Source organism: Micromonospora siamensis, from assembly GCF_900090305.1.
In the GTDB taxonomy this organism is placed as follows: domain Bacteria; phylum Actinomycetota; class Actinomycetes; order Mycobacteriales; family Micromonosporaceae; genus Micromonospora; species Micromonospora siamensis.
Window position 1 is genome coordinate 454,424 of sequence record NZ_LT607751.1, and the last position, 227,908, is coordinate 682,331.

The following is a 227,908-nucleotide window of genomic DNA, read 5'->3' on the forward strand; positions in this document are numbered from 1 at the left end:
CAGTACCGCAGGTCCTCGACGGCGGCGAGCCGGTCCGCCGGGGTGATCGGCGGGATCTCGCCGGTGTTGCGGATGGTGACGAAGAAGGTGCTGGTACGCCGGGGCGGGGCGCCGAACAGCGCGATCCTGCCCTCCGGGGCGTGCGGCCGGGTGTCCGGGCCCAGGAAGTAGCCCCGGGCGAGCGGCAGGTCCAGCCCGGTCCGCGCGGACCAGCGCAGCGGCTCGGCGTAGACGTTGTCCGGCAGCGGTAGGGTGACCACGCTGCGCCCGCCGGCGGTGTACGCCCGCCAGGCGCCGGAGGTGACGAACCCGGGCACGGGATCCAGCCGGACCGCCGGCAGCGGGGTGGGCAGGATCGGCAGCAGCGCCATGGCCAGCACGGTGCCGGTGACGAAGCGGATGCCCGGCCGGGCCGCCGGGTGCCGGCCGGCGAGCCGGCGGACCCGCTCGGCCGCCAGTGCGAGCAGCACCCCGACGATCGGGGTGAGCGCCAGCGACCACCGGGTCGGCACCACCGAGTGCAGGACCGGCAGCCCCTCCAGCAGCGCCCACGGGGCGGGCACCCCGGTGTCCCGCCCGTTGAACCGGACCTCCCGGCCGAGGGAGAGCAGCGCGAAGAGGGCGCCGAGCACCGCCAGCGCGCGGACCACGACGTCCCGGCGCAGCCACCAGACCAGGGCGGCCACCAGGACCACAAGCGGCCAGCCGAGGAAGGCGTTCTCCTCGGTCGGGTTCTTCGCCAGCCGGGCCGCGTCCCGCGGGTCGCCGGCGACCGACTCACCGGACCAGGCCAGGAAGGACGCCAGGTCGGTGCGGTAGCCGCGGATCAGCCGGGACAGCCCCTGGTACGCGCCGGCGCCGAAGAACTGCACGTACAGCGGGTACGCCAGCAGTACGGCGGAGAGCGCCGCGGCCACCCCCAGGCCGGCGAGGAACGGGCGGGCGACACGGCGCAGCGGTGGACGGCCCAGCGCGAGGGCGCCGAGCAGCACGCCCAGGCCGATCGCCGTCATCAGCAGGATCTCCAGGTTGAGGAAGGCCTGCCAGACGATCAGCAGCCCGAGCAGCACCCCGTTGCGCAGCCACCGGCCGGGCTCGGCCAGGCGCAGGGTGCGCCAGGCGATCAGCGGCACCAGGAACTGGGCGACGATGTTCGGGTGGGCGTTGGCGTGCGACACCATCGCCGGCGCGAAGGCGCAGAAGCCGGCGCCCAGCCAGGCCGGCGCCCGGGCCCCGACCACCACCCGGGAGAGCACGAAATACCAGGTGACGCCGGTGGCGATCAGCGCACCGGTGAGAAACAGCAGAAAGGTGACGTGCGGGCCGAAGAGCAGGGTCACCGGTGCCATCGGCAGCGAAATGGACAATACCGAGGTATTTGCCATGAGATTGACGCCGTCGGGCACATTCATCCGGTCACTGGCGAACGGATATGCGAAATGCGTGACGACCCGCGCACCGTGCGCCATCATCCATTCGAACTGCGACTGATCCGCCGGGTTCGCCCGTACGCCGGCCGCCGGATCCGCCCAGAACCGGGCGGTCACCCAGAAGGCGAGCAGCGCGAAGCTGGCGACGGCGGCGGCGTCGATCCAGCGGGCACCGGCGGGCGGGAGCCGGCGACCGCCCGCCGGGCCGGCCTCCGAATCGGGCGCCGGCCGGTCCGATTCAGCAGCAGTCATGACAATTCAGAGCGTAGTCAGGATATGACCAGACCGTGACTTGTTTCGGCCTTCTGGCTTTCTGGGTACTATCTGCCGGGTTCGCTGACCGCCGATCTCGTGCCGCCCCTCCGGGACCACAAGTCCGGTCCCGACCGCCCCGATTTTGCTGCCGTGCCGGTAGCTGGTTCACTCATTCGGTCCAGGCGCGGGTCGAGTCATACCGTGAGGAATCGACGCATGGCAGAAATCACTGGTGATCAGCGCGTCCAGTCGGAGGTGCTCGAGGGCCTCGCGACGGCGGTCAACCACCGTCGCTGGTTCGTGGAACTGGCCGTGCCCCACCTCGGTGACAACCCGATCGAGATCGGCAGCGGCCTTGGCGACTACGCGCTGGAGTGGGCGGAGCACTTCCCCCGGTTCACCGCCACCGAGGCCGACCCGGACCGGCTGGTGTCGCTGAAGGAGCGCCTCGCCGACCGGCCGAACATCGAGGTCCGGCAGATGCTGCTGCCGCACTCGGAGCGCGGCGACTACAGCGCCGCCGTGTCGTACAACGTGCTCGAGCACATCGACGACCACGTCGGGGCCCTGCGCAGCATGCGGGACCTGGTCCGCCCGGGCGGCAGGATCGTGCTGATCGTGCCGGCGTTCCAGTTCGCCATGGGTCCCGCCGACATCGCCACCGGCCACGTCCGGCGCTACACCAGGAAGACGCTGGGCGCCGCGCTGACCGAGGCGGGCCTGGAGGTCGAGGAGCTGCACTACGCCAACGCGCTCGGCCTGATCGGCTACTTCATGGCGACCAAGGTCTTCCGGCTGATGCCGAAGGAGGGCCCGATGGTCAAGGTCTACGACAGCCTGGTGCTCCCGGTCACCAAGGCCGCCGAGCAGCGGGTCCGCCCGCCCTTCGGGCAGTCCGTCTTCGCGGTCGCCCGCGTCCCCGCCTGAGACCGCGGCTCGCCCCGCGACCCCGCCATGGGCGGGATCGCGGGGCGCCTCATCACTCCTTGACCTGGTACGACGGGCGGATGACCGCCCGCGCCAGGGTGTGGAAGGCCAGGTTGAAACCGACGAAGGCCGGGCTGGCCTGCGGGGCGACGTCCAGCCGCTCCACGTCCAGGGCGTGCACCGCGAAGACGTACCGGTGCGGTCGGTCACCCGGCGGCGGCGCGGCCCCGCCGAAGCCCTGCTCGCCGTAGTCGTTGCGGACGGAGAACGCCCCGCCCAGCTCGCTCTCCTTCACCCCGCGGGGCAGCTCGGTCACCGAGGCGGGCAGGTTCACCAGCACCCAGTGCCAGAATCCGCTGCCGGTCGGGGCGTCCGGGTCGAAGCAGGTCACCGCGAAGCTCTGGGTCTCGGCCGGGAAGCCCGACCAGGCCAGGTGCGGGGAGACGTTGTCGCCGCCGGCGCTGCCGTGCGCGTGGGCGGCGTCCATCGGCTCGCCGTTGACCACGTCGTCGCTGGTCAGGTTGAACGACGGAACGGTCGGCAGCAGCTCGTACGGGTCCGGGGCGATCGGTCGTTCCAAGGTCATCGGGACGGGTCCTTCCGGTTGCGCGTGAATCCTGCGCCTCTTCATACCCCGCCCCGGCCCCTCGCCGAACGCACTCCGCGCGGGTGGCGTCGGGACTGATGCCCGTGGGCGGAGGGTGTGGGATTCGAACCCACGAAGACATCGCTGCCTTACCGGTTTTCAAGACCAGCGCCATCGGCCACTAGGCGAACCCTCCCGGCACCGCGCCCCGAGGGCCGCGGCGGCGGTGCCTAGTCTGCCATGACGTGCGCGCCGCCGCCCGCGCCACCGCCCCGGCACGCCATCGCCGCCCCGACGCTGCGGGAAGTCGATTACTCCGTGAGCGTGATACCTCTCAGTCATCAATATGCCTCTCAGTCATCAGGCTCGCCCGGAACCTGTCTTCGCCCGGAACCTGTCCCGGCGGCCGGCCACGCCCGCGGGCCGGTAGCCCCGCCGGTCGGCCGCCGCCCACGCACCGAAGCCGGCGGCTGCCAGGTGCCCGGCGGGCCGGATCGGGTATGAACGAGCCATGCGTGCGATCACCATTCCGGAACCCGGCGGACCCGAGGCACTCGTCTGGGCGGAGGTCCCCGACCCCGAGCCCGGCCCCGGCGAGGTGGTGGTCGACGTGCGGGCCAGCGCCGTCAACCGGGCCGACCTGCTGCAACGGCAGGGGCACTACCCGCCGCCGCCGGGCGCGCCCGCGTACCCGGGGCTGGAGTGCTCGGGCGTGGTCAGCGCGATCGGCCGCGACGTGACCGGGTGGACGGTCGGCCAGGAGGTCTGCGCGCTGCTGGCCGGCGGCGGCTACGCGGAGCGGGTCGCCGTGCCGGCCGGGCAGTTGCTGCCGGTGCCGGCGGGCGTCGACCTGGTCGACGCGGCGGCGCTGCCCGAGGTGGCCTGCACGGTCTGGTCGAACGTGGTGCGGCTGGCCCGGCTCGCCGCGGGCGAGACGCTGCTGGTGCACGGCGGCGGCAGCGGGATCGGCACCTTCGCGGTCCAGCTCGGCCGGGCGCTCGGGGCCACCGTGCTGGTCACCGCCCGCGCGACCAAGCACGACCGGCTGCGGGAGCTGGGCGCCGCACACACGATCGACTACCGGGAACAGGACTTCGTCGAGGAGGTCGCCCGGGCCACCGACGGGCACGGCGCGGACGTCATCCTGGACATCATGGGCGCGTCCTACCTGGGACGGAACGTGGCGGCCCTCGCCGACGGCGGCCGGCTGGTGGTGATCGGCATGCAGGGTGGCCGCAAGGCCGAGCTGGACCTGGGCGCGCTGCTGGCCAAGCGGGCGTCGGTGGCGGCCACCGCGCTGCGGTCCCGACCGCTCGACGACAAGGCGGAGATCGTCCGGGGCGTACGCGAGGAGGTCTGGCCGCTGGTCGAGGCCGGAACGGTCCGCCCGGTGGTGGACCGGCGACTGCCGATGACCGACGCGGCGCAGGCGCACCGGTTGGTGGAGAGCAACGACCACGTGGGCAAGGTGCTGCTCACGACGGCGTGACGGCACCGCCCGGCGACCGGGGCAGCATCAGCCGCGGTCCGGCGCCCTCGGCGGCCAGGCTGTCGCCCGGGTTGTAGAGCGTGCAGCGCTGCAACGACAGGCAGCCGCAGCCGATGCAGCCGTCCAGGTCGTCGCGGAGCTTGCTGAGCAGCCGGATCCGCTCGTCCAGCCGGCTGCGCCAGGTCGCGGAGAGCTCCGCCCAGTCGGACGCGGTCGGGGTACGCGAGGCCGGCAGCGACTCCAGCGCCGCCTTTATCTCGTCCAGCGACACGCCGACCTGCTGGGCGATCCGGATGAACGACACCCGGCGCAGCTCGGAACGGGCGTACCGGCGCTGGTTGCCGCCGGTCCGCTCGGCGCGGACCAGGCCGAGCCGCTCGTAGTAGCGCAACGCGGAGGGCGCCACCCCGGAGCGGGCGGCGAGTTCCCCGATGGTCAGTGAGTCCTGCATCACCCGGTCCTTGAGTTGAAGCCCACTTCAACTCACACGCTATCCGTATGGACACCCTCACCTCCACCGGCACCGCCCCGCTCGGGCCGCTGCTGCGCCGGATCACCGGCGACGAGAAGCACGGGCCCAGCGCCCACTCCACCCTCGACGTCCTCTGGGTCCTCTACGACCGGGTGCTGCGGGTCACCCCGCAGACCGTCGACGACCCCGACCGGGACCGCTTCCTGCTCTCCAAGGGACACGGACCGGCCGCCTACTACGCCGTCCTCGCCGCCAAGGGCTTCATCCCCGAGGACTGGCTGGACGACCTCGCCGGTCCGGGGAGCCGGCTCGGCCACCACCCGGACCGGCGGCTCGTCCCCGGCGTGGAGATCGGCTCCGGCTCGCTCGGCCACGGGCTGGGCCTCGGCGTCGGCACCGCCCTCGGGCTGCGGGCCCAGGGCCGCACCGACCCCCGGGTGTACGTCCTGCTCGGCGACGCCGAACTCGACGAGGGTTCCAACCACGAGGCGATCGCCTACGCCGGCGCCACCGGCCTGGACACGGTCACCGCGATCGTCGTCGACAACGCCTCGGCCACCCACGGCTGGCCCGGCGGCATCGCCGCCCGGTTCACCGTGAACGGCTGGACCGGCGAGACCGTCGACGGCCGGGACCACACCGCCCTGTCCGCCGCGCTCACCGGCCACCGGCCCGGCCGGCCACACGTCGTGGTGGCGCGCGTCGAGAGCAAGGGGTGACCGCCGTGCGGACCACGTTCGTGAACACGGCGAGCGACCTGCTCGACGCCGACCCGCGTACCGCCCTGGTGCTGGCGGACATCTCCGCCAGCGCGTTCGCCCCGGCCGCCCGGCGACACCCGGACCGGGTGCTCAACGTCGGCATCCGCGAACAACTGATGATCGGGGTGGCCGGCGGACTGGCCCTGACCGGGCTGCGCCCGATCGTGCACTCGTACGCCACCTTCCTGGTCGACCGGGCGTACGAGCAGATCAAGCTCGACCTCGGACACCAGGACGTGGGTGCGGTGCTGGTCAGCGTCGGCGCGTCGTACGACGGGTCGCGGTCGGGCCGGACGCACATGTCCCCGGGCGACGTCGCGCTCCTCGACTCGCTCGGCGACGACTGGCGGGTGCACGTGCCGGGTCACCCGGACGAGGTGCCGCCGCTGCTGCGCGCCGCCGTCCGCGACGACGACCGGGTCTACCTGCGACTCACCGAGCGGCGCAACGGCGTCGCGTACCCGGACGCCGACCGGCTGCGGGTGGTACGCCGGGGCCGCGCGGGGGCGCCCGTGGTGGTGGCGGTCGGGCCGACCCTGGACGCGACGCTGGCGGCCACCCGGGGGCGGGACGTCACCGTCGCGTACACGCACACGCCGCGCCCGTTCGACACGGCGGGGCTGCGGGCGCTGGCCGGAACCGAGGTGGTGCTGGTCGAGCCGTACCTGGCCGGGACGTCGGCCGCGGTGGCCGGTCGGGCGCTGGCCGACGTGCCGCACCGGCTGCTGGCCCTCGGGGTGGGCGCCACCGACCTGCGCCGGTACGGGGATCCGACGGACCACGAACGCTGGCACGGGCTGGACGCGGCAGGGCTGCGCCGGTCGATCGACGCGTTCCTGGACTGACCGGGTGGCGGCGCGGGCGCACGGGGGCCCGCGCCGTCGCGGGCGGGGTCGGGCTGGGTCAGCCGGCGACGGGGCGGCGGCGGGCCCGCTCCCGGCCGAGGATCCAGATCGCCTCGACGCCGTCCCTCCAGGTGATCTTCTTGCCCTCCTCGCGGCCCCGGGCGCGGTAGCTGATCGGCACCTCGTACGGGCGGATCCGCTGGCGGAGCAGCTTGCCGGTCACCTCCGCCTCCATCCCGAAGCCCCGGGAACGGATGTTCAGCGAGCGGTACAACGCCACCGGCATCAGCTTGAAGCAGGTCTCCAGGTCGCCGATGTACGAGTTGAACAGCACATTGGCCGCCATGGTGACGCCCTTGTTGCCCATCACGTACCAGAAGCTGTAGGCGCTGTGGCTGCCGAAGGTCCGATTTCCGTACACCACCGTGGCGTGGCCGTCGAGGACCGGGGCGAGCAGCCGCGGGATGTCCTGCGGGTCGTACTCCAGGTCGGCGTCGAGGATGACCATGTATTCGCCCTCGGCGGAGTCCACCGCGGTCTTGATCGCCGCACCCTTGCCGGCGTTGCGCTGGTGGGTGATCACCCGCAGCCGCGAGTCGTCGACCCGGCCGAGGATCTCGCCCGTGCCGTCGCGGCTGCCGTCGTCGACCACGACCAGCTCGATCTCGCAGGGGTAGTCGACCGCCAACGCCTGCTTGAGGGCATCCGCGATGCGTTCTTCCTCGTTGTAGACCGGCATGAGGATCGAGAGCTTCACGGGGATCTCCACGGTGGCGACAATAAGTCGGCCCTAGCGTAGCTTGGCCGCCCGTCGAGGTGGAGTCACCCACCAGGGGAGGATCCGCGCCGTCCGCAGGTTGATGGTGTTTACTTCCGCGCATGTCCGTGGCCGGATCCCTGCTCGTCGTGGCGCCGGTCGCGGCGCTGGCCCTCCTCTCCGCCCTGCTCCGACCCCGGACCGCGGAGGCCGTGGCGCCGGTCCGGCTGGCGGTGCTGCGCGCCGCGCTGGCGGTCGGCGCCTTCGCCGTGCTCACCGTGGAACTGCTCGGCGCGTTGCACGCGCTGACCCTGCCGGCCTTCGCCCTGGCCTGGCTGCTCTTCCTCGCCGCCGTGACGCTGGCGGCGTGGTGGCGACGGGTCCGCCCGGGCGCCGAGCGGATCGTCCGGGCCCGCGCGACGGACGTCCGCGGCTTCCGGCGTACGGCGGGTCGGGGCGAGCTGCTGCTGGCCGGCACCGTGCTGCTGCTGGTCCTGGTGGAGCTGGTCGTCGCGCTGCTGGCGTCGCCGAACAACTACGACTCGCAGACCTACCACCTGCCGAAGGTGGAGCACTGGGTGGCGCAGCGGAGTCTGGACTTCTGGCCGACCGCGATCCACCGGCAGGTGACCATCCCGCCCGGCGCGGAGTACCTGCTGCTGCACCTGCGCCTGCTCACCGGCGGCGACGCGCTGCACAACCTGGTGCAGTGGGGCGCCGGGCTGGGCTGCCTGCTGGCCGTCACCCGGATCACCGCCCAGCTCGGCGGTGGCCGGCGGGCCCAGCTGCTCACCGCGTTCGTGCTGGCCACGACGCCGATGGTGGTGCTCCAGGCGACCAGCACCCAGACCGACCTGGTGGTGGCCGCCTGGGTGGCGGGAGCGGCCACGCTGGCGGTGGACGGGCTGCGCCGCCGGGCCGGCCTCGGTGACCTGCTGGCGCTCGGCGCGGCCACCGGGCTCACCGCGGTCACCAAGACCAGCGGGCTGATCGCGGTCGGCCCGCTGCTGCTGCTCTGGGCCGGGGGACAGCTGCGGCTGGCCCGGCCCGGCGCGCCGGGCCGGACCCCGGTCGGCGTGTCGGACCGTACCCCGGGCGACGGGGAGACCCCGCCCGGCGGCCTGCGGGGCCGCGCGGTGGCCGGGACGGTCGGCGGCTCGCTGTTGATCGTGCTGGTCGCGGCGGTGCTGGTCGGGCCGTTCCTGGCCCGGGTGACGGCCGAGTTCGGCCATCCGCTGGGGCCGCCGCGGCTGCGCGACTCGATCCCGATGGAACGGCACGACCCGGCCTCGATCCTGGTCAACCTGGCCCGGACCGCGCACACCGCGCTGGACACGCCGCTGTTCCCGGTCAGCCGGGCGACCGCCACGGCGATCGTCGACGGGTCGAGGGCGATCGGGGTGGACCCGCAGGACCGGGCGATAACCTTCGGCAACGAGCGGTTCCCGGAGCCGGCCTGGTATCCGGACGAGGACCGGGCGGCCTTCCCGGTGGCCGGCACGCTGGTGCTGGTCGGGGCGGTGCTGGCGCTGGCCCGGCCGCGCCGGATCAGCCCGCGGTGGGCCGGCGGGCTGCGGGCGTACGCGGTGGTGGCGGTGACCACCGTGCTGCTGCACGCCAGTCTGATCAAGTGGCAGACCTGGGGGAACCGGCTGCTGCTCTACGCCCTGGTGCTGGCGGTTCCGCTGGCCGGCCTCTGGCTGGACGCGCTGCTGCACCGGCGGGCGCGGCCGGGTCGACGGTCGGTGGCGGCCGGGCTGGTGGCGGCGGTGCTGGCCGTCTCGGCGCTGGCCGGGACGCTCAGCCTGGTGTACGGCTATCCGCGCCGGCTGGTCGGCTCCGCGTCGGTGTTCACCTCGTCGGACTGGGAGGACCGGTTCGTCCGCCGGCCGCAGTGGGCGGCCGAGTTCCGTTGGGCGGCGGGGGCGGTACGCGACAGCGGCGCCCGCCGGATCGGTTTGGGCCAGCAGTACGACAACTGGGAGTACCCGTGGTGGGTGCTGCTGCGCGAGGGCGGCGGCCGGCCGCCGGAGCTGGTGGCGTTGCAGTCGGTCCTGCCGGACCGGCCGCCCGCCGACCCGACCTCGGTGGACGCGATCGTCTGCACCGGCAGCCGTCCGGCCTGCACGAAGCTGGTCCCGCCCGGGTGGACCGTGCGCTGGCGGGGCTACGTCGGGTACGCGCTGCCGCCGGGTCGTTGACGCCCGGTAGGGCCCCCGCGGCGGGGGCCCTACCGGCTGCGCTCACTTCTGCTTGAGCGGGATCAGGATCAGCCGGGCGACGTCCCGGTCGCCGTCCTTGGCGCCGGCCACGCCGACCGTCGTGCCGACCTTCACCGCGGTGGGCTGCACGGTGGCCCGCCGCTCGACCACCCGCAGCTTGTCGCCGAAGGCCCAGGTCAGGGTGAACCCGTCGGTGGACTTCACGGTCACCGAGTCGCCGTCGATCGCGGTGACCTGGCCGCGCTGCACCACGACCGTCCGGGTGCCGCCGTCCTTGGTCTGCACGACCGCCTCGCCGTGCAGGGTGTTCTTCCGCAGCAGCACCCGGGCCGCGTGCCGCTTGCGCCACTCCTGAGCCCGCTCACCGCGCTTCGCCTTCGGGTCGGCGCTGGTCGAGGGCTCGGCGCCGCCCGCCGGGTCCGTCGAGGACGCCGTGCCCGGCTCCAGTTCGGCGGCGTCGAAGCCCATCGCGGCGAGCGCCTGGCCCTCCGCGCCCATCGCCGCGGCCACGTCGACCGCGGTCTGCGTCGCCGGGCCCTGGGCAACCTGCGCCGGCCCGCAGCCGGCGACACCCAGTGCGACCGCCGCGAACAGCGACGTGGCCCCGGCGGCGATTCCGTGACGTGCCATGAGTCTCCCTCTCGTCGGTGGTGGAACCAGCCTCGCGCACTCCGATGGGCGGGACGTCAGCCCGATGTTCGGGTCAGGTAAGGGTTGCCGGGGAGCCGGACGGTGAACGCAGCGCCGCCCTCCGCCGCGTGCCCGGCGGTGACGTCCCCGCCGAGCCGGCGGACCAGCCCGGCGGCGAGCGCCAGCCCGAGCCCGCTGCCCACCTTGCGCACCCCGCGGTACCGCTGGTGCAGCGCGCCTCGTTCGAAGGCCACCGCCAGGTCGTCGTCGGTGAAGCCGGGGCCGCCGTCGCGGACCTCGACGATGCCGCCGGCCGCCGGGTCGGGACCGGCCGGCCGCACCGCGAGCACGATCGGCGCCCCCGGGGGTACGACCCGCAGCGCGTTCTCCAGCAGCCCGTCCACCACCTGCCGGATCCGCCCCGGATCGGTGTACGCGGGCACCGGCGCCGCCGGCGCCTCCAGCCGGAACGGCACGCCGACCGCCGCGCACCGGTCGGACCAGGTGCGTCCGGCGTCGGCGGCCAGCCCGACGAGGTCCACCGGCACCGGTTCCAGCGGGAAGTCGGCGGCCTCCAGCCGGGCCAACGCCAGCAGGTCGCTGACCAGCCGGTCCAGGTGCTCGGCCTGGGCCAGCACGGTCCGCCCGGTCTCCGGTACCCGGTCGCCGTCGATCACCCCGTCGGCCAGCGCCTCGGCGTAGCCCCGGATCGCGGTCAACGGGGTGCGCAGCTCGTGCGAGACGGAGAGCAGGAACTCGCGTTGCCGGCCCTCGCTGGTGGCCAGCGCGGCGGCCAGCCCGTTCAGCGCGTACGCCAGGTCGGCCACCTCGTCGGGCGGCTCGACCGGCACCCGTACGCTCCGGTCCCCGGCGCGCAGCCGCGCGGCGGCGGTGGCGGCGGTACGGATCGGGCGGGCCAGCCGGCGGGCCAGCAGCAGTCCCGCCGCCGCCCCGGCGGCCAACCCGGCGAGCAGCGGCAGCCAGAGGGTACGCAGGACCGGCCGCCAGGGCCCGCCGCCGGTGGCGCGGGTGAGCACCACCCCGTCGCCGCCGGCGAACGGCCGTCCCTCCACCAGGGCGCGTTCCCCGGCCACCAGCCGCCGGCCGGAGACCGGATGGCCGGCGGCCACCCGGTTGACCACCGGTCGGGGCAGGCCGGGGCGGTCGACGGTGCCGCCGCGGATGACGTACACCTCGATCTCCTGCTGGCGGAGCTGGCGGATCAGCCGGTCCCCGGCGGTGTCCCGCTGCCGGGGGGCGCGGACCCGGAGCACGTCGGCGGCGAGTCGGGCCTGCGCGGCCAGCGCGTCCTGGTCGCGGCGTTCGGCGCCGCGGACCGCCAGCGGCACCGCCACCAGCGCGGTGACCAGGACCGACACCAGGGCCACGGCGCAGGTGACCAGAATCGCGCGGGCGGTCAGTGTCCGGCCGGGCCGGCGGCGCACCGGCGCCGGTGCGGGACGCGGACCGAGCACCGGCAGCGCGACGGTCGGCTGCTCAGGCATCGGCCGCGTACCCGACGCCCCGGTGGGTGCGGATCACCCCGGCCGGGCCGAGCTTCGCCCGCACCTGCGCGACGTGCACGTCGACGGTGCGGGTGCCGGCGTGCGCGGCGTAGCCCCAGACCGCGGCGAGCAGCTCCTCCCGGGTGAAGACCCGGCCGGGCCGGGCCATCAGGTGGGCGAGCAGGTCGAACTCCGTCGAGGTGAGCTGCACCGGCGTGCCGGCGGCGGTGACCGTGCGACGGGCCGGGTCCAGGGTGACCGGGCCGACCGTGCGGGGCTGTTCCGCGCCCGCCGGTGGGCCGGCCGTCCGGCGCAGTACCGCCCGCACCCGGGCCACCAGCTCACGCGGGCTGAACGGCTTGGTCACGTAGTCGTCGGCGCCCAGCTCCAGCCCGACGATCCGGTCGACCTCGTCGTCGCGGGCGGTGAGGAAGATGACCGGTGTCCAGTCGCCGGCCGCCCGCAGCCGCCGGCAGATCTCGGTGCCGGCCAGGCCGGGCAGGGCGATGTCCAGCACGCAGGCCACCGGGCGCAGCCGCCGCGCGGCGGCCAGCCCGGCCGCGCCGTCCCGTTCCAGGTGTACGCCGAAGCCGTCCCGGCTCAGGTAGAGCCGGACCAGGTCGGCGATGGCCGGCTCGTCCTCGACGACGAGGACCAGGCCGCGTTGTGGTACGTCGACGGTCACCGGCCCATGATGCGCGACCGGTGGGTGCGACCGGCGTCAGGTGCGTGTTCGGATCAGGTAAGGACTCGTGCGCCGACGGTGGCCACCACCCGCTCGCGCGGGTTGCGCAGCCGGGTCCGGAAGGCGTGGTGGAGCAGCTGGTCGAGCTGCCACACCTGCTTCGGGTTGGCGGTGCGGATCAGGAAGCGCTCGCGGACGCCGTCGATCGCGGTGGCCGCCAGCTCGACGGCGTGCAGCCGCGGGTCGGGGCTCCAGGTGACGTTGCTCAGCTCGCGCAGCTCGGTGTTCAGGTGCAGCTGGAGGCGGTGCAGCACCCGGGACTGCCGGGTCACCACCAGCCGGCGGTGGGTCAGCAGCAGCAGGTAGTCGCCGGCGACCGGCCGGCCGGGGCGGCTGCACCGGGTGACGAGCACCGGTGCGTCGCCGGAGCCGACACAGCGACGGAAGATCGGCATGTGCCGGGTGACGGTCTGGGCCGCCAGGCCGGTCTCGGCGGCGGCGGGCAGGAAGGTCCGGGAGAACACGTCCATGACCTGCCCAACGAGCCGTGACCAGGGGTGACGTGGGTCACGCCGAACTTTTGGAAGTTCCACGCCCGCGTGTCGCACCGGGTGTGCGGCGTGGTTCAGACCAGCGTCGGTGCCAGCAGCTCACCGAGCCAGCCGGGCACCGCCTCGGCGTACCCGTCCCGGGCCGGGTCGTCGGTGGCCAGGGCGCGACGCCACGACAGGGCCCGGCTCACCGTGGTCACCCGCTTCGCCAGGTGGGCCGTCTCGCGCAGCGTCGCCCGGTCGTACCGGTCGGTCCACGCCTCCAGGTACGCGTCCCGCAGCCGGGACAGCGCCGGGTCGTCGTCGACCAGCTCGGCGGCGTGCGCCACCGACCGCAGGGTCACCAGCAGGGTGCCGAACGGGTGGGCCACCGAGGCGTCCCCCCAGTCGAAGAAGCGGTAGCCGCACGTGCCGGCGAAGACGTTCCCGTCGTGCAGGTCGTCGTGCTGGACGGTGGCCGGGATCCCCATCTCGTCGAGCCGCCGGCAGAGCGCCGCGAACTCGACCCGGTACGCCCGCAGCCGCTCGTGCAGCTCGACGCTCATCCCGTCCGGCTCGCCCGGTCGCAGCGACTCCCGGTCGTCCAGCAGCTCGTCGAGCAGCCGCGGCAGCCGCTCCGGCCGATGGTCCGGCACCCCGACGTCGAGCAGTACGCCCGCCTGCGGCGCCACCGTCCGCTGGAGTTCCGCGTACGCGGGCAGCACCCGCTCCCACCGGGCCACCCGGTCGTCCCCGCCGGCCAGCACGTCCCGCAGGCTCGGCCCGCCCTCGGGGAGCAGCGTCCAGCCCCGCTCCGGGTCGACGGCCAGCGGACGCAGCACCGCGTCCGGGGTGAGCCGGGACAGGATAGCCAGCAGGCCCGCCTCGTAGCGGGTGCCGGGGTTGTTGGCCTTGAACCAGGCGTCGCCGACGTCGGTGGGGACCCGCCACACCAGCGACCACGGGCGGAGCCGCGGCTGCACCGGACCGGTGATCCGGTGGCCGTGCCGGGCCAGCGCGTCGGACACCCAGGTCAGGGCGGCGTCCCGCCACTCCTGGCTGGACCGGTCGGCGTTGGGGGTGGTCGTCACGCTGCGCAGGCTAGCCAACCGGCGTCCGCCCGGCGCGCGAATATCGGCCGGGCGAGGATCAGAGCAGCTCGACGATGGTGGCGTTGGCCATGCCGCCGCCCTCGCACATGGTCTGGAGGCCGTAGCGGATCCCGTTGTCCCGCATGTGCTGGAGCATGGTCGTCATGATCCGGGCGCCGGACGCGCCGAGGGGGTGGCCCAGGGCGATCGCCCCACCGCGCGGGTTGAGCCGCTCCGGGTCGGCCTCCGTCTCGGCCAGCCAGGCCAGCGGCACCGGTGCGAACGCCTCGTTCACCTCGTACACCCCGATCTCCTCGATGCCCAGCCCCGCGCGGCGCAGCGCCTTCGCGGTGGCCGGGATCGGCGCGGTCAGCATGGTGACCGGGTCGTCGGCGGCGACCACGGCGGTGTGCACCCGCGCCAGCGGACGCAGCCCGTGCCGGCTGGCCCACTCGCTGGTGGTGACCGCGAGGGCCGCCGCGCCGTCGGAGATCTGCGACGCGGAGCCGGCGGTGACCACGCCGTCGTCCTTGAACGGGGTCTTCAGCTCGCCGAGCTTGGCCAGCGTGGTGTCCCGCCGGATGCCCTCGTCGGCGGCGAACTTGCCGCCGTCGGCCAGCGCCACCGGGGCCAGCTCGGGGTCGAACGCCCCGGCGTCCTGCGCGGCGGCGGCCTTCTCGTGGCTGGCCAGCGCGAACTCGTCCAACTGGGTACGCGAGAAGTGCCAGCGCCGGGCCATCAGCTCGGCGCCGACGCCCTGGTTGAACGGGAGCGGAGAATCGGCGGCGACGCCCTCGACCCCCCGGTAGCGCTCCAGGATGGCGTCGCTGAACGGCATGCCGCCGGCGACGCTGGCGCCCATCGGCACCCGGGTCATCGACTCGACCCCACCGGCGACCACCAGGTCGGCCTGTCCGGACAGGACGGTGGCGGCGGCGAAGTGCAGGGCCTGCTGGCTGGAGCCGCACTGCCGGTCGAGCGTGGTGCCGGGCACCGACTCGGGCCAGCCGGCGGCCAGGACCGCGTTGCGGGCGACGTTCCAGGACTGCTCGCCGACCTGCGACACGCAACCCCAGACCACGTCGTCGACCTGGGCGGGGTCGATGCCGGTCCGCTCGGCGAGGGCGCGCAGCACGTGCGCCGAGAGGTCGACCGGATGCACGTCGGCCAGGCTGCCCTTGCGCCGCCCGACCGGGGTGCGTACCGCTGCGACGATGACCGCGTCACTCATCTTTACTCCCCGGTAACCTCGGCTTGCTGCGATCCTACGTCCTTCCCGGCCCCACCGTCCTCCCCCGCCGTCGGCTGGCATGCTGGGGCGATGGTCGATGAGTCGTCCCCGGTCCGGCAGTGGCGGGTGCCGACCGTCCTGCCGGCGGCCAAACTGACCGGCGCCGTGGTGATCGCCGGGATCGGCCTGCTCTTCGCCGACGGCGACCCGGTCCAGCTGGTGCTGGCCGTCGCGGCCGGCCTGGTGCTGGCCGGCTGGGGCGTGCGCGACCTGGTGGCGCCGGTCCGGTTGGCGGTCGACCCGGAGGGGATCACCGTGACCGAAGGTCTCGCCGGGCGGCGCCGGCTGCCGTGGCCGGCGATCGAGGAGATCGCCCTGGACCGGCGGACCCGGCGCGGGCTCACCGCCGAGACCCTGGAGATCGACGCGGGCGAGTCACTGCACGTGATCGGCCGGTACGACGTCGACGCCCCGCTCGCCGAGGTGGCAGCCACCCTCCGCGCCGCCCGGCGCTCCGCGGAGAACCGGTAGCGGACTCAGCCGGTGAGGGCGGCGGTGCGGACCAGCACCGCCCCGATCAACGCCACCAGGATGATCGCGCTGCCGGCCGCCTGGAACAGGGTCCGCCGGCCGCGCGGCGCGTACGCCAGCACCAGCCCCATCAGCGCGCCGACCACCAGGCCGCCGAGGTGTCCGGCGATCGAGATGCCCGGCACGGTGAAGGTGAAGATCAGGTTGACCACCAGGATCGGCACGATGGCCGAGGTGTCCCGGCCCAGCCTGCGCATGATCACGAAGATGGCCGCGAAGAGCCCGAAGATGGCGGTCGACGCGCCGGCCGACGGCTGGTTGGCCGGGCTGAACAGGTAGACCGCGACGTTGCCGCCGAGCCCGGCGATCAGATAGAGCGCCAGGAAGCGCAGCGGACCGAGCGCCGCCTCCAGGGTCCGGCCGAGCACCCAGAGCGCCCACATGTTCAACAGCAGGTGCACCAGGCCGTAGTGCAGGAACATCGCGGTGACCAGACGATACCAGTCCCCGTCGGCGACGCCGCCCACGGTGCCGTCGGAGAGGAGGGCGAGGCCCAGCACCGAACCCCACTCGGTCAGCGGGGTGCCGCCGCGGAGCAGGACGTCGAGCAGCGGCCGGCCACCGACCACGGCGGAGCCGACGGAGAGCAGCATCATCGCCACGTTCAGGCCGAGGAGCGTCCTCGTCACGTAGCCCTGCCGGCCGGTCTCGCCGCCGCCGAACGCGGTCCGCGCCGGGCGTACGCTGCGCCGGCCCTCGTTGACGCACTCCGGGCACTGGTGCCCGACCGACGCCTCCCGCATGCAGTCCGGGCAGATGGGCCGGTCGCAGCGGGTGCAGCGGACGTACGTCTCCCGGTCGGGGTGCCGGTAGCAGACCGGGGTGGTGGGTGGCGACTCGTTCACCACGGGCACCGCCCGTTGGTGACGACGGATCGCGTACCCACCACCCGGCTGCTGCCGGCCACCTGGCCGGGGCGCTCAGTCATGCGAGCAAAGGTACCTCGCGCGGCGGGTCAGGCCTGCTGCCGTTCGATCTCGACCCGCTCGATGACGACGTCCTGGAGCGGACGGTCGCTCGGGCCGGTCGGGGTGTTGGCGATCTGGTCCACGACCTTGGCGGACTGCTCGTCGGCGACCTGACCGAAGATGGTGTGCCGGTTGTTCAGGTGCGGGGTCGGCGACACGGTGATGAAGAACTGCGAGCCGTTGGTGCCCGGCCCGGCGTTCGCCATGGCGAGCAGGTACGGCCGGTCGAAGCGCAGCTCGGGGTGAAACTCGTCACCGAACTTGAAGCCCGGGCCGCCGCGACCGGTGCCGGTCGGGTCACCCATCTGGACCATGAAGCCGCTGATGACGCGGTGCGAGATGGTGCCGTCGTAGTACGGCCCGCTGCCCGGCTGGCCGGTCCGCGGGTCGGTGTACTCCTTCGTGCCCTCGGCCAGCTCGATGAAGTTCCGGACGGTCTTCGGCGCGTGGTTCGGGAAGAGCTCCAGCCGGATCGGGCCAGCGTTGGTGTGCAAGGTGGCGTAGACAGCCTCGGCCACGGGTACTCCTCACTCGTTGGTCAGTTCCATGCGGATCCTCCCATGTGCCCGATCTGGCATCGCGGAGGCATCCGAAGGTGGAGGATGACGAAGGACAACTCCCAGGAGGTGGGACCGTGTTTGGAATCGGGCGGCGTAAGACCCAGGGGCAGCTCGCGAAGGTCGAGCTGAACCAGGGCATCGGTCACCTGAGGCAGGCTGCCACGTACGCGGCGAGGGGTGCCGGCGCCACGGTCGGCCCGCGGGTCCAGGCAGCCCGGGGTGCCGTCGCGCCCACCGCGATCGTGGTGCGCGACCGCGCCACCAGCGGCTTCGCGTCGACCGCCGCGGCCCTCGCACCGCTGGCCGTGGCCCTGCGCAACGCCCAGGCCCAGGGTGCGGCCAAGACCCTCGCCGACCGCAAGGCAGCCCTCACCAAGCAGGCCGCCGCGAGCAAGAAGGTCAAGGCGAAGAACATGAAGGCCGCGAAGAAGAAGCAGAAGAAGAAGTCGCGGGGCGGGCTGATGACCGGCCTGCTGGCCGCCGGCACCGTCGCCGGCCTGGCCGGCGCGGTCGCCATGCGCCGCCGCCGCGAGCAGCAGGAGTGGGCCGAGTACGACCCGGCGGCGACGCTGTCGCCGATGGGGGAGGACGTGGACACCATCGTGGTGGAGACCCCGGACCCGAGCGCGAAGGTCACCGACGCCTCGACCATGTCCAGCTCCTCCGGTGTGGCCGGTGGCCCGACCGGCGCCGGCAGCTCGGCGGTGGCGGGCGGCGACAGCTCCTCCACCACCACCGTGGGCACCCAGCCGGTGATCCACTCGAACGACAAGGTTCCCTCGGTCGCCGAGGGTGCCCGGGACGTCTCCGGCCGGCCGGCCGACGACACCAGCAAGGCGGTCGGCGCCGGCAGGAACGGCGCCAAGACCGGCGGTCGCTGACCCGTCCGGGAAGCGCCGGCGTGCGGGGGAGTCCCCCCCGCGCGGCCGGCGCTTCCGGCGCTTCCGGGTCAGAGCCAGCCGTTACGGCGGAACCAGCGGTACAGGAAGAAGGACAGCGCCAGGTTGACGGCCCAGACACCCGGGTAGCCGTACGTCCACTTCAGCTCGGGCATGTTCTCGAAGTTCATGCCGTAGATGCCGGCGATGGCCGTCCAGACCGCGCCGATCGCGGCCCACGCGGCGATCTTGCGCATGTCGTTGTTCTGCTCGACGGTGACCTGGGCCAGCCGCGCCTGGAGGATCGAGTTGAGCAGGTCGTCGTAGGAGTTGACCTGCTCGACGGTGCGGGTGAGGTGGTCCTGGACGTCGCGGAAGTACCGCCGGATCTCCTTGGGCACGTCCCGGTTGATCTGGGAGGTGAGGCTCGACATGGGCCGCTGGAGCGGCACCACCGCCCGCTTGAACTCCACCAGCTCCCGCTTCATCTGGTAGATCCGCTGGACCCGCCCGGTGCCGGCCCGGTCGAAGACGTCGGCCTCCAGCACGTCCAGGTCGTCCTCGATCTGGTCGGACACCTCCAGGTAGAGGTCCACCACCCGGTCGGTGATCGCGTACGCGACCGCCCACGGTCCGTGCAGCAGCAGCTCCCGCTTGGCCTCCAGGTCGGCCCGGACCGGGGCGAGCCGGCAAGCGTCGCCGTGCCGGACACTGATCAGGAACTTCGGGCCGATGAAGAGCATCACCTGACCGGTCTCGACCACCTCGGAGGTTTCGGTCAGCTCGGTGTGCTCGCAGTACCGGGCGGTCCGCAGCACCAGGAAGGCGACCTCGCCGAACCGCTCCAGCTTGGGTCGCTGCTCGGCCTTCACCGCGTCCTCGACGGCCAGCTCGTGCAGGCCGTACGTGTCGGCGATGGCGGTCATCTCGGCCAGCTCCGGCTCGTGCAGCCCGAGCCAGACGAACCCCTGCGGTTCGCGGGCGGCGGCGGCCAGGGCGTCGGTGTACGTCCACTCGCCCGGCTGCCGCACCCCCTCGACGTAGAGCGCGCAGTCGACCACCGAGCTGCGCCGGGGATCGACCGGCTCGGTGGCGTCCCGGGGCGAGCCGTCGGCGTTGAGGATGCGGGTCATCGCCCGCACCGGCGCCGCCCACGCCCGGGGCCGGAGCACCCGCCCGCCGTCCTGCGGTGTGGAGTTCCCCCGCTGCACCCGGTCGCTCATCTCACCCCTCCCCTCGCTGGCCGCGGCTTGCAGGTTACGCCGGGCCGCCAGGTTCGGCCGGACGGGACGTGAGCCCCGCCACTGAAAGGGAGCGCGGGAGACGAGAGGTGGCGCCGGGCGGGCCGGGCCGCGTCAGGGGGGTGAGGGGCGACACGGCCCACCCGGCGCCTCGGGGGCGGGGGGTGATGCTGCGGGCGTCGCCCGGGCGCGGTCGGCCGACCGGCGTGACCCGGAGTGACGCTCGCAGCATTGTGCGGCCGTGGGCCGCCCCGAGGGAAGCCCCCCGGGACGGCCGATCTCGTCGAACCGCGGAAAGATCAGCCGCGGACGGCCGCCATGGCGGCGGCCAGCCGTCGCACGCCCTCGTCGATCCGGTCGGCGGTGACCGCCGAGAACGCCAGCCGGAGGGCGTGCCGCCCGCCGTCGACCATGAAGTCGCTCCCCTTCACCACGGCCACGCCCCGCTCGGCGGCGGCCGGGGCGAGCCGGTCCACGTCCACGTCCTCGGGCAGCTCGACCCAGAGGAAGTAGCCGCCGTCGGGCTCGACGAAGCTCGCCTCCGGGATGTGCCGGCGCAGCGACTCGGCCAGCACCCCGGCCCGCTCGCCGAGCGCCCGGCTGACCGTCTGGACCGACCGGGTGATGTCACCGGAGACGCAGAACTGGTGCACGATCGCCTCGGAGACCATGCCCGGCGAGATGTAGAGGTTGGTGGCCTTCTTGGCGATGTCGGCGATCAGGCCGGCCGGGCCGACCAGGTAGCCGACCCGTACGCCCGGGCAGACGGTCTTGGTGAAGCTGGAGGCGTGCACCACCACGTCGCGGGTGTCCAGGGAGAGCATCGACGGCAGCGGCTCGCCCCGGAACCGGATGTCGGCGTACGGGTCGTCCTCGAAGATCGTGAACTCGTACTCGGCGGCCAGGTCGAGCAGCTCGCGGCGCTTCTCCAGGGAGAGGGTGACGCCGGCCGGGTTCTGGTAGTTGGGGATGACGTGGGCCAGCCGGGGGCGCACCCCGGACTCCAGCAGCTTGCGCAGCTCGGCGGTGTCCAGGCCGTCCGGCTGGATGGTCACCCCGTGCACCTCACCGCCCATCTTCTGCAGGTTGAGCAGCGTCCGGTCGTACGTCGGGCGCTCCACCACCACCGCGTCACCGCGACGGACCAGGTGGTCGAAGAGGAACGCGTCGGCCTGCAGGGAGCCGTTGGTGATCAGCACCTGGTCCGCCTCGACGCCGTGCTTGTCGGCGATCCACTTCCGCAGGGGCGGGTAGCCGACGGAGGTGCCGTAGGCGGTCACCCCGGCGGGGTCGGCGTCGAAGGCGCGGACGGCGGCGGCCTTGAGCCCCTCGACATCCACGATGTCCAGCGAGGGAGCTCCACGGGCGAACGAGATCAGCTGCTCGGCGGTCATGCGCACGAGCCTAGGGCCTGCCCCCGGCGCTCCGACCGGCATACACGCCAAGTTCAACAGGTGGGCGGCCCCACACCGGCCGGAACCGAGCGGCGGTCACGTTCCGGCCGGTCGCCGACGGGTCAGCGGACCGCCAGCCGCTGCTCCGACCAGACCCGCATCAGGTCGCGTACCGAGATCACGCCGGCCACCTCGCGGCCGTCCAGCACCACCAGGTGCCGGAACCCGCCGCGGGCCATCGCCGCGGCCGCCTCCTCCACCGTCCAGTCCGGACCGGCGTAGACGACGTCCCAGCTCACGTGCGCCCGGGTACGTTCGGTGTCGCAGTCCAGGTCCGATCCGATGGCGTTGAGCACGTCACGTTCGGTCATGATGCCGATCCCCTCGGACTCGGGATCGATCACCACCGCGGAGCCCACCCGGCGGGCCGCCATCATCCGGGCCGCCTGGCGGAGCGTGTGCTCCGGGCCGACGACGAGTACCTCGTGGGACATCGCTTCGCGAACCTGCATCACGCATCACCTCTTCGTCGAGGGTGGCACCGCTGATGACATGGTGGGGCCTCGATGCGTACCGGGACAAGAGCGCGCGCCGCACGGCGGCGGGATTCCGCACGTCTCGCTACTGTCGTTGTCGTGCCCACCGAGCCTCTCCGCTGCGCAGGCGCGCTGATCGACCGGTCGGTGAGCCAGGACGTCGAGCTGGCGCCGCACCGGTTCGCCGGGCTGGTCGCGCCGGCGATCGACCGGACCTTCGTCGCCGGCATGCTCGCCGGCCGCGACGGCGGCGGCGCGGAGCTGAGCCAGCGGTACGGCGGCCCGGCCGCCACCGGCCTGCTGATCGAGTTCCGCACCCGGCTGGCCACGCCCGGTGGGACGGTCGACGGGCCGGGCTTCGCCGCCGTCACCCGCTACCGGGAGCCGGCGGTGTCCCAGCGGACGCTGGACAAGCACGTCGCGCACGGCATGATCACCCGCCGGGCGGACGGCGGGTTCACCGCCACCGAACGCGGCGCCGGATTCCTGACCGAGATCTACCAGGTGCACGCCGAGGTCACCGAGGAGCTCTGGGCCGGGCACGACGACCGGGTGTCCCGCCTGGTCGAGACGTGCGGTCGGCTGCTGGCGTACGCGCTGCTGCTGGCCGGGGAGCCGGACGCCGAACCGGGACCGGCCTTCGCCACCATGGCCCCGCCGTACGAGCCGGAGGGGTTGCCCGACGGGGTGCTGCTGCTCAACCGGTTGGGCACGCTCGGTTACCACCGGGCCGATGCGCACGCCGCCGCGTGGACCGCCGCCGGGCACACCGCCACCAGCGTCGCCGGCCTGCCGCCGGGGCCGGAACGGCGGGCGATCGAGCTGGAGACCGACCGGCGGGCCGCCGGCCCGTACGCGGTGCTGACCGCCGAGGAACGGCTGGCGATGCTCGCCGACCTGGCCGCGCTGCCCGGTTGAGGGCGGCCGGCCCACCGCCCTCGCTGCCCGGTTGCGCTCAGCACGGATCCCGGCCGGAGCTATCCTCCACCGGTGACCCGGACCCGGACGAACAGGAGTTCCGCATGATCGGGATGGTGCTCGCGGCCGGTGCGGGGCGTCGGCTGCGCCCGTACACCGACACCCTGCCGAAGGCCCTGGTGCCGGTGGACGGTGAGATCACCATCCTGGACATCGCGCTGCGCAACCTCGCCGAGGTCGGGCTCACCGAGGTGGTGATCGTCGTCGGGTACGCCGCGGACGCGGTCCGGGACCGCCAGGCCGACCTGGAGAAGAAGTACGGCGTGACGCTCACGCTCGTGCACAACGACAAGGCCGAGGAGTGGAACAACGCGTACTCGCTCTGGCTGGCCCGGGAGCACTTCGCCCGGGGTGTGCTGCTGGTCAACGGCGACACCGTGCACCCGGTGAGCGTGGAGAAGACCCTGCTGGCCGAGCGCGGCCCGGGCATCCTGCTCGCCGTCGACACCATCAAGCCGCTGGCCGAGGAGGAGATGAAGACCACCTTCGACGCCGCCGGCCAGCTCACCCGGATCACCAAGCTGATGGACCCGGGCGAGGCGTACGGGGAGTACATCGGCGCGACGCTGATCGAGCCGCAGGTGGCCGGCCCGCTCGCCGACGCGCTGGAGGCGACCTGGCGGCGCGACCCGAACCTCTACTACGAGGACGGCTACCAGGAGTTCGCCGACCGCGGTGGTGAGGTGCGGGCGGCGCCGATCGGCGACGTGTCCTGGGTCGAGGTCGACAACCACGCGGACCTGGCCCGGGCGCGGGAGATCGCGTGCCACTACTAGCCCGGACGGTCAACACCCCGCTGACGATCGAGGTCCGGCGGGGTGCCGTCGCGGACCTCGGTCCTCTCCTCGCCGATCGTCGGATCTCCGCCGGGGGCAACGTGGCGGTGGTCGTCGGCCCCGGTCAGGGCGAGAAGATCGTGGAGCTGTGTCGTCCGTTGCTCGGCTCCGCCGACGTGTTCACCGTCGCCGGGGGCACCATCGACGCCGCGAACGAACTCGGCGACCGACTGCGCCGCCGCCAGTACGACGCCGTGGTAGGCATCGGTGGTGGTAAGACCATCGACACCACCAAGTACGCCGCGACCCGGTACGGCATGCCGATGGTGACCGTCGCGACCAGCCTGGCCAACGACGGGATCGCGTCCCCGACCGCCTCGCTCGACCATGAGGGCGGCAAGGGCTCCTACGGCGTGCACATCCCGATCGCGGTGATCGTCGACCTGGACTTCGTGGAGAGCGGTCCGGACCGGCAGACCCAGGCGGGCATCGGCGACGCGGTGAGCAACCTGAACGCGTGCGCCGACTGGGAGCTGGCCCACGAGGTGCGCGGCGAGCCGATCGACGGGCTGGCGATGACGCTGGCTCGGACCGGCGCCGAGGCGCTGGTCAACCACCCGGGCAAGATCACCGACGACGCCTTCCTGACCACCTTGGCCGAGGCGCTGATTCTCGGCGGGATCGCCAGCTCGGTGCACGGGTCGACCCGCCCGGTCAGTGGCGGTGACCACGAGATCTCGCACGCGATCGACAAGCTTTACCCGGGCACGGGCTCACACGGCGAGCAGGTCGGGCTCGGGGCCCTCTTCTGCACCTTCCTGCGCGGCGACACCGAACGCTTCGGCCAGCTCGCCCGCTGCCTGCACCGGCACGGCCTGGCGACGACGCCGGCGGACCTGGGGTTGACCGACGAGCAGTTCGTCGAGGCGGTGCAGTTCGCGCCAGCCACCCGGCCGGACCGCTACACGATCCTCGAACACCTGGCCCTGTCGCCTACCGGGACGCGGGAGCGGCTGGCAGACTACGCCGGTGCAATCCGCGACCAGCGTGGCTGAGGCCCGTCCCACCGTCGCCGACTTCCACCGGGTGAACCGGGGCGGCGGCCTGTTCAGCGAGTCGGTCAGCCAGTGGCTCGGCGCGGTCTTCGCGCTGGTCGCCCAGCGCCTCGGGTTGCGCCCGACCGCGCTGACCCTCACCAACCTGGTGCTCGGCCTGGCCGCCTCGGTGACCGTGGTGGCGCTCGCCCCGAAGGTCGCCGCCGGTGACGTACCGGCCTGGGTGGTCGGGCTGGTCGCGCTGGTCGGCTGGCAGGTGGCGTACGCGCTGGACTGCGCGGACGGGCAGCTCGCCCGGGTGACCGGCACCGGCAGCGCGGCGGGCGCCCGGGTCGACGTGCTCTGTGACGTGGCCGCCCAGATCGCCCTGGTGGCAGCCCTGTCGGCGACCGCCGTGGCGCAGCGACCGTCCACGCCGACCTGGCTGGTCGCGGTCTTCGCCGGCACCTGGATGGTCAACCTGGTCACCTCGGTGATGCAGGCCGGCCCGAACGCCGCCAGCATGGTCACCTCGACCAGCGTGCCCGTACGCCTGGCGAAGCTGGTCCGCGACTACGGCGCGGTGATCTTCGTGGCCGGCCTGGTCCTGATCTTCGCCCCGGCGCTGACCTTCTGGGTGATCGTGGCGTTCACCGTCGTCAACGGCGGCTTTCTGCTGGCCAGCATCGCCTTCTCCGCCCGCGCCTCGCTGTAGGGAGGGGTCGCCTCAGCCGGTGCCGGGAGCCGCGACCGGCAAGCCCACCGGACCACGGCCCGGTGGTGGTCACCACGGGCGAGGGCCGCGGCGTCAGCGTGGAGCACGGCCCCTTCCGGTTCGCCTTCAACGACCTCTTCACGTTCCGCGACGGCCTGATCGCCCGCGTCGACTCCTACCTCGTCCCGCTCCCCTGACGCGCCCCGCTCTCCCCACGCCGCACGGCCCCAAGATCGCGCTCGATCGTGGAAGTAGTGGCATCGGAGCCTGGACGAGGCCACTACTTCCAGGATTCAGTGTGACCTTGGGCGGGCCCGGCGGCGCGCCGTCACCGGGAGCGCCCGTCAGCAGGCGGAACGCCGCCCTCAGGGGCGGGCGACGTCGGCGTAGATGTCGAGGAGGCGCCTGGTGACCACGTCGGGGTGGAAGGTGCGCTCATAGCGGGCCCGGGCCGCCGGGGCGAGCGCCGCGGCGCCGGCCCGGGCGACCGGCAGCGCGGCGGCCAGCGCCGACGCCTCCGGCGCCACCACCCAGCCCGCCTCGCCCGTCTCCACCCCGACCGGCAGGGCCGGGCCGGGGGCGCCGGCGGCGGGGGCCGAGGCGACCTCGGCGGGGCCGGTGCCGGCGGGCTCGCGGGGGGCGTCCGCGCCGACCAGGTACGGGATGCCGCCGAGCGCGGTGCCGAGCACCGGCCGGCCACTGGCCAGCGCCTCGATGATCACCGTGGGCAGCACGTCGTGCCAGGTCGACGTCGCCAGCACCACGGCGGAGGCGTCGATCGCGGCGCGTACCCCGGCGCGGTCGAGCTGGCCCAGGTACGTCACGTCGGCGCGCTCGGCGGCGGCCGCCTCGACCAGCGGTCGCAGCTCGCCGTCGCCGGCGACCCGCAGCTGGCCCAGCGCACCGACCGGGTGCCGCCGCCACGCCTCCAGCAGCAGGTCCAGCCCCTTCTCCGGGCTGAGCCGGGCCATGAAGAGGAAACCGTCACCGAGTGGCGCCGGGACGCCCGGGTCGGGAACGGCGTTCGGCTTGACCACGATCCGCTCGTCCGGGACGCCGTAGTCGCGCAGGTGGTCGGCGACCGCGCTGGTCAGCGCGATGAACCGGTCCACCGACTTCCAGGTGGGGCGGTGCACCGCCAGGGTGGTGGCCATCAGGGCGCTCTGCGCCCGGGAGCCCCGGTAGCAGCGGTGCACGATCGCCGGCACGCCCAGCGTCCGGCCCCGGCAGTCCTGGCAGATCACCCCGTCCCGGAAGTACAGCCCGGAGGAGCAGACCTGCCGGTAGTTGTGCACGGTCTGCACCACCGGCACGCCGTGCCGGTGCGCGGTCCGCACCACCCAGGGCGAGAGCAGCGGGTACGGGTTGTGCAGGTGCAGCACGTCCGGCCGGTGCTCGTCGAGCAGGCGGCCGAGATCCTGCTGGGCCTTCGGCGCCCAGATCGGTGAGATCGGCAGCAGCGCCTTGGCCGCCTTCGACATCGACGGGATCTCGTCGGAGCTACGCAGGAACGGCAGCACCTCCACCCCGGCCGCGGTGAGCTGGGCGATCTCCGCGTCGACGATGGTGTTCTCGCCGGACGGCTGAGCCTCCCGATACCGGTTGTGCGCCACCACGATTCTCACGGGAAAGAAGGCTACCGTTGTACGGTGCCCGAACTACCGGAGGTGGAAGCGCTCGCCGGTTACCTGCGCGAGCGGGCGGTGGGCCGGCGTGTCGAACGCCTCGAGGTCGCCGCGATCAGCGCGCTGAAGACGTACGACCCGCCGCCCGGCGCGGTGTCCGGTCGTACGGTGACCGGTGCCGGCCGGCACGGCAAGTTCCTCGACGTGATCTTCGACGGGGACCTGCACCTGCTGGTGCACCTGGCCCGGGCCGGCTGGCTGCACTATCGGGAGTCGTTCCCGTCGACCACCCCGCTGCGCCCCGGCAAGGGCCCGATCGCCGTCCGGGTCCGCCTCGACGACGGTTCCGGCTTCGACCTGACCGAGGCGGGCACCCAGAAGAAGCTCGCCGCCTACCTGGTGACCGATCCGGCCCTGGTGCCCGGGGTGGCCAAGCTGGGTCCGGACGCGCTCGCCGCCGACCTGGCCACCTTCGCCGAGCGGATCCGCAGCCGGCGCGGTCAGGTGAAGGGAGCGCTGACCGACCAGGCGGTGCTGGCCGGGGTCGGCAACGCGTACTCCGACGAGATCCTGCACACGGCGAAGCTGTCGCCGTTCGCGATCACCGACCGGCTCTCCGACGACCAGATGGCCGCGCTGCACACGGCGACCCGGCAGGTGCTCGGCGACGCGGTCGCCCGTTCGGCCGGGCAGCGGGCGGCGGAGCTGAAGGGCGAGAAGCGCTCGGGCCTGCGGGTCCATGCCCGGACCGGGCTGCCCTGTCCGGTCTGTGGCGACACGGTGCGGGAGGTCTCGTTCGCCGACTCCAGCCTCCAGTACTGCCCCACCTGCCAGACGGGTGGCAAGCCGCTCGCTGACCGTCGGTTGTCCCGACTCGTACGGTGAGTAACGACACCCTCCCGTCACGCAGAGGTATCGCCCCGCCCGGGGCGAAGCTGCCCATCCGCACCCCTGGCGGACCCACCATCCATCGGTATAGTGGCTCGGTCCCCGGCTTCCAGAAATGCGCGGAGCCGGCCGGTTCCCAGGCAGACGACGGCGTGGACGACGTCCTTCGGGACGTCGGCCCGGGCCGGGGTCGGCGTGGGAGACTGGAACGGTGGGCGACCCGTGTCCTCACGGCGAGTGAGCGGCGCGAGTCATGCGGGAGGACATGGGTGAGGTGACGACAAGCCTCCAGCGCCCGGGAACCTACACAGGCCGGAGCAAAGAAGTGCGGCACGTCGACAGCTTCGAGATCCAGCCGCCGACACCGCCGTCGCACAACGGCGTGCCCCGGTCAGCGTGGGCCCGGGCCCGTCGTCGGGTGTCCCGTTGGCACCGCCCCTACATCGCCGCGCTGCTGCTGCTCGACTTCGCGGCGGCCGCGCTGGCGAGCTACATCTCGATCCAGAGCTTCGACCAGGCGGCCTCCGGCTTCTACGGCGTCAAGGACGACCCGACCTGGTTCTACACGGTCGCGTTCCTGCTGCTGCCGCTCGGCTGGGTGGTCATCCTCTGGGGCAACCGGGCGTACGACCGGCGCTACCTGGGACTCGGCCCGGACGAGTACAAGCGGGTCATCCGGGGCGGGGTGGCGGTCGCCGCGACCGTCTCCTTCCTGGCCTTCGCCACCGTGACGCAGCTGTCCCGGTGGACGGTCGGCACAGCCCTGCTCGGGGCCCTGCTGCTGATCCTGTTCGAGCGGATGGTCGCCCGGCTGGTGCTGCACCTGCTCCGCCGGCGGGTCGGTCAGGCCGGGCACCGGATGGTGCTGGTCGGCACTTTGCCCGAGTGCCTGGACGTCTACACCGCGGTGACCCGCAACCCGGGCGCCGGGCTGGTGCCGGTGGCCATCCAGATCACCGACGGCTACGCCGCCGCCCGCGGCATGCGGACGCCCGTCCCGGTCTACGCCGGCCGGGACGTGCTCGCCCTGGTCCGCGAGGTCGGCGGGGACACCATCGCGGTCTGCGGCTCGGCCAGCGCCGAGCCGGGCGAGCTGCGCCGGCTGGCCTGGCAGTTGGAGGGCTCCGGCGTCGACCTGATCGTCGCCCCGCAGCTCACCGACATCGCCGGCCCACGGGTGCACATCCGCCCCATCGAGGGCCTGCCGCTGCTCTACGTCGAGGAGCCGACCCTGTCCGGGCCGGCGCTGCTGGCCAAGAACGTGATGGACAAGGTCGCCGCCGGGCTGGGCCTGCTGCTGCTGGTCCCGCTCTTCGTCGCCGTCGCCGTGGCGATCCGCCTCTCCGACCCGGGCCCGGTCTTCTTCCGGCAGCCCCGGGTCGGCCACGAGGGGCGTACGTTCCGGGTCTGGAAGTTCCGGACGATGTACTGCGACGCCGAGGAGCGGCTGGCCGGCCTGGTCGACCAGAACGAGACCGACGGCCTGCTGTTCAAGATGAAGCAGGACCCGCGGGTCTTCCCGGTGGGCCGCTTCCTGCGCGCCTCGTCGCTGGACGAGCTGCCCCAGCTGATCAACGTGCTCTGGGGGGAGATGTCGCTGGTCGGGCCGCGTCCGCTCCCCGCCGACGACGGTGACTTCCTGGGCGACGTGCGGCGCCGGCTGCTGGTCCGGCCCGGCATCACCGGCCTGTGGCAGGTCTCCGGCCGCTCCGACCTGTCCTGGGACGAGGCGGTCCGGCTGGATCTCTACTACGTCGACAACTGGTCGCTGGCGTACGACCTGAGCATTCTGTGGCGCACGGTGGGCGTGGTGCTGGCCCGCAAGGGCGCGTACTAGCGCTCGGGGCCGCCACCGGCCAGGATTCGCCGCATGGGTGGCAACCTCTCCGCCGTGCTCGGTGTCGTGTCGCTGGTGACCGCGCTGGCCGCCGCGCTCTGGGCCGTGCTGCGGCTGCGCGGCCGGCGGGGGATCGCCACCGCCACCCAGCGGGCCACCTACGAGGTGCTGCACACCGCCGGTCTGGCCGCCGAGCCGCTGCGCGCCGGGTTGAGCCCCACCGGGGCGGCGAAGGCCGTACGCCATCTGCGGGCCCTGGTGGGGGCGGCCGGGCTGGCGCTGACGGACCGGGACCAGCTGCTCGCCCTCGACGGAGGCGGCGCGCACCACGGCGACCAGCTGGTCGCGGCGGCCCGGCGGGCGGTGGCCAGCGGGCGGTCGACGGTGCTGCGCGAGTCGGAACTGGACTGCGACCTGGTCGACTGCCCGGTACGCGGGGCGGTGGTCGCGCCGCTGAGCGCGGAGGGCCGGGTGGTCGGGGCGCTGGTCGCGGTCGCCGACGAACGCCCCGCGCCCGGGCTGGTGCAGGCCACCCTGGAGACCGCCCACTGGGCCGGCGACCAGCTCGCCCTGGCCGAGCTGGACTCGTCCCGGGAGCGGCTGGCCCGGGCGGAGGTACGCGCGCTGCGCGCCCAGATCAGCCCGCACTTCATCTACAACGCGCTGACCGCGATCGGCTCGTTCGTCCGGACCGACCCGGACCGGGCCCGCGAGCTGATCCTGGAGTTCGCCGAGTTCACCCGGTACTCGTTCCGCTCGCACGGCGAGTTCACCACCCTCGCCGAGGAGCTGCGCTCGATCGACCGCTACCTCACCATCGAGCGGGCCCGGTTCGGCGACCGGTTGCAGGTGCGCCTGCAGATCGCCCCGGAGGTGCTGCCCGTGACCCTGCCCTTCCTCTGCCTGCAACCGTTGGTCGAGAACGCCGTCCGGCACGGGTTGTCCCGCAAGCCCGGCACCGGCATGGTGAGCATCGAGGCCCGGGACGCGGGCGCCGAATGCCACATCACGGTGGAGGACGACGGAGTGGGCATGGATCCGACCACGCTGACCGCCGGGATCGCCGAGCTGGCCGGCGCCGGCAGCGACCCCGCCGACGACCCGGGCCAGCACGTCGGTCTCTCCAACGTCGACGAGCGGCTCCGGTCGGCCTTCGGCGACCGGTTCGGCCTGGTCGTCGAGACCGGCCTCGGCTCGGGTACGAAGGTGAGCATGCGGGTGCCGAAGTTCCACCCGGGCGTACGGGCCGGATCGTGAGCGAGCGCAGCGAGCGAACGGGGTCGGCACAGTGAACGCCTCCGGTTTCCTCCGAGTGCTCGCCGTCGACGACGAGCCGCCGGCGCTGGACGAGCTGGCGTACCACCTGCGGGCCGACCCGCGGGTGGCCCGGCTGCACACCGCCGGGGACGCCACCGAGGCGCTGCGGGTGCTCCGCGACGCCGACGTGGACGTGGTCTTCCTGGACATCCGGATGCCCGGGCTGGACGGGATGGAGCTGGCCCGGGTGCTGCGCCGGTTCGCCCGGCCGCCCGCGATCGTCTTCGTCACCGCGTACGACGACGGGGCGGTGGACGCCTTCGACCTGGGCGCCACCGACTACGTCCGCAAGCCGGTACGCGCCGAACGGCTCGCCGAGTCGCTGCGCCGGGTGATCGGCTCCCGGGTGGTGCCGTCGCACCCGGCGGCGCTGGCCCGGGCGGAGGAGGACCCGACCATCCCGGTCGAGCTGGCCGGCACCACCCGGATGCTGCCCCGCTCGGCGGTGCGTTGGGTGGAGGCGCAGGGCGACTACGCCCGACTGCACACCGCCGACGGCTCACACCTGGTCCGGGTCTCCCTGGCCACGCTCGCCGAACGCTGGGCGGACGCCGGTTTCGTGCGGATCCACCGGTCCTACCTCGTGCAGTTGAAGCTGATCGCGGAGCTGCGGCTGGCCAACTCCGGCTACGTGGTGGTCATCGACGGCACCGAGCTGCCGGTGAGCCGCCGGCACACCCGCGAGCTGAAGGACAAGCTGGTCCGGGCGGCCAAACAGGACTGGAACCGCTGACCCGTCGCCGGTCAGGCGGCCGCGGCGCTCGGCACGTAGGCGTCGGCGGCGTGCAACGGCACGTAGTGGTCGAAGAAGAGGGTCCGGACCAGCTCCACCCGGCCACCCACCCCGAACGCCCGGAACAGCGCCAGCATGCCCTGCTGCGCGTCGTACGCGGAGATGCCCAGCTCCCGGGCGATCTGGCCGGTGTTGCGGCCGCGCACCACGGCGCCGAGCAGCCGCCACTGCGCGGCGGACAGCCCTCGGGCCCGGGAGACGAACTCGCTGACCTGGTGTGGCCGGATCCGCTGCACGGTGACGGCCACGTCGGTGTCCCGTTCGGCGGCATGGAAGGCCAGCCAGCGGCCGTCGTGCCGGGCCCCGGCAGCCGGGCCGACCAGGCCGGAGAGCCGTCCCCGCGCCACCGCCGCACCGACCCGGTCCAGCTCCGCGGTGTCGAGCAGCGCCCGGGCGTCGTCGCTCATGTCGAAGAGCCGGCCGTCCCGGGAGACGGTCAGCGAACCGGCCACCGGCCGGCGAGGCGGCGCGGGCGGCGGCTCGGCCACGGGCGGTCGGGCGGCCCGGCCCAACCGGGGCCGCAGCAGCCGGCCACCGCGCGGGGCCGGCGAATCGGCCGGCACCTCGACGGGCGGCTCCGGCTCGGGCTCGCCCCGAAGCAGGGTCTGCCGCAGCGCCGCTCCGAGCGGCCGGCCGGCGGGGGCGAGCTGGGCGACGTCGTCGTCGGTGAACCGGCCGCCGACCCGGTAGAGCAGCAGCGTGCCCCAGGCGCCCTCGCTGTCGTAGCAGGTCAGGCGCAGCTCGTCGGAGAATCCGCGGGGCCGCAGCACGTGCCGGAAGCGGCGGCTGGTGGCCGGATCGCCCTGGCTGACGGCGTGCAGGGTGCCGATCCGGGGCCCCTCGGCCAGCTCGGCGATCCGCAGCACGTCCTCCTGGCCGTACTCGTTGGCGAAGAGTTCCTGCTCGAAGCGCTCGTCGTCCGGACCGCCGTCGACCACACAGGACGCCCACATCAGCGTCACCGGGTCCAGCACCGCCCAGATCGCCAGGTCGAAGCCGACCGCGCCGCGCAGCAGCAGGCTGGCCTGCCGGCGCAGGTCGACGTGGTCCAGGGTGAGGTCGAGATGGTTGCCCAGCCGCGCCACGTACGGCTCACCGGACCCGACCGGCAGCCCCGCCAGCGGGTCGGTGCGGACCGCCGCCCGACCGCGGTCCGGCCCGCCACCGGCGTCCGGACCGGCGTCGTCGCCGTCAACCAGCTCCTCGGCGAGTTCCAGCGGCACCCGGATGCCTGCCGCGTGGGCCAGGGTGACCGCCACCTCGGCGCTGGCCGGCCGCTTCGCCGGCTTCTTCGCCAGGCAGCGGTGCACCAGGTCGACCACCACCGGTGGCACCCCGGGCAGCCGGGGCAGCGGCGCCGGCTCCAGATAGACATGCGCGGTGAGCATCCGGGTGGCGGTCTCGGCCGGCCACGGCGCCCGGCCGGCGAGCAGCCGGTAGAGGATCAGGGCGAGCGCGTAGACGTCACTGGCGGCGACCACCGGGTCGTCGGAGAGCCGCTCCGGCGCCAGGTAGGCAGCGGTGCCGAGCAGCTGCCCGCTGGCCTCCTCGACCTGGCCGACCGCGGCGGCGAGCCCGAAGTCGACGACCCGGGCGCCGTTGGCGGTCAGCATCACGTTGGCGGGCTTCACGTCCCGGTGCACCAGGCCCTGGGCGTGGGCGGCGGCGAGCGCGGAGGCGATCTCGGCGCAGATCCGCAGGGCCGACTCCACCGAGACCGGGCCACGCCTGAGCCGCTGGGCCAGCGTGCGCCCCGGCAACAGCTCCATCACCACGAACGGCACCGGGTCACCGGCGTCGGAGACCGACTCGCCGTAGTCGTAGACACCGCCGACGTGCGGATGGGAGAGCCGGGCCGCGGCGCGCGCCTCGGCGAGCACCCGCCGTCGGGCGACCGGGTCCTCGGCGTACTGCCCGCTGAGGACCTTCACCGCGACATCCCGGTCCAGCACCCGGTCGTGGGCCCGCCACACCACGCCCATGCCACCGGACCCGATCTGGTCGATCAGCCGGTACCGGTCCGCCAGGATCTCTTCTCCCCCCACCGGCACAGTCTGCCTGGTCCGCGACACATCGGCCCGGCGACGACCACCCCTTCCGGTGACCGATCCCCGACTCAGCGTGGGGATTTATGTTCATCACCCCCTCCAGCGGGGGACACTCCCGGCGATCGGCGTTCACCCGGTCGCCGTACGCCCGAGGAAGGGGATGCGCCGGTGCCGAAGCTGTTCACCGTGCACGCCCGGACCCGTACCCACCTGCTGGTCCGGCAGGCCGTCGCCGCCCTGCCCCAGGTGGAGCTGGTGGGCAGCAGCGGCACCGCCGGGGAGGCGGTACGGGTCCTCGGCACGCTGGCACCGGACGCGCTGACCGTCGACGTGCGGCTGCCCGACGGCGACGGGATCGACCTAGCCGTCCGGCTGCGCGACCTGCGACCGCAGCTGCGGGTGGTGCTCTTCGGGCCGGCCAGCGACACCCTGCTGCGCCGGGCGGTGGCGGCCGGGATGCCGGCGTACCTGCCGGTGCATCCGGAGGCGGGGCAGGTGGGCACCGCCCTGCGGGACTGCCTGGCGGGCCGGACCAGCTACCCGGCCCGGTTCCTGGCCGGCGCGCTGCGCCGTGATCCGCCGGCCCGGCTGAGCCCCCGGGAACGGGAGGTCGCCGCGCTGGTCGGTGACGGGGTGCCGGCCGCCGAGGTGGCGGTTCTGCTGGGGATCAGCGAGTCGGCGGTCCGGACCTACCTGGCGCGGGCCCGGGCCAAGACCGCCCACGAGGGCCGGCACGGCTGACCTGGGCGGGCTGCGGCCGCCTCAGGGGGCCAGGGCGTCGAGCATGCGGAGCAGGCCCGGGCCGAGCACCACCACGAAGAGCGCCGGGAAGATGCAGAAGATCATCGGAAAGAGGATCTTCACCGGGATCTTCTGGGCCAGCTCCTCGGCCCGCTGCCGGCGTCGCAGCCGCATCTCGGCGGCCTGCTGGCGCAGCACGCCGGCCACCGGTACGCCCAGTGTGGTGGCCTGCACGGTCGCCGACGCGAACGACTTCAGCTCGGCGACGCTGCTGCGGGCCGCCATCTCCCGCAGCGCGTCCACCCGCGGCCGGCCGATCCGCATCTCGTGCAGCACCCGGGCGAACTCGCCGACCATCGGCCCCCGGCCGTTGCGGACCACCTGCGCCAGCGCCGCCTCGAAGCCGAGCCCGGCCTCCACGGTCACCACCAGCGTCTCCAGGATGTCCGGCAGGGTGCGCCGGATCTCCTCCTGCCGTTCCTGGGCGAGGTGCGCCACCAGCAGGTCGGGGGCGAAGAACCCGACGACCGCGCCGGCCACCACCCAGACCACCACGCCGAGCGGCCCGCCGAACAGCAGCGCCAGCAGCAGACCCACCGCGGCGCCCACGAACAACAGCAGTCCCTTGTACGCGAGCAGCGCGTCCATGCCCAGCCAGCCGGGATTGCCGGCCCGGTCCAACCGGCGGCCGAGCCCGGCGAACATCCCGGCCGGGGTCAGCCGGCCACCCAGCTCACCGGCGCGCCCGAGCAGCGGACCAGGTCCGGGCGCGGGTGGCCCGTCCGGCGACCCGGCGACCCGGTAACCGCGGTCGGCGGCGGCCAGCGTCCGGGCCACCGCGCCACGTTCCCGGGCGGCGAAGAGGCCGACCAGGGCGGCGACCAGGGCAAGGAACATCGCGCCCAGCCCCACCAGCAGCATCGGGTCCACGCGCTACACCTCGACCTTCACCCAGCGGGACATCCAGAACGCCCCGACCAGCATCAGCACGGCGGCCCCGACGAGCATGACCAGCCCGGCGGGGGTGGTCCAGAGCGGGCTCAGGTACTCCCGCCGGACCAGCAGCATCCAGCCGGCCAGCACGATCGGCAACGCCACCAGGATGTACGCGGACAGCCGCCCCTCCGCCGACAGCGCCCGTACGTGCCGACGCAGCCGGTCCCGTTCCCGCAGCGTCTCCACCGTGGTCTCCAGCACCTCGGCCAGGTTGCCGCCGGTGTCCCGCTGGATCCGCACCGCCATCACCACCCACGCCAGGTCGTCGTTGCCCACCCGGGCCGCCGCCCGGTCCAGCGCGTCGTCCAGGTCGGAGCCGAGCCGGACCTCCGCCATCGCCCGACCCAGCTCGACGGTGAGCGGGCCGGGCGCGGAGTCCCGGACCACCCCGTCGATCGACTGGGCCAGCGAGAAGCCGGACCGCAGCGACCCGACGACCAGGTGCAGGGCGTCGGGGAGCTGGTCGGCGAAGGAGCGGCGGCGACGATCCTCGCGGAGCCGGCGGTACAGCAGGGTGCCGAGCCAGCCCAGCAGCGCCCCGGCCAGCGCACCGAGGAAGCCCGCGAGCAGCCCGAGGAGCACCGCGCCGAGGACCACGACGGTGCCGCGTACGGCGGTCCACTCGGCGGGCCGGATGGTCATCCCGGCGCGGTCCAGCCGCTGGGCGATCCGTTCCTCCCGGCCGCCGCCGCGGACCACCCGCTCGGAGAGGCCCAGCACGGCGTGGGTGAGGCCGTTCTCCGGTCGGGCCGGCTCCCCGCCGTCCGCGCGTGGGCCCCGGGTCGCCGGCCGGAACCGCTCGACCTGCTCGATCCGGCCGCGCCGCACCGACCTGCCCGTCCCGGTCACGGTCAGCAGCACCGCCAGCAGCAGGGCGACGAAGATCAGCACGGCGAGCAGGGTGGGTCGCGGCACCGGCAGGCCGGCCAGGGTCGGGGCGGCGGACGTGGTGTCCGGTGCGGCGGCGAAGCGTACCGGCACCTCGGTGCGGGCACCGGCGGCGGTGACGGTCAACGCCGCCGTCGTACCGGCCAGTTCGGGCGGGACGGTGACCGTGACGACCACCCGCCGGGGGTATCCGGTGGCCACGGCCCGCAGCGCCCCGCTCAGCCCGGCGGCCCCGTCGACCGTACGCACGGCGCCACCCGACCCGCGGGCCATCCCGCCCAGCGGCGTGCCGGCCGGGTCACCCCCGAGGGCGACCAGGTCGACCGGGGAACCGGGCGGTACGGCGACCGGCCCGGCCGCTGCGACCTGCCGGCCGCCCGCCACCACCAGCAGCCGGCTGCCCGGCCCACCCGGCCCGAGCGCCACCGCGGCCCGCAGCCCGGCTCCGAGCGCGTCCCCGCCACCGGCCCGTAGGCCGGAGACGGCGGTCCGCAGCGCGGTCCGGTCCCGGGTCGGACGCAGCACCACGGCAGGCTCGCCACCGGTGGTGACCAGCCCGACGGCCACGTCGGCGGGGACGGCGTCGGCCAGGGCGAGCAGCCCCGATCGGGTGGCCCGCATCGGCGCGCCCGCCATGCCGGCGGCGGTGTCGACCACCACGACCGTGGAGCGGTCGGCCGCCTCGGCGGGCCCGACGGTGGCGGGCAGCAGCCAGCCGTCCCGGGTGACGGTGATCCGGTTCGCGACCGCCTCGGGCACGTCGGCCAGGAGGCGCACCTCACCGGGCTTCACCTCGGCGACGGTCACCGGCAGCGCGTCGGCCCGGGCGGGGGCCGCCGGGAGGAGCAGCACGCCGAGCAGGACGGCCAGGACCGCGCCGGTCCGACGGGTCACCACGGTCGGCCGCCGAACATCCCGGGGGGCAGCGGCACGCCGGCGTCGGCGAGGGTGTCGAGCAGCCTCGGGCGCAGCCCGGTCCAGCGTTGCGTCCCCTGGTGCCGGCCGTTCTCGTCCTGCCCGGCCCGGTGGTCGAAGACGAAGAGGTCCTGCATGGTGACCACGTCACCCTCCATGCCGAGCACCTCGGTCACGTGGGTGACCCGCCGGGTGCCGTCCCGCAACCGGCTCTGGTGCACGATCACGTCGACGGCGGAGGCGACCTGTTCCCGGATCGCCCGGACCGGCAGCTCCAGGCCGGCCATCAGCGACATGGTCTCCAGCCGGGCGATCGAGTCGCGAGGGCTGTTGGCGTGCACAGTGGTGAGGGACCCGTTGTGGCCGGTGTTCATCGCCTGGAGCAGGTCCAGGGCGGCGCCGTCGCGCACCTCGCCGATGACGATCCGGTCGGGGCGCATCCGCAGCGCGTTGCGGACCAGGTCCCGGACGGTGATCTCGCCCCGGCCCTCGATGTTCGGCGGCCGGGACTCCAGCCGCAGCACGTGGTTCTGCCGCAGCTGGAGCTCCGCCGCGTCCTCGATGGTGACGATCCGCTCGTCCGGCGGCAGGAAGCCGGAGAGCACGTTCAGCGTGGTGGTCTTGCCGGATCCGGTGCCGCCGCTGATCAGCACGTCCAGCCGGCCGCGTACGCAGGCGTGCAGGAACTGCGCGATCTCCGGGGTGAAGGTGCCGAAGCCGATCAGGTCGTCGACGGTGAGCGCCTCGCGGGCGAACTTGCGGATGGTCAGCATCGACCCGTCCAGCGCGACCGGCGGCAGGACCACGTTGACCCGGCTGCCGTCGGGGAGCCGGGCATCCACCATCGGGCTGGACTCGTCGACCCGGCGGCCCACCCGGGAGACGATCCGGTCGATCACCCGGCGCAGGTGGTGCTCGTCCACGAAGGTCGCATCGACCTGCTGGATCCGGCCGAAGCGTTCCACGAAGATCTGGTCCGGGCCGTTGACCATGATCTCGGTGACGTCCGGGTCGCGCAGCAGCGGCTCGACCGGTCCGTGGCCGAGGATCTCGTCGAGCAGCTCGGCGGCGATCCGGGCCGGGTCGGCGACGGCCAGCGGGGAGTCGTTGCGGGCCAGCACGTCGGCGATCGTGTCCCGCACCTTCTGTTCCAGGACGGCGTCGGCGGTGCGGTTGTCGTACAGCTGGGGGCCGAGGATGTCGAGCAGCTCCCGGTGGACGCGCAGCCGCAGCGCCGCGGCGCCGGAGCCACCGGCGAGCGGGACGGTGATCGCGCCGGAGGTCCGACCGACCCGGCCGCTGTCGCCGGCCTGCCGCTGCGCCAGCCGGTCGGAGAGGCTCATCGGTTGACCGCCCGGCCGAGCCGGTCGCGCAGCCCGCGCCCGCCGCGGGCGGGACGGGACTGGTCGGCGATCTGCTGCTGGGCCAGCTCCCGCACGGCCCGGCTCACCGGGTGGGTCGGTTTGTCCAGCACGATGGGCACTCCGCGGTTGATCGAGATGGGCACGTCGCGACTCGACGGGATGTGCGCGGCGGTCGGCGTACGCAGCACCCGGTCCACGTCGGCGGCGGTCAGCCCGACCCGGGCGTCGCTGCGGTTGAGCACCACCAGCCGGGCCTCCTGGCGCAGGCCGAGCAGGTCGAGCATGTCCATGGCGACCCGCAGGTTCTTCAACGCGGGCACGTCGGGCGTGGCGACCAGCACCTGCACGTCGGAGACGTCGAGCGCGGCGAGCACCGCCTCGGAGAAGGCCGGGGGCGTGTCCACCACGACGTAGTCGAACATCGTGCGGACCGCGGCCAGCAACTGACTCGCCAGCTCCCGGCCGATCCGCTCGGCGTCGGTGGGGCTGACCGGCGCGAGCAGCGTCTGCACCCCCGCCTTGTAGGGGGTGAGCAGTGCCCGGACCAGCGTGTCGTCGACGTGTTCGGCGTTCAGCGCGTCGCCGATGCCGCGCTCCGGCACCAGCTGGAGCATGATCCCCACGTCGCCGAAGGCGAGGTCCAGGTCGACCAGGCAGACGGTGTGCCGGCCGCCGTCGGCCAGCGCCACCGCGAGGTTGGTGGCGAGGGTGGACTTGCCGCAACCGCCCTTGGCCGAGAAGACGGTCACCACCCGGGCCACCGGCTCGTCCGCCTGGTCCGCCGGGACCGCGCCGCGCAGGCGTCGGGACACCTCCCGCGACCGGGCGCAGGCGGCCCGCACGGCCGCGGTGTCCCGAGCGTCTACCACGTCGCGTACGCCGGCGCGCAGCGCCCGCCCCAGGGTGTCCACGTCCAGTTGCTCGCGCAACAGCAGTACGCCCAGCGCCGGTCGGGTGAGCCGGTGCCGGTCGGCGAACTCGAGCGCGGTCCGGGCGTCGGTGCCGGGACCGAAGAGCAGCAGCGGCTCGACGTGCTGGTCGGCCAGGATCCGCTCGGCGTCCTCCAGCCGGCTGACGGTGAGCACGCCGGGGCCGAGCTGGGCGGCGAGGTGGCCGCTCCAGCGGCGGTCGGGTTCGAAGAGGATGGTCATCGCCGGCTACCGGAACAGGGTGCGGTTGTCGACCCCGGTGTCGGCGTCGACGTCGGAGTTGGCGCCCAGCAGGCCGATGTTCAGCTCCCCGCCGAGGGCGACCGCGTGGGCCAGCCGCTCGGCGTCGACCTGGTTCAGCCCGAAGGTCACCGACAGCTCGTCGTTGGCGCCGCCGGGGACCGGCCCACCGACCCCGGCGGCGGTCTCGGTCGGGGCCGGACCCACCGAGATCACCTCGACGTCGGTCATCAGCAGCCGGGTGACGCTGTTGACGGTGCGTCCCTTCTCCAGCCCGGCCCCGGACACCACGTCCCGCTTGTCGGGGTCCGCCGGGGTGTACGTGTAGAAGATGGCGACCCGGGTGCCGGCCTTCACCGTCGCCGGGCCGAACACGGTGGACCGGACCCGGGCGGTGATGGCGAGCTGGCCGTCGGGGATGGCCAGCCCGGTGCCGTCGCCGACGGCAGTGCCGAACATGACCCGCAGCAGCAGCTGGCCGCGCTGCACGGCGGCGGTGGTGACCAGGGTGTCCAGGTCGCCGCCGACCCGGTCGAGCACCCCGTCGGGCAGGGTCTCCACCGGCATCCGGACCTGCCGTAGGTAGCCCTTGTCGCGCAGATCCCGGCCGGAGGTGCCGGCCGGGATCTGCTTGTCGGCGACGAGCACCGTGCGGGCCTGCTTGCCCTCGATGGCCCGGGCGTCGGCGGTCCGCAGGTAGAGCATGATCGCGCCGGTGCCCACGGCCGCCAGCACGATCGAGATCAGCACCGGGATGATGCGTCGGGTCATGGTGTGGTGCTCCCCTGCCGTTTCTTGGTTGCTGGCTCAGCCGACGGGCGTGACGATCCGGGCCCCCAGGTCCGGGCCGCCGACCACCCCGCCGCCGGGCACGATGGTGCGGGTGAAGTAGCCGGAGACGCAGGTCGTGGCGGCACCGGCGCAGGCCGGGCCGGTGTCGATCCCGGGCAGCCGCCAGCCGGTGACCACGAACGCCGCCACGCCGGACACGGTGTACTCGGCGCTGCCGCCGCTGCCGGTGACCGCGCCGAAGACCGGCACGAGAACCGGCCGACCGGACCGGGCCAGCGCGTCGAGGTCGGCGTTCCGGCACTCGTTGGGCACGCTGTCGCCGGTGTTGACGTCGTAGTCGCGGCCCACCGCGACGGTCAGCCGGCAACCTGGCGCCGCATCGGTCAGCCAGCGAAAGCCGCCCGGGCCGCCGCCCGTGCCGCCGCCCGGCGCGCAGGTCGTCGAGGCCGTCTCGTCGTACACCGGGAAGGAGCGCCCGACGCCGTCCGGTGTGCGGCCGTACCGGTTCCAGTCGCAGGCGGAGAGCGCGAGCGGCAGGACGGTCGCCCGCGCCGGGGCGCCCCAGGCCGCCCGGGCGCAGGTGCTCACGCGTACGCCGTCGAACTCGTCCAGCACCGCCTGGGCGAAGACCGGCGGCAGCACGGTGGTGCCGTCCCGCTGGCGGGTGCCGGTGTGCACCTCGACGTACGGGCCGGTCGCGGGGGCGGCCCGGACGCAGTCGGTCAGCGAGCCGGTCGGCGCCGGACAGTCGCCCAGCCCGACGCGAGGCCCGCAGACCTCGGCGGCGGCGACCCCGTCGTTCGCGTTCCGCCCGGCGTACCCCTCGGCGAGGCTGTCGGCGGGCACCGAGGCGCAGCCGTCCGGGGCGACCGCGCAGCGCTGCGCGACCCGGACGGCGGCGGCGTCGGCACCGCCCTGGAGCTGCGCCCGCTCGACGTAGAGGTTGCCCACGTCGACGACCAGCGCCGCCAGCCCGAGCAGGACGCCTGAGCCGAGCAGCAGCGCCACGATCACCGCGACCCCGCCCCGGTCCGCTGCCCTTCGCGGTCGGCGGCCTTCGGGCCTGCTCACTGGCACGGCATGACTCCCCGGCCGGTGAGGGTCACCGCGCCGTCGAAGCCCGCGCCGAGCAGGCCCACCGGAGTGACGAAGGTGAACCGGTGGGTGACGGTCACCTCCGCGTCCCGGGTGAGGTCCGGGCCGGAGCAGCGCTGGTTCAGGGCGACCTGCACGTCGTCACCGGCGACGAGCCGGGCGCGCGGGGTCGGGTCGCCGCCGAACGAGGCCACCCGGGCGCCTTCGCGGGCCGCCTCGGTGACGGTGACCTGCTGGTTGAGCAGCCGTCCGAAGTCGATGATCCCGAAGACGAGCAGGAGGAGCAGGGGCAGCACCAGCGCCATCTCGACGGCCGCCGCCCCTCGATCGGCCGGCCGGCCGACGGGACGAGCCGGTTCCGGCACTCTCCCGGATCCGGATCGACCGAAGGTCACTAGCAGTTCGCCTGGCGGGTGATCTGACGACAGGCCTCCGCGAGCCGGCCCTGGATGCTGCCACCGATGGTGAAGTAGAGGCCGACCATGACCCCGACGACCACGGCAAGGATCAGGGCGTACTCGACGGCGCTGGCACCACGGTCGCGCGTCTGCTGCCAGGCCATGACGCGGTGGATGAACTCAAGCATCGCGAAAGCTCCAAGGGGGATGCGCGTCGTCGTGACCGCGTGGAGGTGGTTGACGTGCAACATGGAACGAGACGAGTTTTCATGCAGGTGGGGTGGGGTGTCAATCCCATCTGTGGGACCGGAGGGCCCAGCCGATTTCCGTTTTCCACTACGTCTAAACGCGCCGAGCGGCCGATTTGGATTTCAGCCGTTCGGACTATCGCCCTCCGGCGATGACCACCGCCGCCAGTGCACCCGCGAGCATCGCCGGCCCGTACGGCACCAGCGTCTTCCGGCCGGCCCGGCGCAGCAGCACGAGGCCGAGGACCAGGGGCAGGTTCAGCAGCGGGGCGAGCACTACCCCGGCCGCCGCCGGGAACCAACCCAGCCAGCCGAGGTGCAGCCCGAGCACGGCGCCGAGCTTGACGTCGCCGAAGCCGAGCTGGGAGCGGGGCAGCAGCGCGAGTGCGAGGTAGCCGACGGTGGAGCCGAGCGCGGCGATGCCGGCGCGCAGCAGGGTCGCGCCGTCGCGCTCCGACAGCGCCGCCAGACCCAGCAGCGCCACCCCGCCGAGGAACGCCGCGCCGACCAGCGGATCAGGCAGGCGCAGCACGGCGAGGTCGACCAGGGCGAGCGGCACGGCGAGGGCGCCGAGCAGCAGGAAGGCCGGCAGCTCCGGGGCCGGCCCGACCGCGACGGCGAGGAGCACGAGCACGGCCGCGGTGAGCGGCACGGTGACCCACCACCCGGGGCGCGGACGCCGACCGCAGGCCGGGCAGGCCCCGGAGGCCCGCCACCAGTGCGTACGCGTCGCGTCGCAGTTCGGGCAGGCGGTGCGCCAGGGCGGCTGCGGGGTGCCGTCGGGCCACTCGACCGCGTACCGCTCGACCAGGCCGGGCAGGAGCAGGCCCCAGGCCGCTCCGGCGAGTGCGACGGCGGCGAGGAGGGGGAGCGGCACCGCCGAATGGTAGACCGGCGGGAATACCCGAAGCTTCCCGTACACTGTACGGTAGAGGGTACGACTAGGGAGGCCGCCGTGACCGCACCGTTCGACGCCGGAACCGAGTTCGACCGTCAGGTCGCCACACTGATCGAAAAGGGCTACCCGGAGCTGGCCGGGCTGAGCACCGACGAGTTCGCCGAGCTGGTGACGCCACTGCGCGTGACCGCGCTGGACCGGGCCGCCGCGCTGCCGGCCCCCACCCCGGACCGGGTGCCGTTCGTGCTGGTGGTGACCCGGGAGCTGATCGGCGTCGACGAGCGCCTGGCCCGCACCGCGCTGGTCGGCAAGCGCAACCCGAAGCCCGGCGTCCGGGACAAGAACTTCCCCGACAAGGACCTGCCGACCTTCGACCCGATCAAGGAGCTGGAGGTGCCGGCCGGGCCGGCGTACCTGCTCTTCGAGGTGGATCGCGGCGCGGACCTGGTCAACCTCGCGCCGGCCGCCGCGGTGGAGGCGCTGGCCGCGCGGGACGGGCTGCCGATCAGCATCGACGAGGGCATCGCCCTGGTCACCCAGCACCCGGAGGTCCTGGAGAAGAACAAGTGCTTCTCCCTGGTCGGGTCGCGCTGCGGTGACCGGCGGGTGCCTGCGCTCTGGATCAGCCAGAACGCGCCCAAGCTCGGCTGGTGCTGGTACGGCAACCCGCACACCTGGCTCGGCTCCGCCTCCGCCCACCCCGTCCGCACCGGCCTGAGCTGAGCCGAACACTTCGGGGAAGTTGCCGCCTCGACACCGAGTCAGGCAGCAACTTCCCCGGAGCTGCCTGATCGGTCAGAAGATTTCGCTGAGCGGCAGCTCCAGCGGGAAGGGTGTTTCACTGTGCCAGGGCTCGGTGCCGGTCACCACGGCCGCCTCCCGGTAGACGCCGCCGACGTTGCGCAGCACGGTGAGGCTCTGCTTACGCGGCTCGACCAGCCAGTACGTCGGGATGTCGGCAACGGCGTACTCGTGGCGCTTCAGCACCAGGTCGCGGCCCGCGTTGCCGGGCGGGACGACCTCCACCACCAGCAGCACGTCGGCCGGGTCGAGCGCCGGGCCGCCGCGATCCAGCGCCTCCTCCCGGGCCACGAAGAGGTCGGGGACGAAGTACGAGGAGCGCTTCGCACTGACCCCGATGTCCTGCCCGACGAGGAGGCCGGCCGGGGCCTGCCGGTCCAGCAGTCGACGGAGGCGGTTGGCGACCGCGCCGTGGAAGACGTCCGCGTGGGGGGACACCAACAGACTCCCGTCGAAGATCTCGTAGTCCTGGCCGTCGTCGGGGAGATCCGGCAGGTCGTCGACCGTCCAGGCGGCTCCCCGGTCGGGCCGGGCGGGGCTCGTCACCGTCACACCTCCTCTCTACCGGACCACCCTGACACTCACACCGGTCGTCCACAACGAAGCTCACCGACCAGCGCCGTCCACCGGGTTGTCCACAGGTGTGGCGGGTTCTCCACAGGTTGTTCACAACGTGCGCCCCCGATCTCCACGGCCGCTGCCTACAGTTCCGAGCCATGAGGGAACGCCGGGTACTGGTCGTCGAGGACGAGCGGACCATCGCCGAGTCGGTCGCCGCCCGCCTGCGCGCCGAGGGTTTCACCGTGGACATCGCCGGTGACGGCCCGTCGGCCGTCGAGCGGTTCCGCAGCGGCCGGCCCGACCTCGTCGTACTCGATGTGATGCTGCCGGGGTTCGACGGCCTGGAGGTGTGCCGGCGGATCCAGGCCGAGCGACCGGTGCCGGTGCTCATGCTGACCGCGCGGGACGACGAGACCGACCTGCTGGTGGGGCTGGCGGTGGGTGCCGACGACTACCTGACCAAGCCGTTCTCGATGCGGGAGCTGGCCGCCCGGGTGCACGTGCTGCTGCGCCGGATGGACCGGGCCTCGGCCGGTGAGCAGCCCGCGCTGCGGCTCGGCGACATCGAGATCAGCGAGGCCGAGCGGCGGGTCCGCCGCGGCGGTGCCGAGGTGCATCTGACCCCCACCGAGTTCGACCTGCTGGTGCACCTGGCCCGCCGGCCGCGGACCGTGTTGCCCCGGGAACGCCTGCTCGCGGACGTGTGGGGCTGGGCCGACGGCTCGGGCACCCGCACGGTGGACAGCCACGTCAAGGCGTTGCGCCGCAAGCTGGGGCCGGACCTGATCCGCACGGTGCACGGCGTCGGGTACGCGCTGGAGGTGCCGGCGTGACCCGGGTGACCAGGGCTGTCGCGGTGACGGACTGGCTGGACCGGGTGCTGCCCCGGCCGCTGGACCCGGTCCGCTCGATCAAGGCGAAGCTCGGCTTCCTGCTGGTCGCCTCCGGCACCACCGGGCTGGCGTACTTCTGGTGGGTGATCGGCTGGGTGCCGCCGATGACGTCCGTGACGGCGATCGGCCTGGCGCTGTTCACGTCCCAGGTGCTGGCGCACGGGATGACCTCGCCGCTGCGGGAGATGACCGCCGCCGCCGGGGCGATGGCCCGGGGCGACTACACCCGGCGGGTCCGGGCCACCTCCCGGGACGAGGTGGGTGAGCTGGCGCTCGCGTTCAACAAGATGGCCGAGGACCTGGCCGCGGCCGACCAGCGGCGGCGCGAGCTGATCGCGAACGTCTCGCACGAGTTGCGTACGCCGATCACCGCCCTGCAGGGCGTGCTGGAGAACATGGTCGACGGGGTGGCGGCCCCGGAGCCGGCGGCGCTGCGTACCGCGCTCGGCCAGACCGAACGGCTCGGGCACCTGGTGGCCGACCTGCTCGACCTGTCCCGGTTGGACGCCGGGGTGGTGCCGTTGCGCCGGGCCCGGATCGACGTCGCGGACTTCCTCGACGAGGCGATCGGGCACGCGGCGGCGGCCGCCGCCGGGGCCGGCCGGGAGGTCCGGTTCCGGCTGGAGCCGCTGCCGGGACCGCTGGCCGTCTCCGCCGATCCGGACCGGTTGCACCAGGTCTTCGCCAACCTGCTGGACAACGCGGCCCGGCACAGTCCCCGGGGCGGCGCCGTGCTGGTAACCGCCGAGGAGCGGGCCGGGCAGCTGCACTTCGAGGTGAGCGACGAGGGCGAGGGGATCCCGGTCGCCGACCGTCCCCGGGTCTTCGAACGGTTCACCCGCGGCGACCGCTCCGGCGGCGGCGGCACCGGCCTCGGCCTGGCCATCGCCCGTTGGGTCGTGGAGCTGCACGGCGGCACCATCCGGGTACGCGAACCCGCCACGCCGGCCGGCGACGGGCGCGGCGGCTGCCGGATCCAGGTGTCGCTCCCCCTCACCACCGTCGGAACGGGAGAAGCCGCATGACCACTCCGCCCCAGCCCGCCTCCGGCGAGCCGTCGCCGCACCGACCCGTGCCGCAGCCGGCGACGAGCGGCGCCCCATCGGTGCCGGCGACCGCCGGGCCGGGCGCCCCGCCGCCACCGGCGGGACCACCCGCGTGGCCCGCCCTGGGACCGTCGGCGACGCCGGCACCGGGCCCGGCGGGACCGCCCGCGTCGGCCGCACCGGGCCGGCCGGGACCACCGGGTACGCCGGCCCTGCCGCGACCGGTCCCGCTCCCGCCGTCGGAGTGGCAGCTCCGCTGGCCGGGCCCGACCGCTCCAGCGCCTCCGAAGGTGCTCGCCGCGGTGGGCGTCGCCGCCCTGGTGGCGGCGGTGGCGGTGCCCCTGGACCGGCCCGGGCTGGGCTGGCCGGTGGCCGGCCTCGCGGCGACGACCGCCCTGGTCACGGCCACCATGCGTCGTGGCGACGGGTCTGCGGCACCCGGCGGTGGGCTCGCCGGCCGGCCGGCTGATCCCGCGCCGGGCACGACCGACACCGGCGGGGTGGCGAAGGACACCGCCCGTCCCGGCGCCACGGGGGCGCCGGGACGGGCGGACCAACCGCTGACCGGCCGGGCCGCGCGGGGTGCCTGGGCGGTGGCCGCGCTCGCGCTGCTCGCGGTGGGGGCGGTACGCGACGCCGGCTGGCTCGTCGTGCTCTGCCTGCTGGCCGCCGCGCCGGTCGCGGCCCTGGCGGTGGCCGGCGGGCGGACCGGACGCGGCATGCTCACCGCCGTCCGCATGTCGGCGGTGGCCCCGGCCCGGTCCCTGCCCTGGGCCCGCCGGTCGATGTCGGCGGCGAACGCGGGGGCGACCGTCGGCCGCTCGCTGGTCAGCGTGGCGGTGTCGATCGCCCTGCTGGTCGTGTTCGGGTTGCTCTTCTCCTCCGCCGACGCCGTCTTCGCCGGCCTGGTCACCGACCTGGTGCCGGCGGGCTCCCCGCCGGACCTGCTGGGCTGGGGAGTTCGCCTGCTGGTGGCGGGGCCGCTGCTGCTCGGCGGGGCGTACCTGCTGGCCGCGCCGCCGCGCCTTGCCGACCTGCGGTTCGCGCCGGGCCGGCCGGTCCGGCGGCGGGAGTGGGTGCTGCCGTTGGCGCTGCTCGACGCGCTCTTCGCGGTGTTCGTGCTGGTGCAGCTCACCGTGCTGTTCGGCGGCTCCGATCACGTGCTGCGCACCGGCGGGCTGACCTACGCCGAGTACGCCCGGAGCGGTTTCTGGCAGCTCCTCGCCGTCTCCGGGCTCACCCTGCTGGTGATCGGCGGCGCCGCCCGCTGGGCGCCCCGGACCACCCGCGCCGACCGGCTCCTGATCCGCGTCCTGCTCGGCGCGCTCACCGCGCTCAGCCTGGTGGTGGTCGCCTCAGCGCTCTACCGGGTGCGGGTCTACACCGACGCGTACGGGGCGACCCGGCTGCGGCTCTTCGTGGCGACGGTCGAGTGCTGCCTCGGCCTGCTCTTCGGCTACGTCGGGGTGGCCGTGCTGCGGCTGCGGGCCGGCTGGCTGCCCGCCCTGGCCGCCGGTACGGCGGTGGCCGCCCTGCTCACCCTGGCCGTGCTGAACCCGGACCGGTTGATCGCCGAGCAGAACGTCGACCGGTACCTGCGTTCCGGCCGGCTGGACGCGGGTTACCTGGCCGGGCTCTCCGCCGACGCGGCGCCGGCCCTGGCCCGGCTGCCCGAGCCGCAGCGTTCCTGCGCGCTGGACGGCATCCGGGACCGGTTGGTGACCGAGGACGACTGGCGGACCGTGAACCTGGGCCGGGCGCGGGCGCGGCAGTTGCTGGACGCCCACCCGATTCTCACCGCCGGCCTCACCTGCCCGTGGCCGCAGCGCTGGTGACCGGCCCGCCCTTGACAATCCCGTTGATCGGGCGAGACTGCCGGGGTGGCGGTACCTGACGAGCCGGGCGCGCCGGGGCGGGACGGCACCGTCCCGGCCGCGCCGGTGCCCGGGCCCCGGCCACCGGTCCCGACACCGGCCGGACGGGCCCGGATCGTGCTCGCCGAGGTACGCCGGGACAGCCGGGCCGACCGGACCCGCAGCGAGCTGACCCAGCAGACCCGGATCGGGGAGACCCTGGTCAGCGGCCTGGTACGCGCGCAGCTGACGTTGGCGCTGCGCCTGTCGGCGGTGGTGCTGATCGCGCTGGGCGGGCTGCCCTGGCTCTTCGCGATCGCGCCGAGCCTGGGGCGTACGACGGTGTTCGGGGTGAACCTGCCGTGGCTGCTGCTCGGGGTCTTCTCCTTCCCGTTCCTGATCGTGGTCGGTTGGGCGTACGTGCGGCTGGCCGAACGCAACGAGCAGGACTTCACCGACCTGGTCCAGCGGCCGGAGCGCTGAGGTGGGCAACGGCTACGTGGTGCCGGCGATCGTCGCGGTCACCCTGGTCACCCTGGGCATCGGTTTCTACGGGTTGCGGCTGGCCCGGACCACCTCCGACTTCCTGGTGGCGTCCCGGGCGGTCAGCCCGACCTGGAACGCGGCGGCGATCGGCGGGGAATATCTGTCGGCGGCCAGCTTCCTCGGGGTCGCCGGGTTGATCCTCAAGTACGGCGTGGACGTGCTCTGGTATCCGGTCGGCTTCGCCGCCGGCTATCTGGCGCTGCTGCTCTTCGTGGCCGCGCCGCTGCGCCGCTCGGGGGCGTTCACCCTGCCCGACTTCTGCGAGCTGCGGCTCGGCTCGCGCCGGCTGCGTACCCTGGCCACCGCCTTCGTGATCTTCATCGGCTGGCTCTACCTGGTGCCGCAGCTGCAGGGGGCGGGGCTGACCCTGGCCACGGTGGCCGGCTCGCCGTACCCGGTGGGCGCCCTGCTGGTCGCGGCCGTGGTGACCGCGAACGTGGCGCTGGGCGGGATGCGGGCGATCACCTTCGTCCAGGCTTTTCAGTACTGGCTGAAGCTGACCGCGCTGGCCGTACCCGCGATCTTCCTGGCGTTGCAGTGGCAGGCCGACGCCCGCCCGGCGGTGGCCCCGCCCGACGGGCCGACGTTCCGGACCGCGACCACCGTCGTGGTCGAGCACCGCGCGACCCTCACCCTCGGAGACGGCGACGTCCGGGAGGTACGCCCCGGTGACCGCCTCGACTTCGCCGCCGGTGACCCGGTGCCGGCGGTCTCCGGCACCGCCACCGCCGCCACCGACTGGCTGCTGCCGGACACCGCCGGGGACGACGACCGGGGACTGTTCGGCACGTACTCCCTGATCCTGGCCACCTTCCTGGGCACCATGGGGTTGCCGCACGTGCTGGTCCGCTTCTACACCAACCCGGACGGCGCGGCGGCCCGGCGGACCACCCTGGTGGTGCTGGCCCTGGTCGGCGTCTTCTATCTGCTGCCCACCATCTACGGCGTGCTGGGCCGGATCTACACCCCGCAACTGCTGGTCAGCGGCCAGACCGACGCGGTGGTGGTGCTGCTGCCCGGCGCGGCGCTCGGCGACGGGCCGGCCGGTCGGCTGCTCGCCGCGCTGGTCGCCGCCGGGGCGTTCGCCGCCTTCCTCTCCACCTCCTCCGGGCTGCTCACCAGCGTCGCCGGGGTGATCTCCACGGACGTGCTGGGTCGCGGCTCGGTACGCGGCTTCCGGCTGGCCACGGTGATCGCCGGCGGGGTGCCGACGATCCTCGCGTTGAACGTCTCCGGCCTGGACGTCTCCCAGGTGGTCGGGCTGGCCTTCGCGGTGGCCGCGTCGAGCTTCTGCCCGCTGCTGGTGCTGGGCATCTGGTGGCGCGGCCTGACCGACCTGGGCGCGGCGGCCGGGGTGCTGGTGGGCGGCGGCGCGGCGATCAGCTCGGTGCTGGTCACCGTGCTCGGGCCGCCACTGTCCGGCTGGCCGGCCACGCTGACCGCGCAGCCGGCGGCGTGGACGGTGCCGCTGGCGTTCACGGTGATGGTGGCGGTGTCGGTGGCGTCCCGACGGCGGGCGCCGGCCGACGTGGGCGCGACGATGCTCCGCCTGCACGCCCCGGACACCCTCCGGCTGTAGCGCCCGGCTACGCCTCCAGGACGACGGTGGGTCATCCTGCGGCGGGAGGGTGGCGTGGCGGCGGCCGGATACGGTCGGGCCATGACCGATCAGCACCCGGCGCTCGTCCTGCGCGGCCTGGCCAAGCGGTTCGACCAGAAGGTCGCCGTCAACGGGGTCGACCTGGACGTGCCGGCCGGCTCCTTCTACGGGCTGCTCGGCCCGAACGGCGCGGGCAAGACCACCACCCTGTCCATGGCGGTCGGCCTGCTCCGGCCGGACTTCGGGCGGGCCTGGGTGCTCGGGCAGGACGTGTGGGGGGACCCGGTGCGGGCCAAGGCGCTGCTCGGCGTGATGCCCGACGGCGTACGCCTCTTCGACCGGCTCAGCGGCGCGGAGCTGCTGGCGTACCACGGTCTGCTGCGCGGCATGGACCCGGCGGTGGTGGACCGGCGGGCGGCGGAGCTGCTCGACGTGCTGGCCCTCACCGACGCCGGCCGGACGCTGGTGGTGGACTACTCGGCCGGCATGAAGAAGAAGATCGGCCTGGCCTGCGCGCTGCTGCACGGTCCCCGGCTGCTGGTGCTGGACGAGCCGTTCGAGGCGGTCGACCCGGTCTCCGCCGCGCTGATCCGCGACATCCTGCACCGCTACGTCGTCGGCGGCGGCACAGTGGTCTTCTCCAGCCACGTCATGGAGGTGGTGGAGCGGCTCTGCTCGCACGTGGCGATCCTCGCCGACGGCGTGATCAAGCGGGTCGGCACCCTCGACCAGGTACGCGGTGACCGCTCACTGGAGCAGGTCTTCGTGGAGGTGGTCGGCGGCCGGACCGCCACCGGCGAGGAGCTGGCGTGGCTGTCGAACTGAGCCCGGCCCGGCGGGTGTCGGCCTGGCACTTCGTCCGGCTGAAGCTGCGGGTGCTGGGCAACAACTTCCGTGGCCAGGGGCGGCGGATCGCGTTGTTCCTGCTCGGCGTGATGGTGGCGCTGTGGATCGCCGCGGGCGGCTTCCTGCTGTTCGCGTCGCCGGGCATCGCCGGCGAGATCCGGAACGCCGGCATGGCGGCCGGGTTCGGTGGCGGCCTGCTGGTGCTCGGCTGGCTGCTCGTGCCGCTGGTCTTCTTCGGCGTGGACGAGACCCTGGACCCGGCGCGGTTCGCGCTGCTGCCGCTGTCCCGCCGAACCCTGGTCACCGGCCTGTTCGCCGCCGCGCTGGTGAGCGTACCGGTGGTCGCGATGCTGGTCGCGGTCTCCGGGCTGGTGCTCAGCGCCGGCCTGCTCGGCGGCCCGGTCGCCGCCGCGGTCGCGGTGGTCGGCGCGGTGGGCGGGGTGCTGCTCTGCGTGGCGGCCAGCCGCGCGGTCACCAGCGCGTTCGCCACCATGTTGCGTTCCCGTCGGGTACGCGACCTCGCCGCCGTGCTGCTCGCGGTGGTCGCCGCGTCGATGGGGCCGTTGCAGATCGGCGTGACGGCGGCGCTGCGGGACGCGGACTGGGACCGGCTGCGCGGGGTGGCCGCAGTGGTCGGCTGGACGCCGCTGGGCGCACCCTGGACGGCCGCCTTCGACGTGGCCGACGGGCGGGCCTGGGCGGCGCCGGTGAAGCTGCTGATCACCGCCGCCGGGATCGGGCTGCTGCTGTGGTGGTGGTCGCGGTCGCTGGAGTCGGCGATGGTCGGCGCGGCCAGCGCCGGACAGGCCCGGCCGGCGAAGGAGGTCACCGGGGGCGCGGTGGCGCAGCTCTTCCCCCGGCTGCTGGACCGGCTGCCGCGCAACCGCTTCGGCGCGCTGGTCGCCCGGGAGTGCCGCTACTGGTGGCGGGACGCCCGGCGACGGGCCGGCCTGATCACCATCGCCGTGGTCGGCGTCTTCGTGCCGGTGATGGTCAACCTGAGCGGCGGTGGCTTCTCGATGAGCCCCGAGGGGGACCTCAGCGGGGCCGGGGACTCGTCCCCGGCGCTGGTCACCTCGTCGATGGTCTTCGTCGGGGTGCTCGCCTCGGTGTCGCTGGCCAACCAGTTCGGCTACGACGGCAGCGCGTACGCGGCGAACGTCGTGGCCGGGGTGCGCGGCCGGCTGGAGCTGCACGCCCGGATGGCCGCCTTCTCCCTGTACGTGGTGCCGCTGCTGGCCCTGGTGTCGGTGGTGATCGCCGTGGTGCTGGGCGAGCCGGGGTGGATCGGGCTGACCGCCGGCACCCTGCTGGCCACCTACGGCTGCGGGCTGGCGGTGAACACGATGATCTCGGTGCTCGGGGCGTACTCGCTGCCGGAGACGAGCAACCCGTTCGCGATGAACACCGGCGCCGGGATGACCCGGGGCCTGCTCGTGTTCCTGTCCATGGTGGTGGTGGCGATCGCCGGGGTGCCGATGGTGGTGGCGGCAGCGCTGCTCGGCGCCGGCTGGCTCTGGCTGGCGCTGCCGGTCGGGGTGGCGTACGGCGTGGGCGCGGCGCTGCTCGGCGCGTACCTGGCGGGGGATCTGCTGGACCGTCGCCAGCCGGAGCTGCTGGCCGCGGTCACCCCACGACGCTGATCCCGGACCCCGCCGACCGTCCACTGTGACGCGCAGCCGACAGTGGAGTGCTGCAACCGCCGCCCCGAGCCCGGGGTGTGCCGCGCAGACACCGCTACGACCGTCGGTGCGTGACCATGGGGGAGGCGCCACGTGCGACAACCGCACTCGGGTGAGATCGGAACGGAGCTGTCCCTACCACCACCGGCGGGCGGCGAGAGCTTCGACGACTTCTACGCCGCCAACTTCCAGCCACTGGTGCTCCAGCTCTACGCCTACACGGCCGACCTGACCCAGGCGCAGGACTCGGTGCAGGAGGCGTTCACCCGGGCCTGGCAGCGCTGGGACCGCCTCACGAAGTACGACAATCCCGCCGCCTGGGTGCGGCACGTGGCGTTGAACGTGGCCCGCAACCGCTGGCGACGCCTGCGGGCGGCCCGCGCCCACGCCCGGTTCCACCGTCAGGAGGTGGTGGCCGGGCCCAGCCCGGACCGGGTCGCGCTGGCCCGTGCCCTGGCCACCCTGCCGGAGAATCATCGACGGGCCCTGGTCCTGTTCCACGTCGCCGACCTGGGGATCGGCGAGATCGCCGATCAGGAGGGCGTGGCCGCCGGGACGGTGAAGTCCTGGTTGCACCGCGGCCGGCTGGCGCTCGCCGCCGCACTCGACGACTCCGGAAGGGGTGAACGGCATGTCTGAGCCGAACATGCGCCGCCTCGACGACGCCTTCACGGCCTTCCGTAACGGTGGACCACTGGTCGCGCCGCCGGGCGTGGAAGCGGCTCGGGCCGTCCACCGCCGCCGGCGTACCACCCGGATGGTGGTGGCGGGGCTGGCCGCCGTCGTGCTGGTCGCGACGCCGGTCCTGGCCCAGAAGCGGGGGTCCGATCCAGTGCCACCGCCACCGGCCACCCTGTCACCGTCCAGCTCACCGACTCCGACCCCGTCGTCGTCACCGTCGCCGTCCCCCACTGCCGGTACGCCGTCGGCGTCGGCGACCGCGAGCCCGTCGGCCACGGCGAGTCCCAGCGCCACCACCGCGCCGGACGGCCGGATCAGCAAGGCCATCCTGGGGAGCTCCACCCTGCGTCTGTCGGCCTGGCGCAGCGGCTTCACCGAGTGTCCTTCCGGTCAGGTGCGGTTCACCGGTGGGAGGGCGCAGCGGGCCGGCGTGCCCGACATGAGCGCGGAGATCCGCCAGACCGCCTATGCCGACGTGGACGACGACGGCGCCGAGGAGACCGTGGCGAGCGTCGTGTGCACCGGTCCCGAGATGAGCCAGACCAAGGTGGTGGTCTTCGACCGGGACGGGGCCGGTTCGGTCGTGACCATGGGTCAGGTGGTCGACGACGGCGGTGACATCGTCCGGATCGACGCCTTCGGTGTGCGGGGTGGGGACATCCGGGCCGAGGTACTCGACTACGTCGAGGGTGAAGGCGTACCGGTCGGAGTCGCCCAGCGGCAGTGGCGGACGTACTCCTGGACGGGGAGCGGCTTCTCCCAGACGGGCGGGCCAACCAGCTTCCCACCCAATCCACACGTCACCGACCTGTCGCTCAGCGGCGGCGACGTGACGCTCGAACCCGTCGACGCCGAGCGCTCGGCCGGTGACCTGGCGTTGGTCGTCCGGAACAAGGGGCCGGTACACGCCGACCGACTCGAGTTGGACGTGACGCTGGTCGATCCCTTCACGGTCGCCGCGGTGCCCTCGTTCTGCACCGCGTCGAGCTACCAGTCCTACCGGTCGTACACCTGCGTCCTGCCGGCGTTGGCGGCCGGTGCCGAACGGACGGTGAGCCTGCCGGTCACCGCGCCGTCGTCGGCCTCGCCGATCCAGTACACCGCCAGTGTGGAGTGGAAGCCGCCGAACGACTTCCGGTATCCGGAGCCGGACGGCGCCAGGGACGACAACGCGATCACGCACCGGCTCAGCGCGAAGTGAGCCAGCCGTGGTGGCGGGTCGGCTCCGGCCGGCCCGCCACCACGCGGTAGTGACAGGTTGCGGACACCGATCCGCTGAAACCATCGGCAGGTCAAGGGGTGTGTTCCTCGTAGACGGACCGCTGCGTCCGGCCATCCGGCCGGCGGCGGTCCACGTCACGGGGGAACGGGAATCCACCATGGCCCCACTGAGCGATCCTCACGATCTTGGACAGTTTCCGTTCGCTGCGGACGGAAACTGTCCAAGATCCGGTTTCAGGCCATGCGGCGCATGGCCGCGTAGAGGTTGTGGCCCTCGCCGACGCTGGTCACGTTCACCAACTCCCAGCCGTAGTGGGACAGGTGCTCGACTGCCGCCATGAGCGCCGGGAACCCGGGCCGCCGCCAGAGGTGCTGCGTGGTCACCATGAGATGCCGATGAGGGTACGCACGCAGGTCGACCTGGCCGCCGAGCAGCGCCTCGGCGCTGACGACCCGTTCCTCGGCGAGCTGCTGCGGGGAGACGACAGACATGCCCGGAAGCGTAGGACCCCCGGTCACGCGCCGCTCGGTCACGGATCGCCGGATCACTGGATCGCCGGGTCACGGGGTCGACCGGTCTCATCGCCGTCGCCTCCGGGGCCGGGTCGTCGTCCCTGTCGGCTGGGTGCCCGGCGAGACCTCGGGGTAGGTCAGCCGGTGTGGCGGGTGCCGGCGACGAACGTCCGCCAGGCGGCCGGGGTGAACGTGAGCGTCGGGCCGGAGCGGTCCTTGCTGTCCCGCACCAGCACCATGCCGGGCAGATTGTCCGCCACCTCGACACAGTTGCCCTCGTTGGCGGATCGGGTCGCCTTACGCCAGAGCGGCGCGACCAGTCTCATGGCGTCACCTTCAGCTTGTTGATCAGGTCAGCGGAGGCGGCTCTGCTCAGTGCCTCACCGAGTAGATGCTCCCACTTGCGCTGCACGAGTCCGGTCCACTCGGGGTAGTCCGCGATCTGGCCGCGCGCCGCATTGTCGAGACAGAGCAGTCGGTCGTTCCCGGGCAGCTCTGCGAGGACGAAACCTCCGCCCATCGACGCGTGAGCGCCGACCGCCAACGGGAGAACATGCAGCCGCACGTGCGGCAGATCGGCAACTTCGAGCAGTCGGCCCAACTGGCGGTCCATGACAGCCGGTCCCCCGACTGACCTACGTAACGCGCTCTCGTCGATGACGAAGACACAGTCGGGTGGCTCCTCGCGGTGTAGCAACCGCTGACGGGCCAGGCGGAGGGTGACGATCTGGTCCAGCCGGTCATCGCGGTACAGCCCGCCGGCGGAGACGACCGCACGGGCGTACTCCTCGGTTTGCAGCAGGCCGGGCACCAGGCAGGGCTCGAAGCAGCACAGCCGAACGGCGCGCTCCTCCTGCACGGGCCACGACTCGAACCAGGAGGGTCCGACTTTCCCGGCGTCCTCCTTGAGCAGGCCGGCGAGGAGGCCGCCGGTGCCCAGGGCCTCGTCGGCGGCCACGGCGAACTCCATCGTCGGGCGGCGGCGGCCGGTCTCGATGGCGGCGACCGTGGACGGGCTCCACCGGATCGAGGCGGCCAACGCTTCCTGGGAGACGTCCGCGCCGGCCCGGGCGGCCTTCAACGCCCGGATCCACATCTCGACGTTCATCCGTACCTCGCGAGTAAGTATGTGACTTCGCAGCGTAGTAAGCCCTGGCATCCTCCCCTGTCGGTGGCCCGCCGTCCAGGGTGGAGGCACGCGGACCGGACGGTGGAGGCGATGACCCGGCGGCCGGTCCCTGCGAAGGGTCGCCCCGGCCATTCCCCCGGCCGGGGCGACCCCCAAAGCCCGGGAGGTCGAGACGATGATCGAGTTCATCCGCCGGAGGAATGCGGCGCTGTGGTCGTACCGGAGAAGGAAGCCGGCGGTGGAGACCGGGCCGCAGCGGCCGGTCACCCGGCCGAACCAGCCACCGGCGTGGGCGACCGCGCCGACGGTGGCCGAGCCGCGACCGGGCCGCGCCGGCTGGCTGACGCCGGCCCAGACCTGGCGAGCGAACGGCGGACGCTGGTGACCGCCGCGGGCTCGGACCTCTCGGGTACGCGACGAGCGATGACCCGGGTGAGCGGAATACCTCAGAGTCATCATTATTCCTCTCAGTCATCACGCTCGTTCCGGACCGGTGCCCGGGCGGATGACAGGCCCGCCAGCCGCCGCCGCGGACCAGGCACGCCGGGCGGGAGCGGCGGGCGGTGAGGCGGGAGCACCTGCCGATGCGGCCGCTGTGGCGGTGCCGAGCGTGCGGCGCGGAGTGGCCGTGCCAGCCGGCGCTGCTGGTGGAGTACCGGGGCGACCGGACCGGGCTGCTGATCTACCTGGGCGCACTGCTCGCCGAGGCGGGTGACCAGCTGGCCCAGCTCAACGGGCACGCCCGGCCCGACGGGCTGCACGAACGCTTCCTGGGTTGGGCGCGGGCCCGGGGCGGCACAATGTTTCACGTGAATCATGAGCCGGGCGCCGAGATCCACCACACCGACCCGTTCGCCGTGCCGAGCGGCCAACGCTCACCGGTCCGCCGGCTGCGCGGCCGGCTCGCGGCGCCGGTTACCCTCTGGACCGCACCCGGCCCGGCTGGGCTGACCGTCTCGTCCACCCTGGTCGCCGAGGGTGAACCGGACCGGCTGCTCGGCCTGGTCGACGCCGAGTCGGACCTGTGGGCGGCGATCGAGGCCGCCGGCCGCTTCGCGGTGGCGCCGCTCGGCCCGCCGCACCGGCAGCTCGCCGACCGCTTCGCCGGCCTCTTCCCGTCCCCCGGCGGGCTCTTCGCCACCGGCCCGTGGACCGACACCGACTACGGCCCGGTCCCGACGGACGCGGGCGGCTGGGCCGGGTGTCGACTGGACACCGCCCGGGAGTACGGCTGGGCGCTGCTCGTCGAGGCCACCATCGAGACCGTCGACCTGGCCGAGGAGACCGCCCCGCTGCTGCACTACCGCGGGCGCTACCACGACCTCACCTGAGCCGACGCCGGTCGACCGGTGAACGGAGTGACCTGGGTCACTCGGCGCAGTGGAACGGCCGTTCGGCGCAGCGAGCTACCGACGTCGATCCGAGCCTTCCGGCGATGGGAGCGCGGTCTCTACCGTGCCCGAAACTTCCCACGCCTGTGAAGGTGGTGATCCACAGATGTCCACGGACACACCCGCGTCCGCCCCGGCCGAGTCGGCGGCGGAGCGATACCTGGCCGTACAACGGTCGGACGAGTTCGCCGGGTTGCGGCGCGCGCTGCGCGGCTTCGTCTTCCCGATGACCGTCGCGTTCTTCCTGTGGTACGCGCTCTACGTGATCCTGTCCGCGTACGCGCGGGGCTTCATGGGCACGAAGCTGATCGGCAACATCAACGTGGCGCTGGTCTTCGGCCTGCTCCAGTTCGTCTCGACGTTCGTGATCGCCTGGCTCTACTCCCGGTTCGCCGACCGGCGGATCGACCCGGTCGCCGACCGGATCCGCGCCGAGATCGGGGAGGTGACCCATGAGCACGGTCCTCGCGGCTGAGGCGGGCAGCACCACCGCCCGGAACCTGACCATCACGCTCTTCCTGATCTTCGTGGCGATCACGCTGGCCATCACCATCTGGGCCAGCCGGCAGACCAAGACCGCCACCGACTTCTACGCCGGCGGTCGGTCCTTCTCCGGCTTCCAGAACGGCATGGCCATCGGCGGCGACTACATGTCGGCGGCGTCGTTCCTCGGCATCGCCGGCATCATCGCCCTCTACGGCTACGACGGCTTCCTCTACTCGATCGGCTTCCTGGTCGCCTGGCTGGTGGCCCTGCTGCTGGTGGCGGAACTGCTGCGCAACTCCGGCCGGTACACGATGGCCGACGTGCTGGCGTTCCGGATGCGGCAGCGGCCGGTGCGGACCGCCGCAGCGGTCTCCACCATCACCGTGTCGATCTTCTACCTGCTGGCCCAGATGGTCGGCGCCGGCGCGCTGGTGGCGCTGCTGCTCGGCATCAAGCCCGGCACCACCTTCCTCGGCATGAGCGCGGACACCGCCAAGATCGCGACGATCATCATGGTCGGCGCCCTGATGATCATCTACGTCACCGTGGGCGGCATGAAGGGCACCACGTACGTCCAGATCGTCAAGGCGTTCCTGCTGATGACCGGCGCCATCCTGATGACCGTGCTGGTGCTGGCCAAGTTCAACTTCAACCTGTCGGCGCTGCTCGGTCAGGCGGCCGAGTCCTCCGGCAAGGGCAGCGCGTTCCTCGAACCCGGCCTGCGCTACGGCAAGGAGGTCGCCGGCGACGCCACCCAGACCTTCTACAACAAGATGGACCTGCTGTCGCTCGGCATCGCCCTGGTGCTCGGCACCGCCGGCCTGCCGCACATCCTGATCCGCTTCTACACCGTGCCGACAGCGAAGGCCGCCCGCAAGAGCGTGCTCTGGGCGATCGGCATCATCGGCGCGTTCTACCTGCTCACCCTCGCCCTCGGCTTCGGCGCGGCGGCGCTGGTCGGCGGCAAGGCGATCACCGAGCAGGACAAGGCCGGCAACACCGCCGCGCCGCAGCTCGCCGAGGCGCTCGGCAAGGACTTCTTCGGCGGCAGCCTCGGCGGGGCCACCCTGCTGGCGATCATCGCGGCGGTCGCCTTCGCCACCATCCTGGCCGTGGTCGCCGGGCTCACCCTGGCCTCCTCGTCCAGCCTGGCGCACGACTTCTACGCCAACGTCATCAAGAACGGGCAGGCGTCGGAGCGCCAGGAGGTACGGGTCGCCCGGATCTCCGCCCTGGTCATCGGCGCGGTCTCGATCGCGCTGTCGATCTACGCGCAGAGCCTGAACGTGGCGTTCCTGGTGGCGCTCGCCTTCGCAGTGGCCGCCTCCGGCAACCTGCCGGCGATCCTCTACAGCCTGTTCTGGCGACGGTTCAACACCTCGGGAGCGGTCTGGGCCATCTACGGCGGCCTGATCTCCGCCGTGGTGCTGGTCTTCTTCTCCCCGGTGGTCTCCGGCTCGGCCACCGCCATGTTCCCGGACCACGACTGGCACTGGTTCCCGCTGTCCAACCCGGGTCTGATCTCCATCCCGATCGGCTTCCTGTGCGGCTGGATCGGCACGGTCATCTCCAAGGAACGTGACGACGCCAAGTACGCCGAACTGGAGGTCCGGTCGCTCACCGGCGCCGGCGCGCACTGACCCCACCACCACACCGCGGGACCCTTCCGGATCGGAAGGGTCCCGCGGTCGTACCGGCCACGCCGCGGGGCGGGAACCGGTCGCGCTGAGTAGGCTGACCGGCATGAAGGTTGCCCCGCGCTTCGGAACCGGTCACCGCGTCCTCGTCACCGGAGGGGCCGGCTTCGTGCCGTCGCACCTGGTCGACGTGCTCGTCTCCCGCGGCTGCACGGTGGTGGCGGTGGACAACTTCATCACCGGTTCCAAGGACAACGTCGCGCACCTGCTCGAGAAGCCGACCTTCACGCTGATCGAGGCCGACGTCACCGAGGGCCTGCCGACCTACCACCCGGCGACGGCGGAGCGGTTCGACGCGATCCTGCACATGGCCTCGCCGGCCAGCCCCACCGACTTCACCCAGATCCCGCTGGAGATCCTCCGGGTCGGCTCGGTGGGCACGCTCAACCTGCTCGAGCGGGCGGTGGCCGACGGCGCCCGGTTCCTGATGGCCTCCACCTCCGAGGCGTACGGGGACCCGCGGGAGCACCCGCAGCGGGAGACGTACTGGGGCAACGTCAACCCGATCGGCGTCCGCAGCGTCTACGACGAGGCGAAGCGCTTCTCCGAGGCAGCCACCATGGCCTACCACCGCTACCGGGGCCTGGACGCCGCGATCGTCCGGATCTTCAACACGTACGGGCCGCGGATGCGGCCGGACGACGGGCGGGCCATCCCCACCTTCATCTCCCAGGCGCTGCGCAACGAGCCGATCACCGTGCACGGCACCGGGCAGCAGACCCGCTCGATCTGCTACGTCGAGGATCTGGTCCGGGGCATCCTGCTGCTGCTCGACTCCACCGAGACCGGGCCGGTCAACTGCGGCACCGAACACGAGATGACCATGCGGCAACTCGCCGAGTTGATCGTGTCACTCTCCGGAAGCACGTCACAGGTGACGTACGTCACCCGCAGCGCAGACGACCCGGAGATGCGCCGCCCCGATCTCACCCTCGCCCGTGAACTGCTCGGATACGAGCCCGCCGTGGCGCCCGAAGACGGCCTCCGACGCACGATCGAGTACTTCCGCGAGCGGCTAGGGTAACGCCGCCCGCCGTGCCCCGCCGCGCCTCACCGGCGGTGGTGGCCCGGGCTACGTACGCTCGGGGACATGTCAGCGAGCATGCCCGCCCTTCCGCTTCCCCGCCTGCACCGCGGCGCGGGTCGTGCCTCCGTGCCCCGACCGGGCAGCGGGGACCGGCCGCGCGGCGCGGGCGCGACGTGGTACCCGTCGCACGACGACGCGCCGCGTACCGGCGGACCGGCCGGGCCCGGCGGCCCGGGCGGACCAGTGGGACCGGACGGCCCGGGCGGACCGGGCCGGCGTGGGCCACGGCCCCGCTGGGGCCGGATCGGCCTGGTGGTGGGGGTGGCCCTGCTGGTGCTGGCGCTGATCGGCGCCGGCGGCGCGTGGTTCTACGCCCGCAACCTCAACGACGACCTCAACCGGATGGACCCGTTCGCGCAGATCACCGGTGGCCGGCCGGCCAAGGCGGTCAACGGGGCGCTGAACATCCTGCTGGTGGGCACGGACTCGCGGGACCCGGACGCGCCGGTCGACAAGGCCGGCAAGTGGCGCGCGGACACGATCATCGTCATGCACATCCCGGCCGACCACAAGTCCGCCTACCTGGTCTCCATCCCGCGTGACCTCTACGTGCCCATTCCGGAGAACGCCGGCGCGCCGTGCGACTCGGGACGACGGGCGAAGATCAACGCGGCCTTCGCGTTCGGCGGCGTGCCGCTGGCCGTCCGGACCATCGAGTGCTTCACCGACGTACGCATCGACCACGCCATGTCGATCGACTTCGCCGGGTTCAAGAAGGTGACCGACGCGCTCGGCGGGGTGGACCTGCCGGTGGAGCGGACCATCAAGTCCATCCACAAGCCGTACCGGACCTTCACCAAGGGCACGAACCACATGAACGGCGAGGAGGCGCTGGACTGGATCCGCCAGCGCAAGCAGTTCCCGCAGGGGGACTTCGCCCGGATGCGGCACCAGCAGGAGTTCCTGCGGGCCCTGATGGACAAGGCGGCGAGCAGCGGCACGCTGGCCAATCCGGGCAAGCTGGACGACTTCCTCAAGGCGGTCACCGACGCCACCACCGTGGACAAGGACTTCCAGGTGCTCGACATGGCGGTGCAGTTCCGCAACCTGCGGGGGCAGAACCTCACCTTCATCACCAGCCCGAACAAGGGCAGCGAGAACATCAACGGTGAGTCGGTGGTGGTCTCCGACCGGGAGAAGGCACTGGGGATGTACAAGGCGATGACCCAGGACACGATGGCCGACTGGGTCGCCGCCAACCAGCAGCCCGCCGGCAACTGACGCTGGCGCAGATACCGCCGACCGGGCACATCGACGTCAACTGTTCGGGTACTTCTCGCCCGCGATTCCCAGATGATGCGGCATTTTGCGGTGCGAGGAGGTCGCGAGAACGGTGGGCGGTACGTACAGTGGTGCCGCCCCCCGTTCGTCCCGAGCTGGAGCACGCATGCCGGTTGAGACCAGCCGTCGCCCCACCTTTCCAGAGCCAATGAGCGCCTCCGCCCGGGTTCCGTCGGGCCCGCCGGCCCAGCCGGGCGATGGCGGCACCCGCACCGGGGGTAAGCCGCGCAAGCGCACCCGGAGCAAGGACCCGCTCTGGGCCCGACTCACCGTCATCATCGGCGCGGTGCTGATGATGACCAGCGGCGTGGCCATCGTCGGCAGCAAGGCCGTGATCGGCCAGGCCACCGGGGACATCGCCCAGCGCAACCTGCTCGGCGGCGCGGGCAAGTCGGACGCCGAGGGCGGCGCCAACCTGGACGGCCCGATCGACCTGCTCCTGCTCGGCGTCGACGCCCGCGAGCAGTGGGCCGCCGACGACGTCCGGTCGGACAGCATCATCGTGCTGCACATCCCGGCGTCGCACGACCAGGCGTACATGATCTCCATCCCGCGCGACACCGAGGCGCAGATCCCGCCGTTCAAGAAGAGCGGCTACCGGGGCGGCACCGACAAGATCAACGCGGCCTTCCAGGCCGGCGCCCGCAACGGCGGCGGCTGGGAGGGCGGTGCCCAGCTGATGGCCCAGACCATCAAGAACATGACCGGCGTCAGCTTCGACGGCGCCGCGATCATCAACTTCGGTGGCTTCAAGAAGGTCATCGACGCGCTCGGCTCGGTCCGGCTCTGCGTCAGCCAGGACGTCAAGTCGATCCACATGGGCCTGGTCAACGGCAAGCCGAAGTACATCGCCAACGCCAAGCTCGACGGCGACAAGTGGGAGCCGCTGGTCCACAAGAAGGGCTGCCGGGAGATGTCCGGCGCGCTCGCCCTCGACTTCGCCCGGCAGCGCTACGGCCTGAAGAACAGCGACTACGACCGCCAGCAGAACCAGCAGCAGCTGATCAAGGCGATGGCCCGCAAGGCCACCCAGAACGGCACCCTGACGAACCCGGTCAAGCTGCAGAAGCTGACCAAGGCGGCCGGCGAGTCGCTGGTGCTGGACACCGGCGGCGTCCCGGTCGCGGACTTCATCTTCACCATGCGCGGCGTCACCGCCAACGACCTGGTCATGCTGCGGACCAACGCCGGCACGTACAACAGGGTCTCGGAAACCAACACCCGTGAGGCGTTGAGCCCGACCACGCTGGAGATGTTCAAGGCGGTCAAGGAGGACAAGCTCGCCGAGTTCGTCTTCGCGAACCCGAGCGTCCTCTCCACCCGCAAGTAACGACGGTTCTCCGGCGCCCGGCGCCGGCCCTTCTCGGGGCCGGTTCCGGGCGCCGCCGTCATTCCCTGACCCTGGATGCCGCAACCCGGCCCATCCCGCACCTTGGGCCGCCCGCCCTGCGGCCATCCGGTCCGGGAAAGAGAGCAGCGTGGAGGCGATCCCGGGAAAGGCGTCCGGAGCTCGGGAAGGCCGCCGTAGCCTGATGTGAGCGGGACTCATGTCAGGCCACGGGGGAGGCTGTCACGTCCAGGTCGGGGCGGGTGGGTGGCGGGTGGGGAGGGCGCGTCCCCCGCCGCGGGCCCCGTTGGCCGGGATGGCTGCTCCGCGTCGGACTGGCCCTGGTCCTGCTGGCCGGCCTCGCCGTGGTGGGCGTGAAGCTGCTCGCCGCCCGCTACGAACGCTCGGTGGCCCGCGAGGAGCTGCTGGACCCGGCGGCGCGGCAACACCGCAGCGACCTCTCCGAGGACCTGAACTACCTGCTGGTCGGCTCGGACCAGCGGCCCGGGGCGAGCGGCGACGACCAACGCTCCGACACCATCCTGATCGTGCACGTCCCGGCCGGGATGCGGCAGGCGTACCTGATCTCCGTCCCGCGGGACCTGCTGGTGACGATCCCGGCCACCGGTGGCTGGGGCGGGGGCCGGGACAAGATCAATGCGGCGTACGAGCACGGCGGCGGGGGCGAGGGCGGCACCCGGCTCCTCTCGGCCACCCTCACCCGGCTCACCGGACTGCGCTTCGACGGCGCCGCCCTGGTGGACTTCGCCGGTTTCCGTACCGTCATCGACCTGCTCGGCGGGATCCGGATGTGCGTCGACACGCCGGTCCGGTCGATCCACACCGGCACCTCGTTCCAGCCCGGCTGCCAGCAGATGGACGGGGCCCGCGCCCTCGACTACGTCCGCCAGCGGTACGGGCTGCCCGGCGGCGACTACGACCGGCAGCGCCACCAGCAGCAGCTGCTGCGGGCGATGCTGGACCGGGCCGGCCAGACCAACCTGCGCGGCGACCCGGTGAAGCTGGACCGGGTGATCCGGGCGGCGGGCGCCTCGCTCACCGTGGACACCAACGGCGTACCCCTGGACGACCTGGTCCTCGCGCTCCGCGCGCTGCCGGCCGACGGCCTGCGCGGCGTGCAGCTGCCGTCCTACCCGCAGACCATCGACGGCGTGTCGTACGTCCTCCTCGACGACGCCGGAAACGGCCTCTTCGCCGCCGTCCGGGACGGGAAGGCGACGCAGTGGGCGGCGGCCAACCCGCGGTGGATCACCCGGCTCTGAGCGACGCGCCCACGCCCTCCCGCACCGGTCCCCCGCGGTCGAGGATCTAGGCTTGGTAACCGTGTTCGGACCCCGGATCCCCAGCGTGCCCGCGTCGGCAGTACCCGACGACACCTACCTGCTCGACGTCCGGGAGGACGACGAGTGGACCGCCGGCCACGCGCCCGGCGCACACCACCTGCCGATGATGGAGCTGCCGGCCCGGATCGCGGAGGTGCCGACCGACCGGGACGTCGCGGTGATCTGCCGCTCCGGCGGCCGCTCGGCCCAGGTCGTCGCCTACCTGATGCGCAACGGCTGGGAGCAGGTGCGCAACGTCGACGGCGGGATGGGCGACTGGGCCGCAGCCGGCCGTCCCGTGGTCACCGACGACGGGCAGCCGGGCCGGGTCGTCTGAGGGCACCGGCGCCATGACCGAACCGCTGGTCTTCGCCCACCGCGGCTCCTCGTACGACCTGCCGGAGCACACCCTCGCCGCGTACCTGCGGGCCCTCGACGAGGGCGCCGACGGGGTGGAGTGCGACGTCCGGCTGACCCGGGACGGGCACCTGGTGTGCGTGCACGACCGCCGCCTGGACCGGACCAGCAACGGCCACGGGCTGGTCAGCGCGCGTACCCTCGCCGAGCTGGAGGCGCTGGACTTCGGCTCGTGGCACCCGGGTGGCGTACCGGCCGACGGGGACGAGGTGCTGGACGACTCGCGTACCCGCCTGCTCACCCTGGACCGGCTGCTCGGCGCCGTACGCGACGCCGGCCGTCCGGTGCGGGTGCTGATCGAGACGAAGCACCCGTCGAGGTACGGCGGCGACGTCGAGCGGCGGCTGGTCGCCCTGCTGCGCCGGCACGGGCTCGCCGAACCGGTTCCGGACACCCCGGTCCAGGTCACCGTCATGTCCTTCTCGCCGCTGGCCGTACGCCGGGTCCGGGAGCTGGCTCCGGCGCTGCCCACCGTCCTGCTGCTGGATGTGGTGCCGCGCTGGCTGCCGCCGGGCCGGCTGCCCTTCGGCGCCCGGATCGCCGGCCCGGGGATCGAGCTGGTCCGGGCCCGACCGCGGCTGTTGTCGGCGCTGCGGGCGGCCGGCAACCAGGTGTACGTCTGGACGGTGAACGAGCCGGCCGAGCTGGACCTGGTCCTGGCCGCCGGCGTGGACGGGATCATCACCGACCGGCCGGGGCGGGCACTGGCCCGGCTGGGGCGCTGAACGCGGACGGATGGGTCCGGGGCCGGGGATGGACCGGAGTTGCCGGGCTTGCGCCCGGGGCGGGGCATCGCGACCGGGCGGGGGGTGCCCGAGAACCGGTCGGCGGGGCACACTCGGGGCATGCCGGAGCACACCGATCTTGCCGCCCTGATCGCCGGTCACGGCCGGGTGATCGAAATGATCAACGCCGGTGAGGGTGGGGTCGCCGTCCTCACCCGGCTGCTCAGGGTCGTCCAGCCGGCGATCGGGGCGGCCAGCCTGGCGTTCGTCGAGTTCACTCCCACCGGGGGCCGGGTGATCGCCGCGACCGGCATCGCCGAGTGGGCTATCGGTCGGCCCGTCTCGATCACCGACCCGGCAGTGGTCTGCCTGTTGCGCGGGCCGCGGGTGCGGCAGGTGCGCAGCCACCACATCCCGGGGCCGTTCGCGGACGAGTTGGCCGACCACGGGCTGTGCCGGATGGTGGTGGCCCGCGCCGAGATCGCCGGCCGCACCGTCGGCAGCCTGCACGCCCTCTACCCCGACGACGACCGGCCGGCCGACGACACGGAACGGGACGTGCTGGGCTACATCGCCTCCTGCGTCGCCCACATGTACGGCGACCAGAGCGGCCTGCCCGTGCACGGGGACGGGCCGGTGGTGGCGGCGCTCGCCGACGGCCTGGCGGTGGTCGACCGGGACGGTCAGGTCCGGCTCTGGAACCCGGCCGCCGCCCAGGTCACCGGGGTCGCCCCGGTCGAGGCGATCGACCGTCCGCTGCCGTTTCCGATCCCCCCGTCCGGTCAGGTGCTCGACCACCGCCTCCCGGAGGGCCGCTGGTTGAAGATCACCTCGGGCGAGCTGCCCGGTCCGGGTGGCCTGCGGGTGGTGACGTTCCGCGACATCACCGTCCAGCAGCGCCGCGACCAGGACCGGGACCTGTTCGTGGCGGTCACCAGCCACGAGCTGCGTACCCCGGTCACGGTGATCAAGGGGTACGCGGACACCCTCACCGACCACTGGGAGTCGCTGACCGACACCGACCGGCGGCAGGCGGCCCGGGTCATCGGCCAGCGCGCCAACGAGCTGGCCCGCCTGGTGGACCGGCTGCTCACCTCCGCCGCCGACGACCGGCCGGACGGCAGCGCCCCGATCCCGTTCGACCTGGCGGAGACGCTGCGGGCGGCGGTCGCCGACCTGCCGTCGGAGCTGCGCCGCCGGGTCGTCCTGGACCTGCCGGCCGGGCTGCCCAAGGCGCTCGGGGAGCGGCAGACGCTGACCACCGTGCTGACCGAGCTGAGCACCAACGCCGGCAAGTACTCCCCACCCGACTCCCCGATCGAGATCACCGCGACGTCGCGGGACCGGGTGGTCTCGTTCCGGGTCAGCGATCGGGGCATCGGCATCCGCCCGGAGCACGTGGAACGCGCCTTCGACCGGTTCTGGCAGGGCGAGTCGGGGGACCGGCGCGGCTACCCGGGCGCCGGGCTCGGCCTCTATCTGGTCCGCCGGATCGTTGAACAGCAGAATGGATGGGTATCCCTCCGACCGAGGGACGGGGGCGGTACGGTCGCAGAGGTGCGACTGCCGTGCGGATGACCCCGGGTGCGACGGGAGCCCGGCAGGCGGAAAGGGACGACGGGTGTCGACGGGTGCGGTCGAACGATCGTGGTGCGTGGTGGTGCCTCACCACGGCACCGGGGCCCGACTCGCCCGCCACCGGCTCGCCGACGAGCTGGCCGACCTCGTGCCCCCGCCCCTGCTGGCCGACCTGGTGGCAGTCCTGGCCGAGCTGGTCGGCAACGCGGTCCGGCACGCCGATCCGCTGCCCGGCGGGGTCGTCCGGGTCGCCTGGCGACTGCGCCCCGGCCCGACCGGTCCGGCCGTGCAGTTGCGCGTGACCGACGGCGGCAGCGGCGCCGGCCCCCGGATGCGAACGGCCAGCCCGGACGCGATCGACGGGCGTGGCCTGCACATCGTCTCTGGTCTGGCCAGCCGGTGGGGGGTCGACCGGGACGGGCTGGGGCAGAGCGTCTGGGCCGAGTTCGATCCGACCGGCACCGCCCGGCCGGATCTCGTCGCCGCCGGTTGACCAGGGCGGTAGGCGGGTCCTCCCCACCCGGCCCGACGCTGGCATCTAGGCTGTGACGCCGTGAGCAAGCGTCGAAAGAGCCAGCGCGCCGTCGAAGCCACCCCGAAGCGGGAGAAGGTCCGGGACATCTTCGTCCCCCGTCCCTTCGAGGGGCTGGCGGACGAGCCCGAATGGATCGCCCTGCGCGAGTTGGTGCCGGCCGCGTCGGCCCCGCTGCGGCTCGCCCCGCAGCTCGTCGAGGAGTACGGCGACCGGCCGGTCGTGCTGGCCACCGTGCTGCCGATGGCCGCGCCGGCCATGACCAAGGAGGATGGCCGGGTCTTCATCGGGTTGCAGCGCCACCAGCAGTCCGGCGACGTGTCCCGGGACCTGGCCGACGCGCTGATCAGCGCGCTGCGGGTCGAGCCGGGCCAGCCGGTGACCGTGCCGCCGCTGCCCGGCCCTGGCCCCCGCCTCCAGGACGTGCTGGTCGACGGCCCGCTGGAGATCACCATGCACGAGGGCTTCGACTTCTGGCTCGACCCGGGCGCCACCGACGACCCGAACGTCCAGGCGTCCCTGGAGCGGGCCAACGCGGCGATCTACCCGACGGTGCGGCTGGCGGCGGCCAGGGCCGCCTACTGGTGCCAGGTGCCGGAGAAGGCCCACGTGCGTTGGGTGCTGCCCGAGGACGAGGACGCCGCGCTGGACGCCCTGTCCCGGCTGAGCGTGGCCGGCACGCTGACCCTCGGCGACGACACCCGCTTCGCCGGGATGTTCCGGGCGCACGGGCGACTCGTCCCGGTGTGGGACCTGCCGGAGGACGTCGCCGCGGCCGAGTGGGAGGGCCCGGTGGCGGAGTTCGCCAAGCGCTACGCCGAGGCCTTGGCGGAGTCGGAGCCGCTGGACGCGGCGGGCCGCCGCGCCCGGCACGGCCTGCTCGGTCGCCAGCTCACCCTGCGCTGACACCTCCGCCGAAGGCCGCCGGGGGACGGCGCGGCCTACCGCGGGTCGCGCGCACCGGCGGCCCGGAAGGCGCGGCCTGCCGCAGGTCGCGCCGGTCCGCGGTCCCGTAGGCAACCGGTCAGCGGCGCAGCGGTTCGCGGGTCAGCGGGCAGGACATGCAGCGCGGCCCGCCCCGGCCCGAGCCCAGCTCCGAGCCGGCGATCGGGATCACCTCGATCCCGGCCCGTTCCAGCTGGGCGTTGGTCTCGACGTTGCGCTCGTACCCGACGCAGAGCCGGGGGGCCAGGGCGAGGGTGTTGTTGCCGTCGTCCCACTGCTCCCGCTCGGCGGTGACCGGGTCCAGCCCGGTGTCGATAACCCGGAGCTGGTCGAGGTCCATCGCGTCGGCGGCGGCGCGCAGGAAGGGCGCGGGTCCGTCGACCCGCGGGTCCTCGCCGTCCGCGCCGGCGATCACGGTGTACGCGGAGAGCGTGCTGGCGATGTTCGGGTACATCAGCACGGCGTCGACGTCGACCATGGTGCAGACCGTGTCCAGGTGCATGGTGGCCCGTTCCTGGGCGATCGGCACCACCAGCACGGTGTGTGCCAGGCCCGCGGCGAAGACCTGCCGGGCCAGCCGCTCGGCGCCCGCCGGGGTGGTCCGCTCGCCGACGCCGACGGCGAGGACGCCCGGGGCGAGCAGCAGCACGTCGCCGCCCTCCAGGTGCTCCAGTTCGGGGTGGTACACGAAATCGGTGCCGGCGAAGCGCGGGTGGTGCCGGTAGATCGCGTCGGTGAGTGTGGTCTCCCGACGCCGGGCCGGCATGGCCAGGCTGGTCACCCCGACCCGGTCGCCGATCCACAGTGACGAGTCCCGCGTGAAGAGCAGGTTCGGCAGCGGGTCGATGACGAAGTCGTGCCGGTCCATCAGGGTGTAGACCAGGCCGCCGGGGCGTTCCCGGCTGATCCGGAGTTCCTCGTGGGCCAGACCGGCGGTGAGCACGTCGGCCAGCGCCGCCGGATCGAGGTAGGTGAGGTGGTCGGCCACCCGGCGACGCAGTGAGTCGCCCAGCCGGGGCGAGGAGAGCACCTGGGCGGTGAGTTCGGCGCGGGCGTCCGGGATGGCGAGCGTCTCGGCGAGCAGTGTGGAGAGATAGAGCACCTCCACCCCGCGGGAGCGCAGCTGGGCGGCGAAGGCGTCGTGCTCCTCCTGCGCGCGTCCCACCCATGGGATAGCGTCGAAGAGCAGTGAGTCGTTGTTGCGGGGGGTGAGCCGGGCGAGTTCGGGGCCGGGTCGGTGCAGCAGGACGGCACCGAGCCGACCGACCTCGCTGTCCACGTAGTGGGTCACCCTCGCAGCGTAGGACAGGCTTCCGCACCATCCGGCAAAAGAACTGGGGATGAATATGGCATTCATCCGCAGTCATTCCGGTGCTCCAACTTGCCGAGCCCCGGTGGTGACAACGTAGTGTAGTGGGGACATAACTTCGAGGGACCTTTTGCCGGAGGTCGCGATGACTGTCTTTCCCGCACGCCGAGCCGTGACGACCCCGCGGGCACTGCCGCCCGTGGCGCCGCCACCCCGGGCCGAGTCGCCCACGGCGCTCGAACCCGTACGCCCAGGGCCGTTGCAGTGGGCACGCCGCCGCCGCGCCGAGCGGGGTGCCCGCCGGCTGGAGGCGGCCGGAGCCCGCGCGGTGGGTCAACTCGACCACCTCGGTCCCGCGTGGCACGTCATCGAGTGGCCGCGTACGGACGTTCCGGACGTGCTGCTGGAGCACGGCCAGGAGGACCGCGCCGGCTTCCTCGCCATCGGCCCGAGCGGCCTCTTCGCGGTGACCATCGCCGACCACGGCCGGGCCCGCGTCCTGGTGGCGGGTGACGTCGTCCAGATCAACGGCAAGCGCCCGCCGTACGTGGCCGAGGCCCGTCGCGATGCCAAGCGGGCGAGCAAGGCGCTCTCCGACGCGGTCGGGCTGACCATTCCGGTGACGCCGGTGCTGACCTTCGTCGGCTCCGGCGTCATCAGCGTGTACGGCCTGCCGAAGGACTGTCTGATGGCGACCCACCGGGAGCTCGACCGACTCCTCGTCGCCGGGGGCAGCCGGATCAGCCCGGCCACCGCGGAAAAGCTCTCCCGGGTCGCCCAGTCCCCCGCGACCTGGCTCAACGGCACCTACCGACCCGCCGCCGACTACCGGTGGTACGACGAGGGCCGAACGGCCGCTGACAAGCCGGCCGCCCGCCGGTAACGTCTCCGGGTACGCCACGCGGCTCCCGTCCCGCTGGGCAGCGCCACCGAACCGCCGTCGCCGGCCCCGCAACCGGGGCCGTCCGGCAACCGGTGTGCACCTGGCTTCGCCACGCGGACGGGCGGCCCTCGTAGCGACCGGCTAGCGTGGACGGACGCCCGGTGTACGGAGGAGGCTCGGTGGCCCACGTCGAACTCTCACTGTCGGAAGTGTTCGCGCCCGAGGCGCGGAGCTCGACAGGGCGGGGTTCCGACAGCCTGGGCCGCTGGGCGGAGACGGTCAGCGAGGCGGACGAGCCGTGCCTGCTGATCGACGCCGGGACCCGGGTGGTGGCGGTCTCCGCGTCGGGCTGCGAGCTGCTCTGCCTCGGGGCACCCGAGGACGTGGTCGGCTTCCCGCTGCTCGACGGCGGGCTGCGGCTGCTCGACTTCACCGCCAACCGGGGCGAGCTGACCGAGCAGGAGACCGACAAGATCCCGCCACTGCTCGCCCTGCACTCCGGGCGGCTCGCCCGCGGCCTGCTGCGGGTCGAGGCGGCCGCGAAGGGCGCGCCCGACGCCACCGTCGACGCGATCTCCACCCCGGTCCTCGCCGACGGCTCGGTGGCCGGCTCACTCACGTTCTTCTCCGAGGTCTGACCTGCGACGTCTGTCGCGTACGCGGCACGCGGCGGAGCTGTGGCGGGCGCTCTCCGACCCCGTAAGGTGCCCTCATGCTCGATGTCGCACTGCTGCCGGGGGAGTACGCGGTGTGCCGACTGGCGGCCGGGGCACCCCTGCCGGCGACCCTCTGGGGTGAGCTGGACGACGCGGACGTCGTGACGGTCAGCTGGACGGCGGAGGGCATCTCACTGATCTGCCCGGTCACCCGGGTACCCGCCGGGGCGACCGTGGAGACGGACTGGCGTTGCCTGCGGGTCGTCGGTCCGCTCGACCTGGCGGTCACCGGCACCCTTGCCGCCCTGGTCGACCCGCTCGCGGCGGCCCGGGTGAGCGTGGTGGCATTCTCCACGTTCGACACCGATCACCTGCTGGTCCCCGCCGTCCGGCTCACCGAGGCGACCGGCGCACTGGAACGGGCCGGTCACCGCGTCCTGCGCTGACCCCGTCGCCGGACCCGAGGGATCACGCCGTCGTCGCGCGTACCCGGGATCGGGCACCCTTCACCGGGCGGCCGGATCCTCCTACGATGGCTCTCGCGACAACGACACCCCCCGATGCCAAGGATCGGCTGATGCCGCCCACCTCCTCACCGCCGACCGCCCGCCGGCCGGTCGTCGGCGCGCTCGTCGCCGCCGTTGCACTCGCCGCCGTGCCGCTCGCCGGTTGCGGGGCGCCCCCGGACCTGCGGGACGCCGGCCGGTCCGCCCTGCCCGCCCCGGCCGACGGCACGCCCACCGTCTCCGCCTTGGCGCCCACCGGGCCGCCGGACGGCACGCCACCGCCCCTCAGGCCGGGCGGCACACCGGCGCCCCTCCCGCCGGATGGCACGCTCCCGACGCCTCCCCCGTACGGCACCGTCCCGACGCTCCCGCCGGACGGCACGCTGCCGACGCTGCCCGGCGTCCCGCCGGCCGGGCCGACGACGCTGCCCGGCGCGCCAGTCACCGCCGTACCCGATGTCCCGGCCCCGCCGCCGGCTCCGGTGGTCACCCCCTGCCCCGGCCGGCCGACCGCCGCGGCCGTGCTGACCCTGCTGCGCGGACCGGCCCGGGTGCTGTCCCGGGACGCCGACGCGCGGGTCACCCTCGGTCCGCTCTGCGCCGAGGACTGGCAGTACACGGTGCTCGAGGTGACCGGCCACGAGGAACTCCAGGCGGTCACCCGCTCGGGCTCCGCGGGCCTGACGCTGGTCACCGCCGGCACCGACGTCTGCGGCACCCGGATTTCCGCCGACGCGCCGCCCGGCATCCGGGCGCTGGCCTGCGACGCCGACACGGTGGCCGCCCCCGGTGCGTAGGCTGGTCGGCATGCCGGGAACACCGCCGACCCGATTCGTCTACCTGGGCCCCGAGGGCACCTTCGCCGAGCAGGCGCTGCGCACGGTGTCCGCCGCCGACCGGGGCAGCCGTACGCCGGCCCGCAGCGTCGGTGAGGCGCTGGAGAGCGTACGGGCCGGCGAGGCCGACGCCGCCCTGGTGCCGCTGGAGAACTCGATCGGCGGTGCCGTCGGGGTGACCCTCGACGAGCTGGCCGAAGGGGCACCGCTGGTGATCACCCGCGAGGTGATCCTGCCGGTGGAGTTCGTGCTCGGTGCCCGTCCCGGCACCCCGCTCGGCTCGATCCGGACGGTCGCCGCGCACCCTCAGGCGTCCACCCAGTGCCGGGGCTGGCTGCGGGACTGGCTGCCCGAGGCGGTGGTGGTGGACGTGCTCTCCAACGGCGCGGCGGCCTCCGGTGCCGCCACCGGCGAGTACGACGCCGCGATCTGCGCCCCGGTCGGCGCCACCCGGCACCGGCTGGAGGTGCTGGCCGACAAGATCGCCGACCACGCGGACGCGGTGACCCGGTTCGCGCTGGTGTCCCGTCCCGGGCCGCCGCCCCCGCCCACCGGCGACGACGTCACCTCGCTGGCCGTCTACATCGCCCACGACCGGGTCGGCGCGCTGTTGTCGGTGCTGATGGAGCTGGCCGTCCGCGGGGTCAACCTGACCCGGATCGAGTCGCGCCCGACGGGCGAGGCGCTCGGCCGGTACGTCTTCTTCCTGGACTGCACCGGGCACGTCGCGGACGTCCGGCTCGGTGAGGCGTTGCAGGGGCTGCGCCGGGTCTGCGCCGACGTGCGCTTCCTCGGCTCGTACCCTCGGCACCGCTGGCTGGAGGGCGGGCCGGTCGATCGTCCGGTCCCGGCCCCCGCCGGCCTCTCCGACACCGACTACGCCGACGCCGCCGCCTGGTTGGCCCGCCTCCGCGCCGGCGACCCCACCTGACCCCTCCACCCCCGCGCCCCCACCCTCCGGGGTTGATCATGAAGTTGGCGGCGACGAAACGGACGTTTCACACAGCCAACTTCATGATCAACGGACGTGGACGGGCCGGAAGGGCCGGGTGGAGAGAGGGGGGCAGTCAGGAGAGGAGGCCGCCCAGGAGGCCGCCCTGCTGCTGCTGGGCGCCGCTGCCCTGGACCGGGGGCTCCTCGGAGGGCTGGACCACCACGAAGCCCTGGCCGGCGAAGCTCATGGTGAACGCCTCGCCGGTGCTCCGACCGAGCAGGGTGCCCAGGCCGAGCTGCTCCGCGCGGTGGTAGCCGGTCTGCAGGTTCGCCGACCAGCAGACGGCCGCCTGCGGGTCCACGTACGTCGGCTGGTCGACGTTGAGCACGACCGGGGTGCCCTTGGTGGTGATGGCGATCCGCCCGTGTCCGCTGAACACGCAGTTGAACAGGCCGGACGAGGAGGCCATGCCGGCGCCGCCGACCATCCGGATGTCGTACTGGAGGGTGGAGTCGAACGCCAGCACGCTGGAGCCGTTGATGGAGAGGGCGTCACCCGGCTCAAGGTCGATGACGTGCACGTCCTTGCTCAGCTCGGCGAGGAAGACGTCACCCTGGCCGGAGATCTTCATCAGCGGCACGCCCTCGCCGGTGAGCCGCTGCTTGATGAACTTGCCGATGCCGCCCGAGCCGAGCGCCTGGAACTGCACCTGTCCCTGGTAGGCGACCATCGAGCCGACGCGGGCCATCGCCTCGCCGTTCAGTTCGATCTTGAGCATCTTGGAGTTCTGCAGCCGCATGCCGGGCTGGGCGGACTCCTTCTCCAGGTTCTCCGCGGAGAACAGCGCGCTGCGCATGGGTTTCCTCCTGATTCGGGGTTTCACCCGGAGGGTAGGCCAGCGCCGCAACCTGCGGCATCCGTCGAGCGGGACGCGCCCGGTCGGCCGGCCCGCGTGGGCGGGTGGCCGGACGGTCAGTCCCAGCCCAGCTCGTGCAGGCGCTCGTCGTCGATGCCGAAGTGGTGGGCGATCTCGTGCACCACGGTGACCGCCACCTCGTCGACGACGTCCTCCTCGCTGTCGCAGATCCGCAGGATCGGACGCCGGTAGAGGAAGATCCGGTCCGGCAGCACCAGGGAGTAGTCCCAGCCGCGGTCGGTGAGCGCGTGTCCCTCGTAGAGGCCGAGCAGGTCGGGGTCGTTCGCGGGCGGGTCGTCCTCGACCAGGATGACGACGTTGTTCATCAGGGCGAGCAGTTCCTCGGGAACCTCGTCGAGGGCGTCACCGACCAGCTCCTCGAAGCGCTCCCGGCTCATCTCGACGGCCACTCGCCCATTCTCCCCGACCGGGTGCCCTCGCGGCGCGGCAAGATCCGCCCAACTACGTGAAAAGAGTGGCCACCGGCTCGCCGATGACCACTCTTTCCCGAAAACTGCGCCCACCCCGAGCGCGACGTGCGGCGCGTCCGCGCCGCACGTCCGACGTGCGGGCTCAGGAGGCCAGGCGGGCGTTCAGGTTGATCGTGGCGCCCGGGGAGAGCAGCCGCGAGATCGGGCAGTTCTCCTTGGCGGACTCGGCCAGCTTGCTGAACTGCGCCTGGTCGATCCCCGGCACCTGGCCGACGGTCTCCAGGTCGATCGCGGTCACCGTCATCCCCGCGTCGGTCTTGTCGAAGTGCACCTTGGCGGTGGTCTCCACCGAGGTGGGGGTCGCGCCGGCGTCGGCCAGCGCCTTGGAGAAGGCCATCGAGTAGCAGGCCGCGTGCGCGGCGCCGATCAGCTCCTCGGGGTTGGTCCCCTCGCCCTCCTCGAAGCGGGACTTGAAGGAGTAGTTCCCCTCCATGCCCCCCTTGCCGGTACGGAGGGTCCCGGAACCCTCGGTGAGGTTGCCCTGCCAACGTGCGGAAGCGGTACGGATAGGCATGCCACCGACGCTAACCGAAACCGGTGCCTCCGGCGACCGAGCCGCCGACGAAACCGACCCGCCGGGCCACCACCCGGGCCCGCAGGAAGGTACGGCGGGACGCCGGACTTGCGGTCCCCGTCACCCGGTTCCCGCTGTGTCATGATTCGACGCAGACCCGCGAGCGCGGAAGGTTGCCGATGTCCCAGGATCTCCCCATCCCCCGGCAGGACAACCGGTCCGACGGCACCGCCGTCGTCGAGTGGGGGCCGAGCGGGCCGGACGCTCCCACCCGACCGGGCCTGCCGCTGGCCGCCCTGGCCCGCGACCGGCGCGTGCCGCTGATCCTCGCCGGCCTCGGCGCGGTGGCGGCGGTGGCCTCTCTGGTCGGGGAGTGGCTGGTGATGACCGTGCCGAACGGCGGCCCGGAGGGCGGCGAGATGATCCGGGTGCCCGGCGGCGTCGCCGAGGTCGGCGGGTTCGGGGTCGGTTACCTGGTCGGACTGCTCGGGCTCGCCACCACGCTGGCGCTCGCCCTGGCCGGCACCCCGGGAGCACGCCGTAACGCCCGGGTGGCCGGGCTCGCCCTCGCCGGCGCGGTGCTGGCCGTCCTCGCGGCCGCCGCGCTCTCCCTCGACGACTCGGGTGAGCGCACCCTCTTCTACTCCTCCGAGGACGGCTTCCGGGTCGAGTACGGCCGGGGACTGGTGATGGCCTTCCTCGCCACCGCCCTGCTCGCCGTGGCTCTCCAACTCGCCGGGCGGAGCGCTGCGGGCCGCGTCGGCCGACCCGACCCGGACGACGGAGGGGCCGACGAGGCCGACGACGCGCCCCCCTCGGTCGCCGACCACGGCCGGTGGCAGCCGGTGTCGGCCCGCCCGGCCCTGCCGCCCGCCCCGGCCGACCTGACGGTCGAGGCCGCCGCGCCCTTCGCCCGCCCCGAGAACCCGACCTGACCCGCCGACCGGACCCGCTCGCGGCCCGGGATCCGGCCGCAACGGAGGAGTCCGGAACGGCCACCCTCCGTTGGTGCCCGATTCGCCGGATAGCCATGGTTGCGGCCCGATCCGCGAGGTACGGTTGCTGCCCGCCGTCGGTCGGTCGAGGCACCGACGACCAGAACGGCCGGTACGACGGCGGCGGGCGAAGGAGGAGTCATGACCCGCCCGGGACTGCCCAAACTGATCGCCACCGACCTCGACGGGACGCTCGTCCGCAGCGACGACACCGTGTCGGCGTACACGCACGGGGTGCTGGACCGGGTGCGGGCCGCAGGGATCCCGGTGGTCGGCGCGACCGGCCGCGGCCCCCGCCTGAAGGAGCTGACCCGCAACGACATCCGGGCCGCGGACTTCCTGGTGATGGCCGGCGGCGGCTGCGTGGTGGACCAGAGCGACCCGGCCGGCCCGGTGGTGCTCCGCGACGAGCGGCTCTCAGGTGAGCTGCTGGCCCGGCTGCTGGCCGACCTGGAGGCCGAGGTGGGCCCGCTGACCGTGATGGTGGAGGCGTCCGACGAGCACGACGCGCCGCTCTGGGGCGACTACCACCCCAGCTGGCCGTACCAGGACCGGTTCGAGGAGCGCAGCCGGGCCGAGTGCCTCTCCTGCGACGTGATCAAGGCGTTCGTGCGGACCGCCGACCACCACGTGGACGAGCTGCTGGCGATCGCCCGCCGGGTCGTCCCGGCCGAGGTCGCCACGGTCACCCAGGCCGGCCTGGGCTTCGTCGAGATCTGCCCGCCCGGCGTGGACAAGGCCACCGGGCTCACCGTGGTGGCCCAGCGGCTCGGCGTCGACCCGGCGGACGTGCTGGTGTTCGGGGACATGCCGAACGACCTGCCGATGTTCGGCTGGGCCGGCTGGGCGCGGGTGGCGGTGGCCAACGCGCACCCGCAGGTCCGGGCGGCCGCCGACGAGATCACCCTGCGCAACGACGACGACGGGGTCGCGGTCTACCTGGACCGACTACTGTCCCGGTGATGGCACCCCCACCACCCCGGCTCGTCGCGACCGACATCGACGGCACCCTGCTCGGCGACGACCGCACCATCAGCCCGCGTACCGCGGCGACCCTGGAGCGGATCACCGCGGCGGGCACGCCGGTCGTGCTGGTCACCGGCCGTCCCATCCGCTGGCTCCAACTCGTGTACGACCAGCTCACCGCCCCGCTGCCGGCCATCTGCGCGAACGGCGCGGTGGTCTACGACCCGGTGACCGACGAGGTGCTGCGCGCCGACCCGCTCGCCCCGGAACTGCTGGCCGAGGTGGCCCGGCGGCTGCGGGCCGAGGTGCCCGACGTCAGCTTCGCGGTGGAGATCGTGGACAGCCGCCAGATGCGGCACGAGGCGCACTACCCGCTGCGCTGGGACGCCGACACCGACGCCATCCGGGCGATCGAGTCACCGGAGGAGCTGGCGGCCGTGCCGGCGGTGAAGCTGCTGGCCCGAGCCGACGGTGAGCAGGACCCCGACGCGTTCGTCCGGACCGTGGCGGGGGCGTTGGCGGGGCTGGCCGAGGCGACCCACTCGTCGTACTCGGGGCTGGTGGAGATCTCGGCGGCCGGGGTGACCAAGGCGGCGGGCCTGGCGTGGTACTGCGCCCGGCACGGCGTCGACGAGCGGGACGTGCTCGCCTTCGGCGACATGCCGAACGACCTGCCGATGCTGACCTGGGCCGGGCGGGCGGTGGCGGTGGCGAACGCGCACCCGGCGGTGCTGGAGATCGCCGACGAGGTGACCGCGGCGAACACCGACGACGGCGTCGCCGCGTACCTGGAGAAGGTCTTTCCGCGGGACTGACGGCGGTGGCGGGCGCACGGGCGCCCGCCACCGCGCTGGTCAGAGGTACTGGCCGGTGCTGTGTCCCTCGCCGCCGCCCGGCGGCTGCCCCATTCCGGGCATGCCGGGCACCATCCCGGCCGGGCCGCTCGGCAGCGCGTGCCGGCCGTTGCGCATCTGCTCCAGCTGGACCCGGGCCGCCATCTGCTGGGCGACCAGGGCCGCCTGGATGCCGTGGAACAGCCCCTCCAGCCAACCGACCAGCTGGGCGTGGGCGATCCGCAGCTCGCCCTCGCTGGGCGCCTGGTCCTCGGCGAAGGGCAGCGAGAGTCGCTCCAGCTCCTCGCGCAGCTCCGGGGCCAGGCCCTCCTTGAGCTCGACGATCGACCGCTCGTGGATCTCCCGCATCCGGTGCCGGCTCGCGTCGTCCAGCGGGGCGGACTTGACCTCCTCCAGCAGCTGCTTGATCATGCTGCCGATCCGCATCACCTTCGCGGGCTGCTCGACCAGGCGGGTGGGGTCCTCACCCGGCCCGTCGTCGGTCTGCACGGTGCCGACCGGCCGGCCGTCCGGCCCGACCACCACCACGGTGCCCGGGTGCCCGGTGCCCTCCCGGCCCGGCTCGTCGTTCTCTCCAGCTGAGCGCGCTTCGGTCATGGCACCCATCTTTACCCACCGCCGTGGCTCGCACGCGCCCGGACCGGCTACCGTCGCCGGCATGCCCGCCGACCCGCGCGCCGTGCTCAGCCGCCCCGCCCCGCCGCCGGACGCGACCGTCGCCTACGGGGACCATCCGGACCAGCTCGCCGACCTGCGCCGGCCCGCCGGGGCCGGGCCCGCACGGCGGCTCGTCGTGGTGGTGCACGGCGGCTTCTGGCGACCGGAGTACGACCGTACGCACACCGGACCGCTGGCGGCGGCGCTGGCCGCTCTCGGGCACCCGGTGGCGCAGCTGGAGTACCGCCGGACCGGTTGGCCGCACACCCTGACCGACGTGCTCGCCGGGGTGGCGGCGCTGCCCGCCCTCGCCGCGGCGAGCCTGGCCGGCCGGGTGACCGCGGATCCGCCGGTGCTGGTCGGCCACTCGGCGGGCGGCCAGCTCGCCCTGTACGCGGCCGCGCACGCGCCCGGATCGGTGGGCGGGGTGTTGGCGCTGGCCCCGGTGGCGGACCTGGCCGAGGCGTACCGGCTGGATCTGGACTCCGGCGCGGTGGCCGCGCTGCTGGGTGGCGGGCCGGCCGACGTCCCGGACCGGTACGCCGTCGCCGATCCACGTTCGTTGGTGCCCAAAGGAACACGGACGGTAGTTGTGCACGGCACCGAGGATCGGCAGGTGCCCATCGGGATCAGCCGCCGGTACGTGGCCGCGGCGGTCGCCGCGGGTGCCGACACGGCCCTCGTTGAGCTGCCCGAATGCGAACACTTCGGGCTGATCGATCCGGAGTCCCCGGCATGGCCGCACGTCACCGATGCGTTGCGGTCTCTCGCTGCATGATCATCAAGCATTGACGCAGCGTCGCCAACCAGGTAGAACGCCGAGGGGGCCGGTGACCTGCCCTGCAATGCTCCCGGAAGGAACTCGGTGTCGCAGATGAACCGCAGGCGGGCTCTCCAACTGTTGGCAGCGCTCGGTACGACCGGCCTCACCGTCGGGTGCGGCTCCGACGAGGACGCCGGCACCCCCGCCCCGGGCAGCCCGATCAAGATCGGACTCGTCGCACCGCAGAGCGGCGCGTACAAGGCGATCGGCGACGAGATCACCAACGGGTTCCAGCTCTTCCTCACCCTCAACGACCAGCGGCTGGGGAACCACCCCGTCACGCTGCTCACCGCCGACGAGGGCGACGGCGCGAAGACCGGCAAGGCCGCGGTGGACGGGCTGCTCAAGGAGGGCGTGCTGGCCCTCACCGGGGTGGTCAACTCGGCCGTCATGGTGGGCATCCGCGACACCGTCGAGCAGGCCCGGGTGCCCCTGGTCGGGTCGAACGCCTCGCCCACCAGCCTGCAGAGCGTCGTCTACATCTGGCGCACCTCGTACGTGCTGGACGAGCCGGGCCGGGCCCTCGGCGAGTACCTCCGCCAGCAGCTCCCGGCCGGCAGCCGGATCGCGATGATCGGCCCCGACGGGCTGAGCAGCCGGGACGTCATGGCCGGCTTCCGGCGCGGCTTCGGGGAGAGCGACCGCCGGCTGATCGGCGCACCGGTCTGGACCACCGACACGCTCGACCCCGGCCGGAACGCGTACACCTACGACATCAAGCAGGTGCTGCGTCGCAAGCCGACCGCCGTCTTCTGCTTCTTCGCCGGCCCGGCCGCGATCCAGTTCATCAAGCAGTTGTACGCGGCCGGCTACCGCGGCGAGATCTACGGGCCCGGCTTCCTCACCGAGGGCACCGTGCTCGACGAGGCGAAGCCGCAGGAGGTGGCGAAGGTCGCGACCGCGCTGAACTACTCGGCCGACCTGAACAACACGGCGAACCGGGTCTTCGCCTCGGCGTACCGCAAGACGTACAACGTCTCACCGACCACCTACGCGATGGCGTCGTACGACGCGGCGCAGGTGCTCGACAAGGCGATCCGGCTGGCCGGGACGGACCCGACCTCGCAGCAGGTCAACCTCGCGCTCGGCAAGATCGGCCAGATCGACAGCCCGCGCGGGCCGTGGCAGTTCAACCAGTCCCGCACGCCCCAGCAGAAGTGGTACCTGCGCCGCGTCGAGCGCGACGGCCAGCTGATCTCCAACGTGCTGGTCAACGAGCTTTCCACGCTCGGCTGACCGGCACCGCCGGACGGCGAAGGGCCGGTCCCCCCGAACGGGAGACCGGCCTTTTCTTCGGATCCGGGGGGGTCAGTGGCGCAGCTCGGCGATGCAGCACTTCACGCTGCCGCCGCCCTTCTTGAGCTCGCCCAGCTCGACCGGCACCGGGTGGTAGCCGGCCGCCTTGAGCTTGCCCGCCAGCCGGGTCGCCTCGCTGTTCAGCACCACGTTGAGGCCGTCGCTGACCAGGTTCAGCCCGAACGCCAGGGCGTCGGAGTCGTCGGCGATCACGGCGTCCGGGAAGAGCTGGGTGAGCACCCGCTGGCTGGCCGCCGAGAAGGCGCCCGGGTAGTAGACGACGTTCTCGTCGTCGATCGAGGCCAGTGCCACGTCCAGGTGGTAGAAGCGCGGGTCGATCAGGTGCAGCGAGACCACCGGCCGGCCCAGCGCCTCCTGTGCCTCGGCGTGCGCCGTCGTCTCGGTCCGGAAGCCGTGCCCGGCGAGGATCAGCCCGCCGTGCGCCTCCGGCAGGTACGCGAAGTCGCCCTCGCCCTCGTTGGTCTCGCTCGGGGCGATGAACGGCCAGCCCTGCGCCTCGTAGAAGGCCCGGTGCGCGGCGGCCTCGCCGGAGCGCTGCGGGTGCTTGAACTTCGCGCCGTAGACGTGACCGTCGACCACGAAGGCGCCGTTGGCCGCGAAGACCATGTCCGGCAGCCCCGCCTCCGGGGTGAGCAGGTGGACGTCGTGGCCGAGGCCGACCAGGGTCTCCCGCAGCCGGTCCCACTGCTTGACCGCGAGCTGCGCGTCGACAGGCGTGGTGACGTCCATCCACGGGTTGATCGCGTACTCGACGGCGAAGTGCTCGGGCGAGCACATGAGATATGTCCGCTTTCGCGGGACTCGCTGCTGGTTCACGGTCACCAAGAGTAGGTAGCGTAGAACTTTGGTAACAGCCAGAACCATTGCTTCCCAGAGGCGGAACATTGCAGATCGACGCGGTTGACCAACGAATCATTGCGTTGCTGGTGGCGGACGCCCGCGCGTCGTACGCCGACATCGGCACCCGCGTGTCACTCTCCGCCCCCGCCGTCAAGCGACGGGTCGACCGGCTGCGCGCCGCCGGGGTGATCCGGGGATTCACCGCCGTCGTCGACCCGGCCGCCGTCGGCTGGACCACCGAGGCGTTCGTGGAGCTGTTCTGCGCCGGCCGGACCACCCCCGCCCAGATCGGGGCCGCCGCCCGCCGGCACCCCGAGGTGGTCGGGGCGTACACCGTCTCCGGGGAGGCGGACGCCCTGGTGCACCTGCGCGCCGCCGACATCTCCCACCTGGAGGAGGCCCTGGAGCGGCTCCGCGCCGAAGGGTTCGTCACCTCCACCCGGAGCACCATCGTGCTCTCCCGGCTGGTCGAGTCGCCGGGCGTCGGCCCCTCCAGCTGACCCCTTGACCTCAACCCCGCTTCATGTCGTCGACTGTCAGGACGGATCGGCGACACGAGCGGGGAGGTGCCATGCGGGCGGTGTGGCTGCGGGAGTTCGGCGGGCCGGAGAAGCTGGAACCGGGGACGGCCCCGGACCCGGCACCCGGCCCCGGACAGGTTCTGGTCGAGGTGGCCCACGCCAACCTCACCTTCGTGGAGACCATGTTCCGGGCCACCGGCTTCGGACCGAACCGCGGCTCGCTGCCGGTCATCCCCGGCAACGGGGTCGGCGGGGTGGTCCGCGCGGTCGGGCCGGACGTCGATCCCGCGCTCGTCGGGCGGCGGGTGGTGACCGGCACCGGCGGCTCCGGCGGGTACGCCGAACTGGTCGCGGTGGACCACGAGGCGCTGCACCCGGTCCCGGACGGCCTGGCGCTGGACCGGGCGGTCGCGCTGCTCGCCGACGGGCGTACCGCCGTCATGCTGATCGAGACGGCCGGGCTGCGTACCGGCGAACGGGTGCTGGTCGAGGCCGCCGCCGGCGGCGTGGGCAGCCTGCTGGTCCAGCTCGCCGCCCGGGCCGGCACACGGGTGGTGGCCGCCGCCGGCGGCGCCCGCAAGACGGCGCTGCTGCCCGCGCTCGGCGCCCACCTGGCCGTGGACTACACCGAGCCGGACTGGTCCGACCGGGTCCGGGCCGCCGTGGGCGGGGTGGACGTGGTCCTCGACGGCGTCGGCGGCACCCTGGCCCGGACCGCGTACGAGCTGCTCGACCCCGGGGGACGGCTGGTCAGCTTCGGGCTGGCCAGCGGCGACTGGGCGGCGGTCACCCCGGACGAGGCACGTGCCCGGGGCGTGACCCTGCTGCGGCCGGCCCCCACGCCGGCCCAGCTGCGGGCGTACACCCGGCAGGCGCTGGCGGACGGCGCGGCCGGCCGGCTGCGCCCGCTGATCGGCCAGCGGTTCCCGCTGGAGCGGGCCGCGGACGCGCACGCCGCGATCGAGGCCCGCGCCACCGTCGGCAAGACCCTGCTCGACGTACGCTGACCCGCCCGGTCAGAGGTACATGCCGGTGCGGTGCTCCCCCTCGCCCCGGGCCGGCTTGTCGCCCTCACCGAAGAAGCGCTTGCCGCCGAACTCGCCGTGCAGCCGGTCGTCCAGCTCGTCGGCCAGCCCCGTCATCACCTGCACCGCGAGCATCAGGTGGGTGGCCTGGAAGTTGCGGCCGAAGACCGGGATGGAGGCCCACACCGTGTCGTCGGCGCAGTACAACCGGCCGATCGGCATCCGGTTGGTCAGCTCGGAGAGCTTCACGTAGAGCCGCTCGGTCGGCTCGACCTCGGTCAGCACCGGGGAGAAGACGTCCACCAGCGGCGGATTGTCCCGGACCCGGACGAAGACCATCGCCGAGCCGGCCCGGATGTTGATGTCCCCGTCCGAGTCGACCTGGAGCTGGTCGGCGTCCGACTTCAACATCGTGGAGACGACGGTCCGCACCCGGTCCGCCAGCTCCAGCACGTCCTTCTCGCCCTCCTTGGCCCCCGCGGCGGTGGCCAGCGCCTCGTCCAGGTCGGCCTCGACGTCGCGGTCCGGGCCGAACTCGCTGCGCGCCGTGCCCAGCGGCGGCACCGGCAACGGCTCACCCTGCGCGTCGTGCACCAGATAGACCAGGAAGGCCGGGTGCGGGGCGCCGTAGACGTCGCGGAGCGTACGGGTCAGCACCGGGGCCAGCTTGGCGGCCTCGGCCGTGGAGCCGTCCAGGCCGAAGTCCTCGCCCGAACCCGCCACCACACCCGGCGGCGACCAGCCCAGGGCGATCATGTCCGCCACCGCTGCCCGGTCCAGCCGGTAGCCCTGCGGCAGCGTGGCGTTGCCGACCGCCCGGGCGGAGAGCTTCCCCTCCTCGCCGACGTCGACGCTGGTCGAGTAGACGGCGTCGCCGGTGCCCGAGGCGGTCGGGTCGAGGGTCAGCTCCAGGTGCGCCCCGGCGGGCAGCTCCCGCAGCCGCTCGGCCAGCGCCCGGGCGAACTCCCGCCAGGCCTCGGTGACCTTCGACCGCAGGTCGGCCGTGCTCGGCTCGTCCAGCAGGATCGACTCGTACTGCTCCGGCGTGGTGCCCGCCTGCGCAGCGGCCGGCTCCGAGGGGTGGTCTGCCGTCATGATCGCCTCCGTCCGTCACGATCACCCTACCCACGCGACGGAGGCGCAACTCGGCGCGGACCGGCCCGCGCGGAGTCACCGCGCCGGGTCGCTCCCGGCCGGCCGGTCGGAGCCCAGCTCCACCGGCCAGGTCGCCGCCAGCCCACTCAGCCGGGCGGCCGTCGCCGCCGGGTCCGCGCCCCGACCGACCGCCACCCCCAACAGGTACGCGGTGACCGGCGCACCCGGGCGCAGCACCTGGTGGGCGACGTCCTTCGCGAGGTCGAGCACGGTGGGCACCGGCACCTCGGCCGGATCGAGGCCCAGCTCCGCGCAGGCCGCCGTCACCCAGTCGTCCATCACCGTCATCGCGTCCACTCCTCCGCCCGTCGTACGTCGAGGTCAGTGTCGCAGTCGAACCACGGCGGCGGCCCCGAGCCGACCCACGGCACGTCGCGCACGGTGAGGCCGGCGAGCAGCTCGCGGATCGGGGCGCCGTCGGGCGTACCGCCCCGCCGGGCGGTCAACCCGGCGAGCGCCGCCCGCAGCGGGGCCACCCGCCACACCCCGCACAGGGTCTGCCGCCGGCCCTCGTCGTCGACGTGGCAGACCCCGTCGACCGGTGACCCGGCCAGCTCACCCAGCAGCTCACCGACGGCCGCCCGGGTGAGCAGCGGCAGATCCGCCGCGAGCAGCGCGACCGTGGCCACGTCGGCCGGGAGCAGGGCCAGTCCGGCGGCGGTGCCGGCGACCGGACCGCCACCGGGCGGATCCTCCCGGGTAACCCGCACGTCCGACGGGACCGCGCCGGCCGGGCCGACCAGGATGCGGGGTACGGCGTCGGAGACGGCGTCCAGCACCCGGTCACGCATCGGCCGGCCACCGACCGGCAGGCCGGGCTTGTCCACCCCGCCCATCCGGCGCGCGGCCCCACCGGCCAGCACCACCGCCGCGTACGACTCCACCCCGCCACGCTAACCCCGCCCACCGACCACCGCCCCCCGCGCCCGCGGCCGAGGCACCGACATGCCGAAGGACGTGGTGATCACACGAGCGGGAAGGCGGCGTGAGGTGTGACGGCGGGGCAGGCAGGGGAGGATGGCGGGATGGGACGGGCAACCGATCGACGTGGCGTACTCCGGATCGACCTCGACGCCGCGGCGGCGGGTCGCGCCCCGGTACGCCGACCGGACAGCCTCTCGGTGGAGGAACCTCTGGAGATCCGGGTCGGCCCGGCCGGCCCGGGGCGGCGCAAACCGCTCGCCGTCACCATGCGCACCCCCGGCGACGACATCGACCTGGCGATCGGCTTCCTGCTCACCGAGGGGCTGATCCGCTCCGCCGAGGACGTGCAGACCGCCCAGCTCTGCGCCGGGGCGGAGACCCCGAACACGTACAACGTGGTGGACGTCGTGCTCGCGCCGGGCGTACCGGAACCGGCCACCGACCCGGCGCGCAACTTCTACACCACCAGCTCCTGCGGGGTCTGCGGCAAGGCCAGCATCGACGCGGTACGCACCCGCTCGCTCTTCCCGGTCGCCGACGACCCGCTGACCGTGCCGGCCGAACTGGTCGCCGAACTGCCGGACAAACTGCGGGCCGCGCAGAAGGCCTTCGACCGGACCGGTGGCCTGCACGCCGCCGGCCTCTTCACCGCCGACGGCGCACTGGCCGTGCTCCGTGAGGACGTCGGCCGGCACAACGCGGTGGACAAGGTGGTCGGCTGGGCGGTACGCCAACAGCTCCTGCCGTTGGCCGGACACCTGCTGCTGGTCTCCGGCCGGGCCAGCTTCGAGCTGACCCAGAAGGCATGGATGGCCGGCGTGCCGCTGCTCGCCGCGGTCTCCGCGCCCAGCACCCTCGCCGCCGACCTGGCCGCCGAGGCGGGAATGACCCTGGTCGGCTTCCTGCGCGGCCGGACCATGAACGTCTACACCGGCGCCCACCGGCTGACCGTCGACGCCTGAGCGGGCGGCGGTGAACGCCCACGCCGGACGGTCAGCTGCCGCGTCGGGGCGGCCGGGGGCGACGGGAGCGACGCCGGACCACGCCGGGCGGCGCCACGGCCGGCCAGCCGTCGAGCTGCGACGGGGGTACGCCCCGGCGGAGCAGGTCGTCGAGGAGCAGCGCCAGCGAGTAGCCCGGATGTTCGGTCAGCGCCCGCTCCAGGGCTACCGCCGCCAACGCGCCCTGCCCGGCACGCCACGCGGCGAAGGCGAGCAGACTCGCCGGGGCGGCGCTGAGCCCGGGCTCGGCGCGGCGCAACACGTCGGTCCAGAGGGCGATGTCCTCGTCCCGCCCGTCGGTGCGTTCCCAGGCGTGGTCCCGGACGGTCAACCGGGTCAGCAGCAGGCTCAGCCAGGCCACCTCGTCGTCGGTCAGCCGCTCACCGCGCCGTTGCCGGCGTCGGGCCGCCCGCACCGCCGCCACCCCAGCGGCCCGCACCGCCCCGTCGTCCCCGGCGTCGCCCGGGTCGCCCGCGGAACTCGGCCCGCCAGCGGCGCGAGCCGGGTCACCCGCGGAACTCGCCGGTCCGTGAGCAGCACGCACCGGCTCACCCGGCGGCAGTTCCGCCCCGGCCGGCCGGCCGAGCATCCGGGCCAGCCGCTGACCGGCCCGCGCCGTCGCCTTCCGCATCGCCACCCGGACCGGGCCGTCCAGCGGGGCGACCAGGGCGGTGAGGGCGGCCCGGTCGGGCAGGGCGACCTGTCCGGCGAAGACGGCGGCGGCGCTGACCTCGCTGGCCTCCGGGTCGTACGGGGTGCCGTCGGGTGGGCAGCACTCGGCCTCGGTGCAGAGGTACGACCAGTAGCGTCCCCCGGTCACCCGGAGGGCGTCGAGCACGACCAGACCGACCCCGGCCAGTGCCACCCGGACCGCGTCGACGGCGGTGGTGACCCGCTCGGCCGGCCCGTACCCGACCACGGTGGCCGACTCGGCGCGCTGCCGGACGATCACCTCGGCCAGGTGACGGGCCGGTGGACCGGGGTCGGCGCCCCGGCCGGGCAGGTCGGCCCGGGCGGCGAAGATGATCCGCCGGCCGTGCAGTGCGACCACCACCACGCTGTCGGTGGGATGGAAGCCGAGCAGGTACGGCACGGCGGCGATCAGGTCGGCGGGTGAGCGGACGGCGAGGCGGGCCCGGTCGAGCTGCGTCATGGGGGCAGCCTGCGTGGCGCCGGTACGTGCCGACAGGCCCTGTGGACGACACACCGGTCATCCACAGTCACCCTTCGTGTTCGCCCTGGTCGGCGAAGAATTGCATCGAGTGCAGACGGATCGGAGCGCACACCGGCCCGCACGACGCCCGCGGAGGGGCTACCTTGCGCAGATGGACCTGGCCTACCTGCGGGCACATCCGGAGCACCTGCCGACCTTCCTGACCCACCAGCGGATCCGGGAGACACCGGTCCCGGGGGGCGACATCTGCGCCGCCTCCCGGCTGACCCTCGACGACGGCCACTCCGTCTTCGCCAAGAGCTGGCCGGAGACGGCCTCCCGGCCGGTGCCGGCGGACTTCTTCGCCGCCGAGGCGGCCGGGCTGCGCTGGCTGCGCGACGCGGGCGCGGTGGCCGTACCCGAGGTGCTGGTGGCGATGCCGGAGTTGCTGGCGCTCGACTGGGTGGAGACCGGCGAGCCGACGCCGGAGGCGGCCGAGCGGTTCGGTCGGGAGCTGGCCGGGACGCACCGGGCCGGCGCGCCGGAGTTCGGCGCGGAATGGCCGGGGTTCATCGGGGCGCTGCCGCAGGACAACACCCCGGACCCGGGCCCGTGGTCGGGGTGGTTCGCCCGTACCCGGCTGGCGCCGTACCTGGCGATGTCGGTGCGCAACGGGGCGCTGACCGCCGCCGAGACCGCCCCGGTCGAGGAGCTGATCGGGCGGGTCGGGGAGTTCGGCGGCGACGAGCCGCCGGCCCGGATCCACGGCGACCTCTGGCCGGGCAACCTGCTGTGGGGCGCGGACGACCAGGTGTGGCTGGTCGACCCGGCGGCGCACGGCGGCCACCGGGAGACCGACCTGGCCCAGCTGGCCCTCTTCGGCGGCCCGCCGCACCTGGACCGCATCCTGGCCGCCTACGACGAGGCGTGGCCGTTGGCCGACGGTTGGCGGGAGCGGGTGCCGCTGCACCAGCTGCACCTGCTGCTGGTGCACACCGCGCTCTTCGGTGCGGCCTACCGGGAGGCGGTCGGCGCGGCGGCCCGTGCCGCGCTGCGGGGCGCCGGACGCGCTACGGTCGACAGGTGACCGCCACCCCGACGACCGGCGGCGTCCTCGCCGACCGGTACGGCCGGGTCGCGAAGGACCTGCGGGTCTCGCTGACCGACAAGTGCAACCTGCGCTGCACCTACTGTATGCCGGCCGAGGGGCTGCCCTGGCTGGCCGGGCCGCAGCTGCTGAGCGACGACGAGATCGTCCGGCTGGTCCGGGTGGCCGTCGAGCGGCTCGGGGTGACCGAGGTGCGCTTCACCGGCGGTGAGCCGCTGATCCGCCCCGGCCTGCCGGGCATCGTGGCCGCGGTGGCCGCCCTGCGGCCCCGGCCGAGGATCTCGCTGACCACCAACGGCATCGGGCTGGAGCGGCTGGCGCCCACCCTGCGCGCCGCCGGCCTGGACCGGGTGAACGTCTCGCTGGACACCCTCGACCCGGCCCGGTTCGCCGCGCTGACCCGCCGCGACCGGCTGGCGGACGTGCTGGCCGGCCTGGCCGGCGCGGCGGCGGCCGGACTGAGCCCGGTGAAGCTCAACTCGGTGCTGATGCGCGGCGTCAACGAGGACGAGGCGCCGGCGCTGCTGAGGTTCGCCCTGGAGCACGGCTACGAGCTGCGGATCATCGAGCAGATGCCGCTGGACGCCCAGCACGGCTGGGACCGGGCGACGATGGTCACCGCCGACGAGATCCTGGCCGCGCTCGGCCGGGAGTTCGACCTGAGTCCCGACCCCGCCGAGCGGGGCGCGGCGCCCGCCGAGACCTGGCTGGTCGACGGGGGGCCGGCCCGGGTCGGGGTGATCGGGAGCGTGACCCGGCCGTTCTGCGGCGACTGCGACCGCACCCGGCTCACCGCCGACGGCCAGGTGCGGGCGTGCCTGTTCGCCACGGAGGAGTCCGACCTGCGGGGCGCGCTGCGCGCCGGGGCCGACGACGAGGAGCTGGCCCGGCGCTGGCGTACGGCGATGTGGGGCAAGCGGGCCGGGCACGGCATCGACGACCCGACGTTCCTCCAGCCGGCCCGGCCGATGTCGGCGATCGGTGGCTGAGTCGTGCTGACCGTCCGCTACTTCGCCGGGGCCCGTGCCGCCGCCGGCCGGTCCGCGGAGACCGTGCCCGCCGGCCGGTCGCTGGACGACGTGACCGCCGAGCTGGCCCAGCGGCACGGCGCCTCCCTCGCCCGGGTGCTGACGGCGGCGAGTTTCCTGGTCGACGGCGTCGCCTGTCATGATCGGTCGACACCGCTGCCGGCCGGAGCGACGATCGACGTGCTGCCTCCGTTCGCCGGTGGCTGAGAGAGGTTGACGCGTGTTGCCGATCGTGGCGTTCGTCGGGGTGCAGGCCCTGCTCGCCGGGGGGATCCACTACTACCTGTGGCGACGGCTGGTCCGGGACACCACGAACCGGGGCCGGCTGCGTCGGATCGGCGCGATCGGCGCGCTGCTGCTCGCCCTGCTGGTGCCGGTCACCGTGCTCGGCACCCAGCTGGGCCTGTACTGGCTCGCCTGGCCCGGCTACCTCTGGCTGGCGGTGATGTTCTACCTGCTGGTGGTGCTGGTGCTGCTGGAGGTGCCGATGGCGGTGGCGCGGCTGGTGCTGCGCCGCCGGGCGGCGGTCGCCGAGCCGACCACGGCGGCGCCGGAGCCGGCGCTGGTGGGGGCGGCCGGGCCCGCCGACCCGCCGGCCGCCGCGGCGGTCGACCAGCCGGACCACGACCGGGACCGCCGGCTGCTGCTGGCCCGGGGAGCGGCCATCTTCGCCGGTCTCACCGCGGTCGGCGTCACCGGGTACGGGGTGCGCAACGCCCTCGGGCCGCCCCGGCTGGACCGGGTGCGGATCCCGCTGGCGAAGCTCCCGCGCCGGATGGACGGCCTGCGGATCGCCACCGTCTCGGACATCCACCTCGGTCCGCTGCGCGGCCGGGCGCACACCGAGCGGATCGTCTCGATGATCAACCGGCTGGACGCCGACCTGGTGGCGGTCGTCGGTGACCTGGTCGACGGTTCCGTCGCCGAGCTGGGTGAGGCGGCCGAGCCGCTGCGTGACCTGCGCTCGCGGTACGGCAGCTTCTTCGTCACCGGCAACCACGAGTACTACTCCGGGGTGGAGGAGTGGGTGCGGGAGGTGGACCGGCTGGGCCTGCGGGTGCTGCAGAACGTCCGCCAGGAGATCCGGACCCCGGGTGGCGTACTGGACCTGGCCGGGGTGAACGACGTCACCGCCGACGGGACGGGGCTGGCCGCCCCGGCGGACTACGCGGCGGCGCTGGGCGACCGCGACCCGAGCCGGCCGGTGGTGCTGCTGGCCCACCAGCCGGTGGCCGTGGAGGAGGCCGCGAAGTACGGCGTGGACCTGCAACTGTCCGGGCACACCCACGGCGGCCAGATGGTGCCGTTCAATCTCGCCGTCGGGCTCGCCCAGCCGGTCGTCTCCGGCCTCGGCGAGGTGGACGGCACCAAGGTGTACGTCACCAACGGGGCCGGGTTCTGGGGCCCGCCGGTGCGGGTGGGCGCGGATCCGCAGATCAGCCTGGTCGAGCTGCGCAGCGCCTGACCGGCCGCCCGCCCCTCCCGGCCATGATCATCGCAGGTCAGGCCGGGTGCGCGGCCCTTATACCCCGGCCGGGGCGGCCGGTCCAGCACCGGATTGCTCAGGTCACGCGTGAGCGTGGCGGAGGGCGGGTACCTCGACGGCCGTGACAGGATGCGGCGTGCCCCCGTTCAGCGCCGTGCCCCCCGGCGGCTCCCCGCCGCTCGTCGCGGACCTGCACATCCACTCGAAGTACTCGCGCGCGTGCAGCCGCGACCTCACCCTGCCCAACCTGGGCTGGTGGGCGCGACGCAAGGGCATCGGTCTGCTCGGCACCGGCGACTTCACCCACCCCGCCTGGTACGACCACCTGCGGGAGACCCTGCACCCGGCGGAGCCGGGGCTCTACCGGCTCGGTCCGGAGGCGGAGCGGGACATCGCCCGGCGGCTGCCGCCCCGGCTGGCCAGCGAGGCGGAGACGAACCCGGTCCGCTTCATGCTGAGCGTGGAGATCTCCACGATCTACAAGCGGGACGACCGGACCCGCAAGGTGCACCACCTGATCTACCTGCCGGACCTGGACGCGGTGGGCCGGTTCAACGCGGCGCTGGGCCGGATCGGCAACCTCGGCTCGGACGGCCGGCCGATCCTCGGGCTGGACTCCCGCGACCTGCTGGAGATCACCCTGGAGGCCAGCCCGGACGGCTACCTCGTGCCCGCGCACATCTGGACGCCGTGGTTCTCGGCGCTCGGCTCGAAGTCCGGCTTCGACGCGATCGCCGACTGCTACGCCGACCTGGCGGAGCACATCTTCGCGGTGGAGACCGGCCTCTCCTCCGACCCGGAGATGAACTGGCGGGTCGGCAGCCTGGACGGCTACCAGCTGGTGTCGAACTCCGACGCGCACTCCCCGCCGGCGCTGGCCCGGGAGGCCACGGTGCTCACCTCGGGGCTGGACTACTTCGCCGTCCGGGAGGCGCTGCGCACCGGTGACGGGCTCGCCGGCACCATCGAGTTCTTCCCGGAAGAGGGGAAGTACCACGCCGACGGGCACCGGCTCTGCGGGGTGAACTGGGCGCCCGAGCGCACCCGGGAGGCGGGCGGTCGCTGCCCCGAGTGCGGCAAGCCGCTGACCGTGGGGGTGCTGAGCCGGGTCGAGGAGCTGGCCGACCGGCCGGCGGGGCACCGGCCGGCACACGCCCGCGAGGTCACCCACCTGGTGCCGCTGGCCGAGATCCTCGGGGAGATCAACAAGGTGGGTGCCCGGTCGAAGAAGGTCGAGGGGAAGCTCAACGAGCTGGTCGCCGCGCTCGGCCCCGAGCTGGAGATCCTCACCCGGGCACCGCTGGACGAGATCGGTCGGGTCGGCGGTGAGCTGCTGGCCGAGGGGATCGGCCGGTTGCGCCGGGGGGACGTCCGCCGGGTGCCGGGCTACGACGGCGAGTACGGCGTGATCACCCTCTTCGACGCCGACGAGCTGGGTTCGGCCCGGGCGGGGGCCGGGCAGGAGACGCTGTTCGACGTACCCGTGCCGGCGCAGCGACGGCCCGCGGAGCCGGCGCCGAAGCCGAAGACCCGGCGCCCGGCGGCGGTGAAGGCCGAGCCGAAGCGCAAGCCGGCCACCCCGCCCCCGCCGCCGATCGCGTCGGCGCCCTCCCCGCACGAGCCGTTCGAGCCGATGCTCGCCGGCATGGAGGAGGTCGGCACGGGCCTGCTGGACCGGCTGGACGCGATGCAACGGGTGGCCGCGTCGGCGCCCGGTGGGCCGCTGCTGATCGTGGCCGGCCCGGGCACCGGCAAGACCCGGACGCTGACCCACCGGATCGCGTACCTCTGCGCAGAGCTGAACGTCTTCCCCGACCAGTGCCTGGCGATCACCTTCACCCGGCGGGCGGCGGAGGAGCTGCGGCACCGCCTCGACGGGCTGCTCGGGCCGGTGGCCGAGGACGTCACGGTCGGCACGTTCCACTCGCTGGGCCTGACCATCCTGCGGGAGAACGCCGCGGCGGCGGGCCTGCCGGCGGACTTCCGGATCGCCGACGACGCGGACCGGGCGGCGGCCCGCGCCGAGGCCGGCGACGACGACGCCCGCTACGCGGCGCTGCTGCGCAAGCGGGACCTGGTGGACCTGGACGAGCTGCTCACCCTGCCGGTGGCGCTGCTCAAGGGCGACCGGAAGCTGGTCCGGGACTACCGCGAGCGGTGGAAGTGGATCTTCGTCGACGAGTACCAGGACGTCGACGCGGTCCAGTACGACCTGCTGCGGCTGCTCTCCCCCGCCGACGGCAACCTCTGCGCGATCGGCGACCCGGACCAGGCGATCTACTCGTTCCGGGGCGCCGACGTCGGCTACTTCCTGCGCTTCTCGCAGGACTTCACCGACGCGCGCCTGGTCCGGCTGAACCGCAACTACCGCTCCTCGGCGCCGATCCTGGCCGCCGCCGTGCAGGCGATCGCCCCGTCGTCGCTGGTCCGGGGCCGGCGGCTGGACCCGGCCCGGCTCGACCCGGAGGCCCCGCTGGTCGGCCGGTACGCCGCGGCGTCCGTCGCCGACGAGGCCGACTTCCTGGTACGCACCGTCGACGAGCTGGTCGGTGGCCTGTCCCACCGGTCGCTGGACACCGGCCGGATCGACGGCCGGTCGACCGCCCTGTCGTTCTCCGACATCGCGGTGCTGTACCGCACCGACGCGCAGGCCGCGCCGATCCTCGACGCCCTGTCCCGGGCGAACATCCCGGTGCAGAAGCGCTCGCACGACCGGCTGCGCGACCGGCCGGGGGTGCTGGCGATCGCCCGCGAGCTGCGCAACGCCGGCCTCGACGGTTCGCTGGCCGCGCGGGTGCGGCTGGCCGGCCAGGTGCTGGCCGAGCGGTTCGCCGTCCCCACCCTCGACGGCACCGGCGCGGTACGCCCCGAGGACGTCCGCGGCGCGGTGGACCTGCTCACCCCGTTGGCCCGGCGCTGCGGCGACGACCTGGAGCTGTTCCTGTCCCAGCTGGCCACCGGCGCGGAGGTGGACGCCCTGGACCCGCGCGCCGAGGCGGTCACCCTGCTCACCCTGCACGCCGCGAAGGGGCTGGAGTTCCCGGTGGTCTTCCTGGTGGGCGCGGAGGACGGGCTGCTGCCGCTGCGCTGGCCGGGCAGCAGCCCCGACGACGACCAGGTGGCCGAGGAACGCCGGCTCTTCTTCGTCGGGCTGACCCGGGCGCAGGACCGGCTGTACGTCAGCCACGCCGCCCGGCGGGCCCGGCACGGCGCGGAGCGCGAGGTGGTCCCGTCGCCGTTCCTGGCCGACATCGACGCGGGGCTGTTCGAACGGTTCGGCGACAGCGAACCGCGTCGCCCCCGCGACCGCCAGCTGCGGCTGATCTGAGCCGGCTCAGCCCGTCGGTTCGTCGACGGCCGGGCGGCGGGGGCGTTCGGTGGTCGGGCGGCGGGGACGTTCGGTGGTCACCACCAGGGCCACCCCGGCCACGATGACCGCGCCGCCGAGCAGGACCGGCGGGGTGACCGGCTCGGCCACGAGCAGCGCGCCGAGCGCCACCGCGACCGCCGGGTTGACGTAGGCGTACGTGGAGACCAGCGAGATCGGCGCGTGCTGGAGCAGCCACACGTACGCGGTGAAGGCGACCAGCGAGCCGGCCACCGTCAGGTAGCCCAACGCGACCCACGACCGGGTGGTGATCGCCGCCGGGTCGAGGCCCGTCAGCTCGCCCCGGCCCGCGCCGAGCAGCGCGAGCACGGCCGCACCGGCGACCATCTCGTAGACCGTGGCGACGAAGGGGTCCGTCGGCATCGGCAGCCTGCCGGCGAGGAACGAGCCGACCGACCAGCTGGTCGCCCCGGCGACCACGGTGAGCGCACCGACCAGCGGCACCGCGCCCGACCCACCGGGGAGCACGAGCAGCACCAGACCGACGAAGCCCAGCGTGACCCCGACGAACGTCCACGCCCGGGGCCGGTCCCCGGTGACCGCGCGCAGCAGCACCACCAGCAGCGGAACCGTCGCCACCAGCAGCGCCGCCACGCCCGACGGCAGGGCCGTACCGGGCGGTCCGGACTCGGCGAGCACCACCAGACCGTTGCCGCCGGCCAGCAGCAGCATCCCGACGAGGGCGGCGGAGCCGAGCTGACGCCGGTCGACGCGGAGCGCGCCACGGCCGCCGCGCAGTCGCAGCACCACGGCGAGCACCACCGCGGCGGCGGCGAACCGCAGCGCGGCGGAGAGCAGCGGCGGCATCGACTCGACGGCCACCCGGATGCCCAGGTAGGTCGATCCCCACAGGACGTAGACCAGGCCGAGCGCGATCCAGATCAGGGCCGGCCGGGTGGCGGACGTCGAACCGCCGCCCGGTGACCGGACCGGGTTCGGCGGTTGCGGGGGTGACGAAGGACGCGGAGTGGGTGAGGTCATCGTTGGATCACGCTACGGTGACGACGGTGTCCGCGCTGCCCCGAGGTGGCCGGCCTCTCACCACTGGTACGCAGGAGGGCGCGCATGGCGAACTACGGCTCCCCGGGTGACGGCGACCCGGACCCGTGGGACGGGCGCCGACCGGACGACGGGTTCGACGCCGGCTCCGCGCCCCGGACCGGGCCCGGTTGGGGCGAGACGTCACCCGGCCGGCCCGACCAGCCGGCGTACCATCCCTCGCCCGGCTGGCCGGCGGCCGTGGAGGCGGCGGAAGCGCCAGCCGTCCCGCGCAGCCGCCCGATCGGGCCCGACGACTACCCGAATCCGGACGGCGCCGATCCCTACCGTCCGGGCGGCCCCGGCCCGGTGTCGTACGACGGGCAGCCGGTGCCCCGGCGCGGCAAGGGTCCGCTGATCGCCGTGCTGGCCGTCCTGTCGGTGGCCCTGCTGGCCGCCGCCGGCACCCTGACCTGGCTGCTGCTCAGCGGTGGGCCGGAGCAGGTGGCGTCGGAGTCCGATGCGACGTCCGGCACGCCCGTCGCCCCGGCGAGCGCCGCCGTCTCGGCGGTCCCGACCGCTCCCGCCCCGCAGTCCACGGCCGACCCGCGGTTCGTCAAGGAGGGGCAGTGCGTCCGCAACGAGGGACCGGCCGGTGGAAAGCCGAAGTTGCTGATCAGCGCCTGCGACCCGAGCAGCTACGAGGTGGTCCGCCGTTTCGACGGCCCCACGAGTGGTGAGAAGGACGCGGAGGCGAAGTGCGCGAAGGTGCCCGGCTACACCAACTGGTTCTTCTTCGACAGTGAGCTGGACACCCTGGACTTCGTCCTCTGCCTGAAGCAGCGCTGAGCCGGCCCGGCAGCGCTGAGCCGCCTCGACCCCGGGGGAAGCCGATGTCCCGCCCCGACGACGACCCGTACCCCCAATCAGCCGCAGGCCAGGGCGACGGCGCTCCGTCGCCCTGGGCCCGCCCGCCGGCCGGCGGGGAGCCACCGACCGCGCCGCTGCCGGGCTGGGCCGGACCGCCGGCCGGTCCCGACGACTCGCCCACCATGCCGATCTCCGGGGCGGAGCCGCCGACCGCGCCGATGCCCGGGCCGTACCCGCCCAGCGGTCCGTTCCCGCCGCCGGCCGCCCAGTCGCCGGCCGGGCCCTACCCGTCCGGCGGCCCGACGGCCGCCTACCCACCGGGGCCGTACCAGCCGGAGGGACCGACGGCGGCCTACCCGCCGGCGCCGTACCAGCCGGGCGAACCGACGGCGGCCTACCCGCCGGGGGAGCCGACCGCGGCCTACCCGCCGGTGCCCTACCCGGCCGGTCCGTACCCGCCCGGTGGGGCGGTGGGTGGCGGTCAGTGGGCGGCGCCGCCCGGATATCCGGCGCCACCGGCGCGGCGGTCGGGCCGCAAGATCGCCCTGATCGTCGGGGCGGTGCTGGTCGCCCTGCTCTGCCCCTGCCTGGTCCTGGCCGGGTGGCTTATTCTGCCGTCCGGCGACGACGACCGGTCGTCGTCCGCGCCCTCGACGGCGGTACCGGCCGACCCGACCGAGGAACCGGCGGAGGAACCCACCGAGGAGCCGACGGAGGAACCGTCCGCGCCGGGCGCGACGGACTTCGCCAAGGGCGACTGCGTGGTCAACGACGGTACGAGCCAGGCGGCCGAGCTGCGCAAGGTGCCGTGCGGCCCGGGCACCTTCGAGGTGCTGCTGCGGATCCCGGGCACCGCCGAGGGGGACCGGTGCGCCCGGTTGGCGCCGGAGGCCACGGCGAACTACGTCAGTGACGGCCCGCTGGCGGAGCAGGACTTCGTGCTCTGCCTGCGCCGGGCCCGCTGACCCCGAACATCCTCGGTAGACAAAACTAGGGCTGTCTAGCATCCACGCTAGACAGCCCTAGTTTCGTCTCGACGCGACACGCCGGTAACCCCGTCTATCCATCTCTAGCTCCCCCGCTAGAACGGCCGATACTCTGCGATGCGTGGATCCGGTCCGCAACCCGTACGCCCCCGGCGCGGGGCAGCGCCCGCCCGAACTCGCCGGGCGGGGGCGGGAGCTGGACGTCTTCGACGTGGTCCTGGAACGGATCGCCCGGGGCCGCCCCGAACGCAGCCTGATGCTCACCGGCCTGCGCGGCGTCGGCAAGACGGTGCTGCTCAACACCCTCCGCTCGCAGGCCATCACCCACCTGTGGGGCACCGGCAAGATCGAGGCCCGGCCGGACCAGTCGCTGCGCCGCCCGGTGGCCGCCGCCCTGCACATGGCGGTCCGCGAACTGGCCCCCCGGCACCGGGCGCCGGACCGGATCGACGGCTTCCTCGGCGTGCTGAAGGCGTTCGCCCAGCGCTCGGCGCCGACCGGCCGCGGCGGCACCGCCCCGAAGCTGCGGGACCGCTGGCAGCCCGGCATCGACGTACCGGCCAGCAGCGGGCGGGCGGACTCCGGTGACATCGAGATCGACCTGGTCGAACTGCTCACCGACGCGGCGGCCGTGGCGACCGACGTCGGCACCGGCATCGCGATCTTCATCGACGAGATGCAGGACCTCGGCGCGGAGGACGTCTCCGCGCTCTGCGCCGCCTGCCACGAACTGTCCCAGCTCGGCGCCCCGCTGATCGTGGTCGGCGCCGGCCTGCCGCACCTGCCGGCCGTGCTCAGCGCGGCCAAGTCGTACTCGGAACGGCTCTTCCGCTACCAGCGCATCGACCGGCTCGACCGGATCGCCGCCGACCAGGCGCTCTGCGCGCCGGCCGAGCGGGAGGAGGTCGAGTACGAGGCGAAGGCCCTCGACCTGCTCTACGAGAAGTCCGGCGGCTATCCGTACTTCGTCCAGGCGTACGGGAAGGCCACCTGGGACCACGCCCCGCGCTCACCGATCACCGCGGCGGACGTCCGGGTGGCCGCGCCCGAGGCGGAGGCCGAACTGGCGGTCGGCTTCTTCGGCTCCCGGTTCGAGCGGGCCACCCCGGCGGAGCGGGAGTACATGCGGGCCATGGCGACCCTCTCCCTGGTGGAGGGGGAGGAGGACGGCGGACGCGACGACATGGACGCCGCGGTGCCGACCGCCGAGATCGCCCGCTCGCTGGGCCGGAAACCGGCCAGCCTCTCCCCGGCCCGGGACGCCCTGATCAAGAAGGGGCTGATCTATTCCGGCGAGCGCGGGACGGTCGCCTTCACCGTGCCGCACTTCGGCCGGTACCTGCGCACCCAGCCGGCCTGACGAGCCCTCAGACCCTGGACCAGGGCGGCGGGAAGACCACCTCGCCGCGCGGCAGCGGGCCCTCGCCACTGACCGTCGGCGGCAACGCCAACGCCTGCCACGGCTCGCCCAGCCCCGACCACGGGCTGGTCAAGCCCATCCGGTCGGCCCGGTCGAAGCCGAACCGCCGGTAGTACGCCGGGTCGCCGAGCACCACCACCAGCCGCTCGCCCAACTCGGTGGCCGCCTCCAGGGCGGCCTGCACCACGGCGGCGCCGTGCCCCACCCGCTGCCGGTGCGGCGCCACCGCCACCGGCCCCAGGGCCAACGCCGGCGCGACCCCCGCGTCGCCCCGGACCCGCACCCGGGTCAGCAGGGCGTAGCCGACCACCTCGCCGCCGTACTCGGCGACCATCGCCAGCTCGGGGATCCAGGCGTCGCTGTCCCGCAGCTCGTCGACCAACCCCACCTCGGGCGGGGTGGCCACGTCCGGGCGGGCGAAGGCGGCCGCGAGCACCCGCCGCACCGGCCCGGCGTCCGCCGGCCCCTCGGGTCGCAGCCGCAGGGTCGTCACCCGCGCGACGTTACCCTCCGTCGCCCGCCCATCCGCGACGGTCGCTCGGATCGGCGTGGCGCGGGCACCGCCACGGCCGGTCGGGATCCGGCCGTTGCAGGGGTAGCGATCCGTTTCAGGGGGTATGACTGATCCATGAAACCCGTGCGCTCCCTCGCCCGAGTCATGTTGAGCGGCATCTTCGTGGTCAGCGGTGCCCGCAACTTTCAGAACCCCGGCCGACTGGTCACGGCGGCGAAGCCGGTGACCGACCGGATCACCCCCCTGATCGAGAAGAACGCCCCCCAGGTCCCCACGGACACCGAGTCGCTGATCCGGATCAACGCGGCCACCCAGGTCGCCGCCGGGCTGATGCTCGCCACCGGCAAACTGGCCCGCCCCGCGGCCCTGGTACTCGCCGGCACGCTGGTGCCGACCACCCTGGCCGGGCATCCCTTCTGGAACAACGACGACCCGACCGCCCGGAACAACAACCAGATCCACTTCCTGAAGAACCTCGGCCTGTTCGGCGGGCTCCTGCTCGCCGCCGCCGACACCGAGGGCAAGCCGGGTCTGCGCTGGCGGGCCGGCCACCGGATCGGCCACTCCAAGCGCTCCGTGCAGCGGTCCGGGCGCTCGGTGCAGCGGGCGGTGCGGACCGCCAAGCGGGAGGCCCGGATCGCCGTACGCTCCGCCGCCACCGCCCGGCGACTGCCCGGCTGAACCGTCCCGCTCCCTCCCCCACCGGTCACCTCCACCCCCCGGCCGCGAATCACCTGACCGCTCCGGCAGGCGTTAACGCGGTGTGCATGTCGAGAACCACCCGGGATCAGTGGAATCGCATTCGGTCGCAGTAGGGGGAGGGGGCCAGGTGAGGCGCCGCTACCGGCCCGACGGGGAGCCGTCCCTCCCCGCCCGGCCGCGGATCAGCGACCGGGACCGGCTCCGCCTGGTCCGGCTCGGCGTCGTCGTCGCCACCGGGTACGCCGCCTGGCTGGCCATCGGCGCGTTCGGCCGGCCGTACACCTTCTTCGACATGCGGATCTACCACGGCGCGGTGGTGTGGTGGGCGAGCGGCCACGAGCTGTACGACTTCGTCGCCCCCACCACCACCCTGGGTTTCACCTACCCGCCGTTCGCGGCGCTGGCCATGCTGCCGATGGCGCGGGTGCCGGTGCTGCTGGCCGGCTGGCTGAACGCGGCGGCCAGCGTCGCCGCGCTCACCGTCGCCATGGTCGCCCTGCTGCGGCCGCTCGTCGACCGGCTCGGCTGGCCGCTCTGGTTCAGCGTCGGCGTGGCGGTGCCGATGGCGGTGGCCATCGAACCGGTCCGGGAGACCCTCGGCTACGGCCAGGTGAACCTGTTCCTCTTCGCGCTGATCATCGCCGACCTGGTCGGCCTGCGCTGGCGGTCCCGGCGCAGCAGCCGCCCGGCGGTCACCGGCGCGCTGGCCCGCCTCGCCGGCACCGGGCCGCTGGCCCGCTTCGCGTTCGGCGGCGCCTGGGCGGGCATCGGCATCGGCCTGGCCACGGCGATCAAGCTGACCCCCGCGCTCTTCATCGGCTACCTGCTGGTCACCCGGCAGTGGCGGGCGGCGGTCACCGCCATCGGCACCACCGTCGCGGTGACCGCGGGGACGTTCCTGGTGGTCGGTGCGGAGTCCCGGGCCTACTTCGGCTCCGTGCTGTGGCAGACGCAGCGGGTGGGGGCGGCCGACATGACCGCCAACCAGTCCCTGGCCGGCCTGCTGGCCCGGCTCTACGACGCCATCGAGACGCCCGGCCTGCTCTGGGTGACCTTCTCCATGCTGGTCCTGGCGCTGGGGCTGTCCCGGGCCGCCGCCGCCCACGCCGACGGCGACGAGTTGACCGCGTTCACCCTGGTCGGGCTCACCGCCAACGTGATCAGCCCGATCTCCTGGTCGCACCACCTGGTCTGGGTCATCCCGGCGATCCTGGTCCTCGCCGACGCCGCCGTCCGCCGGCGGGAGGCCAGCCGGGGACCGGCCGCGCGCACCGGGACGCATCCCGCGTACGGGGGGCCGCCCGCGGTGACCGGGCTGCGCCCGCCGATCTGGTACCCCACCCTCACCGGGATGCGCCACGGGGTGGCCGCCGTCGGGCTCTACCTGCTCTTCCTGGTCTCCCCGATCTGGCCGTACGAGCACCAACTGCCGGAGGTGTCGCACTACGAGGACGGGCTGTTCGGCGCGCTGATGGAGAACTCGTTGGCCATCGCGCTGATCGCGCTGGTCGCCGCGCTGCCCTGGCGGCCCGGCGCCGAACCGGCGTTCTACAACCAGCGGCCGGCCCGGACGGCCCAGTTCGCCGACCGCCGCTGAGACCCCGGCCACCGGGCCGGTCGGCTCAGGGGCAGTTCACCCACTCCTCGGTGCCGTCGGCGAAGACCTGCCGCTTCCAGATCGGCAGCCGGGCCTTGACCTCGTCGACCAGCCGGGCGCAGGCGGTGAACGCGGCGGCTCGGTGGGCGGTGCTCACCGCCGCCACCAGGGCCACATCACCGATCTCCAGCGGGCCGATCCGGTGCGAGACGGCCACCGCGTACACGTCGGGGTCGGCGGCGATCTCGGCGGCGACCTCCTTGAGGACCGCCTCGGCGCTCGGGTGGCCCTCGTATTCCAGGGTGGTGACCGGGCGACCGTGGTCGTGGTCGCGGACCACGCCCTGGAAGGAGACCACCGCGCCGGCCCGGCGGTCGGCGACCGCCGCCTCGTGCGCGGCCAGGTCCAAGGGCTGGTCGGTGACGGTGCCGAAGCTGGCCGGCGCGGCCGTGGACGCGGACATCGGACCCTCCTCGCGGGTGTCGGTCGGCGCGGTCACCAGGACCGTTCCCCGGGCAGCAGCGGCAGCGGCACGACCGGCACCCGGTCGCCCACCGCACCCGTGGTACCCGGCCGGACGACCGCGAACCCGTCCGCCCCGGCCAGCCCGCGCAGCATGGCCGAGCCGACGTGCCGCACCGGGTGGGCGGTGCCGGCCACCCGGTCCAGCCGGACCAGGGCCAGGTGGGTGTAGTCGCCCCGACCGGCGATCGGCTCCGCCAGTGTGGCGTGCGGCAGGACCGGCATCGGACGGCCCTGCAACCCCGCGAGCAGGGGCGCCACCAGCGACACCAGCGCCACGATCGCGGACTGCGGGTTGCCCGGCAGGCCGGCGACGAACCGGACCCGGCCGTCGTCGGAGACCAGCCGGGCCAGCAGCATCGGGAAGCCCGGCCGGACCGCCACGGTGTTCACCACGTAGTCCGCGCCGAGCGCCACCAGGGTGGGATGCAGGTGGTCCACCGGGCCGTGCATCGTGCCGCCGGTCGTGCAGACCAGGTCCGCACCGGCCAGCGCCGACCGGACGGCGGCCACGTGCGCGGACAGGGTGTCCGCCACCGGACCCACGACGTCGGAGGGGCGCACCTGGCAGCCGTAGCGGCGCAACCAGGCCGGCACCGCCGGACCGAGCGCGTCGCGGACCCGGCCCGCCCCCGGCGGGCCCTTGGTCAGCAGTTCGTCACCGAAGACCAGCAGCGCCGCGCGGGGCGCCCGCCGGACCCGCAGGGTGTCGTGGCCGCAGGACGCGGCCAACCCGATCAGCGCCGGGTCGACCGGGGTGCCGGCCGGGAGCAGTTCCTCACCCGAGTACGCCTCCTCGCCCGGCTCCCGCCACTCCGGGGCCGGCCGGGGCGTGCCGTCGACCAGGTCGTCACCCGTCCGCGTCGACTCCTCCACCCGCAGGATCGCCGTGGTGCCCTCCGGGACCATCGCGCCGGTGGCGATCTCGACCGTGCTGCCGTCCTCGGTCAGCGGCGCCGGCCGGTTGCCGGCGAGCACCCGGCCGACCACCCGCCACGGTCCCTCGCCGCGCACCGCCCAGCCGTCCACGCTGGAGGTGGGGAAGGCCGGCAGGTCCGTACGCGTGGTCAACGGCTCGGCCAGGGTGTGCCCGTCGAGGTCGGCGAGCGACCGGCTGACCGCGGGCAGGGCGGCGGAGAGGCCGACCGCGTACACCCGGGCGCGGGCCTCCTCCCAACCGGCCGGCGGTGGCGCGGTCGCCCGTTCCCCCGCGTGGGCCGCGGTTTCGGTGCTCATCCGGCGAGCCTATCGTCGGCCGGGTCGGCCTGCGCGGTCACTCGGTCACCGCCGGTCGCCGGCATGGTCTCCGTGACCTTGTCCTCCGGCGGCGTTGCCCCGGTGGTGGCCTGCGTGGCCTCCGGCGTCAGATCCCGGGTCGGCATGGGGGCCTGCGTGGTCGGTGGGGGCGACGGCTGGTGGTCGCCGCCGCGCAGCTGGTCGACGGCGTGGGCGAGAATCGGCCCGAGCACCGCGAGGCCGTCCTTGGCGCCGCCCCGCGAGCCGGGCAGGTTGACCACCAGCATCCGGCCGACCACCCCGGCCAACCCCCGGGACAGCGCCGAGGTCGGCACCCGCTCCCGGCTGTGGGCCCGGATCGCCTCGGCGATGCCGGGAATCTCGTGGTCGAGCAGCGCGCGGGTCACCTCCGGCGTCCGGTCGGTCGGGTTGATGCCCGTGCCGCCGCTGGTCAGCACCACGTCGATCCCGGCGGCCCGGGCGGCCCGCAGCGCCTCGCCGACCGGCTCGCCGTCGGGCACCACCACCGGCTCGTCCACCTGGCAGCCCAGCTCCCGCAGGCCGGCGACGAGCAGCGGTCCGCTGGTGTCCTCGTAGACCCCGGCGGAGGCCCGGTTGGAGGCGACGACCACCCGCGCGCGGATCACGGCCGGTCCTCCGGGCGGACCCACTCGCCGGTCTTGCCGCCCTCCTTGCGGAGCACGCGCACCGCGTCCACCGAGGCCGCCGGGTCGACCGCCTTGACCATGTCGACCAGGGCCAGCCCGGCCACCGCCACCGCGGTCAGGGCCTCCATCTCGACACCCGTCCGGTCGGCGGTCCGCGCCGTCGCGGTGATCTCCACCGTGTCGGTCGTCGGTTGCAGCTCGACCTCGACCCCGTGCAGGGCGATCGGGTGGCAGAGCGGAATCAGGTCGGGAGTGCGCTTGGCGCCCATGATGCCGGCCAGCCGGCCCACCGCGAGCGCGTCGCCCTTGGGCAGGCCGTCCCGGCGGAGCAGCTCCACCACCTCGGCGGTCGTGCGGAGCCGGCCGGCGGCGACCGCCAGCCGGCCGGAGACCGGCTTGGCGGAGACGTCGACCATGCGGGCCGCGCCTGCGGCGTCGACGTGGGTGAGCTGCACGGGATCGGTCACGGCCGCGAGCCTATCCCCCGGGTGCGACGGGCCGCCTCGTCCCGCTGCGGGGTTGCCCGGATGTCGCGCCATCCCGGAAGGTCGCGTTTTACCGGCTCGACCTTGTCCCTTCGGCGCCCTGTTCGGGTTCGTCGGGGCAGAACGTGGCGGGAGGAGCGCAGCGCGGTGCCCGAGCCGCGCCCCTCCCGCTGTCACCCGCTGCCGATCGCTGGGGAAACCAGCGGCGGGCGTCTCGTCGGCCCGGTCCGCCCCGGACCATGACCTCCCCGTTGACCGATCGCGGGAACCGTACCGAGCGGCGCGATAAGAAATCGATAAGCGCCGGATTGCCAGGTCAGGCCTGATCACGGAGCCCGTCCAGCCGGCGGCGGACTTCTGAGCGCTCCGGCACGCCCATCCGCTCGAAGATTGCCAGCGCCCTCTGCCAGTAGCGGCGAGCCTCAGCCGGGTCCGCGACGGCAACGAGTTCGGCGATTCCGGCGAGGGCACGGCCCTGCTCGTACGGATGAGCGATGCGGGTGGACGACTCCAGGGCACGCCGGTGAGCACGCGTGGCATCAGCGGTCTGTCCCAGCTTCACCCACGTGAAAGCGAGGTCATTGAGTGCGGCGGCCTGGGCATGCCGTTCTCCGGAGTCGATGGCCAGCTCCAACGCCAACTCGTGCTGCCGGACGCCGTCTTCCAAGCGTCCGAGGTTGCGGTAAGCGATGCCGAGGTCGTTGTGGTTCTCGCTCTCGCTGTACCGGTGGCCGGTGCGCTGACGCAGCATGAGAGCGGCATTGAGGATCCGCACGGCCGACGCCCACTGCCCCGACCGCACCTTGACCGCAGCGAGGTGACCGAGTGCGTTGGTGGTGTGGAAGAGGTCGCCATTGACCCTCGCCAGGAAGAGATGCAGCCGGTGGACGTGGAGTGCATCGTCGTACCGGCCGAGCACGGTGAGCGCCAGGCCCAGGTTGGACAACACATGCGGGCCGCGCACCGAACCGAGGAACTTGGGGTGCCGGAGCATGGCGGTACCGAGCGCGACTGATTCCTGGAGCTCTCCACGTAGCCAGTGGACGACTGACATGTTGGCCTGGTACCGCAGCAACAGCCGATCGTCAGCGAGTTCTCGGGCCAACGCCACCGACCGTTCTATGAGCCGGGCCGCCTCGTCGTAGTCCCCCGTCCGCAGATGGGCTGAGGCGAGATAGTTACTCATGGCTGCCACAGCCCGGTGGTCACCGAGCGCCTCCGCTGCCGCAAGACCCAGCCTGTGGGTATGACGGATGTCGTCGAAGTAGCCGCGGATGTAGTAGAAGCGCCACGTGGCCCTGGCGAGCCGCCACGCAAAGTCGTACTGGCCGGAGTCCTGCGCCGCCTCGACCAAACCGGCGAGGGTAGCCCGCTCCCGTTCCAGCCAGTCCGGCCCCAATACTCCGGCTGCGGCGAGCAGGTCTGGTCGCCACGCCGGATCCGGTGCCAGCTCGGCACGCACGTCGTGTGAGTCGAGCAACCCCTCGTTCGCAGCGAGAACCGCGTGCAGCACGAAATTGAGCAGGTGTCCCACGGCTGAGTGACGATCCGACCGGTGATCGTCTGGCGAAAGCTGGTTCGCGTAGTGGCGCATCAGGTCGTGCAACCGGTACCGGTCACCTCCTGTCTCCTCGACGAGATGCCTGTCCACCAGGTCGTCCACCACCCGTACAGCAGTGGCGAGTGGCAACTCGGCCAGGGCAGCGGCCATCTCGATGGTGAAGTGGCCAGGAAACACGCCGAGCACACGGATCATTCGCTTGCCGGACTCATCCAGTGGCTCGTAGGAAGCGGCGAAGGCGCCGGCGACCGACCGGTCCTCGACGCCGAGCTGATCCAGGACGGGGGCAGGGGCGGCCAACCGGGCGGCCAAGTCGGCGACTCGCCACTTCCGGCGGTGTGCCAGCCGGGAACCGGCAAGCCGGATCGCCAGAGGCAGATACCCGCACCGTCGCACCGCTTCGGCAGCCGCCTCCGGGTCCGCGTCGATCCGATCGGCGCCAGCAGTCACCTTCAACAGCTGCAGTCCCTCGTCAGGTGTCATCACCGCCAGCGACTCCGGCAGGCCGCCGTCCGGAGTGGCGAGGCGCCGACGCGAGGTGACAAGCACGATCGTCCCAGGCAACGCCGGGAGCAGCGGAGCAATCTGGTCGCTGCTCGCGGCATTGTCAAGCACGACCACCGCCCGCCGGGCCGCCAGCTCGCGCCGCCAGAGTTGCACCCGTAGATCCTGCTCGGCCGGGATGAGGCCCGCCTCCACCCCGAGTTGCCGGAGCAGGGTGACGAGTGCTGCGGACGGCTCGACGGGCGCCTTCTCACCGTGCCCGCAAAGATCGATGAAGAGCTGCGCGTCGGGGTAGCGGTCAGCCAACCGGCGCGCGACGTGGACGGCGAGCGTCGTCTTACCACTACCCGCCATGCCGTCGATGACGTGCACCGCCGCCGTCTGGGCCTCCACCCGGCGGGTCTCCGCCAGCAGACGGGCCACGTTGCTGGCCCGCCCCACGAAATCGCTGGCTCCCCTGGGCAACCAACTCTTGAGGGATGCCGACAGGCCGGGACGTTCGCCACCGAAAGCCCCGGCAGGTGCGGCCGCCCCCACCACGGGTGCTCGGTTGAGGATGGCGCGGTGCAGCCGTTGGAACTCCGGCCCCGGCTCGATGCCGAGATGCTCCCGGAGCGCATCTCGCGAGAAGCGATATGCATCGAGTGCACCCACCACGTCACCCTGCTGGTACAGCGCCCGGACCAGCAGGAAGTGGCTGGGCTCACGCAGCGGATGCGCCTTGACCTGGGGCCGGAGCAGAGAGGCAGCTTCTCCCGGACTGCCCAGTTGGATGCGGACGTCGGCGAGGAGTTCCGTCGCCGCGAGCATCTCCTCCTCGACGGCGACCCGCCGGCCGCTGAGCATGGAACCGAGCGGCAGGCCGGCGAGCAGCGGGCCCCGTCGACGGGAGAGCGCCAGGCTCAGCGACCGGGCGGCCGTCTCCAGGAGCCCTTGCGCGACATGCTCACGAACCGTGCGATATTCGTCGGAGAAGAGGCCAAGGTCGATCGAATCAACCGGCAGCGCCAGACGATAGCCGTCGGCCTCTCGCACGATCAGGTGTCGTCCCGGGTCGGCTGCCGCGAAGGCCCGGCGCAAATTGGCCGCATATGTACGAACGTTCGCTACCGCGGAACGCGGCGGGTCAATCGGCCAGAGTTCGTCGACGAGCGCATCCAGTTGGACCAGGTGGTCCGGCGAGAGAGCGAGCACGCCCAGCACCAACCGCTGCTTCGGGGTGCCAAGCAACAGCATCCGACCGTCGGCAGCCAAGACCTCAAGGGGCCCCAGGACCCGCACCGCCGTCAAGCCGCCTCCTCCTGACTCTCGGTGATGCCCCGCCAGGGCGGGTCACCCTCAGCCGACGCGCCCTGAGCCCCGTCGGGAAGAATGACGACTTTGGACGAGGACTGCACGCCAACTGACCGAAGCGGGGATGAGCCCATCACCCTTGGGCAGGGAAGCTTCAACTGTCGGCGCGACACCTGTTCAGATGTTCATCGCCTATCAGCAATACATCAAGCGGGTACAGGCAACATCGCCTGCGCACTCCGCTCACACCATGTGGACAGATAGTGACAAACTATCTCCAGCTTGGCTGATGTTGCATATAGCGACATTTATCCGCACCTAACGCTCGTTGCTCCCCTTACGCTCTCTTCAGTGCAGGCGAGAAGAACGGCTGGGGGTCGACATGGTGAAGTCGCACGAGTGGACGTAGGCAGTCTTCTGCAACGACGGCATGAGAAGTAAGCTTGCGGAGCGCACAGCCATCGGTGACTGAATAGGGACGATGGGTGGCTCCACAAAGTCGACGTAACGGGACCGATCAGCGGCTCTTGCCGCTAGTCGGTCTCGTCGTCTTTCTGGCGGCGGCCTCGGCCGCGGTATCGGTCTTTCAACTCGTCGCGGACACCTCACCCGCCAGCCCTGGCACCTGGCTTGCCCTCGTCTCCCTGGCAGCATTGGGCTTCCTGGTCAAGGTCCGAATTCGCATCCGTGCCTCGCACCATGACATTGCCTGGACCGAGACAGCGATAGTCATCGCACTCTCGGTTGCCCCCACCTCCGTCGTGGTACTCGCGACGGGATGCGGCCTGGCCATCGCCACCGCCATCGCGCGGGTCGCACCGTTCAGAGCGGTCTTCGGTATTGGTAAGAACATGCTGGTGGCGACAGTCGCTGGCCTGGCAATTCATGCCGCAGGGTGGAGCCTTGGCGAGGAGTCGACCGCCGCCACCGTCCTGCCGTTCTCGCTGGCGTACCTGGCCGCAGTGCTGCTCGACGAAGTGACGGTCCTACCCGTCATCGCACTGGCGACCGGCGAGCGACTGCGGGACCTGGCGCGTGAGGACTGGGTTCTGCGACTCGTGACGGCGGTCGCGCGGCTCGCCGTCGTCATCGGCACGGTCCTCATCCTTCGCATCGACAGTCGCTTCCTTTTGGCGGTGCCGCCTCTGATCTTCAGCCTGCACCTGCTCTATTCCAACCGGGTGCGGGCCCGCACCGAGCAACAGGCCTGGCAGCGCCTCGCCCGTACCACCGACGCCCTCAACGTCGTCGACCTCGACAAGGTCCTGACCACCGCCGTCACCCAGGCCGCGACCCTCTTCTCCGCCGACGAGGTGGAGATCGAACTGCGCGACGGCGGCCGGGTGGTCCGCGGCAGCGCCGACGCCCTCAGCTACGACGGCACCGGCGAGGAGGTCAGCGAGGTCACCGGGATGGTCATCCCGGCCGCCCTGGAAGGGCACGACGGCAGCGCCGACGTGGGCGTCCTGCGGCTGCGGTTCCGCGGCCCGGTCGAGCTCTCCGAACGCGAGCAGTACACCCTGCGGACGTTCGCCTCCGCGCTCTGCACGGCCGTCCGCAACGCCCAGGCGTACGCGGAGCTGGCCCGGGTGGCCGATGCCCACGCGCACGCTGCCACCCACGACGCGTTGACCGGCCTGTCCAACCGCCGGCACCTGCTGGAGCAGGGCACCGAACAGCTCGGCAACCGGCACGCCGAAGGGGTCACCGCCCTGGTGCTGATCGACCTCAACCATTTCAAGGAGGTCAACGACACCCTCGGCCACTCGGCCGGTGACCAGGTGCTGATGCAGGTCGCCGACCGGCTGCGCGCCGCCACCCGCCCCGAGGACCTGGTCGCCCGGTTGGGCGGTGACGAGTTCGCCGTACTCCTGCGGGGTCTGCCGGCCCCGGCGGTGGCCGCGCACCGGGCGGAGACGCTGCTGGCGGCCCTGCACGAGCCGCTCGACCTGGACGGCATGCGGATCAGCGTGGAGGCCAGCGGCGGCATCGCCGCCGCGCCGGCCAACGGCGGCATGCCTGAACTGCTGCGCCGGGCGGACGTCGCTATGTACCAGGCGAAGCGGGCCGGGCAGCGGATCGCCACGTACGCCCCGACCCGGGACACCGCCGACCTGGGCCGGCTCACCCTGGGCGGCGAACTGCCCCGCGCGGTGGCCGACCACGAGTTCACCGTCAACTTTCAGCCCATCGTCGACCTGGGCAGTGGCGAGGTGACCGGCGCGGAGGCGCTGGCCCGCTGGCACCATCCGACGCACGGGCTGATCGACCCGCTGCGGTTCCTGGAGGCGGTGGAACGCTCCGGGCTGTTGCCCGCGTTCGCGGAGGCGATCCTCGACCAGGCGCTGACCGCCGCCCGCAGCTGGCGGGACGCCGGATTCGACCTACCGGTGTCGGTGAACGTGTCGCCGCGCAGCCTGCTCGACGCCCGGTTCCCGGGCGCGGTGCTGGCCCGGCTGCGCGCCCACGACCTGCCCCCGGACCGGCTGGTGCTGGAGTTGACCGAGACGCTGACGCTCAGCCAGCTCGACGTGGTCGACCGGGTGCTCAGCCGGTTGCGGGACGCCGGGGTGCGGCTCGCCCTCGACGACTTCGGCACCGGCTACTCCTCCCTGTCGCTGCTCTCCCGCATCCCGGTGCACGAGCTGAAGATCGACCGCAGCTTCGTCGACGCGATGGCGACCTCCACGGAGGCGGCCGCCGTGATCCGCTCGACCCTCGACCTCGGCCGCAGCCTGCAGCTGGACGTGGTCGCCGAGGGGGTGGAGAACGAACCGCAGCGGCACGCGCTCTGGGAGCTGGGCTGCGGCTCCGGGCAGGGCCATCTCTTCGCCCGACCACTGCCCGCCGGTGCGCTGCTCGCCGCGCTGCGCCGGGGCTCCGGTGGCCGACCGGGTCTGCTGGCCCCGCCGCTGCACGACGCCGGGGCGGTGATCCGCCTGCCCGGACGGCGATCCGGCGGTCCACGGAGCCGGGCGGCCGGCACCTCGAACCTCCCCGGCTGAACCCGGCCCTCCATCGGATTCCCCGGTTGCCGCAGATCGCGCTGATCATGGGCGGTGGCGTCGGGGCGGTCTGCCAGACTTGCCCGCGTGACCGTCGCCCCCACCCAACCCATCGCCGGCCCGGACCGTTGGCGGCGGCTCGATTCCGCTGGCGGCGGCCTCGCCCTCGACCTCACTCTCTACGCGGTCTCCGCCGTCTTCGCGGCGGTCACCGCCGTCACCTCCACGCTGCCTCCGCACCGCGCCTGGGGCGCCGTCGCCACCGCCGGTTACCTGGCCGTGGCGCTCATGGCCGCCGGTCAGCTGCTGCTCCGCCGCCGCCAACCCGGATCGCCACTGGTCGGCGACCGGGCCCGCTGGGCGGTAACCGCGGTCGCCTGGGCCGGCACCGCCCTGCTGCCCCTGGTGGTGCAGAGCGTCCAACGGGCCGCCGGGCGCAGCGACCGCGCACAGGAGGAGGTGCTGGTCGTCGAGCACGCTGGCGAGCGGCTCGCCACCGACGGCACCCCCTACCTGGGGCACGACGCCATCGCCGCGCTCCCCGCCGACGAGCGGCTCCTCGGCTACACCCCGTACCAGCCGGGCATGGCCCTGTTCGGGCTGCCCCGGGCCGCCGTCGACGTTTGGTGGACCGACTCGCGGGCCTGGTTCGCGCTGGTCACGGCGGTGGTCCTCGCCCTGGCGGTGGTCGTCGTGCGCCGCGCCGGCCAGCCCCTGGACCGGCCCGGCGGCGACCTGTTGCTGCGCGGGGTGCAGGCCGCCACCGTCCTGCCGGTCAGCGCGCTCACCCTCGCCACCGGCGGTGACGACCTTCCCGTCCTCGCGCTCTGCCTGCTGGCCCTCGCCTACGCCGCCTCCGGGCGACCCGGCGCGTCCGGCATGGCCGTCGGCGCGGCCGGCGCCCTGAAGCTCTTCGCCTGGCCGGTCGCCGTGGTCCTGCTCTGCTGGGCCGTCACCCGCCGGGCCGCCGGCCGGTTCACCGTCGGTGCCCTCGGCCTGCCGCTGCTCGCTCTCGTCCCGCCGCTGCTCGTCGACCGCGACGCCCTGGTGGAGAACGTGCTCCGCTTTCCCCTCGGCCACGGCCTGGTGACCAGCCCCGCCGCATCCCCCTTCCCCGGCCACCTGATCGCCGGCGCGTTGCCCGCCGGCCGGGTCGTCGCCGCGGTGCTGCTGGTGGCCGCCGGAGCGGCCATCGCCGTCCGGCTCGTCCGCCGCCCGCCCCGCACCGCCACCGCCGCCGCCCTCATCTGCGGGTACGGACTGCTCGCCGCGATCCTGCTGATGCCCTCCACCCGGTTCGGCTACCTGCTCTACCCGCTCGCCCTGCTGGCCTGGGCACCCGCACTGGCCCGCGAACCAGCCGCCCGGTTCCCCCGACTCGGGGGCACGGACCGGCAACAGGGCGTAGACCTGGAGGCATGAGCACCTACCGCGATCGTGAGGACGCCGGCAGCCAGCTCGCCGACCGGCTCACCGCTCTGACCGGGCAGTCCGACGTCATCGTGCTCGGCCTGGTCCGCGGCGGCGTACCTGTCGCCCGGGTGGTGGCCGAACGCCTCGGCGCCCCGCTCGACATCCTCGTCGTCCGCAAGTTGGGCATGCCCTGGGCGCCCGAGGTGGCCTTCGGTGCGCTCGGTCCCGGTGGGGTACGCGTCCTCAACGACCTGGTCGCCGCTCGGCTCGACGCCGACGCCGTCGCCGACGTGCAGCGCCGCGAGCAGGCCGAGCTGGACCGCCGCGAAGCGCGCTACCGGGCCGGCCGCCCTCCGCTCGACCTCACCGGCCGCACCGCCGTCATCGTCGACGACGGGCTCGCCACCGGCGCCACCGCCCGGGCCGCCGTCCAGGTGGCCCGGCAACTCGGCGCGCACCGGGTGATCGTCGCCGTGCCGGTCGGCGCCCAGGAGGCGTACGAGATGCTCGCCGCCGAGGCCGACCAGGTGGTCTGCGCCCAGAAACCGCCGGAGTTCGGCGCGGTCAGCGCCTACTACGACGACTTCCACGAGGTCTCCGACGACGAGGTGACCGACGCGCTGGCGGCAGTCGGGTGACCCGGCCGGGTACCTTCGGGTAATGCAGCTCACCTGTCCCAAGTGTCACGGAGACATGCGCCAGTACGAGCGCAGCGGAGTCGTCATCGACCAGTGCACCGAGTGCCGGGGAATCTTCCTCGACCGGGGCGAACTCGAGAAGTTGTTCGAGGCCGAGGCCAACTGGAACCAGCAGCACCCCGGCCAGCCGCCCGCGCAGCCCGCCGCCCCCGGCCAGCACGTCCACGCCCAGGGCGGGTACGCGCCGCCACCACCGCCTCCGCCGCCGGCACACCAGCCGGGCTACGGGGCGGTGCCGCCACCGCCCCCGCCGCCGCCCGGCCACGGCTACCCGCCGCAGCCCGCGTACGGCGGCCACGGGCAGCAGCAGCACTACGGCTACCACGGCCACTACAAGCGCAAGAAGCACAAGAGCTTCCTCGACGAGATGTTCGGCTGACGTACCACCTCCGCGGGTCGGGCCCTCCGCGGCCCGGCCCGCGGCCGGTCGGACGGCGTGCCCTCGGGGTCCCGCCGTGCGACGCTGCACACCATGACGCCGCAGGGGCAGCACATCGCGTTGGCGCAGGCGTACGACGGGATCACCCGGGTGGTTGCCGCGCTCGACGACGCCGACCTCCAGCGACCGACCCGATGCCGGGGCTGGGTCGTCGCCGACCTGCTGTTCCACCTGCTCTGCGACGCGCAACGAGCCCTGGTCACCCTGGCGAGCCCGGCGGACGGACCGCCCGACGTCGACGACGTCGGCTACTGGCGGTCCTTTCCGCCCGGCGACGACGGCGCCCGGCACGCCTGGTGGGCGCGCCGCTCGGCTGCCGCCTTCGACCAGCCCACCGGAATCGTCCGGCTCTGGACCGACACCGCACCGGCCGCGGTACGCGCCGCCGGTGCCGCCGTCCAGACGTCCGACCCGGACGCGTGCGTCACCACCCAGGGACACGTGCTGCGGATCGGTGACTTCCTGGCGACGCTCACCACCGAGGCCGTCGTACACCACCTCGACCTGGTGCTCGACCTGCCGGACGCGCCGGCGCCCGGCCAGCTGGCCACGGCCGTCGCGGTGGCCACCATGGACGGGCTGCTCAGCGACGACGCGGTCCGGCCGGCGGGGTGGGACGACGTCGAGTTCCTGTTGAAGGCGACCGGACGGGAGCCGCTCGGCGAGCGGGACCGGGTGGAGCTGGGCGACGCGGCGGGCTGGTTCCCGCTGCTCGGCTGAGCGCGGCACGACGGGTGGAGGTCGGGCACCGGTGGTAGGGCCGCAGTGGGGCTAACTCTCAGCGGATCGCACTCGAAGGACGAGATGATCGCCAGCCCGCACTATCGCGGCAGCCCGCTCGGCCTTTCGGCTCAGTGCGGTTTCGGCGTCCCGATAGAGCAGGTCGATGATCCCCCGCGCCGGCCGGCCGGTCGTTCCCACCGTCGCGATGGTCTTGTGCGGTCGCACCGTCAGGTTGCAGGAGACCCGCTCGGAGAGAAAGTCGACGAACGGTTCGAGCAGGCGCGGGCGGCCGACCAACCGGAACTGGGGACTCAGCGGACCACCCGGCCTTTTGGCGTAGGCGCCGATGGAGCCGTCGCCGTCCACGACGCCCCGCCAGAAATCCCGGGAAGACGTCAGCTGCTCGTTCACGGAACCGGTGTAACGGCCGAGTTGCAAGAGCCTGTCGGCGAGTTGCGTCGATCGGACCGCGAACTGACAGGAACGCAGTTTGGGATTCGGTGCCGAAATACTGCTGGTCGAGCCGAGAAAAGTGCGCAACGCCACCAAGTGGTCACGATCGCATTCGGCCAGCCCGACCGACACCGTGGGTAGGTGGCCCTGCCGGGCCGTCACCGAACCATCCGCGAAGAGAAACCCAGCCCAGTAGCAGGCGGTCGGCGTCAACTCGTCGAAGGCGCCATGATTCAGGGTATGCACCCGCAGTGGTACGCCACGCCGGAGCAGGAGGCCCCGGACCGACGGCTCCGAAACACCGACCTCTCGGGCGATCTGCGCGATCGACGCGCCCTCCAGGTATCGCCGGACCACAGCTTCACGCTGGTGGTCGGTGAGCCTTCCGGATCTCCTCGGCGGAATGCCGCGGCGGCGCAGCAGCCCGCGAACGGCTTGCCGGGTGACGCCGTATTCCTCCGCCAATCCGGTGAGGCTCTCGCCTCGGTCCGCACGGTCAATGACCGCGTTTATCTGAGCCTCGGAGAGAGCCATGGCTCATTTTCTCATACGATTGCCATGTCGACGAACCGAGAAAGGTGGAGTTGCGCGGCGACAGTGATGGAATCGGTAGGACCATTCCGATGTTTGGCGATGATGAAATCCGCCTCTCCCGCCCGGGGGGATTCCTTGTCGTAGTAATCGTCGCGATGCAGAAGGATGACAACGTCAGCATCCTGCTCAATTGAGCCTGATTCACGCAAATCGGACAACTGGGGTCGCTTGTCTGTGCGCTGCTCCGGGCCACGGTTCAGCTGGCTGACCGCGATGACCGGGCACTCGACCTCCTTAGCCAGCAGCTTGAGGCCACGAGACAGGTCGGCGACCTCCTGCTGACGGCTCTCGGTGCGCTTGGGCGAGGTCATCAGCTGGAGGTAGTCGACCACGATCATCTTGAGGTCGTGCTTCTGCTTGAGCCGGCGGGCCTTGGCCCGGATCTCCATCAGGTTCATGCTCGGCGTGTCGTCGACGAAGAGCGGGGCCTCGCTGATCTCGCCCATGCAGCGGGCCAGCTTGGTCCAGTCGTCGTCGGAGAGCTGACCGCTGCGCAGTACGTGCAGCGGCACCCGCGCCTCGGCCGAGAGCAGTCGCATGACAATCTCGACCTTGCTCATTTCCAGCGAGAAGATCGCCGCCGCCTGGTTGGCTCTGATAGCCGCATTTCGGGCAAAGTCCATACTTGCCGTACTTTTGCCCAAACCAGGTCGACCCGCCACGATGATCAACTGCCCCGGGTGCAGGCCGTTGAGCAGCCGGTCCAGGTCGGTGAAGCCGGTCGGCACGCCGGTCATCACGCCGCCCTGCGCACCGACCGCCTCGATCTCGTCCAGGGTCGGCTGGAGCATGTCGGCCAGGACGGCGAAGTCCTCGCTGACCCGCTTCTCGGTGATCTCGTAGACCGCCTGCTGGGCCAGGTCGACGACGTCGTCGACGTCCCGACTGCCACCGGCCGCGGTGCCGTAGCCGAGTTGGACGATCCGGGTGCCGGCCTCGACCAGCCGGCGCAGCACGGCGCGCTCGGCGACGATCCGGGCGTAGTAGGAGGCGTTCGCCGCCGTCGGCACGGCGGACATGCAGGTGTGCAGGTAGGGCGCGCCGCCGATCCGGGCGAGGTCGCCGGAGTCGGCGAGGGCCGCCGCCACGGTGATCGCGTCGGCCGGCTCACCCCGACCGTAGATGTCGAGGATCTTGTCGAAGATGGTGGCGTGCGCCGGCCGGTAGAAGTCGGTGGTCTTCAGGATCTCGACGACGTCGGCGATGGCGTCCTTGGAGAGCAGCATGCCGCCGAGCACGCACTGCTCGGCGGCGACGTCCTGCGGCGGGGTCTTCTCGAACTGACCCTCACGTGGCTCGAACTGGCCGTCGCGAGGGGCGGGGGCGGCCGACTGTCCGCCGCCCCGGGGCTCCGCCCGCATGTCGTCGGTGACCGACACGGATCCCCCTCCACTGCAACGTCGACTACCAGCTCTACCGCTCGGGTGCGACAACTTCCGATCCGGACCGGTCCGGTCGATCGGGGGCCATCGCGCGACCGGTCGGTGCCCCACGATACGGAACCCGAGGTCAGAGCCCAACCACACCGGTGGACGAGCCTCGGGACAACCTGTGGACGCCGGTGCACAGGCATGTGCGCAGGATGTGCACAGCTTGTGGAAAACCTTGGAGGAATTCTGACCACATTGGCCCTGAGCTGCGAAAACTTGATCCCCGCCCTGTGGATGAGGATTTTCTGGTGAAGCTGTCCGGCCGGTTTTCCCGTACTATCTGCTGCGAACGGCTACACCTGGACAGCGGATTGCGCTTTCGGTTGAGAAGGGTCACGCTCCGGCCGTGAGTTACCGGGACTGGGAGCGCGGGGAGGGCAGCCCGCGCGCGCGTCAGCCGATCGCCGGCTGGGACGACCCCCGCGAGCCGCTCCCGGCCGACCCGTACTCCGTCGACCCGGAGCCTCGCCGCACATCGGCCCGACGGCGGGCCCTCGAACGCGGTCCCCGGGACGCGGTCGATTCCTACCTGCCCCGCTGGGCCGTGGAGTCGGGCATCGCCCACCCCGACGGTCGTGGGCGGCACGCCGCGCCGGACGACGGTGAGGGCGACGACCGCCCGTCCTCCGGGTCGGGCTGGCAGGGCGGATACGGCAGGCGCGCAGAGCCGGCGCGCGGCGGGCTGCGGGCGATCGGCGCCGCGCCCGAGGCGGAGCACACCAGCGAGTGGACCTTCGACCGCCCGCAGGAGCAGGGGTACGTCGGCAGTCGTCGCGCCGACCCGTCCGACGAGCCGGTCTCCGGGGCGGTGCCGGCGGCCCGGCCTCGGCGCTCGGCCTCCCGACGTCCACAGGTGACCTGGTCGGGCGGCGAGGAGCCGGACGATCCGGAGCCTGAGCGGCGGACCCGACGGGCCCGGCGCGCCGCGGCGGAATCCATGCCGGCCGTCGACCCGTGGAGTCGTACCGCCGAGGTGGAGCCGGAGCAGACGGCCGCGGTGGACCCGTGGGACGCCTCGGGCGTACACGCCTGGCAGGGGTCCGGCGCCGACCGGTCCGGTGCGGCAACCCGCTGGGACCAGGGCGAACACACCGGCCAGTGGGAGGGTTACGCCGACACCGGCGAGTCGACCGACGGCTGGGAGTGGGATCGCGGCGGTCGTGACGTACGGTCGGCCGACAGTGCGGGCACCGACCGGGGCGACTGGGTGGGTGAGGACTCCGGTTCCGGCCGGTGGGAAGGTCAGCGGGCCACCCGCCGGGATCAGGCCGAGGCGGAGGGCCGGTCCATGGGCGCCCGGCGGAACCGTTCCGAGGCGGAGCGGTGGTATGGGACGGACCCGGCACCGGCGGCGGAGCCGACGACCGGTGAGGGCTGGACATGGCCGGAGCAGCCGGAGGAGTTCTGGTCCGGCACCCGGTTGGCCGGTGACGATCCCCGGTGGATGGATCCGCCGCCGTCGGCGCCCCGGTCGCCCGCGGTGGCGTACACGGCACCCCGACCGAGGGCCAGTGCGCGGCCGACGGCGCCGGTCGGCCGGGCCGGGTCGGCGGAACCCTGGTCGTTGCGCCAGCGGACGGAACCGGCGGCTGGCGGGGTTTGGGGGCGCCGCCTGGAGGACGACCTGCTGGATCCGGATCCCGGTGGTCCGCTGCGTCCGCTGGTCTACACGGCGGCCTGTTACCTGGTGCCGGCGGTACTGGTCTTCCTCTGGCTGTTGACGCTCGACGGGCAGGCGCCTCCGGGTTGCGTGACCGACATCAGTGGTGGCGGCTGCGACTCGCCGCGGGCGCACGCCCTCGGATCACTGCTGGCGGGCGCTCCGCGCTTCGGGCTGGCGTTGGTGAGCAGCCTGGTCGTGGCGGTCGTGCTGCGCCGGGTGGGTACGACGTGGCGGTCGGCGACGGTGGCATTGGCCGCGGCGGTGGTCGGTGGGGGTCTCTCCACGGTGATGATCAGTGCGGTGACCGGTCAGCCGATCGGCTGACCGACCAGTCACGGCGGGGCGTCGGACCGGCATGCGGTCCGGCCCGCCTTCCGTGCACGGGCATCCGAGCCCGGATCCGGGGGGCGCGGTCGATGCGGAACCGGATGTCAGAGCGAGGACGCGGAAAGGCCCGCACCGGATCACCGGTGCGGGCCTTTCCGTCGTGCGGTGTGGGTCAGCCCTGGACGACGTTGAGGTCGAACTTGGCGGACACCTCGGGGTGCAGCTTGACGCTGACCGGGTAGGTGCCGGTCGACTTGATGTGACCGGGCACCTCCAGCCGGCGGCGGTCGAGGACCGGGCCGCCGGCGGCCTTGACGGCGTCGACGATCTCGGCCGGGGTGACCGAGCCGAAGAGCCGGCCGCCCTCACCGGCGCGCGCCTTGAGGCTGACCTTGAGGCCCTCGAGCTGGCCCTTGACCTCGTTGGCGTGGTCCAGGTCGCGGATCTCGCGAGCCCCACGGGCCCGCTTGATCAGGGTGACCTGCTTCTCCGCGCCCTTGGTCCAGGCGATGGCGAAGCCCTGCGGCAGCAGGTAGTTACGGCCGTAGCCGTTCTTCACCTCGACGATGTCGCCCGGGGTGCCGAGGCCGGACACCTCCTGAGTCAGGATGATCTTCATTTCGGTGCCCCCTCTCAGCGAGCCGTGGCGGTGTACGGCAGGAGCGCCATCTCACGGGCGTTCTTGACCGCACGGGCGATCTGCCGCTGCTGCTGCGAGGTGACGCCGGTCACCCGCCGAGCGCGGATCTTGCCGCGGTCGGAGATGAACTTGCGCAGCAGCGCGGTGTCCTTGTAATCGATGTAGGTGATCCCGTCCTTGTCGAGCGGGTTCACCTTCTTCTTCGGCTTGCGAAGGGCCGCAGCCTTGGCCATTGACCTTGCTCCTGGTTTGCGATCGCGGGCGCTCGGCGCCATTAGAACGGAGGCTCCTCGTCGAAGTTGCCGCCCGAACCGGAGCGGGAGGGACTGGGTGCGGCCGAGGCCCAGGGGTCGTCGAAGTTGCCTCCGCCGCCGCCCTGGTTGCCACCACCACCGGAGCCGAAGCCGCCGCCACCACCGCCGGAGCGAGACATCTTCTGCACCTTCGCCGTGGCGTAGCGCAGAGACGGGCCGATCTCGTCGACCTCGAGCTCGATGACGGTGCGCTTCTCACCCTCGCGGGTCTCGTACGACCGCTGGCGCAGCCGACCCGAGACGATCACGCGGGCGCCCCGCTGCAGCGACTCGGCGACGTGCTCCGCCGCCTGCCGCCACACCGTGCACGCCAGGAAGAGTGGCTCGCCGTCCTTCCACTCGCCGGAGGCCTTGTCCATGAACCGGGGCGTCGAAGCGACCCGGAACTTGGCGACCGCCGCGCCGGACGGGGTGAACCGCAACTCGGGGTCATCGGTCAGATTGCCGATGACCGTGATGGTGGTGTCTCCTGCCATGACCAACTCCTCGCGCACTCATCAGTTCCGTCCCAGGCTCTCAGAGCCGTACGACAGTGCCGATGAGGCTGATCCGGGCGAACCGGGGTTGAATGCTTAGCGCATCTCCGGCCGGATGACCTTGGTACGCAGCACGGACTCGTTCAGCCGCAGCTGGCGGTCGAGTTCGGCCACCGCCTCCGGCGTCGCCTGAAGGTCAACGACGGCGTAGATGCCCTCGGCCTTCTTGTTGATCTCGTACGCGAGGCGCCGGCGGCCCCACACGTCGGTCTTCTCCACCGAGCCACCCGCGGTCCGGATCACGTTCAGGTACGTGTCGAGCGACGGGGCGACGGTGCGCTCCTCGAGGCTGGGGTCGAGGATCACCATTACTTCGTAATGACGCAAGACGTGCTCACCTCCTGTGGGCTATGCGGCCACGGTCCTTCCGTGGCAGGAGGTCTGCGTCGTGGCCCGCTCGCACCGGGGGGACCCGGCCGGGCGCGGACAACCGGACCAGAATACCCGGTCCCGTCGATCATGCCCGGGCAGGTCGGCGCGACCCTACGGGCGCGGCGACGGGGGCCCGGCCGGCGTCGACCGCCGAACCCGGACCCCCGTCCACGAGGCCGCGGGGCGTCCCGTCCGCATTCCTTGGGTGGGACCTGGGGAGGAACGACCACACCGATGAGGTTGGACCGAAGACGCCCCGCGGAGCTTTATCGTGTTGTTATGTGACGGTACAACGGCTTCGGTCACTTCTCGGGGTTTTTGGGGAAATTCACCCCGGTCCTTCCGCCTTCACCGTTCACTCCCGCCTCCGGTACGCCCGGCCGCCCCCACGATCCGCGGCTCGACGCATCCACCCCGGTCAACGACCTGGCGTCGGTCGGGTGACGCGAACCGCACCGGAACCCGGCCGGATCCGGCACGCCGACCCGCCCGCAGGCGTCGCACGGAGCGTCGGGGGTGGGACGTAGGCTCGCCTTCATGCGTATCGGAGCTCACGTCGACTCGACCGACCCGTTGGCGGAGGCAGCCGCCCGCAGCGCCGACACCGTCCAGTTCTTCCTCTCCGACCCACAGGGGTGGAAGGCGCCGAAGCCCCGGGAGGACGCGGAGCGACTCACCTCCGCCGGCGTCGACCTCTACGTGCACGCGCCGTACGTCATCAACGTCGCCACGCTCAACAACCGGATCCGGATCCCCAGCCGCAAGCTGCTGCTGGGGCACGCGGACGCCGCGGCGGCGATCGGCGCCAAGGGCCTGATCGTGCACGGTGGGCACGTCAACGCCGGCGACGACCTGGCGGTCGGCTTCGACAACTGGCGCAAGACCTTCGCGTACGCGGCGGACTCGGGCGGCTTCAAGCTGCCCGTCCTGATCGAGAACACCGCCGGCGGCGACAACGCCTGCGCCCGCCGGCTCGACGCGCTGGCCCGGCTCTGGGACGCCATCGGCGGCTACGACGTGGGTTTCTGCCTGGACACCTGCCACGCCCACGCCGGGGGTGAGGAGCTGCTCGGCCTGGTCGACCGGGTCAAGGCCATCACCGGCCGGATCGACCTGGTGCACGCCAACAACTCCAAGGGCGCGTTCAACTCCGGCCAGGACCGGCACGACAACCTCGGCGGCGGCACCATCGACCCGGATCTGGTGGTCGCGGTCATCCGCGCGGCCGACGCTCCGGTGATCGTCGAGACGCCCGGTGGGGCGACGGGCCAGGGCGCGGACATCGCCTTCCTGCGGGACCAGCTCGGTCCGGAGGGCCGGGCCGCATGACGACCGACCAGTCCGACGCGCCGGGCGGCGCCGGCCCGGCCGGAAAGGACCGGACGACCGTCGACACCGGCGCGGGCGACAGCACGGGCACCGGCGCTGCCCCCGACCACACGGGCACCGGGGAGTCAGCGGCCGGTGAGTCGGGTCCGGCGCGGTCCGGGCCGGCCCACACCGCGCCGACGGCCCCCGAGCCCGCTGGCACCGCGGCCCCCGAGCCCGCCGGCACCGTGGCCGAGAAGCCCGCCGGCACCGCGGCCCCCGAGCCCGCCGGCACCGCGGCCCCCGAGCCCGCCGGCACCGCGGCCCCCGAGCCCGCCGGCACCGCGGCCGAGAAGCCCGCCGGCACCGCGGGCCGGGAGCCGGCCGGCTCAGCGTCCGATGGGCCGGTCCCCGCGACCGCGGTGCCCGCCGCCGCGACCGGCGGTCCGGCCGCGGCCTCGGACGGTGACCCCGCCGGGCGTACGCCCACCGGCCCCGACCCGGACCGCTGGGAGGCCTTCGGTCCGGTGCCCGAACGGCAGCCCACCAGGCTCGGTCGGGTCCGGCGGCGGCTCGGCCGCTTCTGGGGCCACGAGTGGACGCTGGCGGCCCTCGGGTCGCTCGCGCTGGCCGTGCTGCTGACCTGGCCGACTTTGCGCTATCCGCTCTACACCCTGCCGCAGGACTACTGGGACCCGAGCCTGCAGTCCTGGCAGCTGGCCTGGTCTGGGCACGCCCTGCTCACCGACCCCGCCCGGCTGTTCCAGTCCAACACGTTCTTCCCCGAGCCCTGGAGCTTCGCCTTCTCCGACATGCTGCTCGGCTACGCGCCGGCCGGCCTGGTCGGCACCGGGCCCGAGGCGGCCGTCCTGCGCTACAACGTCCTCTTCGTGCTGGCCCACGGGCTGGCCACCTTCGGGGCGTACGCGCTGGCCCGCCAGCTCGGGTCGGGGCGGATCGGGGCCGCGGTGGCCGGCGTCAGCTACACGTACGCCCCGTGGCTGCTGGCCCAGGCCGGTCACCTGCACATCGTCTCCAACGGAGGCATCCCGCTGGCGTTGGCCATGCTGGCCCGGGGCCACGGCTGGTCGTTGCGGCACGGCTACCGGCCCGAACGCCGCCGCACCGGCTGGGTGTACGCCGGCTGGCTGGTCGCCGCCTGGCAGCTCAGCCTCGGTTTCGGCATCGGCCTGCCGTTCGCGTACCTGATGGCGGGCGTCGTGCTGGTCGCGGCGGTGCTGTGGGTGGCGCGTCGGCCGGTGTTCGGTGCCCGGCTGCTCCTCGCCGACCTGATCGGCGGGGCGGTCTTCGCCGCGGTCGGTGCGCTGCTCTCCATCCCGTACTTCAAGGTGGCCGAGCTGCACCCGAACGCGCAGCGGACCATCGGCGACATCGCCATCTACTCGCCGCCGGTGAGCGGCTTCTTCACCGCGCCGGGTGAGTCCCGGGTCTGGGGCACCCTGCACGAGGGTGCCCGGGCCGCTCTGCCCTGGCCACCGGAGATGACCCTGCTGCCGGGCTTCGTGCTCTACGCGCTGGCCCTCGGCGGCCTCTTCTTCTCGGTGTGGCGGCTGCGGCACCGGCTGTTCCTGCTGGCCGGGGTGGTGGTCACCATGGCGCTGGCGATGGGCACCCGGTTCTTCGACGGCACCTTCACCTACGTGCCCCTCTTCGACCACCTGCCCGGCTGGAACGGCCTGCGGACGCCGGGGCGGATGATGCTCTGGGCGACGCTGCTGCTGGGCCTGCTGGCGGCGGGCGCGGTCAGCGCCTTCGGCGAGCGGGTACGCGAGATCGCCGCCGAACGGCCGCCGTACCGTCCGGGACCGTGGCTGCGGCTGGCCACGCTCGTCCCGCTGCTGCTGGTGGCGGTCGAGGGCCTGAACTCCACCCCGCATCCGGTGGTGCCCGCCCAACCGGCGGCGCTGCGTTCGGTGGACGGTCCGCTGCTGGTGCTGCCGAGCAGCCAGAACCTGGACCAGCCGGTGATGCTCTGGACCACCACGAAGTTCCAGCAGGTGGTCAACGGGGGCAGTGGCTTCACCCCGGACCAGCTCGACCGGGTCCGCCGGTCGACGCTCACCTTCCCCGACGCGGCGAGCGTCCAGCAGTTGCGCGACCTCGGGGTACGCAACGTGGTGCTGCTGCGGGACCAGCTTCCCGGGACTCCCTGGGAGCGGGTTGTCGACAACCCGGTCGACGGGTTGGGGATCACCCGGTCCGAGGTGGGGTCGGCGGTCGTCTACCGGCTCTGAGCGTCGGGGCTCCGCTTCCGAAGGATCCGACCAGCCGTTTGCTCAGGTGGTGGCGGTGGCTGGGGTGGGGGCCTCCTCGGTTGAGGTGTCGCGGTGGCGCCAGCGTTGGAACCAGGGTGCGTCGGGGGCACCGTCGAGGACGCCGCCGTCGGGGTCGTCGCGGTAGGTGTGCCGGACGACGTCCAGCTCGGGGTGCAGGATCTCCCGGATCACCAGTACGCAGAGCAGCACCACCGTGCCGAGTCGCAGGGTGGAGGCGAGCACGAAGACACCCTCGGGGATGACCGGGGCGTGGTTGGGGGTGGCGCCGAGCAGCTCGGCGTAGAACGCGGCGAAGTAGGCGACCTCGGCGATCTGCCAGGCCAGGAAGGCGCCCCAGCGCGGCCGGGCCAGCACCACCAGCGGCAGCAGCCAGAGCACGAACTGCTGCGACCACACCTTGCTGAAGATCAGGAAGGCGGCCACCACCAGGAAGGCGAGCTGCGCCAGCCGGGGCCGGCGCGGCGCGACCAGCACCAGCGCGGCCACGCCGACGCAGGCCAGCCCGAACAGCGCGTACGACAGCAGGTTCAGGGTGGGGGTGTGCAGGTTCAACCACTCGAACGGCCCCGGGTCGGCGGGGTCGGTGCCGATCCGGCCGTCGAGGTAGCGGCCGATGTACCAGAGGGTGCCCCAGTCGATCGGCCGCTCGGTGTTCAGCTCGAAGAACCGGTTCCAGTTGTCCCGGTACGGGATCGCCACCGGCAGGTTCACCGCGACCAGGGCGACGAGCCCGGCGGCGGTGGCGGTGAGCGCCGCCTTCAACCGGCCGGCGCGCAGCGCGAGCACCAGCAGCGGCCCGAACAGGAACAACGGCCACATCTTCGCCGCCCCGGCCAGCCCCAGCAGCGCGCCGGCCAGGACGATCAGGGCGGACCCGTGCCGGCCGGTTCCGGCGCGGGCCCAGGCGAGCAGCCCGAACGCGGCCAGGCCGATGGCGAGCAGGTCCCAGTTGACCGTGGCGGTGAGCAGCAGGGCCGGCGAGAGGGCGAAGAGCGCGGCGTCCCATGGTCGTCGGCGGCGCAGCGAGAGGATGGTGGCCACGGTGCCCACCGCCAGCAGGCTGAGCACCAGGGCGTTGGCGTTGTAGAACCACTGCGCCTGGTTGATCGCCGGGTTGTCGGCGCCCAGGGAGTGCACCGGCAGCCCGATGGCGCCCATGAAGTAACCGGTGAGCACCGGGTACTCGACCGGGTGGTCGGCGTAGGGCACCGCGCCCTCGTTCAGCTTCTCGGCGTAGTAGAGCGCCAGCACGTCGGTGTAGCAGAGCCGGGTGTACTGGGTGTTGTTCTGCCAGGCGCCGTCCTGGCAGGGCGACTTCTGCACCCAGTGCAGCGCGAGCGTCAGGCAGGCGAGCGCCAGCACGATCCGGGCGGCCGTCCAGAACCGGCCGTGGTCGCCGGCCGGCCGTTCCACCGCGTGCTCGCCGAGCGGCCCGCCGATCAGCTCGGACGCGCCGCGGACGAAGCCGTCCGAGCGGGACGGGTGGTCGCTGCTGCCGGTCCCGTCGGTCGCGGGCGTCGACTGGGTGCTCATGGAGAGGCATCCTGCCGTACGTAGGGGGTCCACGTCCCGCCGGAGACGCGACATCCCGGTACGCAAAACGCCGACGGCGGCCGGAGGTCCGGCCGCCGTCGGCGGAGGTGCTGCGATCAGTACGGGTTCAGTCTCGGTGGTGTGGTCGGCAGGATGCCACCACCGCCGCCACCACCGTTGCCGTTGCCGCCGCCCGGCCCGCCCGGGAACCCGGGGAAGGTCGGCTGCTGCGGTTGCTGCGGCTGCTGGGGTTGCTGCGGGCAGAACGGGTTCAGCGGGTCGGCGGCGCAGGGGTTCGGCGGCGGGGCGGGCTTCGCCGGCTCGACCCCGTTGCCGGTCTTGTCGTTGCCCATGCCGGTGACGTCCGGCAGCTTGTCCTTGGGCTGACCCTGGAGCGCCTCGTCCATGTAGCGCTTCCAGATCTTGGCGGGCAGGCCGCTACCGCCGATGTTCTCCTTGTCCTTGTCGATCAGCTCCGGCCGCTTCGGGTCCCGGCTGCCGATCCAAACCGCAGTGGCGATCTCGGGGGTGTAGCCGACCATCCAGGCGTGCCCGTTCGCCCTGCTGCCATCGCGCGCCTCCCAGGTGCCGGTCTTGCCGGCGGCCTCCCGGCCGCCGTCCAGGGCGGCGTGGTTGGGACCGGGGATCTGCTTGAGCACGCCGGCCACCTCGTCGGTCACCTGCGGGTTGAGCAGCTGCTTCGGGTCCCGCTTCTCCCCGCTCCCGGGGACGTTCTGCCAGAGACCGGTATCCCGATTCTGCTGCTGGATCTTGATGACGAAGTGGGCCTTGTTGTAGAGGCCCCGGTTGGCCAGCGTGGCCAGCCCGTTGGCGTGGTCGAGCACGGTGATCGGGTACTTGCCGAATGCCGTCCAACCGTCGAGCCCGGCCGCGGCCGCCTTCTCCGGCGTCTCCTTCCGGAGGTCGTGCATCCTGTTGTCGGCGACGGTCCACATCATCGAGACGCCGGCCCGGCGGGCGATGTCCAGCACCTTGGGGACGCCGATGCCGACCTCCTTGTCGGCGGCGACATGGTAGAAGGGCACGTTGTACGACTTGATCGTCGACTGCTCCAGCGTGCACCACTTGCCGCAGACGCCGGCGCCGCGGCGGGCGTTGCCGATCTCGTTCTTGCCGTCCGGCTTGAACGGGGTGGCGTCCCAGTGCGACTTCACCGAGACGCCCGCGTCGATCGCGGCGGCCAGAGTGTAGATCTTGAACGACGAGCCCGGCGGGTGCCCACCGGTGGGGTCACCGTTCTTGTCGGTGTTCAGGCCGGCGTAGTCGAAGTCGGCGCCGCTTTCGCCGCCGTAGTAGGCGAGCACCCGTCCGCTGCGCGGGTCGATCGAGACCAGCGCGGACATCAGGTTCTTGGGCTGACCGTAGAGCTCCGAGCCCTTCAGACCCGGGCGCGCGGCCTCCTCGGCGTACTTCTGGAGCTTGGGGTCGAGGGTGGTGGTGATCCGGTAGCCGCCGTCACGCAGCTCGTCGACGCAGCTCGGCTTGCCTTCAGCGCCGGAGTTGGAGCAGATGCCCCACTGCTCCATCTCCTTGCGGACATAGTTGATCACGTTGCCCTTGGGGGTCTTCACGCCGAACGACGCCGAGCCGGCCTTGCTCGGCGGGAGCACCTTCGGGTATTTGGCCGGGCGGGTGGCATCGGTCAGCCAGCCCTCGGTGACCATGCCGTCCAGGACGTAGGTCCACCGCTGCTGGGCGTCGGGCAGGTTGACCGCCGGGTCGTACCCCTTGTGGGTGGTGCTGGCCACCGGCTGCTTGATCAGCGCCGCGAGCACCGCGCCCTGGGCCACGGTGAGCTTCTTCGCCGGTACGCCGAAGTAGGTCTGCGCCGCCGCCTCGATGCCGTACGCGCCACGGCCGAAGTAGATCGTGTTGAGGTAGTGCTCCATGATCTGCGACTTCGTGTACTTGTCGTTCAGCTTGGAGGCGAGAATCGCCTCCTTGACCTTCCGGGCGTAGGAGTCGTCCTTCAGGTTCTCGTAGGCGTTACGGGCGTACTGCTGGGTGATCGTCGAGGCGCCCTGCTTGTCGCCGCCGGTGAAGTTGTTCCACGCGGCCCGGGCGATGCCCTTGTAGTCGACGCCCGAGTGCCGGTAGAAGTTCCGGTCCTCGGCGGCGGCCACCGCGTGCTGGACGTGCTCCGGGATCTGCTCGATCTTGATGAGCTGGCGGTTCTCGTTGCCGAGCTTCGCCGCGACGGTCTTACCGTCGTTCATGTAGATCGTGGTGGAGAGCGGTAGCGGGATGGCGCTGGGCAGCACCACGGTGGTCGAGTAGTAGGTGAACCCGACGACGCCGACGCCGGCCAGCATGATGAACACGGCGAAGGCTGCGATCAGCAGGTTGATCCGGCGCCGCTTCTTCGCCCGGGCCACCGCGTCCGGGTTGCCACCACGGCCGCGGCCCGGGCCAATGCCGCCGGGACCGTCCGGCCCATCGGGTCCGCCGGGACCACCGCCGAGCGGCGAGACCCCGGCCCGGCCAACGGTCGCCCGACCGGCGGGGCCACCCACCGCCGCCGAACCGACGCTCGCCCGGCCGGCCGAGCCGACACCGACCGAGGCGCGGCCGGCGGAGCCTACGCCCACCGAGGCGCGGCCCGCGGGCGCCGGGGAGACCGGCACGGCGGCCCGGCCGCCGCCGGACTGCGGCGGCACCGAGGCCCGTCCACCACCGGGAGCAGGCGACACCGGCACCGAGGCGCGTCCGGGCCGGCCGGGGGTCGCACCGGGCGCCGGGGAGACCGGCACACTCGCCCGTCCGCCACCGGCCCGGCCGGCGACGGCGCCACCGACGGAGGCGCGTGCTCCCACCGAGGCGCGGCCGCTGGGGCCGGCGCCCTCCGATCCGGAGGACCAGCCACCGCCGGACCGCTGGTCACCGTTGGCACCGGGGACCTGGGCCCGCCCACGCTGGGAACTGGGATCGCCGTACGAACTCATTCCTCACACCCTGCCGGTCGCGGTGGGACGCGGACGCGCCACCACCGGTTTGCCGTGAGTTGAAACACCGGAAGCCCTGGCCGGTGACCACCCGACGCGGGACGTCCTAACTGAACTAATCGGACCAATCAGGCACCAGACCCGTCGATCTCCCCATCCGACTTGCACGGTACCGGGATCGACCGGATCAGCGGGGGTCACCGTCGCGCCTCTCGCCTCCGTCGCGGGGTCGCATCGGCGACCGCGTCACCCTGCTCGGCCAAGTCGTCCGCACCGCCGGCCAGCCCGTCCCGGCCGAGCAGGAACTGCTCGACGAGATGGTTCCAGTCACAACCGGGGCACACCTCCACCACGAAGACCTGGAACTCACGCAGCGTCATCGCCAGCATCGACAGCTCGGCCCGGCTGCGGGCCTGACCGGCGGACTGCTTGAGTTCGTCGCCGTAAATGTAGTGGACGTGGATCAGGTTCTCGCTGCGGCAGATCGGGCACCGCTGCTCGGTCGGCTCGCCGTGGAACCGGGCGGCGTTCTTCAGGTACGGCGAGGCGTCGCAGACGTCGTACGTGCCGACCCGGGAGGCGAGGAGCTCACGCAGCACTGCTCGCTTCTGGAGCGAGTAGTCGACGACCTGGCGCTGCGTACGCATGCCGGAAAGGGTACGCGGTCACGGCGCGCGAGGCGACCATGGTCACAATGCGTTACCCCGGTGTCGCGTAAAGAGGGTTTGCCCTGATCATAGGAGAGGCACTAGGTTGCGATGTATCGGTCCGATACATCGCGGCGGTTACCGCTTCGCGCCGGAGGGTAAAGAAGGGGTGGCCCGTGCTCGAGCTAGCCATCCTGGGTCTCCTGCAGGAGTCTCCGATGCACGGCTACGAGCTGCGTAAGGAGTTGACCGCCAAACTCGGCGCCATCCGGGCGGCGATCAGCTACGGCTCGCTCTACCCGACCCTGCGCAGGTTGCAGGCGGCGGGCTGGATCACCGAAGCGGCCGAGACGCCCGCGACCGCCGAGGAGGTTCCCGCGCTGACCAGCCGACGAGGTCGGGTGGTCTACAAGATCACAGCGGAGGGCAAGGAACGCTTCGCCCAACTGATCGCGCAGGCCGGTCCCGAGACGTACGACGACACTGGTTTCGGCGTGCACTTCGCGTTCTTTTCCCGCACGGACCAGGCGACCCGCCTCCGCATCCTGGAGGGGCGTCGCCGCACGATCGAGGAACGTCGCGAAGGGCTACGCGACGTGCTGGGCCGAGCGGCCGAGCGCCTCGACGCGTACACCCTGGAACTGCAACGCCACGGGCTCGACGCCTGTGAGCGCGAGGTCCGCTGGCTGGAGGAGCTCATCGCCAACGAGCGCTCCGGCCGGGCCCCGACGGTCCCGCAACTCGGGACGGCCGGCGGCCGACGAGATGACAACAGCCCGCCCCCGCCTGGAGAGTCCAGGACAGAGCGGCCGTGATGAAGAAGAAGGAGGCAGACGCTATGGGCTCCGTCCGCGTCGCCATCGTCGGTGTGGGTAACTGCGCCTCGTCCCTCGTGCAGGGCGTTGAGTACTACCGGAACGCCGACCCGAACGACCGCGTCCCGGGTCTCATGCACGTCACCTTCGGCGACTACCACGTATCTGACGTGGAGTTCGTCGCGGCGTTCGACGTGGACGCCAAGAAGGTGGGCATGGACCTCGCGGAGGCGATCGTCGCCAGCGAGAACAACACCATCAAGCTCTGCGACGTGCCGCCGACCGGCGTCAGTGTGCAGCGCGGTCCGACCTTCGACGGTCTGGGCCAGTACTACCGGGAGATCGTCGAGGAGTCGGACGCCGAGGCCGTCGACGTGGCGCAGGCGCTGCGTGACGCCCAGGTCGACGTGGTCGTCTCCTACCTGCCGGTCGGCTCCGAGCAGGCCGACAAGTTCTACGCCCAGGCCGCGATCGACGCCGGCTGCGCGTTCGTGAACGCCCTGCCCGTCTTCATCGCCTCCGACCCGGAGTGGGCCAAGAAGTTCGAGGACGCGGGCCTGCCGATCGTCGGTGACGACATCAAGAGCCAGGTCGGCGCCACCATCGTGCACCGCGCCCTGGCGAAGCTCTTCGAGGACCGCGGGGTCGAGCTGCTGCGCACCTACCAGCTCAACTTCGGCGGCAACATGGACTTCATGAACATGCTGGAGCGCAACCGTCTGGTCTCGAAGAAGATCTCGAAGACCCAGTCGGTCACCTCGCAGATCCCGCACGAGATGAGCAAGAGCGACGTGCACATCGGCCCGTCGGACCACGTGCCGTGGCTCGACGACCGCAAGTGGGCGTACATCCGCCTGGAGGGCCGCTCCTTCGGTGACACCCCGCTCAACGCCGAGCTCAAGCTCGAGGTGTGGGACTCCCCGAACTCGGCCGGTGTCATCATCGACGCCGTCCGGGCCGCGAAGATCGCGCTGGACCGCAAGATCGGTGGCCCGATCCTCTCGGCCTCCTCGTACTTCATGAAGTCCCCGCCGAAGCAGTACGCCGACCACGACGCGCACGCCGCCGTCGAGGCCTTCATCAAGGGCGAGGTCGAGCGCTGACGTCCTGATCCACCGCAACACCGTCGAGGGCCGGGTCCGCAGGGACCCGGCCCTCGCCGTTTTCAGGCCGACATCTCCAGGTACGGCGACAGCCGCAGCGCCAACTCCTCGACCGAGTCGACCTCGCCACTGGTCAACGCCTCGGTCAGCGCCATCCGTTCCTTGGCCGGCATGGAGAGGCGCAGGCCGGAACGGCTCAGGAAGACGCGCGTCGCGGCCCAGGCGAGCCCCGCGTTCCACAGGTCGAGGGGACGCCAGATCATCAGCCCGTGCATCAGCGCTGCGGCCTTGTCCAGCGCGGTCGGGTAGACGGCCCGTCCGATCAACCGAGCGTGCGGCCGGCCTGCCGCCGCCACCAGGATCCCGGCGTCCCGCACCTGGCTTCGCGGCCCGGTGTGCTCGGCCAGGAGGGTGAGCAGGTCTTCGGCGTCCGGCCAGGGATGCGTCACCGGTCACCCAACATTTCGAAGAACTCCGCGTCCTCCGCGAAGACCCGCCTGGCGGCCTGACGGGTCCACTCGTCCCGTTCGTGCCGGTCCAGGTACGCCTGAACCGCCACCTCGACCGTCTTGTGCATCGACCGGTGCTCCGCCTCGGCGAGCTCCTTGAGCCGCTGCTCGACCTCGGGCTTCAGGTTCAGGGTGAAGGCCATACCAGATTTGTATAACTCGTTCGTGGGCACGTCAACCACGCTGGGCACCACGTCTCCTCCCGCTGCGTCGGCAGAGTCGAGAAGTCGTCCACGCCCGGGATCTGGATCGCCGGGTTCAGTTGCACCCCGCGCACTGTCGCCTTCACGACCAGGCGCGGCGCAGGGCCACCGCGGCCTCCAACTCCAGCAGGGTCACCTTGCGCGGCAGGCCCCCGCCGAAGCCGACCAGCTTGCCGCCCGCGCCGACGATCCGGTGACAGGGCACGATCACCGGGACGGGGTTGCGGTTGCAGGCCACCCCGACCGCCCGGGCCCCGCCCGGATCGCCGACCGCCCGGGCCACCTCGCCGTAGGTGAGCGTCTCGCCGTACGGGATCCGGGTCATCTCCCGCCACACCGCCCGTTCGAAGTCCGAGCCGCGCGGCGCCACCACCGGCACGGTGAACTCGGTCAGCTCGCCGGCGAAGTAGTCGCGCAGCTCCGCCACCGCCCGGGCGGCGAGCCCGTCGCCGGGCTCCTCGACCGCCGACTCCACCCGGCCGAAGTGCGCGCCCCGGACCGCCGCGTCGTCGGTGGCCACGGAGAACTCGCCGATCGGGGTGTCGAGCACGGTCCAGCGCATCCGGCCATTCTGCCCCGGCGCCGAGCGTGCCGGAACGCTCACCCTGTGGCGTTGCCCTGGATGGCTACCGTACAGATCGTGGCCACGGGAACACTGATCTTCCTCGTCATCGGCGGCGTCGGCGTCGCCGTGCTGGCCCTCGGGCTGCTCGGCACCGGGCTGCTGCACCTCGGTGGTCCGGACGTCGACGGTCCGGTGTCGCTGGAGGCGGTGGCCGGCTTCGTCGGGGCGTTCGGCTTCGGCGCGGCGATCGTCAACGAACTGCTCGGCGGGCGTACCCCCGGGATGCTGGCGGTCGCGGTGGCCGGCGGCGCGTTCGCCGCGGTGCCCACCGCCTGGCTGGCGTCCCGGCTCAGCCGGGCGGCCCGGGACATGCGCACCGACCCCACCCCCACCCGCGACCACCTGGTCGGCGCGATCGGCCTGGTGGTCACCCCCGTCCCCGTCGACGGCTACGGCGAGGTGCGGGTCCGCCTCGCCGGGCAGCCGGTGAAGCTCAACGCCCGCGCCGACCGGCCGATCCCGGTCGGCGTCCGGATCTTCGTGGTCGAAGCGCTCAGCGAGACCAGCGTCCACGTCGAAACCTACTGAACGGACAACCCCCATGCCCCTGCTCGTCGCCATCGGCGGCGCGGTCCTCCTCGCCGTCGTCCTCGTCCTCTTCGTGCTCTCCCGGATCAAGGTGGCCGGCCCCAACGAGGCCTTCATCGTCACCGGCCGCAAGGGCCGCACCACCCAGACCGCCGACGGCGGCCGACACACCGACATGTCCGGGCAGAAGGTCGTCCTGGGCGCCTCGGTCTTCGTGCTGCCGGTGGTGCAGAAGCTCCAGTCGCTCGACCTGTCCAGCCGCCGGATCGACGTCGGCATCCGCGGCGCGGTCAGCAAGCAGGGCATCCGCGCCGACCTGCACGGCGTGGCGATCGTCAAGGTGGGCGGCACCGAGGACGCGATCCGGGCCGCCGCCCAGCGTTTCCTGCACCAGCAGGACGAGATCGACAACTTCACCCGCGAGGTGCTGGCCGGCGCGCTGCGCTCGATCGTCGGGCGACTCACCGTCGAGGAGGTGATCCGGGACCGCGCGGCGTTCGCCAGCGCGGTCGCCGAGGAGGCCGAGCACTCGATGACCAACCAGGGTCTCGTGCTGGACGCCTTCCAGCTCCAGGACATCATCACCGAGGGGTCGTACCTGGCCGACCTGGGCCGTCCGGAGGCCGCCCGGGTGCTCAAGGACGCGGCCATCGCCGAGGCGCGGGCCCGGCAGCAGGCCGAGCAGGAGCGGTTGCTCGCCGAGGAGGCGATCGCCGAGGCGAACCGGAACCTCGCCCTCAAGCAGGCCGGCATCCAGGCCGAGATCGACGCGGCGAAGGCGAAGTCCGCGGCGGCCGGGCCGCTCGCCCAGGCCGAGCGGGACCAGGCGATCCTCACCGAGCAGCAGAAGGTCGCCGAGCGCAACGCCGAGCTGAAGCAGCGCCAACTGGACACCGAGGTGCGCAAGCCGGCCGACGCGGCCCGGTACAAGGTCGAGCAGGAGGCGGAGGCGGCCCGCAACGCCGCGGTGCTGAACGCCGACGCCCGGCGGCAGGCCACCATCGCCGCCGCGCAGGCCGAGGCCGAGCAGGCCCGGCTCACCGGTGAGGGCGAGCGGGCCCGGCGGGCCGCGCTGGCCGAGGCGAACGCGATCGAGGGCGCCAAGGAGGGTGAGGCCGAGCAGCGCCGGCGCTCCGCGATCGCCGAGGCGGTCGAGCGGGAGGGCCAGGCCGAGGCCGCGGCCATCCAGGCCCGGGGTCAGGCCGAGGCGGAGGCGATGGCCCGCAAGGCCGAGGCGTTCGCCGCGTACGGCGAGGCCGCGGTGCTGGACCTGCTGGTCAAGGTGCTGCCGCAGGTGGTCGAGGCGGCCAGCGCGCCGATCGGGGCGATCGACAAGATGACGGTGATCTCCACCGACGGGGCGTCCTCGTTGACGAAGTCGGTGGCCGGGAACGTGGCGCAGGGCCTCCAGCTCGGCTCCGACCTCACCGGCATCGACCTGCCGGGGCTGCTCGCCAAGCTGGGCGCCGCGCACAGCAACGGCAAGCCCGCCGTCGACGCCTGACGCGCGAAGGAGGGCCCCCGGGGAGATCCGGGGGCCCTTCGGGTCAGGACGTGACGCCCTGGTCCCGGGCCCAGCGCAGCAGCTCCGCCTCGGCCTCGTCGCGGTCCAGCGGGCCGCGTTCCAGGCGCAGCTCCTTGAGGTGCTTCCACGCCTGGCCGACCACCGGCCCCGGCGGTACGCCGAGCAGCTCCATGATCGCGTTGCCGTCGAGGTCCGGGCGGACCCGGGCCAGGTCCTCCTCGGCCGCGATCCGGGCGATCCGCTCCTCCAACGCGTCGTAGTCGGCGGCGAGCGCGGCCGCCTTACGCCGGTTGCGGGTGGTGCAGTCGGAGCGGGTCAGCTTGTGCAGCCGGGTCAGCAGGTCACCGGCGTCGGTGACGTACCGGCGCACCGCCGAGTCGGTCCACTCGCCCCGGCCGTACCCGTAGAAGCGCAGGTGCAGGCCGACCAGCTTGGTCACCTGGGCGGTGACGTCCTTGGAATAGCGCATGGCCTTCATCCGGGCCTTGGTCAGCCGGGCGCCGACCACCTCGTGGTGGTGGAAGCTGACCCGGCCGTCCGACCCGACGGCCTTGGTGGCCGGCTTGCCGGCGTCGTGCATCAGCGCGGCCATCCGCAGCACGAAGTCGCAGCCGTCGGACTCCAGCGCCATCGCGTTGCTCACCACGGTGAGCGTGTGCTCGTAGACGTCCTTGTGCTGGGCGTGCTCGTCGATGGTCAGCTTCAGCCCGGTCAGCTCGGGCAGGAAGCGTTCGGCCAGGCCGGTGTCGACCAGCAGCCGCAGCCCGGTGATCGGGTCGGCGCCGCAGAGCAGCTTGGTGAACTCGTCGCGGATCCGCTCGGCGGTGATCCGGTCCAGGTCCGCGGCCATCTCACCCATCGCCACCCGGACGTCCGGGTGGACGGCGAAGCGGAGCTGGGCGGCGAAGCGGGCGGCCCGCAGCATCCGCAGCGGATCGTCGCCGAACGACTCCCGCGGGGTGCCCGGGGTACGGATCACCTTCGCGGCCAGGTCGTCCAGCCCGCCGTACGGGTCGGTGAAGCGGTGCTCGGGCAGGCTCACAGCCATCGCGTTGACGGTGAAGTCGCGGCGGCGCAGGTCGTCGGTGAGGCTGGTGCCGTACTCGACGACCGGGTTGCGGCTGACCTGGTCGTACGCCTCCGCGCGGTAGGTGGTGATCTCCAGCAGCAGGCCGTCGCGCCGGCAGCCGATGGTGCCGAACTCGCGGCCGGTCTCCCAGATCGCCTCGGCCCAGCCCTTGACGATCCGCAGCGTCTCGTCCGGGTGGGCGTCGGTGCAGAAGTCGAGGTCGTTGCCGAGCCGACCGAGCAGGGCGTCGCGGACGGAACCGCCCACCAGGTGCAGTTCGTGCCCGGCGGCGGCGAACCGGCGGCCCAGCTCGTCGGCGACCGGGCTGACGCGGAGCAGTTCGGCGACGGCGTTGCGCTGTGCTGCGGTCAGCTCGCGACGGTCGGCGGCGTGGGATGCGGAGGCTTCGGACATGGGATCGCCAGCCTATCGGGCCCGGGCAGGAACTGATCCGCCGGGCGCGGGTATGAAACGGGCGTTGACTAAGGTCTGGGGCGTGCGGGCCGGTGGTCCGGCTCCGACGTCACCCCTTGGAGGCTGGAGATGAGCGGCGGGCTCTACCGCAGCGCCAACGCCACGCCGGACGGCGCGATCCCGCCGACGGACGAGGCGACCTTCATCTCGGCCGAGCCGCTGAACCAGCCGGCGGTGGAGGCGACCGCGCCGCCGACCGAGCAGGTGGCCGAGGGCAGCGCGGCGGCGAACAGCGCGGTGATGGCCGCCGGCAGCCTGGTCAGCCGGGGTACGGGCTTCCTGCGCAACCTGATGATCGGCGCGGCGCTCGGCGGCGGTCTGGTCGGCAACGCGTACACGACGGCCCAGTTCCTGCCCAGCCAGGTGTACGAGTTCCTGCTCGGCGGGGTGCTCACCAGCGTGCTGATCCCGGTGCTGGTCCGGCGGCGCCGCTCGGACCCGGACCGGGGCGACGCGTACGCGCAGCGGCTGCTCACCCTGGCCGTGCTCGCGCTGGGCATCGCCGCGCTGCTCACCACGGCCGGCGCCCAGTTCATCACCCTGCTCTACGCCAGCGGCCAGAACGGCGACTACGTCGGCCTGGTCAACAAGCTGTCGTACCTGATGTTGCCGATGCTGTTCTTCACCGGCGTGAGCGCGTTGATCGCCGCGGTGCTGAACACCCGGGGCCACTTCGCGGCACCGATGTGGGCGCCGATCCTGAACAACCTGGTCGTCATCGGCACCTGCGCGATCTACATCGCCACCTTCGGCACCGACCTGCTGAAGCCCGAGGAGATGGGCACGGCCCGGATCCTGGTGATCGGTGGCGGCACCCTGCTTGGCGTGGCGGTGCAGGCGGTCGGCCTGCTGCCGGCGCTGCGCAAGGTGGGTTTCCGGTGGAGGTGGCGCTTCGACTTCCGCGAGTTGGGGCTGCGCGAGCTGGCCAAGCTCGGCGCCTGGATGTTCTGCTACGTGGCGGCCAACCAGCTCGGCCTCTTCGTGATCGTCAACCTGTTGACCCGCGCCGCCGGGGACGACAAGGCCGGCATCATGATCTACAACAACGTCTTCCTGCTGATCATGATGGCGCACGGCATCGTCGCGGTCTCGATCATCACGGCGTTGATGCCGAGGATGAGCGCCGCCGCCGCGGACGGCCGGTTCGCCGACATCACCGCCGACCTGTCCCGGGGCATCCGGACGGTCAGCGCGGTGCTCGCCCCGATCGCCGTGGTCTACGCGGTGCTCTCCGGCCCGCTCGCGGTGATGGTCTTCCGGTACGGCGCGTTCACCAGTGAGAGCGCCCTGCTCACCTCGACGGTGCTGCTGGTCGGCGCGCTCGGGCTGGTGCCGTTCGCGATCAGCCAGCTGCTCACCTTCGGCTTCTACGCCCTCCAGGACACCCGCACCCCGGCTCTGGTGATCATCGGGGTGGTGGCCCTGCGGACGCTGCTCCAGTTCGTCTTCTACCTGGTCTTCCCGGGGAGTTTCGCGGCGGCCGGGATGATGCTCGGCAACGCGATCTCCTACCTGGTGGCGGTGGCCGCCTCGGCGATGCTGATCCGCCGTCGGGTCGGCCGACTCGGCCTGGGCCGGATCACCCGCACCGTCGGCCGGGTGGCGGTCGCCGCGCTGGGCGCCACGCTTGTCGGCCTGGTGCTGGTCCGGCTGCTGCCCGGCGACCCGGCCGAGCTGAGCCGACCGGCCGCGCTGCTCCAGCTGGTGATCGGCGGCGCCGCGATCGGCCTGACCTACCTCGGACTGGCCGCGATGCTGAAGATCGGGGAGATCACCGAGGTGATCGGCATGGTCCGCCGCCGGCTGGGCCGCTGACCACCGCCCGCCACGTACCGTGACCGCGGATCACCAGGCTGGGGACACGCCTGTGGATAACTCAGCGATTCGCCGGTCAGCCGCCGGTTCGGCCTGTGGACAACCAACCGGAAGGATGAGGGTGGGGGGCTGATCGGAGGGGAATCCCAGGGCGGCTCCACGGAGTCGCCACACCGGCCGCAACCCCTCCTACGACTACTTGCGGTCAACCTCTAGATTGGCTAGTACATGTGCCAGCAACGTGGCCGACAACGGTCACAACCGGACGGCCCACCGACCACTGGCACCTCGCAGGCGACGGCGGGAAGATGACATGTCGAGGGAACGGGCAACCCGGGTAAGGTCGCTCTCGACGGGTACGGCAGGCACCGGTGCTCCGGCGACTCCGACCGGGCCGGTTCCTTCGACGGCGGAGCGGGAAGCCACCATGCCCAGCAGCACGGGTCCATCGATCGACACGATCACCGAGGGAGGACGGGTGACCCAGGTCGGCGAGGGTCAGGAGGCGGAGGAAAGCGCTCCGCCGGTCATGACCTTCGGTGCTCCCACGGCCGGTGAGATCCTCGCCGAGCGGTACGAGCTGGTCGAGCACATCAACAACGACAGCGCCGGCCGGTTGGTCTGGCGCGGGGTCGACGTCGTGCTGCGCCGGCCGGTGGCGGTCGTCATGCGCTACCCCGGCGGCGACTCCGCCACCGAGATGCTCCAGGCCGCCGTCGCGGCCAGCCGGGTCATCCACCCCAACCTGGTCGGTGTCTACGACGCCATCGACGAGGACGACCGGGCGTACGTGGTCCGCGAGTGGGTGGACGGCCAGTCGCTGCGCGAACAGGTGGCGGCCGAGGGTCCGCTGGACCCGGCCCGGGCGACCGCGGTGGGCAACGCGGTGGCGAGCGCCCTCGCCGCCGTGCACGCCACCGGCATGGTGCACGGCAACGTGCACCCGGGCACCGCCATGATCAGCGACGAGGGCCGGGTGGTGCTGGCCGACGCGCGCACCGACGGCGCCGACAGCCAGGAGAACGACGTCCGGGCGGTCGGCGGGATCCTCTACTTCGCACTCACCGGGCACTGGCCGCACAACGAGGCCCCGCTGCACGGTGCCACCGCCGGGCACGGCCGCGCCGCCATCCCCGACGCCGTACGCGACGCCAGTGGCGCGATCGCGGCGCCCCGGCAGGTCCGGGCCGGCGTGCCGGCGTACCTCGACGACCTGACGATGGACCTGCTCGACCCGGAGATCGCGCCGCCCTCCTCGGACGTGCTCGCCGCCGAGCTGGCCCGGCTGGACATCCCCGCCGACGACCACTTCCTGGAGAGCGCCGGCACGCTGCGGTTCACCGCCGAGCCGGACGACGACCGCTCGCCGCTGGCCGCCGCGGGCGGTCGCAAGGTGGCCATCGGCATCGCCGGTCTGCTGGCGGTGGCCCTGGTCGGCCTGCTGATCGGGATCAGCACGTTCGGCGGCGACGGTAAGGACCCGGGCAAGGAGCCGGTCGCGCAGCCCACCGCCAGCGCGCCCGCCGTCGAGGACACCACGCCCGCCGCGGCCACCGTCCGCAAGCTCGACATCGGGGCCGTGAAGATCGTCGACCCGGACAGCAGGAAGCGCGACGAGCTCGACGACGCCGACAAGGTGACCGACGGCAGCCTCGACGAGGGCTGGGAGACCCAGAGCTACACGACCGCCAAGTTCAGCAACTACAAGTCGGGCATGGGTGTCTGGATCGACCTGGGCGCCCCGCACACCGTCAAGTCGGTGCAGGCCGTCGTCTCGGCCAGCGGTGCGACCGCTCAGATCTTCGCCGGAAGCGCGACCTTCCCGTCCTCCAGCTCGGGCGACAAGCAGCTGGTCAAGAGCTACAAGCCGGTCGGCGACGCGCTCGAGCAGTACGACGGCACCACGATGACCTTCAGCAACGGCTTCAACGCCGACCAGAAGTACCGCTACCTGATGCTCTGGATCACCGAGCTGCCGCAGAAGGAGGACGGCAGCGGCAAGTACAAGATCGGGGTCCAGGAGATCACCGTCCAGGGGTCGTGACCGGCCGGCCGGAACCAGGTAGGTCGCGGTGACCGAGGCCAGCGACCTGGACCTGATCCGCGCCCACGTGGCCGGTGATCGGGACGCCTTCACCGAGCTCTTCCACCGGCACCGGGACCGGCTCTGGGCGGTCGCCCTGCGTACCCTCGGCGACCGCGAGGAGGCCGCCGACGCGCTGCAGGACGCGCTGCTCTCCGCGCACCGGGCCGCGGCCCGCTTCCGCGGTGACTCGGCGGTCACCACCTGGCTGCACCGGATCGTGGTGAACGCCTGCCTGGACCGGATCCGTCGCCGGCAGGCGCACCCGACCGTCCCGCTGCCCGACGGCAGCCGTACCGACGCAGACGGCCGGCCGACCGGGGTGGAGCCGGCCGCCCCGGTCCAGGACCACGACACCGCGCTGGTGGTCCGGCAGGCGCTCGCCGCGCTCCCCGCGGAGCAGCGGGCGGCGCTGGTCCTGGTCGACGTGCAGGGCTACCCGGTGGCCGAGGTGGCCCGGATCCTCGGCGTGGCCGAGGGCACGGTGAAGAGCCGCTGCGCGCGCGGCCGGGCCCGGCTCGCCACACTCCTGGGTCATCTGCGCACCGGCTCCGACGAGGCCGCCCCGGCTTCCGGCGTGCCCGAGGTCACCTCGGGGAACCGCCGGCCCCCGCAGGGCGTCGGATCGGGGCCGGGGCGGTCCCGGCACGGCACCGGCGAGGAGGAGACGTGACGTCCGGGGACTTCAGCCAGGTCGACCACGACCTGCTCGCCGACTTCGTCGGTGGGGCGCTGGAGGGTACGCCCGAGCAGGCGACCGTCAACCGGCTGGTCGACGAGGACGCCGCCTGGTCCACGGCGTACGCCCGGCTGCTCGCCGCCCTGCCGCAGGTGCACGACGACCTGGCCCGGTGGGCCGCCGGTCCCGCCCCGGAGATGCCGCTGGCCGTGACGGAACGGATCGCCGCCGCGCTGGCCGGCGCCGGACCGGCCCCGGTCGGTACGGCCGACCTTCCGCGCCAGCCGGGACCGGGCACCCCACGTCCGGCGGCCGACGAGCCGGCCCGCCCGGCGGGCGACCTCGACCATGCCCACCCGGACGACACCCGCTCCACCGACGAGCTGGACGGTTCGCGCCCCGCCGGCGGTCCGCACACCGCCGACGAGCCGGACGGTCCGCGGCCGGCCGGGGAGCGGGGCGGGCAATCGGAGCGCGGCGACCGCGACCGGTCCCGGCCGGCGGGGGGCACCGGACCCGGGCGGCGGCGCCGGCGGTGGACCCGGCTCGCCGGTCCGGTGGCGCTCGCCGCGGCCGCCATGATGGGCGCCGGTCTCGGCGTCAACCAGCTGGTCCGCACCGAGAGCGGCGGCGACCGCGGCGCGCTCAGCGACGCCCCGGCTCCGGGGCAGGCGAGGACCGCCCTGGCCACCCCGTTCGGCGCGGCGGCCCCCCGCACCACGTACAGCGGCACCGACTGGACCCCGGCGGCGCTGGCCGGCGGCGTGCTCGGCGCGGGTGGGAGCCCGGCGGCCAAGCGGCCCCCGGCGGGCAAGCAGAGTCCGGCTGCCAAGCAGCCCGGCTTCCAGCCGGACTCCGAGAGCGACCACGGCCGGCTGGCGGGCCCCGGCACGCTGGACCGGCTAACCGACCCGGCGGCGCTCGACACCTGCCTGGGCGAGATCACCACCGAGCACGGCGCCGGCCCGCTGACCGTCGACGTGGTCGACTACGCGGCCTTCCAGGGAGCGCCGGCTCTGGTCGTCGGCTTCGTCGACGCGGCGGGGGCCCGGTGGGCCTGGGTCAGTGGGCCGGAGTGCGGCGTACCGGGTTCCGGCGCGGACACCCGCTACCGGTCCCGGGTAGGGTGAGGACGCAACCGGACGTCCGCTTTCGCACGTGACGTGACCCACCGGACTGCCGGCTCGGGAATCCCCGCTTCGTACGATGACGTTCTGCAATTCAGTGGCCGGCCCCTCGGGTGCCGGCCCTCGCACCGGCATCGTCCCGGCGGCATGTCAGCCGGAACGGATGGCGACCACACACATCGGGAGACGGCAGTGGACGAGGTCCGCAACCTGATCATCATCGGCTCCGGGCCGGCCGGTTACACGGCGGCGGTCTATGCCGCGCGCGCCAACCTGAAGCCGCTCGTCATCGAGGGCGTGCAGTCGGGTGGTGCCCTGATGACCACCACCGAGGTGGAGAACTTCCCCGGCTTCGCCGACGGCATCCTCGGCCCCGAGCTGATGGACAACATGCGCAAGCAGGCCGAGCGGTTCGGCGCGGAGTTCCTGACCGACGACGTGACCCGGGTGGAGCTGGCCGACACCGGTCAGGTCGGCTCCGACGCGGTCAGCACCGTGTGGGTGGGTCAGACGGCGTACCGGGCGAAGGCGGTCATCCTCTCCACCGGTTCGGCCTGGCGCCCGCTGGGCGTGCCCGGCGAGCAGGAATACCTCGGCCACGGCGTGTCGTCCTGCGCGACCTGTGACGGCTTCTTCTTCCGCAACCAGCACATCGTGGTGGTCGGCGGCGGCGACTCCGCCATGGAGGAGGCGAGCTTCCTCACCCGGTTCGCCGAGTCGGTCACCATCATCCACCGCCGCGACTCGTTCCGGGCCAGCAAGATCATGGCTGAGCGGGCGCTGGGCAACGACAAGATCAAGGTCGAGTGGAACAGCACCGTCGAGGAGGTCCTCGGCGACGACGGCAAGGTCAGCGGGGTCCGGGTCCGCAACGTGCACACCGGCGAGTCCAAGGTCCTCGACGTCACCGGCGTCTTCGTGGCGATCGGCCACGACCCGCGCAGCGAACTCTTCCGCGGCCAGGTCGACCTGGACGACGAGGGGTACGTGAAGGTGCAGGCGCCGAGCACCCGGACCAGCATCCCCGGTGTGTTCGCCGCCGGTGACGTGGTCGACCACACCTACCGGCAGGCGATCACCGCGGCCGGCACCGGCTGCGCCGCCGCCCTGGACGCCGAGCGCTTCATCGCCACGCTGGGCTGAACAGCGCAGACAACGTAAGCAGAATCCCCCGAGGAGGAGGGTCATAGTGGGAGCAACAAAGGTCGTCACCGACGCCAGCTTCACCACCGACGTGCTGAAGTCCGACAAGCCGGTCCTGGTGGACTTCTGGGCGGAGTGGTGCGGCCCGTGCCGCAAGGTGTCGCCGCTGCTGGAGGAGATCGCCGGCGAGATGGGTGACCAGGTCACCATCGTCAAGCTGAACATCGACGAGAACCCGGAGACCGCCCGGGCGTACCGGGTGATGTCCGTGCCGACCCTCACCGTGTTCAAGAACGGCGAGCCGGTGCAGTCCATCGCCGGCGCGAAGCCCAAGGGCGAGCTCGTCCGGCTGATCGAGTCGGCGCTCTGACCCGACCTGTACCTCACCGGAACCCCGCACCCGATCCACGGTGCGGGGTTCCGGCTTTTTCCGGCCTGACCTGCGCCGACCCGGCACCCTCGGTGCCCGGCAGCGCTTAGCCTCAACCCGGGGCGACCGAGCGACGGCCCGCCCCCGGAGGCGTCCGGGCGGCGGAGCGCCACCGGCGTCGGCGTCCGGCCCGCGACCCGCGGGCCCGGCCGGCACCCGCGCAGCAGAGGGGGTCGAGCGTGCGTCCCATCCGACCCGGTGACCGTGGACCGGCGGTGACGGAGATCCGTACCGTCCTGACCGGCCTCGACCTGCTCGCCCCGGCCACCGGCGGGGACTGCGACGACTTCGACCCGGCGACCGAGCGGGCCGTCCGCGCCTTCCAGCAGTCGCGCGGGCTCAGCGTCGACGGGCGGGTCGGCGCGGAGACCTGGCGGGCGCTCGACCAGGCCCGCTGGCGGCTCGGCGCCCGCACCCTCTACCACGCGGTGCCCGAGCCGCTCACCGGCGAGGACGTCCGGTCGCTCCAGGAGCGGCTGCTGGAGATGGGGTACGACGTGGGCCGCGCCGACGCGATCTACGGCGTACGCACCGCCCGGGCCGTGGCGCAGTTCCAGCGGGAGGTGGGCCTGAAGCCGGACGGGTCGTGCGGGCCGTACACGATGGGGGCGCTGCGCCGGCTCGGCCGCAAGGTGGTCGGCGGCCGGCCGCAGTGGCTGCGCGAGTCCGACGCGATCCGGCAGTCCGGTCCCACCCTGGTCGGCCGGACCGTGGTGATCGACCCGGGCCACGGCGGCACCGACCCCGGCCAGGTGGTCCCCGACGGTCCGCTGCGCTGGACCGAGGCGGACCTGGTGCACGACCTGGCCAGCCGGCTGGAGGGGCGGCTGGCGGCCTCCGGCGTACGCGTGCAGCTCACCCGCGGCCCGGCGCCCCGCACCTGCCTGCCGGACGCCGACCGGGCGGAACTGGCCAACTCGCTCGGCGCCGACGTGTTCATCTCGCTGCACACCGACGGGCACGCCAACCCGACCGCCGAGGGGGTGGCCACCTACCACTACGGGACGACCGACAACGGGGTCACCTCGGCGACCGGTGAGCGGCTCGCCGGGCTGGTGCAGCGGGAGATCGTCGCCCGCACCGGGCTGCGCGACTGCCGCACCCACGCCAAGACCTGGGACCTGCTGCGGTTGACCCGGATGCCCGCGGTCCGCGTCGAGGTCGGCTACCTCACCTCGCCCGCCGACCGGGCCCGCCTGGTCGACCCCCGGTTCCGGGACCGGGTGGCCGAGGCGATCGTCGCCGCCGTGCAGCGGATGTACCTGCCGGACGAGCGGGACGTGCCGACCGGCTCGATCGACGTGAGCGAGCTGCGCGCGGTGGTCACCGCCGGCACGGTGGTCGACTGACCTGGTCCGCCGCCGCCGGCCCAGGTGGGCGGAACTCGCGGGGCCCGGTCAGCCGGTGGTGGAGCGGGTGGCCGGGGCCGGGCGTACCGGGCGGAGCAGGGTCTCCGGGCTCATCGAGCCGAGCAGCTTCTCCAGCGCGTACTCGACGTCGGACTTCCAGGACAGCGCCGTCCGCAGCTCCAGCCGCAGCCGGGGGTGGCGGGGGTGCGGGCGGACCGTCTTGAAGCCCACCGACAGGAAGAAGTCGGCCGGGGCGACACAGCCGCCCACCAGGTCGTCCACGTCGCCGAACTTCGCGTCGCCGAACGCCTCGATCGCCTTGATGCCACGCTTGGTGAGATCCCGGGCGACGCCCTGGACCAGCATCCGGCCCAACCCGCCGCCGGCGAACGCCGGAACCACGTGCGCCGTCATCAGCAGCGCCGCGTCGGCGGAGACCGGAGAGGTGGGAAACGCCATCGAGCGGGGGACGTAGGCGGGTGGGGCGTACATGACGAAACCGGCGGGCATGCCGTCGACGTACGCCAGCTTGCCGCAGGAACCCCACTCCAGCAGCGTCTGGGAGACCCAGGCCTCCTTCTCCAGCCCCGGGTCGCCGGCCGCGCAGGCCCGCTCGGCGGAAACCGGATCAAGCTCCCAGAAGACGCAGCGCCGGCACGGACGAGGCAGATCCTCCAACGTGTCGAGGGTCAGGCTGACCAGACGTCGCGACATTGGCGCATCCCCACAATAGGCTCGGAGGTGAAGACCACCGCGGTACGACGCCGCCGCCTTCCTGCCCCCCGACGAGCGATCGTACGCCGTCACCCGACCGTACGGGAGGGGACGCGCGAACGCCCACCGGAACGGGCCGACCGCCGACCACTCCGGTTCGGCCCGTCTGGTGCCGCGCCGCGACCCGGAGCAGTCGTCCGGCATGTGGAAGACCACCACGTCACCGGGCTGATGGCCGGGAGGCGCGACTAGGATCGACAGACCGGCGCCCGCGCCGCCATGGTCGCCGGCGGCCCGGGTACCAACCCGGGTGGGGAGCCACCCCACACGCGATCGAGGTGATGTCATGACCGGCACGACGCTCGACGACTACACCGACCGGTACGCCCGGCGGGTCCGCGGGATGACCGCCTCGGAGATCCGGGCGCTCTTCGCCGTGGCCAGCCGGCCGGAGGTCGTCTCGCTCGCCGGTGGCGCCCCCTACATCGCCGCGCTGCCGCTGGACGCGGTCGGCGAGATGCTCGGCCGGCTCGGCTCCGAGCACGGCGCCACCACCCTCCAGTACGGCATCGGCCAGGGCACCCTGGAGCTGCGCGAGCGGATCTGTGAGGTGATGGCGCTCTCCGGCATCGACGCGTCCTGCGGCGCCTCACCGGACGACGTGGTGGTGACCGTCGGCGGCCAGCAGGCGCTCGACCTGGTGGCCCGACTCTTCCTCGACCCGGGCGACGTGGTGCTCGCCGAGGGGCCGACCTACGTCGGCGCGCTCGGGGTGTTCCAGGCCGCCCAGGCACAGGTGGCGCACGTGCCCATGGACGACGAGGGGCTGATCCCGGAGGCGCTGGAGGTGGCCATCGCCGACCTGGCCCGCGCCGGCCGGCGGGTCAAGTTCCTCTACACCATCCCCACCTACCAGAACCCCGCCGGCGTCACGCTGAGCGAGGAGCGCCGGGAGCGGGTGCTGGACATCTGCGAGCGCGCCGGACTGCTCGTGGTGGAGGACGACCCGTACGGTCAGCTGGGCTTCGAGACGGAGGCCCCCCGGCCGCTGCGGGCCCGCCGCCGCGAAGGGGTGTTCTACCTCAGCACCTTCTCCAAGACCTTCGCCCCCGGCCTGCGGGTCGGCTGGATCCTCGCCCCGCACGCCGTCCGCGACAAGCTGGTCATCGCCAGCGAGGCGCAGATCCTCTGCCCCAGCGCGTACGCCCAGGCGGCCGTCACCACGTACCTCTCCACCATGCCGTGGCGGGAGCAGCTCAAGACGTACCGCGAGGTCTACCGGGAGCGCCGGGACGCGATGCTCGACGCGCTGGACGACATGATGCCGGCCGGGACGACGTGGACCACCCCCGGTGGCGGCCTCTTCGTCTGGGCCACCCTGCCCGAGGGCCTGGACGCCAAGGCGATGATGCCCCGCGCCATCGCCGCCCGCGTCGCGTACGTGCCGGGCACCGGCTTCTACGCCGACGGTTCCGGCAGCGGCAACATCCGCCTGAACTTCTCGTTCCCGTCCCCGGAGCGGATCCGGGAGGGGGTCCGCCGGCTGGCCGGCGTGATGGAGCAGGACATCGCCATGCGCCGGGTCTTCGGCCAGGTGGACCGTCCCGGAGTGCGGCGCGGCCGTCCCGGCGCGGACACTCCCGGACCCGACTTGGCATGATTCCGGCATGGCTGCCACCTCCGCTTCGCCGTCGCCGGTGACCGACCCCGCCACCACGACCGACCTGCGCGTCCTGGTGCTCGCCGGTGGGCTCTCCTACGAACGGGACGTCTCCCTGCGCTCCGGACGACGGGTCCTCGACGCGCTGCGCGGAGCCGGCGTGGAGGCCGAGCTGCGGGACGCCGACGTGGCCCTGCTGCCCGCGCTGGCCGCCGACCCCCCGGACGCCGTGGTGATCGCCCTGCACGGTGCCACCGGCGAGGACGGCTCGCTGCGCGGCGTGCTCGACCTGTGCGACGTGCCCTACGTCGGCTGCGACGCCCGCGCCTCCCGGCTGGCCTGGGACAAGCCGTCCGCCAAGGCGGTGCTCCGGGAGGCCGGCATCCCCACCCCCGACTGGGTGGCGTTGCCGCACGACCGCTTCTCCGAGCTGGGCGCCGTCGCAGTGCTGGACCGGATCGTCGACCGGTTGGGGCTGCCCCTGATGGTGAAGCCGGCCCAGGGCGGTTCGGGTCTGGGCGCCGCCGTGGTCCGGGACGCCGCGGCGCTGCCCGCCGCGATGGTCGGCTGTTTCGCGTACGACTCGACGGCTCTGGTGGAGCGGTACGTGCCAGGTATGGACGTGGCCGTGTCGGTGCTGGACCTGGGCGACGGTCCGCAGGCCCTGCCCGCCGTGGAGATCGTCCCCCGCAACGGCGTGTACGACTACGCGGCCCGCTACACCGCCGGCCGTACCACCTGGCACGCCCCGGCCCGGTTGGAGCCGCAGGTGGCCGGCGCGGTGGCCGAGGTCGCGCTCGCCGCCCACCGGGCGCTCGGGCTCCGGGACCTCTCCCGGGTCGACCTGATCGTCGACACGGACGGCCGGCCGCACGTGCTGGAGGTCAACGTGTCACCCGGCATGACGGAGACCTCGCTCCTGCCGCTCGCCGTCCAGGCCGGGAGCCTGGACTTCGGCAAGGTGCTGGGCACCCTGGTGACCCGGGCCGCCTCCCGCCGCCGGTAGTCCAGCGGCGGGTCGGCGCGCGGCGGTCCACCGACCTGGGTCAGTTCGCGGCCTCGGGGTCGGCGCTCGCCGGGCCCCTTGCCTCCCTCGTCGGCTCCTCGGCCGACGGATTTTCCTCGACCGGATCGGGGCCGGCCTCCTCGGCGGCCTCGATGACCGAGGTCGGCTCGCCGTCGGCGACATCGACCGGAGCGGTCCCGGAGCCCGAAAAGCTCGACGGGGCCTGCCACTGGATGCGCGGCGGTTCGGCCAGCGGACGACCACCGAACTCGGCCAGCCAGGCCGCCACCATGGCGAGGTTCTCCCGCCACCGCGATTCGGGAATGGCCGGCAGGATCGAGTCCCAGAGCGGGAGGAAGGTGCCCCGGAGCTGGAGCTGCCCGTACGGCCGGGCGAGGAACCACATGTGCAGGTGCGCGGAGCCGTCACCCCAGCGGTTGACGTGTACCCGGGCCACTCCGTCGAGGGACCGGATGGCCCGCTCCAGGCGTACCGTCATGACGCCGAGTTCGGCGGCCAGCAGGTTCGGCAGGTCCCCGAGGTCCAGGTGCGACCGGGACTCCAGGATCAGCACCATCGGCAGGCCCGTCGGCCGGTCCATGGCGCGAACCCGCCAGCGTTCACCCACCCAGATGTACGCCTCGTCCGGCGCGTTGCAGGCGGTGCACTCGCGGTGGCCCTCGCCCTTGCGGGGCGGCTCGGCATCGACCGGCTCATCGAGCGGCTTGACGCGGATGTCGCCCTCGAAGGGGAACGAGGGCCACTGGGTGAAGTCCGGAACTTCGGCAGGGGTGTCGGGCACGAGGCTGACCCTAACCGAGCAGACGATCGCTGTCCCTACCGGAAATCGGCCGACGTGCCCTACCGCAGTGACTCCGGGAAGGGGGAGCCGTCGGGCTCGCCGATGGGCCGGGGCGCACGCGGCGGACGCTTCGCTGAAGGAGCCGGAAACCGGGTTCGCTCAGCCCGTGGATGCCCTCAGAGTTATCCACAGGGGTTTTCCACAGGCATCGCTGTTTCACGTGAAACCCCGCGTAAAACGGGGTCCCGGCCTGTGGATGAAGTGGTGTGGGGTGACTCTCGACGGCTTGTGGACGAGACGGTGGCCGTGCTCCGCCGACGCCTCGGAAGTCCCCAGTCCCGCACGGATCTGACCGGTCGGATGCGCCCTTCCTTCCTAACGAACGAGGCGCCGATCGGTGGCCCTCTCGGGCCGCAGGCGTGCGCCTGCCCTTCGGGTGGTCATCCGGGAGGCGTGACGGCACGCGCATCCTGTTGTGGCTCTGCCGGCGGCCGGCGCGGAACCGAGCACCATCCCCTGTTTCACGTGAAACGGCGGGGGCAGGTCGCGGAAGCTGCACCTGCGGCGCGGCACTGCCTCCTTCCTGGCACCGTGCGCTCCCCGAGCAGGTCCGGCCTGAGGCCTGGCCGTCAGGCCTCAGAGAGTGTTGTGATACCTGGACGTGATCTTCGTTGACCGTGTCGGGGAAGATCACTTCTGTGTCGCTGTGTCTGTAAACCGGCTTACGAGTCGTCGTTGACGGATGGGCAGTGGGCGGTCATCAAGCCGTTGCTGCCGGTGCGGGATCCGCGGCGGGGTGGTCGGCCGTTGCGGTATCCACGTCGGCTGGTCATTGACACGATCCTGTACGTGTTGCGCACCGGTACGGCGTGGCGGCATGTGCCCCATGACCTCGTGCCGTGGGACGTGGCCTACCGGTGGTTCCGGTGCTGGAGCGCCGACGGCACGTGGGATCGGGTTCACGACCTGCTGCGCGACGCGGTGCGAGTGGCCGAGGGACGTGATCCGCAGCCGTCGGCGGCGGTCCTCGATTCGCAGACCGCGCACAGTCATCAGGGCGGTGAGGCGATCGGCTACGACGCCGGCAAACGCACGCGGGGCCGTAAGCGGCATGTCCTGGTCGACACGTGCGGGCTGCTGCTCAAGGCCGTGGTGCATTCCGCGTCGATCCAGGAGCGTGCCGGCGCCAAGCTGGTCCTGGCGAGGATCACCGAGACGTTCCCGCTGCTGGGTCTGGTCTGGGCCGACGCCGGCTACGTCAACCAGGTCGACAAAGGCCTGCTGGCGTGGGCTCGCACCCACGCCGGACTCGACCTGCAGATCGTGGCCCGCAACGCCGACGTGAAAGGCTTCCAGGTGCTACCCCGCAGGTGGGTGGTGGAACGGACCTTTGCCTGGTTGGGACGGTGCAGACGGTTGGCCCGCGACTACGAACGCAAGCCCGCGCACGCCGAAGCGATGATCAAAGTCGCCATGATCCGCCTGATGGCCGCCCGCCTCGCCGGCGAGGACATCGAACCGCAAGGCCCGATCGAGACCGAAGCAGCTCGACGCCTCGACGACGAACTCAACCCGAAGTAGTCACTGGGTTACCCAACACTCTCTCAGGCGTGCGCTCACTGGACCCTCGCCTGGGGCGTGCACTCACGGGCCCGTCATGGCTCGTGCGGTCAGCGGGCCCGTCATGGCTCGTGCGGTCAGCGGGCCCGTCAGGCCGGGGAGGAGAGCATGCGGGATGGACTCGGCAACGCCCAGCAGCCCACTGAACGTGGATGGTCTGCAGACAGAGCCGGCCCCGTTTCACGTGAAACCGGTCCCCATCAACGGCAACTTCGCGGACCGCAGATTCGTGTGCCGGCCCTCAGGCCCCGCCACACACGGCTTACGGCTGATCGGGTACGTGTAGGTAGGCCGTGGTCAGGCCCTCCCACGGGGTCCGCCTGATGGCGTGATGGACCTGCGGGCCCTGGCACCGGGGACGTGGCAGTGGAAAAGCCTGGGCCAAAACCGGCGGCCCCCTACGGACTTGAGAGCGTGAACGACTCACCCGGCGCGGGCGGTGGCGGTGACGGTGGCGGCGGCTTCTGAGAGGGTTGCGGGCGGAGCCCGAATGTCGCGGGATGTGAGCCAGACCCGCCGCCCGGTGCCGGACAGGCCGCTCGCCGGGTGAGTCGTCGATGCTCTCAAGTCTGTAGGCATCCGACGGACAGCACGCCGCTTCTGGGAGAAGGACCGGGCGACCCGCCGGAGTGTTGCCGCCGGAAGCTCCGGCCTGACCGAAGCCGCCGCCCGAACCGGCCCTCGGCTCTGATCCTCACCAGCGGAAGGCTCCTCCCTCACCGACTCCCGGCCGACCGGCCACCGCCGGCCCCACGTACAGGCTCCCCTGACTGCCGGCCGTTTCACGTGAAACGGATAATCTGCGGGGGACGTCAGCTCCCGGAAACCAAGCCGCGCCCCGAGGGCCAGCCGACCATGGCCGCCCCAACCAGCCCGCCCTGAGCCACGCCGGCGTCCACGGCATCAGGCCGCAGAACGACACCGGCCGCGCCCGAACATCGGGTGCGGCCGGTGTCGACGTTCTTCTTCACTCCTCGGGCTGCTCGCCCTTGTTCACCCCGATGATGCCCACGATGCGCTCCAGGTCGTCCACCGTCGCGAACTCGATGGTGATCTTGCCCTTGCTTCGGCCGATGTCCACCTTCACGCGGGTGTCGAAGCGGTCCGAGAGCCGGTCCGCCAGGTCGGTCAGCGCCGGGGCGTGCGCCTTCGGCCGGCGCTTGGCCGCCGGCGTCTTCGCGGGACCGTCGGCGAGCGCCAGGGCCACTACTTCCTCGGTCGCCCGGACGGAAAGTCCTTCGGCCACGATCCGGAGTGCCAGCTGCTCCTGTGCCTCGGGCTCGTCCAGGCTGAGCAGCGCCCGGGCGTGGCCGGCGGAGAGGATGCCCGCAGCGACTCGACGCTGCACCTGTGGCGGCAGGTTCAGCAGCCGGATGGTGTTGGAGATCTGCGGGCGGCTCCGGCCGATCCGGCGGGCCAACTCCTCGTGGGTGGCCCCGAACTCGTCGAGCAGCTGCTGGTAGGCGGCGGCCTCTTCCAGCGGGTTGAGGTTCGCCCGGTGGATGTTCTCCAGCAGGGCGTCCCGCAGCATGGCGTCGTCCTTGGTGTCCCGGACGATGGCGGGGATGTTCTCCCGCCCCACCGCCTGGGCAGCACGCCAGCGCCGCTCGCCCATGACCAGCTCGTACTTCTCGCTGTCGAGCTGGCGTACGACGATGGGCTGGAGGAAGCCGACCTCCTGGATTGAGGTCTTCAGCTCCTCCAGGGCCTCCTCGTCGAAGACGTGCCGCGGCTGCTTCGGGTTCGGCACGATCGCGTCGACGGGAATCTCGGCGAAGCGGGCACCGGGCACCGGGCTCAGAGCCGGACCGGGCTGCGCGGCCGGGACCGGTTCATCGGCCCAGGCGGGTTCGGCGTCCGGCGTGACGGCGACCGTGGTGGGGATCGCCGTGTCGGCGCGGGGCGCGTCGTCGGTGGCGACGGGGGCCGGGGCGGGGCCGGTCGGAATGAGCGCACCGAGCCCCTTGCCGAGTCCACCACGGGGACGGTTCTTCATACGACGCCTCCCAGCGGCTCGTCCGTACTACGCATGCCGGCTCACCGGCTCCTTGGCGCCACGCTCGGCAATCTCCTGGGCGGCCTCGAAGTAGCTGGTGGCACCCCGGGAACCCGGATCGTAGGTCATCACCGACTGGCCGTAGCTGGGCGCCTCGGAGACCCGGACGTTGCGGGGGATCACCGCCTGGAGCACCTTGTCCCCGAAGTGGTTCCGCACGTCCTGCTCGACGGCGTCCGCCAGCCGGGTACGCCGGTCGTACATGGTCAGGAGGATCGTGGAGACCTCCAGAGCCGGGTTGAGGTGCTGGCGTACCAGGTTGATGTTGTTGATCAGCTGGTTGAGACCCTCCAGCGCGTAGTACTCGCACTGGATGGGGATCAGCACCTCCTGCGCGGCGACCAACGCGTTGACGGTCAGCAGGCCGAGCGACGGCGGGCAGTCGATGAAGACGTAGTCGAACGTGCCGGGGTAGGCCGCGATCGCCCGGGCGAGCCGGGACTCCCGGGCCACCACCGACACCAGCTCGATCTCCGCGCCGGCCAGGTCGATGGTCGCCGGTACGCACCAGAGGTTGGGGATGCCCTCCACCGTCTGGGCCACCTCGGCGAGCGGCACGCTGTTGATCAGGCAGTCGTAGACGTCCGGGATGCCCGTGTGGTGCGGCACGTCCAGACCGGTGGAGGCGTTGCCCTGCGGGTCGAGGTCGATCACCAGCACCCGGTTGCCGTGCAGGGCGAGCGCCACCGCCAGGTTGACCGCGGTGGTGGTCTTACCAACCCCGCCCTTCTGGTTGGCGACGCACATGATCCGCGTCCGCTCCGGCCGAGGCATGGTCACCTCGCCACTCGGATTCAGGACCTGCACGGCACGCCTCGCCTCCATAGCCAACGGTGGGTCATCCTCTTCGCGGGTCGGGGTTTCACGTGAAACGTATGCGGGATCGTCCGGTTGAGCGTACGGGGCGACGGGGGCAGGAGCGGCCCCCGCGATCGTCGCGTCGGGTACGGATCGAACGGTGGGCTGCGGCGGCACGGCCACGACGGCCGTGGCGGGCTCGAACCGGGCCGAGGCTGCCGCGTTGCGTCGTGGCTGGACCGGGCGCGATCCCGGGGCGTTCACCGGCCGGGTCGGTGCCTCACCCCGCCCGCCGGCCGGCTCCGCGGGCTCAGCGCCGTGATCTGGCCCGCCCGTCGACTCCTGACCGGTGAACGCCGCCGGCTCCTGGCCGGGGTGGCCCGTCGGAGAAGCCGCTCCGCCGACGGCTGGGACGTCCCGCCGAACAGTCGGGGCACAGTCCGACGGGGAGGCCACCGGATCACCCGGGTGGTCGGTTTCACGTGAAACGGAGTCCGTTGTGGAGACTCCGTCCGGCCCAGTCACCCGTGGTTCGTCGTACCTGCCGTCGTCATGCACCTGTCATCCCTGCCCGCTCCGGATGTCGGTCCGCACCCCGTCAACTGGCCGCGCGCCCACTCCACGGAGCGGTCGGCCCACCGGGAGCGGCCGGGACAACAGCCCTCAGGCGCCGCCCGCTCCACACTATCGACGCGCGCCAGCCTACGGCGGACGGGCGCAGCCGGTCCATGTCGGGTGCTCATCCCGTTACGTATCCAACGACGGAAAGCCGGCCCGGGAAGCCGGCTGCCGGCCCGGGAAGCCGGCTGCCGGCCCGGGAAGCCGGACGACAGCCGTCGGGCGGAACGGAGGTCGGACCGGCAGGCCCCTGCGCGCGTCGCGCGGCAGCGGGGCACGCGGCCCGAGAGGCGAGCACCGGCCCAGCGGAGAGACGAGCGAGGGCGGGCCGACACGTGGTCGCAACCCGCCCCCGCCGACGACTCACCGGCCTCGGCCACCGCCGCGCCGGGCGGGACGGGCCCGCCGGGTCGCCGCCCTCACCGCCGGAGGAACCACCATCCGCTCCCGGACGACCTCCACCACCGTCGCGGGCGGGTCGATGACTCCGACACCGCACCGGTGCACCACCGGCTCGCCACCGCCGGCGCGAGCCACCGCGCCGGCGTGCTCGTCGATCTCCTCCTGCGCCGACGCGCCCTTGAGGGCAAGCAGTCGGCCGCCACGGACGGCGAGCGGGAGGCACCAGCCGGCTAGCCGGTCCAGCGGGGCCACCGCGCGGGCGGTCACCACGTCCCCGCTGAAGGGGCCGACGCCCGTCGAGCCGGATGCGGCCTCGTCGGCGCGACCCCGGAAGACCCGGACCGAGCGGGCCAGGCCGAGTTGCTGCACCGCCTCGACGAGGAAGGAGGTCCGCCGAGCGAGTGGTTCGATCAGGGTGACCGTGAGGTCGGGCCGGGCGATGGCCAGCACCAGGCCGGGTAGCCCGGCACCGGAGCCGACGTCGAGGACGCTGGCGCCCTCGGGGATCCGCTCGGCCATCGCGGCACAGTTCAGCAGGTGCCGGTCCCACATCCGAGGAGCCTCGCGGGGACCGATCAGACCGCGGACCACGCCGTCGGTGGCGAGCAGCTCCGCGTACGCGGCGGCCAGGTCGAGCCGGTCGCCGAAGAGGGTACGGGCGGCGTCCGCCAGTTCGGCGGGGAGCACCACCTCCGACGGCGCCGGAACGTCAGCGGGCTCCGGCCCGTCGGCGACGTCCGGCGTCGGCGCGGAGGCGTCCGACGGCGGGAGGGCGGCCTCGTCCGGCGCGGAGGGCGGGACAGCGGACGGCCCGGGCGGCGTACCACCCGGGCCGGTCAGGTTCTCGTGGGTCACCCGGTCAGTCCGCCGGCCGTACGACGATGCGCCGGCTGGGCTCGACGCCCTCCGACTCGCTCTGCACGCCGCTCATCGCGTTGACGACGTCGTGTACGCACTTGCGCTCGAACGCGGACATCGGCTCCAGCCGCACCGGCTCGCCGTACTCCTTGACCTTCTCGACGGCGTTCTTGGCGACCGCGGCGAGTTCCTTGCGACGGTTGGCGCGGTAGCCGCCCACGTCGAGCAGGAGCCGGCTGGGGGTGCCGGTCTGCCGGAACACGGCGAGCCGGGCCAGCTCCTGGAGCGCCTCGAGCGTGGCGCCGCGCTGGCCGACCAGGTTCTGCAGGCCGTCGCCGACGACCTCCACCATCGGCCGCCCGCCGGAGACCAGCTCGTCGATGTCGCCGTCGTAGTCGAGGATGTCGAGCAGCCCCTCGACGTAGTCGGCCGCGATCTCGCTCTGCCGGAACAGCTCGCTCTCGGCGGGGGCCTTCTTCTCCCGGGTACCGCCCTCGGTCTCCTCGACCTCGTCCCGCCCCTCGGCGGTGGCGGTCTCCTCGTCCAGCTCGGGTTCGGCGCTGGGAATGCTGGTGTCGGTCACGGTCTCATCTCCGTACTCGCTCGGCCGGACCGTCGGGTCCGCTGGTTTCCCGGGCCCGGCGGGAGGTCGCCGGTGTCCACGGGCACGTCTGGTACGGGCAGTGTCGCCCGTGACCGCGCCACGCGCGGTGGGTTCCGGACCGGCGCCTGCGCTGTCGCGTGGCGGCTCGGTCGACGGAGCCGGCCGCCGCCGGGTTGTCACCGGCGGCGGCCGCAGTCCTCAGCCCTGGCGCTTGGCCGGGCGGCTCTTCTTCGGGTTGACCGGGCGGGCGCCGGGCTTCGGGCCGGCGACCTTCGGCGCGACCGGCTTGGCCGGCACCTGGGCGGCGGGCTTGCGGCCGAACAGGCCACCGGTCTTCGCGGGCTGCACCGGGCCGCGAGCGCCGGCCTTGGGGGCGCCGGGCTTGGTGTTCGCGGTCACCAGCGGCGGGAACTTCCGCAGCACCCACTGCTGCTGGCCGAGGGTGAAGAGGTTGTTGGTGACCCAGTAGATGATCACACCGATCGGGAAGATCGAGCCGGAGATCAGCAGCGACAGCGGGATGCCGTAGAGCATGAGCCGCTGCACCATCCGCTGCTGCGGGTCCTCGGCCCAGCCGGTCTTGAGGATCATCTGACGGCTGGTCAGGTAGGTGGTGCCCATCATGACCAGCACCAGGATGCCGGCGATGATCTTGACGGTGGTGCCGTTGGCGCCGAGGCGGGCCAGCTCGTCGGCGGTGGAGCCGAACTTGCCGGCGATCGGGGCGGTGAAGATCTTCGCGCTGGAGGCGCTGTTGAACTGCTCGACGGACCAGCCGTAGAGGTCCTTGCTGGTCTTCGCCGGGTCGAGCCGGCGCAGCACGTGGAACAGGCCCAGGAAGACCGGAATCTGGAGGAACATCGGAAGGCAGCCCATCAGCGGGTTGGCCTTTTCCTTCCGGTAGAGCTCCATCATCTCCTTCTGGAGCGTCTCCCGGTCACCCTTGTGCTTCTCCTGGAGCTCCTTGACCTTGGGCTGGAGCGCCTGCATGGCCCGCTGCGACTTGATCTGCTTCACGAAGACCGGGAAGAGGATCACCCGGACCGTGACCACCAGGAAGACGATGGAGAGGATCCAGGCCCAGTTGGTGCCGAGCACCGCGCCGACCGGCACCCCGATGGCGTCCCAGGCCGAGTGCCAGGTCAGCAGGATCCACGAGATCGCGTAGTAGATCCAGTCGAGACTCAATTCTCAGACTCCAGTCGCATCGGCACGGCGGCGGCCGCCCGGCTCCGGCACCGGGTCATGTCCACCGGGGTGGAAAGGGTGGCAGCGCGACAACCGCCGGACCGTCAGGCCGGCTCCCCGGAGCGCGCCGTGCCGGGTCACCGCCTCCAGGGCGTACGCACTGCACGACGGGTAGAACCGACAGCGGGCCGGCAGCGCCGGGCTTATCCACCGACGGTACGCGACGATGGGCGCCATCAGCAGCCGGGCACCGGTGGTCGGCGGCGTGGAATCGGGTCCGTGGGTCATCGCGACCGCCGTCCCCGGGGTGCCTGTGCGGCGGCGATCGCCGCATCGAGATCGGTGCCGAGCCGGGCGTACGACGTGCCGGCCGCCGACGGCTGGGCGCGTACGACCAGGGTGGTGCCGGCGGGCAGCCCGGCCAGCCGCTCGCGGACCAGGTGCCGCAGCCGGCGCCGGACCTTGTTGCGGACCACGGCCGGCCCGACGGCCTTGGACACGACGAAGCCGGCGCGGGTCGGTGCGGAGGTCTCCTCCGCACCCCGCGCCGGCTCCGGCGAGGTTGCTGCGTCGCCGTCCGGTGAGGTGGGCAGGGTCAGGTGGACCACGACCGCGCCTCGCCCGGCGCGTCGACCACCGCGGACCGCTGCGGCGAAGTCGTTACTGCGCCGCAGTCGTTGTGCGGCCGCCAGCACGACTGACCACGCCCCCGGTACCGGACCTGTTCGGCGTCAGGCCGACAGGCGGGTGCGGCCCTTGGCGCGACGGGTCGACAGGATGGCACGGCCGGCACGGGTGCGCATGCGCAGCCGGAAGCCGTGGGTCTTCGCGCGCCGGCGGTTGTTCGGCTGGAAGGTGCGCTTGCTCACGTCAGGCTCTCCGTTTTCGTACGCGTCCCAGGCGCGGGATCGCCGGGGTCGTGTGGTGGTCCAGGCCACCTCGGCGGGTGGCCTCCGATCGGTGCTGCCCGGCGGAGCGGGAACCTCGGCGATGCGGGGAAGCCACCGCGGACAGCAAGCACCCATCACCCTAGCAGAGGGCGAGAGAGCAGCCGCTCCAGCCTACGCAGGGGGGCAATGACCGTCAAACATCACACCGCCGGGCACCGGACAGCCGCGACCGAAGGGGCGGTTTTCGCTGATGCCGCAAGGGGCGGCGGTGCGTCGCCGGTTGATGCCGTGCCACCCGCGCTGTTAGCGTGCGCGTTTGCGGTCGGCGGCGGTGCGGAAATGTCGCCGAACGGCAAGACCGGACAAGGTCGTGAATCGTTCGGCACGGTGAACCCGCTTCAGCCCCCGCCCAGACCTGGGGGGCAGGTCCGACCCGCGTCCGGCGGGCGGCCACAATCGGTCGGTACACACAGGCTGTGGATAACTTGTGGATGACGACCGGTCAGCCGTCCGGGTGGGTGCTCACACCCCCGCTCGACGCGATGGCGGGCCCGGTACGGCCGCTGGATGACAGCGGCGACCGGGAGCAGAGGCGAGGGGGGTGGCACGACGGTGGCCGGTTCGACCGACCTTGCCGCGGTGTGGACGGCGACCACGGATGAGCTCGCCGACGAGATCATCTCGGCTCAGCAGCGGGCGTACCTGCGCCTCACCCGACTGCGCGCGATCGTCGAGGACACCGCCCTGCTCTCCGTCCCGGACGCCTTCACCCGGGACGTGATCGAGTCCCGGCTGCGGCCGGCCATCACCGAGGCGCTCACCCGCCGGCTGGGCCGGCCTATCCAGGTCGCGGTCACCGTGCGGGTCCCCGAGGATCCGGCGGCCCGGCCGGCCGGCACCGTCTACCGCAGCGCCCCCGAGACCGCCCCGGACCACGAGCCGGCGCCCGAGCTGCTCCCGGACGGTTCCGGTGCGGCCACCGGCCGTCCGGTGGCCGGCTACCCGGACCGCGGCTACCCGGACCGCGGCTACGACCACTCCACCGGTTACGACCAGTCGGCCGGCTACGACCAGGCCGCCGGGTACGACCACGCGCCGAGCTACGACGAGCCCGCCGCGGGTCGCCCCGGCCCCACCGGCCGGGGCGAGGCGACCGGCCGGCCCGGATCCCCGGAGGAGACCGCCGACCAGGGTCGCCGCGAGCAGCGTCCCGAGCCGGAGCCGCTCGACCAGCGGGCGGAGCAGGAACACCCGAGCCCGCGGCGGGACACCGGCCGCCAGGGTGCCGACGGTCGACGGCCGCTGATCCCGGCCAGCCGGGACGCCCAGGAGACGCTCTTCGGCTCGTTCGACGAGCCGACCGCCGCGCCGGCCCGGTCCGGTCCACCCCGGCGGGGCTTCGACGACCGGGCGCGCGGTGAGCAGTCCGACGGCCGGGGCTTCGAGCCCCGCTACCGGGAGGAGGCCCGCGCCCCGCGCGACCCGCAGCCTCCGCGCGGGCACTCCGGCGGGACCGACAGCGGCCCCGGTCGGGGTAACACCGATCACCGTCCCGGCGGCCGGGACGACCGGCGGCCCGGTGCGGACGGTGGCGGCAACCGGCTCAACCCGAAGTACATGTTCGAGACGTTCGTCATCGGCTCGTCCAACCGGTTCGCCCACGCGGCGAGCGTGGCGGTGGCCGAGTCACCGGCGAAGGCGTACAACCCGCTGTTCATCTACGGCAGCTCCGGGCTGGGCAAGACCCACCTGCTGCACGCCATCGGGCACTACGCCACGACGCTGGGCAACGCCCGCTCGGTCCGGTACGTCTCGACCGAGGAGTTCACCAACGACTTCATCAACTCGCTGCGGGACGACAAGACCAGCGCGTTCCAGCGCCGCTACCGGGACGTGGACATCCTCCTGATCGACGACATCCAGTTCCTGGAGAACCGGGAGCGGACGCAGGAGGAGTTCTTCCACACCTTCAACACCCTGCACAACGCCAACAAGCAGATCGTGATCACCTCTGACCGGTCGCCGAAGCAGCTGGCGACGCTGGAGGACCGGCTGCGGACCCGCTTCGAGTGGGGCCTGCTGGCCGACATCCAGCCGCCGGACCTGGAGACCCGGATCGCGATCCTCCAGAAGAAGGCGGCCCAGGAGCGGCTGTACGCGCCGCCGGACGTGCTGGAGTTCATCGCCTCCCGGGTGTCGAACTCGATCCGGGAACTCGAGGGCGCGCTGATCCGGGTCACCGCGTTCGCCAGCCTCACCCGCTCGACGGTGGAGCTGTCGCTGGCCGAGGAGGTGCTGCGGGACTTCATCCCGGACGGCGCCGGCCCGGAGATCACCGCCGACCAGATCATGGTCTCGACCTCGGAGTACTTCGGGGTGAGCCTGGAGGACCTGCGCGGGCACTCCCGCTCCCGGGTGCTGGTGAACGCCCGCCAGGTGGCCATGTACCTGTGCCGGGAGCTGACCGACCTGTCGCTGCCCCGGATCGGGCAGGCGTTCGGCGGCCGGGACCACACCACGGTGATGCACGCCGACCGCAAGATCCGCCAGCAGATGGCCGAGCGGCGCTCGCTCTACAACCAGATCGCCGAGCTGACCAACCGGATCAAGCAGAACACCTGAGGTCCGCCCGTACCACCGCCGCACCCGTGACGCCCGGCCGTTCTCCGGCCGGGCGTCTTCGCGTACGCCGGAAAAAGGGTGCCGGAACGCGGCGGTGACTTGACTCTCCACAGGGTGTAGGTCACAGGCTCGGTGCCGTGTCCGTTCTCGTCCCGCCTCGTTGTCCACACCCGGTTTTCCACCGGCGGTGGATAACTACCGTCCGTCCGCCGCCGGTTACCCACAGACTGTGGACAAACCCTGGGGACGACGTTGTGGACGGCTGGGGACAACCGTGACGTTGTCCCCAGGTACGGCACCGCCTGTGCACGGCCTGTTGAAGGTTCTGGGGATTACGTCGGTACGGGCTCGTTCCGTTGTCCACAGCGCTGGGGGTAAACCCGGTGGATTACCGGTGGACAACCTGTGGCCAACCGTGGACAACCCGGTGGACGACGCGGCCTGTGGACGCACACCCCGGTTTACCCCCCGGTTCTCCACAGCCAAACCACCGGTGGATAACCTGTCTGACCTGCGCAGACTCGGGTTCTCCACAGTTTGCACAGGTGCGATGAAGACGATGAGTTATCTCTTCTAAAACAACAAAAACCAATCATCACCGTTGGACTTCCTGTGGATCGGGCCGGACGCTGCCGTCGGCAGTCGCCCGGGCACCTGGATCCACGGGGTCGGGCGCACAGCCGATGCCCACGCGCCCTAAGGTGCGATGGGTACCCGCACGGTCGGGCGGGACGGCAGGCAGCGGTCGGCATGAGAGAGTTGTCGCTGACGTCGACGCGGAGGCATTGATGAAGTTCCGAGTAGAGCGCGACGCGCTCGCCGAAGCGGTGGCGTGGACCGCGAAGAGCCTGCCCAACCGGCCGTCCGTACCGGTGCTCGCCGGGGTGATGCTCCGGGTCACCGACGGAAACCTCCAGGTCTCCGGCTTCGACTACGAGGTCTCCAGCCAGGTCACCGTCGAGGTGCAGGGGGACGCCGACGGCGCCGCCCTGGTCTCCGGCCGGCTGCTCGCCGAGATCACCAAGGCGCTGCCGGCCAAGCCGGTCGACATCGCCGCGGTCGGCGCCCACCTGGAGCTGGTCTGCGGCAGCGCCCGGTTCACCCTGCCCACCATGCCGGTCGAGGACTACCCCAGCCTCCCCGAGATGCCGGAGAGCGCCGGGACGGTCGACGCGGCGGCCTTCGCCGCCGCCGTCTCCCAGGTCGCCGTGGCCGCCGGCCGGGACGAGACGTTGCCGATGATGACCGGCGTACGCCTGGAGCTCTCCGGCGGCACCCTGGCCATGCTCGCCACCGACCGCTACCGGCTCGCCCTGCGCGAGATGGAGTGGAACCCGGACGACCCCGACACCAGCGTCAACGCCCTGGTGCCGGCCCGGACCCTGAACGACACCGCCAAGGCCCTCGGCCCGCTGGGCGGCCAGGTCACCCTGGCGCTGTCCCAGGGCTCCGCAGGCGAGGGCATGATCGGCTTCTCCGGCGGCACCCGGCGCACCACCAGCCGGCTGCTCGACGGCGCCAACTACCCGCCGGTGCGTTCGCTCTTCCCGGCCACCCACAACGCCCAGGCGCAGGTCGCGGTCAGCACCCTGATCGAGGTGGTCAAGCGGGTCGCCCTGGTCGCCGAGCGGACCACGCCGGTGCTGCTGAGCTTCAGCTCCGACGGCCTGGTCGTCGAGGCCGGCGGCACCGAGGAGGCGCGGGCCAGCGAGGCGATGGAGGCCACCTTCACCGGTGACCCGCTGACCATCGGTTTCAACCCGCAGTACCTGATCGACGGCCTGAGCAACCTGGGCGCCCAGTTCGCCGTGCTGAACTTCGTCGACGCGTTCAAGCCGGCGGTGATTTCGCCCGCCGGCGAGGATGGCGAGGTCATCCCTGGGTACCGCTACCTCATCATGCCGATCCGGGTCTCCCGCTGATCGCGCAGCCCCTTGATCCAGACGCAGCGGAGGTAGGAACAAGATGCAGCTCGGCCTGGTAGGACTCGGCCGCATGGGCGGCAACATGCGCGAGCGGTTGCGCGCCGCCGGGCACGAGGTGGTCGGCTTCGACCGCAACGCGGAGCTGAGCGACGTCGCGAGCCTGGCCGAACTGGCCGACAAGCTGGAGTCGCCCCGCGCGGTCTGGGTGATGGTCCCGGCCGGCGTCACCGACGCCACCATCGACGAGCTCGCCGGCGTGCTCGGCGAGGGCGACCTCATCATCGACGGCGGCAACTCGCGGTTCAGCGACGACGCGGTCCGCGCCGAGCGCCTCAACGAGCAGGGCATCGGCTACCTGGACGTCGGCGTCTCCGGCGGCGTCTGGGGCAAGCAGAACGGCTACGCCCTCATGGTCGGCGGCGCCGAGCAGCACGTCGAGCGGCTGATGCCGATCTTCGAGGCGCTCAAGCCCGAGGGCGAGTTCGGTTTCGTGCACGCCGGCCCGGTCGGCGCCGGCCACTACGCCAAGATGGTGCACAACGGCATCGAGTACGGCCTGATGCACGCCTACGCCGAGGGCTACGAGCTGCTGTCGAAGTCCGAGCTGGTGACCAACGTGCCGGGCGTGTTCAAGTCCTGGCGCGAGGGCACCGTGGTCCGCTCCTGGCTGCTCGACCTGCTCGACCGCGCGCTGGACGAGGACCCGGAGCTGGCCGAGCTGAGCAGCTACACCGAGGACACCGGCGAGGGCCGCTGGACGGTCGACGAGGCGGTCCGGCTGGCCGTGCCGTTGAACGTCATCACCGCCTCGCTGTTCGCCCGGTTCGCCTCCCGGCAGGACGAGTCGCCCGCGATGAAGGCCGTCGCCGCGCTGCGCCAGCAGTTCGGCGGCCACGCCGTCCGCAAGCGCTGACCGGTATCCACAACCTGTGTACGTCCGCCGGCTGGAACTGGTCGACTTCCGCTCGTACGAGCGGGTCGGCGTCGACCTGGAGCCGGGGCCGAACGTCCTGATCGGCGCCAACGGCGTCGGCAAGACGAACCTGGTCGAGGCGTTGGGCTACGTGGCGACCCTGGACTCGCACCGGGTCGCCACGGACGCCCCTCTGGTCCGGATGGGCGCCGCGTCGGCGGTGATCCGCTGCGCGGTGGTGCACGACGGCCGGGAGCTCCTGGTCGAGCTGGAGATCGTCCCGGGCAAGGCCAACCGGGCCCGGCTGGGCCGGTCACCGGCCCGTCGCGCCCGGGACGTGCTCGGCGCGCTGCGGCTGGTGCTCTTCGCCCCGGAGGACCTGGAGCTCGTCCGCGGTGACCCCGCCGAGCGCCGCCGCTACCTCGACGACCTGCTGGTCCTGCGCCAGCCCCGGTACGCCGGGGTGCGCGCCGACTACGAGCGGGTGGTCAAGCAGCGCAACGCCCTGCTCCGCACCGCGTACCTGGCCCGCAAGACCGGCGGTACGCGGGGCGGGGACCTCTCCACCCTCGCCGTCTGGGACGCCCACCTGGCCCAGCACGGGGCCGAGCTGCTGGCCGGCCGACTGGAGCTGGTCGCCGCGCTCACCCCGCACGTCGCCAAGGCGTACGACGCGGTGGCGGCCGGCCGGGGCGCGGCGGGGATCGCGTACCGGCCGTCGGTGGAGCTGCCCGACCCGACCGTGGACCGGGCCGCGCTCGCCGAGGCGCTGACCGCCGCGCTGGCCGAGCAGCGGTCGGCGGAGATCGAACGGGGCACCACCCTGGTCGGCCCGCACCGCGACGACCTCAGCCTCACCCTCGGCCCGCTGCCCGCCAAGGGGTACGCCAGCCACGGCGAGTCCTGGTCGTACGCGCTGGCGCTGCGGCTGGCCGGCTACGACCTGTTGCGGACCGACGGCATCGAACCGGTGCTGGTCCTCGACGACGTGTTCGCGGAGCTGGACGCCGGCCGGCGGGAGCGGCTCGCCGCCCTGGTCGGCGGGGCCAGTCAGCTCCTGGTGACCTGTGCGGTGGACGACGACGTGCCGGCCGCCCTGCGCGGCACCCGGTACGCCGTCGGGGAGGGGACGGTGCGACGTGTCTGAGGAACCGCTGCTGCCGCCGGCCCGGCTCGGCCCGGGGCGGGACGCGTCGAGGCGTACCCCCGGTGTCGGCGACGGCGACCCCGCGGCGCGCGGTCGGGCCGGTGCCCGCGACGGCGCCGCTGCCGGTAGGTCGGCGCGGTCCGGCGCGGCCGGTGGGGACGGTGCCCCCGACGGGGCGCCCGGTGACGCCGGTGGCGGCGCGGCCGGGGAAGCGGCGAGTGGCGGCGCTTCCGGTCCGGAGCTGGCGCGGGCGGTCCTGGACGCGGCGAAGGCCCGCCGCGCGGCGACCGCGAAGACCCGGCGCAGCGTGGTCGGCGGCGACGGTGGCGAGCGGCGGATGCGCGGCTACTCCGGGCCCGGGCCGGACCCGCGCGACCCGCAGCCGCTGGGCGTGGTGCTGGAGCGGCTGATGAAGGCGCGCGGCTGGCAGCAGCCGGCGGCCGAGGCGACCGTCTTCGGGGCGTGGGAGAAGGTCGTCGGGGCGGAGGTCGCCCAGCACAGCCGGCCGGTAAAGCTGGAGAACGGCGAGCTGACCGTGGAGGCGCGGTCCACCGCGTGGGCCACCCAGCTGCGGTTGCTCGCCGGCTCGCTGCTCAAGCAGATCGCCCAGGAGGTCGGCCACAACGTGGTGCGCAAGCTGCACATCCACGGCCCGGCCGCGCCGTCCTGGTCGCGTGGCCCGCGCCGGGTGCGCGGTCGCGGCCCCCGCGACACCTACGGCTGACCGTCGGCGAGCCCGCCCTTGCGCTCGGCGCGGCGAGCGGCGCGTTCGGCGCGCTTGCGCTCGCGCTGCTCCCGGCTCCACTGCTTGCGTCGCTCCAGATCCTGCTTCCACCCGTCGCGGGCGTCCCGCGAGCCGCCCTGCACCGCGCCCTGCACCTCCGGCGGGCCGGCCCAGTTCCGGAACGACCACGCCATCAGCCGGCCACCCTCACCGGAGGACGTCGCCTGCCGCTCGTCGCTCATCCGCCGACCCCTTCGCCGCCAACCGTTGGTGTACAAACAATTGGTACACCAAGCATTGGTACGATCGCAACGACGACGAGGAGGTGCCGGTGCCCGAGCAGCCCGCCGAGGATCCGCTCGCGCTGGAGCAGCAGGTCTGCTTCGCGCTCTCCGTCGCCGCGCGCAGCGTCGTGGCGGTCTACCGGCCGCTGCTGGAACCGATGGGGCTGACCCACCCGCAGTACCTGGTCATGCTCGCGCTCTGGCAGCACGCCCCGCTGTCCGTACGCGAGCTGAGCGGGCTGCTCCAACTCGACCCGGGCACCCTGTCGCCGCTGCTCAAGCGCCTGGAGGCGGCCGGCTACGTCCGGCGGGACCGGGGCGCCACCGACGAGCGCACCCTCGCGGTCCGGCTCACCCCGGCCGGGCAGGCCCTGCGGGAGCGCGCCGAGCAGATCCCGCCGGCCATCGTGGCGCGGCTCGGGCTGCCCCTGGCGGAGCTGCGTCAGCTGCACAGCGCGCTGACCCAGGTGATCGTCGCGGCCAACCGGCCGTCGGGCACCGACCCGGACGGTCAGGCGTCGGCGTAGACGGCGAAGCCCCGGTCGGCGCAGCGGCGGTAGAAGGCGGCCAGCACGGCCAGCTCGGCGCAGGTGAAGGTCCACTGCGGCGGATCGCCGGCCTCGTCGCGCAGCGCGTCGAGGCGGGTGTCCAGCCAGCGGAGCTGCTGCTCGGCGAGGCGCCCGTCGGCGAGCAGGCCGCGCAGCACGCCGCTGACCGAGTCGAAGGTGACCTCCTCGCCGTGCGGCCGGTGCGCGGCGACGAACCGCTCGATCCCGCCGGCGATCCACGAACAGCCGTCCGGGTCGATCACCGGGTCCTCGTCCTCGGCGGCGGCGTCAGTGGCGTACAGCACATTTTCCAGCCCGAGCAGCAGGTCGACCAGCTCGGTGTAGGCGGTCGCCCGGACCGTGCCGGTCTTGGCGATCAGCTCGGCGAGCGCCGCCGTGGGCGCGGAGATCCGCGGCAGCTCGACGATGTCGCCGAAGTCGACGAACTCGGCCGGCGCGACCGGGTCGTAGAAGCGGCCGGTCCGCGGCCAGTGCACCGCGACGTTGTCCAGCCCCATCTGGCGTCACCTCTTCAGCACGAGTGGGAGCGATCAGGTCGATCGTCCCGGTTCCGACCGGAGAAGATCAAGACCGGCCCCGGGGTGGCGTGGCAAAGCTACGGTACGACCGCCGGGCGCCGCCCGCCCGCCCCGGTGCCGGCGGCGCGATTCGACGGCGACGGCGACCGCGACCGGGGGCCTGGCGTGTAGGGGGAGTCGCGGACAGCGCAGTTCGGCCCGCTACGGACGTCTCAGCCGCCTCTTCAGGGGTGCCGAGTGGCGGTTCTGTCGTCTGCGCACAGTAAGATTGACGACGAGACGAAGACCGGACGCGGAGCGACGACACGGGCCCATCGGGCCCTTGATCATTGTTGCGGGCCCGGTCCAGCCGATCGCGATCCGCGGGCAACCGCGGCGACCGGCGTACACGATCCGTGACCTGGGCATCCGGGGCCGGGCCGTGCGCGCCGACGTCGCGTCCTGTCCGCCGAACCCGCGCCCCGCGCCCTGGCGTGGTCGGTGCGAGAAAGTGGCCGAGCGTGGCAGCGGAGGACAACAAGAAGTACGGCGCCGAGTCGATCACCGTTCTCGAGGGACTGGAGGCGGTTCGGAAGCGGCCCGGTATGTACATCGGGTCCACCGGTGAACGCGGCCTGCACCACCTCGTGTGGGAGGTCGTCGACAACGCGGTCGACGAGGCGATGGCGGGCTACTGCGACACCATCGACGTCGTGCTGCTGGCCGACGGTGGGGTCCGGGTCACCGACAACGGCCGGGGCTTCCCGGTCGACCTGCACCCCAAGCTCAAGAAGCCCGGTGTCGAGGTCGCCCTGACCGTGCTGCACGCGGGCGGCAAGTTCGACGGCAAGGCGTACGCCGTCTCCGGCGGCCTGCACGGCGTCGGCGTCTCCGTGGTCAACGCCCTCTCCACCAAGATGGCTGTGGAGATCCACAAGGACGGCTTCGTCTGGAGCCAGGAATACCACCACTCCAAGCCCACCCCGCTGGAGAAGGGCGAGCCGACCGACCGGACCGGCTCGGCGGTCTCCTTCTGGCCCGACGCCGACGTCTTCGAGACCGTCGACTTCGACTTCCAGACCATCTACCGGCGCCTCCAGGAGATGGCCTTCCTCACCCGTGGCCTCACCATCCACCTGCTCGACGAGCGGGTGCCGGAGGGCGAGGAGGGCAAGCTCCGCGAGGTGACCTTCCGCTACGACGGCGGCATCGCCGACTTCGTCCGCCACCTCAACGCCTCCAAGAACCCGATCCACAAGACGGTGGTCGAGTTCGGCGCCGAGGAGGAGGGCATGTCGCTCGAGATCGCCATGCAGTGGAACGAGTCGTACGGCGAGTCGGTCTACACCTTCGCCAACAACATCAACACCCACGAGGGCGGCACCCACGAGGAGGGCTTCCGCAGCGCGCTGACCAGCGTGGTCAACCGCTACGGCACCGAGCGCAAGCTGCTCAAGGGCGACGAGAAGCTCTCCGGCGAGGACATCCGCGAGGGGTTGGCCGCGATCATCTCGGTCAAGCTGACCAACCCGCAGTTCGAGGGCCAGACCAAGACCAAGCTGGGCAACACCCCGGTGAAGAGCTTCGTGCAGCGGGTCTGCAACGACCGGCTGGTCGACTGGTTCGACCGGAACCCGGCCGAGGCCAAGACCATGATCCAGAAGGCCTCCCAGGCCGCCCGGGCGCGGATCGCCGCCCAGCAGGCCCGGAAGCTGGCCCGGCGCAAGTCGCTGCTGGAGTCCGGCTCGATGCCGGGCAAGCTGGCCGACTGCCAGTCCACCGACCCGCGCGAGTCCGAGGTCTTCATCGTCGAGGGCGACTCGGCCGGCGGCTCGGCCAAGCAGGGGCGCGACCCGCGTACCCAGGCGATCCTGCCGATCCGCGGCAAGATCCTCAACGTGGAGAAGGCCCGGATCGACCGGGTGCTCAAGAACAACGAGGTCCAGGCGCTGATCACCGCGCTGGGCACCGGCATCCACGACGACTTCGACATCGAGAAGCTGCGCTACCACAAGATCGTGCTGATGGCGGACGCCGACGTCGACGGCCAGCACATCCAGACGCTCCTGCTCACCCTCCTGTTCCGCTTCATGCGGCCGCTGGTCGAGCTGGGTCACGTCTACCTGGCCGCCCCGCCGCTCTACAAGATCAAGTGGAACAGGAAGGGCGACGACGCCCAGTACGCGTACTCCGACCGGGAGCGGGACGGGCTCATCGCGCTGCGCCAGCAGAAGAAGGCCAACGCGAAGCCGGACGACATCCAGCGGTTCAAGGGTCTCGGCGAGATGAACTACCCCGAGCTGTGGGAGACCACGATGAACCCGGCCACCCGTACCCTGCGCCAGGTGACCCTGGACGACGCGGCAACCGCCGACGAGCTGTTCAGCGTGCTGATGGGTGAGGACGTCGAGGCGCGCCGGTCGTTCATCCAGCGCAACGCCAAGGACGTGCGGTTCCTCGACATCTGACGGAGCGGCGGGCCGACCGCGATCCACCGGTCGGCTCGCCGGTCCACAGAGTTATCCACAACTTGGCCGGTTTCCACAGCGGTTATCCACAGCACGAAACCGACTCTGAGTCTGATAAGGGTTAACAGTGACGGATCTTCCCGAGTCCACCCCGAACGAGCCGGAGACCCCGGAGACACCGGCCGCGGTCGTCGCGCAGCACGACCGGATCGAGCCGGTCGGCCTCGAGGTCGAGATGCAGCGCTCCTACCTCGACTACGCGATGAGCGTCATCGTCGGGCGGGCGCTGCCGGACGTCCGGGACGGGCTCAAGCCGGTCCACCGCAAGATCCTGTACGCCATGTTCGACTCGGGCTACCGGCCGGACCGCGGCTACGTGAAGTGCTCCCGCGTCGTCGGTGACGTGATGGGTCAGTTCCACCCGCACGGCGACTCGGCGATCTACGACGCGCTGGTCCGGATGGCGCAGCCGTGGTCGCTGCGGTACCCGCTGGTGGACGGCAACGGCAACTTCGGTTCGCCCGGGAATGACCCGGCTGCGGCAATGAGATACTGTATTACGGCAGATGTCCGGATTCGTACCGCTGAGGGCAGCGTACGGGTCGGCGACGTCGTGCCGGGTGCCGCGCCGAGCAGCGAGACGGACGTCGAGCTCAAGGTCCGCGACCGCAACGGCGACCTGGTCCGCGCCTCCAAGTTCTTCCACTCCGGCGAGCACCCGACGCTGCGGCTGCGCACCCGCGAGGGGTACGAGCTGACCGGCACGCACAACCACCCGGTGCTCTGCCTGGTGGACGTGGCCGGCGTGCCGACCCTGTTGTGGAAGCTGCTCGCCGAGATCTCCCCGGGCGACCGGGTGGTCCTCCAGCGCACGGTGCCGGACGAGATCGGCTACCCGATGCTGGAGCACGTCGAGGCGGCCGTCCTGGCCGGGGCGCTCGTCAGCGAGGGCTGGATCTCGGACCAGTGGGTCGAGTTCGCCAACGCCGACCAGGAATTCTTCACACGGGTTGTCGCAGCCTTCGACCTTGCCGTCGGGGGCAAGCGCTGGTTCGGTGAAGAGAATCTTCCCTCCGGCAAGACCCTGTATCGCGTTCGCGCCAGTATTCGGCAGCTCGCATCTACCGCCCTGGGTGAGCTGGTCGGGGCGCGCAGCGCCGCCAAGTTCGTACCCGAGTTCGTCTGGCGTGGTCCGGCGGCCGTCAAGCGGGCCTTCCTCCAGGCGCTCTTCGAGGGTGACGGCTCGTCCTCGCTGCTGCCGCGCCACACCATCCAGGTCTCGTACTCGACCCGCAGCGAGCGGCTGGCCCGCGAGGTCCAGCAGTTGCTGCTGGAGTTCGGTGTCGTCAGCAAGCAGTGCCGGTACGACGACGGCGAGACCAAGGTCGTGGTGACCAACCGACGTGATGCCCGGATCTTCGCCGCCCACGTCGGCTTCCTCGGTCGCAAGCAGGCCAAGCTGGAGTCGGAGCTGGCCGAGGTGCCGGCGACCAGCCGGGCACTGGCCGGCGACTTCGTGCCGTTCGTCGGTGACTTCCTTCGTGAGCACGGCGCGACGCGGTGGACCGAGCGGGACTGGCTGCGTCGGCACAACGTCGACCGGATCGAGCGCTGGGAGCGGGACCGCGACGAGATCGCGGCCCGGATCACCGAGCCGGGGATCCTCGACGTCGTTGAGCCCCTGGTCGACGGCCGCTTCTACTACGCCGAGGTGACCGAGATCACCGACGCCGGCGTGCAGCCGGTCTACAGCATCCGGGTGGACACCGACGACCACTCGTTCGTCTCCGACGGGTTCGTCAGCCACAACACCGAGTGCAAGCTCGACCCGCTGGCGATGGAGATGTTGCGGGACATCGACGAGGACACCGTCGACCTGCAGGACAACTACGACGGCCGGGCCAAGGAGCCCACCATCCTGCCGTCCCGGATCCCGAACCTGCTGATCAACGGCTCCGAGGGCATCGCGGTCGGGATGGCCACCAAGATCCCGCCGCACAACCTGCGCGAGATCGGCGCGGCGGTGCAGTGGTGCCTGGAGAACCCGGAGGTCGACGAGGCCACCACGCTCGAGGCGCTGCTGGAGATCGTCAAGGGCCCGGACTTCCCCACCCATGGCCTGATCGTCGGGCAGCAGGCCATCCAGGACGCGTACCGCACGGGGCGGGGCTCGATCCGGATGCGCGCCGTGGTCGAGGTCGAGGAGGACAAGCGGGGCCGGCCGGCGCTGGTGGTCAGCGAGCTGCCGTACCAGGTCAACCCGGACAACCTCGCCGAGCGGATCGCCGAGCTGATCAAGGAGGGCAAGCTCGCCGGCATCGCCGACATCCGGGACGAGTCGTCCGGGCGTACCGGCATGCGGATCGTGCTCGTCCTGAAGCGGGACGCGGTCGCCAAGGTGGTGCTCAACAACCTCTACAAGCACACCCAGCTCCAGGAGACCTTCGGCGCCAACATGCTGGCGCTGGTCGACGGGGTGCCGCGGACGCTCAACCTGGCCCAGTTCATCCGCTACTACGTCGAGCACCAGATCGAGGTGATCCGGCGGCGGACGGCGTTCCGGCTGCGCAAGGCCGAGGAGCGGGCGCACATCCTGCGCGGTCTGTCCAAGGCGCTGGACGCCCTCGACGAGGTGATCGCCCTGATCCGGCGCTCGCCCACCGTCGAGGACGCCCGGCAGGGCCTGATCCGGCTGCTGGAGATCGACGAGATCCAGGCGACCGCGATCCTGGACATGCAGCTGCGCCGGCTGGCGGCCCTGGAGCGGCAGCGCATCCTGGACGACCTGGCCAAGCTGGAGCTGGAGATCGCCGACCTCAAGGACATCCTGGCCAAGCCGGAGCGGCAGCGGCAGATCGTCTCGGAGGAGCTCGGCGAGATCGTCGCGAAGTGGGGCGACGAGCGGCGTACGAAGATCGTGCCGTTCGACGGCGAGGTCTCCATGGAAGACCTGATCGCCCGCGAGGACGTGGTCGTCACGATCACCCGCACCGGGTACGCCAAGCGGACCAAGGTGGATCTCTACCGCTCGCAGCGGCGCGGCGGCAAGGGCGTCAGCGGGGCGACGCTGCGGCAGGACGACATCGTCAGCCACTTCTTCGTATGCTCCACCCACGACTGGATCCTGTTCTTCACGAACAAGGGCCGGGTGTACCGGGCCAAGGCGTACGAGCTTCCCGAAGCCAGTAGGGTGGCCAAGGGCCAGCACGTGGCCAACCTGCTCGCCTTCCAACCGGACGAGCAGATCGCTCAGATCATCGAAATCCCGAACTACCAGGTGGCGCCCTACCTGGTACTCGCCACGAAGAACGGCCTGGTGAAGAAGACGCGGCTCGAGGAGTTCGACTCCAACCGTTCCGGCGGCGTCATCGCGATCAACCTGCGCGATGAGGACGAGCTGGTCGGTGCCGTCCTCGTGGGCCCGGAGGAGGATCTGCTGCTGGTCTCCAAGAACGCGCAGGCGATCCGCTTCAACGCCACCGACGAGGCGCTGCGGCCGATGGGCCGGGCCACGTCGGGTGTGATCGGCATGCGGTTCAGCGAGGAGGACGAGCTGCTCGCGGTCGAGGTCGTGCGCGAGGGCCTGGACGTCCTGGTCGCGACGAACGGCGGGTACGCGAAACGTACCCCGATCGAGGAATACCCGGTCCAGGGCCGGGGAGGTAAGGGCGTGCTGACTGCGAAGATCACCGAGCGGCGGGGTGGTCTGGTCGGTGCTGTGGTGATCGACCCGGACGACGAGCTCTTCGCGATCACCAGCAACGGTGGTGTCATCCGGACTCCGGTGAAGCCTGTACGCCGTACGCGTGACCGGAACACAATGGGGGTCAAGCTGATGGACCTCCCGGACGGCGTGACTATCGTGGCGATTGCTCGCAATGCCGACGAGCCTGACGAACAGGACTAGTTGATGACGGAGACACAGGCGAAGTCGGGGAACAAGGGGACCTCGGCCAACGCGGTCGACGAGGAGTCCGCCAACGGCGGCACATCGGCGACCGGTCGGGCGGCCGTCGGCCGTGCCACCGTCCCCGGCGACGCGCCTGCCCCGAAGTTCACCCGCGCCCCGGGCATGGCACCGCCCCCGGACAAGCCCGGGGAGGATTCGGGGTCCAGCGAGGAGACCGAGATCGCCCCGGCGGTCGAGGCGACCTCCGCCGCGAACCCGCCGGCCGCCGCCGACCGCACGCCCAGCGCCACCCAGCCGATCAAGGTCGGCGCCGGGCAGGCCGCCGCCAAGTCGACCACCGCCAACGGCACCCAGCCGAGGGCGGGGACGACCGGCACCCAGGCCCGGGTCTCGTCGGCGAAGGCGCAGCAGGACGCCCCCCGGCCCGGCGGCGGCCGCCCCGCCAACGGCGGGGGCCTCCCGCCGGGCGTGGGCGCCAGCGCCGTCGGGGCGGCCCGGGTGGGTGACGCGGTACGCGCCGCGCGTACCTCGGTCACCTCGGCCGCGTCCCGCGGGCCGCGCCGGGCCCGGCTGAACCTCAAGCGGATCGACCCGTGGTCGGTGATGAAGTTCGCCTTCGCCGTCTCCGTGGTGCTCTTCATCGTGGTGGTCGTGGCCACCTCGGTGCTCTACCTCGCGCTGGACGCGATGGGCGTGTTCAAGAGCGTCAACGACAGCCTGACCGACCTGGTCAACGCCGGCGGCGGGGAGAGCACCAGCGGGTTCCGGATCACCGCGAAGGGCGTCATCCTCAGCTCGGCCCTGATCGGCCTGGTCAACGTGGTGCTCTTCACCGCGCTGGCCACCCTCGGGGCGTTCGTCTACAACGTCTGCGCCGACCTGGTCGGCGGCATCGAGCTGACGCTCGCCGAGCGCGACTGACGATCGGACCGGGAACGCCGGGACACCGCAGACGCGGTGTCCCGGCGTCCCCGCGTCTACGGGCCCTGGGCGGTCCCGGACGCGGGGAGGCTGGGTCGTTCCCGGTACCTGGGGCCCTCCTGGGCCGCAGATGGCCCGGGGTGTGGCGGTCGCGCCTTTCCCGGGCCCTGGATGGCCCGGGATGACCGCGAGCCGCGCCGCGCGGGGCGTCGGGGTCGGAAAGGGGTCGCTCCCGGCGCAGGGCGGCGGGTACGGTCGGGAGAGCGCACGGGCGCCACGGCGGACCCCGATTTGGGGGCGGCTGCGGCGATGGGTTAACCTTGCTCGTCGCTACGCGGGGCTATAGCTCAGTCGGTTAGAGCGCAGAGCTGATAACTCTGAGGTCGCTGGTTCGATTCCAGCTAGCCCCACCGCACGTCCTTCCCGACGGCAGTCGAGCGCGAGGGGTCGCCCCATGTTCAAGAAGCTTCTGTTCCTGGTCGGCATCGTCGGCGTGGCTGCGGTGGTGGCTCGGAAGGTCAAGGCTTCCAACGACGAGCGCGCCCTCTGGCACGAGGCGACCACCGCGCCCGACCTGCGCTGACGGTCCGCTCGTCCACTGCCAGCACGCGCGGCGCCTGCCGTACGCGGGGCCCTAGCTCAACTGGCAGAGCACTGCCTTTGCAAGGCAGGGGTTAGGGGTTCGAGTCCCCTGGGCTCCACCAGCACAAACACCGGTTGATCTCGGTCCCGAGTACAGCCATTCGTACAGCCAAGCGGTCACGCCGTCCCCTCCTCGCCCAGCACCCGATCGATGGCCGAGGCAGCCTGACGAGCCCGTGCCGGCAGGACGTGCCCGTAGGTGTCGGCGGTCATCCGGATTGTGGAGTGCCCGAGCAGCTCCATCACCGTCCGCAGCTCCTCGCCCTGGTCGAGCAGGAACGTGGCGAAGGCGTGCCGCAGGTCGTGCAGGTGCAGCCAGTCCAGGCCGGCCGCCGCGCGGAGCTGGTCGAAGCGCCGGTTGACGTTCCGCGGCTCCATCGCGGTGCCGATGGTGCTGGCAAAGACCAGGCCCAGATCCGACCACAGCTCCCCGGCCGCGAGCCGTTCCTTGGCCTGGCGCACCCGTTGCGACTCCAACGCCCGCACCGCCAGGGACGACAGCGGCAGCGGACGGCTCGACCGGTGCGTCTTCGGTGGCACGAACTCCAGTCCGCGATCTGTTCGCTGGAGCGTCTGCCGAACGAACAGCGCCTTCCCCGGCAGGTCGACATCCGACCATCGCAGGCCCAACAGCTCAGCCCGCCGCAGCCCGGTTGCCAGCGCCAGCACGAACAGCGATTCCAGCCGGTCCCCGGTCAGCGCCGACAGCAGCGTCTTGGCTTCCTCGGGCGTCAGGGCACGTCGCTCGGTTCGGCCGAGGGCCGGCGGCTTGGCGGCCTTGGCGACGTTGCGCGGCACCAGGTCCATCCGCTCAGCGTCGGCCAGGGCGACCCGCAGCACGGCGTGCACCTTGATGATGCTGGCCGGCGCGAGCTTGCCCCGCAGACCGGTGAGGAACCGCTGCACGTCCCGAGGAGTCAGCCGGTCGAGCTTCACCCGCCCGAGGCCGGGCACCAGGTGCTTGCTCACGGCCAGGCGGTAACGCGTCAGCGTTGACGGCCGGGTGCCATCGTGCGCCTTCACGTCCCGCAGCCACTCGTTCAACCAGGCTTCCAGCGTCCGAGGCTGCGCGGTGAGGTCGACGCCGAGTTGGAGTTGGCGCCGCAGCTCGTCCCGCTTCCGGACTGCCTCAGCCTCGCTCTTGGCGTAGACGTACTTTCGCTTCCGCTTCCCGTCGATCCAGCCGAGGTCGACCACAGCAGCCCACACGCCCGGCCGCTGCTCGTACACCGAGCCCTCACCGTGAGCCCGACGCCGCCGGCCGGTCATGCCGCGAACTCCTCATCAGCCGACAGGAACTCATCAATCGCCGCCAGCGGGATCAGGCGAGCGCGACCGGCCTTGATCGAACGGAGCCGGCCCGAGCGCATCAGGACGTAGACAGTGTCCCGGCAGACGCCGAGAAGCGTTGCAGCCTCAGCCGGTCGAACGCTCTTCCTCTCCGTCACGCGCTTGCTCCTTCCTCGCTATCGGACGGCTGAGCCGAAGTTGCCGAAACGTCGGGCGGATTGGCGGCGGCGCGTCTGGCGGCGTCAAGCTGGACGCGCCATTGGATGCGTTCGGAGATGGCACGCAGCACCCGGTGCCCGAGCGGCGGCACGTCCGGATCAGTGGGCTTGGCGAGTTCCCAAGCGTGCCGCACCGTGTCGGAGCCGGCCGGGGCGGTGTCGGCGTCGGTGGTGACGCCGAGCAGCGCCTTGACCCAGTCGCGGCGGTCGGCGCGGTGGTCGGTGAGGGTCTTGCCGGACCACTGCCGGGAGATCAGGACGCGCCGGCCGCCGATGCCGAGGGTGTCGCGCTTGTGGACCTTGTTCTTGCAGTTGCCCGGCCGCAGCCCGGGTCGCGCCTTCTTGGGCTGGACGCCGTAGAGCAGCCAGTTCGCGCACCGATCCGAACAGGGCGTGTGCCGCAGCTCGGACCACAGGCGTTCCAGGTGCGCCCGCTGCCGGCCGGTGGTCACCTGGTGGCAGTCGGCGGCCTGCTTGGTCAGGTACTTGGTGATGTAGCCGACGCACCGATCCGCGTCCTTGGAGCCGGCGAGGACGCCCTTGGCGTCGACCTGGACGCCGAAGCGGACGACGTGCACGGGTTGGGCGTCGGGGTCAGCGTCAACCAGGTCCAGGGCGTCATCCCACGACGGCAGCAGCCGGCCCGATTCGGGGTCGGTGTAGCCGGCGGCGTCGGCGTCCCATTGCGGCGCCCGCCCGGGTTCGTAGACCCGCTGCTCGACCGAGGGCCACCACACCTGGTGGTACGTGGCGGCGGCCACCTGCCGCACGAGGGCGCGCGGGATGGTGCCCCGGATGGCGAAGTGCGCGTGAGGAGCCAACCGGCGCTGAGGCTCTACAGCTCCGCCGTACTGAACGTTCCAGCCGACCGCGCGGCGCAGGTTCTGCCAGAACCGGTCGAGAAGCCGCGGGAAGTGGACCGCGTCCCAGGCTGCTCGCCGGTAGTCGTAGGCGTCGGGGTCGACGGGCGTGCCGTCGGAGTGGACGCGGCCGTAGGAGCCGAGGGTGAGGGTGAGGAACATCGAGGGCCGGAACACCTGCCCGCCGTTGCCCTCGAAGGTCCGGCCCACGGTCCGGTTCTCGACGGGGAGGCGGGGCAGGTCCGGGGCGTCCTGCCGCCGTTTGGTGGAGCGCACCCGCCGCTTGCCGTCGCCGTCCTCCTGGTCCTCGCCGCCGTGCGGCGGAGCCGGGCGACCCCGGAGTCCTTCGGTGGTGATCTGGCCTTCCAATTCCGCGATCGCGTCATCGAGGTCGGCCACCTGGTCCCACTGCGAGGCCCGCGCGGCTTCATCGCGGGCGAATTCCAGGTGAGCGCGGGCGACGATCAGACCGCGTTGCGCGTCGGTGGCCGGCTCGGGGCCGGGGTCAGGTTCGTCGTCGCGGTGCCAGCCTTCCCGGATCTGCTGCTGGCGCAGCCGGCGGGCACGCTTCGCGCAGGCCGGGCACTTGGCTTCCTGCGTGGCGCCGCAGGGCATGTCGATGACTTCGGCCTGCCCGGTGTCGAGGTCGGTGCGCCGGAGGGAGACCGGCCGGGTGCAGACGCCGTAGTCGGCGGCCAAGTCCTTGACCACGTCGACGGATCGGGGCATGAGTATCCGGGCGGCCCGGGAGCCCGGCCTCGGCTCCACCACGGGGGCGGGGGCGAGGCCGGGCAGCGGGGTGACGGTCATCGGCCCACCCCCACGGCAGGGGTCAAGTCACGGACCCGCAGGGCGGGGCGGGGGTCGGCGGTGGGGGTGGTGTGGTCGTCGCGCAGCGGGTCGAAGGCGACCACGCCGGCCCGGGTGGTCTTGGCCCGGTACATGGCCGCGTCGGCGTCGGCCAGGGCGGCGGCGAGCCCGGACGGGCTGGCGGGGGCGAGGCCGATGCTCGCGGTCACCGACACCGAGACGCCTGAGGGCAGCTGGACCGGGGCGGCGATCGCGGCGGCCAGTTGGCGGGCAGCCGTGGCCGGGTTCGCGTCGAGCAGGAGGGCGGCGAACTCGTCCCCGCCGAGGCGGGCCGCGATGCCGTGGACCGAGCGCAGGCGTTGCGCGACGGTAGTGAGGACCAGGTCCCCGGCGGCGTGGCCGTGGGTGTCGTTGACGGGCTTGAAGCCGTCCAGGTCGACCACCACGACCCAGGGCCGCAGCGGAGCGAGCTGGGTCCAGGCGTCAGCCAGGCCGGCGCGGTTGGCGAGCCCGGTCAACCCATCGCGGAGGGTGGCGCGTTGCAGGGCGGCCAGTTCGTAGCGGGCGGCGTAGAGGCTGTAGCGGTGCCAGGTGAAGAGTGCGAGGCAGGCGGCGAAGAGGACGCCGGAGAGCAGGTTGTCGGTCATCGGGTCACCTCTCCGATCAGCGGGACACCGTTGCGGCGGACGAACGCGGCCGGCGACACCGGAGCGACCGGGGCCGCAGGGGCGGGGTCGACGGGGACCAGGGCGACGGGCTCGGGCACGGCTGGCGCGACGACGGGTGCGGGAGCCGGCGGGGTGGGCTGCTCGACGGGGCGGGCCGGGGCGGGGTCGGCGGCCGGGGTGGTGCCGGTGGACAGGACGAGCTTGGACAGGCCCATGAACGCCAGCGCCGGGACGGCGGACAGCAGCCACCCGGACAGGCCCGGCTTGGCGACGGCGAGCTGCGCGGCCAGGGACAGGGCGACGGCGGCGATGAGCAGGAACATCGGGTAGGCCACGGATTCGCCGGCCCGCTTGCGGCGGCGGATGGTCAGCAGGGCGGCGAACGGAATGAGTTCGGAGATGACGGCGTTGGCCCAGCCGAACCACGCCCCGGTGCCGGCCGGGGAGTTGTCGAGGGTCCAGTCTTTGACGTGGGTGAACGAGGCTGCCCCGGCGAAGCCGGCGACGATGAGCAGGATGACGACGAGCACCAGACCGTCGACCCGGTCGGCGCGGCTGCTGGTGGGGTGGGGCTTCATGCGGCACCTTCCAGGATCTCGCCGTCGATGACCCGCAGTCGGCCGTAGGTGTGGGCCATGTCGCGGATCTCGTCATCGGTCAGGTAGGAGAACCGGACCCGCATCGGCGTCGGGGCACCATCGATGACCACGAACCCGACGCCGGGTAGGGACTGCGGGATGCGGTCGCAGAGCGCGCCCCGATCGCGCATCCCCTCCCCGAGGACCAGGTCCACCTGAGCCGCCTCGGCCAGTCGCAGCCCGATGCGGGTGGGGAACAGGTCGCGGAACGGCAGGACTTCCTTACGCGGGTCCTGGATCGCGGCCACGACGTGGACGCCGACCGCCCGGCCCTGCGAGAGCAGGATCGACAGGGCGGCCTTGATCCGGTCTTTGAGCTGCCGGTCGGTGAGGTAGGCGGTCAGGTTGGCCAGCTCATCGATGACCAGGACGATCAGCGGCTCATCCGGTGTCGGGGTGTGCTGGCGGGTGCGGCCGTAGAGCTTGGCTGCTCGCCGCTTGGCCTCGGTGGCGGCTTCCTCGATCAGCTCGCACATCGCCGCGTAGTCCTTGCAGGCGAACCGGGAGAACATCAGTGCACCCATCCCGAGTTCCATGCCGCCCTTCGGGTCCAACCCCCAGATCTGCACCAGACCCGAGGTGACACCGTTGGCGAGGGAGCGGACCACGGACCAGATCACGGAGCCCTTCCCGGCACCCGTGGCGCCCACGACGAGGACCTGTGTGCCGAATAGGCGCAGCTCGTAGCCGTCGCCGTCTTCCTGCCGACCGACGGGCAGGGCGGTGAACTCCGGGACGGCCGGCACCGGGACCGGGCGGACGAGCTTGGCGAGGGGGTCACCGCGGAACAGGTGCAGCAGCACCACATCGGGCCGAGGACCGGGGGCGGCTTTGACCTGCCGGACGCCGAAGGTGTGGGCGAGGCGTTCGGCGACCTTGGCGAAGTCGTCGGGGATCTGCCCGGTCACCATCCGCACCGTCACCACGTCGACGCCGGCCGAGCAGCGGACCCGGCGCAGGACCGGCAGGACGGTGTGGGAGTCGAAGGAGACGGCCAGCTTCGCCGTCACCATGGCGGCGTGCCAGTTGCGGCGGTAGACCATGCGGCGGTAGCGGGACAGGACCGGCCACCAGCCGAACCGCAGCCACGACGCCCGGTGCGCGAACGCCCACACCGTCGACACCAGCGCGACAGCGCCCAGGACCAGGGCGGGGCCGAGCCACCCGAAGCGGAGGTACAGCCAGCCAAAGAAAGCGGCCGGGGTGGTCAGGTACCAGAAGCGGATGAGCACGACGACCAGGCGGCCAAAAGCCTTGGCGGTCCACCACGACAGGGCCAGCCACATCGGGATCCGCACGAACGGCGTACGGACATTGATCGGAGCGGAGTCGATCCGGTCGCCCCGGATCACGTTGACCAGCGGCATGGCTCAGCCCTCCCCAACCGTGGCAGCGGCGGTGAACAGCGAGCCCTGCCCCGGGGTGCCGGCACGGCGGATCACGCGGCGACGCACCGGCATCCAAGCCGGGGCAAGCGCGGCCAGGTTGACGGGGCCGGACTCGGGGGCGGGGACGTGGCGGGTCATGGTCGGCAGCCACCGGCCACGGCCCAGGACCGCCCGCAGATCGACGCGGTCGGCCACGTGCGGGGCGATGAGGTCCGGGTCGAGGTGCCGCAGCTTCACCACCGTCCGGGCCAGAGCGGCGGCGGCGGCGGAGATCTCGACCAGGGCGGCGACGCGGACGGCGTCGGACGGGACGGTGGTGTAGACCTCGCGGGCGGCCCGGATGCCGGGGCCGGCGAGGCGCATCACGGTGCGGCGGTGGGTGGTGCGGCGGGGTGCGGGGCGCGGGTTCCCGACGATGCGGGCAGCGTCAGCTAGCGTGGGCATCAGCCCAACTCCTTCCAGGGAGAACGGGTCAGGGCGCGGGGCGGGAGTCGTCTTGGCGGAGGAAGCCCGCCCCGCGCATCGAGTTCTGGTCAGGCCGCCTGCTTCGTCGCGGCGGCGGTCGGCTCGGTCATGGCGCCCGCGCGGATCGACCACGCCTGACGCGCCCGGCACTTCCCCGAGCCCTTGCACCGCTGCGAGTCGACGTACGGGGTGAGGGTCACGTCGGTGAAGGTGACCGCCGGCGGGTAGCCCGAAATCTTCGATGCGGGCGGCACCGGCTGCTGCGGCGCGGCGATCTTCACCTTGACCTCCTTCGACCCGCCGAACTTCCCGGCCTCCGGGTCCAGGTCCAGCACCTTGACCACCCACAGCCGCTCGCCCGTGTCCTTGTCACGGGCCTGGTCGTCACCCTGACCGCGCTTGTCGAAGTCCGTCACCGGTTCCACCCCGAGGCACAGCGCGCCAGCGGGGAAGACGTAGTCGAACGGAACCGGAACTTTGATCGAGTTGGGGACCATGCCCACTGCCTCCTTGGCGTAAGGCCGCCGATGACTCCATCGAAGCGGCGAGACGTATTACGTCCTACGGCGACAATAGGAGGTCATCCATGTAGAGGCAAGACGTAATACGTCCGAGTCCTGAACGCTTCGATGAGAGCCGGAGCACACGGCAGAGGTACGCTCCCGGTAATACGTCCTACGAGCAGGGGAAACGGCGAAGCCGATGATCGAGACGCCGAGGTCGCAGTACGGGCAGATCGCAGAGCTGATCCGTGGCCGCATCCAGGACGGCACCTACCCGGCCGGCTCTCTCCTGCCCAGCGAGGACCGCCTTGCCGAGGAGCTGCGTGTCTCCCGGGTCACCGTCAACCGCGCCATCGGCCTGCTCCGCTCGTCCGGTGACGTGAAGGTCCGCCGGGGCACCGGCACCGTCGTCCGATCGCTTCCCCGCATCCACCGTGACGCCCAGGCCCGCTACGCCGCCCGGCAGGAGGGCAGCGGCGCCGGTGAGGTCGAGGTGCGCAAGCTCAGCCTCAAGTCCCGCACCGAGTACCGGGAGATCGGACGCACGACGACCCCACCGGCGGTCGCGCAGACCCTCGGCCTGCGTAAGGGTGAGGCGTCGTTGCTGCGTAGCCGAGTCCTCTACGCCAACGACGAGCCGACGCAGATCGCAGACTCGTACCTACCCTGGTCCATCACGAAGGACTGCAAGCCGCTGATGCAGGCCGACGCCGGTAAGGGCGGCTCCTACGGTCGCCTCGCGGAGCTGGGGCACGGACCGGTGCGCTTCACCGAAGACGTGTCGATCCGTATGCCCAGCGAGGAGGAGCAACGCACCCTTGACCTGGACGCCTCGCAGCCGGTCTTCGAGATCTGGCACGTCGCCTACACCGCCGAGGACCGCCCGATCGAGGTCTGCATCCACGTCATGCCCGGCCACGTGTGGACCCTGCGCTACGGCTGGGACGACCAGCAAGCGCCCAAGGACCGATGATGCGCGTCCGCCTCGCCACCGAAGCAGCCCCCGGCCGCCCGGCCAACGAGGACGCCGCCCTGCACGTCGGATCGCTGGTCGGCGTCTTCGACGGCGTCACCGCACCCCGCGACCGCGACAGCGGATGCGTCCACGGCCCCGCCTGGTACGTCCAGCGACTCACCAGCCGCCTCGCCCAAGTCGCAGGCGAGGAGGCAGCCGCGGGCTTGCCCGACCTGCTGGCCGAGGCGATCGAGCGAGTGCGCGTCGACCACGACGGCCGGTGCGATCTCGACAACCCGGCGACGCCGGCCGCCACCGTCTGCCTGCTCCGCCCTTCCGGCGACCAGCTCGACTACCTGATCCTGTCTGACTGCACCCTCGTCGTCGACCAGGGCGACACCGTCACCGTCCTGACCGACCAGCGATTCGGCATCGCGGTGGCTGAGCTCCGTCGTGAAGCCCTGGCACTACACGGCACCGAACTACCGGCCGGACGGCCCACGCCAGGCAAGTACGAACTCACCAACCAGCCCCACGGCTACTGGATCGCCGCCGCCAACCCCGAAGCCGCGCGCCAAGCAGTCACCGGCGCCCTCGACCTGCACGGCCCGCAACGGGTACGCCGGGCAGCTCTACTCACCGACGGCACCTCCTGCGCCGTGGACGAGTACCAGCTCATGGACTGGCAGCAGCTCCTGGACGTGCTCACCGAATACGGACCATGCGAGCTGATCCGACGCGTCCGCCACGCCGAGAACGCCGACCCGACCGGAGCAGACCACCCGCGCTACAAACGCCACGACGACGCCACCGCCGCACTCTGCATCTTCGAGGAGCACCCGTGACCCAGCCCCGCCACTCCGTCAGCGTCGCCGCCGTCATCCCCGACGACCAAGGCCGCGTGCTGGTCATCCAGCGCCGCGACAACGGCGCATGGCAGCTCCCCGGCGGCGTCCTGGAGCTGGACGAGCCGATCGAGGACGGCATGCGCCGGGAAGTCGAGGAGGAGACCGGGGTACGGGTCGAGCCGGTCCGGCTCACCGGCGTCTACAAGAACATGAAGCTTGGCGTCGTCGCCCTGGTCTTCCGCGCCCAGCTCGTCGACGGGACACCCCACCCGACCGAGGAGTCAGCCGCAGTCGACTGGTGGACCTCAGAACGCGTACGCGCCGAGATGAACGAAACCTTCGCCGTCCGCATCCTTGATGCCCTGGACGCCGACGCACCGCCAGCTATCCGTCACCACGACGGCGTACGCCTCCTCAACCCAACTGGCTCACGCTGAATCGCACCGTCGCTCGGCCGCCTCCGGATCTGTCTAGTCCCACCACATATTCGACGGATCCGTCCCAGGACATGCCTGACGTCTCGCCTAGACGTCCTCTGCCGTCGGCGGTGCGAGTGGGGACCGGTTCGGGACGAAGCGGCTTGGGGCATGATCGGCGCGTGGCCAGCCGCGTAGAGAACTACCTCGCCCATCTTGATCGGCTCAGCGGGGGTGTTGAGCCCCGGTTCCTACCTGTTGCCTCCACCAAGGAAGGCATGAAGGGGGTCACCGTCATCGCTTACCGCCACCTGCCCGACGACCTGGCGACTGCCCTTACCTACGGCGTCTCGCTGGCGGAACACGCGGACTGGAAGTTGGGAAGCCCCGAGCTGTGCATCAGTGTTCGGTCCGAGGATGACCGGTGGGCCTGGGCGGTCGGCCACCTCGGAGAAGGTCTCCGCGGATCATGTCCCTTCACCTACGGCAACACCATCGACTTCGGCGAGCGGATCTCGATGGAGTCGGACATGACGGCGTTCGTCGTCGGTCCTCCAATCGTCATCGAGGCCGACGACCGCCGCATCGACGTCGGCGGACCTGGACACGAGGGGCACGACATCGTCCATCTGGTCGGCATGTACCCGATCCACGAGGCGGAGAGGCAATACATCCGCGACCACGGCCTCCAATCCTTCTGGAACCTCGACTGGGACTTCTACGACGTGAGCCGGCGGCCCGCCATCTGATTCCCCGCTGTTGAGCTTTACGGCAGCCCAGCCGCCAAAGCCCGTCAAGCATGTGCCGTGACGGGACACGGCCGCCTCCGGATCACATTGCCGAATTCCGCTCTATCAGATCAAGGCGGCCCGCAAGCGGGCCGCGCCGGCCCGGCCCCGGCCTGCTGGCGACCTCCGGCCGGCATCGGCCGGGCCGGCCGGCCACGCTCTGGGCAGCATGATGAAGGCGAAACGCGGCTGTTCCTGCGCTACGTCCCAGGGAAAGTGCAGAAGAAGTCGCCGTCTCAAGACCTCGGGGCTCCGCCCCGAACCCCGGCCCTCCTCAGAGATGCAGTCCCGGATCACCTCGCCGGGCACCACAAGGGCTACCAGCCTCCGCAGACGGGGCCAAGGTCGTTCGTCCAGTGGGGCGCTCCACCTTGTCCCCGTCTGCGGAGGCCGGAAGGTCTACGACTGCCCGACGAGGAGATCCTCCCAGGTCCCCGCATGTTCCACCCACTGGCGTGATGCGACGCCTCGCCCTCATCAAACCGGACCACAGCTCTGGGGGCCGAGAAGCTTTTCTCGGTCCGAGCCTCTTTTCGGCCCCCGAACGTTAGAAGAGTCGGGGCGTTCCTCCGGCGGAGGGATGCCGTCTGGACCAGGCGCGGGTGCTTAGCACGTCCATACGACAGAGGAGGATTGGTGAACCGCCCCCTGTGGATATGCCCGATTCGCCCACAGGACACGCACGGCCTGTCTGGTTCAGCCACTACAGTCAGGCATCGGCAACGGCAGACCTGCCCAGCACGCAGAGGGCGGGCCCATTGGGGTCGCATCCCAAGGGCCCGCCACAGGTCCCGTCCGCCAATGTCCCGCAGCGGAACCGACTCATCAAGGAGAACGAGACGCCGTGACCACGGTAACGAGAACGCCGAGGCAGGACCAGACCAGGGCCCGCCTCCAAACTGAAGCCGCGCCCATCTGGGGACTCGTCCTGGTGACCGCGCTTGCGATCGTGGCGGTGTTCTGCATCGTCCTGGTCAGCGGCTCACATGTCGGAGAGGTCGCCCAGGCGGCCATTACTGCCATCGGCGGCGTGGCCCTCGCATCGATCGGTGCATTGGGGGTTGTCGTGCGCCGTCGATCCAGCAAGAGCAGCCGTTCCTAGCGCGTAGCGGCCTTAGGTCGCTGGCTTGGCTGTACAGCCATCCGTACAGCCAAGCCAGCCGACCGACCCGGTCACGAGCGGACTCGGGTCGACAGGGCGAGCAGGTCAACGGCAGTAGCCGACGCCGACCGACAGCAGTCTTGATCTTTGCAAGGCAGGGGTTAGGGGTTCGAGTCCCCTGGGCTCCACCGAACGATACCCAAACGGATGGTCCGACGCCGCGAAGCTGCAGGCCACGGCTCACCGGGTCTCCCTCAAACCCGGTGCGGAACAACCGGCGCGGCTCGGAGTGGGATGGACGGCCAGTGGGCGAGTTGGCCTGGCCCTCTCGTGGGTATCAGGCGTGGACCGACCGTTCGATCACACCTTGAGGACATCCACGTCGTACAGCGCTATCGACGCGTCGCGGGAGGCGAGGGTCAGCCCTTCGGTGATTGCCTGTGCCACCAGCATGCGGTCGAAGGGGTCGCGGTGGTGCGAGGGCAGGCGGCCGGCGGCGATGGCGTGGGCATGGGTCACCGGGAGTTCTCGGAAGCCCATGTCCCTTACCCGCTCTGCCAGGTCGGGGGGTCCGGTGAGTTTCCCGGTGCTCTGTTTGATGGTGATCTCCCACAGGGTGACCGAGGAGAGGAAGATGTCCGGCTCGTGGCGTAGTCGGTCGAGCAGTTCGGTGCCGAGGGTGGGGTCGCCGGTGATGGCCCAGAGCGCGACGTGAGTGTCCAGCAGTAGGTTCATGCGCCAGTGCCGAAGTCGTCGGCGATTTCGGCGTTGGTCTGTGCTGAGTCCCAGTCACCGGAGAGGTCCACTTGCCCGGCGAGGGAGCCCACTGCGGTGCGGTTGGCCCGCCGGACCAGCGGTACGACCTTCGCCACCGGGGTACCCGCTCGGTCGATGATGATCTCCTCGCCGTGTTCCACCCGTTCGATGATGCGCGACAGATGGGTCTTGGCATCATGCATGTTGTAGTGCACCGCCTCAGCCGACATGGCGCGACCTCCTCGCTTAGCTAAGGGATTAGTTTAGCCTGCTTGGCCGCATGCGTCAGTGGCCTCGGCTGCTCAGGGCTGGTTCGCGAGACGCCGTCCAAGTCCGTGTTCCGGGAGAGTCAGGGTCAACGGATCACCAGGGATGGCGGCGGTGTGGTTCGCATGGTGGTGCCTCCGGCCCACCAGCACCTTCCGGCCAGCTCTCTCGACTTCCTCTGCTCGCCGGGGGATCCTCAGGCCATGTGCCGTCAGCTGAGGCAGCTGCTGGTTCGGCCTCGGACCGGGCGGGCTGGCCGGGGAGTGCCCGTGGGTGTCTTCGTCGTCCGGCCCTCTCAGCCGGGCCGGATCAGCAGCAGGACCACGGTGGCCAGGTAGATGACCGGGATGGCGACCCCTTCGAAGCCGATTCCCCGACGCTCCCGGATCACCAGCCCGGCCGCCAGCGTGGCGGTCATCAGGGTGGTCATGCCGGTGAACAGCAGCCCCGACAGATTGGCCTCGGAATAGATCGATCCGGATCGGTAGGTTCCGTCGGCGAGGAAGAGCATCAAAGAGTCGAAGGCGTTGCCGCCGAGGATGTTGCCGATGCCGAGGGTCAGTGCCCCGATGCGCACCGCCGCGATGAGGGTGATCAATTCCGGTAGCGATGTGAGCGCCGTGGTGATCGTGAAACCGACGAAGCCGCTGGGCAGACCCGAAGCGGCCACCACGCCGAGCCCGCCCTGGCCGATCAGGAAACCGGTGGCGGCCACCACGGCAGCCAGCGCGGCCAGCCGGAGCCACAACTGGCGGGTGCTCGCACCGGACGAAGCGGTGTCCGGCACATCCTCACGGGTGTCGGCGGTTCGGCGGGCGAGCCACATCGGTTCCCGGCGCAGCCGGCGTAGCAGCACCAGACCGTACAGATAGATGACGGGGATCAGCAGGCTCGCCGGATGCACCCAGAGGACGGTGAGTTCAGGCGTCGCGTACGCCACCACGGGCAGGCAGAGCAACGCCACCAGGACGAGCGACTGCAGGATGTTCTCCAGAGACGCGGCCGCGTGTTCGATGTTGGACCTGCGGTAGAGCAGATCGGCGATGGCCAGCCACACCGTCTGCACCGCGATGCCGCCGATCGGGTTCGCGAGGGCGAACTCGGCGTCCTGCCGGACCGAGCCGATGATCGTGGTGGCGATGCCGGGCAGCGAGGTCACCGCGCCGAGCAGCAGGGCGCCGGCCACCGCCTCGCCCATGCCGGTCCGGTCCGCCAGCTCGTCCGCGGTCCGGGCCAGTGCCCCGCCGGCGAACAGGATCGCCACCAGCGCGGTGAGCAGCGCGATCACGCTGGGCACGAGCGGCCAGGTACCGGTGGCTGTCATGCGGTGTGGCCTCTGAGCGGCCCGTTCGTAAGGAACATGACTCCATCCGTACCGCACCGAGTTCTCAGCGGTAGGGCGATCCGATGACGGTGCGGGTGCAACTCGATGGCAGTCCCGTCACGCCCGTCATCTTCCGGGCGCGCGGGTCGCTGGTTTTCAGCTGCGGGCGGGCTGGACGGTGGGCACTACCGTGCCGGCCATGGGAGCGATCAAGCCGTGGCACCTGTCCGTCCTCATCCTCTGCCTGTTGCTCCCGCTGCTGGCGGCGGCAGGTGGAGTCTGGCTGGCCCGGCGCCGGTCCCGGAACCGTCGCTGACCGTCGCCGCGCGGCAGGGCATCAGTCCAGATCGGCGGCGACCCGGTCGATGTCCTTGGTGAGCTGCGTGAAGCCGGCGTCGGTGAGCCGTCCGCCCTTGTTGAGTTCGGTGAGCTTGTCGCGGAACTTCTTGATGTCGTCCTTCGCCCGCTGCGGGTCGTCCGAGGCGAGGTCCTTGGCGATGGCGTCCACCTTGGCGTACAGGTCCTTGGCGGCGTCCGGGCTGAGCTGACCGGTGTCCACCTGCTCCTTGATGGAGAGCCGGATCGCGACGATCGGGTCGCTCGGCGGGGGCGGCGAGGGCGAGGGGCTGGCGGTGCGCGGCGGCGTACTGGCCGGGGCGCTGGTGGGTGCCGCGCTCCGGGTGGCCGGCCGCGCCGAGGTGGTGCGGGTCGACGGTGCGGGCGTACTCGGTCGGGCCCTGGTGGTGGTCGGCGCGGCGGTGACGGTGACGACGGGGTTCGGCGGGGCCTGGGTGACGACCGCGGCGGTCGGCGCCACGACCGGCGGTGTCAGCGGATCGTCGTCGTCGCCGGTGAGTTGGCTCGCGACGACCACGGCGAGGAGCGCGACCACGGCGAGCACACCCAGCGCCGCGGCGAGGCCCTGACGTTGGCGGCGCCGGTCCGCCGGCGGGTCCGCCTGCTCGACCGCGGGCCGGGCGTCGGAGGCAGGGAACGGGCCGCCGCCGGCGACCGGCCACGGTCCGGCCGGATGCGCCCGGCCGGCGGCGGCCGCGACGGCCGGAACCAGCGGCACGGGTACGGACCCGGCCCCGGTCAGCTCGGCCCGGATCGCGGCCAACCGGTCCCGGACCTGCGCGGCGTCCGTCGGGCGGCCGGCTGGTTCCTTGGCGAGCAGGTCCGCGACCAGGGCGTCCAGTGCCGCCGGTACGTCGGGACGGCGGCTGCTCGGCGCGGCGGCCGGGTCGTGCAGGTGCTGGTGGAGCACGTGCAGCGGGTCACCGGTGAACGGGGGGATGCCGGTGAGCATGGCGTAGAGGGTGCAGCCGAGCCCGTAGAGATCGGTGCGGGCGTCGACGGCCCCGCCGACGGCCTGCTCGGGGGACATGTAGGAGCTGGTGCCGAGCCGGGTGGCCGCGTTGGTGAGGGTGTTCTCGCCGTCCTGGGGGAGCCGGGCGATGCCGAAGTCGCAGATCTTCACGATGCCGGTGGGGGTGACGATCAGGTTGCCGGGCTTGATGTCCCGGTGCACCACGCCCGCCTCGTGGGCGGCGACCAGCCCGTCGCAGGTCTGCTCGGCGATGGCGACCGCCTGGGCCACGGGCACCGGCCCGCGGCCGATCAGCGCCGAGACGGTCGGCCCATCGACCAGCTCCATGACCAGGTAGGGGTCGCCCTCGTCGGTGCCGAAGTCGTAGACGGCGACGATGTGCGGGTGGGCCAGCCGGGCGACCGCCCGGGCCTCCCGGTCGAACCGGTCCAGGGCGGTCGGTTCGTCGAGCCCGGCGCCGGTGAGTACCTTCACCGCGACCGGGCGGTCCAGGCGCAGGTCCCTGCCCCGCCACACGGCGGCCATGCCACCGCTGCCCAGCAGCTCCTCGGTCTGGTAGCGCCCGCCCAACAGTCTCGACACCGTCTCCATGTTTCCATCCGCGTCGCTCGCTACACCGCCCGCGCGCGGCCGGTGGACGGTATCGGACAGCATGTGCGGGCCCGACCGGGGTAGCAGAGAGGGGACGACGACCCCCCCGAAAGTGAGGTGTGACGCTGATGCCGACCGCGCGCGACATCATGACCAGCGACGTGACCTGCATCCGTGAGCAGGACGACCTCCGGGTGGCCGCCCGCCGGATGGCCGAGCTGGGTGTCGGGGCGTTGCCGATCTGCGGCGACGACAACCGGCTCAAGGGCATGCTGACCGACCGCGACATCGTCGTGAAGGTGCTGGCCGAGGGGCGGGACCCGGGCAACGTGACCGCGGGTGAGCTGGCCCAGGGTGAGGCGGTGACCATCGGTGCCGACGACGATGCCACCGAGATCCTGCGCACCATGGGCAAGCACCAGGTACGCCGGCTGCCGGTGATCGACGGGCACGAGCTCGTCGGCATCGTGGCGGTCGCCGACGTGGCGCGGTCGCTCCCGGAACGCCCGGTGGGTGACCTGATCGAGGCGATCTCCGAGCGCGGCTGACCCGCGCGGAGCGCGCCGGTCGCCGCCGTCCCCGTCAACCGGGGCGGCGCCGACCGTCGCGGTACCCCCGGGCCTCGGCCGCCAACCGGCGAGGGGTAGGCAGCCTCAGCCGGTCGACGCGTCCGCGTCGTCCGGCTCTTCGGAGGCGTCGTCGGGCGTGGAGCGACCGTCGGGCGAGGTGGCCGGGAAGCGTTCCACGAGGCGGGTCAGGGCGCCGTTGGCGAAGGTGGCGCCGAGCGCCGAGCCGGCCGCGATGCTCCAGCCGACCGGCCCCAGCGGGGTGCAGCCGAAGAACTGGCTCACCCCCGGCGTCTGCACCACCGCGACCAGCACGCCGATCGACGCGGCGGTGGACGCCAGCACCGTTGGACTGGTGCCGCCGGCCAGCACGGTCTGGCCGAGCTGGGTGCCGACCAGCGAGGCGAGCGCCACGGTGCCGGCCCGGCGCCGGGTGCCGGTGTAGCGGGCCAGCGTCCAGCCGGCGGTCGCGCCGAGCGTGGTGGCCGCCGCGCGCAGCCCGATCTCGCGGGTCATGGTGCCGCCCAGGGACCGGTCCGGACCCTCCCGCAGCAGGTTGTCGGCGTGGCCGTCGCCGGGTGGCCGGACCGCGATGGCCAGCGCCGGCGCCAGGTCGGTGAGCAGGTTGACCAGGAGCAGCTGCCGGCCGTTGAGCGCGGACCGGCCGGTGGCGGCGGCGCTGAGCACGCTGAACGCGATCTCGCCGAGGTTGCCGCCGACCAGGATGCTCAGCGCGTGGCGTACCGAGGACCACATCGCCCGGCCCTCGGCCAGGGTGGCGATGATGGTCTCCAGCCGGTCGTCGGTGACCACCAGGTCGGCCGCCGCCCGGGCCGCCGGGGTGCCCCGCTGGCCGAGGGCGATGCCCACGTCGGCCAGCCGGATGGCCGGGGCGTCGTTGGCGCCGTCGCCGGTCATCGCCACGGTCCGGCCGGCCTTCTGGAGAGCCTGGATGATCCGTACCTTGTGGGTGGGGGTGCACCGGGCGACCACGTCGACGTGGGCCAGCCGCTCGCCGAGGGCGTCGTCGTCGAGCTGGTCGAGTTCGGTGGCGGTGGCGACCCGCTGCGGTTCGTGGTCCGGGCTGATGATCGAGGCGATCGCCTCGGCGGTGGCGGGGTGGTCACCGGTGATCATGATGGTGTGCACGCCCGCCGCCCGGATCCGGCGGACCGCGGGGGCGGCACTCTCGCGTACCCCGTCGGCGAGCGCCAGGAAACCGACGAAGACCAGGTCACGGACGTCCGAGTCGGTGATGTCGGCGGTGCCGGCCCGGCACTCGGCGACGGCCAGCACCCGGTGGCCCGCCCCCGCGCTGTCGGCGAGCGTCGCGGCCAGCCGGTCGCGTCCCTCCTCGTCCAGCGGTTTGTCCCGGCCACCCGGGGACCGCCACGCGGTGCACCGGGGCAGCACGGTCTCCGGCGCCCCCTTGACGCTGAGCAGCAGGTGGTCGCCGGTGCGTCCGACGGTGGCGTGGTAGCCGCGGGACGGCTCGAACGGCAGTCCGCCCAGCGCTGTCCAACCGTCCGCCCCGGTGTCGGTGCCCACCCCGACGCCCCGCGCGCCGCGCAGCACCGCCCGGTCGGTGTGCTGGGGCAGTTCGTCCGGGTCGTCGGCGGCCGGGGTGGCGCGCAGCCCGGCGGCGAGGGCCCGGCGCAGCCCGTCGTCCAGCCGGTCGATCGGGGCGTACCGGCCGTCCTCGCCGACCCCGGCCAGCAGCAGCTGCCCCTCGGTGAGGGTGCCGGTCTTGTCGAAGCAGAGCACGTCGACCCGGCCCAGCGCCTCGATCGTCCGCGGGTTGCGGACCAGGGCGCCGTGCTCGGCCAGCCGCCGGGCCGCCGCCAGCTGCGCGGCACTGACCAGGAACGGCAGCCCCTCCGGCACCGACGCCACGGCCAGGTTCGCGGCGGTCGCGGCCGTCTCCGCCAGGGGTACGCCCCGAAGCAGTCCCGCCCCGGCCACCGCCACCGCGGAACCCACCGCCAGTGGTACCGCCGTACTGGTCAACCGCCCGAGGCGGGCCTCCACACCGCCGGCCGGCGGGGTCCGCCCGGCCAGGGCCATGCTCCGTCCGGCCTCGGTCTCGGCACCGGTGGCCACCACCACGGCGGTGCCCCGCCCGGCGGCGATGGTGGTGCCCTCGTACAGCATGGACCGGCGGTCGGCGACGGCCGCCGCCACCACCGCCTCCTCGGTCTTGCCCACCGGCAGCGACTCCCCGGTCAGCGACGACTCGTCGGCCTCCAGGCCGACCGCGGTGAGCACCCGGCAGTCGGCGGGCACCGCGTCCCCGGGGCCCAGCACCACCACGTCCCCGGCGACGAGTTCCTCCGCCGACACCACCTGCTCGGCGCCGTCGCGGCGGACCCGGGCGGTCACCGCCGTGCGGGACAGCAGCTCGGCCAGGGACCGTTCGGTGTTGCGCCGGTGCACCGCCCCGACCAGCGCCGACCCGCCGACCACGCCGCCGACCAGGCCGGCGTCCACCAGCGAGCCGAACGACGCGGAGAGCACCGCACCGGCCACCAGGACCGGGGTGAGCGGGTTGGCCAGCTCGTCGACGAACGCCCGGAGCAGTCCGCCCGGTCCGGGCCCGCCGTCCCCTCCGCCGCCGTGCCGCCGCTGCGCCTCGGCCGTGGTCAGCCCGTCGGGGTGGGAGTCGAGCTGACGCAGCACGGTGTCGGTCGGCATCAGGTGCCAGGCGGTGGTGACCGGAACCGGTTCCCGGGCGGGGTCGGGCAGCCGGCGGGCCCGCCACACGCCGTGCGCGAAGGCCAGGGCGGCGGCGCCGTTCACCGACGACAGGGTCCGGCCGGGCAGCAGCGCCGGATCGGCGGTGAGCGCGCCCAGCGCGCCGAGTCCCGTACCGGCCAGGTCGAGCCGGATGTTCTGCCCGGTCATCCGGCGGGCCACCCCGGCCGCCTCGATCAGCAGCGCCGGGACCCGCAGGTCGTCGCCGACCAGGAGGTGCGCGCCCCAGGGCGGTGGGTCCTCCGGGTCGGCCAGTCCGAGCCCGCAGTCCGCGGCGCCGAGCGCCGTCGAGTCGCCGGAGACCAGCATCACCACCGCGCCGTCGCGTTGCAGGGCGCGGACCGACTCGGTGAGTCGGGGCCCGCCGGGGCGGACGTCGTCGGCGAAGGCGTACCGGTCGGGTTCGTCGCCGGCCACCACCAACCGCAGCCCGGCCGACCGGGCCGCCGACGGCAGTGCGGCCACCCCGGGCGCCGGCTCCTCGTCCACCCGGAGCACCGCCACCAGCCGGCCGTCGTGGGCCAGGCCGAGCAGCCGGCCGTCGCAGTCGCGCAGCCGCCGGCTGTCCGGGGTGTCGCCGGGGTCGTCGGCGTCCACCCGGTCCAGCGGTCCGAGCCGCCAACCGTCGGCGTGCTGGAGCCGGTCCGGGGCGTCGGGGTCGAAGAGCGCGAACGCGCGGCCGGCCACCTCGCCGGTGTCCGCGCCGGCCAGGGGCGCCAGGTCGGCCAGCACCCCCCGGCCCGAGCCGAGGACGGCCGCGTCGAGCACCACCGTGTCGACCCGGTCCAGCTCGCGCAGCACCTCGCGGTCCATCGCGATCACTCCGCGCCGGGCGAGGATCCGGCCGAGCTGGGCGGCGTACCCCTCCCGACCACTGCCCGGCGCCTTGGGCAGGGCGGAGAGCGCCAGCGCGGCGGCCCGCTTGCGGCCCACCACGGGCAGCGCGGCGGCACCGGCCGCGGCGCCCGCGGCCAGCATCCGCCCGGCGTAGCGCTCGACCGGGCCGTCGGGTTTCGGGACCGGCCGGTCCAGCCGGGGTACGCGGGCCACCGCCCGGTCCGGGTCACCGGTCAACCGGGGCTCGGCCTTCTCCCAGGTGACGAACTGGGCGTGCGCCTCGCCCCACTGCACGATCCGCTGTGCCCCGTCGAGCACGATCCCGGCCCAGCCGCCGGTGAGCCCCTGCACCACCGCCTCGGCGAGCGGGAAGAGCACGTCGGCGCGGGGGTCGGCGCGCAGTCCCCGGCCGGCCAGGGCGTGCAGCTTCGGGTGCAGGTCGACGTAGCCGAGCAGGCCGGCCACCTCGCCGGGCACCGGGGTGAACGGCAGGAGCCGGGTGGCGGCGGAGATGGTCAGGCCCAGCGCGTCGGAGACCAGGGCGCCCAGCGTGCGCGGCGTACGCGGGCCTTCCTCCGGCGGGTGCGGCGGCGGGATCTCCGGGTCCGGTTCGTGGTCGCAGCGCTGTTCGGCGCGGGCCACGGTGGCGATCAGGTCACGCAGCCGTGGCTCGGGTTGCGCGACGGCCACCACCACCCGGCCGGAGGGGGCGTTGACCCGCGCCCAGGCCACCCCCGGCAGCCGTTCCAGGGCCGCCTCGACCTGCCGGGCCAGCTTGTCGCCGCCGTCCTGGCAGACGCCGTGCACCTCGATGTGGTGGCGGCCGTGGCCGGACCAGACCCGGCGGCGGGTGAGCCCGGCGGTGCGGGCCAGCTTGGCCGCGGCGGAACCGACCGTCCGGGTGGCCTCACCCAGCACGTCCGGCACGGGGATCGGGGGCGCCAGCCGGCCGGCGATCCGGCCCAGCGAGGTCATCGAGCGGTACGGCCGGGCTGCCGGCCCCGCTTCCCGGAGCCGCCACCGCGATCCCAGCCGTGCGTCATCTCGCCTCCCGGTCTCGTCCCGGCGCCCTGGCTTCCCGCCCGGCCGTCCGTTATGCCCGGCAAGTGGGGGTAGTTTCCGCCGGTGGTACGGGCATGGACGGGGCGGCCGGTGGAATCCGGGGTGGACGGGTCCGCCAGGACGGCTGGTGGACGGGTCCGCCAGGACGGCATCCGGGGGAGGACGGGATGAGCACACTGACGCGACAGCTCAGGGGCCGCGAGATGGTTCGCACGTACGGCCGGCGGGTGGAGATTCCGGTGCTCGGCGAGGTGGCGGTGCCACCGCCGGACAAGCTCACCTACTACGCCGGGCTGGGCGTACTCGCCGCCCTCCAGGTGATCGAGTGGCCGATGGCGTTGGTGATCAGCGTCGGGCACCTCCTGGCCGACCAGCACCTCTCCGGAGTGGTCAAGGGGATGGGCGAGGCGTTGGAGACGGCCTGAGGCCCGGGTCACGCCCGGTTGACCTGAATCCAGGTTGAGGTCGCAGGCTGGGGGCATGCCCGTCGTACCGCACCGACCCGTCCCGCTCTCGCGGCGGCGGGGGACGCTGCCCGCGTACCCGATGACCGTCCGTCGCCCGGCGGCCCGGCGGTGACCGCGACGGCCTCGCCGGTCGCACCCGGTGGACGGCTCTACGAGCCACGGCTGCGCGCGATGACGGTGGGCATCGTGGCGCTGGTGTCGCTGCTGGCGTTCGAGGCGCTGGCCGTCGGCACCGCGATGCCCACGGTGGCCCGCAGCCTCGACGGTATCGGCGGGTACGCGCTGGCGTTCGGTGGCCCGTTCGCCTCCGGGGTGGTCGGCATGGTCGCCTCCGGCGTCTGGTGCGACGCCCGGGGACCGCGGGCGGCGATGTGGTCCGGTCTGGTCTGTTTCGTGGCCGGGCTGCTGCTCGCCGGCTCCGCGACGGCGATGGGGACGCTGGTGGCCGGGCGGGTCGTGCAGGGTTTCGGCTCCGGGCTGCTGTCGGTGGCGCTCTACGTGGTGGTGGGACTCGCCTATCCCGAGTCGCTGCGGCGCAAGGTCTTCGCCGCCTTCGCCGCTGCGTGGGTGGTGCCGTCGCTGGTCGGGCCGGTGCTGGCCGGCCTGATCGTGGAGCACCTCGGCTGGCGTTGGGTGTTCCTCGCGGTGCCGCTGGTGGCCGTGCCGGCGGTGCTGCTGATCCAGCCGGGCCTGCGCGCCCTGGGAACGATGGCCCGGCGACGCCCGCCCGCCGGGTCGGTCGGCCGGCTCGGCTGGGCCTGCGGGGCGGGGGTGAGCGCCGCACTGCTGCATCACGGGGGGCAGCAGCACGGCGCCACCGCCGTCGCGCTGGTGGTGCTGGCGTTGGCCGGCCTGCTCGCCTGCGTACCGCACCTGCTGCCGGCGGGCTTCCTTCGCGCCGGGCGGGGCCTGCCCACCGTGGTCGGCCTGCGCGCGCTGGCGGCGGCGGCGTTCGCCGGTGCGGAGGTGGTGATCCCGCTGATGCTGTCCCGGGAACGCGGCCTCACGCCGACCGGCGCCGGGCTGGCGCTGACCGTCGGCGCGCTCTCCTGGTCGGTGGGTTCCTGGATGCAGGGTCGGCTGCCCGCGCCGGGCTCGACGGCCACCCTGCCCCGGGCCGGCCTGGCCTGCGTCGCGGTGGGCACCGCCGGAATGGCGTCGGTGCTGGTTCCGGCGGTGCCGGTGCCGCTCGGGGTGTCCGCCTGGGCGGTCGCCGGCCTCGGCATGGGGCTGCTGTTCCCCTCGCTGTCGGTGCTCACCCTGGGCCTCTCCGCCCCCGGCGAGGAGGGACGGAACAGCTCCTCCCTGCAACTGGGCGACTCGCTCGCCTCCGCCACCGTGCTGGCCCTGGTCGGCGCCCTGCTCGGGGCCGGTACCGCGCCCGGGCCGGCGGGGTACGCGGCGACCCTGGCGGTGGCCGCCGGATGTGCGCTGATCGGTGTCCTGCTCGCCGGCCGGGTGGTACCGGCCTGAGCCTCGTCCGTGCGGCTGGGTCAGGCATCGCGCGGATTGTCGCCGAGCGGTTCGGGCCGGTGGGTGCGAGGATCGCTCCCGTGATGGGGACGCTGAAGACCGAACCGGCCCGGACCCGACTGGACCTGCTCGCGCCGCCGGTCGCCGCCGCGATCGAGCAGTGGCCTGCCGAGGCGCCGGTGGACGTGGACGAGGTGCTGGTCGCGCCGATCGACGCGGAACTCGCCGACACCGCCGCGTTCTGCGCCGCGTACGAGGTGGGGTTGGCGGAGTCGGCGAACTGCGTGGTGGTGGCCGGCAAGCGCGGTGGCGAGATCCGCTACGCGGCCTGCATGGTGCTCGCCACCACCCGGGTCGACGTCAACGGCGTGGTGCGGAAACTGCTGGACGCCCGCAAGGCCAGCTTCGCCCCGATGGCCGAGGCGGTCGAGCTGACCGGGATGGAGTACGGCGGGATCACCCCGATCGGGCTGCCGGAGTCCTGGCCGATCCTGGTGGACGCGCGGGTGATCGCCACGCCGCACGTCGTCATCGGGTCCGGCGTGCGGCACAGCAAGATCGCCCTGCCGGGGCCGGCGCTCGGCGCGCTGCCGGGCGCCCAGGTGGTGGAGGAGCTGGCCAGGCCGGCCTGATAGTCATGTGCCTCGATACCGTTGCACGTGAAACATCAAGATCATCGATAGGTTGGTCAGGCGGACTCGCGCCGGCGCACCTCGTCGAGGGCGGCCAGCAGCGTCTCCGGCTCCTGAGCGCCGGTGACGGCGTACTTCCCGGCCACCACGAAGGTCGGCACGCTGCTCACCCCGAGCTGGTGCGCGGCGGCCAGGTCGGCGGCCACCTCACGGCGACCCAGGTTGGACTCCAGGTGCTCGCGCGCCTCGGTCTCGTCCAACCCCACCCCGGCGGCCAGCTTCACCAGCGCGTCCCGCGAGCCCACGTCCACGCCGTCGGAGAAATGCGCCCGGTAGAGGGCCTCGACCAACTCGGCGCCACGACCCCGCTCGGTGGCGAAGCGGACCAGCCGGTGCGCCTCGAAGGTGTTGGCGGCCGCCGCCCGGTCGAAGCGCATGTCCAGCCCCACCGAGGCGCCCACCTGGGTGACCTGGGCGGCCATCTGCTCGGCGCGGTCCGGGCCGCCGAACTTGTCACCGAGCGCCTCGAGCAGCGGCTTCGGCTCGGTCACCGGCGTCGGGTCGAGCTGGAACGGCCGGTACCGGACCGTCACCTCGCCGTCGTACGACTCCAGGGCCTGTTCCAGCCGGCGCTTGCCGATCCAGCACCAGGGGCAGACGACGTCGGCGTAGATCTCGATCTCCATGGAACGGGTCAACCGGCAGCTCAGCCGATCTGTTCCCGGACCTGGCGCTTGAGTCGGGCCAGGATGGCCGTGCCGCCGCGTACCCGCAGCGGGCTGATCGCCTGGGCCAACCCCATCCGCTGGTAGAGGTCGTCCGGCACGGCCAGCACCTGCTCGGCGTTCGCGCCGGCCAGACCCTCGGCGAGGATGCCGGCGAACGCCCGGGTGGTGGGCGCCTCGGGCGGGCAGTCGAACCAGGTGAGCACGGTGCCGTCCGGCTGCACCTGGGCGTGCAGGAAGAACGCCGTCTGGCACTCCGGGACCTGCTCCATGCCCTCACGGGACATCTCGGCGGGCAGCGGCGGGATGACGTCGGCGTACTCCAGCAGCAGTTCCAGCACCAGTTCGCGGGGAGCGCTGGCGAACTCGTCGACGATCTCGGCCAGCTTGGTCGGCATCTGCGGCATCCCGCCAGGCTACTGCGGTCCGGGGTGTGCCGAAGGGGCCCCTGCCATACCGCAGGGGCCCGGACCGTTCACACGTTGTTGGGGGCGGCTTCGCTGATGTCGGCGAGGGTCGAGCTGGGGTCGAGCTGCATGGCCAGGTCGCCCAGGGAGACGATGCCGACCAGCTTCCGGTCGGTGTCGCAGACCAGCACCCGCCGGATGTTGCGCTCCCGCATCAGGGCCGCGGCCTCGTTGGCGGTGGAGTGCTGCTCGATCATCACCACCTCGCGGGTGATCACCGAACCGATGGTGGTGGTCGCCGGGTCGGCCCGGTCGGCCACCGCGCGGACCACGATGTCCCGGTCGGTGAGCAGCCCGGCCAGGGTCGCGCCCTCGGTCACCACCACGTCGCCGATGTCGGACTCCCGCATCACCCGGGCCGCCTCGTCGAGGGTGGTGTCCGCCGACAGGTAGATGACCTGTCTGGTCATCACGTCACTGACCCGGTACGTCATGAGAGCCTCCAGCACACAAGCGAAGTCGATTCCCGACCGGTACCCAACCGCCCGTTCGTTACACCCGTTCCGGGCGCGTCCCGCCCAGCTGTTCCAGCGCGTCGGCCGCCGGCAGCTCGGTCCGCTCCCCGGTGGCCCGGTCGCGCAGTTCGACGTACCCGTCGGCGAGCCGGCGGCCGACCACGACGGCCCGGGGGATGCCGATCAGCTCGGCGTCGGTGAACTTCACCCCCGCCGAGACGTTGGTGCGGTCGTCGACCAGCACCCGCAGGCCGGCCGCGGCGAGCCGTTCGCCGAGGTCGAGGGCCGCGTCCAGCTGCGGCCCCTTCCCGGCCGCGACCACGTGTACGTCGCAGGGCGCGACCGCCGCCGGCCAGACCAGTCCCCGGTCGTCGTGGTGCTGTTCGGCGATCGCGGCGACCGCCCGGGACACCCCGATGCCGTAGCAACCCATGGTGGGCCGGACCGGCTTGCCCTGCGGGCCGAGCACGTCGACGGCGAACGCGTCGGTGAACCGGCGCCCGAGCTGGAAGATGTGCCCCACCTCGATCCCCCGACGCATGGTCAGCTCGCCGTCCCCGCAGGCCGGGCAGGGGTCGCCGGGGCGTACCTCGGCGGCCTCGATGGTCCCGTCGGGGGTGAAGTCGCGTCCGCAGACCACGTCGGTGGCGTGCCGGCCGGGCTCGTTGGCCCCGGTCAGCCAGGACGTGCCGACGACCACCCGGGGGTCCACCAGGTAGCGGACGCCGTGCTTGGCGAGGAGCTGCGGCCCGAGGTAGCCGCGGACCAGCTCGGGGTGGGCGGGCCAGTCGTCGAAGACCGCCACGGTGGCCGGGTGCAGGGCCGCCTCCACCCGCTTCAGATCGGCGTCGCGGTCACCGGGGAGGCCGATCACCAGCAGCTCGGCGCTCTCCGTGCCCGGCCGGCGGACCGTCAGCACCACGTTCTTCAGCGTGTCGGCGGCGGTCCAGTCGGTGCGGCCGGCCAGCGCGCGGGCGTTCGCCAGCTCGACCAGGGACGCGATGGTGGGCGTCTCCGGGGTGTCGTGCACCTCCGTGGCCCGGTGCGCGTGCGGATCGCCGGCAGCCGGCGCGCGGGTGGTCACCGCCTCGGTGTTCGCCGCGTAGTCGCAGCTCGTGCAGCCGACGAAGGTGTCCTCGCCGACCGGGGTGGCCGCCAGGAACTCCTCCGACCCCGACCCGCCCATCGCGCCGGAGGCGGCGTGCACCGTGGTGAAGTCCAGCCCGAGGGTGGTGAAGATCCGCGCGTACGCCGCCCGGTGCCGGTCGTACGCGGCCCGCAGGCCCGTCTCGTCCAGGTCGAAGGAGTACGCGTCCTTCATCAGGAACTCCCGCCCGCGCAGCACACCGGCCCGGGGCCGAGCCTCGTCGCGGAACTTCGTCTGGATCTGGAACAGCGTCACCGGGAAGTCCCGGTACGAGGTGAACAGGTCCTTCACCAGCAGCGCGGCCATCTCCTCGTGGGTCGGGGCGAGCAGGTGCTCGGCGCCCTTCCGGTCGGTCAGGGTAAAGATGTCGTCGCCGTACTCCGTCCACCGCCCGCTGGTCCGGTACGGCTCGGCGGGCAGCAGCGCCGGGAAGTGCACCTCCTGGTCGCCGATCCCGGTCATCTCCGTACGGATGATCTCCGAGACCCGGTCGAGCACCAGCTTGCCCAGCGGCAGCCAGGTGTAGCCGCCCGGTGCGGCGCGGCGGACGTAGCCGGCGCGCAGCAGCAGCCGGTGGCTCGGCACCTCCGCGTCGGCCGGGTCCTCGCGCAGGGTCCGGAGCAGCAGGGTCGACATGCGCAGCAGCATTGCCGCAGCGTACGGGGGCGGCGGCGAGGCCCGCGATCCAATTCGGAGGCCGACGAACCCGTCCCGGACCGCGGAGCGTCCGCGACGCCTGCGCGCCGGATAGGGTTGCCGTTTCCCGCAAGATCGAAGTGTCGGATTGTGGCAGGGAAAGGCGGCAACTGAACCGCTTCGGGCTCGCATCTTGGCTGGTGTCAGATCGACCCCCGCCATTCAGGAGCGACGCGATGAACCTCGCCACCCCCGCCCGCAGCCTCCGTTCCGCCGTCCGTCGCTCGCGTGCCCTGCTGGGCACCGGCGCCGTGCTGCTGGCGCTCGGCGCCGCCGGGTGCGCCACCGCGCCGGCCGCGTCGTCGACCGCCGCGCCGTCGCCGACCGTCACCGCGACCACGGTGGAGGTCGCCCCGTCGCCGTCGGTCAGCCCTTCCACCCCGGCGGCCGCGAGCCCGACGGCCGCCACCACCTCGCCGAGGACCCCGACCCGGTCCCCGAGCGCCAGCCCGTCCAGCAGTTCCCGGCTGGTGTTCGACCCGGACGGCCTGGGTGAGCTGAAGCTGGGCATGACGAAGGAGCAGGCCCTGGCCACCGGGATGATCAGAAGCTTCCAGAACGAGGCGAGCAGTACCACCTGCCTGGCCAAGGCCGAGCTGAAGGGCGTCGGAGGCGTGGTCTGGTGGTCGACCGAGCGCGGCATCGTCGTGATCGCGCCTGCGACGGGCGTCCAGACGGTCCAGGGGCTGCACGTGGGTTCGTCCCGCGATGCCGTGGTCAAGGTCTATCCCGAGTGGGCGGTCAGTGGGGACGAGAACGGGCGGCTGCTCGTCGCGGTGCCGGGCAACCCGGACGCGCGCTTCCGGATCGCGATGGCCAACCAGAAGGTGACCTCGATTGCCCTACAGCACACCCACCAGGGCTGCTACGAGTAGCCGGGAGACCGACCGCTCGACGACCCCGGCCGACACCGACACGGCCGGTAACCCCCTTCGCCGTACCGGGCGGTCACCGACTCGAAGCCGACGCCTCTTGTCGCTGCTGAGGGTTGCCGTCAGGAACAAGATCCAGCTGTCGGACTGTGGCACGTGCACACGGCAACTCCACCCGGCCGGACGCACCTCTCGGGTGGTGTCAGATCGATCCCCCACATCCAGGAGCGACACGATGAACCTCACCACCCCCACCCGTACCCTTCGTTCCGCCGTCCGTCGCTCCCGCGCCCTGTTGGGTGCCGCGGCCGTGCTGATGGCGATCGGCGCCGCCGGTTGCACCGCCGCCCCGGCGACGCCGTCCGCCGCGCCGGCCGACCCCTCCCCGGTCACCGCCGTGTCCGGCCAGGGTGGTTCGGCGGTGCTCTCCGCCCCGACCACCAAGAGCGGTCCGGCCGCCACCGCCACCAGGGGTGCCGAGGCCCGTTCGGTGGCCGCCGCGACCGCGAGCTGGCCGGTGCTGCGCTGGTACAGCGCGCAGCAGTACCACCCGAACGCTCCCGCCCGGATCTGGCAGCGGACCGCCGCTGGCAGGCGGCAGGTGGTCCGGGAGGGAACGCCCGGGGAGAAGGGCCGGCTGAGCGCCGTGACCCCCTCCCCGGACGGACGCCGGGCGGCCTGGCTGGCGTACAAGCCGAACCGGCTGGTGATCGACCGCTTCGAAGGCGGGGCGCGGCGCACCCTGCCCCTGACGGCGGGCGTCTTCGCCTGCAACCCGACCTGGGTCAGCAACTCGCGGGTGCTCTACACCGTCGGCCCGGAGCGTGACTGGACGTACGTCACCGTCAACGCGGACGGCACCGGTCGCCGGGTGCTCGCCACCCACCAGAAGACCTGCGCGGAGGCGGGCGCCGGCCTGATCGCCACCTATGGCGCCCGGACGGTCAGCCTGATGGACCAGCAGGGACACGAGCGCACCGTGAAGCCGCGCATCCCGGCGAACCTACGCATCCACGGCCTGCCCGGCATCTCCGTCAAGAGCATCGTGGTCAGCGCCCAGACGCCGACCGCGGGTGGGTGCAGCTGCTCGGCGCGGATCCGCAACTACCGGGTGAACGTCGCCACCGGCGCGGCCGTCGAGCTCGCGCCGATCGACCCGGCCTTCCGTGAGTCGCGGGGCCGCGGTCGGGTCGACCACGTCACCTTCCTGCCCGGTAACGGTGGGCTGATCGCCCAGGTCAACACCGAGTCGCTCGGCGAGGACACCCCGCGCTACCGGCTGGTCCGCTACACCGCCGCCGGCCGGATGCTCTCCGTCCGCCCCATTCCGGCGGGCCCGGCCTGGGGCATGCTCCTCGGCTGAACGCCGACCGCGCACCGCGAGAGGGTACGGCCATCACGGGGTGGCCGTGCCCTCCTTCACGGTCAGCGGACCTTGCCGACCACGTACCGCGCCCACTGCTGGCAGAACGTCGGGTACGACACCCCGAGCACCTCCTTGGTGAGCGTGTGGACGCTCCCGCCCCGGTAGTGCCCGGCCACGAACTCGAAGGCCTTGCGCTGGCCGTACCGCTCGGCGATGTAGCCGATCGCCGAGTGGGCCAGCCAGTAGTGGTAGGAACTGCGCCCGCGCATGTCCCAGGTGTAGTTGGTCGGCATCGGCAGGTCGTAGTCGACGGAGCGGAGGATCTGCCGCCCCTGCGCGGTGCGGTCGCTGCGGATCCACGGCTCCCGCCTGAAGCCCATCCATTCGGCGAACCCCTCGACCACCCAGAGCTCCAGGTGATCGTCGAGCACCGCCTTCGGGTCCTGTTGCGTCAGGTTGAACACCAGCGCGTGGGCGAACTCGTGCCGGAAGATGACCGAGCGCAGCTCGGTGCCGCTGTCGAAGAAGTACCTGTCGGACACGTCGATCACCACCCGGCTGCCCCCGACGTCCGGCCCGTCGCCGTCGCCCTGGGTGTCCATCCAGCCGGCCGGCGGGATCGGGATCGTCACACCGGACTCCTCCGGGCTGCCGTGCGTCACCCGGTAGAGCGAGCCCAGCTCCTTCTTGCCCTTGACCAGCGACAGCACGAAGCCCTGCGGGATCCGCCCGGAGACCCCGCTCGAGCGCCACGCCGACAGGTCCGCCGCGGCGGCCCGCTCGGCGACCGGCGCGTACCGCTGGGCCTCCCTCTTCAGCGGGCCGTCGACCAGGATGACCGTGTGCGGGGTGCGCTCGACGTGCAGCGCGGACCACTTGTCCCAGGGGGCGGGGAAGTAGGTGGTCTGGTCCCGTTTGCGGGTCCGGTCGACCGGCAGGCCGCCGGCCTTGACGACCTTCACGGGTACGCCCTTGGCGGGGCGGACCACCGTCCACCGGTACAGCTCCTCCACCGGGGTCAGGTCGAACTTCTCGAACCGGTGCACGAAGGAGACGGTGATCTCCTGGGTGACCTTCTCCCCGACCCGCCGGAACTCGCCCTGGGTGACCCGCTCGAACCGCTCCTCGGCGAACGGCACCTTGACCAGGTTGCGGAAGAGCCGGGTCTGCTGGGCGACCAGTCCCTTGTCGGCCGGGTCGAACGGAGCGAGGAATCCCTTGAGGTCCTTGCCCTTCAGCGCCTTGCCGTGGGCATCGAGCAGGGCCTCGATCTCCTCCTGCCGGATCGGGTTGTACTTCTCGTCCAGCTCGGCGGCGGAGGCCCGGTTCATCTCGTCCAGTAGTGACTTGATCACTACCGCCGAGCCGGTGCAGAGCGCCAGGACCAGCAGCACGGCGGTGAGGCTGATCCACAGCCAGCGTTGCGGACGCCTCGGGGCAACTCCCGGCGGGGCTCCGTACGGCGGATGGGGAACGGACGGGTCGCCCTCGGTCATGTCGGTTCCTCGCTCGGGTCCGTCGCACGGGGTGCTCCGGCCACGGCCGTCCCCGATCGGATTCGCGCCATTATCTCGGCCGGTAGCGCAAGCCTCTGCCCCGCCCGGGGTCACCTGTGGACGGCGGCCAGAATCTTCGGCGATACGGCAACCGTGGCGCGCGAGGGCGACGTCTGGAAGGGCGTCAGTCCGCTGCACCACCTGACCTTGAGGATCGGCTCGTGTGGACCCTGTTCTGAGTGAATTCGAGGCGTTCGTGCGAACGCGCACCCCCGCACTCCTGCGCTCCGCGTACCTGCTCACCGGCGACCAGCACCTGGCCGAGGACCTCGTCCAGTCGGCGCTGGCCCGGACGCACCGCTCGTGGGACCGGCTGCACCACAGCGGCAACGCCGAGGCGTACACCCGCAAGGTCATGTACCACCTGCAAGTGTCCTGGTGGCGTCGCCGCCGGGTGGCCGAGTCGATGCCGGGCGACCTGCCCGAGACCAGCGGAGGCGACTCGGCCCCCGACCACGCGCAGCAGACCGCGCTGCGGGTGACGCTGCGCAACGCGCTAACGAAGTTGTCGGCCAAGCAACGGGCCGTGCTGGTCCTGCGGTTCTTCGAGGACCGCACCGAGTCCGAGGCCGCCGACCTGCTCGGTGTCACCGTCGGCACCGTCAAGAGCCAGACCTCGAAGGCGCTGGCGAAGTTGCGCAGCGTCGCCCCCGAACTCGCCGAGCTGTACGTCCTGGGAGGGAGTACCCGATGAACGAGGACCGTCTCCGGTTCGACCTGGCCGCACTGGCCGAGCAGGTCGAACCGGTCGATCTGCAGGCCCGGGCGTTGCGTACGTCCCGCCGGATCGGCATTCAACGAGCGGTGACCACCTCGGCCGCCGTGCTGGTCATGATCGCCGCCGCGACCGGCACCGCCCTGGCGATCAGGCCCGACGGCCAAGGTCCGGCCCCCCAGCCAGCGACCACGTCTGCCACCCCCGAGCCGTCGCCCACCGTCAGCCCTTCGCCGACGCCCGCTTCGCAGTCCGCCCCGGAGTCCACCGGCCCGGACCCGTCGGCGACGTCGGAGCCGGCCGAGGCGCCACGCGCCGCGGTGACGGTGCAGGAGGCCCGCAACGCCAACATCCGCATCGGCGAGTGGAACACCGACTTCTGCCCGGCCGGGACGTACCGGTTCAAGGACGGCACCCACGTCTACAAGCCGTTGCCGGACTCGCCGCCGACGTTCGGCATCGTCGGGGAGCCGGTGATCACGGACGTGGACCAGGACGGTGACCTCGATGCCGTCGTTCTGATCACCTGCAGCCCCTTCGCGGTCCAGGCCCAGCAGGTGATCGCCCTGCAGCGGACCGCGTCGGGCTCGCTGTCGACGCTGGGTCGGGTGGCGGTCACCGGTGCCCAGCCCGGCGGCGGGGAGATCACGGAGGTGGCGGCCACCGCCAGCGGAGCCGTCCGGCTGCACTGGCGGGACACCCAACTCGTGGATGAGAACGCGGCCACGCAGTGGCGGGTCTACCGCTGGAACGGGGAACGGTTCCGCCAGGTCGACGGGGCGAGCAGCTTCCCGAAGGTCTCGGTCGACCTGAAGGTCACCGCCGACCGGGCCACCCTGGTGAAGCGGCCGGACGGCAGCTACCAGGGTGATCTCGTGGTACGGGTGGCGAACACGGGGAATGTGGCCGTCAACAGCCCCGGCATCCACCTCGTCCTGCCGGCCTCGGTGTCGCTGACCACCGTGCGCGGCGTGCTGGACGACAGGGCCTCCGTGCACGACAACGGACCGCCGGTGATCATGCTGTCCTCACTCGCCCCGATCCCCGGAGGCAAATCGGTGACGGTCACCTTCACCCTGCGCTTCACCGGGAGTGGGCAGCCCGCGGCGGGCAGCGTGCGGGTTTTCACCGGTCAGGGCGAGCAGGACCAGCAGGACAACGAGGCGCCGTACACGCTCACGACGAGCGGCGGCTGAGACTGGACCGAACGGAGAGGGCCGTCCTCGAGCGGGGGTGGCCCTCTCTGTGACGAGGGTGGGCGGCGCCACGTCCACCCGTGGCCGGCGCGCCGGTCGGCGGTTCCCGGTGCCAGAATGGCCGACGCCGATGGAATGACGACCGGAGGGACGACGGGTGCGCTGGCGCAGTTTCGTGGCGGTGGGGGACAGCTTCACCGAGGGCATGGACGACGCTTACCCGGACGGCACCTATCGGGGCTGGGCGGACCTGGTGGCGACCCGGCTGGCCGCCGAGGCCGGCCCGGACTTCCGGTACGCCAACCTCGCCATCCGGGGCCGGCTCTTCCCCGGCGTGGTGGCCGAGCAGGTGCCCGCCGCGTTGGCCATGAAGCCCGACCTGATCAGCTTCGCGGCCGGCGGCAACGACGTGCTGCGGCCGTCGTTCGACCCGGAGGCGATGGTCGCCCGCTTCGACGAGGTGATCGGCCGGCTGCGCTCGGGCGGCGCCGACGTGCTGGTCTTCCGGTTCGCCGACGTGATGGCGCGGCTGCCCGGTCAGCGCCTGGTGGCGCCCCGGATCGCCCGGCTCAACCGGGCGGTGGGTGAGACCGCCGAGCGGCACGGCGCGATCCTGGTCGACCTCTTCTCCGACGACACGTTCCGCAACCCGACGCTGTGGAGCCACGACCGGCTGCACCTCTCCGCAGCCGGCCACCGGCGGGTCGCCGGCCAGGTGCTGACCGCCCTCGGCGTGGGCTGTGACGAGGAGTGGCTGCTGGTGCCGCCGCACCCCGAGCCGTCCCCGTGGCTGGCCGCTCGCGCCGCCGACCTGCGCTGGGCGGGCCGGCACCTGGCCCCCTGGGTGAAGCGTCGGCTGACCGGTCGCTCCTCCGGCGACACCATCACCGCCAAGCGTCCGCTGCTCGGCCCGCTCGCCGACTGACCGTGCGTACCCTGCACGCCGCCGCGCTGCTGCGTACCGGCCCGGACGCCGAAGCCGTGCCGGGTGGCGCGGTGCTGGTGGAGGGGGCGCGGATCGCGGCGATCGGGCCGGCCGACGAGCTGCTGTCCGCGTACCCGGGAGTGCGGGTGCGGCGGTGGGCCGGCACGCTCGGGCCGGCGCTGGTGCACGACGGGCCGCTGCCGCCCGCGCCGACGCCGCGCGAGCGGGTGCACGCGCTGTTCCGGCTCGGCGCCGCTGCGGTGCCCGCCGCCCACCTGACCGAACCCGGCCTGTCGGCCGCCGTCGCCCGCAACGACGTCGCGGTGCTCGACGCCGCCCATTCGCCGGCGCTGCTGGTCGGTGGGCGGGCGGATCTGGCCGTCTTCGGTGACGACGGCGGCTGCCTGGCCACCGTCGTCGCCGGCCGGCTGGTGCACCGGCGGGCCTGACCGGGACCGGGGTGGCCGACCCACCCGGCCCCGGACGGCCGGGCCGGCGCGGGTGACGGCGACGGTCGAAGCCGGTGGACCTGACCGGACCTGCATCGATCCGGTCAGGAGATCCGGACCCAGGTCCGGTCGGTGCCGCGGCCGGTGCCGAGGATCAGGGCCGAACTCTGCCGGACGGCGATCGTTCCGTCCGGCAGCACGTCGACACCGGCGTCCTGGTCGTCCCGGTCGCGGCGCAGCGGCTCGCGTAGTTCCGGGACGTCGGTGTACCGGCCGCCGGTCCAGAACCCGAGACCGCCGTACGCGCTGGTGACCACAAGGGTGTCGGCGTCGAGGGCGGCGGCCTGGGACGTGTCGTCGGGCAGTCCGCCGCGCTGCTGCCAGCGGTCGCCCACCAGCCGCCACACCATCCGGGACCTGTCCTCGCCCAGCAGCCAGACCCCCCGGCCGTCCGGGGAGACGCTGAGGGTGGCCGGGCCGGCCACCGTCGGCAGCCTGAGCCAACTCTCGCCCTGGTCGTCGCTCGTCGCCACGGCCACGCCGTCCCCCTCGGTGCTCACCACCCAGAGCCGTCCGTCGCCGCCCTCGAAGAGGCCGCCGTTGTCCGGCTGGAGCGTCAGCGCGGGCTGACGGGGCAGGGCGCCACCCCCGACGCGGCGCACCTGGCTCCGGGTGCAGGTCACCGGCACGGCGCCCGGTTCCTTCGCCCCGGGGCAACCGATGTACAGCCCGCTGCGGGTCGCCATCGACCGGCGGACGACGTCCGGCAGGTCGGTGAGCCGAAGACTGACGAGAGTGACCCCGCCGTCCTGGGTCCACCGGTAGACCCGTTCCGACCGCACGGCGGCCGTGTCGGCGTCCACCGCCAGGAGCTGGGCCGGGCCGGTCGCGTCCGACCAGCTCGCGTAGCGCCAGCTCTGGCCGCCGTCGGTGGTCCGGGCGAGGGTACGCACACAGTCACCGGACACCTGGTCGGCCGTCGGCTCGCAGGTGCCCAGCAGGGCCCAACCGACCCGACCGTCGACGAACCGGATGTCGGTCAGCGTGCTCGGGACACCGTTGACGATGATCTGGCGTTCCATGAACTTCCGCTGCGGCGACACGGAGACGACCGGCGTCGGTGTCGGTCGTGGATCGGTCTGGCCGCCAGCCAGCGCGAACGCGCCCGCCGGCCCGCCCACGAGCAGGGCCGTCAGGCCGGCCAGCAACCCCCGACGGCGGCGGCGCTGCCGGAGCCGCCGCTGGGCGTCGGCCACCCCCGGTGGGCGGAAGCTGGTCAGGGCGTCGGCCTCGAACTCGGCGAACACCCGCTCGACGACGGTGGTCTCACGCATCGGGGGCCTCCCGCTCGGTGAAGTACGCGGCCAGTGCGGTGCGACCCCGGGACAGCCAGGAGCGGACGGTGCCCTCCGCCACCCCGGCCTGCTCGGCGATCTCCCGGGTGCTCAGCTGGCCCAGGTGGTGCAGCACCAGCGCCCGCCGCTGGTTGGCGGGCAGGGTGGCCAGGGCCCGGGTGAGCGCCACCCGGTCCGGCCCGGGACCGGGGGTGTGCTCCTCCCGCTGCCGGGCCAGATGGCGTACGGCGGTCCGGAGCCGGCGCACCCGGCTGGTGGCCAGGTTCCAGGCGACCCGGCGGACCCAGGCGATCGGGTCGTCGTACCCGCTGACCTGCTCCCAGCGCTCCAGCAGCCGGCAGAACGCCTCCTGGGTGAGGTCCTGCGCCTCCGCGTGGTCCCCCAGGTACGCGTACAGCTGCACCGCCAGCCGGTGGAAGTGCGCCTGGTAGAAGTCGGTGAAGTCCACCGGTGTGCTGACGGCCCGGGACGGCCCGGTCTGCTGCCGTACGGTCATCTCGTTCCTCTGTGGTCGGCGGGGCTCGTCACTGTCACGTGCGTACCGCCACATCCGCTGCACCCGATCCGCGATGACCGGTCGCCGGGCGATTATCGGGCGTAGGTTGGGGCTCATGCCTGTGCCGAGCGATCCGAATCCCCGACTCCAGTCGTACGCCGACCCGCAGCGCCTGGTCACCACCGAGTGGCTGGCCGAGCATCTGGGCGACGAGGGGCTCGTGGTGGTCGAGTCCGACGAGGACGTGCTGCTCTACGAGTCCGGTCACCTCCCGGGCGCGGTGAAGGTGGACTGGCACACCGAGCTGAACGACCAGGTCACCCGGGACTACCTCGACGCGGCCAGCTTCGCCGAGCTGTGCGCGTCGAAGGGTATCGGCCGGGACGACACCGTGGTCTTCTACGGCGACAACTTCAACTGGTGGGCGGCGTACGCCCTGTGGGTGTTCGAGCTGTTCGGTCACGCCGACGTGCGGCTGCTCGACGGCGGCCGGCAGAAGTGGGTGGCCGAGGGGCGGGAGCTGACCCGGGAGAAGGTCAGCCGGCCGCGCGCCGACTATCCGGTGCCGGAGCGCAACGACGCGCCGGTCCGGGCGTACCGGGAGCAGGTGATGGCGCACGTCGCGGCGGGCCGGCCGCTGGTCGACGTCCGCTCCCCGGGGGAGTACACCGGCGAGATGCTGCACATGCCGGACTATCCCCAGGAGGGCGCGCTGCGCGGCGGGCACATCCCGGGCGCGGTGAACAAGCCGTGGAAGTCCGCCGCGAACGACGACGGCACCTTCCGGCCGGCCGACGAGCTGCGGGCGATCTACGCCGACCAGCTCGGGTTGAGCCCGTCGGACGACGTGGTGGCGTACTGCCGGATCGGTGAGCGGTCCAGCCACACCTGGTTCGTGCTGCACCACCTGCTGGGTTATCCGCAGGTGCGCAACTACGACGGCTCGTGGACGGAGTGGGGCAACCTGGTCCGGGCGCCCGTCGTGAAGGGCGACCAGCCGGGCGGCCTGGCCGGCTGAGTCCGCCCGCCTTCAGGTACGCGCGATCTGTCGAAGATCGCGCTCGATCCTGCTTGTAGTGGTCTCGGGATGGGCGTGCGGCCACCACATCCAGGAAACAGTGCGGGTCACGCCGGGGCTGGGTCGGTGAGATAGCGCTGGACGGTGGGGGCGACCCAGGCGACCAGGTCGTCCGGCGGGAGGTCGACCACCGGTGGCAGCCGGACGATGTAGCGGGTGAAGGCCAGTCCGAGGATCTGTCCGGCCACCAGCCCGGCCCGGCGGGGCGCCTCGGTCGGGTCGCCGCCGAGCCGGGCCACCGCCCGCCCGAGCTGCTCGGCGAAGACCGTCCGCATCCGCTCGGCCGCGCCCGGGTTGGTGGCGGCGGTACGCATCAGCGCGGCCAGGGTCTCGTCGCCCTCCCAGCGGTCCAGGAAGTGCCGGACCAGCGTCTCGCCGACCCGCTCGACGGGCACCGCGGCGAGGTCGGGCAGGCGCAGGTCGAACTCCGCCGCGGCGGCGAAGAGCCCCTCCTTGCTGCCGTAGTAGCGCATCACCATGGACGGGTCGATCCGGGCGTCGGCGGCGATGGCCCGGATGGTGGCCCGGTCGTAGCCGTCGGCGGCGAACCGTTCCCGGGCGGCCCGGAGGATGGCGGCCCGGGTGGCGTCCGAGCGGCGGGTGCGGGGTGCCGTGTCGGTCATGTCCACGACTGTAGGCCAACAAGCGTTGACATGGACGGCGGAGCGCGCCTAGCGTCAATGCCAACAGTTGTTGGCAAACAGCCGTTGGCAACCGGAGGTGGATGATGCTTCCCGAGCGCACCGACGTCCTGGTGGTGGGGGCCGGCCCGACCGGCCTGGCCACCGCCGCGACCCTCGCCCGGCACGGGGTCGAGGTGACCGTGGTCGACCGGCTGGAGCGCCCGCCGGTCACCTCGCGGGCCGCCGTCGTGCACGCGTACACGCTGGAGGTGCTGGAACGCATCGGGGTGGCCGCGCCGCTGGTCGCCCGCGGGCTGCGCTCACTCCGGTTCCGGGTCCGCGACCGGGACCGGGTGGTCGCCACCATCGGCTTCGGCGACCTGCCGTCGGCCCACCCGTACGCGCTGATGGTGTCCCAGGCGCAGACCGAGGCGGTGCTCGCCGACCGCCTCGCCGACCTCGGCGGCCGGGTGCTCCGGGCGTACGAGCTGACCGGACTGGACCACGACGCGGCCGGCGCGGTGGCGACCTTCGCGGGCGGCGGCACCGTCCGGGCCCGCTGGGTGGTGGGCGCCGACGGCATGCACAGCCGGGTACGCGAGCTGGCCGGGATCGGCTTCGGCGGCCCCACCGACCACGGTGAGTCGTTCGTCCTGGCGGACGTGCGGGTGGAGAGCGCGCTGCCCCGCGACGAGGTCTCCCTCTTCCTCGCCCGCCAGGGGCCGATGGTGTGGGCGCCGCTGCCCGGCGGTGTGGTCCGGCTGGTCGCCACGGTCGCCGACGCGCCCCGCGACCCGGACGCCGGCCTGCTCCAGGCGTTGCTCGACGAGCGCGGCCCGACCCGCCGGCCGGACCGGATCACCGAGGTGCTCTGGAGTTCCCGCTTCCGCATCCACCACCGGGTCGCCGAGACCTACCGCAACGGGCCGATGCTGCTCGCCGGGGACGCCGCCCACGTGCACAGCCCGGCCGGTGGGCAGGGCATGAACCTCGGCATCTGCGACGCCGTGGCGCTCGGCGACACCCTCGCCGAGGTGCTGGCCGGTGCGCCGGACACCCGGCTCGACGAGTACTCCGCCGCCCGTCGCCCGCTCGCCGAGGAGGTGGCCGGCTTCGCCGACCGGCTGACCCGGCTCGCCACCCTGCCGCCGGTCGCCCGGCCGCTGCGGAACGTGCTGCTCGGCGCGGTCTCGGCCGTCCCACCGGCCCGACGTCGGGTCGCGTTGCGGCTCTCCGGGCTCACCCACCGCCCCGCGCAGCCCGACGCTGCTCGCTCCCCCCACCCGGCGGGCCCACCCCGCTAGGCTGCGCCGGTGGATCAGGTCTGGCGCAGCTGGGGCGGTGTGCTGGTCGTCGCCGCCGCCGCGGTGCCGCTCGCGGCCCTGGCCACCGTGCTGCTGGCCCGCCTCCGCCGGGACGCGCCGACCCGGGCGCAGGCGTGGCGGCGCAGCCTCGCCGAGGTCGGCATGGTCGTCGGGACCGCCCCCTGGGTGTGGATGATCCTCACCCCGCTCGACGCGCCCCGGCGGGTCGACCTCGTGCCGCTGCACGACCTCATCCACCTGCCCGACGGCTCGTCGGCCGGCGAGGTGGCGGTCCAGGTGGTCGGCAACCTGCTGGTCTTCGCCGCGCTGGGCTGCCTCGCCCCGGTACGCTGGCCCGCCCTGGCCGGCTTCGGCCGGCTCTTCCTGCTCGGCGCCGCCGCCTCGGCGACGGTCGAGACGTTGCAGTACGCGCTGCGCCTCGGCCGGTTCAGCACCGTCGACGACGTGCTGCTCAACGCGACCGGGGCGGCCCTGGCCGGGCTGCTGTCCCGACCGTGGTGGGCTCACCGGACGGCAACGCCGGTCGCAGCAACCGCCACGCCACCGCGCTGACCAGCCCGGTCACCACCGCCGTCGCCACGATCACCGCCGCCACCCCGTACGCCGCCCCGGCCAGGCCGGCCGCCGCCGCGCCCACCGGCGCGCTGACCAGGCCGACCATCCGCTGCGCCGAGCCGACCCGGCCGAGCAGCCCGGCCGGCACCCGGGCCTGCCCGTACGCGGCGAAGAGGCTGTTCCACACCGTCGTGCCGGCGGCGAAGGCGGCCAGCGCCAGCCCGCCGGGCAGCGGTGACCGGGCCACGGCCAGCCCGGTCAGCGCCACCGCCTGCCCGAGCAGCACCAGCCGTAGCGCGGCGACCGGGCCGAGCCGGGCGGCCAGCCGGCCCGCGCCGAGCGCCCCGGCGAGACCGCCGAGGATGGTGCCGGCGGCCAGCAGCCCGTACCCGCCGGGCGGCACCCGCAGCACGTCCAGCGCGTAGAGCACCAGCACCGCCATCAGGCCGCTGATCGCCAGGTTGCTGCCCGCGCTCAGCAGCGTGACCCGCCACAGCACCGGCTCCCCGCGCAGCCAACGCAGCCCCTCGCCGGCCTCCCGCCAGACCGCGCTGCGCCGCCGGTTCCCGCCGGCCGCGCCCCGCCGCGCGGCCCCGCCTGTCGGTCGCGGCGGGCCGGCCGAGGAGCCAGGGTCGGTCGGGGTGCCAGGACCGGCCGGGGTCCGGGTGCCCGGCCGGGCAGGCCGGTCGGCAGGTGGGCGGAGGGCGAGGACGAGCAGGGCGGCGACCGCGAAGGTGACCGCGTCGACGGTGAACGGCAGCGCTGCCGAGGCGGCGAAGAGCACCCCGGCCAGCGGGGCGCCGAGGAAGCCACCGGCCACGGCCGTACCGGCCTGGAGGCGGCCGTTGGCGGTGGGCAGCGCGCCGGCCGGCACCACCGCCGGCAGCAGCGCGAACGAGGCCGCGTCGAAGAGCGCGCCGAGCGTGGCCAGCAGCACGGCGACCAGCACCAGCAGGGCGGGACCGGCCCGGTCCAGGGCCACCGCGACCGCCAGCCCGGCCACCACCACCGCCCGCAGGGCGTCCACCGCCGCCATGGTCCGGCGCCGCTCCCAGCGGTCCGCGTACACGCCGCCGAGCAGGCCGAGCAGGAGCGATGGGAGCTGGCCGGCCACGGTCACCAGGGCCACCGTCCGGGGATCGCGGGTCAGCGCCACGGCCAGCAGCGCCAGCGCCGGCGTACGCAGGGTGTCGCCGAAGCGGGAGGCGACGGTGGCCGACCAGAGCAGCCGGTAGTCGCGGCCGAGGCGGGCCGGACGGGAGTCGACGGTCATGGCGGCGAACCTGCCGGCTCGACCAGGTCGAGGGTCAACTTCGCCGGTTGCGCCGCCATCGGCCGAACCGAGCGGTAACCGAGCCTCCCGGGCGTACCGGGCGAGGTCTACGCTTGCCGGGTGACGGTGGGTCAGCAGGCACGGGGCACGACGGGTGGCGCGGCGGGCGCGGGCCGGCGCCGCTCCAGGCGGGACGAGATCCTGGAGATCGCGGTCGGCCTCTTCGCCGCCCGGGGCTACCACGGCGTGTCGATGGACGACATCGGCGCCGCCGCCGGGGTCACCGGCCCGGCGCTCTACCACCACTTCGCGGGCAAGGAGGCGATGCTGGTGGCCGCCCTGATCCCGGTCAGCGAGGGGCTGCTCGACGGCGGCCGGGAGCGGGCCGCCGGGCACCCCGACGACCCGCGCGCCGCGCTGGAGTCGCTGATCGACTTCCACGTCGACTTCGCGCTGGCCAACCCCGCCGTGATCGCCCTGCACCTGCACGAGCTGGATCGGCTCCCGGACGAGCCGCGCCGCCGGATCCGCCGGCTCCAGCGGCTGTATGTCGAGGAGTGGGTCACCGTGCTGACCGGGCTGCACCCGGGGATGCCGGCCGGTGAGGCGCGGGTGCTGGCGCACGCCGCGTTCGGCCTGATGAACTCCACGCCGTTCCTCGGCGGCGAGGTGGAGCGCCGCCGCCGGGCCACGCTGCTGCGGTCCGCGACGCTGGCCGCCCTGCTGGCCGAGACGGCCTGACCGGCCGCTGACCGCCGGCTGACGGTGGGCCGGCTCGACGGGCCGCTGAGCTGGGGCCCGTCCCGACCGGTTGCCGGGGCGACTCGTGAGTAACCGGCCGCTCGTGATTACCTGGCACCCGTCCCCACCCCTGGACGCCGGGAGGAAACATGATCGAGTCGCTGCTGGTCGCCAACCGGGGCGAGATCGCCCGCCGCATCATCCGGACCGCCAAGCGGCTCGGCATCCGCGCGATCGCGGTGCACTCGGAGGCCGACGCGGACCTGCCGTTCGTGACCGAGGCCGATCAGGCGGTCTGTGTCGGCCCGGCCAACCCGGCGCAGAGCTACCGCAACGTCGAGGCGATCCTCGCCGCCGCCAAGGAGACCGGCGCGCAGGCGATCCACCCCGGCTACGGCTTCCTGTCGGAGAACGCGGACTTCGCCCGTACCGTCGAGGAGGCCGGCCTGGTCTGGGTCGGTCCGCGCGCGGACGCGATCACCGCGATGGGCGACAAGATCAACGCCCGGAACCTGATGGCGGCGGCCGGCGTGCCGGTCGCGCCCGGCACCACCGACCCGGCGGCCAGCGTCGAGGCGGCGGTCGCCGCCGCGACGGAGATCGGCTACCCGGTGATGGTCAAGGCCGCGGCCGGTGGCGGCGGCATGGGCATGGGCGTGGCCAACGACGAGGCCGAGCTGCGCACCCAGTACGAGAAGGTCGGCGCGTTCGCCGAGCGGATGTTCGGCGACGGCTCGGTGCTGATCGAGCGGTACTTCCCTCGGGTACGCCACGTCGAGGTGCAGATCCTCGGCCTGGCCGACGGCCGGGTGGTGGCGCTCGGTGAGCGGGAGTGCTCGGTGCAACGGCGCAACCAGAAGCTGGTCGAGGAGTCCCCGTCCCCGGCGGTCTCCCCGGAGCTGCGCGAGCGCTTCCTGGCCGCGGCCGTGCGGGCCGGCGAGGCGGTGAACTACCGCAACGCGGGCACCGTGGAGTGCCTGCTGGATCCGACCACGGGCGAGTTCTTCTTCCTGGAGATGAACACCCGGCTCCAGGTGGAGCACCCGGTCACCGAGTACGTCTACGGCGTCGACCTGGTCGAGGAGCAGCTGCGGGTGGCGGCCGGGCTGGCCCCGACCTTCGACCCGGACGCGCTGGTGCCCCGCGGGCACGCCATCGAGCTGCGGATCAACGCCGAGGACCCGAAGCGGTTCCTGCCCGGTCCCGGCGTGGTGAAGACCTGGGTGGAGCCGACCGGTGAGGGCGTCCGGGTCGACTCCGGCTACGTCGCCGGCAACACCGTCACGCCGTTCTACGACAGCCTGATGGCGAAGCTGATCGTCAGCGGCGCGACCCGCGCCGAGGCGATCGAGCGGGCCCGTGCCGCGGTGGCCGCCTTCCAGCTGGCCGGCCCGAAGAACAACCTGCCGTTCTTCGCCGAGCTGCTGGAGAACGACGAGTTCCTCTCCGGCGACTACGACACCGGGATCGTCTCCCGCATGCGCTGACCGCGCGGTGGCGGTGCATGCTGGGGGTACCCATCACGAACCACCGTCACAGCGAGGTGACCCCTTATGGCGGAACTGCCGGACAACGTGTCCATCCGGGAGGTCGGGCCGCGGGATGGGCTCCAGAACGAGGAGCCCATCCCCACCGACGCGAAGGTGCGACTGCTCGACGCGTTGTCGCGTACCGGCGTGCAGCGGATCGAGGCGGTGTCGTTCGTGCATCCTCGGGCGATCCCGCAGATGGCCGACGCCGACGAGGTGTGGCGGCGCGCCGCGAAGGCCGACGGGGTGCGCTACTCGGCGCTGGTGCCGAACACCCGGGGGGCGCAGCGGGCCCTGGCCGCCGGCTTCACCGAGATCGAGGTGGTGGTCTCGGCCAGCGACACCCACAACCGGCGTAACGTCAACCGGTCGACCGAGGAGTCGCTGGACGACATCGCCGAGCTGATCGACCTGCTGCACGGCGCGGGCGCCCGGGCCGAGGTAATCGTGGCGACCAGCTTCGGCTGCCCCTACGAGGGCGACGTCGACCCGCGGCGGGTCGCCGGCATCGTCGACCGCGTGGTCCGCGACGGCGCCGACCGGGTCGCGTTCGGCGACACCACCGGCATGGGTACGCCCCGACGGGTCCGCGAGCTGGTCACCGCCGTACGCGACCGGAACGCCCAGGTGCCGGTGCTGCTGCACTTCCACAACACCCGGGGCACCGCCCTGGCGAACATGCTCACCGCCATGGAGTTGGGCGTCACCGAGTTCGACGCCAGCGTCGGCGGCCTCGGCGGTTGCCCGTACGCCCCGGGCGCCAGCGGCAACCTGGCCACCGAGGAGGCGGTGCACATGCTGCACGACATGGGCATCGACACCGGCATCGACCTGGACGCGCTGGTCGAGGTGGCTGAGCTGGCCGAGGAGCTGCTCGGCAAGAAGCTCCCGTCGGGGGTGCTGCGGGCCGGCCCGCGTACCCGCCTCACCCCGATGCCCGCCTGACAGCTGGCTACGCCGCTGGCCGGCACCCGTCAGGGGTGCCGGCCAGCGTGTCGTTCATGCGGTGTCAGTTGTTCCAGTGCTGGGCGACCAGGTCGGCGGCCTGCTGCTCCCACTGCGCGTACGCATCCGGGTAGGCCGACACCTGCACCGTCTGGGCGGCGTCGGTCAGCGGCATGTCCTGCCACCCGTCGACCTGCTTCAGACCCTTCAGGAACGCCAGGGTCGAGTACTCAGGATCGGTGATCTGCTCCGGCGTTCCCCAACCACTGGACGGGCGCTGCTGGAACAGGCCCAGCGAGTCGTGGTCGTTGCGGTCGCCGAGGTGGCCCAGGTTTTCCAGCTTCGACTCCTGCAGGCTCGTGGCGATCGAGACCACGGCGGCCCGCTCCGGGAGACCGGCCTTCTTCGTCGCGGCGATGATCGCCTTCACATTGCCGGTCTGCTCGTCGTTCAGATCGATGTGCGACTGGGTGCCCTGCACGCCGTGCGGGATCAGCTTGCCGGCGTCGGGCTTGTCGGCCTGCACGACGGCGGCCGGGGTCAGGGCGGTGGTGGGGGTGGTGTCGGCGTGGTTCAGCGGACCGGCGGCCATCCCACCGGCGAAAGCCAGACCAGCGATACCCAGCACGCTCTTGGTCAGCATCGAGTTCATGGGAAAGCTCCATTCGGGGGTCGGCACGCCACCCGATGGGGGTCAGGCGACGCGCAAGCACCGTCAGGCGCTCAAAAAGTCTTGGGGGGGTGTCCGGCACGGCCACGGACCCGGCGGGGCTCGTCGTGGCGGCGGACCATGTGTAACGACCGCCAGCCCCACATCATTCCCGGGGGCCCGACCCGATCCCGTAGGTATCGGCGCTGGCAGCCCGGGGTGCTGCTGCGGTCGTCCAGATGGTGTAACGACCCGGCCCCGGCCGCCATTCCACCGTGAGGATGCGGCCCGTCAAACGCGAACGAAGGTCTCGTCCAGCACGCCTGAACCGGACACCAGGCTCCAGACCGCCCGGGAGGGCCTCGTCCAGCACTCCGCGCCGACGAGGCGTGCCGGCCGCCCACCGCCTTCTCGTCGGATCAGCGCGCCCAAGCGGGACTGCGCCCTTCAGGTGCCTACAGACTTGAGAGCACAGATGACTCAGATCGACCCCGGAGTGTCTCGTTGGGGTCAGCACGGCCGGTGCCACGCGCGGCGGGGCATCAAGGCCACGCGGAGCACAGCCGCATCGCCCAGGTGAGTCGTCTGTGCTCTCAAGTCTGTAGCGCCGCAGCGACATGTCCATGCCTGGCCAAGGGGTGCGGCGAGTGGACTGCCAGGCGTCAGGAGTCGGCGTATCTCGGACCGGTCCGATCCCGCGATGCCCACCGGGCCACTGGGCCGGCGGCCCGGGCACGGCGGCGGCCCGCGCGCGTCGGCGGCCCGCGCGCGCCGGCGGCCCGTGCGCGCCGGCGGACGACCGCACGGGCGGCGGGGTCGCCGGGGGCCGGCCCGATGCGCTAGCCTAACGATCGTTCAGGTAAGTCGGCGCGCTCACGAGGCGCGCGTGGCGAGGGAGTCGGCGTGACGCTCGACGGTGAGGCTCTGGAGCAGTTGCGCAAGCGCGCCCGGGCCGGCGGTGCGGACAAGTACCACGCGGCGAACGCCGCCAAGGGCAAGCTCTTCGCCCGGGAGCGGGTCGCGCTCCTGGTCGACGAGGGATCCTTCGTCGAGGACGGCCTCTACGCCAACGCGATGGCCGAGGGCCTGCCCGCCGACGGCGTGGTCACCGGCACCGCCACCATCGACGGCCGCCAGGTCTGCCTGATGGCGAACGATTCCACGGTCAAGGCCGGCAGTTGGGGCGCGCGTACCGTCGAGAAGATCATCCGGATCATCGAGCGGGCGTACGCGACCGGCGTGCCGATGGTCTACCTGGTCGACTCGGCCGGGGCCCGGATCACCGACCAGGTCGAGCTCTTCCCCGGCCGGCGCGGCGCCGGCAAGATCTTCTGGAACCAGGTCCGCGCCTCCGGCTCCATCCCGCAGGTCTGCGCGCTGTTCGGGCCGAGCGCCGCAGGTGGGGCGTACATCCCCGCGTTCTGCGACGTGGTGGCCATGGTGGACGGCAACGCCAGCATGTACCTCGGCTCCGACCGGATGGTCGAGATGGTCACCGGCGAGAAGACGACGCTGGAGGCGATGGGCGGCGCCAAGGTGCACTGCGCCGAGTCCGGCGTCGGGCACTTCCTCTGCAAGACCGAGGTCGACGCGCTGGACGTGGTGAAAACCTACCTGTCGTACCTGCCGTCGAACTGGCAGCAGCAGCCGCCGGCCGCCGAGCCGGTGGCGGCCAGCGAGAAGGTCGACCTGGCCGCGCTGGTGCCGGCCAGCGAGCGGCAGGCGTTCGACATGCGCCGGTACGTCAAGGGCCTGCTCGACGACGGCAGCTTCTTCGAGATCCAGGCACTCTGGGCCAAGGAGCTGACCATCGGTTTCGGTCGGCTGAACGGCGAGGTCGTCGGCGTGGTCGGCAACAACTCGATGTTCAAGGGCGGCGTGCTCTTCGTCGACTCCGCGGACAAGGCGAGCCGCTTCGTGCAGCTCTGCGACGCGTTCAACGTCCCGCTGCTGTTCCTGTCCGACGTGCCCGGGTTCATGGTCGGCAGCGCGGTGGAGAAGCAGGGCATCATCCGGCACGGCGCCAAGATGATCACCGCCATCTCCGAGGCGACCGTACCCAAGATCTGTGTGGTGGTCCGCAAGGCGTACGGCGCGGGCCTCTACGCGATGGCCGGCCCCGGCTTCGAGCCGGACGCCACGATCGCCCTGCCCACCGCGAAGATCGCGGTGATGGGCGCGGAGGCCGCGGTCAACGCCGTCTACGCCAACAAGATCGCCGCCATCTCCGACGCCGACGAGCGGGCCGCGTTCGTGGCCGCGAAGCGCGAGGAGTACGAGCGGGACATCGACATCGTCCGGCTCGCCAGCGAGCTGGTGGTCGACGCGATCGTCGAGCCGCACGAGCTCCGCGCCGAGCTGGTCCGCCGGTTCGCCGCCGCGCGCGGCAAGGAGCGGCACTTCGCCAAGCGCCGGCACGGCGTCACCCCGGTCTGAGCCAGCCCGCAGCACCCCGCCGACCCGGCGCCACGAGCGCTCGGCGGCCCGTCGACACAGGAGGAACGGATGGACTTCCGGCTCACCGAGGAACAAGAGGCGCTGCGGGAGAGCGTGCGGGAGTTCGCCCGCGAGGTGATCGCCCCGGTCATCGCCGAGCACTACGAGCGGCACACCTTCCCGTACGAGATCATCCGCCAGATGGGCAAGATGGGCCTGTTCGGGCTCCCCTTCCCGGAGGAGCACGGCGGCATGGGCGGCGACTACTTCGCGCTCTGCCTGGTCCTCGAGGAGCTGGCCCGGGTCGACTCCAGCGTGGCGATCACGCTGGAGGCGGCGGTCTCGCTCGGGGCCATGCCGATCTACCGTTTCGGTACGGACGAGCAGAAGGCGCAGTGGCTGCCGAAGCTGGTCAGCGGTGAGGCCCTCGCGGGCTTCGGGCTGACCGAGCCGGGCACCGGCTCGGACGCCGGCGGCACCCAGACCCGGGCCGTTCTGGACGAGGCGACGAACGAGTGGGTGATCAACGGTTCGAAGGCGTTCATCACCAACTCGGGCACCGACATCACCTCGCTGGTCACCGTCACCGCGGTCACCGGGACCAGGCCGGACGGTGCCAAGGAGCTCTCCACCATCATCGTGCCGTCGGGCACCCCGGGCTTCACGGTGGCGCCGGCCTACTCCAAGGTCGGGTGGAACGCCTCGGACACCCACGAGCTGACCTTCGACGACTGCCGGGTGCCGGCGGCGAACCTGCTCGGCGAGCGCGGCCGGGGCTTCGCCCAGTTCCTGCGCATCCTCGACGAGGGGCGGATCGCCATCGCCGCGCTCTCCGTGGGCCTCGCCCAGGGCTGCGTCGACGAGTCGATCAGGTACGCCAAGGAGCGCCAGGCCTTCGGCCAGCCGATCGGCAACTACCAGGCGATCCAGTTCAAGATCGCCGACATGGAGATGAAGGCGCACACCGCCCGGCTGGCGTACTACGACGCGGCCGCCCGGATGCTCGCCGGTGAGCCGTTCAAGCGGCAGGCCGCCATCGCCAAGCTGCACGCCAGCACGATCGCGGTGGACAACGCCCGCGAGGCGACCCAGATCCACGGCGGCTACGGCTTCATGAACGAGTACCCGGTGGCCCGGTTCTGGCGGGACTCCAAGATCCTGGAGATCGGCGAGGGCACCAGCGAGGTCCAGCGCATGATCATCGCTCGCGACCTCGGCATGTGAGTGTGGGCAAGGGCCCCCTGCTGACGCCTGGTGCACAGCAGGGGGCCCTTGTTGTCACCCGTTCCGGTCGACCTGCTGTCGGAAATCGGCATCCGACGGTCGGCTGCGCGACGCTCCACTGCCGACGGTCGTATCCCATCCGTACTCTTCGTGCCCATGACCCCGGATCATGATCCTTTGTGGAGCACGGCCGGCCCGGTCCGCCTGCCCGACCTGCTGCACGGCCACCGCCGTGCCGCCGGTCTCACCCAGGCCGAGCTGGCCGCCCGCGCCGGGGTCGGCGTACGGACCGTCCGTGATCTGGAACGGGGCCGTTCGGCACGCCCGCAGCGGAACACCGTCGAGCTGCTCGCCGGGGCGCTCGGCCTGGGCGGCGCAGACCGCGCCGAGTTCCTCGCCGCCGCCCGCCGGCCGACCGGCGCGGAGCCCGCGCCCGCGCCGGCTCCCACCGCATCGGGTACGTCCGTCGCCCTCCCCCCGCCCGCCGACCTGACCGGTCGGGAGCGGGACGTCGCCGAGCTGGCCGCGGTGTTCACCGACGGGTACCCGCCACCGGTGGTGAGCCTGGTCGGTCTGGCCGGGGTGGGCAAGACGGCGCTGGCCCTGGCGGTGGCGCACCGGGTCGCCGGGCACCACTCCGGCGGGGTGGCCGGGGTGCTGGTCAGCGAGGGGTCGGACAGCACCGACGTGCTCTGCGTCTGCGCGGCGGTCTTCGACGCGGCCCGGGTCGGTGAGCTGGCCGCCCGGCTCGCCGGCCGGCCGGCCCTGCTGCTGCTGGACGCCATCGAGCGGGCGCCGGAGGCGGTGGCCGAGGCGGTGCGCCGCCTCGCCGTCGCCGCCCCCACGCTGCGGGTGCTGGTCACCGGCCGGCATCCGCTCGGTTTGCCCGGCGAGCGGGTCTGGCCGGTCACGCCGCTGGACGTGCCGCCGGCCGACGTCGACGGCGCCGGCGCGGCCGAGCTGGACCGCTATCCGGCGGTCGCCCTGTTCACCGCCCGGCTCGCCCAGGTCCGCCGGGAACCGCCGGCCCCCGCCGAACTGCCGGCCCTCGCCGCCCTGGTCCGCCGCCTGGGCGGCCTGCCGCTGGCGATCGAGCTGATGGCCGCGCGCGGGCGGGTGCTCGACCTCACCGAACTGCTCGACCGGTACGGCCACCGGGTGCTGGACCTGGCCGCGCCCGGTGGCAACCCCGTCGGCTCCGGCTGGGAGGCGGTGGACCCGGGCGGGGCGGAACCGGCCCCGGTCGTCGGCACGGTGACCCTGCGGGAGGCGGTGGCCGTCAGCTACCGGCTGCTGGACGCCGACGAGCGGTGGGCGCTGCGCCGGCTCTCCGCGTTCTGGAACCGCTGGTCGGTGGAGCTGGCGGAGGAACTGCTCGACGCCGGCCGGGCGGGGGCGCACCGTGACGCCGTACCGCTGCTGGACCGACTGCTGGAACTGGGCCTGCTCAGCGTGCGGGGCACCGGGCCGTTCCGGTTCCGGCTGCTGGACGCGGTCCGTGACTTCGCGGCCGAGCAGGCGGCCGGCGCGGGCGAGTCGACGGCCATCCGGCGCCGGCACGCGGAGGTGCTGACCGGACTGGTGGTGCGGACCGCGCCGGAGCTGGCCGGCCCGGCGCTGGTCGAGGCGGTGCACCGGCTGGACGAGGTGACCGGGGACCTCGGTCCCGCCCTGGCCCACGCCGCCGTCGACGAGCCGGTCACCGCGCTGCGGCTGGCCGTCGGCCTGTCCCCGTGGTGGCGGCTGCGCGGGCGGGACGTCTCCGGCCGGCAGTGGCTGCGCCGGCTGCTGGCCGATCCGCGTACCGCCGACGCGGACCCGACCCTGCGGGCGTGGGCGCTGCTCGGGGTGGCCCGGCTCGCGGCCGAGCACGGCGCGGCGGCGGAGGAGGTGCCGGCGGCGCGTGCCGCCCTGGCGGTGTTCCAGGCCGCCGGGGACGTCCCCGGCGAGCTGGCGGCACGGACGGCGCTCTGCGCGCTGCTGCCGGCGACCGGTGAGCACGACGAGGCGCGGGAACAGGGCGAGGTGGCGCTCGCGCTGGCCGCCCGGCACGGGCGTACCCGGGACATGGCGATGGCGCACCGTCAGCTCAGCTGGCACGACATCCGGCGGGGCGACCTGGCCCGGGCGCGGCGCCGGCTGGCCGCGGTGGACCGGCTCGCCGCGCAGGTGGCGGAGCGCCGGCTGCGGGTGCTGGCCCGGGCCGGCCTGGCCGAGGTGACCCGCCTCGAGGGCCGGTACGCCGACGCGGTCGAGGTGGGCTGGCAGGTCGCCGCAGCGCTGGCCGAGCTGGGGGATCCGGGTCACCGGCGACGGGTGCTCGGGACCGTCGGGCTGGCCCTGGCCCGGGGTGGACGGCACGCGGAGGCGCAGGACGTGGTGGCCGAGCTGCGCGGGTCGTCGCCCGCCGTGGGGTGGGCGGGGTCCGGCCCCGAGGACGGGGTCTGCGCGCTCATCGAGGGTCACCTGGCCCTGCACCGGGGGCACCGGGAGTTGGCGGCGGAGTGGTTCGCGGCGGCGGCGGAGTCGGGGACCGCCCGGCAGAACCGGCGGGAGTCGGTGGAGGCGTTGGTCGGCCTGGCGGCCAGCACCGGGGATCCGGTCGCGCGGGACCGGCTGGACCGGGTGTGCCGGTCCGGTGGGATCAGCCTGCTGCCGATCGAGGAGGAGCTGCTGGCGGGGGTGCCGGGTGGGCGGCCCGGCCCGACCGACGGGCGGGGCGCGCGGCGCGGGAAGGGCGGGGGCGGGCCCCACTGAAGGGGCCGGAGGTGGCGCGAGCGAAGAAGCCCCCTGGTTTTACCCCTCGCTCGTCGCTCGCGCCTGCACCCCCCGGTGCGCCCCCGCTGCGGAGAACACTAGCCGTCATCGATGGGGCCGATTATCCGGTCTGCCCCGGTTGCGCCCTCGGCCGGGCGGAGTTCTGCCGGTCTTTCTGCCGGTAGTGGTTCCCCGCTCCGGGAGGGCCGGGCGGGGTCAGCAGCGCGGCCCGCTGGCCTCGTCGGTGGTCGGGGCGGCATCGGTGCTGCCGGCGGTGGCCCCCGGGTGCACCGCGTCCCGGAGTTGACGCAGGCCGTCGAGCAGGGCCTTCAGGGCAGCCGGATCGAGTTGGCCGGTGAACCACTGCTCGATGATCCGCAGGTGACCCGGCAGGACGGCGTCGAGCCGGTCCAGGCCGGAGCGGGTGACCACCGCGTACGAGCTGCGCCGGTCCGACGGGCAGGCGCGGCGGCGCAGCAGCCCGTCGCGTTCCATCCGGTCGACCACCCGGGTCACCCCGCTGGTGGAGAGGGAGGTCTGGGCGGCGAGGTCGGTCATCCGCAGTTGGTTGCCGGGGGAGCGGGCGAGGCGGGTCAGCACCTCGAACTCCACCGACGAGAGGCCGTGCTCCTCCAGTTGGGCGGCGAACCGGGCCGACAGCCCGGCGTGCGCCTCGACGAGCAGGCCGACGGCGGTGATCCGGGGGTCGTCGAACACGTTCTGGTCCACCCGTCCATCCTAGCAGTCCTTGACACGGGGAATGTTGTTGTGCCTATAGTTGCTCCGTCAGTCGTTGGGTTGATAAACAAACTCCTCGGAGGAGAGCAGCATGACCACCAACACCGGATCGGTTACCCGTGAGTGGGACGGCCTGACCATCCCGGCGGCCGGCACGTACCTGCTGGACGCGGCGCACAAGCGGGTCGGCTTCGTCGCCCGGCACATGATGGTCAGCAAGGTGCGCGGCGAGTTCGCCGACGCCACCGCCACCATCACCGTCGCGGAGGACCCCCTGCAGTCCTCGGTGACCGCCACCATCCAGGCGGCCAGCATCGACACCAAGCAGGCCGACCGCGACGGTCACCTGCGCAGCCCCGAGTTCCTCGACGCCGAGCAGTTCCCGACGCTGGAATACCGCAGCACCGGCGTGAAGTCCCGCGACGGCAACGAGTTCGTCCTCGCCGGCGAGCTGACCGTCAAGGGCGTCACCCGCCCGGTCGACCTGGAGGTCGAGTTCGAGGGCGTGGGTCGTACCCCCTTCGGCACCGACGTGTTCGGCTTCACCGCCACCACCGAGATCGACCGCGAGGACTTCGGCCTGACCTGGAACGTCGCCCTGGAGACCGGGGGCGTCCTGGTCGGCAAGAAGATCAAGATCGAGATCGAGGGCGAGGCCGTCCGCCAGGGCTGAGCCACCCCGTACCCGCAGACCTTCGGGCCCGCGCCGCGACCAGCGGCGCGGGCCCGCCGTCGTCTGCCGGGCCCCGTGCGAATTGTCACCTCTTGTTCGCAGCCGGCGGGCGGTGCCGGCCGGTCCGGCTGGGTACAGAGCCGGGCCAAGGAGCGCGGACGATCGCCGTCCGGGCCGGTGAAGCCACCGTCCCGGCCGCTGGCCCCGGTCGGATCCGCGCTCTATAAGTTGATGGTTCACAATGCGCCGCGGGACCGCACGTCCCGCGCCGCCGGTCGCCGGGAGGACACATGGGCAGGGACGTCTCGCAGGGCGCCTTCTCCCGGGAGGACCGGGTCCGCTACCGGCAGAAGGTACGGCGGTGC

214 protein-coding genes, 3 tRNA genes and 3 pseudogenes (2 of these 220 cut by a window edge) are annotated in these 227,908 nt (G+C 72.9%); 123 read left to right on the plus strand and 97 right to left on the minus strand.

The window, feature by feature from the left end; all coding sequences use genetic code 11:
* Positions 1-1,682, minus strand: the 5' portion of a protein-coding gene (locus GA0074704_RS02055) for a hypothetical protein (RefSeq protein ID WP_088968920.1). It extends 136 nt beyond the left edge of the window; the window shows 1,682 of its 1,818 coding nt (coding positions 1-1,682); it begins with the start codon at positions 1,680-1,682; its stop codon lies beyond the left edge, outside the window.
* 219 nt (positions 1,683-1,901) lie between these two features.
* On the opposite strand from GA0074704_RS02055, the gene GA0074704_RS02060 reads away from it, so the two are divergent.
* Positions 1,902-2,612, plus strand: a complete 711-nt coding sequence (locus GA0074704_RS02060; protein ID WP_088968921.1) for a class I SAM-dependent methyltransferase — start codon at positions 1,902-1,904, stop codon at positions 2,610-2,612.
* A gap of 52 nt (positions 2,613-2,664) precedes the next feature.
* Here GA0074704_RS02060 and GA0074704_RS02065 read toward each other — a convergent pair whose 3' ends face one another.
* Together GA0074704_RS02065 and GA0074704_RS02070 are read right to left on the minus strand one after the other, a co-directional pair.
* A complete protein-coding gene (locus GA0074704_RS02065) occupies positions 2,665-3,198 on the minus strand; it encodes a YbhB/YbcL family Raf kinase inhibitor-like protein (protein WP_088968922.1) in 534 nt (177 codons plus the stop codon).
* A gap of 109 nt (positions 3,199-3,307) precedes the next feature.
* Positions 3,308-3,394: transfer RNA gene (locus GA0074704_RS02070), tRNA-Ser, on the minus strand.
* 315 nt (positions 3,395-3,709) lie between these two features.
* On the opposite strand from GA0074704_RS02070, the gene GA0074704_RS02075 reads away from it, so the two are divergent.
* The gene (locus GA0074704_RS02075; protein ID WP_088968923.1) at positions 3,710-4,687 is read left to right on the plus strand and encodes an NAD(P)H-quinone oxidoreductase; all 978 of its coding nucleotides are present in this window, start codon (positions 3,710-3,712) and stop codon (positions 4,685-4,687) included.
* Here the strand turns inward: GA0074704_RS02075 and soxR are convergent.
* Positions 4,674-5,138, minus strand: a complete 465-nt coding sequence (gene soxR, locus GA0074704_RS02080; RefSeq protein WP_088968924.1) for a redox-sensitive transcriptional activator SoxR — start codon at positions 5,136-5,138, stop codon at positions 4,674-4,676. The two genes, GA0074704_RS02075 and soxR, sit on opposite strands and share 14 nt — an antisense overlap.
* A 47-nt stretch (positions 5,139-5,185) precedes the next feature.
* Here soxR and GA0074704_RS02085 point away from each other — a divergent pair, with 47 nt between their 5' ends.
* A complete protein-coding gene (locus tag GA0074704_RS02085; RefSeq protein ID WP_088968925.1) occupies positions 5,186-5,878 on the plus strand; it encodes a transketolase in 693 nt (230 codons plus the stop codon).
* Between the two features lie 5 nt (positions 5,879-5,883).
* Entirely contained in the window at positions 5,884-6,765 is an 882-nt protein-coding gene (locus GA0074704_RS02090) for a transketolase family protein (RefSeq protein ID WP_088973386.1), read from the plus strand.
* Positions 6,766-6,823: 58 nt separating this feature from the next.
* Here GA0074704_RS02090 and GA0074704_RS02095 read toward each other — a convergent pair whose 3' ends face one another.
* Complete coding sequence (locus tag GA0074704_RS02095; RefSeq protein WP_088973387.1) at positions 6,824-7,522, minus strand: glycosyltransferase family 2 protein; 699 nt, start codon at positions 7,520-7,522, stop codon at positions 6,824-6,826.
* 122 nt (positions 7,523-7,644) lie between these two features.
* Between GA0074704_RS02095 and GA0074704_RS02100 the strand changes: the two genes are divergently transcribed.
* Positions 7,645-9,723: a hypothetical protein gene (locus GA0074704_RS02100; protein ID WP_088968926.1), complete on the plus strand. Its 2,079-nt coding sequence runs from the start codon at positions 7,645-7,647 to the stop codon at positions 9,721-9,723.
* Positions 9,724-9,765: 42 nt separating this feature from the next.
* Here the strand turns inward: GA0074704_RS02100 and GA0074704_RS02105 are convergent, their stop codons facing one another.
* From GA0074704_RS02105 to GA0074704_RS02130, 6 genes are all read right to left on the minus strand, one after another.
* Positions 9,766-10,374, minus strand: coding sequence for a hypothetical protein (locus GA0074704_RS02105; RefSeq protein WP_088968927.1), 609 nt, complete (start codon positions 10,372-10,374; stop codon positions 9,766-9,768).
* A 56-nt stretch (positions 10,375-10,430) separates the two neighbouring features.
* Entirely contained in the window at positions 10,431-11,879 is a 1,449-nt protein-coding gene (locus GA0074704_RS02110) for a sensor histidine kinase (RefSeq protein WP_088968928.1), read from the minus strand.
* Entirely contained in the window at positions 11,872-12,564 is a 693-nt protein-coding gene (locus tag GA0074704_RS02115) for a response regulator transcription factor (protein WP_088968929.1), read from the minus strand. The genes GA0074704_RS02110 and GA0074704_RS02115 overlap by 8 nt, the downstream gene beginning before the upstream one ends.
* 53 nt (positions 12,565-12,617) lie before the next feature.
* Positions 12,618-13,094 (minus strand): hypothetical protein, encoded by a 477-nt coding sequence (locus GA0074704_RS02120; protein WP_088968930.1) that lies wholly within the window; start codon positions 13,092-13,094, stop codon positions 12,618-12,620.
* Between the two features lie 95 nt (positions 13,095-13,189).
* Positions 13,190-14,185 (minus strand): phosphotransferase, encoded by a 996-nt coding sequence (locus tag GA0074704_RS02125; protein WP_231926733.1) that lies wholly within the window; start codon positions 14,183-14,185, stop codon positions 13,190-13,192.
* Between the two features lie 58 nt (positions 14,186-14,243).
* The gene (locus GA0074704_RS02130) at positions 14,244-15,416 is read right to left on the minus strand and encodes a thiolase family protein (RefSeq protein WP_088968931.1); all 1,173 of its coding nucleotides are present in this window, start codon (positions 15,414-15,416) and stop codon (positions 14,244-14,246) included.
* A 90-nt stretch (positions 15,417-15,506) separates the two neighbouring features.
* Here GA0074704_RS02130 and GA0074704_RS02135 point away from each other — a divergent pair, with 90 nt between their 5' ends.
* The gene (locus GA0074704_RS02135; protein ID WP_088968932.1) at positions 15,507-15,947 is read left to right on the plus strand and encodes a PH domain-containing protein; all 441 of its coding nucleotides are present in this window, start codon (positions 15,507-15,509) and stop codon (positions 15,945-15,947) included.
* A gap of 5 nt (positions 15,948-15,952) precedes the next feature.
* Here the strand turns inward: GA0074704_RS02135 and GA0074704_RS02140 are convergent, their stop codons facing one another.
* Both GA0074704_RS02140 and GA0074704_RS02145 read right to left on the minus strand, forming a co-directional pair.
* The gene (locus GA0074704_RS02140) at positions 15,953-16,852 is read right to left on the minus strand and encodes a rhomboid family intramembrane serine protease (RefSeq protein WP_088973389.1); all 900 of its coding nucleotides are present in this window, start codon (positions 16,850-16,852) and stop codon (positions 15,953-15,955) included.
* A 110-nt stretch (positions 16,853-16,962) separates the two neighbouring features.
* Entirely contained in the window at positions 16,963-17,493 is a 531-nt protein-coding gene (locus tag GA0074704_RS02145; protein WP_088968933.1) for a peptidylprolyl isomerase, read from the minus strand.
* A 116-nt stretch (positions 17,494-17,609) separates the two neighbouring features.
* On the opposite strand from GA0074704_RS02145, the gene GA0074704_RS02150 reads away from it, so the two are divergent.
* Positions 17,610-18,416 carry a hypothetical protein gene (locus tag GA0074704_RS02150; RefSeq protein WP_172880350.1) on the plus strand — a complete coding sequence of 269 codons (807 nt, stop codon included), beginning with the start codon at positions 17,610-17,612 and terminating at the stop codon, positions 18,414-18,416.
* 68 nt (positions 18,417-18,484) lie between these two features.
* Here GA0074704_RS02150 and corA read toward each other — a convergent pair whose 3' ends face one another.
* The 3 genes from corA to GA0074704_RS02165 form a co-directional block, all read right to left on the minus strand.
* Positions 18,485-19,636 carry a magnesium/cobalt transporter CorA gene (corA, locus tag GA0074704_RS02155; RefSeq protein WP_088968935.1) on the minus strand — a complete coding sequence of 384 codons (1,152 nt, stop codon included), beginning with the start codon at positions 19,634-19,636 and terminating at the stop codon, positions 18,485-18,487.
* A 317-nt stretch (positions 19,637-19,953) separates the two neighbouring features.
* Positions 19,954-21,048, minus strand: a complete 1,095-nt coding sequence (locus GA0074704_RS02160; RefSeq protein WP_088968936.1) for an aminotransferase-like domain-containing protein — start codon at positions 21,046-21,048, stop codon at positions 19,954-19,956.
* A gap of 122 nt (positions 21,049-21,170) precedes the next feature.
* A complete protein-coding gene (locus GA0074704_RS02165) occupies positions 21,171-21,560 on the minus strand; it encodes a CBS domain-containing protein (protein ID WP_088968937.1) in 390 nt (129 codons plus the stop codon).
* Positions 21,561-21,683: 123 nt separating this feature from the next.
* Here GA0074704_RS02165 and GA0074704_RS02170 point away from each other — a divergent pair, with 123 nt between their 5' ends.
* From GA0074704_RS02170 to GA0074704_RS29615, 5 genes are all read left to right on the plus strand, one after another.
* Positions 21,684-22,502 carry a hypothetical protein gene (locus GA0074704_RS02170; protein ID WP_231926734.1) on the plus strand — a complete coding sequence of 273 codons (819 nt, stop codon included), beginning with the start codon at positions 21,684-21,686 and terminating at the stop codon, positions 22,500-22,502.
* Between the two features lie 104 nt (positions 22,503-22,606).
* Complete coding sequence (locus tag GA0074704_RS02175) at positions 22,607-23,338, plus strand: phosphocholine cytidylyltransferase family protein (protein ID WP_088968938.1); 732 nt, start codon at positions 22,607-22,609, stop codon at positions 23,336-23,338.
* Positions 23,326-24,393 (plus strand): iron-containing alcohol dehydrogenase family protein, encoded by a 1,068-nt coding sequence (locus tag GA0074704_RS02180; protein WP_088968939.1) that lies wholly within the window; start codon positions 23,326-23,328, stop codon positions 24,391-24,393. Before GA0074704_RS02175 ends, GA0074704_RS02180 begins: the two co-directional genes overlap by 13 nt.
* Positions 24,368-25,087, plus strand: coding sequence for a CDP-alcohol phosphatidyltransferase family protein (locus GA0074704_RS02185; protein WP_088968940.1), 720 nt, complete (start codon positions 24,368-24,370; stop codon positions 25,085-25,087). The genes GA0074704_RS02180 and GA0074704_RS02185 overlap by 26 nt, the downstream gene beginning before the upstream one ends.
* 62 nt (positions 25,088-25,149) lie before the next feature.
* Entirely contained in the window at positions 25,150-25,284 is a 135-nt protein-coding gene (locus GA0074704_RS29615) for a nuclear transport factor 2-like protein (protein ID WP_269458912.1), read from the plus strand.
* Between the two features lie 168 nt (positions 25,285-25,452).
* Here GA0074704_RS29615 and GA0074704_RS02190 read toward each other — a convergent pair whose 3' ends face one another.
* The gene (locus tag GA0074704_RS02190; RefSeq protein WP_088968941.1) at positions 25,453-26,712 is read right to left on the minus strand and encodes a glycosyltransferase; all 1,260 of its coding nucleotides are present in this window, start codon (positions 26,710-26,712) and stop codon (positions 25,453-25,455) included.
* A gap of 24 nt (positions 26,713-26,736) precedes the next feature.
* Here GA0074704_RS02190 and GA0074704_RS02195 point away from each other — a divergent pair, with 24 nt between their 5' ends.
* The 4 genes from GA0074704_RS02195 (at position 26,737) to GA0074704_RS02210 (ending at position 31,487) form a co-directional block, all read left to right on the plus strand.
* Positions 26,737-27,597, plus strand: coding sequence for an Fpg/Nei family DNA glycosylase (locus GA0074704_RS02195; protein WP_088968942.1), 861 nt, complete (start codon positions 26,737-26,739; stop codon positions 27,595-27,597).
* Positions 27,598-27,865: 268 nt separating this feature from the next.
* Entirely contained in the window at positions 27,866-29,437 is a 1,572-nt protein-coding gene (locus GA0074704_RS02200; RefSeq protein ID WP_172880851.1) for a sugar transferase, read from the plus strand.
* 33 nt (positions 29,438-29,470) lie between these two features.
* Positions 29,471-30,694: a sensor histidine kinase gene (locus GA0074704_RS02205; RefSeq protein WP_088968944.1), complete on the plus strand. Its 1,224-nt coding sequence runs from the start codon at positions 29,471-29,473 to the stop codon at positions 30,692-30,694.
* Between the two features lie 31 nt (positions 30,695-30,725).
* A complete protein-coding gene (locus tag GA0074704_RS02210) occupies positions 30,726-31,487 on the plus strand; it encodes a LytR/AlgR family response regulator transcription factor (RefSeq protein ID WP_088968945.1) in 762 nt (253 codons plus the stop codon).
* 11 nt (positions 31,488-31,498) lie between these two features.
* Here GA0074704_RS02210 and GA0074704_RS29145 read toward each other — a convergent pair whose 3' ends face one another.
* Complete coding sequence (locus tag GA0074704_RS29145; RefSeq protein WP_231926735.1) at positions 31,499-33,592, minus strand: protein kinase domain-containing protein; 2,094 nt, start codon at positions 33,590-33,592, stop codon at positions 31,499-31,501.
* Positions 33,593-33,763: 171 nt separating this feature from the next.
* On the opposite strand from GA0074704_RS29145, the gene GA0074704_RS28995 reads away from it, so the two are divergent.
* Positions 33,764-34,336: a sigma factor-like helix-turn-helix DNA-binding protein gene (locus tag GA0074704_RS28995; protein WP_172880353.1), complete on the plus strand. Its 573-nt coding sequence runs from the start codon at positions 33,764-33,766 to the stop codon at positions 34,334-34,336.
* Positions 34,337-34,357: 21 nt separating this feature from the next.
* Here the strand turns inward: GA0074704_RS28995 and GA0074704_RS02225 are convergent, their stop codons facing one another.
* The 9 genes from GA0074704_RS02225 to GA0074704_RS02265 form a co-directional block, all read right to left on the minus strand.
* Positions 34,358-35,257 carry a type II secretion system F family protein gene (locus tag GA0074704_RS02225; RefSeq protein WP_231926862.1) on the minus strand — a complete coding sequence of 300 codons (900 nt, stop codon included), beginning with the start codon at positions 35,255-35,257 and terminating at the stop codon, positions 34,358-34,360.
* Positions 35,258-35,269: 12 nt separating this feature from the next.
* Entirely contained in the window at positions 35,270-37,114 is a 1,845-nt protein-coding gene (locus GA0074704_RS02230) for a type II secretion system F family protein (RefSeq protein WP_157743577.1), read from the minus strand.
* Positions 37,111-38,478 carry a CpaF family protein gene (locus GA0074704_RS02235; protein ID WP_088968948.1) on the minus strand — a complete coding sequence of 456 codons (1,368 nt, stop codon included), beginning with the start codon at positions 38,476-38,478 and terminating at the stop codon, positions 37,111-37,113. The genes GA0074704_RS02230 and GA0074704_RS02235 overlap by 4 nt, the downstream gene beginning before the upstream one ends.
* Positions 38,475-39,650, minus strand: a complete 1,176-nt coding sequence (locus GA0074704_RS02240; protein WP_088968949.1) for an AAA family ATPase — start codon at positions 39,648-39,650, stop codon at positions 38,475-38,477. The genes GA0074704_RS02235 and GA0074704_RS02240 overlap by 4 nt, the downstream gene beginning before the upstream one ends.
* A gap of 6 nt (positions 39,651-39,656) precedes the next feature.
* Positions 39,657-40,439: a Flp pilus assembly protein CpaB gene (cpaB, locus tag GA0074704_RS02245; protein WP_088968950.1), complete on the minus strand. Its 783-nt coding sequence runs from the start codon at positions 40,437-40,439 to the stop codon at positions 39,657-39,659.
* 36 nt (positions 40,440-40,475) lie between these two features.
* Positions 40,476-41,474 (minus strand): pilus assembly protein TadG-related protein, encoded by a 999-nt coding sequence (locus tag GA0074704_RS02250; protein WP_157743578.1) that lies wholly within the window; start codon positions 41,472-41,474, stop codon positions 40,476-40,478.
* Between the two features lie 53 nt (positions 41,475-41,527).
* Positions 41,528-41,920: a TadE family protein gene (locus GA0074704_RS02255; protein ID WP_197697584.1), complete on the minus strand. Its 393-nt coding sequence runs from the start codon at positions 41,918-41,920 to the stop codon at positions 41,528-41,530.
* Between the two features lie 29 nt (positions 41,921-41,949).
* Positions 41,950-42,204 carry a Flp family type IVb pilin gene (locus tag GA0074704_RS02260; protein ID WP_088968952.1) on the minus strand — a complete coding sequence of 85 codons (255 nt, stop codon included), beginning with the start codon at positions 42,202-42,204 and terminating at the stop codon, positions 41,950-41,952.
* A 133-nt stretch (positions 42,205-42,337) separates the two neighbouring features.
* Complete coding sequence (locus GA0074704_RS02265; RefSeq protein ID WP_377471005.1) at positions 42,338-43,123, minus strand: prepilin peptidase; 786 nt, start codon at positions 43,121-43,123, stop codon at positions 42,338-42,340.
* Between the two features lie 33 nt (positions 43,124-43,156).
* Here GA0074704_RS02265 and GA0074704_RS02270 point away from each other — a divergent pair, with 33 nt between their 5' ends.
* Positions 43,157-43,822 carry a DUF5701 family protein gene (locus GA0074704_RS02270; protein ID WP_157743579.1) on the plus strand — a complete coding sequence of 222 codons (666 nt, stop codon included), beginning with the start codon at positions 43,157-43,159 and terminating at the stop codon, positions 43,820-43,822.
* 72 nt (positions 43,823-43,894) lie between these two features.
* Here GA0074704_RS02270 and GA0074704_RS02275 read toward each other — a convergent pair whose 3' ends face one another.
* Entirely contained in the window at positions 43,895-44,446 is a 552-nt protein-coding gene (locus tag GA0074704_RS02275) for a Uma2 family endonuclease (protein ID WP_157743580.1), read from the minus strand.
* Between the two features lie 170 nt (positions 44,447-44,616).
* On the opposite strand from GA0074704_RS02275, the gene GA0074704_RS02280 reads away from it, so the two are divergent.
* The 9 genes from GA0074704_RS02280 (at position 44,617) to GA0074704_RS02320 (ending at position 54,809) form a co-directional block, all read left to right on the plus strand.
* Positions 44,617-45,294, plus strand: coding sequence for a response regulator transcription factor (locus GA0074704_RS02280; RefSeq protein ID WP_088968955.1), 678 nt, complete (start codon positions 44,617-44,619; stop codon positions 45,292-45,294).
* Positions 45,291-46,379 carry a HAMP domain-containing sensor histidine kinase gene (locus GA0074704_RS02285; RefSeq protein ID WP_231926736.1) on the plus strand — a complete coding sequence of 363 codons (1,089 nt, stop codon included), beginning with the start codon at positions 45,291-45,293 and terminating at the stop codon, positions 46,377-46,379. The genes GA0074704_RS02280 and GA0074704_RS02285 overlap by 4 nt, the downstream gene beginning before the upstream one ends.
* A gap of 311 nt (positions 46,380-46,690) precedes the next feature.
* A complete protein-coding gene (locus tag GA0074704_RS02290) occupies positions 46,691-48,235 on the plus strand; it encodes a DUF4153 domain-containing protein (RefSeq protein ID WP_231926737.1) in 1,545 nt (514 codons plus the stop codon).
* A gap of 105 nt (positions 48,236-48,340) precedes the next feature.
* Positions 48,341-48,736, plus strand: a complete 396-nt coding sequence (locus GA0074704_RS02295; RefSeq protein ID WP_088973393.1) for a DUF485 domain-containing protein — start codon at positions 48,341-48,343, stop codon at positions 48,734-48,736.
* Position 48,737: 1 nt separating this feature from the next.
* Positions 48,738-50,378, plus strand: coding sequence for a sodium/solute symporter (locus tag GA0074704_RS02300; RefSeq protein WP_088968957.1), 1,641 nt, complete (start codon positions 48,738-48,740; stop codon positions 50,376-50,378).
* Positions 50,379-50,459: 81 nt separating this feature from the next.
* A complete protein-coding gene (locus GA0074704_RS02305; RefSeq protein ID WP_088973394.1) occupies positions 50,460-51,224 on the plus strand; it encodes an ABC transporter ATP-binding protein in 765 nt (254 codons plus the stop codon).
* Complete coding sequence (locus GA0074704_RS02310) at positions 51,209-52,888, plus strand: ABC transporter permease (RefSeq protein WP_088968958.1); 1,680 nt, start codon at positions 51,209-51,211, stop codon at positions 52,886-52,888. The genes GA0074704_RS02305 and GA0074704_RS02310 overlap by 16 nt, the downstream gene beginning before the upstream one ends.
* A 132-nt stretch (positions 52,889-53,020) precedes the next feature.
* Entirely contained in the window at positions 53,021-53,566 is a 546-nt protein-coding gene (locus tag GA0074704_RS02315) for a sigma-70 family RNA polymerase sigma factor (protein WP_088968959.1), read from the plus strand.
* A complete protein-coding gene (locus GA0074704_RS02320) occupies positions 53,559-54,809 on the plus strand; it encodes a COG1361 family protein (RefSeq protein WP_157743581.1) in 1,251 nt (416 codons plus the stop codon). Before GA0074704_RS02315 ends, GA0074704_RS02320 begins: the two co-directional genes overlap by 8 nt.
* A 254-nt stretch (positions 54,810-55,063) precedes the next feature.
* Here the strand turns inward: GA0074704_RS02320 and GA0074704_RS02325 are convergent, their stop codons facing one another.
* From GA0074704_RS02325 to GA0074704_RS02335, 3 genes are all read right to left on the minus strand, one after another.
* Positions 55,064-55,321 (minus strand): hypothetical protein, encoded by a 258-nt coding sequence (locus GA0074704_RS02325; RefSeq protein WP_088973395.1) that lies wholly within the window; start codon positions 55,319-55,321, stop codon positions 55,064-55,066.
* A gap of 158 nt (positions 55,322-55,479) precedes the next feature.
* A complete protein-coding gene (locus GA0074704_RS02330; RefSeq protein ID WP_088968961.1) occupies positions 55,480-55,668 on the minus strand; it encodes a DUF397 domain-containing protein in 189 nt (62 codons plus the stop codon).
* A complete protein-coding gene (locus GA0074704_RS02335; RefSeq protein ID WP_088968962.1) occupies positions 55,665-56,450 on the minus strand; it encodes a helix-turn-helix domain-containing protein in 786 nt (261 codons plus the stop codon). The genes GA0074704_RS02330 and GA0074704_RS02335 overlap by 4 nt, the downstream gene beginning before the upstream one ends.
* A 196-nt stretch (positions 56,451-56,646) precedes the next feature.
* Between GA0074704_RS02335 and GA0074704_RS28670 the strand changes: the two genes are divergently transcribed.
* From GA0074704_RS28670 to GA0074704_RS02395, 13 genes are all read left to right on the plus strand, one after another.
* Positions 56,647-56,856 carry a hypothetical protein gene (locus GA0074704_RS28670; RefSeq protein ID WP_157743582.1) on the plus strand — a complete coding sequence of 70 codons (210 nt, stop codon included), beginning with the start codon at positions 56,647-56,649 and terminating at the stop codon, positions 56,854-56,856.
* A 262-nt stretch (positions 56,857-57,118) separates the two neighbouring features.
* The gene (locus GA0074704_RS02340) at positions 57,119-57,802 is read left to right on the plus strand and encodes a flavin reductase family protein (protein WP_231926864.1); all 684 of its coding nucleotides are present in this window, start codon (positions 57,119-57,121) and stop codon (positions 57,800-57,802) included.
* Between the two features lie 166 nt (positions 57,803-57,968).
* On the plus strand, positions 57,969-58,337 hold the full coding sequence (locus GA0074704_RS02345) for a DUF485 domain-containing protein (protein WP_088968963.1): 369 nt from the start codon (positions 57,969-57,971) through the stop codon (positions 58,335-58,337).
* Complete coding sequence (locus GA0074704_RS02350) at positions 58,315-59,988, plus strand: solute symporter family protein (RefSeq protein ID WP_088968964.1); 1,674 nt, start codon at positions 58,315-58,317, stop codon at positions 59,986-59,988. The genes GA0074704_RS02345 and GA0074704_RS02350 overlap by 23 nt, the downstream gene beginning before the upstream one ends.
* A gap of 103 nt (positions 59,989-60,091) precedes the next feature.
* The gene (locus GA0074704_RS02355) at positions 60,092-61,069 is read left to right on the plus strand and encodes an NAD-dependent epimerase/dehydratase family protein (protein WP_088968965.1); all 978 of its coding nucleotides are present in this window, start codon (positions 60,092-60,094) and stop codon (positions 61,067-61,069) included.
* A 66-nt stretch (positions 61,070-61,135) separates the two neighbouring features.
* Complete coding sequence (locus GA0074704_RS02360) at positions 61,136-62,353, plus strand: LCP family protein (protein ID WP_088968966.1); 1,218 nt, start codon at positions 61,136-61,138, stop codon at positions 62,351-62,353.
* 208 nt (positions 62,354-62,561) lie between these two features.
* Positions 62,562-63,743: an LCP family protein gene (locus GA0074704_RS02365; protein ID WP_231926738.1), complete on the plus strand. Its 1,182-nt coding sequence runs from the start codon at positions 62,562-62,564 to the stop codon at positions 63,741-63,743.
* Between the two features lie 260 nt (positions 63,744-64,003).
* Positions 64,004-65,023 carry an LCP family protein gene (locus GA0074704_RS02370; protein ID WP_446686032.1) on the plus strand — a complete coding sequence of 340 codons (1,020 nt, stop codon included), beginning with the start codon at positions 64,004-64,006 and terminating at the stop codon, positions 65,021-65,023.
* 61 nt (positions 65,024-65,084) lie between these two features.
* Positions 65,085-65,420, plus strand: a complete 336-nt coding sequence (locus tag GA0074704_RS02375; RefSeq protein WP_088968968.1) for a rhodanese-like domain-containing protein — start codon at positions 65,085-65,087, stop codon at positions 65,418-65,420.
* A gap of 13 nt (positions 65,421-65,433) precedes the next feature.
* Entirely contained in the window at positions 65,434-66,225 is a 792-nt protein-coding gene (locus tag GA0074704_RS02380; protein ID WP_088968969.1) for a glycerophosphodiester phosphodiesterase, read from the plus strand.
* Between the two features lie 120 nt (positions 66,226-66,345).
* Positions 66,346-67,803, plus strand: coding sequence for a PAS domain-containing sensor histidine kinase (locus GA0074704_RS02385; protein WP_088968970.1), 1,458 nt, complete (start codon positions 66,346-66,348; stop codon positions 67,801-67,803).
* A 76-nt stretch (positions 67,804-67,879) separates the two neighbouring features.
* The gene (locus tag GA0074704_RS02390) at positions 67,880-68,296 is read left to right on the plus strand and encodes an ATP-binding protein (protein WP_231926739.1); all 417 of its coding nucleotides are present in this window, start codon (positions 67,880-67,882) and stop codon (positions 68,294-68,296) included.
* A gap of 60 nt (positions 68,297-68,356) precedes the next feature.
* The gene (locus GA0074704_RS02395; RefSeq protein ID WP_088968972.1) at positions 68,357-69,241 is read left to right on the plus strand and encodes a DUF5926 family protein; all 885 of its coding nucleotides are present in this window, start codon (positions 68,357-68,359) and stop codon (positions 69,239-69,241) included.
* 118 nt (positions 69,242-69,359) lie between these two features.
* On the opposite strand, the gene GA0074704_RS02400 is transcribed toward GA0074704_RS02395, so the two are convergent.
* Complete coding sequence (locus GA0074704_RS02400) at positions 69,360-70,571, minus strand: arginine deiminase (protein WP_088968973.1); 1,212 nt, start codon at positions 70,569-70,571, stop codon at positions 69,360-69,362.
* 163 nt (positions 70,572-70,734) lie between these two features.
* Between GA0074704_RS02400 and GA0074704_RS02405 the strand changes: the two genes are divergently transcribed.
* The 5 genes from GA0074704_RS02405 (at position 70,735) to pheA (ending at position 74,401) form a co-directional block, all read left to right on the plus strand.
* On the plus strand, positions 70,735-71,472 hold the full coding sequence (locus tag GA0074704_RS02405; RefSeq protein ID WP_088973398.1) for a hypothetical protein: 738 nt from the start codon (positions 70,735-70,737) through the stop codon (positions 71,470-71,472).
* A 179-nt stretch (positions 71,473-71,651) separates the two neighbouring features.
* The gene (locus GA0074704_RS02410; RefSeq protein ID WP_088973399.1) at positions 71,652-72,110 is read left to right on the plus strand and encodes a hypothetical protein; all 459 of its coding nucleotides are present in this window, start codon (positions 71,652-71,654) and stop codon (positions 72,108-72,110) included.
* 74 nt (positions 72,111-72,184) lie between these two features.
* The gene (locus tag GA0074704_RS02415; protein ID WP_088968974.1) at positions 72,185-72,574 is read left to right on the plus strand and encodes an ACT domain-containing protein; all 390 of its coding nucleotides are present in this window, start codon (positions 72,185-72,187) and stop codon (positions 72,572-72,574) included.
* 131 nt (positions 72,575-72,705) lie between these two features.
* Positions 72,706-73,431, plus strand: coding sequence for a hypothetical protein (locus tag GA0074704_RS02420; RefSeq protein ID WP_088968975.1), 726 nt, complete (start codon positions 72,706-72,708; stop codon positions 73,429-73,431).
* A 10-nt stretch (positions 73,432-73,441) separates the two neighbouring features.
* Complete coding sequence (pheA, locus tag GA0074704_RS02425) at positions 73,442-74,401, plus strand: prephenate dehydratase (protein ID WP_088968976.1); 960 nt, start codon at positions 73,442-73,444, stop codon at positions 74,399-74,401.
* 136 nt (positions 74,402-74,537) lie between these two features.
* Here the strand turns inward: pheA and GA0074704_RS02430 are convergent, their stop codons facing one another.
* The 3 genes from GA0074704_RS02430 to GA0074704_RS02440 all read right to left on the minus strand — a co-directional run bounded on the left by GA0074704_RS02430 (position 74,538) and on the right by GA0074704_RS02440 (position 76,325).
* Positions 74,538-75,260 carry an AIM24 family protein gene (locus GA0074704_RS02430; protein ID WP_088968977.1) on the minus strand — a complete coding sequence of 241 codons (723 nt, stop codon included), beginning with the start codon at positions 75,258-75,260 and terminating at the stop codon, positions 74,538-74,540.
* 116 nt (positions 75,261-75,376) lie between these two features.
* Positions 75,377-75,718, minus strand: coding sequence for a metallopeptidase family protein (locus GA0074704_RS02435; RefSeq protein ID WP_088973400.1), 342 nt, complete (start codon positions 75,716-75,718; stop codon positions 75,377-75,379).
* Positions 75,719-75,893: 175 nt separating this feature from the next.
* Entirely contained in the window at positions 75,894-76,325 is a 432-nt protein-coding gene (locus GA0074704_RS02440) for an OsmC family protein (protein WP_088968978.1), read from the minus strand.
* 179 nt (positions 76,326-76,504) lie between these two features.
* Between GA0074704_RS02440 and GA0074704_RS02445 the strand changes: the two genes are divergently transcribed.
* The 3 genes from GA0074704_RS02445 (at position 76,505) to GA0074704_RS02455 (ending at position 79,101) form a co-directional block, all read left to right on the plus strand.
* Entirely contained in the window at positions 76,505-77,260 is a 756-nt protein-coding gene (locus GA0074704_RS02445; RefSeq protein ID WP_088968979.1) for a hypothetical protein, read from the plus strand.
* Positions 77,261-77,461: 201 nt separating this feature from the next.
* The gene (locus GA0074704_RS02450) at positions 77,462-78,283 is read left to right on the plus strand and encodes an HAD family hydrolase (protein ID WP_088968980.1); all 822 of its coding nucleotides are present in this window, start codon (positions 77,462-77,464) and stop codon (positions 78,281-78,283) included.
* Complete coding sequence (locus GA0074704_RS02455) at positions 78,283-79,101, plus strand: HAD family hydrolase (protein WP_088968981.1); 819 nt, start codon at positions 78,283-78,285, stop codon at positions 79,099-79,101. Before GA0074704_RS02450 ends, GA0074704_RS02455 begins: the two co-directional genes overlap by 1 nt.
* Positions 79,102-79,140: 39 nt before the next feature.
* On the opposite strand, the gene GA0074704_RS02460 is transcribed toward GA0074704_RS02455, so the two are convergent.
* Positions 79,141-79,746, minus strand: a complete 606-nt coding sequence (locus GA0074704_RS02460) for a bacterial proteasome activator family protein (protein ID WP_088968982.1) — start codon at positions 79,744-79,746, stop codon at positions 79,141-79,143.
* Between the two features lie 52 nt (positions 79,747-79,798).
* On the opposite strand from GA0074704_RS02460, the gene GA0074704_RS02465 reads away from it, so the two are divergent.
* On the plus strand, positions 79,799-80,575 hold the full coding sequence (locus GA0074704_RS02465) for an alpha/beta hydrolase family protein (protein WP_088968983.1): 777 nt from the start codon (positions 79,799-79,801) through the stop codon (positions 80,573-80,575).
* Positions 80,576-80,662: 87 nt separating this feature from the next.
* Entirely contained in the window at positions 80,663-81,856 is a 1,194-nt protein-coding gene (locus GA0074704_RS02470) for an ABC transporter substrate-binding protein (RefSeq protein WP_088968984.1), read from the plus strand.
* A 72-nt stretch (positions 81,857-81,928) separates the two neighbouring features.
* Here GA0074704_RS02470 and ddaH read toward each other — a convergent pair whose 3' ends face one another.
* On the minus strand, positions 81,929-82,762 hold the full coding sequence (gene ddaH, locus GA0074704_RS02475) for a dimethylargininase (protein WP_377471019.1): 834 nt from the start codon (positions 82,760-82,762) through the stop codon (positions 81,929-81,931).
* Between the two features lie 59 nt (positions 82,763-82,821).
* Here ddaH and GA0074704_RS02480 point away from each other — a divergent pair, with 59 nt between their 5' ends.
* Both GA0074704_RS02480 and GA0074704_RS02485 read left to right on the plus strand, forming a co-directional pair.
* Positions 82,822-83,277 (plus strand): Lrp/AsnC family transcriptional regulator, encoded by a 456-nt coding sequence (locus GA0074704_RS02480; protein WP_088968986.1) that lies wholly within the window; start codon positions 82,822-82,824, stop codon positions 83,275-83,277.
* A 71-nt stretch (positions 83,278-83,348) separates the two neighbouring features.
* The gene (locus tag GA0074704_RS02485; protein WP_088968987.1) at positions 83,349-84,305 is read left to right on the plus strand and encodes a zinc-binding dehydrogenase; all 957 of its coding nucleotides are present in this window, start codon (positions 83,349-83,351) and stop codon (positions 84,303-84,305) included.
* A 9-nt stretch (positions 84,306-84,314) separates the two neighbouring features.
* Here GA0074704_RS02485 and GA0074704_RS02490 read toward each other — a convergent pair whose 3' ends face one another.
* The 3 genes and pseudogenes from GA0074704_RS02490 to mobA all read right to left on the minus strand — a co-directional run bounded on the left by GA0074704_RS02490 (position 84,315) and on the right by mobA (position 86,385).
* Positions 84,315-85,418 carry a T3SS (YopN, CesT) and YbjN peptide-binding chaperone 1 gene (locus GA0074704_RS02490; protein WP_088968988.1) on the minus strand — a complete coding sequence of 368 codons (1,104 nt, stop codon included), beginning with the start codon at positions 85,416-85,418 and terminating at the stop codon, positions 84,315-84,317.
* A gap of 75 nt (positions 85,419-85,493) precedes the next feature.
* On the minus strand, positions 85,494-85,766 hold the full coding sequence (locus GA0074704_RS02495; protein WP_088973401.1) for a DUF6457 domain-containing protein: 273 nt from the start codon (positions 85,764-85,766) through the stop codon (positions 85,494-85,496).
* Positions 85,763-86,385 (minus strand): annotated as a pseudogene (gene mobA, locus GA0074704_RS02500) (molybdenum cofactor guanylyltransferase). The gene GA0074704_RS02495 and the pseudogene mobA overlap by 4 nt, the downstream one beginning before the upstream one ends.
* Before the next feature lie 118 nt (positions 86,386-86,503).
* Here mobA and fdhD point away from each other — a divergent pair.
* On the plus strand, positions 86,504-87,364 hold the full coding sequence (fdhD, locus tag GA0074704_RS02505; protein WP_088968990.1) for a formate dehydrogenase accessory sulfurtransferase FdhD: 861 nt from the start codon (positions 86,504-86,506) through the stop codon (positions 87,362-87,364).
* A 31-nt stretch (positions 87,365-87,395) separates the two neighbouring features.
* Here the strand turns inward: fdhD and GA0074704_RS02510 are convergent, their stop codons facing one another.
* Positions 87,396-88,556, minus strand: coding sequence for a DUF4192 domain-containing protein (locus GA0074704_RS02510; RefSeq protein ID WP_088968991.1), 1,161 nt, complete (start codon positions 88,554-88,556; stop codon positions 87,396-87,398).
* Positions 88,557-88,728: 172 nt separating this feature from the next.
* On the opposite strand from GA0074704_RS02510, the gene GA0074704_RS02515 reads away from it, so the two are divergent.
* The 5 genes from GA0074704_RS02515 (at position 88,729) to GA0074704_RS02535 (ending at position 95,506) form a co-directional block, all read left to right on the plus strand.
* Complete coding sequence (locus GA0074704_RS02515; RefSeq protein ID WP_088968992.1) at positions 88,729-89,643, plus strand: fructosamine kinase family protein; 915 nt, start codon at positions 88,729-88,731, stop codon at positions 89,641-89,643.
* A complete protein-coding gene (gene moaA / locus GA0074704_RS02520) occupies positions 89,640-90,653 on the plus strand; it encodes a GTP 3',8-cyclase MoaA (RefSeq protein ID WP_088968993.1) in 1,014 nt (337 codons plus the stop codon). Before GA0074704_RS02515 ends, moaA begins: the two co-directional genes overlap by 4 nt.
* A 3-nt stretch (positions 90,654-90,656) precedes the next feature.
* Positions 90,657-90,899, plus strand: a complete 243-nt coding sequence (locus GA0074704_RS02525; protein WP_088968994.1) for a MoaD/ThiS family protein — start codon at positions 90,657-90,659, stop codon at positions 90,897-90,899.
* Positions 90,900-90,912: 13 nt separating this feature from the next.
* Positions 90,913-92,157: a metallophosphoesterase gene (locus GA0074704_RS02530; RefSeq protein ID WP_088968995.1), complete on the plus strand. Its 1,245-nt coding sequence runs from the start codon at positions 90,913-90,915 to the stop codon at positions 92,155-92,157.
* Between the two features lie 157 nt (positions 92,158-92,314).
* Entirely contained in the window at positions 92,315-95,506 is a 3,192-nt protein-coding gene (locus GA0074704_RS02535) for a UvrD-helicase domain-containing protein (protein ID WP_088968996.1), read from the plus strand.
* A 6-nt stretch (positions 95,507-95,512) separates the two neighbouring features.
* On the opposite strand, the gene GA0074704_RS02540 is transcribed toward GA0074704_RS02535, so the two are convergent.
* Positions 95,513-96,547 carry an EamA family transporter gene (locus tag GA0074704_RS02540; RefSeq protein ID WP_088968997.1) on the minus strand — a complete coding sequence of 345 codons (1,035 nt, stop codon included), beginning with the start codon at positions 96,545-96,547 and terminating at the stop codon, positions 95,513-95,515.
* Between the two features lie 366 nt (positions 96,548-96,913).
* Here GA0074704_RS02540 and GA0074704_RS02545 point away from each other — a divergent pair, with 366 nt between their 5' ends.
* From GA0074704_RS02545 to GA0074704_RS02555, 3 genes are all read left to right on the plus strand, one after another.
* Positions 96,914-97,393 carry an LppU/SCO3897 family protein gene (locus tag GA0074704_RS02545; RefSeq protein ID WP_088973402.1) on the plus strand — a complete coding sequence of 160 codons (480 nt, stop codon included), beginning with the start codon at positions 96,914-96,916 and terminating at the stop codon, positions 97,391-97,393.
* Positions 97,394-97,437: 44 nt separating this feature from the next.
* The gene (locus GA0074704_RS29285; protein WP_231926740.1) at positions 97,438-98,379 is read left to right on the plus strand and encodes an LppU/SCO3897 family protein; all 942 of its coding nucleotides are present in this window, start codon (positions 97,438-97,440) and stop codon (positions 98,377-98,379) included.
* A 142-nt stretch (positions 98,380-98,521) separates the two neighbouring features.
* Positions 98,522-99,760, plus strand: coding sequence for an ATP-binding protein (locus GA0074704_RS02555; protein WP_088968998.1), 1,239 nt, complete (start codon positions 98,522-98,524; stop codon positions 99,758-99,760).
* A 7-nt stretch (positions 99,761-99,767) separates the two neighbouring features.
* Here the strand turns inward: GA0074704_RS02555 and GA0074704_RS02560 are convergent, their stop codons facing one another.
* A complete protein-coding gene (locus GA0074704_RS02560; RefSeq protein WP_088968999.1) occupies positions 99,768-100,313 on the minus strand; it encodes a GNAT family N-acetyltransferase in 546 nt (181 codons plus the stop codon).
* A gap of 135 nt (positions 100,314-100,448) precedes the next feature.
* On the opposite strand from GA0074704_RS02560, the gene GA0074704_RS02565 reads away from it, so the two are divergent.
* Both GA0074704_RS02565 and GA0074704_RS02570 read left to right on the plus strand, forming a co-directional pair.
* A complete protein-coding gene (locus GA0074704_RS02565) occupies positions 100,449-101,015 on the plus strand; it encodes a DoxX family protein (protein ID WP_088969000.1) in 567 nt (188 codons plus the stop codon).
* Positions 101,016-101,217: 202 nt separating this feature from the next.
* Positions 101,218-102,633, plus strand: coding sequence for a glycosyltransferase 87 family protein (locus GA0074704_RS02570; RefSeq protein ID WP_231926866.1), 1,416 nt, complete (start codon positions 101,218-101,220; stop codon positions 102,631-102,633).
* 25 nt (positions 102,634-102,658) lie between these two features.
* Here GA0074704_RS02570 and GA0074704_RS02575 read toward each other — a convergent pair whose 3' ends face one another.
* The 5 genes and pseudogenes from GA0074704_RS02575 to GA0074704_RS02595 form a co-directional block, all read right to left on the minus strand.
* Positions 102,659-103,096: a molybdenum cofactor biosynthesis protein MoaE gene (locus GA0074704_RS02575; protein ID WP_088973405.1), complete on the minus strand. Its 438-nt coding sequence runs from the start codon at positions 103,094-103,096 to the stop codon at positions 102,659-102,661.
* Between the two features lie 32 nt (positions 103,097-103,128).
* Entirely contained in the window at positions 103,129-104,391 is a 1,263-nt protein-coding gene (locus GA0074704_RS02580; protein ID WP_088969001.1) for a molybdopterin molybdotransferase MoeA, read from the minus strand.
* 179 nt (positions 104,392-104,570) lie between these two features.
* Positions 104,571-105,038, minus strand: a pseudogene (locus tag GA0074704_RS02585) (MogA/MoaB family molybdenum cofactor biosynthesis protein); the annotation flags it as partial.
* On the minus strand, positions 105,035-105,526 hold the full coding sequence (moaC, locus tag GA0074704_RS02590) for a cyclic pyranopterin monophosphate synthase MoaC (RefSeq protein ID WP_088969002.1): 492 nt from the start codon (positions 105,524-105,526) through the stop codon (positions 105,035-105,037). The gene moaC and the pseudogene GA0074704_RS02585, both read right to left, overlap by 4 nt.
* 334 nt (positions 105,527-105,860) lie before the next feature.
* Positions 105,861-108,890 carry an AfsR/SARP family transcriptional regulator gene (locus GA0074704_RS02595; RefSeq protein ID WP_088969003.1) on the minus strand — a complete coding sequence of 1,010 codons (3,030 nt, stop codon included), beginning with the start codon at positions 108,888-108,890 and terminating at the stop codon, positions 105,861-105,863.
* A gap of 497 nt (positions 108,891-109,387) precedes the next feature.
* Here GA0074704_RS02595 and GA0074704_RS02600 point away from each other — a divergent pair, with 497 nt between their 5' ends.
* From GA0074704_RS02600 to GA0074704_RS02620, 5 genes are all read left to right on the plus strand, one after another.
* Entirely contained in the window at positions 109,388-111,907 is a 2,520-nt protein-coding gene (locus tag GA0074704_RS02600) for a putative bifunctional diguanylate cyclase/phosphodiesterase (protein WP_088969004.1), read from the plus strand.
* A gap of 87 nt (positions 111,908-111,994) precedes the next feature.
* Positions 111,995-113,329, plus strand: a complete 1,335-nt coding sequence (locus GA0074704_RS02605; RefSeq protein ID WP_088969005.1) for a glycosyltransferase 87 family protein — start codon at positions 111,995-111,997, stop codon at positions 113,327-113,329.
* Positions 113,326-113,958, plus strand: coding sequence for a phosphoribosyltransferase (locus GA0074704_RS02610; protein WP_088969006.1), 633 nt, complete (start codon positions 113,326-113,328; stop codon positions 113,956-113,958). The genes GA0074704_RS02605 and GA0074704_RS02610 overlap by 4 nt, the downstream gene beginning before the upstream one ends.
* A gap of 22 nt (positions 113,959-113,980) precedes the next feature.
* A complete protein-coding gene (locus GA0074704_RS02615; protein ID WP_088969007.1) occupies positions 113,981-114,397 on the plus strand; it encodes a TFIIB-type zinc ribbon-containing protein in 417 nt (138 codons plus the stop codon).
* Positions 114,398-114,490: 93 nt separating this feature from the next.
* Positions 114,491-115,177 (plus strand): maleylpyruvate isomerase N-terminal domain-containing protein, encoded by a 687-nt coding sequence (locus GA0074704_RS02620; protein WP_088969008.1) that lies wholly within the window; start codon positions 114,491-114,493, stop codon positions 115,175-115,177.
* 51 nt (positions 115,178-115,228) lie between these two features.
* On the opposite strand, the gene GA0074704_RS02625 is transcribed toward GA0074704_RS02620, so the two are convergent.
* Positions 115,229-116,167: an RNA polymerase sigma factor gene (locus GA0074704_RS02625; protein ID WP_088969009.1), complete on the minus strand. Its 939-nt coding sequence runs from the start codon at positions 116,165-116,167 to the stop codon at positions 115,229-115,231.
* 11 nt (positions 116,168-116,178) lie between these two features.
* Entirely contained in the window at positions 116,179-117,606 is a 1,428-nt protein-coding gene (dnaB, locus tag GA0074704_RS02630; RefSeq protein ID WP_088969010.1) for a replicative DNA helicase, read from the minus strand.
* 397 nt (positions 117,607-118,003) lie between these two features.
* On the opposite strand from dnaB, the gene GA0074704_RS02635 reads away from it, so the two are divergent.
* Positions 118,004-119,644, plus strand: a complete 1,641-nt coding sequence (locus GA0074704_RS02635) for a hypothetical protein (RefSeq protein WP_088969011.1) — start codon at positions 118,004-118,006, stop codon at positions 119,642-119,644.
* A 175-nt stretch (positions 119,645-119,819) separates the two neighbouring features.
* Here the strand turns inward: GA0074704_RS02635 and rplI are convergent, their stop codons facing one another.
* The 4 genes from rplI to rpsF all read right to left on the minus strand — a co-directional run bounded on the left by rplI (position 119,820) and on the right by rpsF (position 121,464).
* On the minus strand, positions 119,820-120,266 hold the full coding sequence (rplI, locus tag GA0074704_RS02640) for a 50S ribosomal protein L9 (protein ID WP_088969012.1): 447 nt from the start codon (positions 120,264-120,266) through the stop codon (positions 119,820-119,822).
* Positions 120,267-120,280: 14 nt separating this feature from the next.
* Positions 120,281-120,520, minus strand: a complete 240-nt coding sequence (gene rpsR / locus GA0074704_RS02645) for a 30S ribosomal protein S18 (RefSeq protein WP_007073789.1) — start codon at positions 120,518-120,520, stop codon at positions 120,281-120,283.
* 41 nt (positions 120,521-120,561) lie between these two features.
* On the minus strand, positions 120,562-121,095 hold the full coding sequence (locus GA0074704_RS02650; protein WP_172880362.1) for a single-stranded DNA-binding protein: 534 nt from the start codon (positions 121,093-121,095) through the stop codon (positions 120,562-120,564).
* Between the two features lie 78 nt (positions 121,096-121,173).
* Entirely contained in the window at positions 121,174-121,464 is a 291-nt protein-coding gene (gene rpsF, locus GA0074704_RS02655) for a 30S ribosomal protein S6 (RefSeq protein WP_088643630.1), read from the minus strand.
* A gap of 582 nt (positions 121,465-122,046) precedes the next feature.
* On the opposite strand from rpsF, the gene GA0074704_RS02660 reads away from it, so the two are divergent.
* Positions 122,047-122,838: a deoxyribonuclease IV gene (locus GA0074704_RS02660; RefSeq protein WP_088969013.1), complete on the plus strand. Its 792-nt coding sequence runs from the start codon at positions 122,047-122,049 to the stop codon at positions 122,836-122,838.
* A complete protein-coding gene (locus GA0074704_RS02665) occupies positions 122,835-125,072 on the plus strand; it encodes a hypothetical protein (RefSeq protein WP_088969014.1) in 2,238 nt (745 codons plus the stop codon). Before GA0074704_RS02660 ends, GA0074704_RS02665 begins: the two co-directional genes overlap by 4 nt.
* Positions 125,073-125,114: 42 nt before the next feature.
* Here the strand turns inward: GA0074704_RS02665 and GA0074704_RS02670 are convergent, their stop codons facing one another.
* From GA0074704_RS02670 to GA0074704_RS02680, 3 genes are all read right to left on the minus strand, one after another.
* Entirely contained in the window at positions 125,115-126,647 is a 1,533-nt protein-coding gene (locus GA0074704_RS02670) for a glycosyltransferase family 87 protein (RefSeq protein ID WP_088969015.1), read from the minus strand.
* A gap of 116 nt (positions 126,648-126,763) precedes the next feature.
* Positions 126,764-129,043 (minus strand): transglycosylase domain-containing protein, encoded by a 2,280-nt coding sequence (locus GA0074704_RS02675; RefSeq protein ID WP_377471030.1) that lies wholly within the window; start codon positions 129,041-129,043, stop codon positions 126,764-126,766.
* Between the two features lie 764 nt (positions 129,044-129,807).
* Positions 129,808-130,257 carry a DUF5318 domain-containing protein gene (locus GA0074704_RS02680; RefSeq protein WP_088969017.1) on the minus strand — a complete coding sequence of 150 codons (450 nt, stop codon included), beginning with the start codon at positions 130,255-130,257 and terminating at the stop codon, positions 129,808-129,810.
* 176 nt (positions 130,258-130,433) lie between these two features.
* On the opposite strand from GA0074704_RS02680, the gene GA0074704_RS02685 reads away from it, so the two are divergent.
* Both GA0074704_RS02685 and GA0074704_RS02690 read left to right on the plus strand, forming a co-directional pair.
* The gene (locus GA0074704_RS02685) at positions 130,434-131,072 is read left to right on the plus strand and encodes a PadR family transcriptional regulator (RefSeq protein ID WP_088969018.1); all 639 of its coding nucleotides are present in this window, start codon (positions 130,434-130,436) and stop codon (positions 131,070-131,072) included.
* A gap of 23 nt (positions 131,073-131,095) precedes the next feature.
* Positions 131,096-132,175, plus strand: a complete 1,080-nt coding sequence (locus tag GA0074704_RS02690; RefSeq protein ID WP_088969019.1) for an inositol-3-phosphate synthase — start codon at positions 131,096-131,098, stop codon at positions 132,173-132,175.
* 62 nt (positions 132,176-132,237) lie between these two features.
* Here GA0074704_RS02690 and GA0074704_RS02695 read toward each other — a convergent pair whose 3' ends face one another.
* From GA0074704_RS02695 to GA0074704_RS02705, 3 genes are all read right to left on the minus strand, one after another.
* Positions 132,238-132,624: a type II toxin-antitoxin system death-on-curing family toxin gene (locus GA0074704_RS02695; RefSeq protein ID WP_088969020.1), complete on the minus strand. Its 387-nt coding sequence runs from the start codon at positions 132,622-132,624 to the stop codon at positions 132,238-132,240.
* Positions 132,621-132,827, minus strand: coding sequence for a ribbon-helix-helix domain-containing protein (locus GA0074704_RS02700; protein ID WP_088969021.1), 207 nt, complete (start codon positions 132,825-132,827; stop codon positions 132,621-132,623). Before GA0074704_RS02700 ends, GA0074704_RS02695 begins: the two co-directional genes overlap by 4 nt.
* Positions 132,828-132,969: 142 nt before the next feature.
* On the minus strand, positions 132,970-133,449 hold the full coding sequence (locus GA0074704_RS02705) for a methylated-DNA--[protein]-cysteine S-methyltransferase (RefSeq protein ID WP_088969022.1): 480 nt from the start codon (positions 133,447-133,449) through the stop codon (positions 132,970-132,972).
* Positions 133,450-133,509: 60 nt separating this feature from the next.
* On the opposite strand from GA0074704_RS02705, the gene GA0074704_RS02710 reads away from it, so the two are divergent.
* Both GA0074704_RS02710 and GA0074704_RS02715 read left to right on the plus strand, forming a co-directional pair.
* A complete protein-coding gene (locus GA0074704_RS02710) occupies positions 133,510-134,040 on the plus strand; it encodes a hypothetical protein (RefSeq protein ID WP_088969023.1) in 531 nt (176 codons plus the stop codon).
* 13 nt (positions 134,041-134,053) lie between these two features.
* Complete coding sequence (locus GA0074704_RS02715; RefSeq protein ID WP_088969024.1) at positions 134,054-135,544, plus strand: flotillin family protein; 1,491 nt, start codon at positions 134,054-134,056, stop codon at positions 135,542-135,544.
* 43 nt (positions 135,545-135,587) lie between these two features.
* On the opposite strand, the gene GA0074704_RS02720 is transcribed toward GA0074704_RS02715, so the two are convergent.
* The gene (locus GA0074704_RS02720) at positions 135,588-137,048 is read right to left on the minus strand and encodes a CCA tRNA nucleotidyltransferase (protein ID WP_088969025.1); all 1,461 of its coding nucleotides are present in this window, start codon (positions 137,046-137,048) and stop codon (positions 135,588-135,590) included.
* A gap of 129 nt (positions 137,049-137,177) precedes the next feature.
* On the opposite strand from GA0074704_RS02720, the gene murJ reads away from it, so the two are divergent.
* The 7 genes from murJ (at position 137,178) to GA0074704_RS02755 (ending at position 145,734) form a co-directional block, all read left to right on the plus strand.
* On the plus strand, positions 137,178-138,923 hold the full coding sequence (gene murJ / locus GA0074704_RS02725; RefSeq protein ID WP_088969026.1) for a murein biosynthesis integral membrane protein MurJ: 1,746 nt from the start codon (positions 137,178-137,180) through the stop codon (positions 138,921-138,923).
* Positions 138,924-139,350: 427 nt separating this feature from the next.
* The gene (locus GA0074704_RS02730; RefSeq protein ID WP_088969027.1) at positions 139,351-140,967 is read left to right on the plus strand and encodes a protein kinase family protein; all 1,617 of its coding nucleotides are present in this window, start codon (positions 139,351-139,353) and stop codon (positions 140,965-140,967) included.
* Positions 140,968-140,995: 28 nt separating this feature from the next.
* Positions 140,996-141,679, plus strand: coding sequence for an RNA polymerase sigma factor SigM (gene sigM / locus GA0074704_RS02735; RefSeq protein WP_088969028.1), 684 nt, complete (start codon positions 140,996-140,998; stop codon positions 141,677-141,679).
* Positions 141,676-142,815, plus strand: coding sequence for a hypothetical protein (locus GA0074704_RS02740; RefSeq protein ID WP_088969029.1), 1,140 nt, complete (start codon positions 141,676-141,678; stop codon positions 142,813-142,815). Before sigM ends, GA0074704_RS02740 begins: the two co-directional genes overlap by 4 nt.
* Before the next feature lie 189 nt (positions 142,816-143,004).
* A complete protein-coding gene (gene trxB / locus GA0074704_RS02745; RefSeq protein ID WP_088969030.1) occupies positions 143,005-143,955 on the plus strand; it encodes a thioredoxin-disulfide reductase in 951 nt (316 codons plus the stop codon).
* 46 nt (positions 143,956-144,001) lie between these two features.
* Positions 144,002-144,325, plus strand: a complete 324-nt coding sequence (gene trxA / locus GA0074704_RS02750) for a thioredoxin (protein WP_088969031.1) — start codon at positions 144,002-144,004, stop codon at positions 144,323-144,325.
* Positions 144,326-144,564: 239 nt separating this feature from the next.
* A complete protein-coding gene (locus tag GA0074704_RS02755) occupies positions 144,565-145,734 on the plus strand; it encodes an N-acetylmuramoyl-L-alanine amidase (protein WP_088969032.1) in 1,170 nt (389 codons plus the stop codon).
* A gap of 48 nt (positions 145,735-145,782) precedes the next feature.
* Here GA0074704_RS02755 and GA0074704_RS02760 read toward each other — a convergent pair whose 3' ends face one another.
* Positions 145,783-146,448 (minus strand): GNAT family N-acetyltransferase, encoded by a 666-nt coding sequence (locus tag GA0074704_RS02760; RefSeq protein ID WP_088969033.1) that lies wholly within the window; start codon positions 146,446-146,448, stop codon positions 145,783-145,785.
* A 346-nt stretch (positions 146,449-146,794) separates the two neighbouring features.
* Between GA0074704_RS02760 and GA0074704_RS02765 the strand changes: the two genes are divergently transcribed.
* Together GA0074704_RS02765 and GA0074704_RS02770 are read left to right on the plus strand one after the other, a co-directional pair.
* Positions 146,795-148,108: an aminotransferase-like domain-containing protein gene (locus GA0074704_RS02765; protein WP_088969034.1), complete on the plus strand. Its 1,314-nt coding sequence runs from the start codon at positions 146,795-146,797 to the stop codon at positions 148,106-148,108.
* 7 nt (positions 148,109-148,115) lie between these two features.
* Positions 148,116-149,114 (plus strand): D-alanine--D-alanine ligase family protein, encoded by a 999-nt coding sequence (locus tag GA0074704_RS02770; protein WP_088969035.1) that lies wholly within the window; start codon positions 148,116-148,118, stop codon positions 149,112-149,114.
* 156 nt (positions 149,115-149,270) lie between these two features.
* On the opposite strand, the pseudogene GA0074704_RS02775 reads toward GA0074704_RS02770, so the two are convergent.
* Positions 149,271-149,916: pseudogene (locus GA0074704_RS02775) on the minus strand (hypothetical protein); the annotation flags it as partial.
* 696 nt (positions 149,917-150,612) lie between these two features.
* On the opposite strand from GA0074704_RS02775, the gene GA0074704_RS02780 reads away from it, so the two are divergent.
* On the plus strand, positions 150,613-151,497 hold the full coding sequence (locus GA0074704_RS02780; RefSeq protein WP_157743812.1) for an IS5 family transposase: 885 nt from the start codon (positions 150,613-150,615) through the stop codon (positions 151,495-151,497).
* Positions 151,498-152,503: 1,006 nt separating this feature from the next.
* On the opposite strand, the gene GA0074704_RS02785 is transcribed toward GA0074704_RS02780, so the two are convergent.
* From GA0074704_RS02785 to rpmH, 8 genes are all read right to left on the minus strand, one after another.
* Entirely contained in the window at positions 152,504-153,532 is a 1,029-nt protein-coding gene (locus GA0074704_RS02785; protein WP_088969036.1) for a ParB/RepB/Spo0J family partition protein, read from the minus strand.
* A gap of 27 nt (positions 153,533-153,559) precedes the next feature.
* A complete protein-coding gene (locus GA0074704_RS29620; RefSeq protein ID WP_088969037.1) occupies positions 153,560-154,948 on the minus strand; it encodes a ParA family protein in 1,389 nt (462 codons plus the stop codon).
* A 423-nt stretch (positions 154,949-155,371) separates the two neighbouring features.
* Entirely contained in the window at positions 155,372-156,100 is a 729-nt protein-coding gene (rsmG, locus tag GA0074704_RS02795) for a 16S rRNA (guanine(527)-N(7))-methyltransferase RsmG (RefSeq protein WP_231926867.1), read from the minus strand.
* Positions 156,101-156,269: 169 nt separating this feature from the next.
* Complete coding sequence (locus GA0074704_RS02800) at positions 156,270-156,851, minus strand: Jag family protein (RefSeq protein WP_088969038.1); 582 nt, start codon at positions 156,849-156,851, stop codon at positions 156,270-156,272.
* A gap of 219 nt (positions 156,852-157,070) precedes the next feature.
* The gene (gene yidC / locus GA0074704_RS02805; RefSeq protein ID WP_088969039.1) at positions 157,071-158,060 is read right to left on the minus strand and encodes a membrane protein insertase YidC; all 990 of its coding nucleotides are present in this window, start codon (positions 158,058-158,060) and stop codon (positions 157,071-157,073) included.
* A 3-nt stretch (positions 158,061-158,063) separates the two neighbouring features.
* The gene (gene yidD, locus GA0074704_RS02810) at positions 158,064-158,348 is read right to left on the minus strand and encodes a membrane protein insertion efficiency factor YidD (RefSeq protein WP_088969040.1); all 285 of its coding nucleotides are present in this window, start codon (positions 158,346-158,348) and stop codon (positions 158,064-158,066) included.
* Complete coding sequence (rnpA, locus tag GA0074704_RS02815; protein WP_088969041.1) at positions 158,345-158,755, minus strand: ribonuclease P protein component; 411 nt, start codon at positions 158,753-158,755, stop codon at positions 158,345-158,347. Before rnpA ends, yidD begins: the two co-directional genes overlap by 4 nt.
* Positions 158,756-158,791: 36 nt before the next feature.
* Positions 158,792-158,929, minus strand: coding sequence for a 50S ribosomal protein L34 (gene rpmH / locus GA0074704_RS02820; RefSeq protein ID WP_088969042.1), 138 nt, complete (start codon positions 158,927-158,929; stop codon positions 158,792-158,794).
* Between the two features lie 633 nt (positions 158,930-159,562).
* On the opposite strand from rpmH, the gene dnaA reads away from it, so the two are divergent.
* From dnaA to GA0074704_RS02845, 5 genes are all read left to right on the plus strand, one after another.
* The gene (dnaA, locus tag GA0074704_RS02825) at positions 159,563-161,572 is read left to right on the plus strand and encodes a chromosomal replication initiator protein DnaA (RefSeq protein WP_088969043.1); all 2,010 of its coding nucleotides are present in this window, start codon (positions 159,563-159,565) and stop codon (positions 161,570-161,572) included.
* 788 nt (positions 161,573-162,360) lie between these two features.
* Positions 162,361-163,494, plus strand: a complete 1,134-nt coding sequence (dnaN, locus tag GA0074704_RS02830; RefSeq protein ID WP_088969044.1) for a DNA polymerase III subunit beta — start codon at positions 162,361-162,363, stop codon at positions 163,492-163,494.
* A gap of 43 nt (positions 163,495-163,537) precedes the next feature.
* Positions 163,538-164,410: a phosphogluconate dehydrogenase (NAD(+)-dependent, decarboxylating) gene (gnd, locus tag GA0074704_RS02835; protein WP_088969045.1), complete on the plus strand. Its 873-nt coding sequence runs from the start codon at positions 163,538-163,540 to the stop codon at positions 164,408-164,410.
* A 16-nt stretch (positions 164,411-164,426) separates the two neighbouring features.
* Complete coding sequence (recF, locus tag GA0074704_RS02840; RefSeq protein WP_088969046.1) at positions 164,427-165,557, plus strand: DNA replication/repair protein RecF; 1,131 nt, start codon at positions 164,427-164,429, stop codon at positions 165,555-165,557.
* Positions 165,550-166,281 carry a DUF721 domain-containing protein gene (locus GA0074704_RS02845; RefSeq protein WP_231926742.1) on the plus strand — a complete coding sequence of 244 codons (732 nt, stop codon included), beginning with the start codon at positions 165,550-165,552 and terminating at the stop codon, positions 166,279-166,281. The genes recF and GA0074704_RS02845 overlap by 8 nt, the downstream gene beginning before the upstream one ends.
* Here GA0074704_RS02845 and GA0074704_RS02850 read toward each other — a convergent pair.
* Positions 166,272-166,523, minus strand: a complete 252-nt coding sequence (locus GA0074704_RS02850) for a hypothetical protein (RefSeq protein WP_088969047.1) — start codon at positions 166,521-166,523, stop codon at positions 166,272-166,274. The genes GA0074704_RS02845 and GA0074704_RS02850 overlap by 10 nt on opposite strands.
* Before the next feature lie 89 nt (positions 166,524-166,612).
* Here GA0074704_RS02850 and GA0074704_RS02855 point away from each other — a divergent pair, with 89 nt between their 5' ends.
* Positions 166,613-167,092, plus strand: coding sequence for a MarR family winged helix-turn-helix transcriptional regulator (locus tag GA0074704_RS02855; RefSeq protein ID WP_088973409.1), 480 nt, complete (start codon positions 166,613-166,615; stop codon positions 167,090-167,092).
* Here the strand turns inward: GA0074704_RS02855 and GA0074704_RS02860 are convergent.
* Positions 167,077-167,631, minus strand: a complete 555-nt coding sequence (locus GA0074704_RS02860) for a hypothetical protein (RefSeq protein ID WP_088969048.1) — start codon at positions 167,629-167,631, stop codon at positions 167,077-167,079. The genes GA0074704_RS02855 and GA0074704_RS02860 overlap by 16 nt on opposite strands.
* Positions 167,632-168,152: 521 nt before the next feature.
* On the opposite strand from GA0074704_RS02860, the gene gyrB reads away from it, so the two are divergent.
* The 6 genes from gyrB to GA0074704_RS02885 all read left to right on the plus strand — a co-directional run bounded on the left by gyrB (position 168,153) and on the right by GA0074704_RS02885 (position 175,634).
* The gene (gene gyrB, locus GA0074704_RS02865; RefSeq protein ID WP_088969049.1) at positions 168,153-170,099 is read left to right on the plus strand and encodes a DNA topoisomerase (ATP-hydrolyzing) subunit B; all 1,947 of its coding nucleotides are present in this window, start codon (positions 168,153-168,155) and stop codon (positions 170,097-170,099) included.
* A gap of 127 nt (positions 170,100-170,226) precedes the next feature.
* A complete protein-coding gene (gene gyrA / locus GA0074704_RS02870; RefSeq protein WP_088969050.1) occupies positions 170,227-174,006 on the plus strand; it encodes an intein-containing DNA gyrase subunit A in 3,780 nt (1,259 codons plus the stop codon).
* Positions 174,007-174,009: 3 nt separating this feature from the next.
* A complete protein-coding gene (locus GA0074704_RS02875) occupies positions 174,010-174,930 on the plus strand; it encodes a DUF3566 domain-containing protein (RefSeq protein ID WP_088969051.1) in 921 nt (306 codons plus the stop codon).
* Between the two features lie 336 nt (positions 174,931-175,266).
* Positions 175,267-175,340 (plus strand) — tRNA-Ile (locus tag GA0074704_RS02880).
* 44 nt (positions 175,341-175,384) lie between these two features.
* On the plus strand, positions 175,385-175,513 hold the full coding sequence (locus GA0074704_RS29290; protein WP_231926743.1) for a DLW-39 family protein: 129 nt from the start codon (positions 175,385-175,387) through the stop codon (positions 175,511-175,513).
* Positions 175,514-175,558: 45 nt separating this feature from the next.
* Positions 175,559-175,634: transfer RNA gene (locus GA0074704_RS02885), tRNA-Ala, on the plus strand.
* A gap of 55 nt (positions 175,635-175,689) precedes the next feature.
* Here GA0074704_RS02885 and GA0074704_RS02890 read toward each other — a convergent pair.
* The 8 genes from GA0074704_RS02890 to GA0074704_RS02925 all read right to left on the minus strand — a co-directional run bounded on the left by GA0074704_RS02890 (position 175,690) and on the right by GA0074704_RS02925 (position 182,406).
* A complete protein-coding gene (locus GA0074704_RS02890; protein ID WP_088969052.1) occupies positions 175,690-176,841 on the minus strand; it encodes a tyrosine-type recombinase/integrase in 1,152 nt (383 codons plus the stop codon).
* Positions 176,838-177,020 (minus strand): helix-turn-helix domain-containing protein, encoded by a 183-nt coding sequence (locus GA0074704_RS02895; RefSeq protein WP_088969053.1) that lies wholly within the window; start codon positions 177,018-177,020, stop codon positions 176,838-176,840. The genes GA0074704_RS02890 and GA0074704_RS02895 overlap by 4 nt, the downstream gene beginning before the upstream one ends.
* The gene (locus GA0074704_RS02900) at positions 177,017-178,750 is read right to left on the minus strand and encodes a replication initiator (RefSeq protein ID WP_088969054.1); all 1,734 of its coding nucleotides are present in this window, start codon (positions 178,748-178,750) and stop codon (positions 177,017-177,019) included. The genes GA0074704_RS02895 and GA0074704_RS02900 overlap by 4 nt, the downstream gene beginning before the upstream one ends.
* Positions 178,747-179,397: a GGDEF domain-containing protein gene (locus GA0074704_RS02905; protein WP_088969055.1), complete on the minus strand. Its 651-nt coding sequence runs from the start codon at positions 179,395-179,397 to the stop codon at positions 178,747-178,749. The genes GA0074704_RS02900 and GA0074704_RS02905 overlap by 4 nt, the downstream gene beginning before the upstream one ends.
* A complete protein-coding gene (locus tag GA0074704_RS02910; RefSeq protein WP_088969056.1) occupies positions 179,394-179,996 on the minus strand; it encodes a DUF2637 domain-containing protein in 603 nt (200 codons plus the stop codon). Before GA0074704_RS02910 ends, GA0074704_RS02905 begins: the two co-directional genes overlap by 4 nt.
* Entirely contained in the window at positions 179,993-181,423 is a 1,431-nt protein-coding gene (locus tag GA0074704_RS02915) for an FtsK/SpoIIIE domain-containing protein (RefSeq protein ID WP_088969057.1), read from the minus strand. The genes GA0074704_RS02910 and GA0074704_RS02915 overlap by 4 nt, the downstream gene beginning before the upstream one ends.
* Positions 181,424-181,426: 3 nt before the next feature.
* A complete protein-coding gene (locus tag GA0074704_RS02920) occupies positions 181,427-181,888 on the minus strand; it encodes a hypothetical protein (protein WP_157743584.1) in 462 nt (153 codons plus the stop codon).
* 89 nt (positions 181,889-181,977) lie between these two features.
* Positions 181,978-182,406 (minus strand): hypothetical protein, encoded by a 429-nt coding sequence (locus tag GA0074704_RS02925; protein WP_088973410.1) that lies wholly within the window; start codon positions 182,404-182,406, stop codon positions 181,978-181,980.
* 205 nt (positions 182,407-182,611) lie between these two features.
* On the opposite strand from GA0074704_RS02925, the gene GA0074704_RS02930 reads away from it, so the two are divergent.
* From GA0074704_RS02930 to GA0074704_RS02955, 5 genes are all read left to right on the plus strand, one after another.
* A complete protein-coding gene (locus tag GA0074704_RS02930; RefSeq protein WP_088969059.1) occupies positions 182,612-183,385 on the plus strand; it encodes a GntR family transcriptional regulator in 774 nt (257 codons plus the stop codon).
* Positions 183,385-184,212 (plus strand): hypothetical protein, encoded by an 828-nt coding sequence (locus tag GA0074704_RS02935; RefSeq protein WP_231926744.1) that lies wholly within the window; start codon positions 183,385-183,387, stop codon positions 184,210-184,212. Before GA0074704_RS02930 ends, GA0074704_RS02935 begins: the two co-directional genes overlap by 1 nt.
* Positions 184,209-184,652 carry an NUDIX hydrolase gene (locus GA0074704_RS02940; protein ID WP_197697691.1) on the plus strand — a complete coding sequence of 148 codons (444 nt, stop codon included), beginning with the start codon at positions 184,209-184,211 and terminating at the stop codon, positions 184,650-184,652. Before GA0074704_RS02935 ends, GA0074704_RS02940 begins: the two co-directional genes overlap by 4 nt.
* 161 nt (positions 184,653-184,813) lie before the next feature.
* Positions 184,814-185,380: a suppressor of fused domain protein gene (locus GA0074704_RS02945; protein WP_088969060.1), complete on the plus strand. Its 567-nt coding sequence runs from the start codon at positions 184,814-184,816 to the stop codon at positions 185,378-185,380.
* Positions 185,381-186,263: 883 nt separating this feature from the next.
* Positions 186,264-186,521: a hypothetical protein gene (locus GA0074704_RS02955; RefSeq protein WP_088969062.1), complete on the plus strand. Its 258-nt coding sequence runs from the start codon at positions 186,264-186,266 to the stop codon at positions 186,519-186,521.
* 360 nt (positions 186,522-186,881) lie between these two features.
* Here the strand turns inward: GA0074704_RS02955 and GA0074704_RS02960 are convergent, their stop codons facing one another.
* The 4 genes from GA0074704_RS02960 to GA0074704_RS02975 form a co-directional block, all read right to left on the minus strand.
* A complete protein-coding gene (locus tag GA0074704_RS02960) occupies positions 186,882-187,256 on the minus strand; it encodes a type II toxin-antitoxin system VapC family toxin (protein WP_088969063.1) in 375 nt (124 codons plus the stop codon).
* Complete coding sequence (locus GA0074704_RS02965; RefSeq protein ID WP_088969064.1) at positions 187,253-187,507, minus strand: type II toxin-antitoxin system Phd/YefM family antitoxin; 255 nt, start codon at positions 187,505-187,507, stop codon at positions 187,253-187,255. Before GA0074704_RS02965 ends, GA0074704_RS02960 begins: the two co-directional genes overlap by 4 nt.
* Before the next feature lie 332 nt (positions 187,508-187,839).
* Positions 187,840-188,868 (minus strand): sodium:calcium antiporter, encoded by a 1,029-nt coding sequence (locus GA0074704_RS02970; protein ID WP_088969065.1) that lies wholly within the window; start codon positions 188,866-188,868, stop codon positions 187,840-187,842.
* 337 nt (positions 188,869-189,205) lie between these two features.
* Complete coding sequence (locus GA0074704_RS02975; protein WP_172880367.1) at positions 189,206-190,780, minus strand: serine/threonine-protein kinase; 1,575 nt, start codon at positions 190,778-190,780, stop codon at positions 189,206-189,208.
* A 137-nt stretch (positions 190,781-190,917) separates the two neighbouring features.
* On the opposite strand from GA0074704_RS02975, the gene GA0074704_RS02980 reads away from it, so the two are divergent.
* Positions 190,918-191,337, plus strand: a complete 420-nt coding sequence (locus GA0074704_RS02980) for a CBS domain-containing protein (RefSeq protein ID WP_088973412.1) — start codon at positions 190,918-190,920, stop codon at positions 191,335-191,337.
* 105 nt (positions 191,338-191,442) lie between these two features.
* Here GA0074704_RS02980 and GA0074704_RS02985 read toward each other — a convergent pair whose 3' ends face one another.
* Complete coding sequence (locus GA0074704_RS02985) at positions 191,443-195,918, minus strand: cation-translocating P-type ATPase (protein WP_088969067.1); 4,476 nt, start codon at positions 195,916-195,918, stop codon at positions 191,443-191,445.
* A gap of 254 nt (positions 195,919-196,172) precedes the next feature.
* On the opposite strand from GA0074704_RS02985, the gene GA0074704_RS02990 reads away from it, so the two are divergent.
* From GA0074704_RS02990 to GA0074704_RS03000, 3 genes are all read left to right on the plus strand, one after another.
* The gene (locus tag GA0074704_RS02990; RefSeq protein ID WP_088969068.1) at positions 196,173-196,430 is read left to right on the plus strand and encodes a hypothetical protein; all 258 of its coding nucleotides are present in this window, start codon (positions 196,173-196,175) and stop codon (positions 196,428-196,430) included.
* 150 nt (positions 196,431-196,580) lie between these two features.
* The gene (locus GA0074704_RS02995; RefSeq protein ID WP_231926745.1) at positions 196,581-197,945 is read left to right on the plus strand and encodes an MFS transporter; all 1,365 of its coding nucleotides are present in this window, start codon (positions 196,581-196,583) and stop codon (positions 197,943-197,945) included.
* Between the two features lie 83 nt (positions 197,946-198,028).
* A complete protein-coding gene (locus tag GA0074704_RS03000) occupies positions 198,029-198,577 on the plus strand; it encodes a YbaK/EbsC family protein (protein WP_088969069.1) in 549 nt (182 codons plus the stop codon).
* Positions 198,578-198,633: 56 nt separating this feature from the next.
* On the opposite strand, the gene GA0074704_RS03005 is transcribed toward GA0074704_RS03000, so the two are convergent.
* The 4 genes from GA0074704_RS03005 to GA0074704_RS03020 form a co-directional block, all read right to left on the minus strand.
* Complete coding sequence (locus GA0074704_RS03005; RefSeq protein ID WP_088969070.1) at positions 198,634-199,263, minus strand: DsbA family oxidoreductase; 630 nt, start codon at positions 199,261-199,263, stop codon at positions 198,634-198,636.
* Between the two features lie 20 nt (positions 199,264-199,283).
* On the minus strand, positions 199,284-199,709 hold the full coding sequence (locus tag GA0074704_RS03010) for a SufE family protein (RefSeq protein WP_088969071.1): 426 nt from the start codon (positions 199,707-199,709) through the stop codon (positions 199,284-199,286).
* A gap of 68 nt (positions 199,710-199,777) precedes the next feature.
* Positions 199,778-200,203: a CBS domain-containing protein gene (locus GA0074704_RS03015; RefSeq protein WP_088969072.1), complete on the minus strand. Its 426-nt coding sequence runs from the start codon at positions 200,201-200,203 to the stop codon at positions 199,778-199,780.
* A 58-nt stretch (positions 200,204-200,261) separates the two neighbouring features.
* Positions 200,262-202,019, minus strand: coding sequence for a proline--tRNA ligase (locus GA0074704_RS03020; RefSeq protein WP_088969073.1), 1,758 nt, complete (start codon positions 202,017-202,019; stop codon positions 200,262-200,264).
* Positions 202,020-202,243: 224 nt separating this feature from the next.
* On the opposite strand from GA0074704_RS03020, the gene GA0074704_RS03025 reads away from it, so the two are divergent.
* Together GA0074704_RS03025 and GA0074704_RS03030 are read left to right on the plus strand one after the other, a co-directional pair.
* Positions 202,244-202,942, plus strand: coding sequence for a hypothetical protein (locus tag GA0074704_RS03025; RefSeq protein WP_088969074.1), 699 nt, complete (start codon positions 202,244-202,246; stop codon positions 202,940-202,942).
* A 232-nt stretch (positions 202,943-203,174) separates the two neighbouring features.
* Positions 203,175-204,302, plus strand: coding sequence for a hypothetical protein (locus GA0074704_RS03030; protein ID WP_088969075.1), 1,128 nt, complete (start codon positions 203,175-203,177; stop codon positions 204,300-204,302).
* A 62-nt stretch (positions 204,303-204,364) separates the two neighbouring features.
* On the opposite strand, the gene GA0074704_RS03035 is transcribed toward GA0074704_RS03030, so the two are convergent.
* Positions 204,365-205,801: a hypothetical protein gene (locus tag GA0074704_RS03035; RefSeq protein ID WP_157743585.1), complete on the minus strand. Its 1,437-nt coding sequence runs from the start codon at positions 205,799-205,801 to the stop codon at positions 204,365-204,367.
* A 223-nt stretch (positions 205,802-206,024) separates the two neighbouring features.
* Here GA0074704_RS03035 and GA0074704_RS03040 point away from each other — a divergent pair, with 223 nt between their 5' ends.
* The 4 genes from GA0074704_RS03040 (at position 206,025) to GA0074704_RS03055 (ending at position 209,146) form a co-directional block, all read left to right on the plus strand.
* Positions 206,025-206,555, plus strand: a complete 531-nt coding sequence (locus tag GA0074704_RS03040; RefSeq protein ID WP_088969077.1) for a SigE family RNA polymerase sigma factor — start codon at positions 206,025-206,027, stop codon at positions 206,553-206,555.
* Positions 206,552-207,772 (plus strand): hypothetical protein, encoded by a 1,221-nt coding sequence (locus GA0074704_RS03045; RefSeq protein ID WP_088969078.1) that lies wholly within the window; start codon positions 206,552-206,554, stop codon positions 207,770-207,772. The genes GA0074704_RS03040 and GA0074704_RS03045 overlap by 4 nt, the downstream gene beginning before the upstream one ends.
* 157 nt (positions 207,773-207,929) lie before the next feature.
* On the plus strand, positions 207,930-208,697 hold the full coding sequence (locus GA0074704_RS03050) for an SGNH/GDSL hydrolase family protein (protein ID WP_088969079.1): 768 nt from the start codon (positions 207,930-207,932) through the stop codon (positions 208,695-208,697).
* Between the two features lie 2 nt (positions 208,698-208,699).
* Entirely contained in the window at positions 208,700-209,146 is a 447-nt protein-coding gene (locus GA0074704_RS03055) for an imidazolonepropionase-like domain-containing protein (RefSeq protein WP_088969080.1), read from the plus strand.
* Between the two features lie 104 nt (positions 209,147-209,250).
* Here the strand turns inward: GA0074704_RS03055 and GA0074704_RS03060 are convergent, their stop codons facing one another.
* Both GA0074704_RS03060 and GA0074704_RS03065 read right to left on the minus strand, forming a co-directional pair.
* Complete coding sequence (locus tag GA0074704_RS03060; RefSeq protein WP_088969081.1) at positions 209,251-210,480, minus strand: beta propeller repeat protein; 1,230 nt, start codon at positions 210,478-210,480, stop codon at positions 209,251-209,253.
* Entirely contained in the window at positions 210,473-210,997 is a 525-nt protein-coding gene (locus GA0074704_RS03065; RefSeq protein WP_088969082.1) for an RNA polymerase sigma factor, read from the minus strand. Before GA0074704_RS03065 ends, GA0074704_RS03060 begins: the two co-directional genes overlap by 8 nt.
* A gap of 115 nt (positions 210,998-211,112) precedes the next feature.
* On the opposite strand from GA0074704_RS03065, the gene GA0074704_RS03070 reads away from it, so the two are divergent.
* A complete protein-coding gene (locus GA0074704_RS03070) occupies positions 211,113-212,015 on the plus strand; it encodes a sulfurtransferase (RefSeq protein WP_088969083.1) in 903 nt (300 codons plus the stop codon).
* Between the two features lie 107 nt (positions 212,016-212,122).
* Here the strand turns inward: GA0074704_RS03070 and GA0074704_RS03075 are convergent, their stop codons facing one another.
* A complete protein-coding gene (locus GA0074704_RS03075; protein ID WP_172880370.1) occupies positions 212,123-212,698 on the minus strand; it encodes a TetR/AcrR family transcriptional regulator in 576 nt (191 codons plus the stop codon).
* A gap of 101 nt (positions 212,699-212,799) precedes the next feature.
* Between GA0074704_RS03075 and GA0074704_RS03080 the strand changes: the two genes are divergently transcribed.
* Complete coding sequence (locus GA0074704_RS03080; RefSeq protein WP_231926747.1) at positions 212,800-214,002, plus strand: FAD-dependent oxidoreductase; 1,203 nt, start codon at positions 212,800-212,802, stop codon at positions 214,000-214,002.
* A gap of 9 nt (positions 214,003-214,011) precedes the next feature.
* Positions 214,012-214,575 carry a VanZ family protein gene (locus tag GA0074704_RS03085; protein ID WP_088969085.1) on the plus strand — a complete coding sequence of 188 codons (564 nt, stop codon included), beginning with the start codon at positions 214,012-214,014 and terminating at the stop codon, positions 214,573-214,575.
* Here GA0074704_RS03085 and GA0074704_RS03090 read toward each other — a convergent pair.
* Positions 214,475-215,851, minus strand: coding sequence for an MFS transporter (locus GA0074704_RS03090; protein WP_088969086.1), 1,377 nt, complete (start codon positions 215,849-215,851; stop codon positions 214,475-214,477). The genes GA0074704_RS03085 and GA0074704_RS03090 overlap by 101 nt on opposite strands.
* Before the next feature lie 120 nt (positions 215,852-215,971).
* Here GA0074704_RS03090 and GA0074704_RS03095 point away from each other — a divergent pair, with 120 nt between their 5' ends.
* The 3 genes from GA0074704_RS03095 (at position 215,972) to GA0074704_RS03105 (ending at position 219,066) form a co-directional block, all read left to right on the plus strand.
* Positions 215,972-216,592: a TetR/AcrR family transcriptional regulator gene (locus GA0074704_RS03095; protein ID WP_088969087.1), complete on the plus strand. Its 621-nt coding sequence runs from the start codon at positions 215,972-215,974 to the stop codon at positions 216,590-216,592.
* A 149-nt stretch (positions 216,593-216,741) separates the two neighbouring features.
* Positions 216,742-218,079 carry an acetyl-CoA carboxylase biotin carboxylase subunit gene (locus GA0074704_RS03100; RefSeq protein WP_088969088.1) on the plus strand — a complete coding sequence of 446 codons (1,338 nt, stop codon included), beginning with the start codon at positions 216,742-216,744 and terminating at the stop codon, positions 218,077-218,079.
* A gap of 66 nt (positions 218,080-218,145) precedes the next feature.
* The gene (locus tag GA0074704_RS03105; RefSeq protein WP_088969089.1) at positions 218,146-219,066 is read left to right on the plus strand and encodes a hydroxymethylglutaryl-CoA lyase; all 921 of its coding nucleotides are present in this window, start codon (positions 218,146-218,148) and stop codon (positions 219,064-219,066) included.
* 64 nt (positions 219,067-219,130) lie between these two features.
* Here the strand turns inward: GA0074704_RS03105 and GA0074704_RS03110 are convergent, their stop codons facing one another.
* Complete coding sequence (locus tag GA0074704_RS03110; protein WP_088969090.1) at positions 219,131-219,718, minus strand: hypothetical protein; 588 nt, start codon at positions 219,716-219,718, stop codon at positions 219,131-219,133.
* A gap of 900 nt (positions 219,719-220,618) precedes the next feature.
* Between GA0074704_RS03110 and GA0074704_RS03115 the strand changes: the two genes are divergently transcribed.
* From GA0074704_RS03115 to GA0074704_RS03125, 3 genes are all read left to right on the plus strand, one after another.
* On the plus strand, positions 220,619-222,151 hold the full coding sequence (locus GA0074704_RS03115) for an acyl-CoA carboxylase subunit beta (RefSeq protein ID WP_088969091.1): 1,533 nt from the start codon (positions 220,619-220,621) through the stop codon (positions 222,149-222,151).
* A 69-nt stretch (positions 222,152-222,220) separates the two neighbouring features.
* Entirely contained in the window at positions 222,221-223,375 is a 1,155-nt protein-coding gene (locus GA0074704_RS03120) for an acyl-CoA dehydrogenase family protein (protein ID WP_088969092.1), read from the plus strand.
* Between the two features lie 156 nt (positions 223,376-223,531).
* Positions 223,532-226,132 carry an ATP-binding protein gene (locus GA0074704_RS03125; RefSeq protein WP_088969093.1) on the plus strand — a complete coding sequence of 867 codons (2,601 nt, stop codon included), beginning with the start codon at positions 223,532-223,534 and terminating at the stop codon, positions 226,130-226,132.
* Positions 226,133-226,348: 216 nt separating this feature from the next.
* Here GA0074704_RS03125 and GA0074704_RS03130 read toward each other — a convergent pair whose 3' ends face one another.
* A complete protein-coding gene (locus tag GA0074704_RS03130; protein WP_088969094.1) occupies positions 226,349-226,861 on the minus strand; it encodes a MarR family winged helix-turn-helix transcriptional regulator in 513 nt (170 codons plus the stop codon).
* 100 nt (positions 226,862-226,961) lie between these two features.
* On the opposite strand from GA0074704_RS03130, the gene GA0074704_RS03135 reads away from it, so the two are divergent.
* Positions 226,962-227,543 carry a YceI family protein gene (locus GA0074704_RS03135; RefSeq protein WP_088969095.1) on the plus strand — a complete coding sequence of 194 codons (582 nt, stop codon included), beginning with the start codon at positions 226,962-226,964 and terminating at the stop codon, positions 227,541-227,543.
* A 290-nt stretch (positions 227,544-227,833) separates the two neighbouring features.
* Positions 227,834-227,908: the beginning of a glutamate--cysteine ligase family protein gene (locus GA0074704_RS03140; RefSeq protein ID WP_088969096.1), read on the plus strand. It continues 1,404 nt past the right edge of the window; 75 of the gene's 1,479 nt are visible here — the first part of the coding sequence; the start codon lies at positions 227,834-227,836; the stop codon falls past the right edge of the window.

Coding starts and splice junctions, on each gene's coding strand:
- GA0074704_RS02065 (WP_088968922.1), bottom strand. CDS start 3,198: ATGACCTTGGAACGACCGATCGCCCCGGACCCGTACGAGCTGCTGCCG.
- GA0074704_RS02730 (WP_088969027.1), top strand. CDS start 139,351: ATGCCCAGCAGCACGGGTCCATCGATCGACACGATCACCGAGGGAGGA.
- GA0074704_RS02225 (WP_231926862.1), bottom strand. CDS start 35,257: ATGCTGCTGGTGGGGCTGGGCGCGATGTTCCTTGCCCTGGTCGCCGCC.
- GA0074704_RS02925 (WP_088973410.1), bottom strand. CDS start 182,406: ATGGTCCCCAACTCGATCAAAGTTCCGGTTCCGTTCGACTACGTCTTC.
- gnd (WP_088969045.1), top strand. CDS start 163,538: ATGCAGCTCGGCCTGGTAGGACTCGGCCGCATGGGCGGCAACATGCGC.
- GA0074704_RS03125 (WP_088969093.1), top strand. CDS start 223,532: ATGACCCCGGATCATGATCCTTTGTGGAGCACGGCCGGCCCGGTCCGC.
- GA0074704_RS02970 (WP_088969065.1), bottom strand. CDS start 188,868: ATGACAGCCACCGGTACCTGGCCGCTCGTGCCCAGCGTGATCGCGCTG.
- GA0074704_RS03060 (WP_088969081.1), bottom strand. CDS start 210,480: ATGCGTGAGACCACCGTCGTCGAGCGGGTGTTCGCCGAGTTCGAGGCC.
- GA0074704_RS03110 (WP_088969090.1), bottom strand. CDS start 219,718: ATGAACTCGATGCTGACCAAGAGCGTGCTGGGTATCGCTGGTCTGGCT.
- GA0074704_RS02100 (WP_088968926.1), top strand. CDS start 7,645: ATGTCCGTGGCCGGATCCCTGCTCGTCGTGGCGCCGGTCGCGGCGCTG.
- GA0074704_RS03010 (WP_088969071.1), bottom strand. CDS start 199,709: ATGCCGCAGATGCCGACCAAGCTGGCCGAGATCGTCGACGAGTTCGCC.
- GA0074704_RS02355 (WP_088968965.1), top strand. CDS start 60,092: ATGAAGGTTGCCCCGCGCTTCGGAACCGGTCACCGCGTCCTCGTCACC.
- GA0074704_RS02435 (WP_088973400.1), bottom strand. CDS start 75,718: ATGAGCCGGGAGCGCTTCGAGGAGCTGGTCGGTGACGCCCTCGACGAG.
- GA0074704_RS03045 (WP_088969078.1), top strand. CDS start 206,552: ATGAACGAGGACCGTCTCCGGTTCGACCTGGCCGCACTGGCCGAGCAG.
- murJ (WP_088969026.1), top strand. CDS start 137,178: ATGAGCGGCGGGCTCTACCGCAGCGCCAACGCCACGCCGGACGGCGCG.
- GA0074704_RS02385 (WP_088968970.1), top strand. CDS start 66,346: ATGCCGGAGCACACCGATCTTGCCGCCCTGATCGCCGGTCACGGCCGG.
- GA0074704_RS02365 (WP_231926738.1), top strand. CDS start 62,562: ATGAGCGCCTCCGCCCGGGTTCCGTCGGGCCCGCCGGCCCAGCCGGGC.
- GA0074704_RS02860 (WP_088969048.1), bottom strand. CDS start 167,631: ATGGGGCTGGACAACGTCGCGGTGCACTGGCCGCGGACCGGCCGCTTC.
- GA0074704_RS02680 (WP_088969017.1), bottom strand. CDS start 130,257: ATGCGTACGCAGCGCCAGGTCGTCGACTACTCGCTCCAGAAGCGAGCA.
- GA0074704_RS02130 (WP_088968931.1), bottom strand. CDS start 15,416: ATGAGTGACGCGGTCATCGTCGCAGCGGTACGCACCCCGGTCGGGCGG.
- GA0074704_RS03020 (WP_088969073.1), bottom strand. CDS start 202,019: ATGCTGCTGCGCATGTCGACCCTGCTGCTCCGGACCCTGCGCGAGGAC.
- GA0074704_RS02105 (WP_088968927.1), bottom strand. CDS start 10,374: ATGGCACGTCACGGAATCGCCGCCGGGGCCACGTCGCTGTTCGCGGCG.
- GA0074704_RS03100 (WP_088969088.1), top strand. CDS start 216,742: ATGATCGAGTCGCTGCTGGTCGCCAACCGGGGCGAGATCGCCCGCCGC.
- GA0074704_RS02465 (WP_088968983.1), top strand. CDS start 79,799: ATGCCCGCCGACCCGCGCGCCGTGCTCAGCCGCCCCGCCCCGCCGCCG.
- GA0074704_RS02450 (WP_088968980.1), top strand. CDS start 77,462: ATGACCCGCCCGGGACTGCCCAAACTGATCGCCACCGACCTCGACGGG.
- GA0074704_RS03070 (WP_088969083.1), top strand. CDS start 211,113: ATGCCTGTGCCGAGCGATCCGAATCCCCGACTCCAGTCGTACGCCGAC.
- GA0074704_RS02360 (WP_088968966.1), top strand. CDS start 61,136: ATGTCAGCGAGCATGCCCGCCCTTCCGCTTCCCCGCCTGCACCGCGGC.
- GA0074704_RS02660 (WP_088969013.1), top strand. CDS start 122,047: ATGCGTATCGGAGCTCACGTCGACTCGACCGACCCGTTGGCGGAGGCA.
- GA0074704_RS02165 (WP_088968937.1), bottom strand. CDS start 21,560: ATGCAGGTTCGCGAAGCGATGTCCCACGAGGTACTCGTCGTCGGCCCG.
- GA0074704_RS02135 (WP_088968932.1), top strand. CDS start 15,507: ATGGTCGATGAGTCGTCCCCGGTCCGGCAGTGGCGGGTGCCGACCGTC.
- GA0074704_RS02770 (WP_088969035.1), top strand. CDS start 148,116: ATGGCTGCCACCTCCGCTTCGCCGTCGCCGGTGACCGACCCCGCCACC.
- GA0074704_RS02260 (WP_088968952.1), bottom strand. CDS start 42,204: ATGTTGCACGTCAACCACCTCCACGCGGTCACGACGACGCGCATCCCC.
- GA0074704_RS03015 (WP_088969072.1), bottom strand. CDS start 200,203: ATGACGTACCGGGTCAGTGACGTGATGACCAGACAGGTCATCTACCTG.
- GA0074704_RS02540 (WP_088968997.1), bottom strand. CDS start 96,547: ATGACCTCACCCACTCCGCGTCCTTCGTCACCCCCGCAACCGCCGAAC.
- GA0074704_RS02965 (WP_088969064.1), bottom strand. CDS start 187,507: ATGTCGGCTGAGGCGGTGCACTACAACATGCATGATGCCAAGACCCAT.
- GA0074704_RS02240 (WP_088968949.1), bottom strand. CDS start 39,650: ATGACCATCCTCTTCGAACCCGACCGCCGCTGGAGCGGCCACCTCGCC.
- corA (WP_088968935.1), bottom strand. CDS start 19,636: ATGAGCGACCGGGTGCAGCGGGGGAACTCCACACCGCAGGACGGCGGG.
- GA0074704_RS02565 (WP_088969000.1), top strand. CDS start 100,449: ATGAAACCCGTGCGCTCCCTCGCCCGAGTCATGTTGAGCGGCATCTTC.
- GA0074704_RS02110 (WP_088968928.1), bottom strand. CDS start 11,879: ATGCCTGAGCAGCCGACCGTCGCGCTGCCGGTGCTCGGTCCGCGTCCC.
- GA0074704_RS02235 (WP_088968948.1), bottom strand. CDS start 38,478: ATGAGCCTCTCCGACCGGCTGGCGCAGCGGCAGGCCGGCGACAGCGGC.
- GA0074704_RS02200 (WP_172880851.1), top strand. CDS start 27,866: ATGGGTGAGGTGACGACAAGCCTCCAGCGCCCGGGAACCTACACAGGC.
- GA0074704_RS03035 (WP_157743585.1), bottom strand. CDS start 205,801: ATGACCGAGGGCGACCCGTCCGTTCCCCATCCGCCGTACGGAGCCCCG.
- GA0074704_RS02875 (WP_088969051.1), top strand. CDS start 174,010: ATGACGGAGACACAGGCGAAGTCGGGGAACAAGGGGACCTCGGCCAAC.
- GA0074704_RS02715 (WP_088969024.1), top strand. CDS start 134,054: ATGCCCCTGCTCGTCGCCATCGGCGGCGCGGTCCTCCTCGCCGTCGTC.
- GA0074704_RS02760 (WP_088969033.1), bottom strand. CDS start 146,448: ATGTCGCGACGTCTGGTCAGCCTGACCCTCGACACGTTGGAGGATCTG.
- GA0074704_RS02615 (WP_088969007.1), top strand. CDS start 113,981: ATGCAGCTCACCTGTCCCAAGTGTCACGGAGACATGCGCCAGTACGAG.
- GA0074704_RS02960 (WP_088969063.1), bottom strand. CDS start 187,256: ATGAACCTACTGCTGGACACTCACGTCGCGCTCTGGGCCATCACCGGC.
- GA0074704_RS02420 (WP_088968975.1), top strand. CDS start 72,706: ATGCCGCCCACCTCCTCACCGCCGACCGCCCGCCGGCCGGTCGTCGGC.
- GA0074704_RS03065 (WP_088969082.1), bottom strand. CDS start 210,997: ATGACCGTACGGCAGCAGACCGGGCCGTCCCGGGCCGTCAGCACACCG.
- GA0074704_RS02495 (WP_088973401.1), bottom strand. CDS start 85,766: ATGACGGTGATGGACGACTGGGTGACGGCGGCCTGCGCGGAGCTGGGC.
- GA0074704_RS29285 (WP_231926740.1), top strand. CDS start 97,438: ATGTCCCGCCCCGACGACGACCCGTACCCCCAATCAGCCGCAGGCCAG.
- GA0074704_RS02850 (WP_088969047.1), bottom strand. CDS start 166,523: ATGAGCGACGAGCGGCAGGCGACGTCCTCCGGTGAGGGTGGCCGGCTG.
- GA0074704_RS02620 (WP_088969008.1), top strand. CDS start 114,491: ATGACGCCGCAGGGGCAGCACATCGCGTTGGCGCAGGCGTACGACGGG.
- GA0074704_RS02575 (WP_088973405.1), bottom strand. CDS start 103,096: ATGTCCGCGTCCACGGCCGCGCCGGCCAGCTTCGGCACCGTCACCGAC.
- GA0074704_RS02690 (WP_088969019.1), top strand. CDS start 131,096: ATGGGCTCCGTCCGCGTCGCCATCGTCGGTGTGGGTAACTGCGCCTCG.
- GA0074704_RS02490 (WP_088968988.1), bottom strand. CDS start 85,418: ATGACGGCAGACCACCCCTCGGAGCCGGCCGCTGCGCAGGCGGGCACC.
- GA0074704_RS02440 (WP_088968978.1), bottom strand. CDS start 76,325: ATGCCTATCCGTACCGCTTCCGCACGTTGGCAGGGCAACCTCACCGAG.
- GA0074704_RS02515 (WP_088968992.1), top strand. CDS start 88,729: ATGGACCTGGCCTACCTGCGGGCACATCCGGAGCACCTGCCGACCTTC.
- GA0074704_RS02330 (WP_088968961.1), bottom strand. CDS start 55,668: ATGAGACTGGTCGCGCCGCTCTGGCGTAAGGCGACCCGATCCGCCAAC.
- GA0074704_RS02705 (WP_088969022.1), bottom strand. CDS start 133,449: ATGCGCTGGACCGTGCTCGACACCCCGATCGGCGAGTTCTCCGTGGCC.
- GA0074704_RS02935 (WP_231926744.1), top strand. CDS start 183,385: ATGCGCGTCCGCCTCGCCACCGAAGCAGCCCCCGGCCGCCCGGCCAAC.
- GA0074704_RS02510 (WP_088968991.1), bottom strand. CDS start 88,556: ATGACGCAGCTCGACCGGGCCCGCCTCGCCGTCCGCTCACCCGCCGAC.
- GA0074704_RS29290 (WP_231926743.1), top strand. CDS start 175,385: ATGTTCAAGAAGCTTCTGTTCCTGGTCGGCATCGTCGGCGTGGCTGCG.
- GA0074704_RS02075 (WP_088968923.1), top strand. CDS start 3,710: ATGCGTGCGATCACCATTCCGGAACCCGGCGGACCCGAGGCACTCGTC.
- GA0074704_RS02905 (WP_088969055.1), bottom strand. CDS start 179,397: ATGACCGACAACCTGCTCTCCGGCGTCCTCTTCGCCGCCTGCCTCGCA.
- GA0074704_RS02280 (WP_088968955.1), top strand. CDS start 44,617: ATGAGGGAACGCCGGGTACTGGTCGTCGAGGACGAGCGGACCATCGCC.
- dnaN (WP_088969044.1), top strand. CDS start 162,361: ATGAAGTTCCGAGTAGAGCGCGACGCGCTCGCCGAAGCGGTGGCGTGG.
- GA0074704_RS02305 (WP_088973394.1), top strand. CDS start 50,460: ATGACCGATCAGCACCCGGCGCTCGTCCTGCGCGGCCTGGCCAAGCGG.
- GA0074704_RS02405 (WP_088973398.1), top strand. CDS start 70,735: ATGACTGTCTTTCCCGCACGCCGAGCCGTGACGACCCCGCGGGCACTG.
- GA0074704_RS02610 (WP_088969006.1), top strand. CDS start 113,326: ATGAGCACCTACCGCGATCGTGAGGACGCCGGCAGCCAGCTCGCCGAC.
- GA0074704_RS03135 (WP_088969095.1), top strand. CDS start 226,962: ATGACCACCAACACCGGATCGGTTACCCGTGAGTGGGACGGCCTGACC.
- GA0074704_RS02345 (WP_088968963.1), top strand. CDS start 57,969: ATGTCCACGGACACACCCGCGTCCGCCCCGGCCGAGTCGGCGGCGGAG.
- pheA (WP_088968976.1), top strand. CDS start 73,442: ATGCCGGGAACACCGCCGACCCGATTCGTCTACCTGGGCCCCGAGGGC.
- soxR (WP_088968924.1), bottom strand. CDS start 5,138: ATGCAGGACTCACTGACCATCGGGGAACTCGCCGCCCGCTCCGGGGTG.
- GA0074704_RS02455 (WP_088968981.1), top strand. CDS start 78,283: ATGGCACCCCCACCACCCCGGCTCGTCGCGACCGACATCGACGGCACC.
- GA0074704_RS03005 (WP_088969070.1), bottom strand. CDS start 199,263: ATGGAGATCGAGATCTACGCCGACGTCGTCTGCCCCTGGTGCTGGATC.
- GA0074704_RS02205 (WP_088968944.1), top strand. CDS start 29,471: ATGGGTGGCAACCTCTCCGCCGTGCTCGGTGTCGTGTCGCTGGTGACC.
- GA0074704_RS03080 (WP_231926747.1), top strand. CDS start 212,800: ATGATGCTTCCCGAGCGCACCGACGTCCTGGTGGTGGGGGCCGGCCCG.
- GA0074704_RS02920 (WP_157743584.1), bottom strand. CDS start 181,888: ATGCCCACGCTAGCTGACGCTGCCCGCATCGTCGGGAACCCGCGCCCC.
- GA0074704_RS02985 (WP_088969067.1), bottom strand. CDS start 195,918: ATGACCTCGCTGGGCCGGATCGCCGGCCGGCTGGCGCCCCCGATCCCC.
- GA0074704_RS03090 (WP_088969086.1), bottom strand. CDS start 215,851: ATGACCGTCGACTCCCGTCCGGCCCGCCTCGGCCGCGACTACCGGCTG.
- GA0074704_RS02060 (WP_088968921.1), top strand. CDS start 1,902: ATGGCAGAAATCACTGGTGATCAGCGCGTCCAGTCGGAGGTGCTCGAG.
- GA0074704_RS02910 (WP_088969056.1), bottom strand. CDS start 179,996: ATGAAGCCCCACCCCACCAGCAGCCGCGCCGACCGGGTCGACGGTCTG.
- fdhD (WP_088968990.1), top strand. CDS start 86,504: ATGGGACGGGCAACCGATCGACGTGGCGTACTCCGGATCGACCTCGAC.
- GA0074704_RS02485 (WP_088968987.1), top strand. CDS start 83,349: ATGCGGGCGGTGTGGCTGCGGGAGTTCGGCGGGCCGGAGAAGCTGGAA.
- GA0074704_RS02085 (WP_088968925.1), top strand. CDS start 5,186: ATGGACACCCTCACCTCCACCGGCACCGCCCCGCTCGGGCCGCTGCTG.
- GA0074704_RS02765 (WP_088969034.1), top strand. CDS start 146,795: ATGACCGGCACGACGCTCGACGACTACACCGACCGGTACGCCCGGCGG.
- GA0074704_RS02720 (WP_088969025.1), bottom strand. CDS start 137,048: ATGTCCGAAGCCTCCGCATCCCACGCCGCCGACCGTCGCGAGCTGACC.
- GA0074704_RS02430 (WP_088968977.1), bottom strand. CDS start 75,260: ATGCGCAGCGCGCTGTTCTCCGCGGAGAACCTGGAGAAGGAGTCCGCC.
- GA0074704_RS02460 (WP_088968982.1), bottom strand. CDS start 79,746: ATGGGTGCCATGACCGAAGCGCGCTCAGCTGGAGAGAACGACGAGCCG.
- GA0074704_RS03000 (WP_088969069.1), top strand. CDS start 198,029: ATGGGGACGCTGAAGACCGAACCGGCCCGGACCCGACTGGACCTGCTC.
- GA0074704_RS02320 (WP_157743581.1), top strand. CDS start 53,559: ATGTCTGAGCCGAACATGCGCCGCCTCGACGACGCCTTCACGGCCTTC.
- GA0074704_RS03030 (WP_088969075.1), top strand. CDS start 203,175: ATGAACCTCACCACCCCCACCCGTACCCTTCGTTCCGCCGTCCGTCGC.
- GA0074704_RS03105 (WP_088969089.1), top strand. CDS start 218,146: ATGGCGGAACTGCCGGACAACGTGTCCATCCGGGAGGTCGGGCCGCGG.
- GA0074704_RS02335 (WP_088968962.1), bottom strand. CDS start 56,450: ATGAACGTCGAGATGTGGATCCGGGCGTTGAAGGCCGCCCGGGCCGGC.
- GA0074704_RS28670 (WP_157743582.1), top strand. CDS start 56,647: ATGATCGAGTTCATCCGCCGGAGGAATGCGGCGCTGTGGTCGTACCGG.
- rpsR (WP_007073789.1), bottom strand. CDS start 120,520: ATGGCCAAGGCTGCGGCCCTTCGCAAGCCGAAGAAGAAGGTGAACCCG.
- GA0074704_RS03120 (WP_088969092.1), top strand. CDS start 222,221: ATGGACTTCCGGCTCACCGAGGAACAAGAGGCGCTGCGGGAGAGCGTG.
- GA0074704_RS02415 (WP_088968974.1), top strand. CDS start 72,185: ATGCTCGATGTCGCACTGCTGCCGGGGGAGTACGCGGTGTGCCGACTG.
- GA0074704_RS02350 (WP_088968964.1), top strand. CDS start 58,315: ATGAGCACGGTCCTCGCGGCTGAGGCGGGCAGCACCACCGCCCGGAAC.
- GA0074704_RS02445 (WP_088968979.1), top strand. CDS start 76,505: ATGTCCCAGGATCTCCCCATCCCCCGGCAGGACAACCGGTCCGACGGC.
- GA0074704_RS02785 (WP_088969036.1), bottom strand. CDS start 153,532: ATGAAGAACCGTCCCCGTGGTGGACTCGGCAAGGGGCTCGGTGCGCTC.
- GA0074704_RS02175 (WP_088968938.1), top strand. CDS start 22,607: ATGATCGGGATGGTGCTCGCGGCCGGTGCGGGGCGTCGGCTGCGCCCG.
- GA0074704_RS02710 (WP_088969023.1), top strand. CDS start 133,510: ATGGCTACCGTACAGATCGTGGCCACGGGAACACTGATCTTCCTCGTC.
- GA0074704_RS02120 (WP_088968930.1), bottom strand. CDS start 13,094: ATGGACGTGTTCTCCCGGACCTTCCTGCCCGCCGCCGCCGAGACCGGC.
- GA0074704_RS02700 (WP_088969021.1), bottom strand. CDS start 132,827: ATGGCCTTCACCCTGAACCTGAAGCCCGAGGTCGAGCAGCGGCTCAAG.
- GA0074704_RS02990 (WP_088969068.1), top strand. CDS start 196,173: ATGAGCACACTGACGCGACAGCTCAGGGGCCGCGAGATGGTTCGCACG.
- GA0074704_RS02665 (WP_088969014.1), top strand. CDS start 122,835: ATGACGACCGACCAGTCCGACGCGCCGGGCGGCGCCGGCCCGGCCGGA.
- cpaB (WP_088968950.1), bottom strand. CDS start 40,439: ATGACCCGACGCATCATCCCGGTGCTGATCTCGATCGTGCTGGCGGCC.
- GA0074704_RS02980 (WP_088973412.1), top strand. CDS start 190,918: ATGCCGACCGCGCGCGACATCATGACCAGCGACGTGACCTGCATCCGT.
- yidD (WP_088969040.1), bottom strand. CDS start 158,348: ATGACCCACGGACCCGATTCCACGCCGCCGACCACCGGTGCCCGGCTG.
- GA0074704_RS02160 (WP_088968936.1), bottom strand. CDS start 21,048: ATGACCGCCGAGCAGCTGATCTCGTTCGCCCGTGGAGCTCCCTCGCTG.
- GA0074704_RS02670 (WP_088969015.1), bottom strand. CDS start 126,647: ATGAGCACCCAGTCGACGCCCGCGACCGACGGGACCGGCAGCAGCGAC.
- rplI (WP_088969012.1), bottom strand. CDS start 120,266: ATGAAGATCATCCTGACTCAGGAGGTGTCCGGCCTCGGCACCCCGGGC.
- GA0074704_RS02380 (WP_088968969.1), top strand. CDS start 65,434: ATGACCGAACCGCTGGTCTTCGCCCACCGCGGCTCCTCGTACGACCTG.
- GA0074704_RS03075 (WP_172880370.1), bottom strand. CDS start 212,698: ATGACCGACACGGCACCCCGCACCCGCCGCTCGGACGCCACCCGGGCC.
- GA0074704_RS02325 (WP_088973395.1), bottom strand. CDS start 55,321: ATGTCTGTCGTCTCCCCGCAGCAGCTCGCCGAGGAACGGGTCGTCAGC.
- GA0074704_RS02900 (WP_088969054.1), bottom strand. CDS start 178,750: ATGACCGTCACCCCGCTGCCCGGCCTCGCCCCCGCCCCCGTGGTGGAG.
- GA0074704_RS02915 (WP_088969057.1), bottom strand. CDS start 181,423: ATGCCGCTGGTCAACGTGATCCGGGGCGACCGGATCGACTCCGCTCCG.
- GA0074704_RS03025 (WP_088969074.1), top strand. CDS start 202,244: ATGAACCTCGCCACCCCCGCCCGCAGCCTCCGTTCCGCCGTCCGTCGC.
- GA0074704_RS02890 (WP_088969052.1), bottom strand. CDS start 176,841: ATGACCGGCCGGCGGCGTCGGGCTCACGGTGAGGGCTCGGTGTACGAG.
- GA0074704_RS02930 (WP_088969059.1), top strand. CDS start 182,612: ATGATCGAGACGCCGAGGTCGCAGTACGGGCAGATCGCAGAGCTGATC.
- GA0074704_RS02580 (WP_088969001.1), bottom strand. CDS start 104,391: ATGAGCACCGAAACCGCGGCCCACGCGGGGGAACGGGCGACCGCGCCA.
- GA0074704_RS02625 (WP_088969009.1), bottom strand. CDS start 116,167: ATGGCTCTCTCCGAGGCTCAGATAAACGCGGTCATTGACCGTGCGGAC.